This is a genomic window from Virgisporangium ochraceum, from assembly GCF_016863655.1.
Lineage (GTDB): Bacteria > Actinomycetota > Actinomycetes > Mycobacteriales > Micromonosporaceae > Virgisporangium > Virgisporangium ochraceum.
Genome location: NZ_BOPH01000082.1, coordinates 1 through 230686, shown reverse-complemented (window position 1 = coordinate 230686; position 230686 = coordinate 1). Strand labels below are relative to the sequence as shown.

General features: G+C 71.9%; 209 protein-coding genes, 1 tRNA gene and 4 pseudogenes (1 of these 214 cut by a window edge). 89 read left to right on the top strand and 125 right to left on the bottom strand.

Annotated features, from left to right (window positions below):
- From Voc01_RS28680 to Voc01_RS28670, 3 genes are all read left to right on the top strand, one after another.
- Positions 1–223 carry the 3' end of a 2-thiouracil desulfurase family protein gene (locus Voc01_RS28680; RefSeq protein ID WP_203930691.1) on the top strand. 278 nt of this gene lie to the left of the window's left edge, so 223 of the gene's 501 nt are visible here — the last part of the coding sequence; its start codon lies off the left edge, out of view; it ends in the stop codon at positions 221–223.
- Between the two features lie 47 nt (positions 224–270).
- Positions 271–1698: a hypothetical protein gene (locus Voc01_RS28675; protein ID WP_203930690.1), complete on the top strand. Its 1428-nt coding sequence runs from the start codon at positions 271–273 to the stop codon at positions 1696–1698.
- A gap of 258 nt (positions 1699–1956) precedes the next feature.
- On the top strand, positions 1957–3225 hold the full coding sequence (locus Voc01_RS28670; protein ID WP_203930689.1) for an acyl-CoA thioester hydrolase/BAAT C-terminal domain-containing protein: 1269 nt from the start codon (positions 1957–1959) through the stop codon (positions 3223–3225).
- 10 nt (positions 3226–3235) lie between these two features.
- On the opposite strand, the gene Voc01_RS28665 is transcribed toward Voc01_RS28670, so the two are convergent.
- The 3 genes from Voc01_RS28665 to Voc01_RS53310 are packed head-to-tail and all read right to left on the bottom strand — an operon-like array spanning position 3236 to position 4755.
- Positions 3236–3787 carry a hypothetical protein gene (locus Voc01_RS28665; protein WP_203930688.1) on the bottom strand — a complete coding sequence of 184 codons (552 nt, stop codon included), beginning with the start codon at positions 3785–3787 and terminating at the stop codon, positions 3236–3238.
- Positions 3788–3789: 2 nt separating this feature from the next.
- Entirely contained in the window at positions 3790–4491 is a 702-nt protein-coding gene (locus Voc01_RS28660; protein WP_203930687.1) for a VOC family protein, read from the bottom strand.
- Positions 4492–4518: 27 nt separating this feature from the next.
- Positions 4519–4755 carry a hypothetical protein gene (locus Voc01_RS53310; RefSeq protein WP_239160552.1) on the bottom strand — a complete coding sequence of 79 codons (237 nt, stop codon included), beginning with the start codon at positions 4753–4755 and terminating at the stop codon, positions 4519–4521.
- A gap of 84 nt (positions 4756–4839) precedes the next feature.
- On the opposite strand from Voc01_RS53310, the gene Voc01_RS28655 reads away from it, so the two are divergent.
- Complete coding sequence (locus Voc01_RS28655; protein WP_239160551.1) at positions 4840–5574, top strand: LLM class flavin-dependent oxidoreductase; 735 nt, start codon at positions 4840–4842, stop codon at positions 5572–5574.
- Here the strand turns inward: Voc01_RS28655 and Voc01_RS28650 are convergent.
- Positions 5555–7168, bottom strand: a complete 1614-nt coding sequence (locus tag Voc01_RS28650) for an Hsp70 family protein (protein WP_203930685.1) — start codon at positions 7166–7168, stop codon at positions 5555–5557. The two genes, Voc01_RS28655 and Voc01_RS28650, sit on opposite strands and share 20 nt — an antisense overlap.
- Before the next feature lie 77 nt (positions 7169–7245).
- On the opposite strand from Voc01_RS28650, the gene Voc01_RS28645 reads away from it, so the two are divergent.
- From Voc01_RS28645 to Voc01_RS28635, 3 genes are all read left to right on the top strand, one after another.
- On the top strand, positions 7246–7704 hold the full coding sequence (locus tag Voc01_RS28645) for a DUF4259 domain-containing protein (RefSeq protein WP_203930684.1): 459 nt from the start codon (positions 7246–7248) through the stop codon (positions 7702–7704).
- Between the two features lie 101 nt (positions 7705–7805).
- Positions 7806–8177 carry a group I truncated hemoglobin gene (locus Voc01_RS28640; protein ID WP_203930683.1) on the top strand — a complete coding sequence of 124 codons (372 nt, stop codon included), beginning with the start codon at positions 7806–7808 and terminating at the stop codon, positions 8175–8177.
- 58 nt (positions 8178–8235) lie between these two features.
- Entirely contained in the window at positions 8236–8742 is a 507-nt protein-coding gene (locus Voc01_RS28635) for a methyltransferase family protein (RefSeq protein ID WP_203930682.1), read from the top strand.
- Here Voc01_RS28635 and Voc01_RS28630 read toward each other — a convergent pair.
- Positions 8739–9965 carry an MFS transporter gene (locus Voc01_RS28630; protein ID WP_203930681.1) on the bottom strand — a complete coding sequence of 409 codons (1227 nt, stop codon included), beginning with the start codon at positions 9963–9965 and terminating at the stop codon, positions 8739–8741. The genes Voc01_RS28635 and Voc01_RS28630 overlap by 4 nt on opposite strands.
- Positions 9966–10218: 253 nt before the next feature.
- The gene (locus Voc01_RS28625; RefSeq protein ID WP_203930680.1) at positions 10219–10659 is read right to left on the bottom strand and encodes a hypothetical protein; all 441 of its coding nucleotides are present in this window, start codon (positions 10657–10659) and stop codon (positions 10219–10221) included.
- A gap of 122 nt (positions 10660–10781) precedes the next feature.
- Between Voc01_RS28625 and Voc01_RS28620 the strand changes: the two genes are divergently transcribed.
- Entirely contained in the window at positions 10782–13193 is a 2412-nt protein-coding gene (locus Voc01_RS28620; RefSeq protein ID WP_203930679.1) for an ATP-binding protein, read from the top strand.
- Here Voc01_RS28620 and Voc01_RS28615 read toward each other — a convergent pair.
- A complete protein-coding gene (locus Voc01_RS28615; RefSeq protein ID WP_203930678.1) occupies positions 13166–13810 on the bottom strand; it encodes a hemerythrin domain-containing protein in 645 nt (214 codons plus the stop codon). The genes Voc01_RS28620 and Voc01_RS28615 overlap by 28 nt on opposite strands.
- A gap of 108 nt (positions 13811–13918) precedes the next feature.
- On the bottom strand, positions 13919–16906 hold the full coding sequence (locus Voc01_RS28610) for an AfsR/SARP family transcriptional regulator (RefSeq protein WP_203930677.1): 2988 nt from the start codon (positions 16904–16906) through the stop codon (positions 13919–13921).
- 123 nt (positions 16907–17029) lie between these two features.
- Here Voc01_RS28610 and Voc01_RS28605 point away from each other — a divergent pair, with 123 nt between their 5' ends.
- A complete protein-coding gene (locus Voc01_RS28605; protein WP_203930676.1) occupies positions 17030–17170 on the top strand; it encodes a hypothetical protein in 141 nt (46 codons plus the stop codon).
- Between the two features lie 87 nt (positions 17171–17257).
- Here the strand turns inward: Voc01_RS28605 and Voc01_RS28600 are convergent, their stop codons facing one another.
- The 3 genes from Voc01_RS28600 to Voc01_RS28590 form a co-directional block, all read right to left on the bottom strand.
- Positions 17258–18175, bottom strand: a complete 918-nt coding sequence (locus tag Voc01_RS28600) for a YobF C-terminal domain-containing protein (RefSeq protein ID WP_239160550.1) — start codon at positions 18173–18175, stop codon at positions 17258–17260.
- A 3-nt stretch (positions 18176–18178) separates the two neighbouring features.
- The gene (locus tag Voc01_RS28595; protein ID WP_239160549.1) at positions 18179–18985 is read right to left on the bottom strand and encodes a MerR family transcriptional regulator; all 807 of its coding nucleotides are present in this window, start codon (positions 18983–18985) and stop codon (positions 18179–18181) included.
- Positions 18986–19137: 152 nt separating this feature from the next.
- Positions 19138–20952, bottom strand: coding sequence for a S1 family peptidase (locus Voc01_RS28590; protein ID WP_203930674.1), 1815 nt, complete (start codon positions 20950–20952; stop codon positions 19138–19140).
- 246 nt (positions 20953–21198) lie between these two features.
- Between Voc01_RS28590 and Voc01_RS28585 the strand changes: the two genes are divergently transcribed.
- Entirely contained in the window at positions 21199–21672 is a 474-nt protein-coding gene (locus Voc01_RS28585) for a hypothetical protein (protein ID WP_203930673.1), read from the top strand.
- Between the two features lie 55 nt (positions 21673–21727).
- Here Voc01_RS28585 and Voc01_RS28580 read toward each other — a convergent pair whose 3' ends face one another.
- Complete coding sequence (locus Voc01_RS28580) at positions 21728–23290, bottom strand: alpha/beta fold hydrolase (RefSeq protein WP_203930672.1); 1563 nt, start codon at positions 23288–23290, stop codon at positions 21728–21730.
- 272 nt (positions 23291–23562) lie between these two features.
- Here Voc01_RS28580 and Voc01_RS28575 point away from each other — a divergent pair, with 272 nt between their 5' ends.
- Together Voc01_RS28575 and Voc01_RS28570 are read left to right on the top strand one after the other, a co-directional pair.
- On the top strand, positions 23563–24984 hold the full coding sequence (locus tag Voc01_RS28575) for a hypothetical protein (protein WP_203930671.1): 1422 nt from the start codon (positions 23563–23565) through the stop codon (positions 24982–24984).
- Positions 24981–26147 (top strand): ARPP-2 domain-containing protein, encoded by a 1167-nt coding sequence (locus Voc01_RS28570; RefSeq protein ID WP_203930670.1) that lies wholly within the window; start codon positions 24981–24983, stop codon positions 26145–26147. The genes Voc01_RS28575 and Voc01_RS28570 overlap by 4 nt, the downstream gene beginning before the upstream one ends.
- Before the next feature lie 47 nt (positions 26148–26194).
- Here Voc01_RS28570 and Voc01_RS28565 read toward each other — a convergent pair whose 3' ends face one another.
- The 8 genes from Voc01_RS28565 to Voc01_RS28530 are packed head-to-tail and all read right to left on the bottom strand — an operon-like array spanning position 26195 to position 38002.
- Positions 26195–26731, bottom strand: coding sequence for a CE1759 family FMN reductase (locus tag Voc01_RS28565; RefSeq protein WP_203930669.1), 537 nt, complete (start codon positions 26729–26731; stop codon positions 26195–26197).
- Positions 26728–27372: a copper resistance CopC family protein gene (locus Voc01_RS28560; RefSeq protein ID WP_203930668.1), complete on the bottom strand. Its 645-nt coding sequence runs from the start codon at positions 27370–27372 to the stop codon at positions 26728–26730. The genes Voc01_RS28565 and Voc01_RS28560 overlap by 4 nt, the downstream gene beginning before the upstream one ends.
- Positions 27369–27920 (bottom strand): hypothetical protein, encoded by a 552-nt coding sequence (locus Voc01_RS28555; RefSeq protein WP_203930667.1) that lies wholly within the window; start codon positions 27918–27920, stop codon positions 27369–27371. Before Voc01_RS28555 ends, Voc01_RS28560 begins: the two co-directional genes overlap by 4 nt.
- A gap of 11 nt (positions 27921–27931) precedes the next feature.
- Complete coding sequence (locus Voc01_RS28550; RefSeq protein WP_203930666.1) at positions 27932–28369, bottom strand: acyl-CoA thioesterase; 438 nt, start codon at positions 28367–28369, stop codon at positions 27932–27934.
- A complete protein-coding gene (locus Voc01_RS28545; RefSeq protein WP_203930665.1) occupies positions 28366–34128 on the bottom strand; it encodes a type I polyketide synthase in 5763 nt (1920 codons plus the stop codon). The genes Voc01_RS28550 and Voc01_RS28545 overlap by 4 nt, the downstream gene beginning before the upstream one ends.
- A complete protein-coding gene (locus tag Voc01_RS28540) occupies positions 34125–35096 on the bottom strand; it encodes an enediyne biosynthesis protein (protein WP_203930664.1) in 972 nt (323 codons plus the stop codon). Before Voc01_RS28540 ends, Voc01_RS28545 begins: the two co-directional genes overlap by 4 nt.
- Positions 35093–37030 carry a CRTAC1 family protein gene (locus Voc01_RS28535; RefSeq protein WP_203930663.1) on the bottom strand — a complete coding sequence of 646 codons (1938 nt, stop codon included), beginning with the start codon at positions 37028–37030 and terminating at the stop codon, positions 35093–35095. Before Voc01_RS28535 ends, Voc01_RS28540 begins: the two co-directional genes overlap by 4 nt.
- Positions 37031–38002 (bottom strand): DUF1702 family protein, encoded by a 972-nt coding sequence (locus Voc01_RS28530; protein ID WP_203930662.1) that lies wholly within the window; start codon positions 38000–38002, stop codon positions 37031–37033.
- A gap of 533 nt (positions 38003–38535) precedes the next feature.
- Here Voc01_RS28530 and Voc01_RS28525 point away from each other — a divergent pair.
- Complete coding sequence (locus tag Voc01_RS28525) at positions 38536–39192, top strand: winged helix-turn-helix transcriptional regulator (protein WP_203930661.1); 657 nt, start codon at positions 38536–38538, stop codon at positions 39190–39192.
- 67 nt (positions 39193–39259) lie between these two features.
- On the opposite strand, the gene Voc01_RS28520 is transcribed toward Voc01_RS28525, so the two are convergent.
- The 4 genes from Voc01_RS28520 to clpX are packed head-to-tail and all read right to left on the bottom strand — an operon-like array spanning position 39260 to position 43034.
- Positions 39260–40492 (bottom strand): MFS transporter, encoded by a 1233-nt coding sequence (locus Voc01_RS28520; RefSeq protein ID WP_203930660.1) that lies wholly within the window; start codon positions 40490–40492, stop codon positions 39260–39262.
- Positions 40489–40983 (bottom strand): SRPBCC domain-containing protein, encoded by a 495-nt coding sequence (locus Voc01_RS28515; RefSeq protein ID WP_203930659.1) that lies wholly within the window; start codon positions 40981–40983, stop codon positions 40489–40491. The genes Voc01_RS28520 and Voc01_RS28515 overlap by 4 nt, the downstream gene beginning before the upstream one ends.
- 60 nt (positions 40984–41043) lie before the next feature.
- On the bottom strand, positions 41044–41619 hold the full coding sequence (locus tag Voc01_RS28510; RefSeq protein WP_203930658.1) for a hypothetical protein: 576 nt from the start codon (positions 41617–41619) through the stop codon (positions 41044–41046).
- A gap of 41 nt (positions 41620–41660) precedes the next feature.
- On the bottom strand, positions 41661–43034 hold the full coding sequence (clpX, locus tag Voc01_RS28505) for an ATP-dependent Clp protease ATP-binding subunit ClpX (RefSeq protein ID WP_203930657.1): 1374 nt from the start codon (positions 43032–43034) through the stop codon (positions 41661–41663).
- A 185-nt stretch (positions 43035–43219) separates the two neighbouring features.
- Here clpX and Voc01_RS28500 point away from each other — a divergent pair, with 185 nt between their 5' ends.
- The 4 genes from Voc01_RS28500 (at position 43220) to Voc01_RS28485 (ending at position 50690) form a co-directional block, all read left to right on the top strand.
- The gene (locus Voc01_RS28500; protein ID WP_203930656.1) at positions 43220–43585 is read left to right on the top strand and encodes a VOC family protein; all 366 of its coding nucleotides are present in this window, start codon (positions 43220–43222) and stop codon (positions 43583–43585) included.
- Positions 43586–43591: 6 nt separating this feature from the next.
- A complete protein-coding gene (locus Voc01_RS28495; RefSeq protein WP_203930655.1) occupies positions 43592–44899 on the top strand; it encodes an ABC1 kinase family protein in 1308 nt (435 codons plus the stop codon).
- A 70-nt stretch (positions 44900–44969) separates the two neighbouring features.
- The gene (locus tag Voc01_RS28490) at positions 44970–47873 is read left to right on the top strand and encodes an AfsR/SARP family transcriptional regulator (RefSeq protein ID WP_239160548.1); all 2904 of its coding nucleotides are present in this window, start codon (positions 44970–44972) and stop codon (positions 47871–47873) included.
- A gap of 75 nt (positions 47874–47948) precedes the next feature.
- Positions 47949–50690 carry a fibronectin type III domain-containing protein gene (locus Voc01_RS28485; protein WP_203930653.1) on the top strand — a complete coding sequence of 914 codons (2742 nt, stop codon included), beginning with the start codon at positions 47949–47951 and terminating at the stop codon, positions 50688–50690.
- Between the two features lie 11 nt (positions 50691–50701).
- Here Voc01_RS28485 and Voc01_RS28480 read toward each other — a convergent pair whose 3' ends face one another.
- The 8 genes from Voc01_RS28480 to urtA form a co-directional block, all read right to left on the bottom strand.
- Positions 50702–51265, bottom strand: coding sequence for a TetR/AcrR family transcriptional regulator (locus Voc01_RS28480; RefSeq protein WP_203930652.1), 564 nt, complete (start codon positions 51263–51265; stop codon positions 50702–50704).
- Positions 51262–51828 carry a TetR/AcrR family transcriptional regulator gene (locus Voc01_RS28475; protein ID WP_203930651.1) on the bottom strand — a complete coding sequence of 189 codons (567 nt, stop codon included), beginning with the start codon at positions 51826–51828 and terminating at the stop codon, positions 51262–51264. Before Voc01_RS28475 ends, Voc01_RS28480 begins: the two co-directional genes overlap by 4 nt.
- A complete protein-coding gene (locus Voc01_RS28470) occupies positions 51792–53516 on the bottom strand; it encodes a purine-cytosine permease family protein (protein ID WP_203930650.1) in 1725 nt (574 codons plus the stop codon). Before Voc01_RS28470 ends, Voc01_RS28475 begins: the two co-directional genes overlap by 37 nt.
- 69 nt (positions 53517–53585) lie before the next feature.
- On the bottom strand, positions 53586–54269 hold the full coding sequence (locus Voc01_RS28465) for an ATP-binding cassette domain-containing protein (protein WP_203930649.1): 684 nt from the start codon (positions 54267–54269) through the stop codon (positions 53586–53588).
- A gap of 1 nt (position 54270) precedes the next feature.
- A complete protein-coding gene (gene urtD / locus Voc01_RS28460; protein ID WP_203930722.1) occupies positions 54271–55059 on the bottom strand; it encodes an urea ABC transporter ATP-binding protein UrtD in 789 nt (262 codons plus the stop codon).
- Complete coding sequence (gene urtC / locus Voc01_RS28455; RefSeq protein WP_203930648.1) at positions 55056–56141, bottom strand: urea ABC transporter permease subunit UrtC; 1086 nt, start codon at positions 56139–56141, stop codon at positions 55056–55058. Before urtC ends, urtD begins: the two co-directional genes overlap by 4 nt.
- The gene (urtB, locus tag Voc01_RS28450) at positions 56138–57022 is read right to left on the bottom strand and encodes an urea ABC transporter permease subunit UrtB (protein ID WP_203930647.1); all 885 of its coding nucleotides are present in this window, start codon (positions 57020–57022) and stop codon (positions 56138–56140) included. Before urtB ends, urtC begins: the two co-directional genes overlap by 4 nt.
- A 67-nt stretch (positions 57023–57089) precedes the next feature.
- Positions 57090–58385: an urea ABC transporter substrate-binding protein gene (urtA, locus tag Voc01_RS28445; RefSeq protein ID WP_203930646.1), complete on the bottom strand. Its 1296-nt coding sequence runs from the start codon at positions 58383–58385 to the stop codon at positions 57090–57092.
- Positions 58386–58811: 426 nt separating this feature from the next.
- Here urtA and Voc01_RS28440 point away from each other — a divergent pair, with 426 nt between their 5' ends.
- Complete coding sequence (locus Voc01_RS28440; RefSeq protein WP_203930645.1) at positions 58812–59501, top strand: LmeA family phospholipid-binding protein; 690 nt, start codon at positions 58812–58814, stop codon at positions 59499–59501.
- Positions 59498–61627, top strand: a complete 2130-nt coding sequence (locus Voc01_RS28435) for an MMPL family transporter (RefSeq protein ID WP_203930644.1) — start codon at positions 59498–59500, stop codon at positions 61625–61627. Before Voc01_RS28440 ends, Voc01_RS28435 begins: the two co-directional genes overlap by 4 nt.
- On the opposite strand, the gene Voc01_RS28430 is transcribed toward Voc01_RS28435, so the two are convergent.
- Positions 61624–62316 (bottom strand): SHOCT domain-containing protein, encoded by a 693-nt coding sequence (locus tag Voc01_RS28430; protein WP_203930643.1) that lies wholly within the window; start codon positions 62314–62316, stop codon positions 61624–61626. The two genes, Voc01_RS28435 and Voc01_RS28430, sit on opposite strands and share 4 nt — an antisense overlap.
- Positions 62317–62542: 226 nt before the next feature.
- On the opposite strand from Voc01_RS28430, the gene Voc01_RS28425 reads away from it, so the two are divergent.
- On the top strand, positions 62543–63700 hold the full coding sequence (locus Voc01_RS28425; RefSeq protein WP_203930642.1) for a hypothetical protein: 1158 nt from the start codon (positions 62543–62545) through the stop codon (positions 63698–63700).
- 67 nt (positions 63701–63767) lie between these two features.
- Positions 63768–64529, top strand: coding sequence for a class I SAM-dependent methyltransferase (locus tag Voc01_RS28420; protein ID WP_203930641.1), 762 nt, complete (start codon positions 63768–63770; stop codon positions 64527–64529).
- 35 nt (positions 64530–64564) lie between these two features.
- Here the strand turns inward: Voc01_RS28420 and Voc01_RS28415 are convergent, their stop codons facing one another.
- The 3 genes and pseudogenes from Voc01_RS28415 to Voc01_RS53305 form a co-directional block, all read right to left on the bottom strand.
- Positions 64565–64861, bottom strand: coding sequence for a hypothetical protein (locus Voc01_RS28415; protein ID WP_203930640.1), 297 nt, complete (start codon positions 64859–64861; stop codon positions 64565–64567).
- A 115-nt stretch (positions 64862–64976) separates the two neighbouring features.
- A pseudogene (locus Voc01_RS54710) lies at positions 64977–65147 on the bottom strand (hypothetical protein); the annotation flags it as partial.
- Between the two features lie 41 nt (positions 65148–65188).
- Positions 65189–65572, bottom strand: coding sequence for a hypothetical protein (locus Voc01_RS53305; protein WP_239160547.1), 384 nt, complete (start codon positions 65570–65572; stop codon positions 65189–65191).
- Positions 65573–65880: 308 nt separating this feature from the next.
- On the opposite strand from Voc01_RS53305, the gene Voc01_RS28405 reads away from it, so the two are divergent.
- From Voc01_RS28405 to Voc01_RS28385, 5 genes are read left to right on the top strand one after another with little or no spacing between them, the layout of a single operon-like run.
- On the top strand, positions 65881–66537 hold the full coding sequence (locus Voc01_RS28405; protein ID WP_203930639.1) for a hypothetical protein: 657 nt from the start codon (positions 65881–65883) through the stop codon (positions 66535–66537).
- The gene (locus Voc01_RS28400; protein ID WP_203930638.1) at positions 66515–68176 is read left to right on the top strand and encodes a GH3 family acyl-acid amido synthetase; all 1662 of its coding nucleotides are present in this window, start codon (positions 66515–66517) and stop codon (positions 68174–68176) included. Before Voc01_RS28405 ends, Voc01_RS28400 begins: the two co-directional genes overlap by 23 nt.
- A gap of 27 nt (positions 68177–68203) precedes the next feature.
- Positions 68204–69067, top strand: coding sequence for an SAM-dependent methyltransferase (locus Voc01_RS28395; protein ID WP_203930637.1), 864 nt, complete (start codon positions 68204–68206; stop codon positions 69065–69067).
- A 3-nt stretch (positions 69068–69070) separates the two neighbouring features.
- Positions 69071–70177: a hypothetical protein gene (locus tag Voc01_RS28390; protein ID WP_203930636.1), complete on the top strand. Its 1107-nt coding sequence runs from the start codon at positions 69071–69073 to the stop codon at positions 70175–70177.
- Positions 70177–70905 carry a DUF6182 family protein gene (locus Voc01_RS28385; RefSeq protein ID WP_203930635.1) on the top strand — a complete coding sequence of 243 codons (729 nt, stop codon included), beginning with the start codon at positions 70177–70179 and terminating at the stop codon, positions 70903–70905. Before Voc01_RS28390 ends, Voc01_RS28385 begins: the two co-directional genes overlap by 1 nt.
- A gap of 16 nt (positions 70906–70921) precedes the next feature.
- Here Voc01_RS28385 and Voc01_RS28380 read toward each other — a convergent pair whose 3' ends face one another.
- The 5 genes from Voc01_RS28380 to Voc01_RS28360 form a co-directional block, all read right to left on the bottom strand.
- Positions 70922–71401 (bottom strand): hypothetical protein, encoded by a 480-nt coding sequence (locus Voc01_RS28380; protein WP_203930634.1) that lies wholly within the window; start codon positions 71399–71401, stop codon positions 70922–70924.
- Positions 71385–71828, bottom strand: coding sequence for a MarR family winged helix-turn-helix transcriptional regulator (locus tag Voc01_RS28375; protein ID WP_203930633.1), 444 nt, complete (start codon positions 71826–71828; stop codon positions 71385–71387). The genes Voc01_RS28380 and Voc01_RS28375 overlap by 17 nt, the downstream gene beginning before the upstream one ends.
- A gap of 45 nt (positions 71829–71873) precedes the next feature.
- Positions 71874–73256 (bottom strand): LCP family protein, encoded by a 1383-nt coding sequence (locus Voc01_RS28370; RefSeq protein WP_203930632.1) that lies wholly within the window; start codon positions 73254–73256, stop codon positions 71874–71876.
- Positions 73257–73325: 69 nt separating this feature from the next.
- Positions 73326–73934 carry a DUF305 domain-containing protein gene (locus Voc01_RS28365; RefSeq protein WP_203930631.1) on the bottom strand — a complete coding sequence of 203 codons (609 nt, stop codon included), beginning with the start codon at positions 73932–73934 and terminating at the stop codon, positions 73326–73328.
- 81 nt (positions 73935–74015) lie between these two features.
- Positions 74016–74465 carry a hypothetical protein gene (locus Voc01_RS28360; RefSeq protein WP_203930630.1) on the bottom strand — a complete coding sequence of 150 codons (450 nt, stop codon included), beginning with the start codon at positions 74463–74465 and terminating at the stop codon, positions 74016–74018.
- 122 nt (positions 74466–74587) lie between these two features.
- Here Voc01_RS28360 and Voc01_RS28355 point away from each other — a divergent pair, with 122 nt between their 5' ends.
- From Voc01_RS28355 to Voc01_RS28335, 5 genes are all read left to right on the top strand, one after another.
- Positions 74588–75865 carry a hypothetical protein gene (locus tag Voc01_RS28355; protein WP_203930629.1) on the top strand — a complete coding sequence of 426 codons (1278 nt, stop codon included), beginning with the start codon at positions 74588–74590 and terminating at the stop codon, positions 75863–75865.
- 79 nt (positions 75866–75944) lie between these two features.
- Positions 75945–76439: a VOC family protein gene (locus Voc01_RS28350; RefSeq protein WP_203930628.1), complete on the top strand. Its 495-nt coding sequence runs from the start codon at positions 75945–75947 to the stop codon at positions 76437–76439.
- Positions 76436–76777, top strand: coding sequence for a YciI family protein (locus tag Voc01_RS28345; protein ID WP_203930627.1), 342 nt, complete (start codon positions 76436–76438; stop codon positions 76775–76777). Before Voc01_RS28350 ends, Voc01_RS28345 begins: the two co-directional genes overlap by 4 nt.
- The gene (locus Voc01_RS28340) at positions 76774–77967 is read left to right on the top strand and encodes an RNA polymerase sigma factor (RefSeq protein ID WP_203930626.1); all 1194 of its coding nucleotides are present in this window, start codon (positions 76774–76776) and stop codon (positions 77965–77967) included. The genes Voc01_RS28345 and Voc01_RS28340 overlap by 4 nt, the downstream gene beginning before the upstream one ends.
- A gap of 6 nt (positions 77968–77973) precedes the next feature.
- Positions 77974–78405, top strand: a complete 432-nt coding sequence (locus Voc01_RS28335) for an SRPBCC family protein (RefSeq protein WP_203930625.1) — start codon at positions 77974–77976, stop codon at positions 78403–78405.
- A gap of 43 nt (positions 78406–78448) precedes the next feature.
- Here the strand turns inward: Voc01_RS28335 and Voc01_RS28330 are convergent, their stop codons facing one another.
- Entirely contained in the window at positions 78449–79105 is a 657-nt protein-coding gene (locus Voc01_RS28330; RefSeq protein ID WP_203930624.1) for a response regulator transcription factor, read from the bottom strand.
- Positions 79102–80316 carry a sensor histidine kinase gene (locus Voc01_RS28325; RefSeq protein WP_203930623.1) on the bottom strand — a complete coding sequence of 405 codons (1215 nt, stop codon included), beginning with the start codon at positions 80314–80316 and terminating at the stop codon, positions 79102–79104. The genes Voc01_RS28330 and Voc01_RS28325 overlap by 4 nt, the downstream gene beginning before the upstream one ends.
- An 82-nt stretch (positions 80317–80398) precedes the next feature.
- Between Voc01_RS28325 and Voc01_RS28320 the strand changes: the two are divergent.
- From Voc01_RS28320 to Voc01_RS53295, 5 genes and pseudogenes are all read left to right on the top strand, one after another.
- Positions 80399–81118: pseudogene (locus Voc01_RS28320) on the top strand (ABC transporter ATP-binding protein); the annotation flags it as partial.
- A 37-nt stretch (positions 81119–81155) separates the two neighbouring features.
- On the top strand, positions 81156–81875 hold the full coding sequence (locus tag Voc01_RS28315; RefSeq protein ID WP_203930621.1) for an ABC transporter permease: 720 nt from the start codon (positions 81156–81158) through the stop codon (positions 81873–81875).
- Between the two features lie 15 nt (positions 81876–81890).
- Positions 81891–82532 (top strand): class I SAM-dependent methyltransferase, encoded by a 642-nt coding sequence (locus tag Voc01_RS28310; protein WP_203930620.1) that lies wholly within the window; start codon positions 81891–81893, stop codon positions 82530–82532.
- A gap of 32 nt (positions 82533–82564) precedes the next feature.
- Positions 82565–82747: pseudogene (locus tag Voc01_RS53300) on the top strand (ArsR/SmtB family transcription factor); the annotation flags it as partial.
- Positions 82748–82862: 115 nt separating this feature from the next.
- Positions 82863–83161 (top strand): annotated as a pseudogene (locus Voc01_RS53295) (arsenate reductase/protein-tyrosine-phosphatase family protein); the annotation flags it as partial.
- On the opposite strand, the gene Voc01_RS28300 reads toward Voc01_RS53295, so the two are convergent.
- A complete protein-coding gene (locus tag Voc01_RS28300) occupies positions 83145–84191 on the bottom strand; it encodes a flavin-containing monooxygenase (RefSeq protein ID WP_239160545.1) in 1047 nt (348 codons plus the stop codon). The pseudogene Voc01_RS53295 and the gene Voc01_RS28300 sit on opposite strands and share 17 nt — an antisense overlap.
- A gap of 68 nt (positions 84192–84259) precedes the next feature.
- On the opposite strand from Voc01_RS28300, the gene Voc01_RS28295 reads away from it, so the two are divergent.
- Entirely contained in the window at positions 84260–84583 is a 324-nt protein-coding gene (locus Voc01_RS28295; protein ID WP_239160544.1) for an ArsR/SmtB family transcription factor, read from the top strand.
- Positions 84584–84594: 11 nt separating this feature from the next.
- Here Voc01_RS28295 and Voc01_RS28290 read toward each other — a convergent pair whose 3' ends face one another.
- Both Voc01_RS28290 and Voc01_RS28285 read right to left on the bottom strand, forming a co-directional pair.
- Complete coding sequence (locus Voc01_RS28290; protein ID WP_203930616.1) at positions 84595–85137, bottom strand: GNAT family N-acetyltransferase; 543 nt, start codon at positions 85135–85137, stop codon at positions 84595–84597.
- 54 nt (positions 85138–85191) lie between these two features.
- Positions 85192–85569 carry an ArsR/SmtB family transcription factor gene (locus Voc01_RS28285; protein WP_203930615.1) on the bottom strand — a complete coding sequence of 126 codons (378 nt, stop codon included), beginning with the start codon at positions 85567–85569 and terminating at the stop codon, positions 85192–85194.
- Between the two features lie 93 nt (positions 85570–85662).
- Here Voc01_RS28285 and Voc01_RS28280 point away from each other — a divergent pair, with 93 nt between their 5' ends.
- From Voc01_RS28280 to Voc01_RS28270, 3 genes are all read left to right on the top strand, one after another.
- A complete protein-coding gene (locus Voc01_RS28280) occupies positions 85663–87087 on the top strand; it encodes an FAD-dependent oxidoreductase (RefSeq protein WP_203930614.1) in 1425 nt (474 codons plus the stop codon).
- A gap of 4 nt (positions 87088–87091) precedes the next feature.
- The gene (locus Voc01_RS28275) at positions 87092–88366 is read left to right on the top strand and encodes an MFS transporter (RefSeq protein ID WP_203930613.1); all 1275 of its coding nucleotides are present in this window, start codon (positions 87092–87094) and stop codon (positions 88364–88366) included.
- Between the two features lie 75 nt (positions 88367–88441).
- A complete protein-coding gene (locus tag Voc01_RS28270; protein WP_203930612.1) occupies positions 88442–88588 on the top strand; it encodes a hypothetical protein in 147 nt (48 codons plus the stop codon).
- Between the two features lie 40 nt (positions 88589–88628).
- Here Voc01_RS28270 and Voc01_RS28265 read toward each other — a convergent pair whose 3' ends face one another.
- The 5 genes from Voc01_RS28265 to Voc01_RS28245 form a co-directional block, all read right to left on the bottom strand.
- On the bottom strand, positions 88629–89036 hold the full coding sequence (locus Voc01_RS28265) for a carboxymuconolactone decarboxylase family protein (protein ID WP_203930611.1): 408 nt from the start codon (positions 89034–89036) through the stop codon (positions 88629–88631).
- Positions 89033–89419 (bottom strand): MarR family winged helix-turn-helix transcriptional regulator, encoded by a 387-nt coding sequence (locus Voc01_RS28260; RefSeq protein WP_203930610.1) that lies wholly within the window; start codon positions 89417–89419, stop codon positions 89033–89035. Before Voc01_RS28260 ends, Voc01_RS28265 begins: the two co-directional genes overlap by 4 nt.
- Positions 89420–89547: 128 nt before the next feature.
- Positions 89548–90405: an MBL fold metallo-hydrolase gene (locus tag Voc01_RS28255; protein ID WP_203930609.1), complete on the bottom strand. Its 858-nt coding sequence runs from the start codon at positions 90403–90405 to the stop codon at positions 89548–89550.
- 86 nt (positions 90406–90491) lie between these two features.
- Positions 90492–90941, bottom strand: coding sequence for a MerR family transcriptional regulator (locus tag Voc01_RS28250; RefSeq protein ID WP_239160543.1), 450 nt, complete (start codon positions 90939–90941; stop codon positions 90492–90494).
- Positions 90938–91285 carry a hypothetical protein gene (locus tag Voc01_RS28245; protein WP_203930608.1) on the bottom strand — a complete coding sequence of 116 codons (348 nt, stop codon included), beginning with the start codon at positions 91283–91285 and terminating at the stop codon, positions 90938–90940. Before Voc01_RS28245 ends, Voc01_RS28250 begins: the two co-directional genes overlap by 4 nt.
- 167 nt (positions 91286–91452) lie before the next feature.
- Here Voc01_RS28245 and Voc01_RS28240 point away from each other — a divergent pair, with 167 nt between their 5' ends.
- Entirely contained in the window at positions 91453–91917 is a 465-nt protein-coding gene (locus Voc01_RS28240; RefSeq protein ID WP_203930607.1) for a hypothetical protein, read from the top strand.
- Positions 91914–93467 (top strand): multicopper oxidase family protein, encoded by a 1554-nt coding sequence (locus Voc01_RS28235; RefSeq protein ID WP_203930606.1) that lies wholly within the window; start codon positions 91914–91916, stop codon positions 93465–93467. The genes Voc01_RS28240 and Voc01_RS28235 overlap by 4 nt, the downstream gene beginning before the upstream one ends.
- Positions 93468–93567: 100 nt before the next feature.
- On the opposite strand, the gene Voc01_RS28230 is transcribed toward Voc01_RS28235, so the two are convergent.
- Positions 93568–93663: transfer RNA gene (locus tag Voc01_RS28230), tRNA-Sec, on the bottom strand.
- Positions 93664–93983: 320 nt separating this feature from the next.
- Here Voc01_RS28230 and Voc01_RS28225 point away from each other — a divergent pair.
- From Voc01_RS28225 to Voc01_RS28205, 5 genes are read left to right on the top strand one after another with little or no spacing between them, the layout of a single operon-like run.
- Positions 93984–94502 carry an OsmC family protein gene (locus Voc01_RS28225; RefSeq protein ID WP_203930605.1) on the top strand — a complete coding sequence of 173 codons (519 nt, stop codon included), beginning with the start codon at positions 93984–93986 and terminating at the stop codon, positions 94500–94502.
- Positions 94503–94511: 9 nt separating this feature from the next.
- The gene (locus tag Voc01_RS28220) at positions 94512–95234 is read left to right on the top strand and encodes an ABC transporter permease subunit (protein WP_203930604.1); all 723 of its coding nucleotides are present in this window, start codon (positions 94512–94514) and stop codon (positions 95232–95234) included.
- Complete coding sequence (locus Voc01_RS28215) at positions 95231–95872, top strand: ABC transporter permease subunit (protein ID WP_203930603.1); 642 nt, start codon at positions 95231–95233, stop codon at positions 95870–95872. Before Voc01_RS28220 ends, Voc01_RS28215 begins: the two co-directional genes overlap by 4 nt.
- A 40-nt stretch (positions 95873–95912) precedes the next feature.
- On the top strand, positions 95913–96761 hold the full coding sequence (locus Voc01_RS28210; protein ID WP_203930602.1) for a transporter substrate-binding domain-containing protein: 849 nt from the start codon (positions 95913–95915) through the stop codon (positions 96759–96761).
- On the top strand, positions 96754–97431 hold the full coding sequence (locus Voc01_RS28205; protein ID WP_203930601.1) for an ABC transporter ATP-binding protein: 678 nt from the start codon (positions 96754–96756) through the stop codon (positions 97429–97431). Before Voc01_RS28210 ends, Voc01_RS28205 begins: the two co-directional genes overlap by 8 nt.
- 4 nt (positions 97432–97435) lie before the next feature.
- Here Voc01_RS28205 and Voc01_RS28200 read toward each other — a convergent pair whose 3' ends face one another.
- Complete coding sequence (locus Voc01_RS28200; RefSeq protein WP_203930600.1) at positions 97436–98350, bottom strand: LysR family transcriptional regulator; 915 nt, start codon at positions 98348–98350, stop codon at positions 97436–97438.
- Between the two features lie 559 nt (positions 98351–98909).
- On the opposite strand from Voc01_RS28200, the gene Voc01_RS28195 reads away from it, so the two are divergent.
- Both Voc01_RS28195 and Voc01_RS28190 read left to right on the top strand, forming a co-directional pair.
- Positions 98910–99965: a methyltransferase gene (locus tag Voc01_RS28195; RefSeq protein WP_203930599.1), complete on the top strand. Its 1056-nt coding sequence runs from the start codon at positions 98910–98912 to the stop codon at positions 99963–99965.
- Entirely contained in the window at positions 99958–101094 is a 1137-nt protein-coding gene (locus Voc01_RS28190; RefSeq protein ID WP_203930598.1) for a flavin-containing monooxygenase, read from the top strand. Before Voc01_RS28195 ends, Voc01_RS28190 begins: the two co-directional genes overlap by 8 nt.
- On the opposite strand, the gene Voc01_RS28185 is transcribed toward Voc01_RS28190, so the two are convergent.
- From Voc01_RS28185 to Voc01_RS28100, 18 genes are all read right to left on the bottom strand, one after another.
- Complete coding sequence (locus Voc01_RS28185) at positions 101086–102897, bottom strand: selenocysteine-specific translation elongation factor (protein ID WP_203930597.1); 1812 nt, start codon at positions 102895–102897, stop codon at positions 101086–101088. The genes Voc01_RS28190 and Voc01_RS28185 overlap by 9 nt on opposite strands.
- Positions 102897–104222 carry an L-seryl-tRNA(Sec) selenium transferase gene (gene selA / locus Voc01_RS28180; RefSeq protein WP_203930596.1) on the bottom strand — a complete coding sequence of 442 codons (1326 nt, stop codon included), beginning with the start codon at positions 104220–104222 and terminating at the stop codon, positions 102897–102899. The genes Voc01_RS28185 and selA overlap by 1 nt, the downstream gene beginning before the upstream one ends.
- A gap of 13 nt (positions 104223–104235) precedes the next feature.
- Complete coding sequence (locus Voc01_RS28175; RefSeq protein WP_203930595.1) at positions 104236–104547, bottom strand: response regulator transcription factor; 312 nt, start codon at positions 104545–104547, stop codon at positions 104236–104238.
- Complete coding sequence (locus Voc01_RS28170) at positions 104544–106010, bottom strand: APC family permease (protein WP_203930594.1); 1467 nt, start codon at positions 106008–106010, stop codon at positions 104544–104546. The genes Voc01_RS28175 and Voc01_RS28170 overlap by 4 nt, the downstream gene beginning before the upstream one ends.
- On the bottom strand, positions 106007–107041 hold the full coding sequence (locus tag Voc01_RS28165) for a hypothetical protein (RefSeq protein WP_203930593.1): 1035 nt from the start codon (positions 107039–107041) through the stop codon (positions 106007–106009). Before Voc01_RS28165 ends, Voc01_RS28170 begins: the two co-directional genes overlap by 4 nt.
- Before the next feature lie 87 nt (positions 107042–107128).
- Entirely contained in the window at positions 107129–107287 is a 159-nt protein-coding gene (locus Voc01_RS28160) for a hypothetical protein (RefSeq protein ID WP_203930592.1), read from the bottom strand.
- 21 nt (positions 107288–107308) lie between these two features.
- A complete protein-coding gene (locus tag Voc01_RS28155) occupies positions 107309–107764 on the bottom strand; it encodes a hypothetical protein (RefSeq protein WP_203930591.1) in 456 nt (151 codons plus the stop codon).
- 33 nt (positions 107765–107797) lie between these two features.
- The gene (arsM, locus tag Voc01_RS28150) at positions 107798–109027 is read right to left on the bottom strand and encodes an arsenite methyltransferase (protein WP_203930590.1); all 1230 of its coding nucleotides are present in this window, start codon (positions 109025–109027) and stop codon (positions 107798–107800) included.
- Positions 109028–109246: 219 nt separating this feature from the next.
- On the bottom strand, positions 109247–111187 hold the full coding sequence (locus Voc01_RS28145) for a KedN5 family methylcobalamin-dependent radical SAM C-methyltransferase (RefSeq protein WP_275423762.1): 1941 nt from the start codon (positions 111185–111187) through the stop codon (positions 109247–109249).
- A gap of 153 nt (positions 111188–111340) precedes the next feature.
- Positions 111341–112105 (bottom strand): PIG-L deacetylase family protein, encoded by a 765-nt coding sequence (locus Voc01_RS28140; protein ID WP_203930588.1) that lies wholly within the window; start codon positions 112103–112105, stop codon positions 111341–111343.
- A gap of 12 nt (positions 112106–112117) precedes the next feature.
- Positions 112118–112369, bottom strand: coding sequence for an acyl carrier protein (locus Voc01_RS28135; RefSeq protein ID WP_203930587.1), 252 nt, complete (start codon positions 112367–112369; stop codon positions 112118–112120).
- Positions 112370–112387: 18 nt separating this feature from the next.
- Positions 112388–112816, bottom strand: a complete 429-nt coding sequence (gene acpS, locus Voc01_RS28130; RefSeq protein WP_203930586.1) for a holo-ACP synthase — start codon at positions 112814–112816, stop codon at positions 112388–112390.
- Positions 112786–114042, bottom strand: a complete 1257-nt coding sequence (locus tag Voc01_RS28125) for a beta-ketoacyl-[acyl-carrier-protein] synthase family protein (protein WP_203930585.1) — start codon at positions 114040–114042, stop codon at positions 112786–112788. Before Voc01_RS28125 ends, acpS begins: the two co-directional genes overlap by 31 nt.
- Complete coding sequence (locus Voc01_RS28120; protein WP_203930584.1) at positions 114039–115343, bottom strand: beta-ketoacyl-[acyl-carrier-protein] synthase family protein; 1305 nt, start codon at positions 115341–115343, stop codon at positions 114039–114041. The genes Voc01_RS28125 and Voc01_RS28120 overlap by 4 nt, the downstream gene beginning before the upstream one ends.
- Positions 115344–115510: 167 nt before the next feature.
- Positions 115511–116512, bottom strand: coding sequence for a selenide, water dikinase SelD (gene selD / locus Voc01_RS28115; RefSeq protein WP_373873879.1), 1002 nt, complete (start codon positions 116510–116512; stop codon positions 115511–115513).
- A gap of 8 nt (positions 116513–116520) precedes the next feature.
- Positions 116521–116985: an SRPBCC family protein gene (locus Voc01_RS28110; protein ID WP_203930582.1), complete on the bottom strand. Its 465-nt coding sequence runs from the start codon at positions 116983–116985 to the stop codon at positions 116521–116523.
- A gap of 87 nt (positions 116986–117072) precedes the next feature.
- A complete protein-coding gene (locus tag Voc01_RS28105; protein ID WP_203930581.1) occupies positions 117073–117855 on the bottom strand; it encodes an ABC transporter permease in 783 nt (260 codons plus the stop codon).
- A 25-nt stretch (positions 117856–117880) separates the two neighbouring features.
- A complete protein-coding gene (locus Voc01_RS28100; RefSeq protein WP_203930580.1) occupies positions 117881–118861 on the bottom strand; it encodes an ATP-binding cassette domain-containing protein in 981 nt (326 codons plus the stop codon).
- Positions 118862–119087: 226 nt separating this feature from the next.
- Here Voc01_RS28100 and Voc01_RS28095 point away from each other — a divergent pair, with 226 nt between their 5' ends.
- Together Voc01_RS28095 and Voc01_RS28090 are read left to right on the top strand one after the other, a co-directional pair.
- Positions 119088–119654 carry a hypothetical protein gene (locus Voc01_RS28095; protein WP_203930579.1) on the top strand — a complete coding sequence of 189 codons (567 nt, stop codon included), beginning with the start codon at positions 119088–119090 and terminating at the stop codon, positions 119652–119654.
- Positions 119635–120123, top strand: coding sequence for an SRPBCC family protein (locus Voc01_RS28090; RefSeq protein WP_203930578.1), 489 nt, complete (start codon positions 119635–119637; stop codon positions 120121–120123). Before Voc01_RS28095 ends, Voc01_RS28090 begins: the two co-directional genes overlap by 20 nt.
- Positions 120124–120132: 9 nt before the next feature.
- On the opposite strand, the gene Voc01_RS28085 is transcribed toward Voc01_RS28090, so the two are convergent.
- The 4 genes from Voc01_RS28085 to Voc01_RS28070 are packed head-to-tail and all read right to left on the bottom strand — an operon-like array spanning position 120133 to position 126355.
- The gene (locus tag Voc01_RS28085) at positions 120133–121761 is read right to left on the bottom strand and encodes an FAD-dependent monooxygenase (protein ID WP_203930577.1); all 1629 of its coding nucleotides are present in this window, start codon (positions 121759–121761) and stop codon (positions 120133–120135) included.
- 50 nt (positions 121762–121811) lie between these two features.
- Positions 121812–122852 (bottom strand): methyltransferase, encoded by a 1041-nt coding sequence (locus Voc01_RS28080; RefSeq protein ID WP_203930576.1) that lies wholly within the window; start codon positions 122850–122852, stop codon positions 121812–121814.
- The gene (locus Voc01_RS28075; protein ID WP_203930575.1) at positions 122849–124405 is read right to left on the bottom strand and encodes an MDR family MFS transporter; all 1557 of its coding nucleotides are present in this window, start codon (positions 124403–124405) and stop codon (positions 122849–122851) included. Before Voc01_RS28075 ends, Voc01_RS28080 begins: the two co-directional genes overlap by 4 nt.
- A 27-nt stretch (positions 124406–124432) precedes the next feature.
- Positions 124433–126355, bottom strand: coding sequence for an AfsR/SARP family transcriptional regulator (locus Voc01_RS28070; RefSeq protein WP_203930574.1), 1923 nt, complete (start codon positions 126353–126355; stop codon positions 124433–124435).
- A gap of 225 nt (positions 126356–126580) precedes the next feature.
- On the opposite strand from Voc01_RS28070, the gene Voc01_RS28065 reads away from it, so the two are divergent.
- Positions 126581–127369, top strand: a complete 789-nt coding sequence (locus Voc01_RS28065; RefSeq protein ID WP_203930573.1) for a cyclase family protein — start codon at positions 126581–126583, stop codon at positions 127367–127369.
- Positions 127370–127389: 20 nt separating this feature from the next.
- On the opposite strand, the gene Voc01_RS28060 is transcribed toward Voc01_RS28065, so the two are convergent.
- Together Voc01_RS28060 and Voc01_RS28055 are read right to left on the bottom strand one after the other, a co-directional pair.
- A complete protein-coding gene (locus Voc01_RS28060) occupies positions 127390–128631 on the bottom strand; it encodes an FAD-dependent oxidoreductase (protein WP_203930572.1) in 1242 nt (413 codons plus the stop codon).
- A complete protein-coding gene (locus tag Voc01_RS28055) occupies positions 128628–129668 on the bottom strand; it encodes a methyltransferase (protein WP_203930571.1) in 1041 nt (346 codons plus the stop codon). Before Voc01_RS28055 ends, Voc01_RS28060 begins: the two co-directional genes overlap by 4 nt.
- A 157-nt stretch (positions 129669–129825) precedes the next feature.
- On the opposite strand from Voc01_RS28055, the gene Voc01_RS28050 reads away from it, so the two are divergent.
- Complete coding sequence (locus tag Voc01_RS28050) at positions 129826–130599, top strand: SDR family oxidoreductase (RefSeq protein ID WP_203930570.1); 774 nt, start codon at positions 129826–129828, stop codon at positions 130597–130599.
- 95 nt (positions 130600–130694) lie between these two features.
- Positions 130695–131702, top strand: coding sequence for a class I SAM-dependent methyltransferase (locus Voc01_RS28045; RefSeq protein WP_203930569.1), 1008 nt, complete (start codon positions 130695–130697; stop codon positions 131700–131702).
- Positions 131703–131745: 43 nt separating this feature from the next.
- Here the strand turns inward: Voc01_RS28045 and Voc01_RS28040 are convergent, their stop codons facing one another.
- Positions 131746–133218 (bottom strand): MFS transporter, encoded by a 1473-nt coding sequence (locus Voc01_RS28040; RefSeq protein ID WP_203930568.1) that lies wholly within the window; start codon positions 133216–133218, stop codon positions 131746–131748.
- 157 nt (positions 133219–133375) lie between these two features.
- On the opposite strand from Voc01_RS28040, the gene Voc01_RS28035 reads away from it, so the two are divergent.
- Positions 133376–133876, top strand: coding sequence for a nitroreductase/quinone reductase family protein (locus Voc01_RS28035; RefSeq protein WP_203930567.1), 501 nt, complete (start codon positions 133376–133378; stop codon positions 133874–133876).
- Positions 133877–133973: 97 nt separating this feature from the next.
- Complete coding sequence (locus Voc01_RS28030) at positions 133974–135416, top strand: methyltransferase (protein ID WP_203930566.1); 1443 nt, start codon at positions 133974–133976, stop codon at positions 135414–135416.
- Between the two features lie 78 nt (positions 135417–135494).
- Here Voc01_RS28030 and Voc01_RS28025 read toward each other — a convergent pair whose 3' ends face one another.
- The gene (locus Voc01_RS28025; RefSeq protein ID WP_203930565.1) at positions 135495–136754 is read right to left on the bottom strand and encodes an FAD-dependent oxidoreductase; all 1260 of its coding nucleotides are present in this window, start codon (positions 136752–136754) and stop codon (positions 135495–135497) included.
- A 179-nt stretch (positions 136755–136933) separates the two neighbouring features.
- Between Voc01_RS28025 and Voc01_RS28020 the strand changes: the two genes are divergently transcribed.
- Positions 136934–137926 (top strand): methyltransferase, encoded by a 993-nt coding sequence (locus tag Voc01_RS28020; protein WP_203930564.1) that lies wholly within the window; start codon positions 136934–136936, stop codon positions 137924–137926.
- Between the two features lie 56 nt (positions 137927–137982).
- On the opposite strand, the gene Voc01_RS28015 is transcribed toward Voc01_RS28020, so the two are convergent.
- The 6 genes from Voc01_RS28015 to ahcY all read right to left on the bottom strand — a co-directional run bounded on the left by Voc01_RS28015 (position 137983) and on the right by ahcY (position 144010).
- Complete coding sequence (locus Voc01_RS28015; protein ID WP_203930563.1) at positions 137983–139179, bottom strand: sulfurtransferase TusA family protein; 1197 nt, start codon at positions 139177–139179, stop codon at positions 137983–137985.
- Complete coding sequence (locus tag Voc01_RS28010) at positions 139176–140021, bottom strand: phosphate/phosphite/phosphonate ABC transporter substrate-binding protein (protein ID WP_239160541.1); 846 nt, start codon at positions 140019–140021, stop codon at positions 139176–139178. The genes Voc01_RS28015 and Voc01_RS28010 overlap by 4 nt, the downstream gene beginning before the upstream one ends.
- Complete coding sequence (locus Voc01_RS28005; RefSeq protein WP_239160540.1) at positions 140021–141154, bottom strand: acyl-CoA dehydrogenase family protein; 1134 nt, start codon at positions 141152–141154, stop codon at positions 140021–140023. Before Voc01_RS28005 ends, Voc01_RS28010 begins: the two co-directional genes overlap by 1 nt.
- Before the next feature lie 166 nt (positions 141155–141320).
- Entirely contained in the window at positions 141321–141545 is a 225-nt protein-coding gene (locus tag Voc01_RS28000; protein ID WP_203930562.1) for a DUF6059 family protein, read from the bottom strand.
- Positions 141546–141557: 12 nt separating this feature from the next.
- Complete coding sequence (locus Voc01_RS27995) at positions 141558–142553, bottom strand: carbohydrate kinase family protein (RefSeq protein ID WP_203930561.1); 996 nt, start codon at positions 142551–142553, stop codon at positions 141558–141560.
- Between the two features lie 14 nt (positions 142554–142567).
- Positions 142568–144010, bottom strand: coding sequence for an adenosylhomocysteinase (gene ahcY, locus Voc01_RS27990; RefSeq protein WP_373873878.1), 1443 nt, complete (start codon positions 144008–144010; stop codon positions 142568–142570).
- Between the two features lie 167 nt (positions 144011–144177).
- Here ahcY and Voc01_RS27985 point away from each other — a divergent pair, with 167 nt between their 5' ends.
- The 3 genes from Voc01_RS27985 (at position 144178) to Voc01_RS27975 (ending at position 145838) form a co-directional block, all read left to right on the top strand.
- Positions 144178–144519, top strand: a complete 342-nt coding sequence (locus Voc01_RS27985) for a PadR family transcriptional regulator (protein ID WP_203930559.1) — start codon at positions 144178–144180, stop codon at positions 144517–144519.
- The gene (locus tag Voc01_RS27980; protein ID WP_203930558.1) at positions 144501–145211 is read left to right on the top strand and encodes a permease prefix domain 1-containing protein; all 711 of its coding nucleotides are present in this window, start codon (positions 144501–144503) and stop codon (positions 145209–145211) included. The genes Voc01_RS27985 and Voc01_RS27980 overlap by 19 nt, the downstream gene beginning before the upstream one ends.
- A gap of 96 nt (positions 145212–145307) precedes the next feature.
- Positions 145308–145838 (top strand): DinB family protein, encoded by a 531-nt coding sequence (locus Voc01_RS27975; RefSeq protein WP_203930557.1) that lies wholly within the window; start codon positions 145308–145310, stop codon positions 145836–145838.
- 19 nt (positions 145839–145857) lie between these two features.
- On the opposite strand, the gene Voc01_RS27970 is transcribed toward Voc01_RS27975, so the two are convergent.
- The 8 genes from Voc01_RS27970 to Voc01_RS27935 form a co-directional block, all read right to left on the bottom strand.
- Positions 145858–146484, bottom strand: a complete 627-nt coding sequence (locus Voc01_RS27970; RefSeq protein WP_203930556.1) for a TetR/AcrR family transcriptional regulator — start codon at positions 146482–146484, stop codon at positions 145858–145860.
- Between the two features lie 114 nt (positions 146485–146598).
- Positions 146599–147840: an iron-containing alcohol dehydrogenase gene (locus Voc01_RS27965; protein ID WP_203930555.1), complete on the bottom strand. Its 1242-nt coding sequence runs from the start codon at positions 147838–147840 to the stop codon at positions 146599–146601.
- Between the two features lie 45 nt (positions 147841–147885).
- Positions 147886–149346: an NAD-dependent succinate-semialdehyde dehydrogenase gene (locus Voc01_RS27960; RefSeq protein ID WP_203930554.1), complete on the bottom strand. Its 1461-nt coding sequence runs from the start codon at positions 149344–149346 to the stop codon at positions 147886–147888.
- A gap of 6 nt (positions 149347–149352) precedes the next feature.
- A complete protein-coding gene (locus Voc01_RS27955) occupies positions 149353–150429 on the bottom strand; it encodes an ABC transporter ATP-binding protein (RefSeq protein WP_203930553.1) in 1077 nt (358 codons plus the stop codon).
- Complete coding sequence (locus Voc01_RS27950; protein ID WP_203930552.1) at positions 150429–151496, bottom strand: ABC transporter ATP-binding protein; 1068 nt, start codon at positions 151494–151496, stop codon at positions 150429–150431. Before Voc01_RS27950 ends, Voc01_RS27955 begins: the two co-directional genes overlap by 1 nt.
- The gene (locus Voc01_RS27945) at positions 151496–152407 is read right to left on the bottom strand and encodes a carbohydrate ABC transporter permease (RefSeq protein ID WP_203930551.1); all 912 of its coding nucleotides are present in this window, start codon (positions 152405–152407) and stop codon (positions 151496–151498) included. The genes Voc01_RS27950 and Voc01_RS27945 overlap by 1 nt, the downstream gene beginning before the upstream one ends.
- On the bottom strand, positions 152407–153357 hold the full coding sequence (locus Voc01_RS27940; protein WP_203930550.1) for a carbohydrate ABC transporter permease: 951 nt from the start codon (positions 153355–153357) through the stop codon (positions 152407–152409). Before Voc01_RS27940 ends, Voc01_RS27945 begins: the two co-directional genes overlap by 1 nt.
- On the bottom strand, positions 153354–154721 hold the full coding sequence (locus Voc01_RS27935) for an extracellular solute-binding protein (RefSeq protein ID WP_239160539.1): 1368 nt from the start codon (positions 154719–154721) through the stop codon (positions 153354–153356). Before Voc01_RS27935 ends, Voc01_RS27940 begins: the two co-directional genes overlap by 4 nt.
- Before the next feature lie 437 nt (positions 154722–155158).
- Between Voc01_RS27935 and Voc01_RS27930 the strand changes: the two genes are divergently transcribed.
- From Voc01_RS27930 to Voc01_RS27920, 3 genes are all read left to right on the top strand, one after another.
- Positions 155159–155899, top strand: coding sequence for a GntR family transcriptional regulator (locus Voc01_RS27930; protein WP_239160538.1), 741 nt, complete (start codon positions 155159–155161; stop codon positions 155897–155899).
- Between the two features lie 91 nt (positions 155900–155990).
- On the top strand, positions 155991–156560 hold the full coding sequence (locus Voc01_RS27925) for a DJ-1/PfpI family protein (RefSeq protein ID WP_203930547.1): 570 nt from the start codon (positions 155991–155993) through the stop codon (positions 156558–156560).
- 4 nt (positions 156561–156564) lie between these two features.
- Positions 156565–157392 carry an alpha/beta fold hydrolase gene (locus Voc01_RS27920; protein WP_203930546.1) on the top strand — a complete coding sequence of 276 codons (828 nt, stop codon included), beginning with the start codon at positions 156565–156567 and terminating at the stop codon, positions 157390–157392.
- Here the strand turns inward: Voc01_RS27920 and Voc01_RS27915 are convergent.
- The 4 genes from Voc01_RS27915 to Voc01_RS27900 all read right to left on the bottom strand — a co-directional run bounded on the left by Voc01_RS27915 (position 157380) and on the right by Voc01_RS27900 (position 161244).
- Complete coding sequence (locus Voc01_RS27915) at positions 157380–157925, bottom strand: SWIM zinc finger family protein (protein WP_203930545.1); 546 nt, start codon at positions 157923–157925, stop codon at positions 157380–157382. The two genes, Voc01_RS27920 and Voc01_RS27915, sit on opposite strands and share 13 nt — an antisense overlap.
- Complete coding sequence (locus Voc01_RS27910) at positions 157922–159754, bottom strand: DEAD/DEAH box helicase (protein WP_203930544.1); 1833 nt, start codon at positions 159752–159754, stop codon at positions 157922–157924. The genes Voc01_RS27915 and Voc01_RS27910 overlap by 4 nt, the downstream gene beginning before the upstream one ends.
- Before the next feature lie 168 nt (positions 159755–159922).
- Positions 159923–160828 (bottom strand): class I SAM-dependent methyltransferase, encoded by a 906-nt coding sequence (locus Voc01_RS27905; protein WP_203930543.1) that lies wholly within the window; start codon positions 160826–160828, stop codon positions 159923–159925.
- 56 nt (positions 160829–160884) lie between these two features.
- Positions 160885–161244: a hypothetical protein gene (locus Voc01_RS27900; protein ID WP_203930542.1), complete on the bottom strand. Its 360-nt coding sequence runs from the start codon at positions 161242–161244 to the stop codon at positions 160885–160887.
- A gap of 240 nt (positions 161245–161484) precedes the next feature.
- On the opposite strand from Voc01_RS27900, the gene Voc01_RS27895 reads away from it, so the two are divergent.
- The 12 genes from Voc01_RS27895 to Voc01_RS27840 all read left to right on the top strand — a co-directional run bounded on the left by Voc01_RS27895 (position 161485) and on the right by Voc01_RS27840 (position 182162).
- The gene (locus Voc01_RS27895) at positions 161485–162261 is read left to right on the top strand and encodes a potassium channel family protein (RefSeq protein WP_203930541.1); all 777 of its coding nucleotides are present in this window, start codon (positions 161485–161487) and stop codon (positions 162259–162261) included.
- A gap of 382 nt (positions 162262–162643) precedes the next feature.
- On the top strand, positions 162644–163999 hold the full coding sequence (locus Voc01_RS27890) for an ABC transporter substrate-binding protein (protein ID WP_203930540.1): 1356 nt from the start codon (positions 162644–162646) through the stop codon (positions 163997–163999).
- A 147-nt stretch (positions 164000–164146) separates the two neighbouring features.
- Positions 164147–164866 (top strand): DUF8817 family protein, encoded by a 720-nt coding sequence (locus tag Voc01_RS27885; protein WP_203930539.1) that lies wholly within the window; start codon positions 164147–164149, stop codon positions 164864–164866.
- A gap of 138 nt (positions 164867–165004) precedes the next feature.
- Positions 165005–168922: an NACHT domain-containing protein gene (locus tag Voc01_RS27880; protein WP_203930538.1), complete on the top strand. Its 3918-nt coding sequence runs from the start codon at positions 165005–165007 to the stop codon at positions 168920–168922.
- Positions 168923–169473: 551 nt separating this feature from the next.
- Complete coding sequence (locus Voc01_RS27875; RefSeq protein WP_203930537.1) at positions 169474–170883, top strand: winged helix-turn-helix domain-containing protein; 1410 nt, start codon at positions 169474–169476, stop codon at positions 170881–170883.
- Between the two features lie 114 nt (positions 170884–170997).
- Positions 170998–174408 carry an ATP-binding protein gene (locus tag Voc01_RS27870; protein ID WP_203930536.1) on the top strand — a complete coding sequence of 1137 codons (3411 nt, stop codon included), beginning with the start codon at positions 170998–171000 and terminating at the stop codon, positions 174406–174408.
- A complete protein-coding gene (locus Voc01_RS27865; protein WP_203930535.1) occupies positions 174401–176515 on the top strand; it encodes a proton-conducting transporter transmembrane domain-containing protein in 2115 nt (704 codons plus the stop codon). Before Voc01_RS27870 ends, Voc01_RS27865 begins: the two co-directional genes overlap by 8 nt.
- A 13-nt stretch (positions 176516–176528) precedes the next feature.
- Positions 176529–177476 carry a respiratory chain complex I subunit 1 family protein gene (locus Voc01_RS27860; protein ID WP_203930534.1) on the top strand — a complete coding sequence of 316 codons (948 nt, stop codon included), beginning with the start codon at positions 176529–176531 and terminating at the stop codon, positions 177474–177476.
- A gap of 4 nt (positions 177477–177480) precedes the next feature.
- Positions 177481–178275, top strand: coding sequence for an NADH-ubiquinone oxidoreductase chain 4L (locus Voc01_RS27855; RefSeq protein ID WP_203930533.1), 795 nt, complete (start codon positions 177481–177483; stop codon positions 178273–178275).
- 1 nt (position 178276) lies between these two features.
- A complete protein-coding gene (locus tag Voc01_RS27850) occupies positions 178277–179896 on the top strand; it encodes a proton-conducting transporter transmembrane domain-containing protein (protein WP_203930532.1) in 1620 nt (539 codons plus the stop codon).
- Positions 179887–181587, top strand: coding sequence for a hydrogenase large subunit (locus tag Voc01_RS27845; RefSeq protein WP_203930531.1), 1701 nt, complete (start codon positions 179887–179889; stop codon positions 181585–181587). Before Voc01_RS27850 ends, Voc01_RS27845 begins: the two co-directional genes overlap by 10 nt.
- A gap of 8 nt (positions 181588–181595) precedes the next feature.
- The gene (locus Voc01_RS27840; protein ID WP_203930530.1) at positions 181596–182162 is read left to right on the top strand and encodes an NADH-quinone oxidoreductase subunit B family protein; all 567 of its coding nucleotides are present in this window, start codon (positions 181596–181598) and stop codon (positions 182160–182162) included.
- Here Voc01_RS27840 and Voc01_RS27835 read toward each other — a convergent pair.
- From Voc01_RS27835 to Voc01_RS27810, 6 genes are all read right to left on the bottom strand, one after another.
- A complete protein-coding gene (locus Voc01_RS27835) occupies positions 182118–183437 on the bottom strand; it encodes a hypothetical protein (protein ID WP_203930529.1) in 1320 nt (439 codons plus the stop codon). The genes Voc01_RS27840 and Voc01_RS27835 overlap by 45 nt on opposite strands.
- A complete protein-coding gene (locus tag Voc01_RS27830) occupies positions 183434–188416 on the bottom strand; it encodes a hypothetical protein (RefSeq protein ID WP_203930528.1) in 4983 nt (1660 codons plus the stop codon). The genes Voc01_RS27835 and Voc01_RS27830 overlap by 4 nt, the downstream gene beginning before the upstream one ends.
- On the bottom strand, positions 188413–190473 hold the full coding sequence (locus tag Voc01_RS27825) for a CHAT domain-containing protein (RefSeq protein ID WP_203930527.1): 2061 nt from the start codon (positions 190471–190473) through the stop codon (positions 188413–188415). Before Voc01_RS27825 ends, Voc01_RS27830 begins: the two co-directional genes overlap by 4 nt.
- Positions 190474–190514: 41 nt before the next feature.
- The gene (locus Voc01_RS27820) at positions 190515–191336 is read right to left on the bottom strand and encodes a hypothetical protein (RefSeq protein WP_203930526.1); all 822 of its coding nucleotides are present in this window, start codon (positions 191334–191336) and stop codon (positions 190515–190517) included.
- 110 nt (positions 191337–191446) lie between these two features.
- Positions 191447–192406, bottom strand: coding sequence for a hypothetical protein (locus Voc01_RS27815; protein WP_203930525.1), 960 nt, complete (start codon positions 192404–192406; stop codon positions 191447–191449).
- Between the two features lie 47 nt (positions 192407–192453).
- Positions 192454–192906: a hypothetical protein gene (locus Voc01_RS27810; protein ID WP_203930524.1), complete on the bottom strand. Its 453-nt coding sequence runs from the start codon at positions 192904–192906 to the stop codon at positions 192454–192456.
- 145 nt (positions 192907–193051) lie between these two features.
- Here Voc01_RS27810 and Voc01_RS27805 point away from each other — a divergent pair, with 145 nt between their 5' ends.
- Positions 193052–193354, top strand: a complete 303-nt coding sequence (locus Voc01_RS27805; RefSeq protein WP_203930523.1) for a hypothetical protein — start codon at positions 193052–193054, stop codon at positions 193352–193354.
- A 90-nt stretch (positions 193355–193444) separates the two neighbouring features.
- Here Voc01_RS27805 and Voc01_RS27800 read toward each other — a convergent pair whose 3' ends face one another.
- Complete coding sequence (locus Voc01_RS27800) at positions 193445–193831, bottom strand: hypothetical protein (protein WP_203930522.1); 387 nt, start codon at positions 193829–193831, stop codon at positions 193445–193447.
- A 14-nt stretch (positions 193832–193845) separates the two neighbouring features.
- On the bottom strand, positions 193846–195093 hold the full coding sequence (locus Voc01_RS27795) for a family 16 glycosylhydrolase (RefSeq protein ID WP_203930521.1): 1248 nt from the start codon (positions 195091–195093) through the stop codon (positions 193846–193848).
- A 70-nt stretch (positions 195094–195163) separates the two neighbouring features.
- Here Voc01_RS27795 and Voc01_RS27790 point away from each other — a divergent pair, with 70 nt between their 5' ends.
- The gene (locus Voc01_RS27790; RefSeq protein ID WP_203930520.1) at positions 195164–195796 is read left to right on the top strand and encodes a response regulator transcription factor; all 633 of its coding nucleotides are present in this window, start codon (positions 195164–195166) and stop codon (positions 195794–195796) included.
- Here the strand turns inward: Voc01_RS27790 and Voc01_RS27785 are convergent.
- Positions 195781–196701: a MinD/ParA family ATP-binding protein gene (locus Voc01_RS27785; RefSeq protein WP_203930519.1), complete on the bottom strand. Its 921-nt coding sequence runs from the start codon at positions 196699–196701 to the stop codon at positions 195781–195783. The genes Voc01_RS27790 and Voc01_RS27785 overlap by 16 nt on opposite strands.
- 36 nt (positions 196702–196737) lie before the next feature.
- Between Voc01_RS27785 and Voc01_RS27780 the strand changes: the two genes are divergently transcribed.
- Positions 196738–197748 (top strand): sensor histidine kinase, encoded by a 1011-nt coding sequence (locus Voc01_RS27780; protein WP_203930518.1) that lies wholly within the window; start codon positions 196738–196740, stop codon positions 197746–197748.
- 40 nt (positions 197749–197788) lie between these two features.
- Complete coding sequence (locus Voc01_RS27775) at positions 197789–198514, top strand: MinD/ParA family ATP-binding protein (protein WP_203930517.1); 726 nt, start codon at positions 197789–197791, stop codon at positions 198512–198514.
- Between the two features lie 19 nt (positions 198515–198533).
- Here the strand turns inward: Voc01_RS27775 and Voc01_RS27770 are convergent, their stop codons facing one another.
- Both Voc01_RS27770 and Voc01_RS27765 read right to left on the bottom strand, forming a co-directional pair.
- Complete coding sequence (locus Voc01_RS27770) at positions 198534–199211, bottom strand: hypothetical protein (protein ID WP_203930516.1); 678 nt, start codon at positions 199209–199211, stop codon at positions 198534–198536.
- Positions 199212–199420: 209 nt separating this feature from the next.
- Positions 199421–200977, bottom strand: coding sequence for a protein kinase domain-containing protein (locus Voc01_RS27765; protein WP_203930515.1), 1557 nt, complete (start codon positions 200975–200977; stop codon positions 199421–199423).
- Positions 200978–201178: 201 nt separating this feature from the next.
- Between Voc01_RS27765 and Voc01_RS27760 the strand changes: the two genes are divergently transcribed.
- Positions 201179–201469 (top strand): hypothetical protein, encoded by a 291-nt coding sequence (locus Voc01_RS27760; protein ID WP_203930514.1) that lies wholly within the window; start codon positions 201179–201181, stop codon positions 201467–201469.
- On the opposite strand, the gene Voc01_RS27755 is transcribed toward Voc01_RS27760, so the two are convergent.
- The 13 genes from Voc01_RS27755 to Voc01_RS27695 are packed head-to-tail and all read right to left on the bottom strand — an operon-like array spanning position 201422 to position 218517.
- Positions 201422–203689 (bottom strand): transglutaminase domain-containing protein, encoded by a 2268-nt coding sequence (locus tag Voc01_RS27755; RefSeq protein ID WP_239160537.1) that lies wholly within the window; start codon positions 203687–203689, stop codon positions 201422–201424. The two genes, Voc01_RS27760 and Voc01_RS27755, sit on opposite strands and share 48 nt — an antisense overlap.
- Positions 203686–204777: a DUF58 domain-containing protein gene (locus tag Voc01_RS27750; protein ID WP_203930513.1), complete on the bottom strand. Its 1092-nt coding sequence runs from the start codon at positions 204775–204777 to the stop codon at positions 203686–203688. The genes Voc01_RS27755 and Voc01_RS27750 overlap by 4 nt, the downstream gene beginning before the upstream one ends.
- Complete coding sequence (locus Voc01_RS27745) at positions 204774–205757, bottom strand: AAA family ATPase (protein WP_203930512.1); 984 nt, start codon at positions 205755–205757, stop codon at positions 204774–204776. The genes Voc01_RS27750 and Voc01_RS27745 overlap by 4 nt, the downstream gene beginning before the upstream one ends.
- On the bottom strand, positions 205757–208441 hold the full coding sequence (locus Voc01_RS27740; protein WP_203930511.1) for a fibronectin type III domain-containing protein: 2685 nt from the start codon (positions 208439–208441) through the stop codon (positions 205757–205759). Before Voc01_RS27740 ends, Voc01_RS27745 begins: the two co-directional genes overlap by 1 nt.
- Positions 208442–210331: a type IV secretory system conjugative DNA transfer family protein gene (locus Voc01_RS27735; protein ID WP_203930510.1), complete on the bottom strand. Its 1890-nt coding sequence runs from the start codon at positions 210329–210331 to the stop codon at positions 208442–208444.
- Between the two features lie 56 nt (positions 210332–210387).
- Positions 210388–211491 carry a M23 family metallopeptidase gene (locus Voc01_RS27730; RefSeq protein ID WP_203930509.1) on the bottom strand — a complete coding sequence of 368 codons (1104 nt, stop codon included), beginning with the start codon at positions 211489–211491 and terminating at the stop codon, positions 210388–210390.
- Positions 211488–212999: a putative type IV secretion/conjugal transfer ATPase gene (locus tag Voc01_RS27725; protein WP_203930508.1), complete on the bottom strand. Its 1512-nt coding sequence runs from the start codon at positions 212997–212999 to the stop codon at positions 211488–211490. The genes Voc01_RS27730 and Voc01_RS27725 overlap by 4 nt, the downstream gene beginning before the upstream one ends.
- On the bottom strand, positions 212999–214534 hold the full coding sequence (locus Voc01_RS27720; protein WP_203930507.1) for an SCO6880 family protein: 1536 nt from the start codon (positions 214532–214534) through the stop codon (positions 212999–213001). Before Voc01_RS27720 ends, Voc01_RS27725 begins: the two co-directional genes overlap by 1 nt.
- The gene (locus tag Voc01_RS27715) at positions 214515–215873 is read right to left on the bottom strand and encodes a hypothetical protein (protein ID WP_203930506.1); all 1359 of its coding nucleotides are present in this window, start codon (positions 215871–215873) and stop codon (positions 214515–214517) included. The genes Voc01_RS27720 and Voc01_RS27715 overlap by 20 nt, the downstream gene beginning before the upstream one ends.
- A gap of 50 nt (positions 215874–215923) precedes the next feature.
- Positions 215924–216784 (bottom strand): hypothetical protein, encoded by an 861-nt coding sequence (locus Voc01_RS27710; RefSeq protein ID WP_239160536.1) that lies wholly within the window; start codon positions 216782–216784, stop codon positions 215924–215926.
- Positions 216785–216801: 17 nt separating this feature from the next.
- On the bottom strand, positions 216802–217290 hold the full coding sequence (locus Voc01_RS27705) for a hypothetical protein (protein WP_203930505.1): 489 nt from the start codon (positions 217288–217290) through the stop codon (positions 216802–216804).
- Positions 217291–217317: 27 nt separating this feature from the next.
- Complete coding sequence (locus tag Voc01_RS27700; protein ID WP_203930504.1) at positions 217318–217653, bottom strand: hypothetical protein; 336 nt, start codon at positions 217651–217653, stop codon at positions 217318–217320.
- A 24-nt stretch (positions 217654–217677) separates the two neighbouring features.
- Positions 217678–218517, bottom strand: coding sequence for a hypothetical protein (locus Voc01_RS27695; protein ID WP_203930503.1), 840 nt, complete (start codon positions 218515–218517; stop codon positions 217678–217680).
- A gap of 228 nt (positions 218518–218745) precedes the next feature.
- On the opposite strand from Voc01_RS27695, the gene Voc01_RS27690 reads away from it, so the two are divergent.
- The 6 genes from Voc01_RS27690 to Voc01_RS27665 all read left to right on the top strand — a co-directional run bounded on the left by Voc01_RS27690 (position 218746) and on the right by Voc01_RS27665 (position 224666).
- Positions 218746–219954: an SseB family protein gene (locus Voc01_RS27690; RefSeq protein ID WP_203930502.1), complete on the top strand. Its 1209-nt coding sequence runs from the start codon at positions 218746–218748 to the stop codon at positions 219952–219954.
- Positions 219955–219991: 37 nt separating this feature from the next.
- A complete protein-coding gene (locus tag Voc01_RS27685; protein WP_203930501.1) occupies positions 219992–220717 on the top strand; it encodes a hypothetical protein in 726 nt (241 codons plus the stop codon).
- Positions 220714–222546: a hypothetical protein gene (locus Voc01_RS27680; RefSeq protein WP_203930500.1), complete on the top strand. Its 1833-nt coding sequence runs from the start codon at positions 220714–220716 to the stop codon at positions 222544–222546. Before Voc01_RS27685 ends, Voc01_RS27680 begins: the two co-directional genes overlap by 4 nt.
- A 110-nt stretch (positions 222547–222656) precedes the next feature.
- Complete coding sequence (locus Voc01_RS27675; protein ID WP_203930499.1) at positions 222657–223142, top strand: NADH-quinone oxidoreductase subunit E; 486 nt, start codon at positions 222657–222659, stop codon at positions 223140–223142.
- A gap of 59 nt (positions 223143–223201) precedes the next feature.
- Positions 223202–223945: a hypothetical protein gene (locus Voc01_RS27670; protein WP_203930498.1), complete on the top strand. Its 744-nt coding sequence runs from the start codon at positions 223202–223204 to the stop codon at positions 223943–223945.
- A 49-nt stretch (positions 223946–223994) separates the two neighbouring features.
- Positions 223995–224666, top strand: a complete 672-nt coding sequence (locus Voc01_RS27665) for a response regulator transcription factor (RefSeq protein WP_203930497.1) — start codon at positions 223995–223997, stop codon at positions 224664–224666.
- A 13-nt stretch (positions 224667–224679) separates the two neighbouring features.
- Here Voc01_RS27665 and Voc01_RS27660 read toward each other — a convergent pair whose 3' ends face one another.
- From Voc01_RS27660 to Voc01_RS27650, 3 genes are all read right to left on the bottom strand, one after another.
- Positions 224680–225243, bottom strand: a complete 564-nt coding sequence (locus Voc01_RS27660) for a hypothetical protein (RefSeq protein ID WP_203930496.1) — start codon at positions 225241–225243, stop codon at positions 224680–224682.
- Positions 225244–225325: 82 nt separating this feature from the next.
- Complete coding sequence (locus Voc01_RS27655; protein WP_203930495.1) at positions 225326–225946, bottom strand: hypothetical protein; 621 nt, start codon at positions 225944–225946, stop codon at positions 225326–225328.
- A 45-nt stretch (positions 225947–225991) separates the two neighbouring features.
- Complete coding sequence (locus tag Voc01_RS27650) at positions 225992–226144, bottom strand: hypothetical protein (RefSeq protein WP_203930494.1); 153 nt, start codon at positions 226142–226144, stop codon at positions 225992–225994.
- Positions 226145–226490: 346 nt separating this feature from the next.
- Between Voc01_RS27650 and Voc01_RS27645 the strand changes: the two genes are divergently transcribed.
- Both Voc01_RS27645 and Voc01_RS27640 read left to right on the top strand, forming a co-directional pair.
- Entirely contained in the window at positions 226491–228938 is a 2448-nt protein-coding gene (locus Voc01_RS27645; RefSeq protein WP_239160535.1) for a non-reducing end alpha-L-arabinofuranosidase family hydrolase, read from the top strand.
- Positions 228939–228959: 21 nt separating this feature from the next.
- Entirely contained in the window at positions 228960–229484 is a 525-nt protein-coding gene (locus tag Voc01_RS27640) for a hypothetical protein (protein WP_203930492.1), read from the top strand.
- Between the two features lie 21 nt (positions 229485–229505).
- Here the strand turns inward: Voc01_RS27640 and Voc01_RS27635 are convergent, their stop codons facing one another.
- Positions 229506–229994, bottom strand: a complete 489-nt coding sequence (locus Voc01_RS27635) for an RICIN domain-containing protein (protein WP_203930491.1) — start codon at positions 229992–229994, stop codon at positions 229506–229508.
- Between the two features lie 231 nt (positions 229995–230225).
- Here Voc01_RS27635 and Voc01_RS27630 point away from each other — a divergent pair.
- Positions 230226–230686 (top strand): hypothetical protein (locus tag Voc01_RS27630; protein ID WP_203930490.1); only part of this gene is annotated, 461 nt, incomplete at its 3' end.

Sequence of the window (230686 nt, the reverse complement as noted above, 5' to 3'; positions counted from 1 at the left end):
CCAACGAGCCATCGACGCCCACGTGGCCATCGCGGTCCTGGTGGACGGCAGCCCCACCTGCGGCAGCAGTTACGTCTATGACGGAACCTTCGGCGGAGTCACCATGCCGGGACGCGGCGTGGCCACCGAGGCGCTCCGGCGTCACGGCATCCCGGTGTTCCCGCAGCATCAACTGGAACAGGCAGCGGCAGCCCTTGCGGAGCTGGAACGCCGAGGCGGCTGACGGGACCCGGGACGTCGTCCACCGGGCGGAGATGAGACGGTGCGTCGGTGAAGCTGCGCGCGTCGCCCGCGACCCGGGTCTTCCTGTTGCTCTTCCTCGCGGTGCTCCTCGCGTCAGCGGCCGGTCTCGGCTGGCGACTGTTCACCGACGACGCCCCCTGGAGCGGCAGGATCATCGCGGCCGCGGTCATCGCCTTCGTCGTGCCGTTCTGCTTCGTCGGGGCGCGTCACGCGCTCGGTCCGTTCCGCATCGACGTCGACGAGCGGGGGTGGCGGGTCCGGACGCGCCGGCTCACCCGTGACGTGCGGTGGGACGAGCTGGCGGCCGTCGTGCTGGCCCACTCCCCCGCCCACGCCGGCACCGACGGCTCCGCGGGCACCGCCGTCCCGACCTCCCGCCGCGGGCCCGGAGCGCCCCGCCTGCTGCTCGTGCCCGCCGACGGGGTGGACCTCGGCGTGGAGGCCACCGGCTCGAGCCCGGTCGACGGCCGGCCGGCGTTGGAGCTGTTCGCGCTCGACGACGTCGTCTACGGAGAGGTCCGGTTCGTGCGTGACCTGTCGGCGTTGGCCGGCGGCCGCTTCCACAACCGGTGCGCCCACCTGACGCGTCCACCCGGAGCGACGCCGCTGCACCGCTTTCCCGACCGCTCCGCGCACCTGCGCCTGACCCGGTGGCTCGGGCTGCGCGAGACCGGAGTGTTCCTCGGCTGGTACGTGCTCGTCCTCGCGCTGCCGTTGGCGCTCACCGTCCTCGCCGCGCGATGGGACGTCCTGCTCGGTGTCCTCGCGCTCCTCGCCACGGCGGTGGCGACCATCGCCGGCACCGCCACGGTCCTGAGCATCTTCCACGGCTGCCGGAGCCTGGCGGCCGTGCCGGCGATGATCGACGGCCGCGAGCTGCTGACCGGGCACGGAGACGCGATCGCCCGCACCGACCTGCACTCCGAGCGGATCCGGGTGACGCCCGGCGGCGCACGGGCCGGCTACGGGCGGGCGTCGCTGCTCGTGACGGCGAACGACGCCGGGCGCCCCAGCCCCGTCCTCCTGCTCAGCGACCCACGGACCGGTGACCCACGCGACCGCGACGACCTGCGGGCCCTGGCCGCCGTGCTCCGCGACTCCCCGCACGGGACCGGCCGCGACGCCGCCCGGCACCTCGACGCGCTGGCCGCCGGAGCACCCCCGCCCCGGCCGCGCGACCCCGACGACGACCTGCCCGCCTCCGAGGACCCGGTAGACCTGCGCGGCGCGCTGGCCGGCATGCTGCGCCCTCTCGCCCTGGGCGGCTGCGTCGCGACGGTCGCCGCGGCCGCCGCCCTGACCTACGACGCCGCCCCGCCGATCGCGGCGATCTTCATCGTGACGGCCTCCGTGCTGACTGGCGTGTGGTTCATCTACACGCTGATCTGCGTACGGCGACTGGCCGACGCCGTCCTGACACCCTCCACCCGGGCAACGCGCCCGCTTGAACCGTAAGCCCCGCCATGGACGCGGTTCCCGGGGACATCGACGTCCTACGATGTCGGGGTGACGAGCGGACCGGGCAACGCCGGTTCAGCCGGCGACCGGCGTCCCGAGAACGCTGGACCAGCCGCGGCAATGGGCGATGCCGCAAGCGATATCGACCTCGGGCGACGGCTGCGATCGTACGCAAGCCGACGGAACACGCCCGCGCGGGTTTCGTTCGACAAGCCGACATAGCGCAGTCGGGTACCCCCTCCTACGGTCGAAGACATGCGAATCGATGTCTCGCCGGCGCGCCCGAACCTCGACACCGAGCTGCACGTCCGGGTGGTGGACGCGCCGCCGGGCGCGCCGGTCACCCTGCGGGCCACGCAACGCGATCTGCGGGGCTGCCGCTGGCAGTCGACGAACGTGTTCACCGCCGGCGCGGACGGCACCGTCGACCTGACCCGGGACGGACCCGTCGACGGTTCCTACGACGGCGTCGACGCGATGGGTCCCATCTGGTCGATGCGACCGCTGGACGAGCCGACCTTCGACGGACCGGTCGACGTCCGCCAGCCCGCGGAACTGGATCTCGACGCGTCGGCGGAGGGAGCCGAGCCGGCCACGGCGAGCGTGCGGCGCCGGCGGATCCCGGACGGCCTGGTGCGCACCGAGGTCCGCGACGGAGGACCGGTCGGGGTGATGTACCACCCGGCCGGCGGCTCCCGGCTGACCGCGGTCATCATGCTGGCCGGTGCCGAGGCCGGCATCCACGAGGACGATGCGGCCCTGCTCGCCGCGCACGGCTTCGCCGTCCTGGCGCTCGCCCTGGCCGGCGTGCCGGGGCGGCCGCCGACCCTGCAGGACATCCCGGTCGAGTACGCCGGTCTCGCGATCGACCACCTGCGCGCGCTGCCGTTCGTGCACCCGGACCGGCTCGCGGTGATCGGCGGGTCCAAGGGCGGGGAGGCCGCGTTGCTGATCGGCGCGACCTACCCGGCGGTGACCGGTGTGGTCAGCGTCGTCGGCAGCGGAGTGATGATCGCCGGCATCACCCAGGACGTGATGACCGGCTCGTTCCTCGACATCCTGCGCACGCCCGTCGCCAACTGGACGCTGAACGGCGAGCCGCTGCCGTACGTGCCGACCGTCGTCACGCCGGAGCTGGAGAAGCTCGTCGCCGACGGCGCGCCCGTCCAGCTGAGGCTGGCGTTCGAACCCGGACTGACCCCGGACGTGGTCGCCCGCGCCACGATCCCGGTCGAGCGGATCAACGGACCGGTGCTGCTGCTGGCCGGGGAGCTCGACGGCAGCGGCGGTCCGGTCTTCCACCAGATCGCGGCGGACCGGCTGGCGGCACACGGGCACCCGCACGAGCACGTGGTGTATCCGGGCGCGGGGCACCTGATCGCCGGGCCGCCGTACGCCCCCACCACCCTGACGGTCGTGCGGGTCGCGGGGGTCGCCTGCGACTACGGCGGCGACCCGGTCTCGAACGCCCGCGCCCGTGCCGACGCGTGGCGACGGACACGGGAGTTCCTCGCCGCGCTGTGATGTTCCGGGGTCACGCGGCGGCGAGCCGGGCCGGTTGGTAGCCGATCGGTGCGGGGCCCAGCTCCCGCAGCGCGCTCCGGAAGGGCTCCGCCGGTGGGTGACGAGGGTGCTCGACGGCTCTTACCAGCCAACCGTTCCCGAACGGGTGGGAGGCGTGTGCGGGCAGCGACGCGAGTCGTCCGGGGAGCCGGTCCGTGAGCTCCTCCCCACAGACGTAGGTCCACGGTCCGAACTGTTCCGGCAGAACGCATCCCGGTACCCGGCGGTCGACCTCGTCGTCGAACTCATGGAGGTGGACCGTCAGGAAGATCTCCCCGAAGCCATCCGGCCCGGGATCGCCCAGAAGCATCTGGACCCGCGAGTCGCGCGGCGGGTAGGCAGCGTGCTCGAGGGCCACCATCGTGGCCTCCCCCGCTCCGTCGAGGAAGCGGGTGCTGCGGGTACCGGACGGTCGAAGACCACCACCGGCGGCCGCGACAGCTCGGCGCAGCAGGGCGCTCCCGGTCTCGCCGGGCGTCGTCGGGACCACCAGCTTTCCGCCCGCGAGGTAGGAGTCCTCCATGCCTACCGGAGCACCACCCGGAACTCGGTGCCGGCGATGGTCACCCTCCGCGCGGGCTGTCCGGCGGCCGCCCACAGGTCGACGCCCGTCATGCCGGCCTTCTCCCGGGCCTCGACCTCGACGTACGAGCCGTCAGGCAGCGGCAGCCGCCGCCCGTCCGGCACGACGTCGAGCACCCGCGCCCAGCGGTCGCGCAGTGCCTCCGGGTCGGGCCCGGCGATCCGGACACCGGCGAGCCCGGTGACCAGCCGGGTCCGGCTCCGGTCGGTCCAGTCGGCGCCGCCCCACCGCCACGACGACGGCGGTACCGGCTGGTCGAACGAGACGAGGGCGGCGCCCGTGTCGGCCGGATGGGCGTGCGTGGCGCTGATGTCGTCGAGGTCCACCGACCAGACCGTCCGCACGCCGCGGCCCGCGAGGTGCGCACGGACCGCGGCCATGTCGGTGACCTGCGCGATCACCATGTAGCCGCAGTCACCGCCATGCCGGGCGAGGTGCCGCCCCACGGCCGTCCCCTCCCGGGAGGGCGTGACGACCTCCAGGAAGGCGTCACCGACCGGCACGACCCCGTTGATGAGACCGAACGCGGCGACCCCCGGGTCGTCGTGGGGCGCACCGAGCCCGAACTCGCGTCGCCACGCGGCGACGACGGCGTCCCGGTCATGGGACGCGACCACCGCCTGCCGGATCCGCTCGACGTTCATGCACACACCCTCACACGGGTCCCGACGTCAGCGACCCTCGACCAGGCGCACGACCGCGAGGACGACGAGCACGACGCCGGCGACGAACAGCACACGGCCGGCCACACCGGTGAACACGATGAGGGCCGGAAGCACGGTGCCGAACAGGGCGCTTCCACCGAAGACCACGGCAACGGACAGGATCATGGTGAGCGCGCCGGCGATGGCGAGGTTGGCAGGGGAGATGCGGGTACGGGGCGCCGCGACGGGCTGGTACGGAGTCATGTCCAGCAGTGTCGAGACGGTGCCCTCGGATCTGCTCGACAGTTCGTGCCACCCGGCGGTCACGGGTCCGGAAATCACCCGGACGTGGCCGGCCCAGTGGTGCCTCCACTGTGGACGCCCACGGCCGCCCGGTCCGCGGGTCCCGGCCCACCGGTGCCCCGCCGCCAACGCCGGTTCGCTACCAGCCCACCCGGTCACGAGCGGCACGACCACAACGCCGACACCATCTCCGACGTCCGCAACGCTCAGTTGCCCTGCGTCGCGTACCGCAACCCGAACCTGCTCGCCGACATGGCGCGCACCGTCGACCTGATCGCCGACGGCCGGCTCGTGCTCGGTCTCGGCGCGGGCTGGTTCCATCGCGACTTCCAGGAGTACGGGTACGAGGTGAAACCGGCGCCGGAGCTGCTGCGTGACCTCGCCGGCGCGCTGCCGGTGATCCGCGAGCGCCTGTCACGCCTCAACCCGCCGCCGCCACGCGGCGAGATCCCGATCCTGATCGGCGGCACCGGCGAGAAGGTGACGCTGCGCCTCGTCGCCGAGCATGCGCAGATCTGGAACGCGATCGCCGAGACGCCGCAGGAGCTGGCAGGTAAGGCGAAGGTGCTGGACCGCTGGTGCGAGCGGGTCGGCCGTGACCCGGCGACCATCGAGCGGTCGGTCGCGTTGTTCAACGACTCCGACCTCGACGACCTCGACGGCTACCTCGAGGCCGGGTTCACCCACTTCATCTGGGGCGCGGGCGGGCCCGACTACGACCTGTCCGGGGTGCGGCGACTCCTCGCCTGGCGGGCGGCGGTCACGGGGTCCCATTCGTGACACGGCCGCCGCCGAGTCGGCGGCTCAACCGCTGGGTCATCAGGGCGCAGAGGGCCGCGATGGCGGCGATCGTGGTCACCACCGCGCTGAGGGGGACGAAGAAACCGTCCGTCTCGGCGGCCTCGCTCGCGATCATGGCGAGAAGCGACGCACACACCGCCAGCACGAAGTCGATGCCGGGCGACGGTTGGATGAGCCGCCACGGGCGCAACGGCAGCAGGACAACGACGGCGGCCGACTGGAGTCCCAGCACTGTCGCCGCGTCGGCCGGCGACCGCACCCGGAACACCGACCAGGCGAGCGCGAGGGCACTGACGACGGAGGCGGCCAGCGCCACACGGGTCAGCACCTCGGCCACGCGAGGGCCGGTGGGCCGTTGCGCCGGCCCGTGCGACCGCCGCCGCGGCGCCCGAAGCGGCGCCGTCACGGGCGATTCCATCACGGGCGGCTCCGGCGCGGTCGGCTCCATCGCGGGCGGTTCCGGCGCGGGCGCAGCCTCGCGCATTACCGCCACCGCCTCCAGGCTGCCACCCGCGACGGCGAGCTCCGGCTGTTCGATCACCGTCGGAGCCAGCCGCAGTGCCCGGTGCACCATGCTGGCCACCAACGGGACCCGCGTGGAACCACCGACCAGGAACACCCCGGCAACCGTCTCCCGCGGGACACGCGAGGCGCGCAGCGTCTGAACCGTCATCTCCACGCTTCGCGCGAGCAGCGGGGCCGCGGACCGCTCGAACTCCTCGCGGGTCAGCCGGATCTCCACCTCGACGAGCGGGACGAACAGGTCGGCGACCGCGTGGCGGGACAGCTGCTCCTTGACCGCGCGGGCCCCGTCCCACAGCGCGCGGCGGGCGCGTTGGTCCGCCGGGGTGCTGGGCCAGTCCAGCCGGCTCCACGCCTCGGCGGCGTCCGGGGTGTGCGCCCGCGCGTGGTCGACCACGACGGCGTCGAGGTCGGCACCCCCGAGGTCGGCCAGCCCGTTGCTGGCGACCGGGTGCAGGCCGTTCGCGCCCCGACGCACCACACTGACGTCGAACGTGCCGGCGCCGAGGTCGAACGCCACGACGCTGTGACCGACGCGGACCTCCCGGCCGAGCACCGACATGAAGTAGGCGGCCGCCGCCACCGGCTCCGGCAGGAGCCGGACGTCACCCAGGCCGGCCCGTCGCGCCGCGTCGGTGAGCGTCCCCAGCCTGGCGCTCCCCCACGCCGCCGGATGCGTGACGACCACCTGCGCCGGCGGCCCGCCAGCGACGCGACGCGCTTCCCGCGTCACCCGGTCGAGGACCGCCGCGACCACCTCCACCACGGCGAACTCACGATCGCCCAACCACACCGTGGCGTCGTCGACGAGCCTCTTCGGGCTGGGCTCGTAGCCACCCGGATACGTGACGGCCGCCCGCTGCGCGTCGGCCCCGGTGAGCAGACTGCTGTCGGTGCCCGCGGACACCCCCGAGGCCAGCAGCGGAGAGGAGTCGAACAACAGCGGGGTCGTCATGCCGTCGTCGCGCCGCAGCACCGCCACGGTGTGGGACGTGCCGAAGTCGATCCCCAACCGGTAGCCCTGTGCCACCGACCCACCGTACGCGCCCACGATGTCGCACTTCGCGACCGAGTACGACGCCGCCGCCGGATGAGGGCCGCCGCGACCGTCACCGCCATACTTCTCGCGTGGGCACCTTCGGTACCGGGCCGTTCAGCAGCGACGGCGCCCTGGACTTTCTCGACGAGGTGGCCGAGCGGGCGCCGGACCAGCGCGCCACGGCCCTGGGACGCTGGTTCGCGCACGTACTGGCCCACCCGGACGGGCTGTGGCGCGACTACTTCCCGGACGAGGTGGTCGCCGCCGCCGGGCTGGTCGTCGGCGCGCTCCCCGGTGGCGGGTACCTGCGCGACACCGCCTTCGCGTCGTACGAGGAGGCGCGGGCGGCCGCGCTGCCGGGTCCGGCGCCGGGGCTGGTCGGGCCGGCCCGCCAGGCGCTGCTCACCGTCGCCGGCCCCGGTGGTGACTGGCTGCAGGGCTGGAAGGACGAGGACACGCGGGCCGAGGCGCAGGCGACCGCCGACGCGCTCCTCGCCGTCCTCGACGCCCCCGTCGGCGGGACCCCGGACCCGCATCGACGGCGGTGAGATCGTGAGTTAGATTTGCCTCCGTCGTTGCCGCCGGCTCACCGCCCGGCAACACGGGCGGCATACCGTGCCGTCCGAACGCCGGCGAGGGGGGCCACGACATGACCATTTTCGAATCCATCGGTGGGGCACCCGCCGTGCAGGCCGCGGTGGACGATTTCTACGTCCGCGTGCTGGCCGATCCGGAGCTGGCACCGTACTTCGCCGACGTCGACCTGGCCCGGTTGAAAGCCCACCAGCGGGCGTTCATCGCCGCCGCGATCGGCGGGCCGCAGATGTACTCGGGCCGGGACATGGCCACCTCCCACGCCCGGCTGGGCATCACGGGCGAGCACTTCGACGCCGTGGTCGGGCACCTCGTCCGGACGCTGCAGGACCTGGGCGTCCCCGACGAGACGATCGCGCAGATCGGTGCGAGCCTGGCGCCGCTACGCGACGACATCGTGTCGGCCCCCGCGGCGGCCGGACAGTAGCGCGCGCACGTCCCGGTTCGATGATCGACGGGACCGGCGTGAGCACCACAATGGACCCATGCGCAGGAACGCCGCCGCCACCGGGAGCGCGATCTTCTTCGCCCTCGCGCCGGGGACCGTCGCCGGGCTGGTGCCCTGGACGCTGACCCGGTGGCGGACGGGTGCACCGCTCGAGCACTGGCCCGCGGTGCGCGTGTTCGGGATCCTGCTCCTGGTCGCCGGCGCGGTCGTGGTGGTGCGGGCGTTCGTCCAGTTCGTGGTCGAGGGCCTCGGTACGCCGGCACCGGTCGCGCCGACGGCACATCTGGTCGTCGGCGGGCTGTACCGGTACGTGCGCAACCCCATGTACGTGGCCGTCGTCGCGGCGATCCTGGGCCAGGCACTGCTGTTGTGGCGACCGGTGCTGCTCGGCTACGGCGCGCTCGCCGCGGCCGCGATGGCCGGCTTCGTCCTCGTCTACGAGCAGCCCGCGCTGGCCGACCGGTTCGGCGACGGGTACGCGACCTACCGCCGCAACGTCCCCGGCTGGATCCCGCGTCTGCGGCCGTGGAACGGACCGGGTTAGGTCCGGACAGCCTCGGGCGCGGGCCGCCCGGCCGGATCGGGCAGGGTGAGGTGGCGCAGCCGCGGAAGTGCGACCAGGACCGCGGAGGAGCCGAGCATCAGCACCACTCCCGCCCACAGGGTTCCCGTGGTGCCGACGGCGTCGGACGCGGGCACGGTCAGCAGCATGCCGAGCGGTACGGTGCCCATGCCGATGAGCCAGGTGTAGGAGTCCAGCCGCGCCATGACGTCCTGCGGCACGAACGCCTGGATCGCGGTGTCCCACGCGGTGTCGTAGATCGTCACCACGACACCGGCGACGAAGGCACCCGCCGCGACGGCCGCCACCGGGGCGCCGGACGCCAACGCGACGGCCTCCAGCGCGGCCGCGCCGACGAGGACGTTCGGCCAGTGCAGGATCCGCCGGGACAGGAACCGGTGGGCCAGCATGCCACCGGCGACCGCACCGGCCGCCGCGCACGTTCCGACCGTGGCCCAGTTCCGCGCGCCGTCGCCGGCGGCGGAGAACAGCACCGGCCCGAGGACGAACACCGGTTGGAATCCGAGGTTCCAGACGGCGAACAGGACGAGGGTGTCCCGGTACCAGCGGTGCCGTCGCATCTCCCGCCAGCCGCTGACCAGTTCACCCACGATGGCCGACGGCGATGCCGCCGCCGGCGTCCGGCGGTCGCTCACCGCACCGGTGACCCCCAGCATCAGCACGACGCTCACCGCGAAGGTCGCGGCGTCCAGGCAGTAGGCCGCTCCCGGGCCCGCGGTGGTGACCATCAGGCCGGCCGCGGCCGGCCCGAACAGCCGGACGGAGTTGCGGGAGATGTTGAACCGGGCGTTGGCCTTCCGCAGGCCGTCCGGCGGGGTGAGCTCACCGATGAGCGCCGTCAGGGCCGGCGCGACGATCGCGTTCACCACCCCGTAGGCCGCCGTCAACCCGAGCACGACCGGCACGGTCGCGAGCCCGGCGAGCAGGAGAACACCGGTGAGGGCCTGGATGGCGCACAGCACCGCGTCGCCGAGGAGGATGAGACGGGCGCGCGACATCCGGTCGGCGATCACGCCGCCGAAGGGCACGAGCAACGTACACGCCATCGACGTGCCCAGCACGAGGCCCACCCCGCCGGCCCCACCGTCGAGGTGCAGAACCCCGAACGACGCCGTCAGCGGGATCATGGCGTCGCCGAACGTGGACACGGTCCGGCTGGCGAGGAGACGGTTCAGTGGCGTCATGACGTCCTCACGAATGCGCGCGTGTCGACGGACGTGCGCCCGCGTGCGCCGCGCGCATTCGTCCCCGTGACCGTCAGCGGAACGCGCCGCTAGTGGACCATGCTGGGCGGACGACGACGCACGACCCTCACCCCCTCCGGCTGTCCGGGTCTGTCGATGGATCACAGCCAAGCCGAACCTGGTGCGGGAAGCATCCACCGGTGGGTTGAGCCCGCGACCCGGTCCTCGAACCTGCGCGGTAGACGCGCCTACGTCACCGGTTGGAGCCGTCGTGGAGGACCGGCGGCGTGAGCGTCACGCGGCGCAGCCGCTGGAACCCGAGGTACGTCGCGGTGACGAGCAGCCCGACGTAGACGTCGTTCTCGAACCAGCCGAACGTCGTCTGCTGGCGCGGCCCGAACGTCGTCGGGTAGTAGAAGACGGACACGCACAGCAGCACCGCGAGGTAGGCGAGAACCGTCAGCTGTGCCGCGCGGCCGGTCCGCCGGGCCACCACCGCCACCCCGAACCCGAGGGCGTAGAACGCCCACGCGAGCGGGGTGGTCACGGTGAACGTCGGATCCTCGATGCCGCCGACCCACGCGTAGACGGTGTGCGCCGCCGACAGGGTGAAGGCGGCCACGAGCACGTGTGACATGTGCCGGCCGTACGACGCCGTACGGCCGGCGCTGGCAGTGGGGCGAAGGGTGGTCATGGCCTGTCCTCTCGTCGTGACGGCGGGACGCCGTCGACGCACAGACTGTCTCCGCCCCCGGTCGCACCCCACCCACAGCGGTTCCACACCCGCACCACACCCGCTGGATTACGATCTGGCCTGTGCAGGCGGCAGCGGAGCCCGGCGACTTCGCGGTCGCGCTCCGCCGCCTGCGCGAGGCGCGGTCGCTGACGCAGGAGGAGCTCGCCGAGCGCGCGGGCCTCACGGCGAAGGCGGTCGGCGCCCTGGAGCGCGGCGAACGGCGCCGGCCCTATCCGCACACCGTCCGGTCGCTCGCGGACGGGCTCGGCCTCGGCGACGACGACCGGGCGGCGCTGGTCGCCGCTGTCCCCCACCGGTCCACCACTGTCGCCCGCGGAGAAACCACGGTCGCCCGCGGAGAAACCACGGTCACCGCGGGAGAGACCGCGGTCGTCGGCCCCGCGGGTGCGACCGCCGGGCGGGCCGGTGCGGTGCCCGACGTCACGCCGCTCATCGGCCGCGACGGCGAGGTCGCCGAGCTGCTGGACCTGATCGGACCCGGTGCGCGCAGACTCGTGACGGTCACCGGCCCCGGCGGGGTGGGAAAGACCCGCCTCGCGATGCGGGTGCTGCGCCTCGCGGCCCCCGACTTCCCCGGCGGCGCCCACCCGGTCGACCTGTCGGCGGTGCGGGAGCCGAAGCTCGTGATGCCCGCGGTCGCCGCGGCGCTCGGGCTGCCCGACACCGTCGGCGTCGAGCCGCTCGACGCGCTCGTGCCCCACCTGGCCGGCCTGCGGGTGCTCCTCGTACTCGACAACCTGGAGCAGCTGACGGCCGCCGCGCCGGTCCTCGCCGACCTCCTGGCACGCTGCCCCGACCTCGTGGTCGTCGCGACCAGCCGGGCGCCGCTGCGCATCCGCGCCGAGCACGAGCTCGTGCTGGGGCCGCTGCCCACACCCGTCACCGACGACGTGGACGCGGTGGCCGCCTCGCCCGCCGTCGCCCTGCTCCTCGACCGGGCCGCGGCCGCCGGGTCGCCGACGGTCGTCACCGACGACGACGCGCCCGCGCTGGCCGCGATCGTCCGGCGACTCGACGGGCTACCCCTCGCGGTCGAGCTCGCGGCGCCGGGCCTGCGGCTGCTGTCCCCGTGGGCCCTTCTCGCCCGGCTGGAACGGTCAGCGCCCGGCGGGGGCCCGCGCGATCTTCCCGAGCGGCACCGGACGATGGCCGCGGTACTCGACTGGAGCATGGACCTCCTCGAACCGGAGGAGGTCTCGCTCTTCGAGCGGCTCGCGGTCTTCAGCGGAGGGTTCACCCTCGACGCTGCGGAGGCGGTCACCGCGGACGACGCGCTGCCCGCCCTCGCCACGCTCCTCGACCAGTCGCTGCTGCTGCGGGCGCCGTCACCGGACCGGCAGCCCCGCTTCCGGCTGCTGGAGCCGGTACGCCAGTACGCGATGCGGCGGTTGCACGCGTCGGGGCAGGCCACCACCGCCGCCGACCGGCACGCCGCGTACTTCCACGCACTGGCCACGGCGTCGAAGGAACCGCTGGAGGGGCCGGAGCTGGCCGGGGTCCTCGACCGGCTCGACGCCGACCACGGCAACCTGCGCTCGGCCTACCTGCGCCTGCTGGAGCTCGACCGGGACAGCGACGCCGCCGAGCTCGCCGGGAGCGTGTGGTTGTATCTCGCGCTGCGCGGCCACGCCCGGGAAGGGCTCACGTGGCTGGCGCGGATCGGGCCCGGCGCCTCCGACGCCGCGCGCTGCCGGGCCCTGACCGGCCGGCTCGGGTTGGGGCTGCTGGCCGGTGACAGCGCGTCGATGCGCGGCGACGCCGATGCCGCGGTGGCGGCGGCCGGACGGGTGACCGATCCGGTCGTGACGTGCGAGACCCTGACCCTGGCGGGCCAGTCGGCCGTCTTCGCGGGCGCCCTGGACGACGCCGGTGACCTCCTCGCCCGCGCGCTGGCGCAGGCGGAGGCCGCCGGTCGGCCCTGGGTGGCCGTGCACGCCCGGCTCGCGCAGGGGCAGCTCGCCCTCGTCGCCGGCGACCTCGCGACGGCCGGCCGCGTGCTGCCGGAGGCGGTGCGGTCGGCCCGCCGGATCGGCAACCCCTTCACGCTGGCGACCGCGCTGAACGTGCACGCCACGCTCACCGAGCTGCTCGGCGACGAACCGGCGACCGCGGCGCTGCTCGGCGAGGCGGTGACCCTGTCGCTCGCCGTGAGGATGAGCTGGACCCTCGGCTACGCGCTGCCCGCCCTGGCGAGCCTGGCCCAGCGGGCGGGCGACCCGGCGTCGGCGGCATGGCTCTTCGGTGCGGGCGCCTCGATCTCGGCCGCCGACGCCGTCGACCCCACGTTTCCCGTCGCGCGGGCGCTGTCCGACCGCGGGCTCGACGCCACCCGCGCCGCCCTCGGCGAGCCGCGGTTCACCCGTGAATGGGACGCGGGCCGCGCCGCCGGCGCCGCCGGGATCCAGGCCCGCGCCGCGGCCGTCACCACCCGCGCCGGCGGGGATCACGACGTGCGCAGGCGGCGGGCGTAGCGCCCGAACTGCCACGCGCCGACGGTCCGCAGCAGCAGCCGTACCGGCATCGGGAGGGTGCCGAGCATGCGGGCCCGCTCCTCGTCGTCGGCGTCCTCCAGCACCAGCCCGAACATGATCGGCAGCTGGGCCGCGCTCATCGCGTCCCGGCCGTGCTCCCCCATCCGGTTCCACTCGGCGGCCGTGACGTGGCGCGCGGCGAGCGGCAGGATCTCGCGCTCCTCCAGGTCCAGGTGCTCGACGAGGTCCGCCGCGAACGCCTCCAGGAGGACCGCGAGGCGTTCCCCGCGGGCGCCGGTCGGGTCGGCGGCCCAGGCGTCGAGCGCCGGCATGATGGCCGCGACGTGGGCGTCGACGCCGTGGTGCTGCGCCTGCATGGTCTCGACGAGCCCGGTCGACGGCGCGGCGCGCTCCAGCAGCAGCGGCCACAGCACGACGTCTTCGCCGACGTGGTGCATCTCGAGGCCGGCGAAGCCGAGGCGCAGGTGCTCCGCGACGATCCGCGCACGGCGGGTGTCGCCCGCGGGGGTGCGCCGGACATGGCCGGCGGCGGCGCCGAACTCGCGCCGGAAGGCGCGGTGGACGACCACCATCTCGTGGACATCGGGACGGGTCATGGTGACTCCCAGGGGCTGACCGGATCTGCTCCGCCCAGCCTGGTCGCCGACAGCGGCCCGACCCCACCCACAGCGCCCCCACACCGCCCCCACGCAACCGTGACGGCATCAATCTGCCGCGCGGAGCAGGTCCGCCGCCTCCCCGGCGAGCAGCCGGTAGCCGTGGTCCTCGGCGAGTCCGGCGGCGAGCGCGGCCTTGCCGGCGGCGGCGCGGTGGTCGCCGAGCAGCAGGTGGGCCCGCGCCTGGCCGATCAGCACGATCGTCTCGTCGAGCCGCAGCCCGGCCTCGTGCGCCACCTGCGTCGCCTCCTCGAAGTCGAGCAGGGCGACCTCGCCGGCGCCGCGCGCCAGCATGACGGCCGCGCGGGCGGCGAGGGCCTTGACCTCCACGGCCCGGTCGCCGATCTCGCGGGCCAGGCTCAACGCCTGCTCGGCGCACTCCATCGCCCGGGACTGCCGGTGCAGGGCCAGGTGCAGATGCGCCGTCACCGCCTGCGTCCCGGCGAGGACGGCCTTGTCGTCGAGCTCCTCGGCCGCGGCGCGGGCCCGGGCCAGGTACCCGTCGGCGCCCGGGAGGTCACCGGACCGGAAGCTGACGTCGCCGAGGTTGACCAGCGCGTAGCTGCGGCCCAGGTGGGAGCCGGCCTTCTCGAAGATGGCCAGGGCCTCGCGGTAGGCCGACAGTGCCCGGGGCAGGTCCCCCATCTCGCTGTAGATGATGCCGAGGTTGCCCAGGTGCGTCGCCGTGACCAGCGGCAGGTCGTGGGCGAGGCTCATCTCCAGTCCGCGCCGATGGTTCTCGGCGGCGGCGTCGAGCCGGCCGTCGACCCGGTACGAGGCGCCGAGGCTGTTCAGGGCGGAGTTCTGCCCGTCGACCCACCCGGCCCGCTCGGCGAGGCGCAGCGCGTCCTGGAATCCGGCGATGGCCGCCTCCCTGTCGCCGGTGCGCCACCTCAACGACGCGACGCTGAGCCAGGCGGCGGCCCGCGCGGCGTCGTCGTCGGCCAGCTCCGCGGCACGCAGGCCGGCGTCGGCGACGCGTTGCCAGTCCACGACGTTCATCCGCAGGTGCAGGTAGCCGCGCAGGTTGTTGGCCAGCAGGTGGGCCACCGGCGCGTCCTCCACGGTCTGACACGCTTCGATGAGGGCGACGAGGTTCGCCAGCTCGGCGTCGAGCCACGCCGTCGCCTCGGCCGCGCTGCCGAACGACGCCGGCGCCAGCAGCCGCGGCGGAGGGGCGAGCCGGGCCATCTGGGGATAGACGACCGTCGCCGCCGCGTCGACGTGCCCCAGGTAGTGGGCCGCCAGCCGCGTTCGCGCCGGGTCGTCGACGTCGGCCCTGGACGCAGCGTAGAGCCGCAACAGGTCGTGGAACCTGAAGCGGTGCGGGGCGTGCTCGTGCACCAGGTGGTAGTTGGCGAGGAGCTCCAGCTGCAGCTGCGCGGTCTTGACGTCGCACTCCAGAAGGCCGGCCACGACGTCGGCGGTGAAGTCCGCGCCCGGCACGAGGCCCAGCCGGCGCAGGGTCTTCCGACCGGACGGCGGCAACGCCTCGTAGGACAGGTCGATGGTCCTCGTCATCGCCGCGTGCTCGTCGTCGGGCACGCTCAACGACGCGAGCCGGTCGGACCCGCGCAGCTGGGCGACGAACGTCGAGATGCTGTGGTGGTTCTGCTCGCGCAGGTTCGCTCCCGCGATCGCCAGGGCCAGGGGCACGTGCCCGCACAACCGGCCCAGCTCGGCCGCCGCCTCCGGCTCGGTGGTGACCTCCCGCTGTCCGAGCACCCGGCCCAGCAGCGCCAGCGACTCCCGGCCCGACATCGGTTCCAGCGGCAGCGGTTGCGCGCCTTCGCGCGCCACCAGGCCGCTGAGGCGGCTGCGGCTGGTGACGATCACCGCGCAGGAGCCGCCGGACGGCAGGAGCGGGCGCACCTGGTCGGCGTCGCGCGCGTTGTCGAGCAGGACCAGCATGCGACGGTCGAGCACCAGCCGCCGGTACTCGGCGGCGGCTTCGTCGGACCCGGTCGGAATGTCCCCGGCCGGCACTCCCAGGGCGTGCAGCAGACGTGCGAGCGCCTCCACCGGACGCAGCGGCCGGTCGTCGGCGTAGCCGCGGAGGTCGACGTGGAGCTGGCCGTCGGGAAAACGGTCGCGTCGGTGGTGCGCCCAGTGGACGGCGAGCGCGGTCTTGCCGATGCCGCCGCCTCCGGCGACGACGGCGATCATCGTGGCCCGGGACGCGAACGACGGCAGCAGCAGCTCGTCGAGCCGCGCCAGCTCGGCCTGGCGGCCGGCGAACGACGCCGTGTCCAACGGCAGCATCGCCGGCACGGCGGCGGCCGGCGTCCGCCACGCCGCCGGCGTACCCCGGAGGATCTCCCGTCCCACCTCCTGGAGCGCGCTACCGGGGTCGATGCCGCACTCGTCGGCCAGCCGCGTCCTGAAGTGCCGGAAATGCTCCAGCGCCTCGGACTGCCGCCCCGACCCGTGCAGTGCCCGGATGAGCTGTGCCTGCAGCCGTTCGCGCAGCGGGTGGGCCTCAATCGGCGCGGCGATGGTCGCCAGCACGTCGCTGAACAGGCCCCGCCGAAGCTGGACCTCCAGGTGGTCCTCGATCGCGTCGACCCGCTCGCCCTCGAGCAGCTCGCGGGCGGACTCGACGAACGCGCCGCTGGCGTCGCTCAGCGCCGGGCCACGCCACAACCGCAGAGCGGCCTGGAACCGCTCGGCGGCCAACGGGAGGTCGCCGTCCTCCGCGGCGAGCCGACCCTGTGAGACCGAGCGCCGGAACTCGAGCAGGTCGACCTCGTCGTCGCCCGCCCGGATCACATATCCATGCCCGTCGTTGACCAGCACCTCGTCGGTTCCGCCCTGCCGCAGAGCGGTTCTGACCGCGTGCACGGCGTTCTGCACCTGCTGGCGGACGGTCGCGGGCGGCGCACCCGCCCACAGGGCCTCCTGCAGTGCCTCGGCGGTCACGATCCGGCCGTGGTTGAGCAGGAGGAAGGCCAGCAGCCCGCGCCGCTGCGAGCGACCTATCCCGAGGTGCCGGCCGTCACGTTCGACCCTGACGGATCCCAGCAGGTAGTAGCGCACGTGTCCCCCGTGACCCGTCGTCGCCGACCCGGTCGCGACCGCCGGGTGCGTCGCGTGTGAGCGGATGTATGAGCGGCCCGTGGCCAACTATGAATGTTGGTTCGTCGATCCGAGGGAGACTATATGAGCAAGCTCCGACGCCTGGTCCTCATCGCCTTTGCCATCGGCGCGGTCGCCGGTGGCGTTGCCGTGACGGGATCCGCGGTCGCCAGCGACGCCAGCGTCGTGGCGCTGCCCGACTGCAACGTCAACCACGGCTGCTGACGCACCGGCGACGCCCCGCCCGGCACCCCCCGCCGGCGCGGGGCGCGTCGCTGTCCGGAGGGCGACATCTGTCCAACGGCTGCACCGTCAGCCGAGCGCGGCGGCCAGTTGGTCGTAGGTGGGCGCGAGCTGCCGCAACGTCTGTGCGGCGGTGTTCGTGTGTCCCTCGACGAGGTCGTGCTGGAGGCTGCCGACCAGCCGGGCCTGCCGCGTGGCGACGGCGGCGGCTTCGTCGCGGTCGATGCTGGTGAGCGCGGTGGCGGCGTCGGTGAGCCGTCGGGCGCCGACCCGGATCGCGAAGTGCGTCAGGTGATCCTGTGTCCCGGGGTCGAGTCCGTCGGTGACCAGGTCAGCGAGGCGGTGCGCGGCGGTGGCGCCGCCGATGGTGCCGGGGGGCACGGCGAGGTCGTCGCGCCCGCGCAGCCAGGCGACCGCGCCGGGCAGGGCAGCACGCAGCGCCGCACCGGTGGTGACCTCGCGGACCTGCTGGAAGTTGCCGCGCATGGTGTACGGCTCGGCGTGGTAGAAGGTGATCGTGTCGGCACGCCATGCGGCCAGGAAATCCCGGGTCGGCAGCGTCGCGTAGGGGCAGCCGTGGGGGTCGTGGAACAGGACCCGCGTGCCGTCGGCCTCCAGGACGGCGACGTAGTGGTCCGACCCGATCGGTCCCTTCATTCCGGGTAGGTGACGCAGCAGGCCCATCTCCAGCGGTCCGGCCAGCACGGGGCCGGTCGTGACCGCTTCCTCGAGCATCGCGAGGGCCTGCCCGCTGTCGTCGGCGCCCTGCCGGCGGCAGGTCCAGCCGAGCAGGGCGATCGCGTCGTCGATGCCGCGGTCGTCCCAGCCGTACGGGTCGAACAGCGGCAGCCGCCCGCCGAGCATGTGCATGCCGAACGGCGAGCCGGTCAGCACCTCGATGATCGACGGGGAAGGTGCGGTGGGACCGAGGGCCATGGCCAGCGAGTTGGCGTAGCAGTAGGGCCCGGAACCTGTGTAGGGGTGCATGTCTCAGCTTCTTCCGCTGGTCGAGACGGGGTAGGCGACGTCGAGGAGGGCACCGTCGGTGCCGGGCCGGATCTCGACCGGGCTGGCGATATTGACCAGACGGTTCGCGTCGATCCATGCCTCCACCGTCTCGTAGGCGCGCAGGATGTCGGGGAACCCCGCGTCGGCCTCGGCGACCGGCAGGTAGATGTCGGTGCCGGCCGGCGAGAGCCGGACCCGCAGGTCGTCGACGGGTTCGACGGAGCCGGTGAACGGCACGGTGACCTCGACGGGTCCGTCGCTGTCGTGGGTCACGAACCCGTGGAAGTGCACCAACGTCGGCCCGTCGTGCGGCAGGCCGACCGTCCGCAGCCGGTCGCGGATGCGTCGCTGTGCTTCGGTGACGAAGGTGTCCAGCTCGCCGATGTGCACGCGCCGTTCCTGGCACAACAGCTTGCGCAGCGGCCTGGCCCGCAGTTTCGGAGCGGCGGTGGTCGACGCGGCGGCGCCGTCGAGAGCCTCGATCAGCTCACGGCGGCGCCGAAGCTGGGCCTCCTGGGCGGTCAGCCACGCGCGCAGTTCGGCCTGGCGGCCCTGCGGGCTCAGCTCGATCAGGGTGGCGATGCGGGCCAGCGGCAGCTCCAAGGTGCGCAGCCGGGCGATCAGCCGACCGCGGGGAAGCTGGTCGCGGTGATAGCGGCGGTAGCCGGTGGCCGGGTCGATGCCGGCCGGCACCAGCAGGCCCTGCTCGGCATAGAGCCGCAGCGCCTTCGACGACAGCCGGGTCGCCGCGCCGAACTCGCCGGGCAGCATGAGGTCCGCGTCGTTCACCCGCCCAGCCTGGGCCATGCCCTTGGGGCGAGGTCAAGCCCATCCGCCTCCCACGTCGTCGCGCGCGACGACGCTCTCCTGGAGACCTGACCACCGTGGACGTGCGCTCCCCCGCCGGAGCCGTCGCCGGCGGGGAAGCGCACCGCGGGAGGTCAGACCGCGTACTGCAGGATGAACGGCGTGTCCGCCAACGCGCCGGCCGTGGTGTGGCAGCGGACCAGCACGAGCTGGTCGGTACCGAACGGACCCCATCCGATCGGCTTGCACTCGTTGGCGTTGCTCCCCTGCGCCGTCACGTGGACCAGCGCCTCCGCGCTCTGCTGCTTCGGCAGCGTCACCTGGTAGCTGCCGACCCCGGTGCGCAGGATCGTCGGCGCACCGGGCGAGTTGATCCACCACGGCGACGGTGCCGTGTAGCTGGGCGTCGTGGGCTGGTTCGCCCACAGGTGCGCCCGGGCGTGGTGCGTGCCGAAGATGGTGGAGTTGCTCGTGATCGTCACGTCGAACATGGCGTCCGCCGGGGTTCCGGTCGCGGAGAAGCACCGCACCTCGACGACCTCGTCGGCGCCCGACGCCCCGAACGTTGCGACCTTGCAGGCCTCCGCGCCGACCGTGCCCTGCGCGGTGGCCACCGCCGTGCCGCCGGTGAGCGCCATGGCGCCGAAGCGCACCTGGTAGACGCCCGCGGACTGACGGGTCACGGTGTTGGTGCCGCTGCGCGAGTTGAACGACCACTTCGGGTCGGGAACGTAGGACGGCGTGGTGGGCTGGCCGGCCCAGGCGTAGGCGATGACGCCGGAGTCGCTGTCCATCACCGGTAGCGCGAAGCTCATGCTGAACATCGCGTCCACGGCCGTGCCGTCCGCGGCGAAGCAGGTCACCTGCACCGTCTGGTCGGGACCGGACGGGAACCACGTCCCCACCCGGCAGGCGTGCGGGTCGTTGCCGACCGCCGACACGTGCACGGTGCCCGACTGGATGCCGTGGCCGAGGTTGGTCACCTGCACGGTGTACCGGCCCGTGCCGGTCCGGGTGACGGTGCTGTCGTGTCCGGTGGCGTTGCGTTGGCGGACCGGCTTGTACGAACCCACGAGCGGCTGGTCGGCCAGCACCCAGGCGTAGAGCCGCCGCGGCGCGGTCGTCTCGATCCAGGCGCGGATCGAGTTGTCGAACGCCTGGGCGTAGATGCCGGGCTTGTTCGGCAGTCCGCAGCCCTCGCCGCGGCTGACGACCCCGATCAGCTTGTCGCCCTCGAACGGCGAGTGCACCATCAGCGGTCCGCCGCTGTCGCCCTGGCAGGAGTCCTGCCCGCCGGCCATCGGTCCGGCGCCGATCTCCATCGTCGGGTTGAACGGCTTGGTCAGGTTGAGCGGCAGCGACGCCATCAGCGCGTCGGACTGGATCGGTACGTCGACCTCCATCAACTGGTTGACGGGGGTGAACGAGCCGAAGGACGTGACACCGTGTCCGATGGTCGTCGCCGTGTCGCCGACCTCGTGGTGCGCGGCGTCGGTGCCGTCGGCCAGTTCGATCGGGAACCGGTTCGACGGCGTCGCGAGGCGGATGAGCGCCACGTCGGCGTTCGGGTCCGGGTGCAGCACGATCTGGGCCGCGTCGTGCATCTGGCCCTGGCTCAGATCGGTCAGCACGGTGTTGCCGATGAACAGGTCGATGTCGGCCGGTGCGAGGTCGGGAGTCGGACTCGTGATGCAGTGCTTGGCGGTGAGCACCCAGTCGTCACGGATCAGCGAACCGCCGCAGTAGTGCTTGTCCAGGGTGCCGCCCGAACGCCGCAGGTTCTGCACCGAGACGAAGTGCGGGTACTCGCCGACGTCGGCCGGTCGACCACCCACGATGAATGGACCGACCGGCTCGGCGTGTGCCGCGCCGGTGCCGACCGCGAATGCCGCCGCCAGGGTCGCCACGCCGAGCCACGCGGCGACCCCCGCTCTCCAACGAATGCGCATCTGAAGCCCTCCTGCCGGACGTGCCGGCATTCCCGCATGGACCGCCCGGTCGGGCGGCGCATGCAAGGGCACCACCGCGGGGCGGCGGCGGCCATACGCAGTTCCCCGTACGCGTCGCCGACGCGCACACGTGGTCGGACGGCGGGGTGGCCGACCGTGTCCATGCCGCACCGGTGCGGCATGGACACACCGCCACGGCGGCGGGGACCATCGACGGCAACCCATGTCCGGCGGAGAGGAACGCGCATGCACAGACGTCTCCTGGCCACCGTCGCCACGGTCGCCGCGATCGCGGTCGCCGTGGGCGGTTGCGGCGACGGATCCGGCGCGAACGGATCGTCGGGACCGACAGGCCCGCCGACCGCGTCCGCCGCCACGACCGCCTCGCCGCGCGCCGTGGACAACACCAACCAGGTCTGTGCCGACGCGAAGGACCTCAGAGCCGAGTACAAGGAGAAGGCGGCCGACATCCTCACCCGGGCGGTGACGGCGGGCACGACGGATCCGCTGCAGTTCGATCGGATCATCGGCGAGATGGTCCCGCTCGCCAAGGACTACAAGGCCAGGTTCGAGGCGCTGGCGACCACCGCGACGGCCCAGCGGGTCAGGACCGCGCTCACCACGATGGCCGCGAAGCTGGACGGGGTCACGGCGGAGAACGCCTCCGACGCGGTCGCCGTCACCGAGGGCGTGCTCACGCGGGACTGCGGATGGGGGTGACCCCACGCGGGCGCGGACCGACGCCGCGGGCCCGCGGCCCGCGGCGTCGGTCCGGTCACGCGGGGATGGGCGCGTCCCGGCACACGGTGCCGGCCGGCGGGACCGTGAGGGCGAGCAGGAACGCGTACATGTGACCCTCGGCGCACAGGCTCTTGCGACGCGCCGTGTGGCCCTCGCCCTCCCACGTCAGCAGGTGACCGTTGTCCAGCACGCGCGACAGCGTCACCGAGTCGGCGTACGGGGTGTCGGGGTCACCGGTGTTGCCGACCACGAGCACGGGCGACGAGCCCGCCGCGTGGTACGGCCCGGTGTACCGGCTGCGCCGCTCGGCCGGCCACTGCACGCACGCCGGCGCGTGGGTCTGGTCGTAGGCCGGCGGGCCGTAGGCCATGCCCGGCGCGGTCAGCGGCGCGTCGGCGGCGGCGCGGGCCAGCTTGGCGCGCAGCAGCTGCATGCTCTGCGGGTAGACGCGGTCGGCGCACTCGACCGACACGTTGGCGGCGTTGAACCGCGTGTCGGAGTCGGGGATGACGTACATGAGCGGACCGGTGCGCGACTCCGCCGAGCGCAGGTCGGTACCGAGCACCGACCACCGGCGGGTGCCGGAGTTCAGGCGGAACGTCAGTTCCGACAGCATGGTCGCGCCGTTGACGACGATCCTTCCGGCCGCGTCGCGGACCGGGTTCGTGTCGAGGTCGGTCAGGATCGCCCGGATGCGGGCCGCCAGACGGGCCGTCGTCGAGCCGGGCACGGCGGCGGCGAACTGGCACTGCGCCGGGGTGGCCGCGCACCAGTCGAGGAAGCGGTACATCGCCGCCTCCGTGGCCACGTACTGGGCGTGGTCGTAGGAGTACGGGTCGTTGGCGTACCTGTCCGGGTCGTAACCGGCGTCCAGCACCACCGCGCGGGTGCGCTTCGGGAACAGGTTCAGGTAGACAGTGCCGACGTAGGTGGCGTAGGACTCGGCGAACAGCGTCAGCTTCGGGTCGCCGACGGCGGCGCGCATCAGGTCGAGGTCACGGGCCTGGTTCGCGGCGCCGACGTGCGGCAGCAGGTCGGCGGAGTTCGCCTGGCAGGCGGCGTCGAACTCGCGGGCGAGCCGCACCGCCGTGTCGAACGACGTGGTGGTCGGTGTGGTCGTCACCTGTGCCCACTGGGCCTGGTACTTCGGCGTGTCGAGGCAGGTGAGCGTCGGGCTGCTGCGCTGGACGCCACGGGCGTCGTAGCCGACGATGTCGAACTTCTCCCGGATCTCGGCCGGTGAACTGGTGGCGTACGACGAGACCCAGCCCCAACCCGACCCGCCCGGGCCACCGGCGTGCAGGAACAGGGTGCCGATCCGCTTGGCCGGGTCGGTGGCCGGTGCCTTGCGCACCTGCAACGTGATCGTGCGGCCGCCCGGGTCGCGGTAGTTCAGCGGGACCTGTGCCGCCGCGCACTGGTAGGCCGCGTCGTCGGCGCACGGCGCCCAGTTCAGGACGGGCACCGCCACCCCCGGCAGGCCACCCGCCGGGACGTCCGTCTTCTGTGCGAGGACAGGACCCGCCACCATGGATGCGGCCAGCACCCCGGCTGCCGCGGCGGTCGCGACAGCTCTGGCCTTGGTGAAAATACTCATGCACTGATAGACGGTTGGACATCTGTCGTTGGTTGCGGGTCCGGCCCGACACTCCGGCGTCGTCCACAGTGGACGTTCGGCACTAGCGGCTTTTCCGACGGCGCCGGTGGCGCGCTGCCGCTATGGTGGACCGGGCCGGCCGCGGGACTCCGGTACGACTTCCGAAATTGCCTCTGAAGCGATCCTTCGCAGCTCGTTCCGCCACTCCCCGGCCGGCCCTCCATGTCTGTGGAAGGGGCTGTTCCCGGAAGGGGCCGTCGGAAGGGGCCGAGGTGTCGCTGCGTGACCTCGTGGCATGCGAAGACGTCGTGATGTTCGTCAACGCCGCGATCGCGTCCACCGGGCAGCGGGAGTTCCACAGCGACGCCGCCACGCAACGGCTGTCGCTGGACTTCCTGCACGAGTACGTGCGCACCAACTACCGGCCGGTGTACGCGGCGTGCCTCGCGCTGGACATCAACGACCACAACGCCGGCCGGATCGTCGCGCACCTGCTGCGGACGTCGCAGGTCGCCGGCCCGGCCGAACGCGCGACGGAGGGCCGCCTGATCGCGGCCCGGCTCCGGCGGATGCCGCCGCAGCGGGTCTACCGCGTGTTCGCACAGCTGCGGACGTGGAAGGTCAACAACCGCCGCACGCGCGCGATCGTCCGCGACTGGCTGGCCGGGCGCAACGACCTCACCTTCGACGCGGTCAAGTACCGGCGCGGGCTGGCCGGAGCGGCGCGCCACGCCCACCTCGCGCTGCCCACCGAGGTCGGCGCCGCACTGTTCGACTGGCGCCGCCGCAAGCGCTACGACGCTCCGCTGCTCGAGACGTGGCGCCGGGCGCACTACGACCGGAGCGCGCTCTACGACCTGCCGTACACCGTCGCCGAGGGGCTGGCCGCCCGGCACGGCATCGACCGGAAGACGTTCCTCGACCGGATCGCACCCCGGCTGACCGCGCGGGAACGGCTGCGGCTGCAGGAGAGCGCCGCCCGGCTCGGTGTGACGGCCGTCCGCGACGAGGTTCCGCACGGATCGCTGACCCGGCTGGCGTCCTACGCGCTGGCGCTGCCCCGCCGCGACCGGGCCGCGCGGCGCGAGGAGCTGACCGCGGCGCTTCGCGACGCCGCCCGCCGGGTCGCCGGCCGCCGGGCCGGCACGTGGGGACGGGTGGTCGCCGTGCTCGACGACAGCTACTCGTCGGCCGGCTCGGGAACCAAGCGGCGCCGGCCGCTCGCGGTGGCCCTCGCCGCCCACTACCTGCTCGACGAGCTCGCCGCGTCGTTCACCGGGCTGTGGCTGGCCCACCGCGGCGACCCGCTGCTGGTGCACCCCTTCGGCGCCACACCCCTCGGGGAGCGGATCCTCGACGCGCTGGAGCTGCGGCCGGACCGCCTGGTCGTCGTGTCCGACGGATGGGACAACGCACCGGTCGGCCTCGCGGGTGAGGTGCTGCGGGTGTGGCGCACCCGCATCGACCCGGACCGGCGCACCGACGTCGTCCACCTCAACCCGGTGTACGAGGCCCACCGGTTCGACGTGCGACCGTTGGCTGGCGGGGTCGCCAGCGTCGGGATCCGTGACGCGGAGGACCTGCCCGCCCTGGTGGAGCTGGCCCGCTTCGGCACCGGTACGGCGGCGTTCGACGAGCTGCTCGGCTACCTCGACGAGCGGGTGTCCACGTTCCTGTCCGGGGAGGCGCCGTGAACCTGACCGGTCTGGTCGCCGGCCCACCCCAGGTGTGGGGCTCGGTACGCCTGGTGCCCCTGCTGCGTCCCGAGCCGATCACCGACCTCCGCCTGCACGCCCACCTGCGCGGCGACAACGAGCTGAGCATCGTCGACGTGACGCCCCGCACGTCCTACATCGCGTTCATCCCGCACGCGTTCGTGGCCACCTGGACCCGCGACGGCTCCCCCGCCGCCGCGTTCGGCACCCAGCTCGCCGACGCCGACGCCACGGGTGAGCCGCGCGGCATCCGGCTGCGGTTCGACCGGCGGATGGCCCGCGCCCGGCGCAACGAGCCCGAGCGGCTGCGCTTCCTGCCGCTGCACCTGGCCCTGGAGGGCTACCTGGCGCTGCACCTGGGCGGCCCGTCGGTGGCGTGGCAGGACTGGAGCGCCCGCGCGCTGCGGGTGGGGCTGTCGCCCCGGATCGAGGCCGCGTACGCGGGCACCTGGGTGCCCGGGCTCGACGACGCGATGCGCGTCTTCGAGATCCACCCCGACCAGTGCGGGATGATGCTGTACGTGGCCGACGCGCTCGCGTCGGCGTTCGTGGTGGGTCACCCCGACGACTACCGCGCCCTGCACCCGACGCTCCTGCGCGACATGTACGGCGAGCTGGTCTACCGGTACGCCGTGATGTACGACGGCGTCCCGGAGTTCCGCGCCCGCATCGACGACACGGCGGTGAGCTCGCCCGCCGACCTCCGCGCGGAGGTCGCGCGCGCCGCGGCGCAGTGGCACACGTTCCACGGCACCATGGCGGCCGGCCTCCCCGACGCGGAGACGTCCACTGTGGACAAGGTGTACCGGTTGGCCCCGTACACGTTGAGCCGCTTCCTTCCCACCTTCGACCCCGACCGGGAGAACCACATCGGCGAGCTGATCACCGACGGGTCGGGCCGGGTGGCCTACCTGAAGACGTTCCGTCTGTCGGCGGCACAGGCCAGGCGCGGGCACCTGCTGTCGACCCTCGCCCGGCACGACTGGAACCTCGACGCCACCGCGACCGCGCTCGGCAGCACCCGCGAGGACTTCGTGGGCCGGATGGAGCGGGCCGGGTTCGGGGCGCTCCTGCGACAGGACGTGCTCGACGCCGCCCGGGCCGCACGCCGGCGTCCGCCGCGGATCAACCGGCGCAGGTGACCCCCCGTCACTGTGACCGGCGCCGCCGGACCGTCCCCGATGGACGGTCACCGGTGGAGCGCCACCAGGCGTGGGTCCGCCGTGAGCGTGAGCCGGGCCAGGTCGCGACCGGCCCGGCAGATGCGGTCGCGCAGCGCCGCGTCCGGGTCGGCCACCTCGGCGGCGGTCGCGTAGACCGCGGTCGGCACCACGAGCGCCCGTAGATAGGTGAACAGCGGCCGGACGGTGTGTTCCAGCGCGAGTGCGTGCCGCGCCGTGCCGCCGACCGCCGCGAGCAGCACCGGCCGGTCGGCTAGGGCGGAGTCGTCGAGAACGTCGAAGAACATCTTGAACAGGCCGCTGTAGGACGCCTTGAAGATCGGGGTGACGGCGATCAACGCGTCGGCGTGACGGACCGCGTCGAGGGCCTCCCGCAGCGACGGCGGGACGAAGCCGGTCAGGAGGGCCTCGGTCAGGTCGTGGGCGTGGTCGCGTACCTCGATCGACCGGGCGTCCGCGTCGGGTGCGGTGGCCGCGGCCAGCCGTTCGCCGAGCAACCGGCACGACGAGGGCCGGCCGAGGCCGCCGGACACGATCGTGATCATCGGCCCACCTTCACGTCGGGCGCCCGCCGGCGCCGCTGCACGACCATCGTGAGCATGCCGAGCGCCACGAGCACGGTGCTGACCGCCAGGGTCACCCCGGGACCGGCGCCCCCGTGGCCGTGTCCGTCGCCGTCCGGCGCGACGCCGACGTCCGGCCCCGGCGCAAGGCCACCGGCCGCCGCCGGCACGGTACCGGCCTCGGTACCGGCGTCGATGCCGGCGTCGATGCCGGCGTCGATGCCGGCGTCGATCGCGAACCGCAGCATCCCCGAGACCGCCCGTCCGCCGGGAAAGACCGCGTGGTAGGCCACGAGGTACTCGCCGTCCCCGGTCAGGCTGACCGGCACCGACATCCGGTCACCGGCGGTACCGACCGCACCGGCCGGCACCCGGGTCCCGTCCACGGTGCCGATACTGAGGTGTGAGCGGGCCGGGTCGGGCCGGGCGCTGAACGTCAGCTCGATCCGGGCCGGCTGAACCACCAACCGTGCCCCGTCGGCGGGCAGCGCCGACACCAGCCGCGCCGGTCCGGTCTCGACGACCAGCGCGAGGATCAGCACCGACGCGGCGAGCAGCGCCACGGCGGCCGCTCCCACGCGCCGCCAGAAGAGCCGGTGGGACGGGGCACGGTCGGTGGTCATCGCGCGGAAGCCTTGCAGCTGCAGCGCATCCGCTCGTACTCGGCGGCGTTCGGCCGCATGTGCAGGTACATCGCCACGACCATCGGGACGAAGACGATCGTGTTGTAGAACAGGTGCAGCTCGACCCGCGGTGCGACCAGTTGCGCGACGCTGGTCGCCACCGGTTTGCCGGCGAGGTGCGAGCCGGTGATGGACTGCAGGAGGAGCAGCAGGTGCTCGAGGTGGTGCCATACCTGGATGCCGAATGCGATCATCCACCAGGTGCGGGCCCGGCCGACGAACCCGGTGCGCAGGATCCACAGCCCGACGAGCATCACGATCGCGTACCCGTAGTGCAGCCACTCCGACGTGACCAGCCACGGGAAGAACTGACCGAGCACGCCGCGCGCCTCGGGCCGGGGACGGCCGAGCCCCCAGATCTGCACGGCCTGCACGATGTGCTCGGCCCAGTGGGCCAGCACGATCACCATGAACACGTTGAGGGCTGCCCGGTGCCGGTCGACGTTGATCCGGGTCATCAGCGGCATGGCCGGATGCAGGGTGGTCATTGCTCCTCCAGTCAGACGGCGACGGGTGCGCCGTACGGGGCCAGCGCCCGCACCAGCGCCGCCGGCACGCGGGCCGGCTCGGTGTGTCCGTTCGGCCCGCGCATGCAGGCGATGCGTTGCCTACCGCGGGCGACGAGCCGGGTTCCGGCGCCGTCGACGCGCAGGTAGTCGAACTCCAGCTCCAGCTGGGTCTGTGCCAGTTCGGCGAGGCGCATGGTGACCACGAGGTCGTCGAACGCGGTGAGTTCGGCGAAGAACTCGCAGTCGACCTTCAGCGTGAAAAGCTTCAGGTCGCGGTTCAGGTCGGCGAGAACCTCGGGGGCGTGCTCCTTGAGGAACAGCTCCCGGCAGCGGCCCTGCCACCGCAGATAGTTGACGTAGTACACGTTGCCGACGAGGTTCGTCTCCTCGAATCCGACCACGTGCCGGTACTCGTAGCCCCGGTTCACGACCGTTCCTCCTTCACCAGCACCGCGACGACGACGGGGGCGTCGATGTCGCGGATCGTCGTCGTCCACGCCGCCACCCGCAGCGGTCCGGACGCCAGCACCGTCCACCCGTCGTCGCGGATGGTCAGGAGCGTGAGCGGTGCACCGGGCGGCGAGCCCGCTTTCCGCAGGCACTCGACGGCGCACCACACAGTGGTGGCCGCGTCGTCGGGCGGCTTCCGCAGGTGCCCGACGAGGGCGGCGTGCGGGCCGAGCAGGCCGGCCCAGTCGGCGGCCGACCGGTGCCGCACCGTCTCCAGGTCGCAGGCGAGCGTGCCGGTGCCGGCGACCGCGAGGGTCAGCGACGGCAGGTGGGCCGCCGACACCGTGACGCCGTCGACCTCCGGGCGGCCGTCGGGGCGGTACCGCACCTCGACGGGCCGGCCGACCGCCCGTGACAGCGCCGCCGCGGTTCCGTCGCGGCCGTCGCGTGCCTCGACCACGACCGCGGGGTCCACGTCGAGAACGTCGCCCAGCCGGCGCTGCAGGTGCGGGCCGAGCAGTGCCGGAACCCACGGCCCGGCACCGTCGGTGCGCCGGACCGCCCGCAGCCGCAGACCCTCCCAGAACTCCACGACCGTCCCGGACGCGTCGCGCACGGCGAGGTCGTAGACGAACGTGTCGCCGTCGTGCGACCGCTCGACCGCGACGAGCGTCACCCCGTCGAGCGCACCGGCGAGCTTCGGCCCGGCCGGGTGGATGCGCGTGACGCCGATGGGCAGCAGCGTGGCGTCGGGGACGCACACCTGGATGCCGTGCATGAAGGCGTCGCGCGCGCCCGGGTCGCCGAGCAGCAGTCGGCCGGGCAGGAACGCGCTGAACCACGTGTCGTCGGCGGTGCGGACCTCCGCCTCGACGGCGCGGGCCGCCATCCGCCGGTAGCGGTGCACCCGCTGGAACCGCCGTCCCTGGAACAGGGTCCCGTCGTAGAGGTCGCGGCCGGGGTCCAGGCCGATCGGCGGCAGGTCGGTCGCCGGTGGGCCGGCCGGCGGGTCCCACGGCCGGAACGACAGCCGGGCCCGGAAATGCTCGGCCGCGAAGGCGGTCTCGCTGCTGCGGATGCTCACGTCGACGGTGTCGGCGTCGACGGCCAGGGCCGCGATCCGCACGGTCGTCGCGCCGCCGGACGGCACCACGATGGGACGCAGGAACTCCGCGTTCTCGACCGTCGGCACCCCGGCGTGGTCTCCGAGCGACGTGGCGACCTGCGCCATCGCCTCCAGCCCGAACACGGCCGGGAACAACAGGTTCCCGTCGAGCCGGTGCTCGTCGAGGTACGGGTCCTTGACCGGGGTCAGCTCGACCTCGGTGACCAGTTCGACGCCGTGGTACCGCACGAGCTCCCGCTCGACGAACCGCAGCAACGGCAGCTCGGGCCGCTCGAACCGCACGGTGTCGACGTGGTCGACCCGTCCGGTGACCACGAGCGCCGGCGGCAGGTCGGCCTGGTCGAGGATGTCCCGCAGCACGGCCACCCCCTGCTCGGGGGTGATGGGCGTGACCCCGATCCCCTGCAGGGTCTCCACGACCGACAGCCGTTCACCCATGCCGACGCCCGACCACACCGACCACTCCAGGCAGACCGCCCGGCACCCGGGCCGGTCACCGGCCACCTGCCGGGTCAGGTCGGCCAGCCAGTCGTTGGCGGTGGCGTAGTGCGCCTCGCCGTGCAGACCGGCACGGCCGATGATGCTGCCGAACGTCACCAGCAGGCGCAGGGAGTCCAGGTCGACCGCGTCGAGCACGGCGCGCAGTCCGTCGATCTTCGGCGCGAGCGTGCGGCGCAGCGTCTGCGCGTCGAGGGTCGACAGCGACGCCGGCTCGTTGCGTCCCGCGCCGTGCAGCACCGCGGTCACCCGTCCGAACTCCGCCTCGACCGCGGCCACCGCCGTGCGCACGGCCGCCGGGTCGGTCACGTCCGCGCGGGCGTAGAGCGTGGGGACGCCCGCCGCGCGCATCCGGTCGAGGTTGGCGGACAGCGCCGCGTCGGTGGCGGGGTCGGACCGGCCGAGCACAGCCAGCCGGGCACCGGTGCGGGCGGCCAGGTCGAGTGCGCACTCGGCCGTGATGCCCTTGCCGCCACCGGTGACCAGCAGGACGTCGGAGGGGTCGAGCGGCGGCCTGCCGGCCCGCATCGGCCGCATCCGCAGCTGCGGCACCCGCCGGATCCCGTCGAGGTCGTAGTGGGTCTCGCTGAACCCGTCGGTGGCGGCGACGTCGGCCACCACCAGGTCCACAGTGGACGGTTCCAGTGGCGCGTCGACGATCGTGGTGCGCAGCGTCGGCGCCTCCAGGCGGGCGGTGCGGGCCATCGCGGCGGCGCCGCGGCCGCGTTGCAGCACCACCAGCCGCCCGCCGGCCGGCAGGGACGTGGCCGCCTTGACGCCGTCGAGCGCCAGTTCGAGATCGGCGGGCCCGCAGTCGGCGGGCACGCAGATCAGCACGCCGGGTCCGAGCCCGGCGCGGTCGAGCGCGGCGCGCAGGTCGGTCGCGAGCGGGTCCGGTCCGGCGAACAGCCGCCAGGGCGCGGTGGTCGCGCTGGTCGCGCTGGTCGCGCCGCTCGCGGCCGTGGTCACGACCTGGGTGGACGGGGGACGCGGTGCCGCCGCGAGGTGGACCTCGAACGGGCGGACCCACGGGCCGACCCCGTCGACGCCCGGTGCCGCCACGGGGCCGCCGGTGGCGGCGAGCTCGTCGAGCGCCTCGGCGAGCTGCCGCACGGTCGCGGTCGCGAAGTTCGTCGGCGCCTGCATCGCCGGCAGGCCCAGGTCGCGGGCGGCCTGGTTCACCAGCTGGCCGACGGTGATGGAGCTGAGGTGCAGGTCGTCGAGGAGCTGACTGTCGTCGTGGATGACCTCGACGGGCAGCTCGGCCCGTTCCGCGGCGAGGGTCCGCAGCCGCTCCAATGTGGACACCGGTGCGTCGTCGGGTTGCCCGGCCGTGCTCACGTCCGTCCCCTCGGATGCGCTGTCGACGACGGCCGGAACCGCCGCGGCGACCGCGGGTGCCGACTCGCAGGGGTTCTCGAAGAAGCTGAACGTGGCGTCGAGGGCGAGCGGACGGCTGAAGCGCCCGGCGGCGAACGCCCGGTGGTCCAGGGCGGCGCCGGCGACGTGGGCGGCGCCCAGCGCGGCGAGGAACCCGCCGAGGCTCCGGCTGTCGGTCTCGGTCGCGACGACCGGTACGTCGACGAGGTCACGCGCCATCCGCGTGAGGACATGCCCCGGTCCGACCTCGACGAACAGGTCGACCTCGGCGGCCGCGGCGGTGACCGCCTCGGCGAACCGGACCGGCTCGACGACCTGGCGGTTCAGCAGGTCGGCGACGTCGACGCCCGCCGGCAGGTGCGACCCGGTGACCGTGGAGACGATCCGACCGCGGAGCGGCGCGAACGACCGGCCGGCCAACCAGCCGGCGAAACGGTCGGCCGCGGGCGCCATCAACGGCGAGTGGAACGCGTGCGACACCGGAAGGCGCGCGGACTCGATCCCGGCCGCGGCGGCGGCCTGACACACCCGGTCGACCGCGGCCTTCGGGCCGGCGACGACCGTCTGCCGCGGGCCGTTGTACCCGGCGACGACGACCGGTTCGGCGCCGATCATCCGTACGGTCGCGACCGGATCGGCGGCGACACCGGCCATCGTGCCGGGCAGCCCGTGCGCGGACATCAGCCGGCCGCGGGCCGCGGCGACCTCCGGCAGCCCGTCGTCGTCGATGGCACCGGCCCAGCACAGGGCGACGATCTCGCCGAGGCTGTGCCCGACGGCGACGTCGGCCCGCACGCCGAGCAGGTCCAGCACCCGCAGACCGGCGAGCGAGCCCGCCGCGATGCGTGGCTGCGCCACGGCGGTGTCGACCGAGCCGTCGGCGCCGGTGACCTCGGCGCGGCGCAGCACCTCGTCGGCGACGGCGAAGCGCCGGTGCAGCGCGCCGCGCCCGCCGCCACGCCCGGACCCCTGCCCCGGAAACAGGAAACCGATGCGCGCCGGTCGGGCGGCATGGCCGACGAAGGCCCGTCCGGTGCGGTCGACCATGCCGTGCCGGCCCTCGTCGAGGGCCGTGACGAGATCGGTGAGGGCGCGGTGCGCGTCGTCGGGCGACCGCACCACGGCCGCGGCCCGGTAGGGCCGGTCGCGCAGGTCGCGCTGGAGCGCGGCGGCGAGATCGCCGAGCTGGGCGTAGCTGACCGTCGCCGCGAGCGTGGCGGTGGCGACCAGCCGGCCGCGCAGTTCGTCGGGGCCGTCCGCGTCGAAGAGCAGCAGTTCCGCGTCGTGCGCGGCGCTCGCGGTCACCCGCGGGTCCGGTCCTCCCCCGGCCGCCTCCGTCCGGTCGTCCGCCCCGTCGAGGACCAGGTGGGTGTTGATGCCGCCGAACCCCATGGCGGTCACACCGGCGCGCACCGCGACGTCGTGCGGCCACGGCTCGGCCAGCAGTGGCGTCCGCAGCGCGGGCCGCTCGCCGGTGAGCTCGGCGTGCGGGTCGACGCAGCCGGTCGTCGGTGGCAGCACCCGGTGGTGCACGGCGAGGGTGGCCTTGATGAGCCCGGCCACGCCGGCGGCGGCCTTGGTGTGGCCGATGACGGCCTTGACCGATCCGATCGCGGCCGCGGGCGCGTCCGGGTCGGCGTCGCGGCGGGCCGCGCCCAGCGCCCGTAGTTCGGTGGCGTCGCCGACCTCGGTGCCGGTGCCGTGCCCCTCGAAGTATCCGACGGTGTCGACGCCGACGCCGGCCCGCGCGTACGCGCGATGCAGGGCCAGCCGGTACCCGTCGGCCTCCGGCCGGGTGATGCCGCCGCGCCCGTCCGACGACATGCCCCAGCCGGCGATCGTCGCGTACACGCGTTGCCCGGCGCGGTGCGCGTCGTCGGCCCGCATGAGCACGACCATCCCGCAGCCCTCGCCGGGCCAGAACCCGTGGGAGCCGCGGTCGTACACGCGCATCTCGCGGGCGGCGAGCGCGCCGGTCTTGGCGAAGCCGACCAGCTCGAACGGGTCGATCGACAGGTCGACGCCGCCGGCGACGACCACGTCGGCGGTGCCGTCGGTGAGGTAGCGGCAGGCGGTGAGGACCGACAGGAGCGACGACGCGCAGGCGCCGTCGACGGTGTGCCCACCGCCGTTGAGGTCGAAGTGGTTGCAGATCCGGCCGGCGATGGTGTTGGACAGCCCGCCGGCGAGGGTGTCCTCGTCGACCGCCGGGAACGGGCTCTTGTAGTCGCGTTCGAGCTCGCGCAGGAACCCGGTGAGGTGCTCGGCGTCCCAGCCCTGCCGTTCGAGGGCGGCCGCGACCACCCGCCGCACGTAGGGCCAGCGCAGCCGCATGACGTTGGCGCGGGTGAACTCGCCGGTGAGCGTGTTGCCGACGACGACCGCGGTGCGCTCGCGGGGCAGGCCGTCGCCACCGGGGAACCCGGCGTCGGCGAGGGCGCCGGCCGCGACGTCGAGGGCCAGCCAGTGGGTCAGGTCGGTGGAGCGGTAGGTGCTGCCGGCGATGCGGTAGGCCACCCGGTCGAACCGGTAGCCCTCGATGAGTGCGGCGTACTGCGCGTAGAACCGGTCGGCGACCGCGGGATCGGCGGCGAAGTAGTCTGCCAGCCGCAGCCGTTGGGTCGGGATCCGACGGAACGCACGGCGCCCGGCCAGCACGTTCTCCCAGAGGTCGCCGGGCGATGCCGCGTCGGGGTACCGGCAGTCCATCCCGACGATCGCGATGCGGTTCATGTCCGCACGGCCTCTCGGCCGTTCGACGGCGCGGGTTCGCTGATGGTGACGACCGCGTCCGGCGGGGCCACCAGCAGCTCGGCCTGCCGCGACCGGCCCGACAGGTGCAGCGACCACAGGAAGGCGCCGCGGATCAGGCAGACCGTCGCCGTGGCGAAGAACAGGCCGTAGACGATGCCGGCGCCGGTGAACGCGCCGTAGACGGCCGCGACACCGCCGCCGAACGCCAGTTGCGACCAGCGGCCCGACGGTGTCGTGCCGGGGTCGGTGATCATGTAGTTGGTGAACAGGATGAACGCGACACCGGTCATCGTGCTGAGCGCCGAGACGGTCGAGTTGTCGAGCACCAGCCCGCGCACCACCGACTGGACGACGAACCCGCCCAGCCAGCCCGCGATCAGCCACATCCGTTTGGTGAGCTTGCCGTTGAGCAGCGTTCCGAGCGTGACGATGACGACCGGGATGATCCAGTCGGTCCAGCCGAACAGGTACTCGGTGAACTGGTACGGCGGGGCGATCGACACCCACGGGAACAGCAGCAGCACCACGGTGAGCCCGAAGTTCGACGGGTTCATGAAGTGGCGCATCTTCCCCGCGACCGGTGCCTGCAGCAGGAACTTGCCGCTGATCGCCACCATGACCCCGAAGATCATCACGAGAACGCGGTCGTTGACGTAGATCAGCATGTTCACCGCCAGCGCGGTGATGTGGGCCGGGTACAGGTACTCCACCAGGCCGCGCAGTCCGTTGCCCAGGAAGCGCGGCGGCCGTTTCTCCGAGGCCGCCTTGATCGTCTCCAGGGTCAGTTCGGTGGAGTAGGCGACCGCGAGGGCGATCAGCGGCCACGTGAACGCCTGCTCGAATCCGAGGAACGCGTATCCGGCGATGTTCAGCACGGAGATGGACACCGCGAAGTTGCGGAGGGCGATGACGCGTGGATCGCGTTTCGGCGTGGGTTCGGCGTTCACGACGTGACCTCCCTGGCCTCCGAGCCGAGCGTGACGTCGTGCCAGCCCGGGCCTGTCTGAAGTTCGTCCCGCCGGACCGCGCCGGTGCGGTCGCGCCAGGCGATGTCCACCCGTACCGGGCCGTCGATCCGGCCGAGTCCGAAGTGGACGTCGAAGCTGCGCTTGCCGGAGTGGCCGCTGCCGCCGTCGACGCGTCCGATGAGCACGCGCCCGCCGGGCAGGGTGACCCGCACCTGGGCGTCGACGACCGCGGACCCGTTGTCGTGCACCAGCCGCAGCCCGAGGAACCGGCCCGTCGACGGGCTGTCGTTGCGGTAGAACACCGGCGCGTCCCACTGGCGGGCGACCGCGAAGTCGAGCCGGCCGTCGCCGTCGGCGTCACCGGTGGCGATGCCGCGGGTCGGCACCGGGATGTCGAGTCCGAGTTCGCGGCTGACATCCTCGTACCGGCCGCCGGCGCCACGGACGTGGAACGCGAGGTGCTGCCCGCCGGCGATGTCGTCGCCCTGGCGCACGTTCGGCCACCAGAACGGGTTGGAGACGACCGCGTCGTTGGCGGTGGCCAGCTCCTGCAGCTGCGGCCACCGGTTCACCTCGCCCTTGACGAAGCCGGCGGTCTGCACCACGGCGGGCTCGCCGCTGTTGGCGAAGTCGCCGAACTTGACATCCCAGCTCCAGCCGCTCCAGGCCAGGCCGAGCGGTGCGCTGCGGTCGGTCCAGGGTGCGCGGCCGGCGGCGAGGTCCTTCCCCGGTGTCCCCGTCGTGGAGACGAAGGCGAAGTTGCTCTCCTGGATGCCGAACGACGTCGTGATGTTGCCGACGTACAGGTCGTGGACGCCGTCGCCGTTGAAGTCGCCGAAGTCCACTCCCATGCCCTTGAACGAGTCGTGGCCGATGCGCTTGGACTTCGGGGTGAACACACCGGGATCGGTCGACTCGAGGAGGGCGAGCCTGATGGCTCCGGGCGTCGACCGGTTGTGCAGGAAGCGGTCCGGGCCGAAGTCGTTGGCGACGTACAGCTCCGGAAGCAGGTCGCCGTCGAGGTCGGTCGCCGCCGCCGCGAGCGTCCAGCCGCGGGAGACGTCCTCGGCGAAGATGCCCTTCGTGCTCTCGTAGGTCGCCGTCGGTGCCCGGTCGGGTGCGGCGGCGCCGGCGCCCGTCCACCGCAGGATGTGGTTCTCGCCGGCGTTGAACGCCACCGACAGGGAGGTGTTCATCACGACGCCGCCGCTGACGGTGTCGTTGAGCACCGGGCCGTCGGGGAAGTAGTTGCCGATGAAGATGTCCTGGTGTCCGTCGCCGTCGAAGTCGGCGACGGCCGCGGCGTTGGTGTTCCACAGGGGGCCGGTGTAGATGCCGCCGGAGGACTGCGTGGCGACGAGCTCGACCGGTTCGTAGGAGCCGGCCGACAGTTTCCCGGTGTCGGCCTTCGCCAGGAACAGCACGGGTGCCCGGCCCCACCAGTAGACCAGCAGGTCGGTGCGGCCGTCCTCGTTGAAGTCACCGGGTACGCAGCCCATCGGCGCGACGTACGGGTTCATCGGCAGGGGCGCGGGGTCGAGCGCGAACGAGGCGTAGCGGTCGTCGCCGCGTCCCGGTGTCGGCGCGACGACGACGCGGTCGATGCGCACGTCGGTGAGGCACAGGTCGTTGGGCAGGCCGTCGCCGTCGAGGTCGTTCATGGCGATCCCGGCGCCGACCGAGGAGATCCAGGCGCGGATGCGCTCGTAGTCGCGGTTGACCCTCCGGATCGTCTGCTGCGGGAAGCCACCGGGGATCGAGATGGCCAGGGGCGTGAAGCGGTACGGCGCGGCCAGGTCGCGGCGGTCGGCGGCCGACGCCTCGGGCAACCGGGCGACGAGGAAGACGGTTGCCAGCAGCACGAGCGCGACGACCGCGGTGACGTGTCTCCGGAGGTGATGAGCGACGGACATCTAACGCCTCCCGATCGATGCGAACTCCGTGGCGATGCGCCGTTTCCAGGTTTCGTACGGTGTCGCGGCGCCGGCCGCGTCGGCGCCGGGCAGGTCGACGCGGGCGCGGTCGGTGACTGCAGCGGCGGCGCCCGGTGCCATTCCGCAGAACACGTCGGTGGCCAGTGCCGTGTGCGCAGTGTCCAGACCGGCGTGCACGCGCGCCTCGGCGGCGAACGCCGATCCCTGCGCGAGGTGTGGAGCGTGGTCGCCGGCCTTGTCCCGCAACGCCTGCAGCTCGGTGCGGCCGACGCCGCCGGCGTAGGTCGCGGCCAGACCGGTTCCGGCGTACAGGTCGGCGCGGCGGGCCCGGTCGAACCCCTCGATCGTGGCGACGACCCGGCCGACGTCGGCGCCCTCGACGAACCACAACGCGCGCCCCACGCCCTGGTCGAACACCCGCGCCGCGGCGTGCGACGGCCACCCGGGAACGGCGTCGCGTTCCTGGCGTCGCACGTACCGGTCGGTGCGGAAGTACGCCTGGTGGAAGCCGTAACCGTCGAGGGCGAGCCATCCCAGCAGCGGATCGGCTTGATGGATGCGGCGCCACAACGGCCGCGGCAGCCGCGCCATCGCCCACCCGATGCCCACGTGGACCATGTAGACGTGGCGGCTCCCGCCGCCGGCGAGCAGTTCGCCGACCCGACGCACCCGGCCGGGCGTCACCGCGTCGAGGATCGCGAAACACATCGCGGCGCCCTCGTAGGCGAAGCCCCGCAACGGTTTCTCCACGGTGTCGAGCCGGGTCGCGGCGTCGGCCGCGCCGGTGGCCTGCGCCGCGTACCCGAAACCGGTGAGGAACGTGTGCCCGATCGATTCGAGCAGGTCCCGCGACCGCGGGTCGCCGACGCGGAATCCCCGCGTCGCGAATGTCGCCTCGGACATGTTCGGGGTGAGTAGGCGTCGCCGGAGCGCGCGCCATTGACCGGGCATGGACCACCTCCGAGTGGCGGAGCCGGGTGATTGTTCGATTTCCGCGACGCGTACACCCGCCGGTGTTCCACCGTGGCGGCGTCGAATGATTGGTGGCGAGGGCCTGATGTAGTTACTGATTCCTATACTTACAGTTGATAGCGGCCATAGTCAACGGTCACTGGAAACCGCTGACTCCGCAGCGGCGATCGATTGTCTTTTCGGGCAGAAACCAGCATTTCCTGAGGCCGGGCGGCATTCACGTTCGCTCCGCAACGGACGTGTCTCTCCGGCGGAACAGTCTATTAACATGAAGCGATTACTCCCGGAACAGCGGCCGGTGCCGCATCCATCCGTGACCGAACCACATCTCTCTGGATTCTGTCTGGATGGCGATTGGATCGGTCGGGTAAGGTTTTGGTACCAATCCGCCCAACGGCCGTGGATCCGCCGCAAGTCGGCGCCGCCCGCACGTCCGACAACCCCTGGCTGGCACGCATGTGTTTCCGCCAGGTCCCTACACTGTTACGTATCGACCATCGGGGGAGGACGCGATGTCGGAGAAGCGGCAGTACGGGCAGTTCTGTGGTCTCGCGTCCGCGATGGACCTCGTCGGCGAGCGGTGGACGATCCTCGTCGTCCGCGAGCTGCTCATCGGCCCGGGCCGCTTCAGCGACCTCATCGACAACCTGCCCGGGGTGAGCCCCAACATGCTGGCCGACCGGCTCCGGTTCCTCACCGAGCAGGGCGTCATCGCGGTCGACAAGGTACCGGGCGACGCGCGCGGCAAGCTCTACCGGCTCACCCCGCTGGGCCTGCAGCTGCGCCCGGCGATCCACGGGCTGGCCCGGTGGGGCATGAACTTCCTCACCGAGGAAGACGCCGCACGCTCGGCGAGCCGGGCGGCCTGGGGTTTCCTCGCCGTGCAGACGATGATCGACGTGGGCACGCCGACCGGGGTCGACGAGGAGTACGAGTTCCAGGTCGACGAGGAGGTCTTCTCGATCGCGGTCCACGACGGCACGGCCACCGCCCACCGCGGACCGGCCGAGAAGGCCGCACTGGTCATCCGGGCCGACGCCGAGACGTTCATCCGCGTCGGCGCGAAGTTGCTGAGCCCGATCGAGGCCGTGCTCACGGGGAAGATCACCGCGGAGGGTGACCCGGAGGCGATCCAGCGCTGCACGCAGCTGCTCGGCCTCGCCGCGTGACAGGCCGCCCGGGCACGGCGGTACGTCGCCGCCGCCGGCCGGGGCCGGCGGTGGCGACGGGTGACCGCTACGCGGCGGCGGCCGCCGTGCGGTGACGCCTGCTCCACCAGATCAGCGCGACCGCCGTTCCCACCACGCAGTACGCGCCGGCCAGCTGGAACGCGAACGCCACCCCTCCGGTCGCGATGATGACGCCGGCGAGGGTCGTGCCGAGACCCGAGGAGATGGAGTCGGCCGCCGAGGTGATCCCGAAGGCGCGGCCGGTGCCGCCGGCGGGTGCGTGCCGGGCGATGAGCGCGTACGTCACCGGCACCGCCACGGCCATCAGCAGGCCCTCCACGACCGACAGCACGATGGCCAGCCACACCGTGCCGGTGTAGGCGTAGGCGAATGCCAGGAGACCGAGCAGGATCGCCGCTCCCCCACTGACCAGCCACCGGTTGGTGTTCGGAAGCACCCGATCGGCGTAGCGCGACAGCACGACGACGGGAATCATCGTGGCCACGAACGACCACGCGATCACCAGGTTCGACGCGCCGAGGCCGCGCAGGAACAGGCCCCACAGCACGGCGTACACGCCGTACATGGTGGCGCTGGTGGTCACGAGCGCGACGATCGGCGCGATCGCCCGCCCGACGGACGCCATCGTGGCCGGCTCGTCCGTGGGCGCGCTCCCCTTCTTCGACGGCGGCGGCGCGCCGTCGGGCACCGCGGGCCGCCGCAGCAGGAACGCCACCACCGTCGCGGTGCTCAGCATCGCGGTGGCGAACCAGGGCGCCGCCGCCGTCCCGTCGACCACGACGAGCCCGACGAGCAGCGGACCGATCAGCGCACCGGTGGTGCCGACGCTGTTGAGTGTGCCGAACGTCCGCTCGTGCCGCTCCTTCGGCGTTCCGAGCGCGATCGCCGTGCGCAGCGCGGTGTTCGCCGTTCCGGTTCCGGCCGCGGAGACCAGGTACGCGGGTCCCATCAGGGGCCAGGCCGGCGCGAAGATGAACGCCAGGACGCCCACCACCGCCACAGACAGCCCGCACACCAACGCGCGCCAGGCGCCGAACCGGTCGATGACCTTCCCGGAGACCAATCCGGCGGCGGCCGAGCCGAGAGCCGCGAACACCATCACCGCGCCGATGTAGCCGACCGGCACGCCCCGGTCGACCAGGTACGGCGCGACGATCGCGATCGTGCCCATCTGCGAGGCCCGGGTCAGGAACGTCACCGAGTACGCGCCGCGCGGCGAGATCGACCCGCCCACCGGAACGGCCGTCGCGGCCGGTGCGGTCACCGGCACGGCGCTCACTCCCGGCTGCCCGGCTCGACGATGCCGACGGTGCGGCTGTTCGGCGCCATCGCCAGCACCCAGAACCGCAGCCGGTTGAGCAGGCCCGGCGCCCACAGGCCGCGGGCCGCGTCGAGGTCGTCGGCGCTGAGACCGCGGTGGTTCACCAGCACCAACGTCGCCCGCGGCACCGGCCACAGCCGGATCGTGGCGTCGCTGCGGGTGGTCCGCCACGCTGCCGTTTCCAGGGCCACGGTGACGTACTCGCCCTCGACCTGGGCCGCCGACGTCCCCGACACGCCCAGGTCGGGCACGTGCCAGCGCACGCCGTCGACGGTCTCCTCGACGTCGGCGCCGGTCCAGTCGCGCAGCGCCGCCGGTGCGGTGAGGCCGCGGAACACCTGCTGCGGGGTGCCCTGCTGCATGATGTCGCTGACCAGCACGTTGTGCGAGCCGTCGGGGTAGCGGTAGGTGGGGTCCTGCTTGCTGCCAGGACGGTAGGTCAGGGTCACGGCGTGGCCTCCTCGATGAAGGGGCCGTGGCCGGTGACGGCCACGGCCCCGGGTGGTGGATCAGGCGCGCAGGTTGCGGAACTCCTCGGCAACCGACATGAACTGCTCCTCGCGCAGCGAGGCCTCTTCCTCGCAGGCGCCCGCGCTGGCCTCGATGCCGGGGCCGAGCGGGAACGCCTTCTGGAACTGGATGCCGACCTGCGGCGGGACCTCGTACGCCTCGACGCCGACGCCGAGACCGGTGACCTGGCCGGCGACCAGGCGCTTGCCCACGTACACGTCGAAGATCGCGTTGTAGACGATGATCGCCGGGAAGTCGGCCGCGGCCGTCTGGGCGATCGCGAGGCTGCGCGGCTGCTGCACGTCGGACAGCGTGATGGTGACCCACTCGGACAGGAACTCCGAGTAGCCCGCCACCTCCCACGTCTGGATCTGGAACTCGAACTGCCGGTGTCCGCCGGCGTTGGTCACCGGGGCGCCCCGGTCGAGCTGCAGCACGGCCGTCATCTTGAGGATCTCCTTGAACTCCCCGTCGACGACGATCGGGATGTTGAGCTCGGAGCGCTGGTACTCGGTGCCCGCGACCGGCGGGAACTCGGTCTGCGGCGCGAGCTGGGTGAGCTGTGGTGAGGTCATGACGACTTACTCCTCGCTTCCCACGTATCGTGGGACCAGGGTCACGCCGAGCGGCGGACGAGCGCCCCGCTGGCAACGCGGAGGGTGCGTCCCACCCGCCGTTCGGTGTGGCCGCCTTCTTGTCCCGGCTCCGCGGCCGGAGACATCTGTGGCGGCGCGCCGCGGCCGGCCGCGTGGGCCGGTCCCGCGAGCACGCCGGTTTCGGGATCGCCGGTTCCGTCGAGCGCGGCGGTGATGCGCGCGGCGTCGACCCGCAGCGACCGGCCCGGCTCCAGGTCGGGCGCGTGGAACATCAGGTCGGCCAGTGCCGTTTCCAGCACCGACCGCAGCCCTCGGGCACCGGTCGCCCGGGCGTGGGCCCGCTCGGCGATGGTGGTGAGAGCGTCCGGCGTCAGCTCGAGCACGTGGCCGTCGAGGCGGAACAGCTCCTCGTACTGGGCCACCAGCGAGTCGCGCGGTTCGGTGAGCACCCGGCGCAGCTCGGCCGCGCCGAGCTCGTCGAGCCGCACGATCACCGGGAACCGCCCGACGAACTCGGGCAGCAGGCCGAAGGTGATCAGGTCGCCGGGTTCGGTCCGTGCGGTGGTGTCGGTGGTCCGGGCCGTCGTCCGGCGCGCGCTTTCGAACCCGAAGGTGTCGGACGCGGTACGCGCGCCGCTGATGTCGTCGAGCCCGACGAACGCGCCGCCGGCCATGAACAGCACCTCGGACGTGTCGAACCGGCGCGGCTCGCCGGCGCGGGCGGTCGGGTCGGTCTGACGGCCCTCCAGGGACACCATCGTGCCTTCCAACGACTTGAGCAGGCCCTGCTGCACACCCTCGCCCGACACGTCGAGACCGGCCGTGGCCTCGCGGCGGGCCAGCTTGTCGACCTCGTCGAGGAACACGATGCCGCGCTGGGCGGCCGCGAGGTCGCCGTCGGCGGCGATGACGAGCCGGCGGAAGACCGACTCGATGTCCTCGCCGGCGTAGCCGGCCTGGGTCAGCGAGGTGACGTCGGCGACGACGAACGGCACCGCGAGCGTGCGGGCCAGCGTCTCGGCGAGCAGCGTCTTGCCGGTGCCCGACGGTCCGATGAGCAGGATGTTCGACTTCGCCAGCCGCACGCCGCCGGGTTCCCGTCCGGGCTGCCCGGCGCGACCGACGCGCTTGAAGTGGTTGTGGACGGCGACGCTGAGCATCCGTTTGGCGGCGTCCTGGGCGACCACGTGCCGGTCGAGCTCGGCCACCAGTGCCGTGGGTGTCGCGGTGCCGGCACCCGCCCGCCGGGTCGCCCGGCCGGCCAGAGCGGCCAGGCCGGCGCGGGCGCAGTCGGGGCAGATCGCGGTACCGGTGCCGGTGATGAGCGCGTCGACGCCGTATTCGTTGACTCCACAGAAGGAGCAGAAGAGAAGGCGACGTTTGGGTCCAGCCATCGTTCCCCCTCGAGCGGAGGCGAGTTGGTATCGAGAATAGTAGTAACCTGATTCGTCAAGTGTCAATGGAGCCGTGAATGCCATCCCAGGCAACAGATACTGATCGACACTGAACGACATCTTGTCCCAATGCTTTGGAAAGCCATACCATCCTGCGAAAGCCTCTCCATGCGAAGGGACGTCCCATGGCCACGCTCGCAGTCATCACCGTCAACGTTCACGACATGGACCAGGCTGTCGTCTTCTACACCGAGCACCTGGGCTTCGGTGTACGCAACGACTCCGCGGCACCGATGTTCGTGGAGCTGGACAGCGAAGGCCCGCTGATCCTTCTGCAGCAGTGCGAGCGTCCGGCGAAGGCCGACTACCCCGACGGCGCGTGCGTCCTGCTGAACCTCGCGGTCGCCGATGTCGACGCGGAACTGGCCCGGCTGCGCGGGATCGGCGCGGACGTGCTGCACGATTCGCCGCAGGTGTGCCCGGTCGGCCGCTACGTCGCCGTCGCCGACCCCAGCGGCAACGTCGTCGAGCTCATCGAGTTCAGCGGCTAGCGGGCCGTGCTCGCCGTAAGTCGTCGGCTGGCGTATCTCAGCGCGGTGCTGCTGGTCACCGCGATCCGGCTCGCCGCGGCCTGGATGTCGGCGACGGCCCGGTGCCGACGGGCCGGCCTTCCGGGCACCGCGCTGGCGATCGTCGTCGAGCAGATCCACCGGGCCGGGCCGACCGCGGTCAAGGTGGCCCAACTGCTGAGCACCCGCCTCGACCTGCTGCCGCCCCGGGTGTGCCGGGCCCTGGCGACGCTGCACGACGACGCGCCGCCGATCCCGGCCGGTGTCGCACGACGCATCGCCGCCGAGCGACTCGGCGCGCCGCTGGAGACGCTGTTCCGCACGTTCACGCCGCTGCCGGGCGCGTCGGGCAGCATCGCCTGCGTGTACCGGGCCGAACTCGCCGACGGAACGGTCGTGGCGGTCAAGCTGCGCCGGCCGGGCATCGCGTCGACCATCGCCGCCGATCTGCGGCTGTTCCGGCTCGGATCGTCCCTGATCGCCGACACCCGGCTCATGCGCGGCCTGCCGACCCGCGCGGCGGTCGCGCAGCTGTCGGCGGCGATCGCCGACCAGCTCGACTTCACCCGCGAGGCGGCCGCGCTGGCCGCCGTGGCCGACGCCGTGAGCGGGTTCCCCCATGTGCGGGTTCCGCGGCCGCACCCCGACCTCGCCGATCCGGCCCGCACCGACGCCGGCGTGCTCGTGATGGACTTCGTGGCGGGCCTCGCCCGCCGGACACCCGCCGACCTGGGCGCCGCGGCGTCGGCCCGGGCGGTCGAGTCCAGCCTCGACGCGGTCTACAAGATGCTCTTCACCGACGGGTTGGTGCACTGCGACCTGCATCCGGGTAACCTGTACTTCTTCCCGGACGGGTCGGTGTGCGTGCTCGACGCCGGGTTCGTCGTCGCGCTGCCGGCGGCCGCGCAGCGGGCGTTCACCGAGTTCTTCTTCCGCATGGGTACCGGGAACGAGGCACGGTGCGCCGACCTCGTTCTGTCCACAGTGGACCCACCGGTGGGTTTCGACGACGCCGGGTTCCGGCGTGAACTCGGCGCGCTCGTGCGCAGCGTCACCGGCAGCCGGGCCCAGGAGTTCGAACTGCTCGACTTCGCCGTACGGCTCTTCGACATCCAACGACGGTTCGGCCTGTACGCCGACCCGCAGTTCGTGTTCCCGCTCCTCGGATTGCTGGTACTGGAGGGCGCGATCAAGGAGTACCATCCGACCGCCGACTTCCAGGGGCTCGCCGTTCCGCACCTGATGCGTGCGATGTTCGCGCCTCAACACCCTGAACGGCTACTGATCCGTCACTGAACAGCCGATGGACCTTTCATGGGAACGCATCGATGGTATAGGCCATCGATGCGACTCACTGGAGGTCACGGTGCTGGTCGTCCAGGTCCTCGGTCGAACGGCGGCGTGGCGTGGCACGCGGGAGATCGGACTCGGCCCGGCCGGTCGCCGCGCCGTCTTCGCGCTCCTGGCCCTGCACGCGGGACAGCCGCTGGCCCGGCACGAGATGATCGACTCCCTGTGGGGCGAGGCACCGCCGGTCGGGGTCGTCAATGTGCTGCACACCCACGTCAAGCACCTGCGCCGGCAGCTCGAACCCGACCGACCGCCGCGCTCGCCCAGCGCGGTACTGCCGTCGGTCGGCGACGGCTACGCGCTGCGCCTGGCCGATGCGACCGTCGACTTCCAGCGGTTCCGCGACCTCACCGCCGCCGCCCGCGACGCGGCCGCACGCGGCGACCCGCACCGCACCGCCGACCTGCTCGGCTCGGCCCTGGCCCTGTGGCAGGGTCGGCCCGCGGCCGACGTCGCCCCGCTCGCCACCCACCCCCGCGTGCTGCGCCTGGTGAACGAGCAACGCGACGCGGTCAGCCGGTACGCCGACGCGATGATCGACACGCACCGCGCCTCCGACGTCCTGGGCCTGCTCGCCGAGGAGGCCGCCGCGCACCCGCTCGACGAGGAGGTACAGGCCCGGCTGATCCGGGCCTACGCGGCGGTCGGGCAACGGTCGCGCGCGCTCGCCACGTACGAGACCGCACGCCGTCACCTCGCGGAGGAGCTCGGCGTCGACCCCGGACCGATCCTGGTCCAGGCCCGACGCGGCCTGTTGCGCAACGCACCGACGAGACCGGCGGCGCCGGCCGCGCGGCCCGGATCGCAGCTGCCGCCGGAACCCACCGTGTTCGCCGGCCGGTCCACCGAGATCGCCGAGCTCGACCGGGTACTCGCCGCCGACAGCGACGAGCCGGCCGCCGTCGTCGGGCTGATCTGCGGAACCGCGGGCGTCGGCAAGACCGCGCTCGCGCTGCGCTGGGCCCACCGCCGCCGCGACCGGTTCCCGGACGGGCAGCTGTTCGTCGACCTCCGGGGGTACGACCCGGAACGGACGCTGTCGCCGGCCGCGGCGCTGCGCCGGCTGCTGGCCGGCCTCGGAGCGAACGGCGCCGACCTGCCGGCCGACGTCGACGATCTGATCGCCCGCTACCGCGCCGAGACCTCCGACCGGCGGATGCTGATTGTGCTCGACAACGCCGGGTCGGCCGAGCAGGTCCGGCCGCTGCTGCCCGGCACGGCTCCGAGCCGGGTGCTCGTCACCAGCCGCGACAGCCTCGCCGGGCTGGTGGCGCTCAACGGGGCGCACCGGGTGGCCGTCGACCCGATGCCGGCCACCGACGCGGAACTGTTGCTGCGCCGGCTGATCGGCCTGCGCGCCGAGCACGACCCGGTGTCGACCGGTGCGCTCGCCGAGCAGTGCGCCCGCCTGCCGCTGGCGCTACGGGTGGCCGCCGAGTTCGCCAGCGCCTCCCCCGGTCTCACGCTCGCCGACCTCGTCGCGGAACTGGCCGACCGGCGCCGCCGGCTCGACGTCCTCGACTCCGGCGGCGACGTGCGCGCGGCCGTCCGGACGGTCTTCTCCTGGTCCTACCACCACCTGGACCCCGACGCGGCCCGCGCCTTCCGACGGCTCGGACTGCACCCCGGGCAGAGCTTCGACGCGGCGGCGGTGGCCGCGCTCGCCGGCGTCGGCCGTGCCGACGGCGTGCGGCTGGTGAACACCCTCGTTCGCGCGAACCTGGCCCACCGGCTGCGCCACGGACGGTACGGCCTGCACGACCTGCTGCAGGCCTACGCCGCGGAGCTCGCCCAGCGCATCGACAGCGAGGCGACACTGCGCGCGGCGGCCGAACGTCTGCTCAGCTACTACGTGACGGGATCGTGGCAGGCGGTGCGGGCGCTGTACCCGACGTGGCGGGGATACGGACAACGGCCGCCTTCCCCCGATCCGGCGGAGGTGTCGCTGGACGCGGCCGACGCACGGCGATGGCTCGACGCGGAGCTACCGGCGCTCGCCGGCCTCGGCCCGTTCGCCGAACGTCACGGCGGGTCGGAGCAGGCGGTCCGGATCGCGCTGAACCTGCACCGCTACCTCGAGGGCGGGCACTACACCGAGGCGCTGGCCATCCAGACCACGGCGTTGCAGCTCGCCCGCCGGTGCGGCGACGTGTCGGCGCAGGCACACACCCTGACCAACCTCGGCGTGATCCACCGGCTGCTCGGCCGGTACGCCCGGGCCGTCGAGTACCACCGCCGGGCGCTGGCCCTGCACCGCGCCACCGGCGACCGGTCCGGGCAGGCGCGGACGCTGTCGAACCTCGGCATCCTGGCCGAACGCCAGGGCGACTACCCCGGTGCCGGCCGCTTCCACAACGAGGCCCTGTGCGCCTTCCGCGACGTCGGTGACCGGTTCGGCGAGGCCGCCGCGCTGGCCAACGTCGGCAACGTGCACATCCACCAGGGACACCCGGCCGCCGCCATCGCCGGCTTCACCGCCGCACTGGCCCTCTTCCGCGAACTGGACGACCGCGTGGGGCAGGCCATCGCCCTGTCGAACCTCGGCGACGTGCACATCGGAACCGGTGCCCACCCCACGGCCGCCGGCCACCTGGACGAGGCGCTGGCCCTGTTCCGCGAGCTCGACCACCGCGGCGGCGAGGCGACCGTCCTGGCCAATCTCGGCCTCCTGCGCGCCCGCACCGGTGACCCGGTCGGCGGCATCGAGTACCTGGAGACCGCACTGGCGACGTTCCGGTCGACGGGGCACCGGTACGGGCAGGCGAGTGTCCACAACGGACTCGGCGAGGCGAACCGCGTGGCGGGCCGCCCGGACGAGTCGCTGGCGCACTACCGGGAGGCCCTGGCGGTGGCGACGGACACGGGCGACCATGACGAACGGGTCCGCGCGGAGAACGGGATCGCCGCCGCCGGCGGGTGACCGGGCGGACCCCACTCCCGACGGGCGGACAGCGCATAAACCTAATTTGCCTCCCAAATGGTGCAAGATGACCATATGCCGTTGTCCCGGATCGCTTGTGGGCTGACGGCACTGCTCGTCGTGTGGATCGCGGCCGTCCTCCTCCCGCCGCGCCCGGCGGAAGCGGCGACGGTGGGACTCACCACCGCCGGAACCGACTTCTGGGTGGCCTTCCACACCAACATGACCCCGTTCACGCTGACGCTCGAGATCTCCGGCGCGACCGCGACGTCCGGCGTCGTCACGTGGCCCGGCGGCACGACGACCCCGTTCTCGGTCACACCCGGCACGGTCACACCGGTCACAGTGGACCCGGCACTTGCCGTGTCCATCCCCGACGGCACCGTGGACGCGGGGGTCCGCATCACGAGCGGCGAACCCGTCTCCGTCTACGGCATCAACCACCAGTCCAACAGCGCGGGCGCGTTCGTGGCCCTACCGACGCCCGCCCTCGGTACCCGCTACCGCGCGTTGGCCTACCCGACGACCGTGCAGCCGTACGCCAGTCGCGTCATGGTCGTGGGCACCCAGGCCGGGACGACGGTCACCGTCACGCCCCACGGGATCGTCGGATCACGTCCGGCGGGTGTTCCGTACACGGTCACCCTCGACGCCGGCCAGGTCTACACGGTGTCCGCCGACGCGAAGGTCGCGGGAAGCAACGACGTGACCGGCACCCTCGTCACCTCCGACCGGCCGGTGGCGGTGTTCGCCGGCAACGACTGCGGCCTGATCGGCACGGGCGGCGGCTGCGACCAGCAGACCGAGCAGATGGTGCCGACGACCGCATGGGGCACCCGGTTCCTCCCGGTGCGGTTCGCCAAGGCCAGCGGCGGCGACCCGGTCCGCGTCGTCGCCGATACCGCCGGCACCGTCGTGCGCCTCGACGGCACGGTGGTCGCGACCCTCGCCGCGGGCGAGACCTACGAACAGACCATCCTGACCGCCGGCGGCAACACGGCCGCCGTCCTCACCACGAGCGAGCCGGCGCTCGTCGGGCAGTACATGACCAGAGGCAGCTTCGTGCAGGGGGCGACCACCGCCAGCGGTGACCCGTCCCTGATGCTGCTGCCCCCGTACGAGCAGTACCTGACGGAGTACCAGGTGGCCGGTCCGGCGACCCGGTTCGGCTTCAACGCGGTCAACGTCGTCATCCCCACGCGTGCGGCGGCCGGCCTGCTCCTGGACGGTGCGCAGGTGCCCGAGTCGTCGTTCGCCCCGATCGGCGACAGCGCCTTCTCGTCGGCCCAGCTGCTGGTGACGCCGGGCACGCACACCCTGCGGGCCGGTGCGCCGTTCGGGGCGTTCGCCTACGGCGCCAACGGGTTCAAGTCCTACGCCTATCCGGCCGGCGCCGGCCTCGCCTCGGTCGCCTCGGTGGCACAGGTGACGTCCCCGGCCACCCGCGACGCGACCACCGGCTCGACCGTCTGCCTGACGGCCACGGCGACGGACTCCCAGCTCTCCCCCGTCGTGGGCGTGCGTGTCGACCTGACCGCCGCCGGCGCCAACCCGGCCGCCACCCAGGCGACGACCGACGCCGCCGGCCTCGCCGAGCTCTGCTACCCCGGAACCGCTGTCGGCTCCGACACGGTCACCCTCGCTGCGGGCCGGGCCACCAGCATCACGACCGTCACGTGGCACGAGCCCACGACCGCACCGTCCCCGACAACCTCCACCACCACGGCAGCCCCATCGGCCTCACCCAGCCTGTCGGTTCCACCGTCACAGGAGCCGAGCGTCGACCCATCGGCCAGCGCGGAACCCTCCGCGAGCGCGGAACCCTCCGCCAGCACAGAACCATCGGCAAGCGCCCCGCCCTCCGCCAGCGCTGAACCCTCCGCGAGCGCAGAACCCTCTACGAGCGCAGAACCCTCTACGAGCGCAGAACCCTCTACGAGCGCAGAACCCTCCGCGAGCGCAGAACCCTCCGCGAGCGCAGAACCCTCCGCGAGCGCAGAACCCTCGGCAAGCGCCCAGCCCTCGGCAAGCGCCCAGCCCTCGGCAAGCGCCCAGCCCTCGGCAAGCGCCCAGCCCTCCGCCAGCGCGTCGCAGACGGTTCCCGCCGGCCGGAGTCCCGATGCCCCCGCGCAGCCCACCGCGACCGCCGGCGACCAGGCACTCGAAGCCGCCTGGACCATGCCGGCCACCCACGGCGCGTCCGTGAGCGGCTACACCGTGACCGTCACCCCGGGCGACGGGACCTGCCTGGCGTCGGCCGCCGCGACGAGCTGCCTGGTCGGCAACCTCCGCAACGGGACGGCGTACACGGTGCGCGTGGTGGCGCATTCGAGCGCCGGCGACTCCGACGTGAGCGCCCCGAGCGAACCGGTCACGCCGAGCGGGATGTTCGGGTCGGCGACCCGGTTGTCGTGCGACCGGACGACCGTCGCCCCGGGCGCGCCGATCACCCTGGTAGCCCACGGCTACCTCGACGGGAGCACCGTCGCGTTCCACCTGTACTCGACGCCCATCCCGCTCGGCACGGCGACCGCCGGTCCGGACGGGACGGCGACGCTGCGAACCGTCGTTCCGGCCGGCGTGCGGGGACAGCACGTGGCGTCGGCACTGGGCTTCTCGTCGGACGGCGTACCACTCAGCCGGACGTTCGCGCTGACCGTCCACCCGGGACGGACGTTGGCGACGACGGGCGGGTACGCCCTGCCGACGATGCTGGCCGGCCTGGCGTTGCTGCTCGCCGGGGCGCTCCTGCGGACGGTGCCCCGCGTCGGACCCGCCGACCGCTGGTGGCGACGACCGCGGCGGCGACGGCGGTGACCGCCGCCGCCCTACGGGGTGACGCGGTCGCGGATGCTGTCGAGCACCGCCTCCGCCGCCCACGCGGCCGCGTCGGCGATGTCACGCCGGTCCATGCCGAACTCGCGGCGGAACGTCACCCACGTCGCGGCGGAGTCGAGGTGGGACAGCGCCACGACGACCGACCTGCGCTGCTCCGGGTCGAGGGACGGCACCTCGGCGTCCAGCAGCCGCTCGAGGTGTGTCCGGCCGAGCGACGGCGCCGCGCCGCTGACGCCGCGCATCGCCGTCTCGGCGACGACGTGGGCGAGCTCGGGCCTCGCGTCGTACCGCTGCATCGCGTCGCGGATCGCGAGGGGGATGTCGAAGATGGAGTGCGACTCCTCGCGGACGAACACCGTCGCCTCGATCCACGCCGCGGTCGCCAGCAGCAGGTCGACCCGCGTCGGGTAGTTGCGGAACACGGTGCGTTCGGCGATGCCGGCCCGGCGCGCGACGAGCCGGAACGACACGTCGTCGCTGCCGACCTCCTCGATCAGCTCGGCGTAGGCGGCGAGGATCGCCGCCTGGTTGCCGGTGAGCGCCGGCCCGGTCACGGCTTCACCCAGGTCCCTTCGGGAAGTTTCGCGAGCACGGCGCCCATGGCGCGGTCGAACGCGTCGCAGATCTCGCCGGCGTCCAGGTCGAAGCCGGTGCGCAGGCGCGCCCAGAACATCGCCGACGAGAAGTACCGCAGCGACGCCGCGACCCGGCGCCGGTCGCGCCGGTTGAGCGTCGACGCCGACACGTCGAGCATCGCCTCGATCGCACGCGTCATGTAGGCGGGCTCGGCGTCGAGCGTCGGCGAGATCGCGGACGCCCGTGCGCCGACGTACGCGTACGCCGGCAGGGCGTCGAAGGCGCGGAAGCGCTCGTGCACGGCGGCGCGGAAGTCGGCGACGGTCACGAACGGCGGCAGCGGGAAATGGGTCTGTTCGATCCAGTTCGACAGTGCGGCGAGCAGGTGCGCCCGCGTCGGGTACTGGCGGTAGACCGTGCGTTCGGAGATGCCGACCTCGTCGGCGAGGGCACGGTAGGAGATGTCGTCGAACGTGTGCTGACGCAGCAGAACCGCGGCGCTCGCTAGAATCGCGGTCGCGGTGTCGACCGGCTCCCCCATCCCGTTCCCCTGCCTCGATCGGTCGCCCAGTGCGGGGGGCCGGTGACCTCCGGCGGAAGCACATAGCGATCGGAGTCGTCGAGCGTCAGCGCCAGCGACGAGACGTACTGCACCTCGCCGTGTGACCCCCGCTGGGCCGAGGCAAGCATATCCGGCCGTTCGAACATGTACCCGGTGACGTGGCAGCGCAGCCGCTCACCCGAGGGGTTGCCGTGCTCGTCGAACAGGGGTGAGTCGATGCCGTCGGAGTGGCGGCGAAGGTAGTAGCGCCCCCGCGTCGCGAGGGCCGTGACCGGTGTGGCGACGAACGCGACGCCGATCGCGATGAGCACCGAGAACGGCTTCAGCGCGGCGCCGAGCAGCCCGGCGAACGCGAGCAGCGACAGCACCGAGGCGAGCCCCACCGACACCAGTCCCACCGGGTTCCAGTCGTGCAGCATGCCGCGGCGGAACTCGGGGAAGCGCGGCGAGATGCGCAGCACCCACTTGTTGACCGCGATGTCGGTCGCGATCGTCACGAGCCAGGCCATGACGACGTTCGCGTAGAGGCTCAGCACGAAGGAGATGAGGGTGAAGACGTCCAGCATCATGAGGCCGTAGGCGATGACGAGGTTGAACAGCACGAAGACCGTGCGACCCGGGTAGTGCTTCGCCAGCCGGGTGAAGACGTTCGACCACGCGAGCGAGCCCGAGTACGCGTTCGTCACGTTGATCTTCACCTGCGCGACCACGATGAGCACGAGCGCGAGGACGATCGCGAGCCAGTCCGGGATGAGGGACTGGTACATCCCGACGAACTGCTTGACCGGCTCGGTCGCCTGGTGCCCGAGCGTGGGTTCGACCTTCACGAGGAGGTAGACGGCGAGGAACACCCCGATCACCTGCTTGGTGCCGCTGAAGATCACCCAGCCCGGACCGGAGAACGCGAACGACGTCCACCACGAGCGGGCGTTCGCCGGCGTGCGTGGCGGCATGGCCCGGATGTAGTCGATCTGCTCCGCCAGCTGCGGGGTGAGGGCGAAACACACGGCCGCGCTCGAGACGACGGCGCCGAAGCTGACCGAGCCGTCGGAGTTGCCGGTGAACGAGGTGAAGGCACGCACCGCCTCGTGGTCGGAGACGAGGATCCACAGCAGCGGCAGCAGGGCGAGGGCGAGCCACAGGGGCGTGGTCCAGAACTGCAGGCGCTCCAGCGCACGCATGCCGTAGATGACGATCGGGATCACGACCACGGTCGAGACGAGGTAGCCGAGCCACAGCGGCATCTCCGTCGCCACCCGCAGTCCCTGCGCCATGATGGCGCCCTCCAGGGCGAAGAAGATGCACGTGAAGCCGGCGAAGACCACGGTCGTGATCATCGAGCCGTAGTAGCCGAATCCCGAGCCGCGGGCGATGAGGTCGAGGTCGAGGTTGTAGCGGGCGGCGTAGTAGGCCACGGGCACGCCCACGATGACGATGACGACCGACGCGAACAGGATGCCGAGCACCGCGTTGCCGGTGCCGTGGTCGATGCCGATGCTCGCGCCGATCGAGAAGTCGGCGAGGAACGCGATGGACCCGAGGGCGGTCGCGCCCACGGAGGCCGCGCTCCAGCGCCGGAAGGTGCGCGGCACATAGCGGAAGGCGTAGTCCTCGAGGCTGTCCTCCGCGGCCGCGCGCGCGTTGTCCGTCGACACAGTGGCATCCACCTCGCGTGCGGCATCCTCCCGGTCCGGTGTTACGCGCGCATTGCGGGCGGAAACGCAGGTCGTGTCGGCTCAGATCGCCATGGCGGCCCGCACCGTGGAGACGGCCGCCGAGCCCCCTTCGTCGGTCTGGGTGACGAAGCCCGAGGCGAGGACGACGTAACGCTCGGCGGCCTCGAGCGCGAAGCCGATGTGCTGCTCGACGAGCAGCACGTGGATGCCCTCGCCGGCGAGTTGCACGATGGTCTGCTCGATCTCGGCGACGACCGTGGGCTGGATGCCCTCGGTCGGCTCGTCGAGGATGAGCAGCTTCGGCTCGGTGATGAGGGCGCGGGCGATCGCGAGCTGCTGGCGCTGCCCGCCCGAGAGCAGGCCCGCCTTCCGGGTCGCGAACTGCTCCAGTGCGGGGAAGCGGGCCAGCTGCGCGTCGATGAGGGCCCTGCCGCGCCGGCGCCCGTCGGCGACGAGCTGCAGGTTCTCGAGCGTGGTCAGCTGGCCGAACGCCTGCTGACCCTGCGGTACGTACGCCATGCCACGGGCGACGCGCTTGTTGGGGGCGAGCGACGAGATGTCCTCGCCGTCGAAGAACACGCGGCCCTTCGTCGGCTTGATGAGCCCGATCGCGACGCGCAGCAACGTGGTCTTTCCGGCGCCGTTGTGGCCGAGCACGGCCACGACCTTCCCGGCCGGCACGGTGACGCCGTGCAGCACCCGCGTGCGTCCGTAGCCGGCCTGGATGTCGGTGAGCTCGAGCATGTCAGTCCCTTTCCTCGACGGCCGCGTCGGGCACGGCGGCCATGGCGGCCGTGGTCGCCGCTCCCGCGGTGCCGAGGTAGACCTCCTGCACCTGGGGGTCGGCCTGCACCTCGGCCACCGTGCCGTGCGAGAGCACCTTGCCCTGGTGCAGCACCGTCACGCGGGTGGCGAAGCGGCGCATGAAGTCCATGTCGTGCTCGACCACCAGCACGATGCGCTTCGCCGCCACGCGTTGCAGGAGCTCGCCGGTCGCGGTGCGCTCGTCGTGGCTCATGCCGGCGACGGGTTCGTCGAGCAGCAGCACCCTCGCGTCCTGCACGAGCAGCATCGCGATCTCCAGCCACTGCTTCTGGCCGTGCGACAGGACGCCGGCCGGCGTGGCCAGCTCGCCGGCCAGTCCCGTCTCCTCCAGCGCCTGCACGATCGACGGGTCGACGCCGCGCCGGATCCGTAGCAGCGAGCCCGAGTGGCGGTGGCGTCCGGCGGCGATGTCGAGGTTCTGGAGCACCGAGAGCTCGTCGAAGACGCTCGCGGTCTGGAACGTGCGGCCCACCCCGAGCCGGACGATCCTGTGCACCGGCCGGCCGAGCAGCTCCTGGTCGCCGAGCCTCGCCGACCCGGTGGCCGCGGAGAGCCCGGTGATGGCGTCGATGCAGGTCGTCTTGCCGGCGCCGTTCGGGCCGATGAGGAACCGGACCTCGCCGGGGTGCGCGTCGAAGGAGACGCCGCCGACCGCGACGAAGCCCGAGAACTCGACGTGGAGGTCGGTGACGACTAGCGAGTCGGTCACGACTTCGCCTCCTCGAGCTGAGGCACCGCACTGGGCGCCGCCGGCACGTCGGCAGGGCGGCGGCGGGCCGCCGTGAGCCGGGGGAACACCGACGACAGTCCCTTCGGCAGGAAGAGGATGACGACGACGAACAACAGGCCGAGGATGTAGGTCCAGCCGTCGGGCCAGGTGGAGCCGAGACTCGACTGCCCCCATCCGACCGCCATCGCGCCGAGCGCGGGGCCGAAGAGGGAGGCGCGTCCGCCGAAGGCGACACCCGCGATCATCAGGATCGAGGCGGCGGCGCCGATCTCGGCCGGAGTGATGATGCCGACGATGGGTACGAACATCGCTCCGCCGATGCTCGCCATCAGCGCCGCGACGACGAAGGCGACGAGCTTGATGTTGGCCGGGTCGTAGCCGAGGAAGCGCACGCGCTCCTCGGCGTCGCGGGTGGCGACGAGGAGCTCGCCGAACCGGCTGCGGTAGAGCTGCCACACCACCAGCAGGCACACGACGAGCAGCGCCGCCGTGATGAGGTAGACCATGGTCCTGTTCGCCGGGTCGTCCAGCACGAAACCGAAGAAGAACTTGAAGTCGCTGAGCCCGGTGTCGCCACCGGTCTCGCGGATCGTGGAGCTGATCAGGGTGGCGAGTGCGACGGCGAGCGCCTGCGTCAGGATCGCGAAGTACGCGCCCTTCACGCGGCGCTTGAACAACGCGTAGCCGAGGGCGCCGGCCACGACCACCGGGAGCAGCACGATCGCGAGCAGGGTGAACGCCGAGCTGCGGAACGGCTCCCAGAACGCGGGAAGCGGCGCGAGCGGGTCGTAGAGCACCATGAACCCCGGGACCGTGTCTCCGGCGGTCTCCAGCGTGAGGTGCATGGCCATCGAGTAGGCACCGAGGGCGAAGAACACCCCCTGTCCCATCACGAGCATCCCGCCCCGGCCCCACGCCAGGCCGATGCCGACGGCGGCCATCGCCCAGCAGCAGTACTTGCCGAGGTTGCCGAGCCAGTGGTCGCTGAGCACGAGCGGAGCGACCCCGAGGAGCAGGACGGCGAACAGCCCGATGCCGATGAGTGGCTTTATTTTGGTCATACGAGGCTCCTGGTCCGCACCGTGAACAGACCCTGCGGGCGCAGCTGCAGGAACACGATCACGAGGATGAAGGCGAGCACCTGCGCGAGGCTGCCGGTCGTCCAGTAGGCGAAGTACGAGAGGACGACGCCCACCGCCCACGCGGCGACGACGGTGCCCTTGAGCTGACCGATGCCGCCGGCAGCGACGACGAGGAAGGCCGGGATGATGTACTGCACGCCCATCTGGGAGTTCGTACCGCCGATCAGCGACGCGGCCACGCCGGCGACCCCGGCCAGCCCCGACCCGACGAAGAAGGTCAGCCGGTCGACGGTGCGGGTGGAGATCCCCGTGACCTCGGCGAGGTCCCGGTTCTGCACGGTCGCCCGGATGCGGCGGCCGAACGCGGTCGACTTGAGCCAGGCCGCCAGCGCGCCGACGCAGACGGCCGCGAGCACGATGGTGAACACCTGCCGCAGTGGCCAGTCGTAGCCGAGGATGGTCAGCTGCCCGTCGAGCCAGCCCGGCTTCTCCACCGGGACGCCCTGGGACGGGAAGATCTGCAGTGCCGCCTGCTGGAGGATCAGGCCGACCCCGACGGTGACGAGCAGGGTGTCGAGGGGTCTGTGGTACATCCACCGGATGATGCTGACCTCCAGCAGGAGGCCGAAGAGTCCGGCGACGACGAACGCGACCGGCAGCGCCACCGGGATCGACAGGTCGCTGGAGTGGATGACCTGCTGGACGAGGTAGGCGGTGAAGGCGCCGATCATGAGGAACTCGCCGTGGGCCATGTTGATCACGCCCATCTGGCCGAAGGTGAGCGAGAGACCGAGCGCGGCGAGCAGGAGCAGCGCACCCTGTGCGCTGCCGTTGAGCAGCGGTGAGACTAGTGCGTCCACGTGTCCTCATTCCCTGTGTGGGGGCGGGGTTGCCTGCCGTGGGCGGCGGGCAACCCCGCAGGGGCGATCAGCCCGCGGCTTTCACGAGCTGGTCGCGGATGTTCGCCGGGAACCAGTCGTAGCCGTTGAGGAACGGGTCGGGTTCGATGAACTTCTCGGAGGACCAGACGATGTCGAACTGGTTGCTGGCGTTGATCCGGCCGATGTTGCCCGGCTTGGAGATGTGGTGGTTCTCGCCGTTGAGCGTGACGGTGCCCTCCGGCGCGGCGAACGTGATCTTGTTCGCCTTCGCGGCGGCGTTCACCTTGTCGACGTCGAACGAGCCGGCCGCCTCGACGAGGGCCTTGTACAGGTACAGCGAGATGTAGGCGGCCTCCATCGGGTCGGAGGTGACGCCGCTGCTGTTGGGGTAGGCCTTCCAGCTCTGGATGAACTTCGGGTTGGTGTCGGTCTTCATCGACTGGAAGTAGTTCCAGGACGCGTAGTGGCCGGTGACCTCGTGTCCCATGGCCGGCGCCTCCTCCTCGGCGATCGACACCGAGATGATCGGAGTGGTCGCGGCGGCGAGGCCGGCGTCGTAGTAGGCCTTGATGAAGCCGACGTTCGAGGAGCCGTTGATGGTGTTGAAGATGAAGTCGGGCTTGGCCGCCTTGATCTTCGCCACCTGGGTGGTCCAGTCGTCCTTGTCGAGCGGCACGTACTCCTCGCCGACGATCTGGATGCCGAGCTTGGCCGCGTAGAGCTTGATGATCGCGTTCGCGGTGCGCGGGAAGACGTAGTCGCTGCCGGCGAGGAACAGCTTCTTCACGCCCTTGGAGGCGAGGAAGTCCATCGCCGGGATGATCTGCTGGTTGGTGGTCGCGCCGGTGTAGTAGATGTTCGGCGATGCCTCGAGGCCCTCGTACTGCACCGGGTAGAAGAACAGGCCGTTGTGCTTCTCGACGACCGGCTTGACGGCCTTGCGGGAGGACGAGGTCCAGCCGCCGAAGATCGCGCCGACGCAGTCCTGGGTGAGCAGCTTCTCGGTCTTCTCCGCGAAGGTGGGCCAGTCGGTGGCGCCGTCCTCCTGGACGTACTGGATCTTCTTTCCGAGGATGCCGCCGCCGGCGTTGATCTCGTCGGCGGCCATGTGCAGCACGTTGGAGACGGTCTTCTCGGAGATCGCCATGCCACCGGTGAGGGAGTTCAGGAAGCCGAGCTTGATGGTGCTGCCGGAGGTGTCGACGCAGCTCGCTGCGGCCGGCTTGTCGCCGGAGGTGTCGTCGCCGGCGCGCGCGCCGCAGCCGGCGAGCACGAGGGCGACGGTCGTCGCGAAGGCGCCCGTGGCCACAAGCGTGCGCAACCGCTTGCTGGGGGTGGACATATGGCAACTCCGATCCTGGAAAGGAAGAGGTGACGTCAGGGTCGCGGCACTGCGAATGTTCATGGCTGCTACAGGTGAGAGCAGATTGATCGTGCGTCATTGCTCTGACATTTCTCGACCGTTCCAACTATGTAACCGACACCCAGCAGAGTCCCGTAAGCCCTGGAAACACAGCGAAACTTGCGGAGCGTGGATGTCAGAGTTCTGCCATCAACCGAACGGGTCCGGCGAACGTGGCACACTTCTGACATCCGGAGGAGTCTGGTCCGGACGCCTGCGCGGGCGCCGGTTCTCATCGTCTTCCCATCCGCGTCGCGTCCCGCTCGCAGACGCGGCTGGTGCAGTGTCCCGATGCCCAGATCATCCAAGCGAACGCCCGCCGCGCGCCCACGATCGCGACGGGCGCGGATCGCCATCGCGACCGTCGTGCTCGTCCTGACCGCCGCCGTCGCGGCCGACCGGATCGCCGCCCGGATGGCGGCCGGCCGGTTGGAGACCCGGCTGGCGTGCCTCGCCGACCTCTCCGCTCCCGCGCGGGTGGACGTGCGTGGCTTCCCGTTCCTGGCGCAGGCGGCCGCCGGCCGGTACCGCGAGATCGTCGTGACCGCCACCGACATCAGCCGCGGCGGCCTGCGTGTCGCCCGCGTGGAGGCGGTGCTGCGGGACCTGCGCACCGGTGACGGCCGGACCAGCGTCGGTGAGCTCGCGGTCGCCGCGACCGCCGGGTTCGACAGCCTGCCCACCTCGCTGGGTGAACGGCCGGTGCGTTACAGCGCCCGCGGCGACCGGTTGGCCATCACCACCGAGCTGGCGCTGGCCGGGCAGCGGCAGCCGGTCACGATCCTGGCTCTGCCCCGGCTGACGGACGGCACGCTGACCATCCAGCCGGAAACCGTGGAGGTGCTGGGCATCCAGCGGCCCGCCGAACGGCTGCTCGCCCGCGTCGGGCTGGACAGGCTGCCGTCGAGAGCGCTGCCCTCCCTGGCCGAGGGACTCACCTACCGGTCGGTGGAGGTCGTCGACGACGGCCTGCGGATCACCGTCGACGGGCACGACCTCAGCACCGGCGCCACCGGATCCGGTCGCGGCGGCGTCCACTGTGGAGGCCGGCGATGAGTGCACGTCACGACGGCGTCGTCCACCGCGTCCTCGGCCGCGTCGGGCGTGCCTGCGCCGCCCGGCCGCGTTCCGTCGTGACCGCGTGGCTGCTGCTGGCCGCCGCGGTCGTCACCGCCGTGCTCGCCTACGGCAGGCCGGTCGACAACGAGGTGGCCCTGCCCGGCAGCGACGCGCAGGTCGCCCGCGACCTCGTCGACACCCACCTGCCCGGCGACGACGGAGCCAGCGGCCAGGTCGTCCTCCACACCCCGCGGGGCCGCCTCGACGACGCGTCCGCGCGGGCGACCGTCGACGAGGTGGCCGCCGCGATCGCGGACCTGCCACACGTCACGGCCGTCACGCCGCCGTCGGCGGAGCAGGGCACGCTCAGCGGCGACGGGCGCACCGGCTATCTCACCGTGGACCTCGACCTCAGCCCGCGCGAGGTCGACCGACGTCTCGCGCGGCAGGTCGACACGGCGGCCGACCCGGCCCGTGCCGCCGGCATGGACACCACCCTCGGTGGAGCCCTGGCCGCGGCCGCCGACCGCGGCGACAGCCGCGTCAGTGAGGTCGTCGGCCTGCTGGTGGCCGCGGTGGTGCTGGTCCTGGCGTTCGGCGGGATCGTCGCGGCCGGGCTGCCGATCGTGACCGCTCTGCTGACGCTCGCCTGCGCCGTCGGCACCGTCGGGCTGGCCGGGCACCTGGCCGGCGTGCCCGGGGTGGCGGCGACGCTCGCCACGATGATCGGGCTCGGCGTCGGCATCGACTACGCCCTGTTCGTCGTCACCCGCCACCGCGAACTGCTCGCCGGCGGGCTTCCGGTGGTCGCCGCGGTCGAACAGAGCATGGCCGGATCGGGCAGCGCCGTCGTCTTCGCCGGCGGCACCGTCGTCATCGCCCTCGGCGGGTTGGCCGTCGCCGGCGTGCCGATCCTCACCACGCTCGCCTGGAGCACCGGTCTGACCGTGGTCGTCGCCGTGGCCGGCTCCGTCACGCTGCTGCCGGCCCTGCTGGCACTGCTGGGTGCCCGGATCGACACGTGGCGGGTCCGGCGGGTCGCGGCCGTCCACGACGGATCGGCCTGGAGCCGGCGGGCCGATCGGGTCACCGCTCACCCGTGGCGGTACGCGACCGCCGCGACGCTGCTGCTCGGCCTGCTCGCCGCGCCCGCGCTGGGCCTGCGGCCCGGTCAGACCGACGGCGGCGACGCCCCGGCGGGCAGTGCCAGCCGGCAGAGCTTCGACCTGCTGGCCGCCGGATTCGGCCCGGGTGTCAATGGGCCGCTGACCGTCGTGGTGCCGCTCGATCCGCCGGCGGCCGGCCCGGCGGACCCGCGGCTCGCGGCCGTGCGTGACGGTCTCGCCGCGCTGCCCGGTGTCGCGTCGGTGGCCCCGGCGCGCCCGTCGCCGGACGGCGCGATCGCGATGGTGCGGGTCACCCCCGACACGGCCCCCAGCGACCCAGCGACCGCCGACCTGGTGGCCACGGTCCGCGACGCGCGGCCCGGCGGGCTGACCGTCCACGTCGGCGGCGTCGTGGCGACGAAGGCCGACCTGACGGACCGGATCGTCGACCGGATGCCGTCCGTCATCGCGCTCGTCGTGGGGCTGTCGACGGTCCTGCTGTACCTGGCGTTCCGGGCACCGGTCGTGGCGGTCAAGGCCGCCGTGATGAACCTCGTGTCGATCGGCGCGGCCTACGGGGCGTTGACCGCCGTGTTCGGCTGGGGCTGGGGCGCGCCGCTCATCGGGCTCGACGGGCCGGTCCCCATCGAGAGCTACGTGCCGATGATGCTGTTCGCGCTGCTGTTCGGCCTGTCGATGGACTACGAGGTCTTCCTGCTGACCGCCGTGCGGGAGGCCTGGCAGCGGGGGGCGGACAACCGGACGGCCGTGCGCACCGGACTGGCCGCCACCGGGCGGGTGATCACCTCGGCGGCGTTCATCATGGTCGTGGTGTTCGCCAGCTTCGTGCTGCACGACGACCCGGTCATCAAGATGTTCGGGCTCGGCATGGCGGTCGCGATCGCCGTCGACGCCACCGTCGTGCGCGGGTTCCTGGTGCCGGCCACCATGGCGCTGCTGGGCCGGGCGAACTGGTGGCATCCCGGCCGCGGCGGTCGGGTTCCGCCGGTCGGCTAGCGCAGGATGCTGCGCTTCTGCCGCTCGAACTCGCCGGTGCTCAACGCGCCCGAGTCGCGGCGCTGCGCGATCCTGCGGATCCGTTCGATCCGGTCGAGGCCCTCCTCGCCCGGGCCGGCGTTCTCCAGATCCGCGCGGAGCAGCGTGAACTCCTCGCGGGTCAGCGCACCGGTGCTGCGCAGGTTCTCGAGATCGTAGAAAGGGGACCGGCCGCGGCGCGTGGCGGCCGCGCCGGCGCGCCGGTCCCGGTGCCGCTGGCCCTGACCATGGGTGCGCCGGCGGACCAGCTGGAAGATCCCGATGGCGGCCACCACCAGACCGTTGAGCAGGAACGTCACGGCCATGATGGTGCCGCCGAGCCTGGCGTCGCCACCGATCGTGGAGTCGGACCGCACCTTGACGAGGGTGGCGGCACCGCCGCCGGCGAAACCCACCACCCACAGGATCAGTCCGGCGCCGGGCACGAAGATCCGCGTACTCACGAGCATGCCGACGGCCCACAGGAGCGCTCCCCCGAACGTCGTCCAGAACACCGACGACGCGTTGTCCGGACAGGGTCGGGCGGAGACGTACGGCCCGCCCGACGAGCAGGTGCCGATCTCGAGCACGGCGTTGAACCCGACGGCCGCCAGCCCGATGCCGGTCAGGCCGACCACCAGCGCGACGATCTCCCGATGGACCCGCTTCATCCGTGCTCCCGCCAGTGACCGAGGCTGCGACGAATCAGGATCGCACCACGACGATCGCGATCATGTCCGGAAGCCGACCGTCCGGTCAGCGGGGCCGGCGGGCGTCGACGATCGGAGGTCGGACTTTCGGTAACTTTTGGGAACCGGAATGCTACTTTTAGTCACCACTCGTGGTCAGGGTGGTTGCCGACGCGGGCACCGGAGCAGCTGAGAGGACCCCGCCCGAATGCCTTTCGTCCGTTCGTGGCGGAACTCCCGCCCCGTCGTCGGCGCGACCGTCGCGTCGGTCCTGTCGGTCGTCGCGCTCGTGCCCGCGTTCCCGACCTCCGCCGGCGTGATCACCGGGGGCGACATCGTCGTCTCGTCGCCGGTCTCCGGCGCGGTGGCCGCGAACACGCCGAACCTCGCCATCCTGCTGGAGTTGACGGCGCCGGCCGGGATCACCCTCGGCCAGGACCTGATCGAGGCGGTCGATCTCGGCGCCGACCGGTGCCGGGACCTGGAGCCGTTCCTCATCCCCGGCACCTCGCTGGTCCTCCTGACGACACCGGACAACGCGGTCGACGACTCCCTCGACGGATGCGCGCCCACCGCGGACCCGACCGTCGGCGAGACGGTCACGATCACCTTCGCGAACGGCGGCAGCGACACCTGGGCGAAGACCGGCAGCGGCCTGGTCTTCGTCGAACCGCCCGCGATCGCCGCCGCGCACACCAACCCGGTCTTTACCGAGAACAGCGCGGCCCTGCCGGCCGGCAGCCGCGTCACCCGCCTGCTGTCGACCGGCGACCAGCGGGTGCGGATCACCGCCGCCCACACCTTCGCGTTCAGCGGCGGAGCCGACGCCGGACTGGCGGTGACGGTCGGCGGAGAAGCCGCCACCGAGGTCACGGCGTGGAGCAGGGCGGACCCCACCACCCCGCTCACCGGCCCCGCCTCGGACGACGACAAGGGCAACACGCTGAGCTTCCGGACGGCGGCGGATCTGACGGCGTCCGCCGACCCGTCGATCACGATCACGCAGAACGGCATCAGCCAGACGTTCACGGCCGCCGACACCGGGCTCACCATCGTCGCGGCGCCCGTCGTCACGGGCGTCAGCCCCGGTTACGTCAGGGCCGGCTCCACCGCCACCGTGACGCTCATCGGCACGGGCTTCGCCGCCGGCACCACGGCCACCGTGTGCGGCGACACGGTCAGCCCCGGCGAGCCGAACGCCGACGGCACGTCGATGACCATCTCGGTCGACACCACCGAGATCGTCGATGACGCCGACGGTCTCGGCATCGGCACCTTCGCGGGGGTCTGTCCCGTGGTCCTGACCGCGGACTCCGTCGACAGCCCCATCAGCGACCGGTCGGCGATCGCGATCCTCTCGGAGTAACGGGCCCGCGTGGTCGCACGCCGCAAACTCGCTTGCCCGTCCGTGGACCACGGACCATCGTCACGGCATGACCGAAACGTGGACGCTGTTCGACCGGCTCGCAGACCGCTACGACGAGGTCATCCCCTTCTTCGCGGAGTTCGGCGCGCACCTGCTCGACCTCCTCGACCCCGCACCGGGTAGCCGGTTGCTGGACATCGGCAGCGGCCGGGGCGCGATCGCCGTGGCCGCCGCGGCCCGCGGATGCGTCGTCACCGCGGTCGATGCCGCTCCCCGGATGGTGTCGCGGCTGGCCGCCGCCCACCCGGGGATCGACGCCCGGCAGATGGACATCCACCAGCTCGACCTGCCCGACGGCACCTACGACGTAGCGACCGGCGGCTTCGTCATCCACCTGGTCGCCGAACCGGTGCGGGTGCTCGCCGAACTGCACCGCGTCCTGCGGCCGGGCGGCACCGTCGCCCTGACCACGCCGGGCCCGTGCGAGGACGGCGGCCGCTGGGACACCTTCAACTCGATCTGGGACGAGTTCGCACCGCGCGCCGCGCAACGCCCGTGGCCGGACCCTCCCGACGTCCCGCTGGACATGCGCCGGGCCGGCTTCGTCGACGTCCGCACCGCCGCCCTCGCGGTCCACCTGCCCGTCGCCGACCCGCAGGCCTGCTGGGACTTCGAGATGTCACACGGATTCGCCTCCCGCGTCGAGGCGCTCGGCCCGTCGGACGCGGCCGAGTTCCAGCGGCGGGCACTCGCCGAGCTGGAACGCATGCACCGGTCCGGCGGCATCGTCGTCGACCGCGGCGCCACCGTCCACCTCGCCACGCGCTGACGCCCCACCGGCGTACCGCTCACCGGTCCGGGTCGCTACCGACCCAGGCGGCCCCGGGCGGACCTGGTGCAACTGGCCGTCTCCGCGGGATCGGCGTCGGTGAGCGACAGGCCGTGCAGGTGGGCGACGGTGCGCAGCGGCGTCAGGTCGGCCGGCGCGGCACCCCGGGTCAGGCTCAGCGAGCGCAGGGTCCGGTGGCCCGACAGCGGGGCCAGGTCCGACGCCGAGTTCGCTGTCAGGTGCTCCAACGGCAGGTCCCGCAACGGTTCCAGGTCCGCGGCGGTGACCGACTCGGCGACGTACCCGGGCCGTGTCTCCCAGTCGACGCCCACGTTGATGACCTGTCCGGGCCGGCCGTGACGGGCCGGTGCGAGGTCGACGGCGAGGAAAGTTGCCGCCGCTGTCGTCGGCGATCGGGATCCATCCGGGGTGCCCGCTCGCCCGGCGCACCGTGCCGGCCGGGTCGGCGTCGAGAACGACCCGGGTCCACGCGCCCGGCCACGACCGCCCGGCCGGAACCGAGGTGATCCCGTACATGCCGGTCACCTCCGCGAGCGGGTACAGGCCCCAGCCGTCGATGGTGCCGCCGCCGTCGGAGACCGCGTACAGCGCGCGCAGGTCCGGCGGGAACCGGTGGCCCAGCGTGGCCTCCGCCGCCGCTATCCGCTCCTCGGTGGCGGCAGGTCGTCGCGCAGCACGACGGTGTAGGAGCCGCCGGCACCCGCCTGGCGTAGACCGAACCGGGCGACCGCGTCGAACGCACCGTCGGAGTCGACCGTCAGGTCCACCGCGACCTGCCGGATCCGGGTTCCCTCGACCAGGCGGCCGAACAGCTCGACCATCGGGACGGCGATCGCGGTGTGACTCATCGCGGGGACGTGGACGCCGTTGCCGTCGGCGGTGCGGTACCGCACACCCTCGCCGCCATGGCCGCGCGCGACGAGGTCGACCGACAGCGTGGCCGTACGCCAGCCCGCCGGGCCGTTGTCGACGAGGAGACGGGCCGCGGCCCGCAACGCGTCGTCTCCACCTGAACTGTTCACAGCCGACCCCGTGCCTTCGTCGTCGACGTGTCGTACTGCCGGACCGCGCGCACCGGCATCCCCCGTTCGACCATGCCGATGCGCGGGGCCCGTGGCGGCTCCTGGCAGGTCCGACCCGCGCAGCATAGGTGCGTCCGCTCGCGCCCCACTGACGTCCCGCTCACGCCGGACGACGCCGCTCCGGGCCAGGTGAATAGGGGTTTTCGTCACGGCGGCGAACCCCCAAGACTTGCCACTGCCCGGCGCCGGGCGGTGGGTCGTCCGGCGTCCGCGCCGGTCCATCAGGTCACATCCGAGGGGAGGTCCCCATGCGCAACGAGCCGGTCACCGGGTTCTCGGTCGTGCTCGGGCCCGACTACGCCGGCAAGTCCACACTGATCTCCGCGTTGGCGGCGCGCGGCGTGCGGTGCGTGTCCTACGATCCCGGCTTCGTGCGGCCCGAATGCTCACTCGTCGACGACCTCCGCGACGGCTTCGTCACCCGCGCGATGCCCGGTGTCGACACCGCCTACTCGCGGGACTTCGTGCTGACGCTGTTGCAGACGTCCGTCGTCTACCTGCGCGACCAGGCGCTGGACACGGGACGGGGCGGCCCCGTGGTCGTGGACTCCTACTACTACAAGATTCTCGCCAAGTGCCGGCTGACCGGGCTGGTGAACGACCGCATGTTCGCGTGGTGGCGCTCGTTTCCGGAACCGTCACGGGTCATCTACCTCGACGTCGACCCGGCGACCGCCTGGCGCCGCAGCGACAACGGCGCCCGCCTCAACGCGTTCGAGCACTACGGCGCCGTTCCCACGTGGGAGGGCTTCCGCAGGTTCCAGATCGACCTGCGCCGGCTGATGGTCGAGGAGATCGGCACGGTGCCGATCCATCCCGTCGACGGTCCCGACAGCATCGAGCGGACGGTCGCCGCGCTACGACACACCCCGAGGAGCGGACATGCCGGCCGCGTCGACAGGTGAGTACCGCCGCCGGGTGCGGTCCGAACGCGACGGCTTCCTGCGCCTGCTGGCCGAGCCGGCGCTGGCACGGCAGCGGGTGCTCGACGAGGTCGTGTCGGCCAACGCCGGCACCGCTTTCGGGCGTGAGCACGGGTTCGCCCGCGTCCGCACCGGTGAGGACTTCCGCCGTGCGGTGCCCATCCGCACGTATGACGGGCTCGCGCCGTGGATCGACCGCGCGGCCGCCGGCGAGCGTGGTGTGCTGTCCGCGGACGACCCCGTCGTGTTCTTCATGAGCAGCGGCACCACGGGCGACAGCAAGAAGATCCCGGTCACCCGCCGGTTCATGCGGACCGGCTTCTTCCCGCCCTACTACACGGCCTGGGCGACCGTCGCCGACCACTACCCCGACGTGCTGGCCGACGACAGCACGCTGAACCTGAAGTTCGATCCGGTGAGCCGGACCGCCTCCACCGCGTCGGGTCGTCCGCATCTGGGTGCCAGCCAGGTCGACCTCGGCACCGCGTTCGGGGAGCCGTTGTCGGCGGAACCGGGGTCGCGGGCCGTCTGGGGCGAGCTGCCGGTACCGGTCGCGGACACCGACCACCTCGAGAAGGCGTATCTGCGGCTGCGGCTGGCCGTCGAGCACGACGTACGGATGGTCGTCGGCATCAACCCCGCGATGGTCGCGGCGGTGCCGTACCAGCTCGCCCGGTGGTGGCCGCGCATCGTCAAGGACCTGCGGGACGGCACGCTCGGCGGCCGGCCGTACGGGTCGCCGAACCCGCACCGGGCGGCCGGGCTCGAACGGCTGGCGGACATGTTCGGCACGCTGACCCCCGCGCACGTGTGGCCACGCTTCCGGGTGCTGTTCTGCTGGACCACCGGGCTGGCCTCGCTGTACCTGCCCGGCCTCGCCGCGTCCTTCGGCACCGACGTGGTCGCGCTTCCCGCACCGGTGGCCGCTTCCGAGGGTTTCGTCGCCGTCGGCGTCGACCGGCACGGCAGTGGCTGCTCGCCCGCCCTCGGTGCGGCGTTCCACGAGTTCGTGCCCGCCGACGACGGGATCAGGGCCGACAGCGCGACGATGTCGTTCGAGGAGCTGGAGACCGGGCAGGAGTACCACGTGGTGCTCAGCCACGTCGGCGGGCTGTACCGGTACGCGCTCGGCGACGTGGTCCGGGTCGTCGACCGGCTGCACGGGATGCCCCGGGTCTGTTACGCCGGCCGCGGCACCACCTCCGACGTCGCCGGCGAACGGCTGCGCGAGTCACACGTCGTGCACGCGCTGCGGACCGCGCTCCGGTCCGGTGGACTGGCGGCCCACAACGCGACCTGCCGCCCGGTGCGGCCCGACGGCCCGGATGCCGTCCGCTACGAGTTCGCCGTCTCTCCCCGGCAGGCGTTGAACCCGGCCGAGACCGTGGCGCTGGCGCGCGCGCTGGACGACGGCCTGGTGTCGGTCTCCCCCGGCTACCGGGCGGCCCGCGCGGCCGCGGCCCTGGCCGAACCCGTCGTCCACGTGCTCACGGCGGACGCGTTCGCCCACGACTGGCATGCCCGGGTGGGGTCCGGGATCCGGCCGGCACAGGTCAAGGACCGGGTGTTCCAGCGTGACGACGACGCGTGGCACCGGCTGCTCTCCCACACCGTCCGCTGAACCCTTTACGCATCAAGGGAGACGAGCATGAATGTGCACGGCTTCGACCCGGTCGCCCGCACGTCGCTGCTGACGACGGCGCTGCGCATCCGGGAAAGCGCCCGGCCCGACCGGCTCTACGACGATCCGTACGCCGCGGCGCTCGCCGGCGAGGTGGGGGTCGCGCTGTTCGACGAGGTGGCCCGGCTCACCGCGGACAGCCGCGCCCCCGGACTCCCCGACACCGCCGACTACAACGCCGTCCGGACCCGGTTCATCGACGACCGGCTGGCCGAAGCGCTGGCATCCGGCGCCGTCGACCAGGTCGTCATCGCCGCCGCCGGCATGGACACCCGGGCCTACCGGCTCGACTGGCCCCACCCGGTGGACGTGTACGAACTCGACCGGGCCGCGGTCCTCGACGCGAAGGAGGCCGCCCTGCACGGTCACCGGCCCGCGGGGAACGTGCGGCGGCACCCGGTCCCCACCGATCTGGTGACCGACGACTGGCGGGCCGGGCTGACCGCGGCCGGCTTCGAGCCGGCCCGGCGCGCGGTGTGGGTCCTGGAAGGCGTCCTCTACTACCTGACGGCGGCCGAGGTCCACACCCTGCTGGCCGACCTCGGCCGGTTCGCCGCCGGCGGCAGCCCTCTGATCTGCGACCTGCTCGGCGAGGAGGCGCTGGACGCGCCGCCCATCCGCGGGCTGCTCGACCTGTTCGCCTCGTGGGGCTCGCCGTGGGTGTCGGGCAGCGACGAACCGGAGACGCTGCTCGCCGGGTACGGGTTCACGGTGACCGCCACGCAGCCGGGCGAACCCGGCGCCGACTACGGCCGGTGGACGGACACCGTGCCCGACCGTTCGGTACCCGGCGTCGCCCGGGTGTTCCTCGTGCACGGAACGCGGGACTGAGCGATGCCGCGCGTTCTCATCGCACCGGTCACGGTCACACCGACCAAGCCGCTGACGCCGAGCCACATCAAGGGCCTGCTCTGGGTCGATGTCATGTACCGGGCCACCGCGGCGCTCGCGGACACCACGTACCGCTACAGCAACACCACCTACAACGTCACGGCGCAGACGCTCGGCTACTGGGAGTTCCTCGACCGCACCATCGGCGACACCGACTACTCCGCGCAGACCGAGGAGGAACTCGGCGAGTCCTACATGCGCTTCCAGGCCGAGGGGCGACGGCCGCCGTTCGCGGCGCTGCGGCCCTACCTGCGGGCGGTGGAGAGCAGCGGGTGGGTCCATCCCGCCAGCGCCCGGCTCCTCGAACTGTGGACCGGCCACTTCGCCCGGCTCGGCCTGCACGACCCCGGCCTGACCACCGTGCGGCATCCGGCGTTCGGGCTCGAAGAGCTGATCGACCACCTCGCGGCCCGCGACCTGTGCCTGGACTGCCGCCCCGACAACGGTCCCGTCTACCTCGACCTGACCCGGTACGGGATGCCGCTGCGGCAGATCGTCACCCGGGAGTGCCAGCCGAACTACCTCGCCGGTGCGCTGCGGGAGCTGGTGCCGCTGGCGACCTCGTACGACCGGACCGTCCTCGTCCACGACCGGGAGCTGACCGACGACTACCTGTTGCTGCAGCGGCTGCTCGGGGTCCTGGGCGCCGAGGTCGTCCGGGACGCGGTGACGCGCGTACCGGTCGACGGCGTGATCCGGTCCAGCCGGTTCGGTGGGTGGCACGGGTACACCGTGCCGAGCCTCGTCGAGACGTGCGGGGACGCCGACCCGGAGGTGCTGCGGCTCGGCATGCGGTTGTACTTCATCGCCGTCCTGGGCCGCGGCAGCGACCGCTCGTTCCAGGCCGCGCTGCTGCGGCAGTACGTGGACCGGGCCCGGACGATCCTGGCGGGCGGTGCCGGCGCGGCGACGCACGACGTCGTCGGCTACCTGCGACGGCACCGCCCGCGCGGCGGCCTGCACGTCGACCCCTACCGCCTCACCTCGGCGATGCTGGGCCGCCGCGACCGGGCGGTGGCCGGCGACGTGGCCGGGCAGGTGTACTGCTGATGCCCACGCAGGAACTGCTCCGCGCCGAGTGGGCCCGCCGGATCCGCCGGGTGCAGGTCGGGCCGGACGCGCCGGCACCCGACGCACCGGGGCCGGACGCACCGGGGCCGCCCGACGTGGACGCGGCGGAGCGGGCGGCACCCGACGTGGCGGCGATCGCGGTGCTGCGCCGGTTCGATCCGGAGGTCTTCGTCCGTTCGGCGGTCGCGTTCGCGGCCGGCGTACACGGGACCCGGCGGGACGCGTGGTTCCGGGCGTTCACCCGCACGATCTTCCTGAGCGGCAACCCCGCCAACCTCCGCGGCCGGTTCACCGGCGACCATCTCTGCGACGACGGGTCCATGATGTGGTTCGCCCCGGTGCCCCCGGACGCCTCCCTGGGTCTACGCCGCCTGCTCAAGCGGTTCGACGGCGGCGGCGAGCCGGTGGTCCCGGCGACCCTGACCACCGACCTGCCCGGCCCCGCGAGCGGAACCGTTCACCGGCTGGAGATCGCCACCGCCGGCCTCACCGTCGGCGACTACCTGGTGCACGTGAACCACGTCCTCGCCGAGGCCGTGCTGACCCGGGTGATCCGGCCCGGCGACCGGCTGGATCTGTCGCACGCGCCCCGGATCGGCCACGGCGGCCCGCCCTACTCGATGCTGCGCGTCCACCACGACACCGCCGACCACGCCCGGTTGCGCGCGTACGTGGCCCTGTCCGCGGGAAGCCGGCCCGCGGCGTAGGCCGCACGGGCGGTGCTCACCCGTGCTCGGCGTGCTGTCCGTGGTCGGAGACCTGCGCGTCGAACCAGGCGTGCAGCGCGGTGACGAGCGCCTGGTCGGTGGTCGTGTAGGTGATCACCCCGCCGGCCGGGTCGTCCCGGTAGGTCACGGTGATGCGGGCGGCGCCGTCACGGAGGGCGGCGAGACCGGGCATGTCGTCGCCGTGGATGCGACCCGGGTCGGTGTAGTCGCCCCGGCTGAACCGGTCGGTCTCGAGCCGCAGGTGTTGGCGGATCAGGGTGATCTGCCCGGTGTCGGCCGGGTTGTCGGCGACGACCGTCTGCACGCCGCCGGTCTCCGTCCGGGCGAACCGGTGGGTGGTGCGTTCGAGGTCGAAGGGCATGACCGACGCGCCCTTCGCGGCGACCTCGGCCTGCCGGTCGGGGCTGTCGCCGCACCCGGCGACGAGCGCCAGGGACGCGGCGGCGGCCAGCACGGCATTACGGGTTCGGGTCATCGGTCGCCTCCGCGAGCAGGTGAAGTGCGGCGACGAGCGCGGCACGGTGGTCGTCGGGCACGCGGTCGAGGAGGGCCGCGAACTTGTCCTGCCGGGCGGCCGCCAGCTTCGCGGCGGCAACCGCGCCCGCGTCGGTGAGGTCGAGCTCGACCCCCCGCCCGTCGTCGTCGGCGGCGTGCCGGTGGACCCATCCCCGGTTGACGAGGTTGGCGACGAGGCGACTGACGGTGCTCTTCTCCAGCCGCAGCCGACGACCCAGTTCCGCCTGACGCAGCCGGCCCTCGCGGTGCAGTTCGGCCACGGCGTAGGCCTCCGAGACCGGCAGCGGCTGACCGCAGGGCGTGCGCCCCGGCTGGTGCAGACCGAAGTTGCGCACGAACCGCTGCAACGCCTCCTGCGCGGCGGCGACATCGTCCGTTCCCGACATGGTTCGACCATACAACCTTATGGTTCGGCCATACAACTACTTCGGCTACCGCCCGGCCCAGTCCGGGTGGGCGGTCAGGAAGTCGGCGACGGTGTCCGTGCGCATCGCGGCGAACAACTCCCCCGCCGTGTCGCCGAGGATCTCGAAGGACCTGCCATCGACGACCTGGCTGGCGAAGCGGCCGCCGTTGGTCCTGACCAGGGTGACAGCGCTGGCCTCGAGGTGGCGGAAGGCCAGTATCCAGTCGCTCGGAGCCCGTCCGTTGCCGTCGAAGGTGACGCTGCCGCCCAGCGCCCGCAACACCCTGTCGGCGGCGACCGGGTCGCGCACCAGTCCCCGTGCGGTCACCTTCTGCGCGAGCGCCCGGATCAGGTGCTGCTGGTGGCGCTGGCGGCCGTAGTCACCGTCGGGGATCAGCTCGCGTTGGCGCACGTAGTCCAGTGCCTGCCACCCGGCGAAATGCTGGCAGCCGACCCGGTACACCTGTGCCCGCATGCCCGGCACCGGCCGCGGCGAGTCGTGGTGGGGCGCCTCGAGCGTGTACGGCACGCCCTGCCGCCCGGTGGCGACGTCCCAGCCGACATGGATCGACGTGGTCTCCTCGTCGACGCACATCTCGACGCCACCGACAGCGTCGACCGTCGCGCGCAGACCCTCGAAGTCGACGATCGCGGCCGCGTCGAATCCGACGCCCATCAGGGCGCGCAGCGTCAGCCCCAGCAGCTCCACGCCGCCGGCGCGACCGCCCGACCGGCCGCCGGCGCGTGCGCCGATCCGGTACGCGGCGTTGACCTTGTCCACGCCGCCACGGAAGCCGGCGCGGGGGTAGGCGGGAACGACGACGCGGCTGTCACGCGGGATGGACACCAGGTACACCCGGTCACGGCTGGCCGGAATGTGGGCGATCATGATCGTGTCGGCCCGGACGTCGGTCGCCGGCGAGCCGGCACGCTGGTCGATCCCGACGAGGAGGATGTTCGTACCGCGTCCCCGACCGGCGCCCGCCCCGGCCGCGCCACCGCGGGAACCACCGGCCGCACCGCCGCGGTGGCTCCCGGCCGCACCGCTGCCGGGACCGCCCGCCGGTTCGACCGCGTCGCCGGCGGCCGACCAGCCCCGGCCCGGGGTCCCGACGGCAGCCGCCCCCAGCAACGGCTCCTGGCCGATCGACGCGGTGTACCGCTGGAACAGGTAGACGCCGCCGGCCGCCAGCGCCACGGTGACGGTCAGCAGCATCACGGCCACCACGGCCACCGGACGCCACGGGCCGGACCCGGGGTCGCTCGGCCGGTCCGGGGCCACCACCTCGTCCAGGTCGACGAACTCGTCCATGCCGGCCGCAGCCAGCCGCGAACGGAAGTCGGCCCGGAGCTCGGCTCGCCGTGCCGCGCGACCGGCCGGCACAGCCGGTGCGGAGGTCGCCAGCATGCCGGTCCCGATCGACAGCTCGCGGCCGGACCTGAGCGAACCGGCGACCCCGTCACCGGTGGCCCCGGCTCAGCCGACGAACCTCCGCAGGGCCGTCACCTCGGCCTGCTGGGTCTTCTCGATGTCGGCGGCCAGCTTCCTGACCTCGGGACTGCTGCCGTTTCTCTGCACCTCACGGGCCATGTCGATGGCACCGTTGTGGTGATCGATCATCATCCGCGCGAACTGCGTGTCGAACGCCGCACCGTTCGCGGCCTTGAGCGTGTCCATGTCCGCGGTCGACATCATGCCCGGCATGCTGTGCCCACCGTGGCCGCCCGCCGGCTCGACGGGCTGTCCCCAGGCCGTGAGCCAGCCGGTCATCGTGTCGATCTCCGGCTGCTGCGCGGCCTTGATCTGGGCGGCCAGCGTCCTGATCTCGGCTCCCGCGGCGCGTGTCGCGGCGAGATCGGCCATCTCTACGGCCTGCCGGTGATGCACGATCATGTTCTGGGCAAAGGAGACGTCGGCGGCGTTGAACGCCGCCGACGAACTGCCGGCGGTCGCGGTGGTCTGCGCGGCCGAGCCGGAGTCGTGGTCCATGCCGCCCATGCCGTCACCGCCGCATCCGGCGGCCAGGGCAAGGACCGCCGTGACGGTGACGGGCAGCGGAACACGACGCACCACAGTGCGGTTCATCTCGGAAAATCCTCTCGTGGAACGGGCTTGCGGGTGTCGACGGACCGGATCCGCGCAGTGCGACGATCCGGTGCGGTCGGCCTATGTCCGCAGCACCGCCACATCGAGGAGACGCATCGGGAATCGAGGGACGGGGGCAGATGCGGCCCGGGTCGGGTGGGCCGGATCCACCCGGGCCGGTCGGGCCCCGGGTCGCCGGGCGGCACGCGCGCCGGCGAGCAGCGCCAGCACACCGAGTCCACCCAGCACCGCGAGGCAGACGACCAGCAGACCGGCGCCGACCGGGGCGGGATCGGGGTCCGGGCCCGACCGGACCGCCCCCACGGGCACCGTGCCACCGCCGCAGGTGCCGTCGCACGGGTGGCCGGCGTCCGTCAGCCGCGGAACGTCACCCTCCGGCGTCACGGCCGCGTCAGCGCGGTGGCCGGACGGTCCCGAGGTGTGGTCGCTGGCGTGACCGACGGTGTGCATGCCGATCACGCCGATGCTGAGGAGGGCGAGCAGCAGCAGCCGAAGCGCTCCGGCCGTCATGCTCGACACACCCTCACCTCCCACCGCGCGGGTCCATCCACAGTAGAGAGTCCGCGGAGCGGTCCGTGAACCGGGCCGAGCCTGCCCGGGGCGAGCAGTTCTGCGGTGGCAGGATCGGTCGGATGCGGGTGCTTTTCGAAGACGTGGTCCCGGTCGCCTACGGACAGTTCTACGTGGTCAGCCGGGAACTGCCGGACATGACGAAGGCCTTCGCCGGACAGGTGAACGGCCTCTGCGGCGCCGGCGAGCCCGGCGCGTTGTTCCTGATGACCGGCACGCATTCCGGCCGGGTGCGGCTGCGGGTCGAGCTCCACGAGCGGGAACCGCCGGCCGCCGCTGATGAGTGGGAGGAGGTGGTCGAGGCGCCGTTCGTGCCGCGGGGCGCGACGGTGGACCTGGTGCCCTGGGGCGACGGCACGTTGGCACCGTTGCCGCTGATCCCCGACGGGCCCGAGACCGGCCCGCTGCCCACCTTCCGCGTCCGGTACTGCGCCGCCGGCATGGACGAGGGGCGTGACCCGTTCGGCGGGTTCGACCCGGACACGCTGGAGGACGACGACTACACGTACATGGACCAGCGGCCGGACCGGTACCTGTTGTGCTTCTGGCCGGACGATGCGCCCGACGGCGCGGGCGGCGGTCCGGGCGGCGGCCCGGTCGACGGCTTCCCGCGTCCCGACGCGATCGTCCTGCGGACCAGCCGCGCCGCCGGCTACTGGCACGACTGGGCGTCGGCCCTGCCGGCGCCGCCCTCGCTGTGGGAGCAGGTCGAGGCCGCGCGGCGTGAGCGGCAGGAGCAGGAGCGGCGCGCGGAGGAGTACCGGCGGCGGGACGAGGCGCGGCGCTGGGGTGGGCGCCCGCCGGGCGAACGGTTGCGCCGCGTCGTGGGCAACGTTCAGGGGATCGCACGCCTGGACCGCGACCTGGTCGACGGAGTGGCCGGGGCCGACGATGCCGTCCAGCGGGAGATCGCGGTGTGGGCCGCCCGGCGGGCGTTCGCCCACGCCGGCATCGCCGACCTCGACTGGCTGGCCCCGGCGTGGACGGCGCTGCGGCACGGTCGCCCTCTCCCCGCCGAGTTCACCGACCCGGCCGCGCTGTTCGCGCGGATCTCGGACCGGCACGAGGCCGGCGGGCACGAGCCCGGCGGGTACCGCATCGTCGCGTTCGCCCGGCGCGGACGTGGCGCGGCCCCGTCGCTCGGCGCGATGCTCGACGCCCCGGTGAATCCGGTGGCGATGGCGGTGCCGGCGCTGGCGGCCGCCGCCGGGCCGGATCCGCTGCAGGCGGCGCTGGAAGCGCTGTGGGCGGCGACCACCACGTTCGGCACCCGGCGCGCGGAGTTCCTGGCGGAGGTGCGCCGGGAGTTTCCCGTCGTGGACTCGGCGGGTCCGGGCTGACAGAACTTTCGCGCCGGTGTCGGATCGCGGCTCCCGCCGATCGACTATCCGGTGAAGGGACCCGAGCGAAAGAGGACACATGACAGCCAGGCCCAACCCGATTCCGGACCGCTACCGCCGGGTGACGCCCTGCCTCGTGGTGCGGGGCGCCGCCAAGGCGCTGGAGTTCTACGCCGAGGTCTTCGGCGCGACCGAGCGGATGCGCATGCCCGGCCCGGGCGGCACCATCGTCCACTCCGAGATCGAGATCGGCGACTCGGTACTGATCGTCGAGGACGAGAACCCACACACGGGCACCACCGCCCCACCCGCCGGCGGACTCCCCGGCAGTCCCGTGTTCCAGTTCATCTACGTCGAGGACGTCGACGCCACCCTGGCCAGGGCCGTCGAGCTCGGCGCCACCGTGAAGCGGGCGCCGGAGGACCAGTTCTACGGTGACCGGGACGGGTTCATCATCGACCCGTTCGGCCACGGCTGGACGGTCGCCTCGCACGTCGAGGATGTCAGCGGAGAAGAGCTGGGCAAGCGGATGGCACAGATGTTCGGAGGAGCTGAGTTCGGAGGAGCGCCGTGAAGTACGTGCTGATGTTCGTCGAGACCGAGCAGTTCGCCGCCGACCTGGCGGCCATGGACGGCCCCGAGCGGGACCGCGCCTACGCTCGCGTCCAGCAGTGGTTCGTCGACAACCACGACAGGATCACCCACCACGCCCACCTCCTACCCGCCGACTCCGCCACCACGGTGCGGCTGGAGGGCGGCGAGCCGCTGGTCACCGACGGCCCGTTCGTGGAGGGCAAGGAGGTCGTCAGCGGCTACGCCGAGATCGACGTCGCCGACCTCGACGAGGCGCTGCGGATCGCCCGCTCGTGGCCGGCCTGCCCGGTCGTGGAGATCCGGCCGATCGCCTCTTGACCCCACCGACCCACACCGAGCTGGTCCGCGTGGTCCGCGACCACGCGGGCCGGCTCGCCGCGTCCCTGGTGCCGCTGGTCGGCGACTTCGCCGCCGCCGAGGACCTCGTCCAGGACGCCGTCGAGGCGGCTCTGACCCGCTGGCCCGTCGACGGCATCCCCGACCGGCCCGACGCGTGGCTGTTCACCGTGGCCCGCCGCCGCGGCCTCGACGCCATCCGCCGGGAGGTCCGTCACCGCGACAAGCTCGCCCTCGTCACCTGGCCCACCGAGCCACAACCCGACGACCGGCTGAGGCTGGTCTTCACCTGCTGCCACCCGGCCCTGCCGCGCAGCGCCCAGGTCGCGTTGACGCTACGCGTCGTCTGCGGGCTGACCACCGCCCAGATCGCCAGGGCGTTCCTCGTCCCCGAAGCCACCGTCGGGCAGCGCATCACCCGCGCCAAGAAGAAGATCGGCGACGCCGGCATCCCGTACCGGATACCGGCGTCCGACGAGCTCGCCGGCCGGCTGGCCGAGGTTCTCGCGGTCATCTACCTGCTGTTCAACGAGGGCTACCTGCCGAGTGGGGCCGCACCCGGGTCCCGTGATCTCACCGACGACGCCGAGTTCCTCGCCGCGATGCTGCACCACCTGATGCCCACCGAGCCGGAGGTCGCCGGGCTCCTCGCGCTCATCCGGCTGCACCGCGCCCGTGCCGCGGCGCGGTTCGACCTCAACGGCGACATCATCCAGCTCCCGCACCAGGACCGGACCCGCTGGGACCACGCGGCCATCGCCGACGCGGGCCACCTGATCGCCCGCGCCGCGTCCCACAAGCGCCCCGGTCCCTACCAGCTGCAGGCGGCCATCGTCGCGTGTCACGCCGAGGCCGAACGGTGGGACGACACCGACTGGGCCCAGATCACCGTGTTGTACGACATGCTGCTGCACCTCGCGCCGTCGCCGGTGACCCGGCTGCACCGCGCGGTCGCCTACCGCTACGTGGCCGGCCCGGAAGCCGCACTGTCCGAAGTGGACACCCTGGCCGGCCAGCTCGACGACTACCACCTTCTGCACGCCACCCGCGCCGAGCTTCTCCGCGCCCTGGGCCGCACCGGGGAGGCCCGCGAAGCGGACATCCGCGCCCTCGCCCGCACCGCCAACCCCGCCGAGCAGTCCCTTCTCCGGCACCGACTCTCTTGGAGATGACCACAGATGGCACCGATCGTCACCAGCATCGACGTGGACCGATCCGCCAGCGACGTGTACGCCTACGCCACCGACCCCGCCCGGTTCCACGAGTGGCAGAAGGGCGTCGTCGACGGGCACCTGGAGGGCCCGCCCGCGGTCGGCACACGGTGCATGACCACCCGCCGGATCGGCGGCGCGAACCGCTCCAGCACCTCCGAGATCACCCACGTCGAGCCACCGGCGACCTGGGGTGTCCGCGGCACCGACGGACCCATCCGGGCCACCGTCGACCTCCGCGTCGAGCCGCTCGCCGACGAACGGTCCCGCCTCACCATCTCGGTGGACTTCACCGGCCACGGCATCGGCAAGGTCCTGGTCCCGCTCGTCGTCCGGCGGGAAGCGGAGAAGGAGATGCCGGCGAACCTGGCTGCCCTCAAGCGGCGCCTGGAAGGGTGAGCCGTGCGAGGCGGCCGCCCGCCGTGTCGCCGTTGCCGCGCCGTCAGGTCGTCGGGCGTACCAGGCCGGCCTCGTACGCGGCGATGACGAGTTGGGCGCGGTCGCGGGCGCCGAGCTTGGACATGGCCCGGTTCACGTGCGTCTTCGCGGTGTGCGGGCTGACCACCAGGTGACGGGCGATGTCGTCGTTGGACATGCCCGTGGCGACGAGCGCGACGACCTCGCGTTCGCGGCCGGTCAGGTTCGCGAGGTCGGCTGTCGGGCGGTCGTGGTCGGGCTGGCGCAGGAAGCGTCCGATCAACGCACGGGTGGCAGCCGGCGACAGCAGTTGCTCGCCCCGGTGCACCAGCCGGATCGCGTCGATGAGCTCGTCGGGTTCGGCGTTCTTGCCGAGGAAGCCGCTGGCGCCCGCGCGCAGCGCCTGGAACACGTACTCGTCGACCTCGAACGTCGTGAGGATCAGCACCCGGACGTCGGGCAGTTCGGCGGTGAGGCGACGGGTGGCCGCCAACCCGTCCAGGTTCGGCATGCGGATGTCCATCACCACCACGTCCGCCGTCGTGCTGCGGGCCTGATCGACGGCCTGCTCCCCATCGCCGGCCTCGCCCACGACGCACATGTCGGGCGCGGCGTTGACGAACACGGCGAACCCGCCCCGCACCAGGGGCTGGTCGTCGGCGAGCACCACCCGGATCGTCATGCGGCGTACGGCAGCCGGGCGGTGACGCGGTACCGGCCGCTGGCCGCGTCTGCGACCGGGCCGGCGGTGAACGTGCCGCCAAGCGCTCCGACGCGTTCGCGCATCCCGACGTGGCCGTGCCCCGGCAGACCCGGCACCGCGCCGGTGGTCGGGTTCTCCACGGTCAGCTCCAGTCCGTCGTCCCGGTAGGCGAGGGTGACCGCCACCGACGTCGGCCCCACGTGTTTGCACACGTTGGTCAGCGACTCCTGCAGGACGCGGTAGGCGGTCAGGTCCGCCGGACCCGGCAGCGGACGGACCGCCCCGGTCGCGGTCACGGCGATGTCGAGGCCGGAGCGTCGGTACGCGGCCAGCAGGTCCTCCACGCGGTCGAGCCCGCACACCGGCACGGTGGGGTCGGCGGGGTCGCCGTCCTGGCGCAGCAGGCCGATCGTGTCACCGAGGTCGGTCAGCGCGGCCTTGCTCGCCGCGCACACGTGGTCGAGCGCCTGCGCGGCCGGGCTCCCCGCGCTGTCGATCGCGCGCGCGGCGACCCGGGCCTGGATGTGGATCAGCGCCAGGTGGTGGCCGATGACGTCGTGCAGGTCGCGGGCGATGCGCAGCCGCTCCTCAGTGACCCGGCGCCGGGCCTCGGCGTCGCGGTCGGCCTCGGCGCGGTCGGCCCGCTTACGCGCCTCGGCGAGAAAGGCGTGGCGGTGACGCGACGCGGTACCGGCCGCGACCGCCAGGCCCCCGAACGCCGCCAGGGCCAGGTTCTCCGCGCCGAGCAGCGCCGGCTTCAACCACACGTGCGTGACGCCGATGGCCAGCACGACCAGCCCGCCCACGAGGACGGCGCGCATCCGGGTGGCCCGCTCGGCGACCGTCGACAGGGCCACCAGCGGCGCGGCGAGCAGCAGCAGCCCGTTGCGTCCGTCGTGGTGGGCCAGGAACACCTCGGCCGCGAACGCGCTGACCAGCAGCGTCGCGAACGGGTACCGACGGCGCAGCACCAGCACGGCACCGGCCACCACCGCCGACACCAGCGCGAGCGGGCTCAGCGGGCGCGCCTGCGGCCCCGCGGTCGCGGTCACCAGCGTCACCCCCAGGATGACCGCCGCGATCAGCGCGTCGGCGCGGACCGGCCGGGCCGCGAACCGGTGCGCCCGTTCACGAACCCCGTCGTGCAGTGCGTGGTGCACCCCGTGCCGCAGCGCGCCCAGCGTCGTCATGCGTTCACGGTACGAGCGACCACCGCTTCGTGGCGTCCCGCCACGGGGGTACGGCCCGTACCGCGGCCGCGGTACGTGCAAGATGCCACCACGGCGTGACGACAGCGGCGGCCCGGCTGCGGAATCGTCGGTCACCGTGCGACACGACGGAATCTCGGCCCGCGGGCTGAGCAAACGCTTCGGACCGGTCACCGCGGTCCGCGACCTCACCTTCGACGTCCCCGCCGGACAGGTCACCGGCTTCCTCGGCCCCAACGGCGCCGGCAAGTCCACGACGCTACGGATGATCCTCGGCCTGGTCCGCCCGAGCGCCGGCGAGGCCCTGATCGGCGGGCACCGCTACGACGACCTGCCACAGCCGCGCCGCGCGGTCGGCGCCGTCCTGGAGACCACCGGGTTCCACCCGGGCCGCCGCGGCCGCGACCACCTGCGGGTCGCCGCCCGCGCCGCCGGTCTGCCCGCCGGCCGGGTCGACGAGGTCCTCGACCGGGTGGGCCTCACCGACGCCGCCGGCCGGCGGGTGCGCGGCTACTCCCTCGGCATGCGCCAACGCCTCGGCCTGGCCGCCGCCCTGCTCGGCGACCCGCAGGTGCTCATCCTCGACGAGCCGGCCAACGGCCTCGACCCCGCCGGGATGGCCTGGTTGCGCGGCCTGCTCCGCGACCTCGCCGCGCAGGGCCGCACCGTGCTGTTCTCCAGCCACGTCCTGTCCGAGGTCGCACAGACCGTCGACCACCTCGTCATCGTCCACGACGGTTCGCTGCGCTACGCCGGTCCGCTCGACGGCCTCGACGGGCCGCTGGAGACGGCGTTCCTCACCCTGGTCGGAGGCACCGCCGATGTCCGCTGAACTGCTCAAGCTGCGCACCATCCGCACACCGTGGATCCTGCTCGCCGTCGCACAGCTCGTGATCGTGGCCGGCGTCGCCGGTCCGTTCACCACGGGCGACCGCACCGACCCGACGATCGTGCGGGCCGGCGCCGCCCACCTCGGGCTGGTGGCCCTGTTCACCCTCGTCCTCGGCATCATGGCCGTCGCCGGCGAGCACCGGCACCGCACCATCACCGACACCTACCTGACCAGCCCGCACCGCGGCCGCGTGCTCGCACGCAAGCTCGCCGTGTACACCGGAGCGGGCGCCGTCTTCGGGGCGGTCGGCGCAATCACCGCCGTCGCGTCCGTCGCCGTCGCGGCGGCGGTCACCGACGTGACGGTCGACTGGTCGGACCCCCGTCTGTGGCGCACCATCGCCGGCTGCGTCGCGTGGAACGTCGCCTTCGCCGCCCTCGGCGTCGGGATCGGCGCGCTCGTCCCGAACGTCACCGCGGCGATCACCGGGTCGCTGGCCTGGCTCGCCCTCGTCGAAGCCGTCGTGGCCGCCCTCATCGGGTCCGACGCAGCCCAGTGGCTGCCCTTCGCGGCCGGTGCCGCCCTCGGCGGTCTGCCGTCCGGAGGCGACGGCCTCCCGCAGTGGGGCGCCGTCGTCCTCCTGGCCGCCTACGTCGCGGCCGTCGGCGTGGCGGCCGCCGTCGTCACCCGTCGACGCGACATCGCCTGACCGGAGCGACCCCCGATGGGACACACGCGCAGGGGCCGCGGCGGCGAGCTGCACCATCCCCGCCTGTACGACGTCGCCGCCACGGTCGCCTTCGCCGGCTTCCGCCGCCCGGTGTTCGACGGCCTGGTCGCCCTCAGCGGCGCCGCTGCCGGCGACCGGGTCCTCGACGTCGGCTGCGGCACCGGCTACCTGACCCGACGGGTGGCCCGCGCGGTCGGCGCGGACGGGGCGGTGGTCGGCGTCGACCCGTCCGCACCGATGGTCGCCCACGCCCGCCGCGTGTCACCGTCCGGCTGCCACTTCCACGTCGCCGGCGCGCAGGCGATCCCCGAGCCGGACGCGTCGTTCGACCTCGTCGTGGCCAGCCTCGCCGTCCACCACATCCCCGCCGACCTGCGGGCCGGGGCGTTCCACGAGATGCACCGCGTGCTGCGTCCCGGTGGCCGGCTGCTCATCGTCGACCTCCGGCCGGCGTCCGGGCCGCTCGCACGCCGGCTCAGCGTCCACTCCGTTCCGGCCGACGTGGTCGAACGGGTCACCGCGCTGGTCACCGCGGCCGGGTTGCGGGTCGTCGCGACCGGCACCCGCCGACCCAGGCTCTACTACGTCCGGGCCGAGCGCGCCCGGGTCCGCGGAGCCGCGTCACGCGACCCTTGACCGCCGCCATTGACTCAGTGATAGTTGAGTCAATGGACGCTGAGGTTGCCTCCGTGGAGGTCCGGGCCCGGGTGCACGCCGCCCTCGGTGATCCGGCCCGGTTGGCGATCGTCGACGCCCTGCGGGTCGGTGACGCCTCGCCCGGCGAGATCGCCGAACAGCTCGGCATGGCGACCAACCTCGTGGCCCACCATCTCAAGGTCCTCGACGGGGCCGGCCTGGTGGCGCGGACCCGTTCCGAAGGCGACCGGCGCCGCACATACCTCCGGCTGCGGCCGGACACGCTGGCGCTGCTCGGACCGCCGCACCTGACCTCCGACCGGGTCGTGTTCGTCTGCACGCGCACCCGCCGACCGGATCAACCCGGTCGCCGTGGAGGCGATGCGCGAGGTCGGCATCGACATCACCGCGCAGACGCCCGCAAGCTCGACCACGCCACGGCCGAGTCCTCCGACGTGCTGGTGTCGATGGGATGCGGCGACGCGTGTCCGGTCTTCCCGGGCAAGCGGTACCTGGACTGGGACCTCGACGACCCGGCGGGGCAGGGCATCGACGCCGTCCGCCGGATCCGCGACGACATCCGGGGTCGGGTCGAGACGCTGGTGTCGGAGCTCAGCGCCGCGCGGTGAGCGGGCGCCGCTGGCGGACCAGCGTCCGGAGGACGTGTGTGGCGTCGCGGCCGACTCCGCGCAGGGTGGCCGAGGCGAAGCTGCGTTGCCGTTCCAGTCCGACGTACCCCAGCCCGGGCACGTCGGTCGACACGCCGCCGCGATGGGCGGGGGTGCCGGTGACGCCCAGGTAGGCGAGGCCGGGCCGGTACCCGGTCGCGAGGATCAGGACGTCGACGCGTTCGCGGGCTCCGTCCGTCCACACGAGACGGTCGCCGTCGACGTGGGTGAACAGCGGGCGGTGGTCCGGGCGGCCGGCGCGCAGCGCGGCCCGGTAGCGGCCGTCGTCGATCACCGGGACCGCTCCCCTGACGAGCTTCGGGCCGAGGGGCGAGGTGTCCAGGCCGGTGCGGTCGAGCCACCAGTGGAAGTCGCGGCCGAGGACGCGTTGCCGCTGCCACCGCAGCGGTGTCCGGGTGGCGATGGTGACGGTCGCGACCTCCGCCAGTTCGGTGGCGATCTGGACCGCCGAGTTGCCGCCGCCGACCACGACGACCCGCGTGCCGGCGAACGCGTGCGGCGTCGTGTACCGCGACGAGTGCAGGACCGTGCCCGCGAACGTGTCGAGGCCGGGCAGGTCGGGGCGGTGCGGCGTCCCGAATCCGCCGGAGGCCGCGACCACGAGACGGGCTTCGGCGGTGGCGCCGTCGTCGGTCGTTACCACGAAGCCGTTGTCGTGGCGGGTGACCCGGACGACGCGCCGCCCCCACCGGATCTCGGCGTCGAGGTGGCGCGCGTACGCGTCGAGGTAGGCGACGACCTCGTCGCGGCGGGGGTAGCGGTCGGGGTCGCCGGGGAACGGCAGGCCCGGCAGGGACGAGAACCGGGCGGGCGAGAACAACGTGAGGCTGTCGTAGTAGCCCGGCCAGGACCCGCCGGCCCGCTCGGACGCGTCGAGGACCAGGGTGCGCAGGCCGAGGGTGCGGGCGGTGCGGGCGGTGGCGAGGCCGGCCTGACCGCCGCCGACGATGACAAGGTCCAGGGTGGTCACGCGAGCTAACATATCGTCATATCGGACGAAGACGAAATGATGTCGTGAGGAAGACTGTGGGAATGGACATGCCAACGGCCCTGGACGCGCCGGCCCGTGACTTCCTCAAGGCACTGGCCAGCGAGACCCGTCAGCAGATGATGACGGCGTTCGCCGGTGGACGGGAGCTGACGGTCGGCGAGATCGCTGAATGCTGCGGCCTCGGGCAGTCCACCGCGTCGGAGCAGCTGGCGATCCTGCGCCGCGGCGGGCTCGTGCGGTCGACCCGCGACGGCAAACTCGTCCGCTACCGGGCCGACCCCGCCTCGATCGGCGCCCGCCTCACCGAGCTGCAGGGCTACCTGGCCTGCTGCTGCCCACCACCGTCCGGGGCGACCACGTCGAAGGAGTGAAAGGGAAGCCGCTAGCCGAACCGCTTCGGGTCGAAGGGTTCGGGATAGTGGAACCGGCCAGATTGGCCGGCGTAGCGGGTGAGGGTGCGGACCTGGAAGTTCCTCCCCCAGGCTGGGTCGGGCGGGTCGATGCCGTACCGCTCGGCCGCGACGAACCCGAACCGGTGGTAGTAGTCCGGGTTGCCCAGCAGCGCCACCAACGGCTCGCCGAGCGCGTCGGCCGCGCCGAGAACGGCATGCAGCATCGCCGAGCCGACCCCGTTCCGTTGGCGGTGCGGCAGCACGCTGACCGGGCCGAGCGCCAGAGCCGGTCCGGTACCGACCCGGGCGCGGGTCGCGAGCACGTGCCCGACCACCGCGTCATCCTCGATCGCGACCAACGACAGCTCGGGGATCCAGCTCCCGTCCGCGCGGAGCCACGAGACGAGCGTCGCTTCGCCCGGATCACCGCCGGGCTCCACCGGCGGGGCGCTGTAGGGAAGACCCCGGAACGCGGCCGCGGTCACCGCCCGGATCGCCTCCACGTCGTGGGCGAGCTCGCGTCGGATGAACATCATGGGACCGTCGCAGCGTCCCACGGGCACGTCAACCCGATTACGGACCGGGCGTCAGACCGCGGAGGCGGGAACCTCGATGGCGAGCAGGGCGGCGAGCTGGCGCATCAGGGCGGGCCGGGCGCGGTAGTACACCCAGGTGCCGCGGCGTTCGGCGTCGACGAGGCCGGCCTCGCGCAGGGTCCTGAGGTGGTGGGAGATCGTCGGACCGGACAGGTCGAATGCCGGGGTCAGGTCGCAGACGCAGGCTTCGCCGTCGGGTGCCGAGGCGATCATCGACATCAGCTGCAGGCGGACCGGGTCGCCCAGCGCCTTGAACGCGGGCGCGAGCAGTTCCGCGGTTCCGGCCGGGATGCGGGCCTCGGCCAGCGGCGAGCAGCAGGGCTCGGCCGGCAGGTCGGCGAGGGACAGACCCGAGCCTTGTTTCGACATTCCTCTAGGTTGACAGATCTCGAAACAGCCTGCAACCTTGCTGATTAGACAATCGTCAAGTTAGACCGACATCGAGGCAGCGAGGACGTTCACATGAGCATCCGTCTGGAGGACCTGCCGGTCGCCGTCATCGGCGCCGGCCCGGTCGGGTTGGCCGCGGCAGCGCACCTGGCCGAACGGGGCATCCCGTTCACCGTCCTGGAAGCCGGCGGGACACCCGCGGCCGCGGTGCGGCAGTGGGGACACGTGCGGCTGTTCTCCCCCTGGCGGTTCAACGTCGACGCGGCCGCCCGTCGGCTGCTCGCCGAGGCCGGCTGGGTCGAACCGGACCCGGACGTGCTTCCCACCGGCGGCCAGCTGGCCGACGACTACCTGCAGCCGCTCGCCGACCTGCCCGCGCTCAAGCCGCACGTGCGGTACGACACGCGGGTGCTGGCCATCACCCGGCTGGGCCTCGACCGGCTCCGCACCGCCGGACGCGACGCCGCGCCGTTCCTGATCCGCCTGGCCGACGGCGAGGACGTGCTCGCCCGCGCGGTCATCGACGCCTCCGGCACCTGGGGCACCCCGAACGTGCTCGGCGCCGCCGGCATCCCCGCCCACGGCGAGTCGGCTGCGGCCGGTTTCGTCGAGCACGCGCTGCCCGACGTACTCGGCGCCGACCGGGACCGGTTCGCCGGCAAGCGGACCCTCGTCGTCGGCGCCGGACACTCGGCGGCCAACACGTTGCTGTCCCTGGCCGAACTCACCGGCAAGGCGCCGGGAACCGGTGTGGTGTGGGCGATCCGGTCCGCGAGCCCGGCGCGCACCTACGGCGGCCAGGCCGCCGACGCGCTGCCCGCCCGGGGTGCCCTCGGCAGCCGGCTGCGCGAACACGTGCGGTCCGGAACCATCACACTGGTCACCAACTTCAGCGTCCGGTCGGTGACCGTCACCGATGGCCGCGTCGTGGTCTCCGACGGCAGCGACAGCATCACCGTCGACCGGATCGTGTCCGCGACCGGCTTCCGGCCCGACCACGGCGTCGCCTCGGAGCTGCGCCTCGACCTCGACCCCATCATGGGATCGACGCGCGCGCTGGCGCCGCTGATCGACCCGAACCAGCACTCCTGCGGCACCGTGCCCCCGCACGGCGTCGACGAGCTCACCCACCCCGAACCCGGCTACTACGCCATCGGCGTCAAGAGCTACGGCCGGGCACCGACGTTCCTGCTCGCCACCGGCTACGAACAGGCCCGCTCCGTCGTCGCCGCGCTGGCCGGCGACTGGGACGCCGCCCGCGACGTCCAGCTCGACCTGCCCGAGACCGGCGTGTGCAACAGCAACCCGGTCCCCGACACCGACACCATCGACGCGGGCGGCGGCTGCTGCGGAACGCCGGCCGCCGAGGCGGTACCGGCCGGGCGGGGGCTGGCCACCGGCATCGCGGGCGGGCTGCTGTCCGCCCCGCTGGCCCTGCTGCCCGTCGCGTCGTCACCGGATAAGGCCGACGGCAAGGACGGCGGCTGTTGCGGCTGAGACCGTGACGCCCGCTCCGGTGGTGGCCGCCGGGCCTCGGTCCGGCGGCCCGCCGCATGCCCGTGGCTGGCGGCTCGTCGCCGCGCTGGCGGTGACGCAGACCGTCGGTTACGGCGTCCTGTACTACTCCTTCGCCGTCCTGATGCGGCCGATCGCCACCACGCTGGGGGTGTCGACCGCGACGGTCACCGGGGCGATGACCTGTGCGATCCTCGCCGGTGCCGCGATGGCGGTGCCCGTCGGACGGTGGCTCGACCGGCACGGCGGCCGGGCACTCATGACGACCGGGTCGCTCGTCGCGACCGGGCTGCTCGTGGCGTGGTCGCAGGCGCAGCACGTCTGGCAGCTCTACGCCGTTCTCGTCGGGATCGGCGCCACCGGCGCGATGGTCCTCTACGAACCGGCGTTCGCCGTCCTGGTGTCGTGGTTCGGCGCCGCCCGCCGCGCGAAGGCACTGCTCGCGGTGACGGTCGTGGCCGGCTTCGCCAGCGCCATCTTCCTGCCGCTGGCCGGATTTCTCGTGGACCGCCACGGCTGGCGCACGGCCCTGCTCGTGCTGGCCGCCGTGCACGGGATCGTCACCGTGCCGTTGCACGCTCTCGCGGTCCCGAAGAGACCGCGCCCGGACCCCGACGGACCGCCACCGGCGGCGACCGGCGCCACCCGCGCCGCCGTCGTCCGCGCGGCGCTCGCCGACACGCGGTTCTGGGCGATGGCGGTCGCGTTCGTCGCACACGGGGCGGCGATGACCGCGATGACATTCCACCTCGTCGGCCTGCTCACCGACGCCGGACACCCGGTCACGTTCGCGGCCACCGTCGTTGGCCTGCTGGGGGTGTTGTCGGTGACCGGCCGGATCGTCCTCACCGGAGTCCAGCGTCGGATCAGGACGACCACAGTCGTGGCCGCGATCTTCGCCGTCCAGGCGGGCGCGGCCCTCAGCCTGCTCGTCGTGGGCGGCAGCAGGGCCGGCGCGGTCGTCGGGGTCGTGGCGTTCGGACTCGGGTTCGGCATCGCCAGTCTCGCCGCGCCGGCACTGCTCGCCGACCGGTACGGCACCGTGGCCTACGCGACGATCGCCGGCAGCCTCGCCGTGCCCATCACCCTGGCCCGCGCCGGTGCGCCGCTCGGCGCCGCCGCCCTGCAGGCCGGCGGTGGCTACCCGCCGGTCGTGCTCGGCATCAGCGGGGCGTGCCTCGTCGCCGCCGTCGGGATTCTCGTGCGGGCGGCGAGCCCGTCCCCGGTCGGCGATCCGATATCTGATTCGGCATCCATCTAAATTGACAATGATCTAAACAGATGTCACTGTTTAGATGTTCATCTAAACAGATTGCGGAAACCAGGGAGTCACACCATGTTCCGGATCAGGCGAGGGCGCACCGTCGATGTCGGCGTCCAGTTCTGCGAGCGCTGTGCCGAGGTCACCACCGCCGCGCAGCGCGCGCAGACCCGTCACGACCGCGTCCGCACCGACGCGCTCCGGTGGTCCCACGGACGCTGACCACCCACCTCGACCCCGTCTGATCGACGGGGGTCCGCCGTCAGTGGGTGATGACCGCGCCTGGTCGTCGCGCTGTGCTCAGGACGGCGGCCATGGCGGCCGATGCCGCCGGCTGACCGAGGTAGGCCGTCAGCAGCACCATCAACTCGGCAAGGCCCTGGTCCGTGACACCGGCGGCGCGTGCGGCGTTCAGATAGGTGATCAGGCGGGCATCGACGACGTGTTGGCCGACGAGGGCGGCGACAACGGCGACACTGCGGTCGCGGTCGGTCAGTTCCGTTCCGGACCAACCGGGTCCGCCGGCCGCGAGAAAGGCCTCCCGGGCGTACTGTGCGCCGGCGCGCGCCGCGAGCATGCTCTCGGCTTCGTCCTCTGGCATGCCCAGGTTGCGGGCGTACACGGCGCGGCCGGCGGCGATGCGGTCGGCCACGTCCTCGGAAGCGTTCATATGCACGACCCCGGGTCTTCGGCCGAGCCGATGATGGAGTAGAGAGCCCGTCTCAGCTGTGCGACCTCGGCCGCCGGGATGGACCGGACCGCGTCGGCCTCACGGGCCTCGGCGCCGGCAGCGATCGCCGTCCGCACCGCATCGCCTTTCGGGGTGATGGCGACGATGCGGGCCCGCCGGTCTCGCGGGTTGACGCGCCGTGAAACGAGTTCCATGCGCTCGAGCCGGTCGATCTCCGCAGTCAGAGTCGTCTTGTCCATGCCGAGGGCCTGCCCGAGTTCGACCTGGGTCAGATCGCCGGTCTTGTGCAGAGCGCTGAGGACGATGTGGTCGCGCAGCGACAGGCCGTGGCGTTCCGCTTCCGCGCCGACGAGTGCGTGCATCCGCTGGGCCGCCCGGTGGAGCAGCCACGTGAGCTCGGAGTCGGGCCCCGGTCCCAGAGTGGGGCGCCGCGGTGCCTCGTCGTCGATCGTCTGGTCGGGGCGGCCCGAGGTGGGTGAGGCAGGCATGGTCACAGTGTCACGCCCGGGAACCGGGACGGCAGGAGCGGGATGCTGTCGTACGCGGGGACGTCGTGGGCCGGAACCACCTGCAACACGCGGCTGAGGGCGATGCTGCGCTGCAGGCCGACCCGGACGGTCCTGGCGTCGACATCGGCGACGCGGCGCATCAACCACGGACGTTCCGCACCACGGGAGATGCCGTCCATCTGCCAGGTGAGGTCGCCGATGAACGCATACCGCTTCCCGGTGGGCAGCGTGACGAACACGACGACGGAACCCGGGGTGTGCCCCGCGGCGAGGGCCACGATCACCGAGCCGTCTCCGTAGAAGTCCAAGCTCGCCGGAAAGCCGAGATACTCCGAGCCGTCGAAGGTGTACGTCCGGATCTCCAGGCCTTGGGACACCGCGCGGAACACCGTGCCGTGCGAGTCGTCGGCGCCGTAGCGGATCTCGGCTTCGTTGATCCACACCGGCACCCGCAGGGAGTCCAGGCCACTGACGTGATCCCAGTGCACGTGCGTGACGAGCACGCCCAGCAGCCGGGACCGGTCGTAGCCGGCCGCATCGAGCTGCTGCGCCGCGGTGCGGCCGAGCCGGTAGGGAGCGCGCTCCATGCGCGCCAGCATCGTGATGTGCTCCGCCACGTGTTCGCCGAACCCGGCGTCGATGAGCAGGTCGCCCTTCGGGTGGGAGATGAGCACAGCGGTGGCCGCGAAGTCACGCTTGTCCCGTACGGATCCTCCGGTCACGGCGAAGAACGCCCGCGTCGTATATGTGCCGGTGGGCAGACGGTACAGCGCCATGTCCGCCGGCGGGGTCGCCTCGGGCAGCCGACCTGTCCAGTACGGGAAAGGCGTGATGACCATGCCAAAACCTTATGACCCGAGAATATCCGAGTCAAGACCATCCGAGCCAAGAGCATTTGGCCTGCGCGCGGAGGACCGGCCAAGGCTCAGGTCGGGTCCTCGTCGTGGGACTCGGCGGAGCCGATGGTCAGGAACGGGACCGGGCAGTCGACGCAGGTGCAGTGGGCCAGGCTCTCGCACCGGGCTTCGGCGACCTCGGTCAGCGCCGCGCGGATGGCGGTGAGGTCGGCGATCTTCCGGTCGATCTCGTCGATCTTGCGCGTCGCGCGCTCGCGCAGGTCCCGGGTCGGGTGCCGGCGGCGTCCCGCGTCGAGGAGGTCGGCGACCTCGTCGAGGGTGAAGCCCAGGCGCTGCGCGGCCTTGATCACGTTCAGCAGGGCCACCGTGTCCGGTGGGTAGAGGCGGTGCCCACCGATCGACCGGACCGGCGCGGCGAGCAGTCCGCGCCGCTCGTAGTACCGCAGCGTCTGGATGTTCACCCCGGCCCGCTCGGCCACCTCACCGGTGCGCAGTCCGGCCGACCGGGCCGGGATCACGGTGCCCCTCCCGCCGACACGGTCCGGGCCCGCTCGGCCAGCGACGCGAGCACACCGGCATAGGGCGCCGGCACCCGCACGTCGACCGTCACGCTCTCCCCGTCGGCCGTGGGCTGCGCCGAGACCGTGAACGTGAAGAACGAACAGCACCGCGTCTCCCGCGCGGTGAGATCGCGGACGCGCTCCTCCAGCCCCACCGGCCCGGCGAGCCGCACCCGGACATGGCCCGCGCCGACCGGTTCCACCTCGCGCACCGCCGTCGCGAACAGGTCCTCGAACTCGGCCACCCGCAACGGACGTTCGGCCGTCGGCAATGTGCACGCGGCAGGAACCTCGATCGACATCACAAATCCTCCACCAGGCAGACGAACGCGGTCAGCTCTGACGGTAAGCCTGTACCCCGGTACAGGATGCAACCCCTCAGCGGGCACGGGTTCGATCTGTCGTCGGGCGCATCTAAGGAGTAGCGTTACTACAGTATAGCGTCGCTACGTATGAAGCGGGAGCGATCATGGATCAGGTCGCCACAGCCCAGGTGCCGGCAAACGCCGCGGCAGAACAACCGGCCACGCTCGTGGCGTGGCCGCTGCGCTGGGCCCTCCGGGTCGTCCTCACCGCGCACACCCTGGCCGTGCTGGTGCAGGCCGCCTTCGCGGGACGGTTCATGTCCGGCGACTTCGAGATGCTGCGCGCCCACTTCGTCAACTCCCAGGTCGTCGGCGCGCTGGGCCTGGCGGAGACCGCCCTCGCCGTCGTGTACTGGCGGCCGGGCGGAGGACGGGGGTGGCCGGCACTCGCCTGTCTCGGTGTGTCGATCGCCGTGCCGTTGCAGATCGCCTCGGGCATCGAGCGGGTGATCGGTGTCCACGTGCCGCTCGCCCTGGCGATCTTCGCCACCTCGACGCTGCTCACGGTCTGGTCGTGGCGGTCCACCTTCGGCCAGCGCCGCGCGGCGGCCGCCCCGGAGACGACATGAGCCCGGCACGGATGAACCGCCGGCGCGTGCTGGGGCTTGCCGGCGGGGTCGGTGCGGCGGCCGCCGCCGGCGCGAGCGTGCCGTGGCTCGCGTCGCCGGCGGAGACGGGGCGGCTGCTTCGCAGTGAGCTGCCCTTGCCCGCGCCGTTCCAGGTTCCGCTGCGCGTCCCCCGCGTTCTGCAGCCGACGCGGGACGGCGACACCGACCGCTACGAGCTGACGCAACGGCCGGCCCGGGTCGAGCTGATTCCCGGGGTGTCGACCGGGATCTGGGGCTATGACGGCGAGTTCCCCGGGCCCACGATCATCTCGCGGAGCGGTCGTCGCACCGTCGTGCGCCACCGCAACCTGCTGCCCGTCCCCACCGTCGTGCACCTGCACGGCGGGCACACGCCGGCGTCCAGCGACGGTTACCCGACCGATCTGCTGATCCCGGAGGGCTTCCCGCCGGGGGGCCACGCGTCGGGACACCACGACCCGCGGGCGGACATCCGGGTGGGCAGCCGCGACTACGAGTACCCGGTGCTCCAGCGGGCCGCGACGCTCTGGTACCACGACCACCGGATGGACTTCACCGGGCCGGGAGTGTGGCGGGGCCTGCTGGGTTTCCACCTGGTCCGCGACGACGAGGAGGAGGCGCTGCCGCTGCCCGCCGGCGACCGGGAGATTCCCCTCATGATCACCGACCGGGCGTTCGGGGCCGACGGCTCGCTGCTCTACCCGTCCCTCGACCCGACCCTGCTGCACCGCCACGGTGTGCCCCGTCCCTACCGCCAGGGCGTCACCGGCGACGTGATCCTGGTCAACGGGACGCCCTGGCCCACCCTCGAGGTCGACGCGGTGCGCTACCGCTTCCGCGTCCTCAACGCCTCGAATACGCGCCGGTACCGGATCGCGCTCGACCCGCCGCCGCCCGACGGGACGGGCCTGGTCCAGATCGGGTCCGACGGCGGCCTGCTGGAACGTCCGATCGCCCACGACCGGATCGAGATCGCGCCGGCGGAGCGGTTCGACATCGTGGTCGACTTCTCCAGTTACCGCGCGGGTCAGGCCGTCACCCTGCGGAACGACCTCGGCCGCGGCACGACCGCCGACGTCATGCAGTTCCGGGTGGGGCGGCGGGCCGTCGACGACAGCTCGGTTCCCCAGCGGCTGTCCACCATCGAGCCGCTGCGTCCCCGGATGGCGACGACGACCCGCGACTTCGTGTTCCGCACCAGCGGCGACCATGTCTGGGAGATCAACGGGCAGCCGTTCGACCCGGGTCGCAGCGACGCCACGCCGCGGCTGGGCGACGTGGAGATCTGGCGGTTCACGACCGACTTCCACCACCCCGTCCACATCCACCTGGTGCAGTGTCAGGTGCTGCAGCGGGGCGTCGAGGACCGTGGTCCCTACGATGCCGGCTGGAAGGACACCATCGATCTGCGCCCGTCGGAGCACGTGTCCGTCATCGCCCGCTTCGCGGGCCACAAAGGACGATTTGTATTCCATTGCCACAACCTCGAACACGAGGACATGGCGATGATGGGCAACTTCGAAGTGGTGTAGGAAGCGTATTTCTCATACTGAAAAACGCCTATTAAGTAGCACCGGTCAACGAATTCTCCCATGCCTGCGCGCCCACGTAAAACGTGGGCGCGCTCCGCATTGGCGGAGGTGGACGGGAATCGAACCCGCCTGGCCGAGGTGCTCGGCCACGTCAGTTTTGAAGACCGCGGGGACCACCAGGCACCCAGACACCTCCGCCCCAGAACCTACTGGAGATCGACCGCCATCGTCAATGCTCAGGCGCCTTTCGGGCCAAGGTCGAATCCATAAGACGACCTTATGGATTTGATTGTCTTCCCGAAATGAAATTAGCTTATGTATTGCAACGCTACGTATCCGTCAATACGATGTGACAGTCGACACCGAATGGCGCGGAACTTACTTACCAGTAATTCTCGCACCGAAGGCCGGAAATGGCCTTCAGCAGCACGGCGTCCCATCCGATCGGTTGCATTACGTCACGCCGCCCTCCTCCAAGCGAACCAACCCGCGACAAACAGGAAGGTATGAATCGCCATGGAGATGCGCAATCAGGATCGCCGATACTTTCGAGTCGACCTGCACCACCAGGACAGGTACCGCTTCCGGTCACAGGCCAGCGAGGACGGCCGTCAGCACGGCGAGTCCTACCTGTCCGACGAACCGGACCCGGTGGGCGAGGCCGCCGCGCCGGCGACCCCGGCACTGCTCGGATCCGCGATCGCACACTGCCTCTCGGCCAGCCTGCTGGAGACCCTGCGCCACGCCCATCTGCCCGTCGACGACTTCCGTTCCGAGGTCGTCGCCGTGGTGGCGCCGAACTCGCAGGGGCTGCCGAGGATCGACCACGTCGACGTCGTGCTCCGCCCGGTGCTGATGGAGCGCTCGGGCCGCACCCGCCGGTGCGAGGAGGTCTTCGAGAAGCACTGCACGGTGACGTCCTCGGTGCGCGACGGCATCGACGTCCGCGTCCGCGTGGAGTGGGAGTACACCGACACGCCGACGCCGGCGGGGAGCGTCGCCGGTCCCGAACGGGTCGTGGCCGCGCGCGACTAGTCCACGTCGATGCCGTCGGCCATCCTGACGCCGATCCTCGGCACGGTCATCATCTGGGCGGCGAGTGCCATCGCGGGGTTGACGCTCGCCGCGTTACTGGCCACCGGCTCGCTGAGCCAGTCGCCGTTGGTGCGACACCCGGCCGACCTCGTCATCCTGCTCACTCGTGGCGTTCCCACCAGCCTGCTCGTCGTCGTCGCCGGTCTCGCGGCCATGCCCCAGGTACCACCCGCCTGGATGCCGAACCCCTTTCCCGGTACCTCCGACGGGATGGTCCTGGTGGCGTGGGCGATCGTGGTCGCGCTGGCGCTGGGCTCGACGGGTCACCTCGCGGTCATCTTCCGGAGCGGGTACCGGTCACTCGGCACCGCCCGGCTCGAGCAGGCGCGGGTTCTGGGACTGTCCAGGTGGAGGCGGTACCGGCTCCTGGTACGCGAGTCGGCCACCGCCAGCCTCCCGCCGACCGGCGCCCGGATGGTCCATCACCTGCACAACACCGCGTTCGCGGCGCTGTTCCCGGTCGCCGATCTGTTCGGCTGGGTGCAGGGCCGGTCGCACGAGACGTTCGAGGTGACGCGGTACGCCACCATCGGCGCCGGCGTGTACGTCGTCCTGAGTTTCCTGATCTGGACGGCGACCCGCATCCTCGAGCACCGCCTCGGCACCCGCCGCCGCACCCCGGTCGTGCGGACCGGATCCGCACCGCGCGTTCCGATCGGGGGACGCGCGTGATCGTCAACCTGTTGATCGGGCTGCCGGACCAGCGACCGGGCGGGCTGCTGCTCAGCGTGTTCAGCGCGGTTGTGGCCGGCGGCCTCGCATTGGCGGTCGGCATCGTGTACGCGACCGCCTGCGTCGCCGCGCCCCGCGTGACGTTGTCGGTGCAGGGAGGCCTGGCCATCCTGCGCGGAGTACCCCTCCTCATCCTCGTGTTCGCCCTGGCGCAGACGACGACGCTGCCGTTGGTGGCCAGCGGCTTCGTCGCCCTGTTCCTCTACTCCGTCTCCCACGTCGGCGAGGCTCTGCGGTCCTATCTGGCCGCCTACCCGCCGCAGCTACGGGAACAGGCCCGGCTGCTGGGAATCTCACCGACACGCGAGTGGCTGATGTTCCGCATTCCCTGGACGCTGCGCCGGTCGCTCGACGCGCTCGGAACCCACTGGGTCTCGCTTCTCAAGGACACCGGTGCGCTGACGGTGCTCGGTATCGGCGAGCTCACCACCGTGGCACGCATCCTCAGCGAACGAACCGACACCAGCGGCTGGCTGACGGTGCTCCTCGTCGCGGCGGCGATCTACCTGGTGACCATCGCCGTCCTCACACAGACCCTGTCCTACCTGACTATCCGATTCGCTAAGCAGGCGAGGTGAACGGCACATGGCGCGGAAACCCAGACCCCGGTTCGGCCCGGTGGCAGCGAGGATCCTGCTGGTGGTGGGACTGCTGCTCGGCGGCGCGAGCTGTGCGAAAGCCGGCGAGGCCAACGCCGGCGCGCAGTCCCTCCTCGACGAGATCAAGAAGCGCGGCGTCCTCAAGGTGGGCAGCCGGGTCGACAACCCGCCGCACAGCTCCTTCGACGAGCAGGGACGGTGGGTCGGATTCGACAACGACATCGCCGCCGCGATCGCCAAGCGGTGGGGCGTCAAGCTGGAAATGGTGAAGGTCGACGAGCTCACCCGGATCAGCTTCCTGCAGAACGGCAAGGTCGACCTGTCCGTGGCGAGCATCAGCAAGACCCGCAAGCGCGGAGACCAGGTCGACTTCAGCCAGACCTACTTCCACTCCGTGCAGACCTTCGTCGTCCGCAAGAACACCGCGACCTCCTACAAGGACCTCGTCGGCAAGCGGGTCGGCGCGAGCCGAGGGAGCAGTTCGATCGGCAACTGGAAGGCATGGCTCAAGCGCAACGGCGTCACCGGCGACCCGGAGATCGAGGAGTTCGGCGACAAGCGGGCCGCCCTCGCGGCCGTGAAGCAGGGCGCCATCGCCGGGTGGACCGAGGACTACGAGGTGCTCGCCAGCTACGCCCGCAACGAGCCCGACCTCACCGTGCTGAACGTGCCCGGCGGCACGGGCGTGAAGCTGGACGGCATCGCCATGCGCAAGAACGACTCGACCCTGCGCAACGCCGTGGACCTGGCGCTGCAGGACATCATGGCCTCGGGCGAGTACGACCAGATGTACGACCGTTGGTTCGGCCCGTCGTCGACCGCACCGGTCCCCCGTCAGGGAAGCGTCGAGGTGTGGCCCAATGGGTGAGTCCTGTGTCAACGTCCGCTGCTGCGACCTGAGCGTCTGCGTCGGCGAGGTGACGCTCGTCGAGAACGTGACGTTCGAGTGCTGCAGCGGCGAGTGGATCGTCCTCGCCGGCCCGAGCGGCGCCGGCAAGACCACCCTGCTGCGCGCCATCAACGGGCTCTGCCCACCCACCGCGGGCCGGGTGTGGGCGCTCGGCTCGTGGATGCCCGGCCGCAGCCACCGGGAGGCCGAGCAGGTCTGGCGCAGCACCGGCACGGTGCAGCAGGAGCTGGCGCTGTTCGAGAGCCTGTCGGCGCTGGACAACGTGGCGGCCGGCGTCCGGAGATTCGGGGTGTCCCGGTCGGAGGCGCGCCGGTCGGCACGGTCGTGGCTCGAGCGGTTCGAGCTCGGCGACAAGCACGCGTCGTTCCCGCACGCGTTGTCTGGTGGGGAACGCCAACGGGTCGCTCTCGCCCGGGCGCTCGCTCCGCAGCCGCAGCTCCTGATCCTCGACGAGCCGACCGCCCACCTCGACGACGGGTCGGCCCGGATCGTCCTGACCGCGATCAAGGAGCTGGTGCACCAGGGAGCGACCGTCGTGATGTCCAGTCACCGCGACGAGGAGGTCGCACCGCTGCAGACGTGCCGGATCGAGATGGAGGCCGGTCGGGTCACCCGGATCTGCGTCTGAGGCGTCACGACGTCTGTTCGTGCGGACGGATCATCATCTGCCAGGCCGCCTCGACACCCGGACTGTCGGGGCCCTGGCGCCGCACGGCGTACACCGGCAGGCAGCCGCAGTTGCGTCCGAGCACCGCCAGCGCACCCGAGGCGATGTCGTCGGCAACGGCGACCGACGGCATGGCCGCCAGGAAGTGGGGCGAGCTCAGCACCGACCGGCGGGCGGCCTCCATGCTGCCCACGAACATCTGCGAGGCCAGACCGTAGTGGTCGCCCAGCGCCTCCGCGACGAGGGCCTCCGTGGCGGAGCCGGGCGCCCAGACCAGATACCTCGTCGACCGCAGCATGTCGCGGGAGAAGTCGGTCCGCGTGGCGAAGGGATGGCCGGGGTGCGACACGAGCACCACGTCGGTCTTGTCGACCTCGGTGCGCACGAGGTTGGGCTGCGCCTCGTGCGTCCCGTCGACCAGGCCGCACTCGAGCTGTCCGGAGGCCACCTCCGCGCACACCTCGTCGCCCGGCGCGACCACGACGCCCACGCTGATCCCCGGGTGGTTCGCGGCGAACTGGCCGAGCACCGCGGGCAGATAGAAGGATGCGGTCAGCTCGGTGGCGCCGATGGTGAGCGACCCACGTTCGAGACCGCGCAGCCCCTGCACCACCTTCTCGAGGTTCTCCAACGCGCGCATGACGAGGAGGCAGACGCCGGCGACCTCCACCCCGGCGTTGGTGAGCCGGACGTTGCGACCGACCCGTTCGAGCAGGCGGATGCCGAGTGCGCGCTCGAGCAGCTGGACCTGCTGCGTGACCGCGGGTTGGCTGAGACGCAGGACCTGCGCGGCGTGGGTGACGTGCTCGCGCGAGGCGACGGCGAGGAAGGTCCGGATCTGTTCCAGCGTGTAGGTCGGACGCAGGAACGAGTCGGTCACCAGCGCGGAGTCCGGCAGGGCGTCGGCCCTCAGGCTCCGGGTGGTGGGAGCGATTCCGGCCGGGGAAGCGCCATTTCGACGGCCGGCCGGTTGTGCCCGAAAACGCGCTGATTCCGTTTCACGTCTGCGCACAATAAGCCTCCCCCGTTGCACGCCGGCTCCTTTTAATTATAGCGAGTCTTCGATCTTCCGGTACCCGTGTGATCAGCAAGAATCACGTCAATTCATCAGCCATTACCGGCGAAAACAAGTCAGGTGGCACATTGGAGGCATTCGTCATGGAACGACCGCGCCGACCGCGACATCTAAGCCCAGCCTAAGCTTCCCTGCACTGCCAGCGCAATAAGATTGCCCCATTGGTTCCGTTTGTGCCGAACCAGAATGACGGCAAACATAAAACGAATATGTCGACCATCGAATCAATTTCCATTGTTGGTGCTCACGCCGCATAACCACGGAATGCCGGCGGCAAACGCCGGATTGGCGGCTACCAGCACCTGCGAAGCGCACCCGGCAAAACCCTAGGCTTTTCTTCCGATATTCGGCATACGGTCGGCGCATGGGCATCGAGACAACCGGCCGGCCGGTCAGCCCTGCTGTTCACACGCCTATTCGGACCGTGCTGCAGATGATCCTCGGCCATCACGTCACCGCGGTGGTGGCGGCGGTCGCCCGCTTCGACATCCCGGACCGCCTCTCCACCGGACCGAGCACGGCGACCCGGTTGGCCGGGGCGACCGGCGTCGACCGGGCCGGAATGCTGCGGCTGCTGCGCACCGCCGTCAGCCTCGGTCTCCTCGACGAGCCCGCCGACGAGACGTTCGCCATCAACGCGTTGAGCGAGTGCCTGCGCCGGGGACCGCACTCGTTGCGCGAGATCGCCCTGGCGGCCAACGAGCCGATCCACTGGCGCAGTGCGGCCCAGCTCACCGAGGCGGTCACCAGGAACCGGGCGGTCGCGTCCGACGTCATCGGAATGGACACCTGGCAGTACCGGGACGCGCATCCCGAAGGCCGCCTCGCGACGTCCGACCGGCTCGTCGACATCGAAGCCGCCGTCCTGCCGGCGCTGCAACGCGACAGCGCGCTGGAGTCGTGCCGGCGGATCGTCGCCATCGGCGACGGGCAGTGCCGGCTGCTGCCCGCGCTGCTGCGCCTGGCGCCCGGCGCGACGGGCGTGATCTTCGACCGGCCACCCGTGGTCGACCACGCCCGAACCGTGATCAACGCCCTGGGACTGGCCGACCGGGTCACCGTCGTGGGAGGGGACTTCCTCCAGCGGGTGCCACCGGGGGGCGACCTCTACGTCATCAAGGGCGTGCTCCACGACTGCGACGACGACTCCGCGTCGTGGCTGCTCGACAGCTGCTACATGGCCGCTCTCCCGCACAGCACACTCATCGCCTTCGAAGGCTTCCTGCCCAGCGGCGCGGCACACGATCCGGTCGCCCGCCTGATCGACATCAACTCGCTGCTGACCGTCAACGGCCGGGAGCGGACCATCGAGGAGTTCGAGGAGCTGTTCGCGAACGCCGGATACGAACTGACCGGAGCGGAACCGCTGCCGGCGGTGGACTTCCGGCCCTTCGTCATGCTGCGGGGGCACCGTGCCTGACACGTCCAGGGTCGTCATCGTCGGCGCCGGGCCCGCGGGGCTCGCCGTCGCCGCCGGGCTCCGTCGCAGGGGCATTAGCGCCACCCTGCTGGAGCGCGGCGGTGCGGTCGGGTCCAACTGGCGGTCGCGGTACGACGGGCTGCGGCTCAACACCGTCCGTTGGCTGTCGGCGCTGCCGGGCCGACCGGTCCCCCGCGGCGCGGGTCGCTGGGTCTCGCGTGACGACTATGTCGCCTACCTCGAGCGGTACGCCGACTCCCACCGGCTCGACATCGTCACGCAGGTCGACGTCGACCGCATCGTTCCCGGCGCGGGACCCGACCGGTGGACGCTGCGCACGTCCAAAGGCGACCTGACCGCGGCGGCCGTCGTGGTCGCCTCCGGGCCGTTCGACGAACCGGTGGTCCCGCCGTGGCCCGGAATCGACCACTACGGCGGCGACTTCGCGCACGCGGCGGAGTACCGGAATCCCGGGCCGTACCGGGGACGGCACGTGCTGGTCGTCGGAGGAGGTGCCAGCGGGTTGGAGATCGCACTCCTGCTCGCCGAGGGCGGCGCCGGCCGGGTGGACCTGTCCGTCCGTTCCTGCACGAACCTGTTCCCCCGGCAGGTCGCGGGCTATCCGCTCACCCCGCTGCCGGTCACCCGGTACGCCCCGGCGTGGCTGCTCGACGTCGCCGGCGCGGCCACGCACGGTCTGCTGGGACGCACCTGGCCCGATCCCCTGCCACGGCCCACCGCCCGGCTCGGCACCGCCCTCCACCGCGACGGCACGGAACCGGTCGTGGCCGACGGGATCGTGGCCGCCCTGCGCGCCGGCACGGTGAACCTCCTGCCGGCCGTCGCCGGGTTCACCGCCACCACCGTGCGGCTCGTCGATGGTCAGGAGGTCGAGCCCGACGTGGTGCTGGCGGCGACCGGATACCGCAGCCGGGTCCGGACGCTCGCCGCCGAACTCGACGTCTTCGACGACAGGGGGCACCTCGTCCGCGGCGACGGCGGCCCCTGTCCTGGCGCGCCCGGCGTCGTCTTCGTCGGCTTCCAACCCGCGGTCACCGGACGGCTGCCGCAGATGCCGTCACAGGCACGGCGGGCGGCCCGAACGATCGCGGCGGCCATCTCACGGTGACGTGGCGGGCGTCCGGCAGCGACGCTGGTTGGCGTCGACCCGTTCGGTGTAGCCACCGCGGTCGAGCAGCTCCAGCAACGGGATGATCACCCGGCGGGTCGTGTCCAGGGCGCGGCGGGCGTCCGACGCGGAGAACGGCTGCGGCAGCCCGGCCAGGATCCTCGCCGCCTCCTCGTCGGCACCGGGCGCCAGGACGACGCCGTCGGCGATCCGCAGCAGATGACCCGTGCGTTCGGCCGCGGCGAGCCCCTTGCGGTCCAGGCCGAGCGCGGCCAGCTCCTGGTGCTCCGGCGCCCGGAACGGCGCCTCCGCGAGCCGGGTGACCACCACGCCGACGGCCCGCGCCAACGGGCCCGGCAGTTCCTGAACCTGGTCGGCCCGCCGGATCCGCCCTTCCACGATCCGCAACGGCGAGGGCAGGACGGCGTCGACGAGCCGGCGGTGCGGGAGGTCGAGGGCCCGCCTGGCCGCGTCGACCGGCATGCCGCGTTCGAGCGGGTTCCTCACCGCGTACCCGGTGACCAGCGAGACCAGCCGCTCCCCCATCCTCCGACGGTGGTCCGGGTGGATCAGCCACTCCCCCACGGCGGGGACGTCGGGCGGTGCCACACCCATCAGGGTGAAGTCCGGCAGGCGCAGCACGCCGTGCTGGTCGAGCATCACCGCGCCGTCCGGGACGTCCACCAGCTCCAGCAGCCGCAAGCCCCGCCGCGCGGCGTCGCCCCGCCGGCGCAGCGCGGGCGGGCGCACGTCCAGAACGGTCACCCGGCCGAGAACGCGGGTCTCCCCGTGCGACTGGCCCGGGTCACGCAGGACGGCCCGGTCGCCGACGTGCAGCGGCATCCGGTCGCGCAGGGCCAACCGGGCGACCAGCCGTCGCCGGTCGTGGGCGAGCGGCCGGATCCGCACGACCGTCCGGCCGGAGCCGACATGCAGCACCGCCGCACCGGGCACCTCCCAGTCGGACTCCTCGGCGTCGCCTGGCCGGTCGAGCCGGACGTCGACGACGTCCGGCAGCGACCACCGTCCGGGGGTCAGCAGCGCCATGCCCCGCGAGACCGTAGACCGCTCCGCACCGCGGAGGTTGACGGCGACCCGGGCGACCGGCCCGACCGAACGGGCCGGCCGCTCCAGCGTCTGCAGCCCACGCACCTGCACCCGTTGCCGCGACGGCGAAAGCTCCAGCTCGTCGCCGATGTCGACCGTGCCGGCGCCGAGCGTGCCGGTCACGACGACCCCGCTGCCCCGGATCGTGAACGACCGGTCCAGCCACAGTCGCACCGGTGCGGTCCGGTCCGGCTCCGGCAGGCCGGAGGTCACCTCGTCGATCGCGGCGACGAGCCGCGGCAGGCCGGCACCGGTGGCCGCGCTCACCGCGACCGCGGGCACCGTCCCGAGGCTCGATCGTGCGAGCCGCTCACGGGCGGCCGCGAGCGCCGGTGCCGGATCGGCCAGGTCGCTCCTGGTGACCACCAGCAGCCCGTGCCGCACACCGAGCGCGTCGAGCGCCGCGAGGTGCTCCTCGGACTGGGGTTTCCAGCCCTCGTCCGCAGCGACCACGAACAGCACGGCCGGCACCGGGCCGACGCCGGCGAGCATGGTGCCGAGAAACCGTTCGTGGCCGGGCACGTCGACGAACGCGACCTGCCGCCGCGACGGCAACGTCATCCACGCGAACCCCAGGTCGATCGTGAGACCGCGGGTGCGTTCCTCGGCCAGCCGGTCGGGTTCCATCCCGGTCAGGTTCCGGATCAGGGTGGACTTTCCGTGGTCGACGTGTCCGGCCGTCGCGAGGACGTGCATCACCCGCTCCCGTTGCCCGACGCCGCGGCCACGACGGCGGCGCAGACCGTCTCGTCGAGATCCTCCGGGATCGACCGCAGATCCAGCAGCAGCCTGCCGCCGTCGAGGTGACCGACCACGGCCGGGTCCAGCCGACGCAGCGGAACCGCGAGCCGCTCGTCGAGGCTCACCGCCCGGCTCGGCAGGCGGACGCCCGGGGCACCGCCGGCGCCGACCACCGCCCAGCTCTCCACGACCCGCGCGTCGATGCCGTGCCCCACCAGACGCAACGCCATCGCGTCGGCGCGGAACCCGAGGCGGGGCAGCGGAACGCGCAGGGACGCGAGCGTCGGCGGCGCCGGTCCGCGCAGCGTCGCCTCCAGCGCCGCGGCGGTCAGCTTGTCCAGCCGCAACGCGCGCGCGATCGGGTGACGGCGCAGCCGCGCGACCAGCTCGCGCCTGCCCAGCAGCAGACCGGCCTGAGGGCCGCCCAGGAGCTTGTCGCCGCTGGCGGTGACGAGGGCGGCGCCGGCACGCAGGGCGCTGTCGGCATCCGGTTCGTCGGGCAGGGCCGGTTCGGGGGCGAGCAGTCCCGATCCGATGTCGAACACGACGGGCACGGGGAGAGCGGCGAGCTCGGCGACCCCCACGCCACGCGTGAAGCCTTCGACCCGGAAGTTCGACGGATGCACCTTGAGGACGAACGCGGTCGCCGGCCCGACGGCGTCCCGGTAGTCGCGGATGGACGTGCGGTTGGTCGTTCCGACCTCGCGGAGCCTGGCTCCGGTGGACTCCAACAGCTCCGGGATCCGGAACGCGTCGCCGATCTCGACCAGCTCACCCCGGCTGATGACGATCTCGCCGCCCCGGGCGAGTGCGGTGGCGGCGAGCACCAGGGCCGCCGCGTTGTTGTTCACGACGTGCACGTCCTCCGCGGCGGGCACGGCGTCGGCCAACGCGGCCGCGAGACCGGACGCACGGCGGCCGCGCAGCCCGGTCGACAGGTCGTACTCGATGTCGGTCGCCCCGCACGCGACCCCGACCGCGGACCGGGCGGCCGGGGACAGGACGGCCCGCCCGAGGTTCGTGTGCACCAGAACGCCGGTGGCGTTGACGATCGGCCGCAGGGTGGTCGGTCGACGGGGCAGCGCGGACACGGCCGCGTCGGCCACGTCGGTGGGGCTGATCTCCCCGCGACGGGCCCGGTCCTGTGCGGCGGTGACGGCCCGCCGCACCACGGTCGGCCCGAGCCGGTCGAGGGCGGCGAGCAGACGGGGATCACGCAGCAGCGTGTCGGTCGCCGGAACGGCCCGTCGCGGGTCCGGCGTGACAGTCGTCTTCGGCATCGTCGGCCGCCGGTCAGGAGGCGTTGAGCCGGAGCATGCCGACCTGCCAGGCACGCGTGACGGCCTCGGTGCGCGACTGGGCGTTGAGCTTGCCCAGGATGTTGCTCAGGTGGAACTCCACCGTCTTGATCGTGACGTTGAGGACCTCGGCGATCTCGCGGTTGCGGTGACCCGCGGCCACGAGCCCGAGCACCTGGAGTTCACGGTCGGTCAGCTGTTCCAGGACGAACGTCCGTCCCGGACCGGTCTGGATCTCCCGGTCGGACAGTTGCTTCAGGACGAAGCTGTTTCCGGGCGTCGACACGATGCGGCCCCGCGCTGTCATGGCTGTTGCCACCTCTCTCCCGCGTGTATCGGGTTCCGGTCGTCCGAGGTATGGCGGGCCGCCTCGGCTCGGCCCCAACAAGGCGGCATCGTGACGTCGGCTGGTGCGGTCGCCCGCCGCGGCCGCCTGGCGACCGCACCGAGCCCCACGACGCCGGCCAGCATCAACGTCCCGACGACGATGTTCTGCCAGCCCCAGGCCCATCCGGCGCAGGCGAGCAGAACGAGGTTCAGCCCCGCGATCGCCGGGCCCGTCCGCGCCAGGCCGGAGCGCAGCCGCAGCAGGCCGCGGCGCACCGGCCGACGATGGTTGATCCAGGCCGCCGCTAGGGCGAGGGTCATGCTGATGAAGTAGCCGACGTTCGCCGCGGCCAGCACGGCGATCGGCACCTCGGCCGTGTCACCGCGCGCGAGCGCGGTCAGCACGGCGATCAGGAGCAGGTTCACCCCGACGTCGAACCGCAGCGCCCGTGCCGGCATGCCGTGACGGTTGAGCCGTCCCAGCGTCGGCCACGCGTCGCCGCGGGTGCTCATCTGGTGCAGCGTCCAGGACGACGCCACCGCGATCATGTTGAGCCCGAGCAGCAGGGCGAGCACCAGCACCCCGAGCACCACGCTGGCACCGATGTCGGTCGACCGTTCGCTGAGCATCACGAAGGCGTCCGCCGGGTCGGCGGCCAGGCCCTCCGGTCCGACGACCGCCAGGAGCAGGAACGGGATGACACCGAAGGCGAACACGCTGACCAGCGCCACGAACGCGAGCACGTGGAGGGCCTGCCGGAGACCGTCGCGGTACCGCATCGCATAGGACAGCGCGAGCTCCGATCCGTAGGCGCTCCAGCCGGCGATGAACAGAGCTCCGGCGAGCCCGAGCACACCCGCGCCCGACAGCCAGCCCTCGGACGGCGCGAAGGGGTGCAGATGGTCCAGGTCGATGTTCCCCTTGGCCAACGCACCGAAGAACAGGAGACCGACGACGCCGACGACGCACGCGACGAGCACGACCTGCAGCCGGGCGCCGACGTGCATGCCGAAGTGGTTGACGGTGGCGCTGGTGACCAGGACCAGACCGGCGATGAGCGCGGCGGTCCACGCCGGACCGTCCGGAAAGGCGATCCTCTGAACGTAGGCGCCCACCAGCAGGCCGTTGATCGCCAGCGCGGGGCTCCAGCCGAACCAGTAGCTCCACTGGGCGACCCGGGCGAGTGCGCGGCTTCGCGGCTGGAGCACCTCGGCGGCGAGCACGGCCACCCCGCCGTTGACCCGCGGGTAGCCGCCGGCGAGCTCGGCGAAGATGACGGCCATCAGGAGACCGATCAGGGCCGAGAGCAACCACACCACGATCGAGGCGTTCCCGACGAGCGCGGCGACCGGTCCCATCGACACGAGCACCAGAACGGGCACGCCCGCGGCGATGGCGATGCCGAACCGCCCACCGATGGTCTGGTCGTCGGTGCCGTTCACCGCGCCGCCCGCGCGTTCATGTCGAGGTCGAGCGGGCGCGGGCTGACCCCGTGGCGGGCGGCGACGGCCTCCATCTGCACGGCGAAGTCCGCCGAGGCGTGCCCCACGGAGTGCTCGGTGATGCCCTCCTTCGCGAACAGGTAGGTCTCGGCCAGGCAGGCCAGTGCGCTGTGCCGGTCGGGCAGGCGCAGGTCGGTGGTGAGGTGGTAGCCGGGAATGCGCGCCAGTCCGCCCTGGGCCACACGAACGTCGCGTTGCCGGAACGACGGGTAGTCCTCGTGCTGGATGTTGAGCGGATGGGCGAGGTCGAGCACGACGGCACCCGGCTTCACGAGATCCGGGGTGACGTACGCGGAGGGGTCGCCGGTCAGCAGCAGGATGATGTCGGCCTGCCCGACGTCGCCGATCGTCCCCGAGACCCGTGCCCGCGGAACGATGTCGGCCAGTTCCTTGCGGACCCTCGTCTGGCTCCGCCCGATCAGCACGAGCCGGAAGCCCTCCCGGTCGAGCAGTCGCGAGGCGGCCACCCCGACCGACCCGGTGCATCCGACGACGGCGACCGTGGCGCTGTCACCCATTCCGGTGGCCTCGCTGGCCTCGATCACGTTGCGCCGGGCGACGGCCGCCGTGTAGGCGTTGCCGGTGGTCACCGTCATGCCCCGGGGAAGCTTCGGCACCAGGGTGAGCCCGCCGCGGGTGGCCGGTGCCGTCAGGGCCCCCAGCCCGAGAACGCGCGCTCCGCGCGAGTGCGCCACCTGGACGGCGAGGTCGATCTGCTCCCGGCCCCGCGAGTACAGGATGGTGTCCGGCAGGCACAGCACCGCGAGGAACTCCCCGCGCAGCACGTCGAAGCCGAAGGTGATCTCGCCTGTGATCGTCGGCGGCATCGTGAGCATCTTGTCGCGGAACTCCTCCTCACTGGAGCTGTGCTGCGCAACCACGGAGCTGCCGCGGACGTTGTAGAGGTCCTTGACGTCGCGGGGATGGGCCAGGAACACGAACCCGGGCGGTTGGCTGCGCAGGTACGGCATGGTCAGCTCCTTGCAATGGCGATGGGGGTGGTCACGCGACGGGCGGAACCCTGCGGTCCCGCCCGTTTCCGCGCGCGCCGAGCCGCCTCAGAGGCTGCCGAGCTCCGGAATGAGCACCATGGCGCCCTCGAGGGACAGGTTGATGGATCCGCCGCCGAGATGTTGCGGCCAGTTGATCAGGAAGGTGGTGTCGTAAGCGACGTGGACGGGTCGGCCCTCACGAAGGCCGAGAAGCGTGTCCTCCAAACTGGAGGTTATACGGCCGTCTCAACCACCGGAGGCGCCGGCCCACAGGGAGCCGGGCAGGAAGTCCATACACCCCAGGGCACGCCAGCCGCTGAAGTCCTCGGTGACCGCGCATTCGTCGGTCGCGGTGGCCCGGACGGGGCCGAGCAGGCTCAGGTCGTGCTGTCCGGACATGACGAGCTGGTGCAGTGCGGGGAACACCGCGTGGATGTTGTAACGGACCCGCAGGTACCGCTTCTCGAAGTCCATGATCCCGACGTTCCCGGACGCGCCGGACTCGGGATCGAGTGTGATCGATACCGTGCCGGTGTCGATGCTCTCGGAAGCGCTGACGGGGAACTCGGCGCTGTGGGTCGACACACCGTAGAGCCCCGCGACCCGGAACACCACCCGGTCTGTCGGCGCGGCCTTGAGGCGCCGCGCGGCGATCTCCGTCGGCGATACCGCCGGCGGGATGCGTTCGTCGGTTGTTGTCATACGTTCTCTCCTCTTCCTGACCGGCGTGTGCCGTCAGTCGGTGGACACGGACGTCGAGGGGACGAGCATCCGCTCCGCCTGCTCCGCGACGCCCGGCTTACGGGCGCGCACGCTGGTGTTGGCGAAGCCGAGCGCCAGGGCGTCGGCGAGGCCCGCGCGTTCGAGAATCGGTGCCACGCCCCCGAGTTCGGCGTCGCGCGCGGTGTACTCCCGTTCCCGCTCGATCTCGATGTCGACGAAGCCGGCCCCGGCGAGCCGTTCCCGGTACTCCTCGACGGTGAGCGCGCCGCCGATGCAGGCCGCCCACGCGGCCAGATCCGAGCGCATCTCCGCCGGTACCGGTAGCCGGCTGGCGATGTCGGAGATGGCCAGCCGTCCGCCGGGACGCAGCACGCGGAACGCCTCCGCGAGCGCGCGACCCTTGTCGGGTACGAGGTTCACCACGCAGTTGCTGATGATGACGTCGACCGACGCGCGCGGCAGGGGGATCGACTCCATGTCGCCCCGCAGGAACGCCACGTTGGTCAGGCCCGCCTTGGCGGAGTTGGCCCGGGCCAGGGACAGCATCTCGTCGGACATGTCGAGGCCGAACACGTGCCCCTCGGGTCCGACCCGACGGGCCGCGACGATCGCGTCCAGGCCACCACCCGAGCCGAGATCGAGCACGACCTCGCCGGGCGACAGTCCGGCACGCTCGAACGGGTTGCCGCAGCCGAGCGACGCGGTGATCGCGTCGGCGGGGATCTGCTGCAGGTCGCTGTCGGCGTACTCGTTGACGCAGCTGACCTCCTCGGGCAGCCCGACCGTGGCGCCACCGCCACAGCAGCCGTCGGCCGCCGCGCGGACGCTCTTCGCGTGCTCGTCGTAGTGCTGGGTGACGCCGGCCCGCACCGTGTCGGCGGCGGTCAACCTGATCCCCGCGTCGACGGTCGGCAGCATGCTGTCGCCGTGGCAGCCGCATCCTCCCGACGCCTTCACGGCGACCGGAGCCGACGCGGCCGACGGGGCCGCCGCGTTCGCGGGCCGACGACGCCAGCTCGCGGGGTTGAGCCGGACCAGCATGCGCGCCGACGCGCTCTTCGACCAGCAGGCCCACAACTCGCCCGCCTTGCTCCAGCTGAACTTCGGCGCCTGTTTGCCGGTGACCGGCGTGACGATCCCCTGCTTCTCCCACTCCTCCGCCATCGCGTAGCAGCCGGGACAGTTGACCTGACACGAGTCGGAGCACTGCGGCGCGCATACCGCGCGCCAGAACCACTTCATCCCGGCCATGCAATTCCTCACTTCATGTCGGCCGTCAGGACAATGTGATTATGCGGGCGGCCGAAATCACGAGTCAAGAAAGATGTCCACCGATAAGGTTGCGCCTATGACACCCGTTCGACAGACCGATCGGTCATTATGGGAAATGCATTGGGCGCCACTTATCGATAGCAGGGAAAACCGGTACCGGAGGTACAGACAAATGCCGCTCGATACTGGTCAGCGGCCCGTCGTTGAAGGTATTACCTTACCTTCGTCACGCAATTCCTCGCCCGTCCGGCCGACATAGTAGAAGCCTTCTTCATGGCTGGCGTAGCACTGATGGAAGCCGACCTTCGAGAATATGTCCACGCGGGTGGGCCGCGGCCAGGGCACGCTTTTCACGCCCTTCTCCAGCGCTGCCAGTACGGCCGGCACGTCGAAGTCCAGGCCGACGTCGGAGCGGCGGTAGTGCGGCTCTCCGTCGATGTCGACGACGGGTAGCGTCACGCTCTCGACCTCGGGCAGGTCGAAGACCGGGCGGGTCAGGCAGTCGTACCGGAAGATCTCGGTGAGAAGGTCGACGTACACCGCCGGCAGCAGTGGCACCACGGCCTCGCGCCACCACAGCGCGAGCACCTCGTCGATGTCGGGTTCGCCGTAGAACTGCCGGAGGAAGACGGGTACCGCGCTGGGCACGCGCTCCACCTTGGCCGCCACGGCGGCCAGGCGGACGGCGGCGGGGTGTGCGGCGGTCTCGAACCAGGCCACCATGTTGCGGATGACCGTCGACTGCGTCAGGCCGGCGTACTCCCGCAGGGGCGCCCAGATGTGCCGGAACACGAGGTGCTCGGCGACCGAGCGGGCCCACAGGATGAACCGCTTCATGCGCAGGTTCTCGGCGATCGTCATGGTGTTGTGCGCCAGGACGTACTCGAAGTCGTCGTTCTCACCGCGCACGGTCTGGAAGCCGTAGGTGGCCTTGTGTGCCGAGTAGTCGGTGTTCGGCAGCAGCAGGAGCGGATACACCGCGATCCGGGTCATGTGGCGGGCCAGCCGGTCGTAGCCCTCGAAGAACGACTCGACGGTCTCGCCGGGTGCGCCCCAGATGAGCTCGGCGTAGCAGTCCAGCCCTTCCTCACGCAGCCAACGGACGAGGTCCTCCCACTTGTTGACCTTCATGTTGCGCCGCTGCATCTGCTCCAGCGCGGCGTCCTCCAGCGTCTGCAGGGCCAGCGTGAACGAGCTGCGCATGCCGACCTGCTTCATCCGCTTGACGATGTCGTAGAAGGACTTGGACTTGTTCTTGGCCCAGGATCCCTCCACGGCGCGGGGGTAGCCGTACTTCTCACGCAGGTGGATGACGTCCTCGACGAATTCGAGGTCCTCGCGCAGGAGGCCGATGTTGGCGTCGCACAGCACGATCGTGTGGACCTTGTGGTACGCGAAGATCTCCAGCTCCTCACGCAGCCGCTCGCGGGAGAACGCGCGGACCTTCTGGCCGACGGCGCCGCCCCAGTAGCAGAAGGCGCACTTGTACGGGCAGCCGCGGTTGGTCTCCATCAGCGCCACGTCGTAGCGGAATTCGCCGACGGCGTCGGTGAGCGGGATCGCGTGGGTCAGGAACGGCGACGCGATGCTGTCCAGGTCGACGATGCGCTCGGGCTCCTTGGTGGTGACCACCTCGCGGTCGGGGTCGCGGAAGCTGATCCCGCCGATCGCGTGCAGCTCGGACGGCGGCCGCCCGGCCAGGTAGGCCAGCAGGATGTCACGGAAGACGAACTCGCCCTCGCCGTTCACGACGACGTCGACCTCGGGGAACTGCCGGAAGACCCGGACCGCCTGGTTGGCGACGTGCGGACCGCCGAAGACGACCCAGCCGTCCGGATTCATCTGCTTGAAACCCTCGGCGATGTTCCCGAACGAGAAATAGCTCCAGCCCATCACCGAGAACGCGAGGATGTCGGGCCGGCCTTCGGCGAACATGGTCTCCGCCATGATGGTCACCGGGTCGCCGCCGCCGAAGTTGAAGATGCGGATCTCCATCTCGTCGCGAATCGACTCGCACGCCAACGCCGTCGCCTTCAGATAACCGGCGGCCAACGGCATCGACTCTTTCGGCATGTCCCAGACGCCCTGTTGGACGATCCATACGATTCGCTTACGAGAAGAAATGGCCACCTGTGACCCCGAATCTTGCCGTCCGCCGATAAAACAGCTCAGAAACTAATGTGGGCGCCAACGGCGCAGAATCGGGTAAACCCTAGGAGCCACGCACATGGGCGGGGCCGCCGCACGGTCGTCGACAACCGCGCCGCGGCCCCGCCCAAAGCGTCACGAGCGTTGGGCCCAGGGCGGCGGCTCGTCCGGAATCAGCACGTGCACGTCGAAGAGCACGGCGTGCTCGACGCCCAGGGCCGGGCCGCACATCGCGGCCACGTACGTCAGGAACGGTTCCGGTTCCAGGGCGCTGGATCCCAGCCCCTTCATGTACTCGGTGTGGGACGCGAACGCGGCGATGCCGCGCCGCAGCGGGTCGCCGGTCACGTCGACGCCGTGGGTGTGCTGTTCGGCTTCGGAGAAGCAGACGTACCGGATGCCGCTCCACGGTTCGAGGCCCTCGTCCTCGAGTTCCGGGAACAGCCACCGGTTGCCGGCGTCGCGGGCCGCGTCCAGCACGGCCAGTCCGACGACCCGGTGGTCGGCCTGGTTGGTGTAACCGCCGATGAGCCGCACCGTGAAAGCGTTCGAGATGACGACCTCGGGCCGGTACCTACGCATCGCCCGGACGAGGTCGCGGCGCAGCGCCGGTCCCCCTTCGACGCCGCCGTCGGGATGGTCGAGGAACTCGACGACCTCGACGCCGACCTCGCGCGCGGCGGCCCGCTGTTCCGCCTCCCGTACCGGACCCGCCTTGTCGGGGTGCATGCCGTCGATGCCGGCCTCGCCGCGGGTCGCCAGCAGGTAGGTCACCTGCTTTCCCTGTGCGGTCCACCGGGCCACCGCCGATGCCGAGAACTCCTCGATGTCGTCCGGGTGCGCGGCCACGGCCAGGCACCGGTCCCAGTTTTCCGGCAGGGCCGGCAGTAGATCGGCCATCGTCGGTTCCTTTCAGCTCGTCCGGGAAGAAGCGTCCACCCGTGCGGCGGACACGTGACCGACGATGTCGCCGAACGACTTCAACGCCAGGAAATCGTCGGTGTCGATGCTGATCGACAGTCGTTTCTCGAGGGCCACCGCGATCTCCACCATCTCCGTCGAATCGATCTGCAGGTCCTCACGCAGTCGGCTCTCCGCCTCGATGCCGGTGTGGTCGATCTCCAGCTCCTGGAAGACGTCGATCAGGGTGTCGCGGATGTCCATGGCTCCTCCGGTGGTTGCTCACCATCCCAGTACGACTGCGATGGCCACGTCCTTCTCGTGCGAGATGCTGAGCAGCATCCCGGTCAGGCCGCACCGTTCCGCGGCCAGCCGCGTGCGCCCGTGCAGCTCCACGTAGGGCTCGCCGTGGCTGCCGAGGCGGACCTCGACCTCGGTCCAGCGGGCCGTCTGTCCGCGGCTGCCGAGCACCTTCTTGGTGGCCTCCTTCGCCGCGATCCGGCCGGCGAGCCTGGTCCACACGAGGCCGCGGGCGCCGCGGGCGTCGGCCAGTTCCCGGGAGGTCAGCAGCCGGTCGAGGACCACCGGGCCGCAGCGTCCGACCATGTCCCGGATCCGTCGGACGGAGACGATGTCGACGCCGACCCCGCCGGGCGGCCAGGGTCGCGCGTCCGCAGACCTCAGGGCTGCCAGTGCTTCAGGACCAGGCAAGCGTTCACCCCTCCCATGCCCCGGGAGACCACCGCCACGGTGCGCGGGCCGCGGAGGTCCCGCGCCGCGCCGGTGACGAAGTCGAGGTCGAACCCGGGGGCGGGCCGGTCGAGGTTGGGCACCGGTGGAATCACGCCGTCGGACAGCGTCCGCAGCGCGACGACCACGTCGGTGACCGCGGCGGCGCCCATCAGGTGACCGGTGGCCGGCTTGACGGCGGTGACGGGCGTGTCGTCGAGGTGCCGACCGAGCACCCGCCGCACGGCCGCCACCTCCGCGGCGTCCTCGCGGGGCACTCCCGCGCCGTCGGCGAATACGCAGCCGAGCCCGGCGGCGTCGGTCCCCGCGCGCCGCAGGCTCTGCGTGATGGCGCGCGACAACGTCTCCCCGTGGGGCTCGATCGTGTAGGTCGGCGCGTACCCGTCGGTGTTCGTGGCCCAACCGGCGAGCTCGCCGTGGATCGTCGCTGCCCTGCTTTCCGCGTGCCCGGCCGACTCCAGGACGAGAAACGCCGACCCTTCACCGATCGCGGTGCCGGTGTGTCCGCGGTCGAAGGGCCGGTACGCCGTCTCAGGCTGCTTGTTGCCGTGCGGGGTGAGGAAGCCGCCCGTCTCGCAGCACGCCCACGCGTACGGGGACAGTGGCTGCTCCGAGCCGCCGGCGACGACGACGTCGGCGTGGCCGCGCCGGATCATGTCGGCGGCGTGGACGATCGCGTAGGCGCCGCTCGCCCGGTCGCAGACGAAGGTGCGCGCGCGGCCCTTGATGCCCAGGGTGATGCAGATGTTTCCCTGGGGCGCGGCCGGGAACCACGCCGTCGCCTGGTACGGGCTGACGTCGCGCGGACCCTTCACCCACAGGTCGCGCAGCCCCCGCTCGGCGAACTCCCAGCCACCCAGGACGTTGCCGACCGTCACGCCGACACGCTCCGGAGCCACCCCGTCGGCTCCCCCGATCCGCAGGCCGGCGTCGTCGATCGCGGCCGTCGCGGCCGCCGTCGCCAGGTGGGTGAACCGGTCGGTCTTCTTCACGAACCGTCCGTGCAGCCAGTCGGTCGCGACGAAGGCGTCGGCCTGACCGGCGATCTGGCACCGGTACGGCGAGGCGTCGAAGCGGTCGATCTGCTGCACCAGCGACCGGCCGGTCACGGCCTGCCGCCACAGGGCGTCGGGCCCCGTTCCCGCCGGGGTGATGGCGCCGACCCCGGTGACCACCACCCGCGTCATGCCCGCGCTCCCGCCGACCGGAGCACCATGGTCGCGTGCAGCCCGGAGAACCCGCTGGCGTCGGACAGGATGACGTCGCCGCTCCACGGACGACCGCTGTTGGGTATGTAGTCCAGGTCGCAGGCGGGGTCGGGTGTCTCGTAGTTGATCGTCGGGTGGACGTAGCCGTGCTCGAAGGCGAGCGCGCAGGCGACGATCTCCTGCGCGCTCGCCGCGGACAGCGGATGGCCGGTCATCGACTTCGTGGAGTTGATGGGAACCCGACGGGCGTGCTCGCCGAGGGCGAGAACGAGCGCCTTCGTCTCGCACCGGTCGTTCTGCGGGGTCGAGCTGCCGTGCGCGTTGACGTGGTCCACGCTCTCGGGCGTGAGGCCTCCATCGGCCAGCGCACCGGTCATCGTGCGCGCCAGGTCTCCGCCGTCGGAGAGCAGGTCGGTCATGTGCAGGGCGTTGCACCCCAGGTCGAACCCGCTGATCTCGGCGTAGATGTGCGCGCCGCGGGCCCGCGCGTGCTCCCACTCCTCGAGCACCACGACACCGCACCCCTCGGCGAGGACGAACCCGTCGCGTCCGGCGTCGAACGGCCGCGACGCCGTGGCGGGCCGGTCGTTGTGGCGCCGCGACAGGCAGTTGATGATCTCGAAGGACGCGGTGGTGATCGGCGTGATGGGAGCCTCGCTCGCGCCGGCGACGACCACGTCGGCGTCGCCGTACCGGATGCTCTCGAAGGCGTACCCGATCGTGTCGACGCCGCCGATGCATCCGGTGGACAGCGTGACGCACGGCCCCCGGGCGCCCGTCAGCGCGGCCAGAATGATGCTCGGGGTGTTCGACATGGACGCCAGGTACAGGTCCGGTCCGACCTTCGTCGGGTCGACCGGCAGGCGGCCGTAATCGGTGGCCGCGATGAACTCACGCTCCATCTGGCGCGTGCCGCAGATCGCCGTCGACAGCGCGATGCCGAAGCGGTCGCGGTCCACCGCCCGGGTGTCGAGGGCGGCGTCGTCGATGGCCTGCAGGGCACCGGCGATCGCGAACTGGATGAACCGGTCGAGCCGACGGACCTCCCGCGGAAGTCCCGCCGCGTCGGGGTCGAAGTCCTCGACCTCGGCCAGGACGCCGGAGCCGAAGTCGAACCGGTCGTAGAGGTCACAGCTCTCCACTGTGGACAGATGCTTGGTGGCGCTGCGCCCGTCGACGAGTCCCTGCCAGTACCGTCGCTTGCCGATGCCGAGCGGGCTGACCACGCCGAGGCCGGTGATGGCGACCCGTCGGAGGCCGGTCTCCGCGTGGGCGCTCATGTGGCGTCCGCGATGCCGCTCGCAGCGGTTCCTGGGCTCATGCGTCAATCACCTCGAGACCACCAATCCCGCTCTGCGCGGTGCTCTGCGACGAAAGCCGTGCCGTAGAACGTACGGACGGCGCGGCCTTCCGTTAATCGGGAAAACCCTAGGCCGGCGACCGGCGGTCATCTGACGACGACGAGGTACTCGCCCCGGGGCACGAACTCACCGATCACCGGTGCGCCGGGAATCTCGCCGGCCAGCAGCAACCCGCCGGAGGTCTGCGCGTCGGCCAGCAGGACCGCCTCGGCGTCGTCGACGGCCGACAGGTCGCAGTGCGGCTGCGCCCAGGCGAGGTTGCGCCGGCTGCCGCCCGGCACGAACCCGTCCCGCAACGACTCCCGCGCGCCGTCGAGGTAGGGCACCGCACCCGCGTCGACGACGGCCGTCACGTTGCTGGCACGGGCGACCTTCAGCAGGTGGCCGAGCAGCCCGAAGCCGGTGACGTCGGTGGCGCAACGGATGCCTGCGCGCACCGCGGCCGCGGCGGCGTCGCGGTTGAGCGTCACCATCGTCTCCACGGCGTGCGGGAACCTCTCGCCGGTGTTCTTGTGCCGGCTGTTGAGAACGCCGAGCCCCAGCGGCTTGGTGAGCGTCAGCGGCTGGCCGGCCCGCGCCGCGTCGTTGCGCATCAGGCGGTCCGGCCGCACCAGCCCGGTGACCGCCATGCCGTACTTCGGCTCCGGGTCGTCGACGCTGTGCCCACCGGCGACGTGGCAGCCGGCGGCCCGTGCGACGTCGAGGCCGCCGCGCAGCACCTCGCGGGCGAGCTCGAACGGCAGGACGCCGCGCGGCCAGGCCAGCAGGTTGACCGCCACGAGCGGCGAGCCACCCATCGCGTACACGTCGGACAGCGCGTTGGCGGCGGCGATGCGTCCCCAGTCGTAGGCGTCGTCGACCACCGGTGTGAAGAAGTCCGTGGTGACCACCACGGCCCGGTGCTCGTCGAGCCTGACGACGGCCGCGTCGTCACCGTGTTCGAGCCCGACGAGGAGGTCGTCGGCCCGGCCCGTCCGGTCGCCGGGCGTCAGCAGCGTGGCGACCACGTCCTCCAGCTCGCCCGGCGGGATCTTGCACGCGCATCCACCGCCGTGCGCGTACTGGGTCAGCCGGGCCGGTGACCGCATGGTGGCCGTCATGCCGGCCTCCGCGCGACGAAGTCGCTGGCCTCCAGGATGGCCTTGATCCGGCGTTGGTTCTTGCGCCCGTGCTCGTCCATCCGGTCCTTCATGTCCGCCTCGCTGATGGAGTGCGCCGGGTCCACCTCGAAGTCCTGCGTCCACGTCATCGACGTGCCGGCGCCCTCGGGGCGGTACGTCCACCGCAGGTGCATGTACAGGAACGGGAACAGCGGCTCCTCGCGCGCGGAGATCGCGACGAGCTCCTCGTGGTCGAGGATCCGCCAGGACCGCCAGTCGAAGCCCTCGGCGTTGCGCAGGCGGAAGGTCAGCTTGCTGAACCTGCCGGACTCCTCCCGGGTCAGCACCTCACTGTGCAGGTACGCGTCGAACAGTTCCGTCCAGCGGTCAATGTCGTTTGTCACCTCGAACACGGTGACCGGCGGGCGGTCGACGTGGATGCGGTGTTGGATGCGCGGCATCGGGGCCTCCTGACGTATGGCCACCCGATGGTAGGGACGGATGGTGCCGACCCCTCCCCGGGAAAACCCCAGCCCACCGGGAGCCGTTCAGGCGCGGATGCGTCGGTAGCGCAGGACCGTGAGCGGAACCAGCACCGCGAGAAGCCCCACGGTCCACGCCAGCGTCAGGACCACGGGCCGGGCCACCGGACCGCCGAGAACCAGCGCCCGGGTGGCGTCGACCGCCGGCGTCACCGGGTTGACCCGGGCCACGGCCTGCAGCCAGCCCGGCATGCTGGCGACCGGCACGAACAACGACGCCACGAACACCGTCGGGATCGCGAGCAGCAGGCTGGTCATGGAGGCGGTCTCCACGCCGCGCGCCAGCAGGCCGATGAAAGCGCCGAGCCAGGACATCGCGACGCCGAACGCCAGCGCCAGGGCGACCGACGCGACCGCCGCGCCGGCACCGTTGTGGAAACGGAACCCGCACAGCGCACCCACCCCGATCACGACCAGGACGGCGAGCAGGTTGCGCACGGTGTCGAAGACCGCGCGACCGGCGAGGAGCGCCCAGCGGGTCATCGGCAGCGACCGGAACCGGTGGATCATCCCCTGGCTGAGGTCCTCCGCCACCCCGACGGCGGCGTTGTTGAGGTTGAACGTGACGGCCAGCACCATCACACCCGGTACGAGAAAGTCGATGTACTCGACGTCGGCCGGCTGCAGAGCGCCGCCGAACACGAAGTTGAACAGCAGCACCCACATGATCGGCAGCGCGGTCGCCGTCGCGATCAGGGCCGGCATCCGCAGGTGCGCGTACAGGTTCCGTCGTGTCATCACCACGACGTCGGTCAGCATCCGCGCCGGGGCCGGTGAAGAGCTCGTCATCGTCCGGTTCGCCTCCATGCCCGCCTCAGCGGGCGTCCGTTCCGGCGGGGACGGTGTCGTGGGTGTCCCCCGCGCCACCGGTCATCGCGAGGAACACGTCGTCGAGCGTCGGCCGGCGCAGAAGGACGCCGGACAGCTTCACCCGCGCGTCGTCGAGGTGCCGGACGACGGCCGGCAGCGCGGCGGCACCGTCGTCCACCGGAAGGGTCACCGTGCCGGAGCCCGCGTCGGTCGTGGCCTGGCCGGCGGCGAGCGCCGCCACCGCCGCCGCGGCGCGGGCCGTGTCGGCGGCGTCGGCGAGCCGCAGCTCCAGGCGGTCTCCGCCGAACGCCGACTTCAGCTCGTCGGCGGTACCGGTCGAGATGACCCGGCCCCGGTGCATCATGACGATCCGGTCGGCCAGCCGGTCGGCCTCCTCCAGGTACTGGGTGGTCAGCAGGACCGTCGTCCCGTCGTCGACGAGCCGACGGATGACCTCCCACAGCGCGATCCGCCCCTGCGGGTCGAGCCCGGTCGTCGGTTCGTCCAGGAACAGCACGGGTGGGCGTCCGACCAGGCTCGCGGCCAGATCCAGGCGGCGGCGCATGCCACCGGAGTACCCGCGGGCGGTGCGGTGTGCGGCGTCGGTCAGGTCCATCGTCTCCAGCAGCTCGCCGGCCCGCTGTCGCGAGGCGCGCCGTCCCAGGTGGTACAGCTGGCCGATCTGTTCGAGGTTCTCCCGGCCGGTCAGGAAGTCGTCGACGGCCGCGAGCTGCCCGGCCAGGCCGATTCTCGCGCGGACGCCCGCGGCCTCCCGTGCGACGTCGCACCCGGCCACCCTGGCCCATCCGGCGTCCGGTCGCACGAGGGTGGTGAGGATGTGCACCGTGGTCGTCTTGCCCGCGCCGTTGGGACCCAGCAGCGCCAGCACCGTTCCGGCGGGTACCGCCAGGTCGATTCCATCCACCGCGTCGACGTCCCCGTAGCGCTTGCGCAGGCCTTCGGCCTCGATCGGTTCGTCACCCATGGTCGGAGCTCCTCGTGCGTGGAGGCCGGGACGCGGTAGCGTAGCGTTGCTATAGGTAGCGATACTACCCTAGAGGCGGCCGGCGGGGTATCGACGGCGACCTCATAGGCACCGACTTATGTGTTGCCGTCGATTCGTTGGCCGGAATAGGCTGCGCACCACCGGCGGCCCACGCCGCCGACCATCAGGCCGGCCGCCACGCGGCCGTCACGGCTGTGGATAGCCCATGAATCGCTTCGCGTTCACCCTGTCCGTCCCACCGGCGGCGGCCGGCGCGGTCGCCGGGATCCTCGCGTACCACCTGCCCGGCGTCACGTGGGCGCGCGGGGACCGCGTCGTCCACGTCGTCGACACCGACGACGATCTCGACGCGGTCGCCACCCGCCTGTCGCACCGGCCGCACCGCACCCGGATCAGCCGGGTCCTCGCCGGCTACTGGCAACCACCCTCGTCTCCTGACGGTGACCCGTTCGTCGCGGCCACCGTGATGCAGACGCACACCCACCACGAACACGCCGACCCGGGTCGGCTCGCCCCGGTCGCCTGGTCGGCACACCTGCTACCGACGCGGGACCCCGGGCCGCCGGACGAGGGGGCGGATCGCGCACTGGTCAGCAGAACCGTATTCAGCCACCGCGACGTCGCGGTGTGCCTCCACGAGACCGCGTGCCACGGGCCGGACGTTCCTCCGGAGCCACCGACGCACCACGCCATGACACTGCTGTCCGCCACCCACCACTGGGCCGGCGAAGACCCGACGGGAGGCCGCGCACATGCCGGGACACACCGATAACGCGATCGTCATCGACGCGCCGATGGACGTGGTGTGGTCGATGACCAACGACGTCCGTTCCTGGCCGGAACTGTTCAGCGAGTACGCCTCCGCAGAGGTACTCGCCGACGACGGGACGACCATCCGGTTCCGGCTGACCACACATCCCGACGAGAGCGGACGACAGTGGACCTGGGTCTCGGAGCGGACGCCGGACCCGGCCACCCGCACCGTCCGGGCGCAGCGGATCGAGACCGGCCCGTTCGAGTACATGAACCTCTACTGGGAATACCGCGAGGAGGGTGGATCCGTATCGATGCGCTGGGTCCAGGACTTCCAGATGAAGCCCGACGCGCCGTTCGACGACCACACCATGACCGAGCGCCTCAACCGCACCAGCCGGGTCCAGCAGGCGCACGTACGCGACCGGATCGAGGAGAGGTACCGGGCCATGACCGCCACCGCCGACGCCGGCCCGCCGGGCGCCTGACCGTCGCGGTCACCCGCCGGCGTCGGCACACCATCGGTCGAGCACCCGCACGAGCCCGTCGAGGTCGCCGCCGCCGGCCCGGTAGGCGATGTGCCCGTCGGGTCGGACGAGGTACTGGGCCGCGTCGTCGGGTCCCATGCCCAGCCGCCGCAGCAGGCGGCCCTGCGGATCCGTCAGCACCCCGTTCCGGGCCGACAACCGCAGAACGACGACGGGCGCGGCGTAACGGTCTGGGATCCGGTCCAGCACCTCGGCGTCCCACTCCGCCGCGGACCCGCACAGCAGGACCGTCCAGGCGGACGGGTCGAGGACGCGGTGGATCGTGGTCGACCGTCCATCGTGGACGACCGGCGCGTCGGGGAACCGGTCGCCGGGCCGGGGTCCGCGCCCCGGCGGACGCGGTCCCTGTGACGACAGCGGGCTACGCCGGTAGTGGATCGCCAACTGCGAGATGACCCGGAACACGTACCCGCGCGTGCGTCCGGCCTTCAGCGCGAACGGCACCAGCCGGGGAGCGATCCTCGTGCGGACGAACGGCAACGGCCGCGCCGTCGACGTCGAGATCGTGTAGGCCCGGTCGGTGAAGCGCAGCACCCGCCGGCCGACCGGTGCACGCTCGGGCTCGTAGGTGTCCAGCAGGGCCGGCACCGCCCTGCCACCCACGACCAGGCCGAGCTTCCAGCCGAGGTTCACCGCGTCCTGGATGCCGGTGTTCATCCCCTGTGCGCCCGCGGGGCTGTGGATGTGCGCGGCGTCCCCGGCCAGGAACACCCGGCCCGTGCGGTACCGGGTCGCTCCGCGGTTGTACAGCCGGAAGTTGGTCATCCACACCGGGTCGCGCAACCGCACGCCTCCCCCGGTGTACGCGTCGACGAGTCGCTGCACCTCTTCCAGCGCCACCGGTTGTCCCGGTGTCGTCGGGTCGCCGCGTCGCCGCATCGCGAGCACGCGCCAGGTGGCCGGACGGCCGAGCGGGAAGAAGAACAGCATGCCCCGGCCGGACAGGTACGCGTGCGCCGCCCCGGGTTCCACGCCGTCGGCCTCCAGGTCGGCGAGAACGAAGGTCTGCGGGTACGCGGCGCCGACGAACCCGATCCCGGCCCGCTCACGGACGGTGCTCCGCGCGCCGTCGCAGCCGACGACGTACGCCGCGCGCACCTCCCCGGTGGTGCCGTCGTGCTGCCGCAGCCGACAGCGGACGCCACCGTTGACCTCGGTGAGGTCGGTCAGCTCCCATCCGCGCCGGACCGCCACGCCGCGGTCGGCGAGGTGCTCGCCCAGGATCCGCTCCGTCTCCGCCTGCGAGACGAACAGCAGGTATGGGTATGCGGTGTCGGTCGTCCCGATGTCGAACAGCGGGATGGTGACGGTGCGCCGCGGGAAGTGGATCCGCAGCCGCACCGCGCGGTTGCCGATCTCGACCAGCCGGTCGGTGACGCCCAGCGGCGCGAGCACCTCCAGGGTGCGTGGCTGGATGGCCAGTGCCCGGGACTCGTGCACCCGGTCACGCTGGCGGTCGACGACGAGGACCCGGGCGCCGTGCAGGTGCAACCGGGCCGCCAGCGCCAACCCGGTGGGGCCGGCGCCCACCACCAGCACGTCAGGATCGGGGAGGACCGCTTCGTCGTCCGACGCCACGGCTGGCAACCTACCGCGTGGCGGTCCGGCGCGGAACCGCGCCACCGGGCCTACTCAACGGGAACACCTTCGATCAGGCTCCAGGCCTCGCCCATCGCCATCACGCCGGTGATGCGGAAGCCGGCGCGGGCCAGCAGGACCTCGTACTCGCCGCGCGTGCGCTCCCTGCCGCCCATGAGGACGAGCATGTTGAGATCGGTCAGGGGACCCTTCTGCGCGCCACCTTCGGGCAGCACCCGTTCCACGACGAGGATCTTCCCGTCCGGCGGCATCACCGCGCGGCAGTTCGACAGGATGCGGTGGGCCGCCTCGTCGCTCCAGTCGTGCAGCACCTGGGAGAGGATGTACGTGTCCGCCCCGGCGGTGACCGACTCGAAGAAGTCTCCGTCGACCAGGTCGCACCGGTCGAGGACGCCGGCGTCCGCGAGAAAGCGCTTGGCGCCGTCGAGCACCGCGGCCCGTTCGAGCAGAATGCCGTGCACGGCCGGGTGCCGGCCGAGGATGGCGGCCAATAGCGCGCCGGTTCCACCGCCGATGTCGGCCACCCGCCGGCTGGTCGAGAAGTCGTAGAGGTCGGCGACGGCGGCCCGCGAACTGGCACCCGCCAACGCCTTCTGGAACACGCCGCGGGCGGCCGGGTTCCGTTGCAGGTACTCGAAGTACGGCATTCCGAAGATCGGCTCGAAGACGCTGCCGCCGGTGCGCACACCGTCGACGAGCCGTCCCCACGGCCGCCAGAACCACTCCTGCCCGTTCATCACCGCGAGGGCGTGCAGCGAACCGTCGACGTCGCTGCGCAGCAGCGCCGACAGCGGCGTCAACGCGAACCTGCGGGGCGACACCTCGGCGAAGACACCGACGCCGGCCAGAGCCCGCAGCAGCCGGTAGAGGCCGTCCTCGTCGGACCCGCTCGACCGGGCGAGCTCGTCGCACGGCCTGGCGCCGTCCTTCAGCAGATCCGGGATGCCGAGGACGGCGGCGACGTGGACGGCCTGCGACACCTGGTACGCCGAGATCATCTGGCGTAGCCGCATGGCCAGGTCGAGTGCGGACGGGTCGGGGGTGGGCCGTTGTTCGTCGGTGCTCGTCATGACAGCTCTCCTCGGTCAGGGTCGGCGGTCCGGACGGCGGGAACGGCGTCCGGGCCCTCCTCCCGCATGGGTATGTTCCGCAACAGGGCGGCGGCCAGGGCGGCCGCGACGAACGCGGGCACGATCCACAGGTAGACGTCGGTCAGTGCGTCGGCGAACGCCGAGACGTAGGTGGCACGCACGTCCGGCGGCAGGTGGGCGATCGCCTCCGACGACGCCGTGGCACCCGCGCCCGCCGGGATGTCGATGCTCCCGCCGGTCGGCAGATCGGTCAGGCCATCGGTCACCTGCCGGCTGAAGACGGCGCCGAGCACCGCGACCCCGACGGCGCCGCCGATCGTGCGCAGGAACGCGACGGTGGAGGTCGTGACGCCCATGGTGTCCGGCGCGGCCGTGTTCTGCGCCACCAGCACCAGAACCTGCATGCACAGGCCGATGCCGACGCCGACGGCGACCATGTAGGCCGTGATCGCGGTCCGCGACGTCGACGGCTCCGCGGTCTGCAGTAGGACCATGCCACCCCCGGCCACCAGCGGTCCCAGCACGGTGAAGGCCTTGTACCTGCCCGTTTTGGTGATGACCAGGCCGGCGACCACGGCCGCGACCGTGAGCCCGAGCATCAGCGGAAGCAGCAGGAGCCCCGAGTCCGTCGGACCCTCGCCCTTGACCAGTTGCAGGTACAGCGGGAGGAACGCGATCGCGCCGAACATGCCGAACCCGACGAAGAAACTCGAGGCGCACACGACGCTGAAGGTGCGGTCCCTGAACAGACCCAGCGGCAGCACCGGGTCGCCCGTCCGTCGCTCTACCACGACGAAGACCGCGATCGCGACCACGCCGAGCGACGACCAGATGATGATGGTCGAGGAGCTCCAGGCGTACTGCGCACCGCCCCACGACGTGACGAGGACGACCGCGACGATGGCCCAGGCCAGCACCGCGGCGCCGAGATAATCGAGTCGGCGACCGGTGCCGCGGCGCACCGTCGCCGGCATGGCCAGCGCGATGACGGCGAAGCACACCGCGCCGACGGGCAGGTTGATGTAGAAGATCCAACGCCAGCTGAGGTGCTCGGTGAACAGGCCACCGGCCAGCGGACCGATCACCGACGCCGCTCCGAACGAGGCGCCGAAGAAGCCCATGTACCGGCCCAGTTCCCGTGGGGTCACGATGTCGGCTCCCATCGCCACCGTGACCGTCAGCAGACCACCGCCGCCGATGCCCTGCAGGGCGCGGAAGGCGATGAGCTGCTCCAGGGACTGTGCGAGCCCCACCAGCGCCGAGCCGACGACGAAGACCACGACCGCGACCAGGAACACCGTCTTGCGCCCGTAGATGTCGCCGAGCTTGCCGGACAGCGGGGTCGACACCGCCACGCCCGCCAGGTAAGCGGTCACGACCCACGCGATGTGTTCGAGCCCGCCGAGGTCGGTGGCGATGGTCGGCAGCGCGGTGGCCACCACCGCCTGGTCGAGCGCGGCGACCAGCAGAGCCAACGCGAGGCCGGAGAAGATCAGCCGAATGCGGGCCGGGGACAGGCTTGGCGAATCCATGCGGTCACCCTCGGGGCGTCTCGCGGCCTACTGTGCGGCCGACAGGGTCAGGGCTGCGTCCAGGTCGGCGAATGCGCGGTCGCCGGCCGGCCGGTCGTGAACGGACGCGTCGGTCAGCAGGCACTCCAGGGCGAAGGCGCGCATGACGCTGTGCAGGACGTAGCGGTGCTGCGGCGACGTGGCCCCGCTCAGCACCTGGACGAAGTGCGCGTCGGCCAGTCGCAGGAGTGCCAGCTCGGCCGTCACCGGGTCCACCGGGACCACGCGTGCGGCGTCCGCGGCGCTGAAGCCACCGTCGTCGAGCGCCGGGAGCGCCCGGAACACGCGCCGGTCCTGGTCGCTCAACCTGAGGTAGCTGCCCACCAGCGCCGAGTGCAGGTCCGACCCCACGGTCGCCAGTGCGGACAGCGGCCGGGACCGGAACGTCTGCGACAGCGTGGTCAGGAACGCGCCCAGCCCCATGCGGGGAATCGCGGTGAGCCGCTGCCCGATCAGCCGGAGGGCGAGCGGCAGCCCGCCCATCATCCGCACGATCCCGACGGCGGCGGCCGGCTCGGCGTCCACGCGCCGTTCGCCCAGCATCCGCGCGAGCAGCGCGCGACCGTCGGCGGCGTCGAAGGGGCCGAGCTCACAGATCTCCGCACCGGGCAGCCCGTACAGGGGCGTCCGGCTCGTGACGACGACAGCACAACCGGGGCCGCCGGGTAGCAGAGCCTGGACCTGGTCGGCCGAGGCCGCGTCGTCCAGGACCACGAGGGCACGCCGGTCGGCGCTCCATGTCCGCAACGCGGCTGTCCGCTCCGCCGGGCAGGTCGGCACGTCGGCCGCGGCCATTCCGCTGCCACGCAGGAACAGGCCCGCGAGCTCGGCGGCGTCGGTGGCGGTCGCCTCCGTACCGCCGAGGCGGGCGAAGAACTGCCCGTCCGGAAAGGAGTCCCGCACCAGGTGGGCCAGGTGCACCGCGGCGGCGGTCTTGCCCACGCCGGGCATGCCCCGGATGGACAGGACCGGGATGACGTCGCCGCCGTGGGCCTCGGTCAGGCGCCGGACCGCGGTCCGCAGGAACTGTCCGCGGCCGGTGAAGTCGGGGATGTCCCGGGGCAGCTGCGCGGGTGGAACCGCGCGCGGCGACGTGACGGCACGCGGCCCACCGCCCGGTTCGAGCGCCGCGTCGCTGGACACCAGCGCCAGGTGGACCCGTTGCACGGTCTCCCCCGGCTCGATGCCCAGCTCCTCGACGAGCCGCTGACGGAGTGCCCGGTAGGACTCCAGGGCCTCGTTGCGCCGACCCGAGCGGTGGAGGGCGAGCATCAGCTTCGCGTGGAAGCCCTCGTGGAACGGCTGACCGGCCACGATCGCCCGCAGCTCGCCGATCACCTCGTGGTGGCGTCCCAGCCGCAGGTCAGCGTCGATCCGCAGATCCAGCGCCCGGAGCCGACCCTCCTCGAGGCGGCTCACGTGCCCGGACAACAAGTCGCCGCAGCGGATGTTGCCGAGCGCGCGGCCCCGGTACCGCGACAGGGCGTTGACCAGATGCTCCCGCGCACGGGCCGCATCGTCGGTGGAGAGCGCGGCGGCCCCCTCCGCCACGAGCCGCTCGAAGACCGTCACGTCGATCTCCCCCGGGGTGATCCGGGCCAGGTACCCCTGCTGTCGCGTCTGCAGGAACCCTGTGGCGCATGAGGGATCCCCGGCGAAGAGCTCCCGGCGCAGCTCGTAGATGTAGGTGTGCAGCGCCGCGGCGGCGTTCCGGGGTGGACGGTCGCCCCACACCTCGTCGACCAGCGCCTCGCGGTGGACGACCTCGTTGTGCCGCAACGCGAGAACGGCCAGGATCTGGCGGAGCTTCGGCGCGCTCGGCGTGACGTCGCGGCCGGCGACGAGCACGCTGAAGTCCCCGAGCAGGCGGATCCGCACTCCGAGGTCGTTGCCGCCGGCCCTGCCATCCATGTCGTGCCCCCCGGTCCAGAACGGCGACCAGCCCCCGTGCGGGCCGGGGCGCCGCAACCGCGCCCACGTCTGTCTGACCGGCCCAACGTAGCGAGACGGGACGCCGCCGGGACTAGGGCGATCACCAGTGCGGCCTGAGCCGTTCCTGATCGGTGCCTGATCGTCGTACGGCCACAATGGTGGCGCCCGCCGGCCGACGGCCGCCCACCCGAACGGGAGGAACACATGAGCGTCGTACCCGCGCTCGCACGGGACCTCATGAACTGCCGGATCGTCGACCTGTCCTGCGACGTCAGCGTCCACGAGAAGGGGCCGTTCGAGACGCGCATGGACGTGGTCGAGGCCGCCGACGGCGCACGGATCCTGTGCGAGCGCATGATCGGGCACATCGTCCCCGGAGCCGAGGGCCGGCTGCACGCCGGGGACTTCCCCGACTCCGCGTTCCTGCGCCACGAGATGGTCAGCGCCTCCACACACGCCGGATCGCACATCGACGCGCCGGGCCACTACGGCCCGCCGCACGACGGCAGCCGCGGCCACATCAACGACGCGCCGCTCGAGGCCTTCGTCGGACCGGGCGTGATGCTCGACGTCACCGGCATCCCCGGCTGGCGGGTCGAGGCCCGGCACATCAAGGCCGCGGTCGAGGCCGCCGAGGTCACGGACCTCGCCGGCTCCATCGTGCTGATCCACACCGAACGCGACAAGGCGATCGCCGCGGACGTCATCGAGACGCTCGTGGACCGGGGGGTCCGCGTCATCGGTACCGACGCCGACGGTTTCGACGGCTCCTTCGAGCGGATCATCAGGCGGTTCCTGGAGACCGGTGACCGGGCGACGCTGTGGCCGGCCCACTTCATCGGCCGCCGGCTGCCCTACTACCAGATCGAGCGCATGCGCAACCTGCACGAGCTTCCCGCGACCGGGTACGTCGTCATGGCGCTGCCGGTGCTGATCGAGGGAGCGACCGCCGCCTGGACCCGCGCCATCGCGTTCGTCCCGCCCTCCCCGTAACCCGTCAGACGTGCAGCCGGTCAGACGCGGACGTGTTCGCTGCGCAGCCCGAACGTGATGACGTGGCCCGTCAGCCGGCGGAAGACGCGGGTGACTACCGGCAGCGGCAGGTCGACCTCCTCGTCGAGGTTCAGCGTGGTCGGCAGCGCCGCCAGCCGCTGCGGGTCGAGGAGGTCGGGCACCTCCACGATGTCCCGCTGGACGAGGCGCTGCACCGCCTGCGTGAGGACGGTCGGCAGCTGCCGCCGACGCCTGACGCGGGCGAGGTCGCGTCCGGTGAGGCGCCCCCGCCGCAGCGGACCCGCCACGGCGTTCGCCGCCGCCACGGCGTCGTGCACCGCCATGTTGATGCCGAACCCGGCGACCGGAGACGACGCGTGCGCCGAGTCACCGATGCACAGGAAGCCGTCGCGGTGCCATCTCTTGAGCCGGTTCACCTGGACCTCGAGGAAGCCGACCTGCTCCCACGACCCGATCTCGTCCACCCGCGACCCGAGGAACGGCAACGCGTGCCGCACGATCGTGCGGAGGGCGTCGACCTCGTGGACGCGTAGCTTCCCGTAGGTGCCTTTCGGCACGACGTAACCGGCCTGCCAGTACGACCCGCGTTGGACCATGGCGAACACGTAGCCCGGCGCCAGGCGTACGAACGTGTCCTTCGGGTCCGTCGGCTCCCGGGAGACCCGGAACCACAACAGGTCCATGGGCGCGCCGAAGTCCCTCGGGACCAGACCGGCGCTGTCGCGCATCCGCGACCGGCGGCCGTCGGCGGCCACGGTCAGCCGGGCGGCGAGCTCGTGGACGCCGTCCGGGGTCCGGTACCGGACCCCGCGCACCGAGTCGCCACGGGTGAGCAGGTCGACCCCCTCCGCCTGCATCAGCAGCCGGAAGGTGGGGTACCGCTTGGCCTCCTCGGTCAGCATGCTGAGGAAGTCCCACTGCGGCACGTAGGTCACGTACGGGTACTTCGCCTTGGGGTTGGCGTAGTCGGTCAGCGGCAGCAGTCCCTCGTTCGTCACGATCTTGATCGCGAGCTCCCGTTCCACCGGCAGTTCGAAGTAGCGGTCGATCAGGCCGAGCTCGTCGAGAACGTGGAGGGTCGGTGGATGGATGACGTCGCCGCGGAAGTCGCGGAAGAAGTCCTGGTGCTTTTCCAGGACCACCACGTCGATGCCGGCGCGGGCCAGGATCAGTCCCAGCATCGCGCCGGCCGGGCCGCACCCCACGATGCAGCAGTCGACCCGGCCCTCCTCGACGGTCATCGCGACGGGTCCGGTACGACCGCCTCCACGGAGGACAGAAACGTCCCGGTGGGACGGACACCGACGTAGCGCAGCCCGCCGCGCTCCAGCAGAGCGCGCACCTGCCCGGTGCTGTGCTTGTGTCCGGCGCCGTTGAGGAGCAGCAGCAGGTCGAGCGCCGTCGTCACCTCCGGCTCCGGGTTGTGGTCGGTGAGGGACTGGATGACCACCACCCGCGCACCCGGCCGGGCGCTCGCGACCACGTTGGCGAGCGTGGCGACCGACGACTCGTCGTCCCACTCCAGCACGTTCTTCACCAGGTACACGTCGGCGACCACCGGAACCTCCGCCCGGCAGTCCCCGCCCACGATCTCGACCCGGTCGGCCAGGGGTCCGGTGCGCAGGTCGGCATGGGCACGGGCGACCACCGGCGGCAGGTCGAACAGCACACCCCGGACCGCCGGATGGTGCTCCAGGACGGTCTTGAGGAGCTGTCCCTGACCGCCGCCGATGTCGGCCACCACGGTGGCGTCGGTGAGGTCGAGCGACCGCGCGATCGCGTCGGAGGTGTGGTTGCTCGCCTGGGTCATGCCCCGGCCGAGCACCATCCCGGCGGCCGGGTCGTCCTCGTGGATGTAGTCGAAGACGTACTTACCGTAGATGCTCGGGAACACCGCCTCGCCGGTCCGGATGGACTCGTCGAGCCGGGGCCACAGCGGCCACAGCAACGGGTGTCCGATCCACTGGACCAGGTAGCTCACGCTGTTCGGGTCGTCCTCGCGGAGCAGCCGGGACACCTCGTTGTGACCGTACCGACCGTCGGAGGTGCGGACGAACACGCCCCTGCACTCCAGCGCGTCGAGCAGCCGGGTGAGGGTGTCGACCTCGGCGCCAACCTTGTTGGCGAGGGCCTCCGCGGTGGCCGGCTCGTCGCCGACCGCCTCCGGCAGGCCGAGCCGGATCGCGGCGATCAGCACACTGGTGGAGACCATCCCCCAGGCGCACTCCTTGATTTTCTGGACAGCCTGAAGCTCCGGCGACAAGACGAATTCGTCCACGTCCGCTCCTCTGCGGGTCGGCGTCGCGCCAGCATGACCGGCCCGGCTCAGGAACCGGTCAGGCCCGGACACCGTGTGGCCTGAGCGGTTCCTGAGCGGCGACCGCGACCATGCGGCCACAGGCCTCCTGTGGGATGCCGCCGAGAGGAGACGGATGATGGGACAGGGCAAGCTCGACGGCCGCGTGGCGATCGTGACGGGTGCCGCCGCGGGTATCGGCCAGGCGGCGGCGATCGCGCTGGCCGCCGAGGGTGCGGACGTGACGCTGGCCGATGTGGCCGACTGCGGCGACACCGCCCGGCGGATCACCGAGCTGGGGCGGCGCACACTCGCGGTGAAGTGCGACGTGTCCAACGGCGCCGAGGTGCGGTCGATGGTGGACCAGACCCTGGAGGCCTTCGGACGCCTCGACTGCGCCTTCAACAACGCGGGCACCGCCGGCGTCGCCGACCAGGTCGTCCACGAGGCCGACGAGGACGACTGGGACGACGTGCTGGCGACCAACCTCAAGGGTGTGTGGCTGTGCATGAAGTACCAGCTACCGCCGATGCTCGCGCAGGGCCACGGCTCGATCGTCAACGGCGCGTCCGCCGCCTCGATGATCGGGATCGCGAACAACGGCGCCTACATCGCCAGCAAGCACGGGATCATCGGCATCACCAAGACCGCCGCTCTGGAGTACGCAGCGCAGGGGGTGCGCGTCAACGCCCTCTGCCCGGGGCCCACACGCACGGCGATGATGGCGCGGTTCCTGCCGGCCCTTCCCGACGGCGTGCCGGTGGACGAGTCCGTCTACGCGAACATGGTTCCCATCGGACGGATGGCCGACCCCGCCGAGATCGCCCACTCCGTGGTGTGGCTGTGCACGGACGACTCGACCTACATGACCGGGCACGCCTTCGTCATCGACGGAGGGCTGCTGTCCCGGTGACACCGGTCGCGGCCTAGGGTTTTCCCGATTATCCGGCCGGTGACCGGCTTCGTAGCCTGACCGCATCACGCCCGACCAGGACCGGGAGGAACCCCGTGCAGGCATCGGCCGACATCTTCCACGCACTGCTGGCCTACAAGAAGAGCGCCATGCTTCGCACCGGAATCGAGCTCGGCGTCTTCGCCCGTCTCGCGGAGCGGCCGGCGACCGCCGACGAGGTGGCCCGGGACCTGGAGCTGGCGCCACGGGGCTCCCGGCTGCTCCTCAACGCGCTCGTCGCCATCGACGTGCTCGAGGAGACCGACGGTGTCTACCGCCTCGCGCCGCTGGCGGCCGAGACGTTGGACCCGAACCGCGACGGGTACCTCGGCGAGCTGAGCCGCATCCTCACCAGCCGCTGGGAGTGGGAGGCGATGGGCCGCCTGCCGGAGGCCGTGCGGCGCGGCGGCCCGGTCATCGCGGAGAACGCCGAACAGCTCGACTACGGCTACTACGAGGAGTTCGCCACCCACGCCGGCGCGGTGACCCGACCGACCGTGGCCCGGATGACCGGAACCGTCCACGACTGGGCGGCGCAGCGTGAGCGGCTGAACATCCTCGACCTGGCGTGTGGGCACGGGATGTACGGGCTCACGCTCGCACAGCAGCACCCCCACGCCAGGCTCTGGTCGGTGGACAGCGCGAAGGTCCTGGAGATCGCGCAGAAGAACGCGGCCCGGCTGGGCGTGGCCGACCGGATGCAGACGATCGCCGGCGACATGTTCACGCTCGACCTCGGCGGTCCGTACGACCTCGCGTTGATCACCAACGTGCTGCACCACCACACGCCCGAGCGCGCGACGGAGCTGATGCGGCGGGTCGCGGCGGTCACCCGCCCCGGCGGGAAGCTGGTCCTCGTCGGCATCACCGCCGACGACGGCCCGGTCCGGGAGAGCCCGGAGGCCCACCTGTTCTCGCTCCTGATGCTCGTGTGGACGGACAACGGCGAGGCGCACTCGGCCGGCTCCTACGAACGGATGCTCTCCGCGGCCGGCTACCGGGACATGCGGTTGTACCGCCAGGACGAGATCCCGATGCGCGTCATCGTCGCCGAGCGGGCCTGACAGGGTGCCGGGTCTTGCGACCCGGCACCTCCCGGCACCACGCTCAGCTGTCCGCGTCGGCCTTCCGCGCGCCCGGCAGCACCAGCGCGGCCACCAGTCCGACGAGGGCGATGACCGCCGTCACGGCGAACGCGGCCCGGAACCCTTCCGTCAGGGCGGGTCCGGTCGGGAGGGTCGAATCCGCGCGGGCCAGCACCTCCTGCGTGCGCGACACCGCGACCGTGGACGCGACCGCGGTACCCAGCGCCGCCCCGATGCGGAACGCCGTGTCGACCAGCCCCGAGGCGAGCCCCGAGTCCTGCTCGCGCACACCGGTGAGGGCGGCGATCTGGGCGGCGACGAACGCGGCACCCAGCCCGGGCCCGAACACGAGCATCGCGGCGAGCAGATCGTCGACATAGCCGCCGTCGGCGGAGACCCGGGTCAGCAGAAGGCATCCGCTGCCGAGGAGCACCATGCCGCACACCATCACCGGCCGCAGGCCGATCCTGGTCACCACCGCCTGCCCGGTGAGCGCGCCGACGATCGCCATGCCGGTCATCACCGCCGTCATGAGCCCGAACTGGATCGCCGAGTAGCCCAGCACCTGCTGGGCGTACAGGGTGAGGACGAACAGAACACCGTCGACGGTCATGCCGACCGCGAAGATGGCGACGTTGCCGCCCACCACCATGCGCGACCGGAGGATCGGCAACGGCAGCAGCGGTTCGGCCGTCCGGGTCTCGATGACGACGAACAACACGAACAGCACGGCGGCGGCGAGGAGCAGTCCGACCGTCACCCCGTCGGTCCAGCCGGTCCGCGGGGCCTTCACGACCGCGTAGACCACGAGCACCAGCGCGGCCGTGATGGTCACCGCGCCGCCGGGGTCGAAGGCCCGCGGCCGCCTCCGGTCGCTGCTCTCCCGCAGCAGGACGGGGCTGAGAGCCAGCGCCACCAGGCCGACCGGAACGTTGATGAAGAAGATCCACTCCCAGCCCAATCCGGAGGTGACGCTGCCGCCGACCAGAAGGCCCGCGGTGGCGCCGATCCCGCCGATCCCGCCCCAGATACCCAGTGCCGTGTTGCGTTCCGGGCCCTCCGGGAAGGTGGTCATCACGATGGCGAGGGCGCTCGGTCCGAGGAACGCGGCGGCCGTGCCCTGCAGCGCCCGGGCACCCACGAGGACCCCTCCGGACCAGGCGAGGCCGCACAGCAGCGATGCCGCCACGAACAACACCAGACCGGTCATGAAGACCCGGCGCCGTCCGAGCAGGTCGGCGAGACGACCGCCGAACAGCATGAGGCCACCGAAGGTCAGCGCGTAAGCGGTGAGGACCCACTGCACGCCGCTGGTCGAGAACCCGAGCTCCTCCTTCATCGACGGTATCGCCGTGAGCACGATCGTCCCGTCGAGGATGATCATGAGGAAGGCGACACTGAGCAACGCCAGGGCCTTCCACCGGCGCGGATCGAGGCCATCGCTCACCGTCGATGTGCCCGGACCCGACCGTCCGTCGACCAACTCGCTGTCCATGCGTCTCCTCCCCACGCCGCCACCGCGGCTGGTGGCCCTGCAACCGTTACGGCAGCACCGTGACCCGCGCACCGGGGGTAACCCCAGGGCAGCGGGTACCGCCGCCCGCTACGCTTCGCCGCGCCGTGGACCACATCCGGATGGAGCGGTGACTGCGATGACAGCGACGCGTTTCTACAAGCGACCGACCGCTTTCCGCCGGCGGGTGTACGACCCGGTGATGCGGTGGCTCATCCTGCGGTTCGGGTTCGGCGGCATCATCGACCGGCGGGGCGGTCTGGACACCGTGCAGGTGCTGGCCGTGCGTGGCCGCCGTTCGGGACGCTGGTACGAGCGCCCGGTGGGCATCAGCGTGTTCAACGGGACCAGGCACGTCGTCGGCTTCTACGGCCACACGGAGTGGGCCCGCAACCTCCGCGCCGGCTCGGAGGCGGAGGTGCGCGCGAAGAGCCGGGCGGTGCCTGTGCGCGCGGTGGAACTCGCCGGTGACGAGAAGGCGCTGTTCATGCGCGACCTGGTGAACCGCTACCGCTTCTTCGCCCGCGCGTGGCTGAAGGTGCGTCCGACGCGGATGACCGACGGGGATCTCGACCGCCTGCTGAGCGACTATCCCGTGTTCCGGCTCGAGGATCGACCGGGCCCGCCGGGGCCGCCCTAGGGTTTGCACCGGTCAATGTCGCGCGAAGCGGCACTTATCCTCGCCACGTCGTGCCGCAAGTATCTCCAGTCGATACGCAGCTGCGAGCGGAGCACAGATGAAGATTGTCAACGCCAAGGACGTGCCCACCGACATCGTGCGGGAGCCCGGTGCGAAACAGGTCGTCATCCGACGGGTCATCGACACACCCGATGGCGCCGACCGGTTCCTGATGAGCATCTTCGAGCTCGCACCCAACGGCGCCACGCCACCGCACCACCACGAGTGGGAACACGAGATCTACGTACTCAGTGGCAGCCTGCGCGTCGAGCTTCCCGCCGAGAACCGCGCGTACGCGCTCCGCAAGGGTGACGTGGTCTTCATCCCGCGCGGCGAGCCGCACGGCCTCGCCACCGGTCCCGACGAGCGGGCCGAACTGCTTCTCGTCGCGCCGGCCGAACGGCCACCGACGCGCAGCGTGTTCCTGTCCGACGAGCCCTACGAGTTCGACGAGCGGCTGACCGAGGCCGCCGCACGGGACAACGGATCGGACGCCGACGTCACGGCGGGCTGGCCGTCGCAGGAAACCGTACGGCTGCACCGCCTCATGTTCGGGTACCTGTCGTCGAAGGCGCTGTTCTCCGCCGTCGAGCTGGGGCTCTTCGACGCCCTCGAGGAGCGGCCGGGCACGGCGACCGAGGTCGGCGAACGGCTCGGACTCCCCGACCGCTCGGCCCGCATGCTCCTGACCGCGCTGCACGGCGAACGGCTCGTCGACCGCGACGAGCGCGGCGTGTTCCGCAACGCACCGGTGGCCAGCCGGCATCTGGTGAGCACCGCGCCGGAGTACCTCGGCGACCTCGCGGCGCACCAGGACTCGCACTTCGGCCGCTTCGCCCATCTCACGAAGGCGTTGCGGGACAACGCTCCCATCCGGGTTGACGGCGACAGGGACCACCCCGCGTTCGGCGGACCGGTGCGTTTCGCACAGGTCACCCGGGCCGCGTCGCTGATGATGGCCGGCGGTCTGGCCGAACACACGTCCTTGAAGGGGCACAGCCATCTGGTCGACCTCGGCTGCGGGTCCTGCGCGTACTCGATCGCGCTCGCCCGGGCCAACCCCGACCTGCGCGTCACGGCGGTGGACCGGCCGGCGGTGTGCGACATGGCACGCGAGAACGTCGAGCGGGCCGGCCTCAGCGACCGGATCACCGTCGTTCCCGGCGACATCTTCACCGACACGTTCCCGGACGGCGACGTGGTGCTGCTGTCCAACGTCGTGGAGGGCTTCGATCCCCAGCGGGCGCAGGACCTCATCGGGCACGTGCACGGCTGGCTGCCGCGCGGCGGTGAGATCGTCGTACACGCGCACATGTGGGAGCACGCCGAGACGCCGTTCCCGTACCAGATCGGCCTGATCCTGGTCGTCAACAACACGATGGGCGGTGAACCCTACGGCGCCGAGGTCACCCGGTCGTGGCTGGAGCAGGCCGGCTTCCGTCCACAGCCGACGGTCGCGACGTCACCGATCTCGGCGGTCGCACGGGCCGTCAAGGAGTAGGACCCGGGGCCCCCGCGCTGCCCCGCGGCATCCGGTCGCCCTCCCCCCGGGGGCGGCCGGACTGCCATGTCCGGCCCTTCACCGCTGCCGGGGCCGACGCACCGCGGTGCGGAACTCCGGGGCGACGTGCACCCGCCGCAGGCCCAGGGCCGTCACGCGGCTGCGCAGGGCGCAGAACCCCGGAAGGTTCAGCAGCACCGGTGCGATCCGTTGCCCGATCGCGCCCGGCCCGCGGTTTGCGCCCTCGGCCGCCGACACGTAGCCCTTCGTCAGGCGGCTCTGCAGCAGCTGCATGGCGCGTACCTGCCACTGCCGTTCGCGTTGCACGCCGGCCAGGTCCCGCGTGGTGACCGCACGGCGGAGGATCGGTTCGGCGAGCCGGTTGGCCGCCACCACGGCGTCCTGGATCGCGAAGTTGACGCCGGTGCCGCCGATCGGCGACATGGCGTGTGCGCAGTCGCCGATGCACAGCAGGCCGGGGCGGTACCACCGACGGAGCCGGTTGGTCTGCACGGAGAGCAGATGGATCTGGTCCCAGGTCTCCAGTGCGCCGACGTGGTCCGCGAGATCCGGCATGACCTCGGAGATGGCCCTGCGGAGGGCATCCACGCCGGCAGCGCGCACCGTGTCGGCGGCGCCCTTGGGAATCATGCAGGCGGCCTGCCAGTAGTCGCCGCGGTCGAGGCGGGCCATCGCCCAGGACCCACCGAGGTGGATGTTTATCGCGTCCTCGTCGGCGTCGGTCGGTTGGCGCGGCAGCCGGAACAGCATCATGTCGATCGGTGGCGCGGTGGCGTGGACGGGCAACTCGGCCCGGTCCCTCAGCACCGAGGTACGACCGTCGGCGGCGACTGTCAGCGTCGCGCGGACCACGCCCTCCTCGTCGCCCCGGCGGAAGCGGACGCCCTCGACCACGCCGTCGTCGTTCGTGACCAGATCGGTGGCCGCTGCGCCCATCAACAGCCGGAAACCGGGCTCCGTCGCCGCCTCCGCGGCAAGGAAGCTGAGGAAGTCCCACTGCGGAACCACCGCGACGAACGGGAACTTCGTGCGCACCCGGCTCAGGTCGGCGAGCAGCATGGTGCCGCCCGCGGTGTGTGCCCTGACGGCGCGTACGCGGCGCGGGCTCAGCGCCAGGAATCCCTCGGCCAGACCGAGCTCGTCGAGGATCTCGATGGTGGCGGCGGCGATGTCGTCACCGCGGAAGTCGCGGAGGAAGTCGGTGTGCTTCTCCAGCACCACCACGTCGGCCCCACGGCGGGCCAGCAGGAGCCCGAGCATCACCCCCGCGGGTCCGCATCCGACGATGCAGCAGTCGGCTTCCAGGTGCTGGCTCATGGCGCGTTCCCCCGGGCAGGGCGTCAACGGTCGCGGGAAGCATAGTGAGCCCCGGTGCCGACCCCACCGGTGCAAACCCCAGTGTCGCGTGGATCGCGCGTCACTAGCCTGCGTCCATGGGACAGCCAACGTTTTCTCCAGCCGCGGCTTCTGGTCAGGAGCCTCCTCCGTTGCAGGTGATGCGGCTCGGACTCGGTTACCAGACAACCGCACTCGTCTTCGTCATGACGAAGCTGGGCATCGCCGACCACATCGCCGAGGGACCGGTGAGCAGCGCCGAACTGGCCAGGCTGACCGGCGCGCACCCGGAGTCGCTCCTGCGGTTCCTCCGTGCCGCGGCGGCGTTCGGCCTGTGCCAGCTCGTCGACTCCGACTCGTTCGGACCCTCGCCCCTGAGCATGTGCCTGCAGACCGGCGCGCGGTCCCTGCAGGGCTTCGCGTTGGGCATGGGCCAGGCGGGCCACCTCCGGCCGTTCGAGCACCTCTACACCGGCGTCATGGAGAACCGTTCGGTGGCCGTCGACGCCCTCGGCATGCCGATGTGGGAGTACTACGACGCGCACCCGGAGACGAAGTCGACCCTGACCGCCCACCTCGACGAGGTGACGGCGATGGTGGCACCGCTGGTCGCGCAGAACTTCGACCTCTCCCGGTTCAAGCGCATCGTCGACGTCGGCAGCAACCAGGGCCATTTCCTGTCGGCGATCCTCGAGGCGGCCCCGCACGCCACCGGTGTGCTGTTCGACCGGCCCGAGGTCATGGACGAGGCCCGCGCCACGATGGAGGAGCGCGGCCTGCTCGACCGCGTGGAGCTCATCGGCGGCGACTTCCGTGAGGAGGTACCCAGCGGCGGCGATCTGTATCTGCTCAAGGGAATCATGCACGACTGGGACAACGAGCCCGCCGGGCGGATCCTCGCCAACTGCCACCGGGCCGCGCAGCCCGGCAGCTCGATCCTGTCGCTCGAGGGCATCGTCCGCGACGAGCCCCCGCTCGACCCGATGGTGCACCTCATCGACCTCGCCATGCTCCTGCTGGTCGGCGGCCGCGAGCGGACCCGCAAGGAGTTCGACGCGCTCTTCGGCGGCGCCGGGTACCGCATCGAGAGCGTCGTTCCGCTGCCGATGCTGGCGTACTTCCCCTATCACATCATCGAAGCACGCCGTCAGTGAGCCGGCATGCCGGCCCGGGCCGCGGGTAGCGCGGTACCGGGCCGGCATTTCCGTCGCTACATGAAGTTGCGGGTGTGCAGCGCGGACAACGCCTGCGCCTCGTCGGCGGGGAAGCCGAGCCGCTCCAACCGGCGGCGCCGGCCCTGGTCCATGTCGTACTCGAGCTGGCGCACCCGCGCGTATCCCGACCCGATCTGCCGCGGGCTCCAGCCGCCGCCGGCCAGCATGACCAGGGCGTCGAACACGTCGGCGTTCAGGCCGGCCGTGTCGCGCAGTGCGTCGTGGCGCCGTTCCATCGCCGACCGCAGCCGGTCGCGCAGCTTCGGCTCCGCTCGGGCGTGCTGCTCCAGATGAGCGACCCCGAAGAGCACGTGGCGCCGCTCGTCCTGCATGGCCAGCCACGCCACACGCCGGGTCACCGGGTCGGGGGCGTACCGCTCCAGGAACGCCAGCAGGTTCACGAAGCTGCCCTCGCCCAGCACCGACAGCAGGAACGTCGCCAGTGCGAACTCCGTCTCCCCGACGAGGGCGAACAACGACGCCCTGCCGCCGACCGACGAGGTGCCCATCTCGGTGCCCCGCAGCAGTGCCCGGCGGGTGAAGATCTCCATGTGCCGCGCCTCGTCGGCGACCTGCACGGCCAGCAGTTGCACGACCTCGCGGAAGTGCGGATGGATCCGGCCGAGGAACCGGGCGGGGACGATGAGTGCCGCCTGCTCGTTCTCCGTCAGGTAGGTCATCACCTGGACGACCGCGGCCTCGACCTCGTCGGGCAGCTGGAACGGGTCGTCCCATGGCACCGCCGTCGCCGGGTCCCACTGGCGTGCCGCCGCGTGGGAGTACAGCCGTGGCGCGACGTCGGCCCAGAGCAGGTCGCGGTCGTCGAGGTCGAAGTGCGGTTCCGGACCGCCGGCCTCGACCAGTGCGCCCCTGGGCGCGAGCCCCCACCGCGCCGGAGGACGACGGACGATGTCGTCGGGCGCGCCGGCGCGGTGCGCGCCCAGCCACCGTCCCTCGTCGCGGTTCCCGCGCACGACCACGCCCACCGGCGGCTCGTTGCAGCCGGGAGCCGGCGACTCCATCCGGTGCCCCTCCGCGCGGCACCACGCGCCCAGATGGACGGCGAGGGCCGGCGCCCGGCCGTACACCGCCAGCCGGGCGCCGGGAGCCAGCGTCCCGAGCGCCCGCCGCAGGAGCAGGTGCGCTCCCCCGTCGAGGCCGAGACCCTCGAGGTCCAGCCGCGCGTCGGTCACGGCTGGTAGCCGGTCGCCGTGACCTGCCCGCCGGGTCCGTAGAAGGCGAGGCGGTCCGTCGCGCTCTCGATCAGGTCGTATCCCGACCGGCGGCCCTCCTCCCAGGAGTGCAGGCCCTCCAGGTCGAGCAGCGGCCGCACGCGGGCGTCGCCGTAGTCCATGCCGAGCAGGAGTTCCGCGAACCTCTCGACCAGCTCGGGCCGTGCCGTGTCGACGACGGTCATGTTGCAGTGGTCATAGGGACCGACCTGCCCGATGACGGTGGTCGTGCCGGGTTGCAGCGTGCCTTCCCGCAACAGCGTCAGGTGGGTGGCGTCGAGCAGGCAGGCGGCGTCGACCTCTCCGGCGACCAGGGCCCGGGCGGCGTCCCGTTCGCCGCCGATGTGGTCGCCGTGCAGGCCGACGCCGACGTTGTAGCGCCGTACGGTGACGTCGATGCCGAGCGCGTCCAGGCCGGCCAGCGGGACGAGGGTGGCCTGCGGCGAGTCGACGGCGCCGGTGGCGACGGTGCGACCGGCGAGGTCGGACAGCTTCTCGAGGCCCGCGTCGGTCCGGGTCACGATCACCGACGTGAGGTCGCGGTCGGTGTCGCGCATGACGAGCGGACGCACAGTGCGACCGGCGGCCTCCGCGAGCCTACGCGCGCGGACCCAGGCCAGCGGCGAGTTCCATGCGGCGTCGAGGTGCCCGGCGACGAGGTCCTCGACCTGCCGTTCGTAGTGGGAGTACAGCACGAAGTCGAACGGCATGCCGTGATAGGCGAACCACTGCCGGAACCCGGTCCAGATCGTCACGACCTTCGGGTCGTAGCACACCGCACCCATCAGCAGGGTCGCGCGCATCAGGCACCGTCCAGCAACGGCATGCCGCAGCTTTCGCGCGCCACGAAGTCGGTCAGGTGGTCGGTCGTGGGTGCCATCACCCGCGCCGCGCGGGCGTCCCGGAACCGGCGCTCGATGCCGAGGTCCTTGCGGAAGGCCGCTCCGCCACAGGTTTTCATCGCGAGGTCGGTCACCTCGATCGCGGTCTCGGCGGCGATCGCCTTGACCTCCAGCACCCGCAGCCCGGCGTCCTCCCGGCCGCTCTCGACGGCCGCGACGGTGTCGTGGAGGACGGCCCGTGCGGCATCGGTACGCAGCCGCATCCGCCCGATGTCGTTGCGTACCAACGGCTGGTCGACCAGCCGTTGGCCGAGATGCTCGAGCCGGGCACCGGTGACGTGACCGATCGCCTCACGCACGGCGGCCTCGGCCAGCCCGACGCTGAAAGCCGCGTTGAGGACCAGGAACCACGGCAGGGTCAGCTGCATGGCGAGGTCGAGCCCCTGGCCGTCGGCGCCGAGCATCGCGGTCGGCCCGACGACGGCGTTCTCCGCGCGGACCGGTCGGGATCCGTTGCCGCGCAACCCCAGTCCGTCGAATCCGCCGGAGATGCTCACCCCGGCGGTGGCGGCCGGTACGAACCACAACGTCATCGGCCCGTCGGCGGCGAGCGCCCTGCTGGACCACACGTAGCTGTCGGCGTTGCCGGCGGAGGTGACCCAGCTCTTGCGCGCGTTCAACGCCACGCGGCCCTCCCCCGCCGGGCTCGCCGTGCCCACCGGAGCCCAGAAGTGGCTGCGGGAACCCGCTTCGGAGAATGCGAGCGTGCTCAGGTGCCGGCCGGCCGCGATCTGACCGACGATGTCGCGGGGACCGTGTGCGACCAGGATCGGCACGGCGGCGAAGTGCATCATCGTCACCATCGCGGTGGAGCCGCAGGCCCGGCTCAACAGCTCGACGATCGTGGCCGCCTCCGCCAGGCCCAACCCGGCACCACCGGCGTCCTTCGGCACGGTCGCACCGAGGACACCGGCGTCGCCCAGCGCCTCCATCGCCTTGCTGGGGAACACGCCCTGCAGGTCCACGACCTGCGCGTGCGGGACCACCTCGTTGGCGATCACTTCGTCGAGTGCTTTCCACAACTGGTCGTTCACGGTCAGCTCCTTCCGGCAGGGCCGGTCCCCGAGAAAGCAGAGGGCAGCGTGATGTATGGCCGCTCCGTGCGACCGAACGATGACGGTGTCATGATGCTAAGCCGTACCGAGGTCCGGATTCACCGCGCGAACCATGGACATTGACGATGACAACCGTCGTCCGCACTTATGAAAGGTCCCGCCACAGGCTCCGCTCGGTCTCCGACAGCGGCTGGTCGGGAACCAGGCGTTCCGGATGGCCGGGCGCCGGCCCGCCGTCGGTGCCGGAGACGTCCGGCGCCCGCCTCACGTACTCACCGACGTCGGCGGGAAAGGCCCACGAGCCGACCTGGATCAGACCCGCGTACAGGTGGCCCGCCACGAGCAGGACGAGTCGTCGCAGTCTCGACACCGCAACCGTCCTCTATCTGTGGGCGACGCTCGGACGTGCCGGCCAGACCTCCGCCACCCGACCGGCCACGTCCCCGCCGTACGCGTCGGCGAGCCGTGTGTGGAAGGCCCGGCGGCCGACCGCGTACTCCTGCGGACCGGGCGCCTCCAGGACCTCCACGGCGAGCAGGCAGCCGACCCGCGCCGCGTCCGTCAGGGACAGGCCCCACCGCAGTGCCGAGAAGAAGCCCGCCCGGAACCCGTCGCCGACCCCGGTCGGATCGAGGGCCGCGGACGTGGGTACCGCGGGCACGTGGACGTCCGACCCGTCCCCCCGACGGATGCGGACGCCATTGGCTCCCAGGGTGGTGACGAGGTACCCGACCCGGTCCAGGACGTCGGCCGTCCGCAGGCCGGTCTTCGACTCCAGCAGCGCCTGCTCGTACTCGTTCGCCAGGAGGTAGTCGGCGCCGTCGACGAACTCGACGATCTCCATGGCGGACATCCGCGCCAGCTGTTGCGACGGGTCGGCCGCGACCGTCACCGGATACCGGCGGCAGGCCCGGGCGTGGCGGAGCATCGCGGCGGGGGTGTCCGCACCGATGATCACCAGCGCCGGCGCCGTCGTCGCGAGCAGCCGGGTGAGGTCGATGTCGACGGACTCGGCCATCGCACCGGCGTAGAACGTCGCGATCTGGCACATGTCGACATCGGTGGTGCACACGAACCTGGCGGTGTGCCGCGCCTGGCTCGTGTGCACCCAGGCGCAGTCCACGCCGTAGGCCTCGAGCCGGTCCCGGTACCCCGCGAAGTCGTGGCCGACGGCGCCGACGAGCGCCGGCCGGAGGCCCAGCTGCGCCATGCCGAAGGCGATGTTCGCCGCGACCCCGCCGTCGCGCACCTTCAGCTCGTCGGCGAGGAACGACAGCGACACCTTGTCCAGCACCTCGGGCACCAGCTGCTCCGCGAAGCGACCGGGAAAGCGCATCAGATGGTCGACGGCGATCGAACCCGTCACGGCGACCGACATGGTCGTCCCTCCGCTCAGTACCGGTAGTGCTCGGCCTTGTACGGGCCTTCGACGGGCACGCCCAGGTACGCGGCCTGCTCCTTGGTGAGCTCGGTCAGCCGGACGCCCAGCGCGCCGAGGTGCAGTCGGGCGACCTTCTCGTCCAGGTGCTTGGGAAGGGTGTGCACGCCGACCGGGTACGCGTCGGTCCGGGTGAACAACTCGATCTGGGCGATCGTCTGGTTGGAGAAGGAGTTGGACATGACGAAGGACGGGTGTCCGGTCGCGTTGCCCAGGTTGAGCAGCCGCCCCTCGGACAGCACGATGACCGAGTGGCCGTCGGCGAAGCGCCACTCGTCGACCTGTGGCTTGATGGGGATCCGCTCGGCGTCCCCGCGCCTGGACAGACCCGCCATGTCGATCTCGTTGTCGAAGTGGCCGATGTTGCCGACGATCGCCTGGTGCTTCATGCGGGCCATGTGCTCGTGGGTGACGACGTTCGCGCACCCGGTCGCCGTGATGATGATGTCCGCGGTCGCGCAGACGTCCTCGAGCGTGGCCACCTGGTAGCCGTCCATCGCCGCCTGCAGGGCGCAGATGGGGTCGATCTCGGTGACGACGACGCGGGCGCCCTGACCCTGCAGGGACTGCGCGCAGCCCTTTCCGACGTCGCCGTATCCGCAGACCACCGCGACCTTGCCGCCGATCAGTACGTCGGTGGCCCGGTTGATGCCGTCGATGAGGGAGTGCCGGCAGCCGTACCGGTTGTCGAACTTGCTCTTGGTCACCGCGTCGTTCACGTTGATCGCGGGGAAGAGGAGACCGCCGGCCGCCTGCATCTCGTAGAGCCGGTGCACGCCGGTCGTGGTCTCCTCGGTCACACCTCTGACACCGGCCGCGATACGGGTCCAGCGGCGTGGGTCCTCCTCGAGCGAACGCCGGAGCACACCGAGAATCACCGCGTACTCCTCGCTGTCCGCGGTCTCCGGTGCGGGAACGGCGCCCGCCCGCTCGAACTCGACGCCTCTGTGCACGAGCAGGGTGGCGTCGCCGCCGTCGTCGAGGATCATGTTCGGGGTCTCGCCGTCGGGCCACACCAGCGCCTGCTCGGTGCACCACCAGTACTCGTCGAGGGTCTCGCCCTTCCACGCGTACACCGGCACCCCGGCCGGCTCCGCGGGCGTCCCGTCGGGCCCGACCACCACCGCGGCGGCGGCGTGGTCCTGGGTCGAGAAGATGTTGCACGAGGCCCAGCGGACCCGCGCACCCAACGCGACGAGGGTCTCGATCAGCACCGCGGTCTGGATGGTCATGTGCAGCGAACCGGTGATCCGGGCACCCGCCAACGGTTGTTCGTCGGCGTACTCGCGCCGCAGTGCCATCAAACCGGGCATCTCGTGCTCGGCGAGTTGGATCTCCTTGCGGCCGAACGCCGCCAACGACAGATCCGCGATCCTGAAATCACCGCGATCGTCCACGGTGTCCTCCTCATCGGGCCCGGCAGCCCTGAGCGGCGCCGATGCAGAGTGTGTCGCGAACGGGCGGTCGTCACCCCAGGGAACACCCGAGGACCGTCGCGCCGGCATTCGAACTCAAACGACGCCACGGCTGCCGATCCCGCCCGCGAGGTGTAGCGTTACTTGGTATGCGGGCGGAGGTACTCAAGGGCCATCTCGACGGGTTGATGCTGGCCGCGCTCGAAGACGGGCCGCTGCACGGATACGCCGTCATGGAGGCGCTCCGCACGAACAGCAACGGCACCTTCGACCTGCCGACCGGAACCATCTACCCGGCGCTGCACCGGCTGGAGCGGGCGGGCCTGGTCGCCGGATCCTGGTCGCACAAGGAGAGCCGCCGCAAGCGTGTCTACAAGCTCACCGCGGCCGGGCGCAGGGAGCTCGCCACCCAGCGGGCGAACTGGCAGGAGTTCTCCACGGCCATGTCGGCCGTCCTTCACGGGGATCCTTCATGGCCGACACCGGCGTAGACACCCTGCCGCCCGACATCGACCCGGCCGCGCGGTCCTCGATCGGGACCTACCTCGACGAGCTCGCCCGCGGACTGCCCGGTTCCCGGCGGGCGAGGAACGCGATTCTCGCCGAGGTCGGCGACGGTCTCGCCGACACCGTCGAGACGCACCGGGCGCGGGGCGCGACGCCCGACGAGGCGGCCAGGGCCGCCGTCGCCGAATTCGGAAGCCCGCGCGCGCTCGCGGCGCATTTCGCCACGGAGCTCGCCGGTGCCACGGCCCACCGGGTCGGGCTGGCGTTGATCTGCACCGGTCCCGTCGTGGGCCTGGTATGGCTGGCCGCGTTCATCGCCCGCGGCGACGGCCTCGACTGGCGTAGCGACCTGGGCGCGCTGCTGTCGAGCATCCCGACCTACGCCGTCGTCCTCGCGTTGGTGATGCCGGCCGCCTTCCTGGCGACGGCAGGTGGCGGCGTGTCCGCGAGGCGGCTGCCCATCGGTCCGCGGCTGGCGGCGGCCGCGGCGAGTGTCGCCGCGATCGGCTGTGTGGCCGGCGACGCCACCCTCATCACGGGTGTGCTCGTCTCGACCGTCCGTACCGCCGACGCGTCCTGGTTGGCCGTCGCGGCCGTTCTCGTCAGCGGCGTCCGCCTCACCCTCGCGGGGTTCGCGGCCCGCCGGTGCGCCACTCTCCGCGCCGCGGCGGCCTGACCCCGCCGGTACGGCAGTTCCGGTAGCGTTGCTATAGGTAGGATTGCTACGCTAGGGCTCCGTTGTCGACATGCGTGTGTACCGGCGGAGGGCGTCATGACCGACCTCGCCAGAGACGCCGTCCTGCACGAGCTGCATCAGGCGCCCGGCGCATTCCGTGACCTGCTGGCGGCGGCCGGGCCCGACTCCCTGTCGAAGCGGACGACCGGCACGCGGTGGACCAACCGGCAGATGCTCTTCCACCTCGTGCTCGGGTACGGACTGGTACGGATACTTCTCCCCCTGGTGGCCGTCATGGACCGCCTGCCGGCGTGGGTCGGGCGTGGTTTCGCGGCCGTTCTCAACGCCGTCGCCACGCCGTTCCACGTCGTCAACTACGTGGGATCGGTGGTCGGTGGACGCCTGCTCACCCTGCACCGGATGGAGGTGCTGTTCGATCGCAGCTGCGCCGCGCTCGCCCGCCGCCTGAACCGAATGGAACCCGCCGACCTGAGCCGCGGCATGCCGTTCCCGGTCCGCTGGGATCCGTTCTTCACCACCCGGATGAGCGTTCTCGACGTCTACCACTACCCGTGGCAGCATTTCCAGTTCCATCGCCGGCAGCTCACGCTCGATCCGGTTGCCTGACCGCCGGTTCGTTGCGGCATCACCGGTCAGCCGTCGCCGCGCCGGTACCGGTCAGGTCCAGGTCTCCGGTGAGGTAGCGCTGCACGTTCGGACCGATGATCTCGACGAGCTCCTCGACCGGCGCGGACGCGAGCGGCTCCAGGCGCAGGATGTACCTGGTGTACATCAGGCCGACGAGCTGCGAGGCCACCAGGTTCGTCCGCAACGGCGCCTCGGCCGCGTCGAGGCCGAGGGGTGCGGCGAGGTGACGCAGGATCTGCGTGGTGAGAAACTCACGCAGCAGGCGGGCGTGCCATTCACCGCTGATCGACGTCCGGACGAGCGCGGCGGCGGCGGTTCCCGCCGGTGACTCCCACACACCGAGCACGACCCGCACGATCTGGTTGCCGATCCGGTCGCGCGGTGCGGCCACGATCACGGCGATCACCGCGTGCGGGTCGACGGGTGCGTCCATGCACGCGAGAAAGAGCTTCTCCTTGGTGCCGAAGTAGTGGTGGATCAACGCCGGGTCCACTCCGGCCCGGGTGGCGATGGCGCGGACGGACGAGGTGTCGTATCCCTTCTCGGCGAACGCGTCGCGGGCGGCGTCGAGAATGACCTGACGGGTGTCGGGACTACCGGGGCGGCGCCCGCTCCGCACAGCCACCTTCGTTTCCACCCCGCCCACCGACGCCAGGAGCCTCCGGGACGCGACGACGCGACCCGCCGGTCCACTGTCGCATGGCGGCCTCCCCGACGCAGGACCCGAAGCCGCCGGGTGTCAGTCGCCGCTTCCGCTCGGGGTCAGGACGCGTCGGGTCCGGTCGCCGGTCCAGGCCGCGTCGAGGATCGCGGTCAGGCTGGCCGGGTCGGTCGGGCCCGGATGGTTCCGGATCAGGCGGGTGATGCCGCTGGCCTGCTCCGCGAAGCGCGGGAGGTCGGCCCGGGCCACTCCGATGTCCGCCAGCGTGGTGGGGATGCCGATGTCGGCCAGCAGCCCGTCGAGCCAGGCGAGGAACATGTCCGCGGCCTCGGCGTCCGAGGCGTCGGCGACGTCGAGGCCGCATACGCCGGCGAGGATCCTCAACCGGTCGCCGATGGCGTCCCTGGCCGCGTCCAGCGCGTACGGCAGCAGCAGCCCGACGCCCAGGCCGTGCGGCGTGTGGGTCGCCGCGCCGACGAGGTACTGGAGGGCGTGCGGCGCCCCGTTGCCCGCGTGCGAAAACGCGAGACCGGCGAGCATCGATCCGTAGGACATGTCGGCGCGCGCGTCCGTGTCGCCTCCGTCCCTGACGGCACGACGCAGACTGCGGGCGATCCGCTCGGCGGCCAGGAGCGCGTAGTGGTCGGTCACCGGGTTGCGACCGAGGAAGACCTGCTCCACCGGGTCACGCGGTCCGTTGACCCGGGGGCGCGCGATGTAGCTCTCCACCGCGTGGCAGAACGCGTCGATACCGGAGTGGGCGGTGACCGTCGCGGGGCAGGAGTAGGTGAGTTCGGGGTCGACGATGGCGAAGTCGGGCACGATGTGGACGCTGGAGACCCCCACCTTCAGCTCGCGGTCGGGGTCGCTCAGCACCGAGACCGGCGTGAGCTCGGAGCCGGTGCCCGACGTCGTCGGCACCGCGACGAGCGGAAGCGTGGGCCCCGGCACCTTCGCCTCGCCGTAGTAGTCGCGCGGTGTCCCACCGTGGCGCCGGATGACACCGACGATCTTGCCGAGATCGATGACCGAGCCGCCACCGATGGCGAGGATCACGTCGGCGTCCACCTCCGCGGCGACCGAGGCCGCCAGGGCGACGTCACCGAGTGGCACGTCCGGGGTCGCGTCGGCGAACACCCCGACGACGTCGACCCTCTCCCGCACGGCGGCCACGATCCCGGCCACGCCCGGCTGTCCGAGAAGAACCCGGTCGGTCACGACGAGGACGCGTGAGCCGCACTCGGCCACCACCCGCGGAATGTTCTGCGCGACACCCTCGCCCACAATCAGCTGGCGTGGTCCGCGGACGGTCTCAAGCATGTCCGTGCTCCTCAGGAACGTCGGTCGCGATGTACGGGAGACCGGTCACGGGAGGTCGATCGCCGCGTAGGTGACGTCGAGGTACTCGAGGATGCCCTCGTGCGACCCCTCCTTGCCGATCCCGGACTGCTTCACGCCCCCGAACGGGGCGGACGGGTCCGAGATCAGACCGCGGTTGATGCCGACCATCCCGGTCTCCAGGCCCTCGGCGAACCGCAGTGCCCGTTGGAGGTCGCGGGTGAAGATGTATCCGACCAGGCCGTGCTCGGTGTCGTTTGCCTTCGCCATCACCTCGTCGTCGGACGTGAACGACATGATCGGCGCGACCGGGCCGAAAATCTCGGCCTCCAGCAACCGCGCGTCCCCGGGCACGTCGACGAGGACCGTGGGCGGGTAGAAATGGCCCGGCCCGTCCGGACGCTCACCGCCCACCAGGGCACGGGCGCCGCGGTCGACCGCGTCGGCGACGAGGTCGGCGATCGTGGTGACCGAGGCCTCGTCGATCAACGCACCGACGTCGACGCCGTCGTCGAGACCGTGACCCACCTTCAGCGCGCCCATCCGCTCGGCGAAACGCGCCGTGAACTCCTCGCGCACCGGCTCCTCGACGTAGATCCGGTTGGCCGCGATGCACGACTCCCCGATGTTGCGCATCTTGGCCACCATGGCGCCGTCGACCGCGACGTCCAGGTCGGCGTCGGCACACACGATCAGGGCCGCGTTGCCGCCCAGCTCCATCGAGGTGCGCAGCACGTTGTCCGCCGCCTGGCGCAGCAGCACGCGCCCGACCTCGGTCGACCCGGTGAACGACAGCTTGCGGGTGCGGCGGTCGGCCAGCAGTGCCGAGACGACCTTGCCGGACCGTTTGGTCGTCACCACGTTGACGACGCCCGGCGGGACGCCGACCTCCTCCATGATGCGGGCCAGCAGCAGCATGGTGAGCGGCGTCTGTGCCGCCGGCTTGGTGATCGTCGTGCAGCCCGCCGCCAGCGCGGGAGCTATCTTGCGGGCGCCCATCGCCAACGGGAAGTTCCAGGGCGTCACGAAAACGCACGGTCCGACCGGCTTCGGCACGGTGAGGATCCGGTAGCCGCCGCCGGGAGCGGTGTTGTAGCGCCCCTCGACGCGCACCGCCTCCTCGGCGAACCAGCGGAAGAACTCGGCGCCGTAGGCCACCTCCCCCCGTGCCTCGGCGAGCGGCTTGCCCATCTCGAGCGTGATCAGCCGGGCGACCTCCTCGGACCGCCCGGTCAGTGCCTGGTACGTCGCGGTCAACAGTTCCGACCGTTTCCGCGGCGGGGTCGCCGCCCACTCGGCCATCGCCCCGCTCGCCGCGTCCAGGGCGGCGAGCCCGTCGACGACGTCGGCGTCGGCCACCTCGGCGATGGTCGTGCCGGTGGCCGGGTCCTCGACGGCGAACGTGGCTCCGCTGGCGGCCTCGCGCCAGGTGTCGCCGATCCGCAGCCGCCGGTGCTCGGGGGCCAGGATGTCCATCGGGTCACTCATGGCGTCCTACCTCCCCGCCTCGGACAGCGCCAGCCCGGTGTCCGCGTCGAACAGGTGCGCGCGGTCCAGGTCGACCGTGACGTGCAGCCGCTCCCCCGGTGTACCGGTGACGGTGGGTCGCGCCTTGACCTTGAGCATCTCCGTCCCCACCCGGACGTCGATGACCGTGCGGTCGCCGAGCGGTTCGAGCGCGTAAAGCTCACCCGCCAACGACGTGTCCCCGCGCTGCTCGACCGACAGGTCCTCGGCGCGCACGCCCAGCAGCAGCTGACGACCGTCCTCCGCCGTGGTCCAGCGCGGCCGCGGCAGCGTCCAGCCCTGCGCCCCGACCAGGCGGTCCCCCTCGGCGTGGCAGGCGAGCAGGCTGATCCGAGGGCTTCCGACGAAGCCGGCGACCCACCGGTTGGCCGGCCGCTCGTACACCTCGGCCGGCGTTCCGACCTGTTGCACCGTGCCCTCCTTGAGGACCGCGATCCGGTCGGCCATCGACAGGGCCTCGACCTGGTCGTTGGTCACGTACACGAAGGTCGCCCCGAGGCTGCGGTGGATGCGGGTGAGCTCGGTGCGCATCTCGACGCGCAGCTTGAGGTCGAGGTTCGTCAGCGGCTCGTCCATGAGGAACGCGCGCGGGCGACGGACCAGCGCCCGCGCCAGGGCGACGCGCTGCATCTCACCGCCCGACAGCTGCGCGGGACGGCGCTGCAGCAGACGTTCGATGTGCAGCAGGTCCGACACCCGCTCGACGGCGGCGGCGATCTCGCTCGACGGGAGGCGGCGTGCCCGCAGCGGCGACGCGATGTTCTCGTACACCGTGTGTCGCGGGTAGAGCGCGTAGTTCTGGAAGACCATCGCCAGGTCGCGTGCGGCCGGGGCGTCGTTGGTCGCGTCGACGCCGTCGAGATGCACCGACCCGGCGTCGAGCTTCTCGAGGCCGGCGATCGCCCGCAGGGTCGTCGTCTTGCCCGCCCCCGACGGCCCGAGCACGACGAAGAACGAGCCGTCCGGCACGTCCAGGGTCACCCCGTCCAGGGCCCGGACCTCACCGAAGGACTTGCGCAGCCCATGTGCCGCAACGGTTCCCATCAGGCCACCAGCTCTTCCGTGTTCACGTCGTAGACCGCCGGTGTCCCGCCGGAGTGCCGCAGCCCGACCGGGGCGTCGGCGTCGAAGCGGACCGTCGGTGGCATCCGGACCCGGACGTCGCCCTGACCGCCGTGGTCGACCACGTAGATGATCTCGTCGCCCAGCCCTTCCGCCGCGACCACGCGGGCCGGGACCGACCGTTCCGCGCCCGGTTCGGTGACCTCCAGCGCCTCCGGTCGCACGCCCGCGACCAGGCGACGGTCGCGCGGCAGGCCCGGCGGTGGCGTGAGGTCCAGCCCGCCCTGGCCGCGCAGCCTGCCGTCGGCCACCTCCACCTCGATCAGGTTCATCGGCGGGGAGCCGATGAACGCGGCGCAGAACAGGCTCGCGGGACGGTCGTAGACCTCCAGCGGCGTGCCGATCTGCTCGACCCGGCCCTTGTTGAGGATGGCGATCCGGTGACCGAGCGACATCGCCTCGACCTGGTCGTGGGTGACGTAGACCATCGTCGTCCCCAGCTCGCCCTGCAGGTGCTTGATCTCGGTGCGCATGTCCGCCCGCAGCTCCGCGTCCAGGTTCGTGAGAGGTTCGTCCATCAGGAAGGCGCGTGGTCGCCGCACCAGGGCGCGGGCGAGCGCGACGCGCTGCTGCTCCCCGCCGGACAGCCGGCTCGGTCGCCGGTCCATGAGCGGACCGAGGCGCATCAGCCGGGCGGCCTCGTCGACGCGCTCGCGCACCTGCGGCTTCGGCAGCCCCTCGGCCCGCAGCGGGAACGCCAGGTTGTCGCGGACCTTCAGATGCGGGTACAGGGCGTAGAACTGGAACACCATGGCGATGTCGCGCTCGGCGGGCGGCAGGTCGTTGACCAGCGTGTCGCCGATGCGGATGTCGCCCCTTGTCTGCCTCTCCAGGCCGGCGATGGCCCGCAGCGTGGTCGTCTTGCCGCAGCCTGACGGGCCGAGCATCACGAACAGCTCGCCGTCGCCGATGGACAGGTCGACATGCTCGACCGCGACCGTCCCGTCCGGGTAGCGCTTGTGCAGCGCGGTGACCTCGATGCCCGCCATCAGCGTCGCACCGCCCCGAGCGTCACACCGGCGATGAGGTGCTTGCGTACCAGGTAGGCGAAGACGAGCACCGGGAGGGCGAACACCACGGAGGCGGCGGCCACGAGACCCCAGTCCACGGTGGTGCCACCGATGAGGCCGGCGATGGCGGGTGGGGCCGTCCGTACGTCGTCGCTGGAGGTGAGGAAGATGGCGAACACGAACTCGTTCCACGAGAAGATGAGGGCGAAGACCGCCGTCGCGGCGATGCCGGGCACGAGCAGGGGAAGGGTGATCCGCCGGAACGCCTGGAAGCGGGTGTAGCCGTCGAGCATGGCGGCGTCCTCGTACTCCGAGGGCACCTCGTCGACGAACCCCTTCATCATCCAGATCGTGAACGGCACGTTGAACGCGGTGTAGATGAGGATCAGACCGAGCTGGGTGTCGATGAGCCCGACCTGGCGGTACATGAGGAAGATCGGGATCACGACCACCACGGGCGGCATGAACCGGGTGGACAGGATGAAGAACAGCTGGTCCTTCTTGGCTTTGAGGGTGAAGCGTGAGTACGCCCAGGCCGCCGGGACGCCCAGCAGGGTCGCCAGCGCCGTGGAGACCCCGGCGACCACGACGGAGTTCACGAACGCGACCGACACCGCCGAGCGACCGCCGTCGGGTGAGACGAACACGTCCTTGAAGTGGTCCAACGTGACCGTGAAGCCGAAGAACTTGGCCGGGACGGCGTAGACGTCCCGGTTCTCCTTGAGGGACGTCTCGACCATCCACAGCACCGGGAAGAGCATGACGACGGCCAGGATGGTCAGCAGCACGATCTCGAGTACCGATCGGCCCCGGCCGCGACGACGGCGCGTGGGTGGCGTGTCGTCCCGTACGGGACCCGGGGACACGGCCTCGTCGATGGAGAGGGCCACTAGTCCTCCTTGAGCTTGTTCAAGTAACGCAGGTAGAACTGCGTGAGGACGATGACGACGAGGATCATGAGGATCCCGTACGCCGACGCGGTTCCGGTGTTGAAGCCGAGGAACGCGACCTTGTAGACGTGGAACGACAACGTCTCGGTGGAGACCCCCGGTCCCCCGCTGGTGAGGATGTAGACGAGGTCGAACTGCCGGAAGGCCTCGATGGCCCGGAACAGCACCGCGATGAGCAGCAGCGGCCACACCAGCGGAAGGGTGATGGTCCGGAACTTGAACCACTCCGACGCCCGGTCGATCGAGGCCGCCTCGTACAGGTACTTGGGGACCGCGGTGAGGCCTGCCAGCGCGATGAGCATGATGAACGGCGTCCACTGCCAGGTGTCGACCACGATCAGCGACAGCAGTGCCGTGCGCTGCCGCGTGAGCCACTCCACCCCGTCCAGGCCGAGCGAGCCGAGCATGCTGTTGACCACGCCGAACTGCGCGTCGAGCATGAACTTCCAGAACAGTCCGACCACCACCGGCGAGAGCATCATCGGGGTCAGGAACAGGGTGGTCAGCACTCCCCGACCGCGCGTGCGCCGGGAGATGAGGTAGGCGATCGAGAAACCGAGCACGGTCTGCAGGGTCACGGCGCCGACCACGAAGATCAACGTCGTGACGGTCCTCTGGTGGACCTGCGGCGAGGTCAGGATCGCGGTGTAGTTGCCGAACCAGAGGAAGTTCGCGGGCCCCCCTTTGGTGGCCGAGTAGTCGGTGAAGGACAGGTACAACGTCCACAGCAACGGGAACACCGACATGGCGAGCAACAGCAGCAGTGCCGGGGACGTGAAGGCCACGGAGAGCCAGCGGTCGCTCAGGCGGCGGGCCCGCCCCCGGGCGGGCGGCGTCGCGGACGCCGCCTGCCCGGGGTTGTCCTTCGTCAGAGGGACGGGGTCACTCACAGCCCGCCGCCGCCCTTCTTACGGCTGGCGTCGAGCACCTTCTGCTGCTCCTTGGCGATCTCGTCGAGCGCCTGCTTGGGGTCCTTCGCGCCGTTGAGGGCCGCGTTCACGTTGGTGTTCTCGATGTTGACCAGCTGCGCGTACTCGGGCACGTTCCACATGTCCCGCATCCGTGGCACCGAGTCGGCGTAGACCTTGGCGAACGGGCTCGAGTTGAGGAACTCCGGCGACTGGATGGCGTCGGTGCGCGAGGGCACACCGCCGGCCGCGGCCCACTTCTTCTGGACGTCGGCCTGCTCGAACCACTTCATGAAGTTCAGCGCCTCGTTCTGGTTCGCCTTGGCGGAGTAGGCGGAGATGTGCATCCCCATGCCGCCGAGAGGCACCAGGTTCGTCTTCTGGGTCGGCAGGGTGGCGAAGCCCAGCTTGCCGAGGATCTGCTCGCGCGTGGTGCCGAGCGTCGACTGCTTCGGGTCGAGCAGGCCGCCGCTCGCGGCGATCCACTGGAACGCGATGCACGCCTTGCCCTGGGCGACCGACGCGTTGACCTCGTCGATGAACCAGTTGCCGGAACCCTTGGCCGTCAGCGGCTTCATCTTGTTGACCAGGACGTCCATCGCCTCCTGGCCGGCGGCGTCGTTGAGGACGCCCTCGATCTTGCGGTCCTTGGCGTTCCAGAGGTTGCCGCCGTAGACGCCGTTGACCGTGTTGTACGTGACGGCCGCGGCGTCGGAGCCGTTGGCCTGGTGGAAGGCCAGCCCGCTGACGCCCGGGTTGTCCGCCTGGCACTTCGCGGCGACCGAGATCATCTCGTCCCAGGTCTGCGGCGCCTTCTCGCCGATCAGGTCCTTGCGGTAGATCATCGTCCAGGTGTCGCCGAGCAGCGGCAGGCCGTACAGCTTGGCGTTCTCGTCGCGCTGGCCGGTCTCCGCCTGCGGGTACTGGCCGTAGGCCGCCAGGAGATACGGGTTGTAGGCGCTGGTGTCGATGTTCTTCTTGACGAAGTCGGTGATGTCGAGGATGTTGCCGTTCGTCACGGCCTCGCCGATGTGCTGCGAGTCCAGGATCGCGATGTCGAAGTCGGTCTTGCGCGCGGCGAACTGGGTGAACATCGCGTCGTGCCAGTTCGCGTTCGGCACCGTGTTGACCTTGACGGTGACGTTCGGCCGCAGCTTCTTGTACTCCGCGTTCGCGAAGTCCTCCAGCGCCTTGGCGGGCGGCCACTCGAACCAGATGAAGCTGAGGGTCAGCGGGTCGTTGGTGAGCGTCGGGATGTCCGCCGGCGCCTTGGGGGCGCCCGACTTGTCGCCGTCGTCATCGCCGCCGCACGCCGCCATGGTCGTGGCCAGCAGCATGGCCGCCATCGCGAGCTTTACCTTGCGACCGGGAACGGGCAGTCGTCCTATTCGCTTCGGATACCGCATCTTCCTGCCTGCTTTCTGGGTGGGGGACTGCTGAAGCGTTGCCGCGTGCTTCGTCGAGCGGTTGCTGAGGTTGGTCGGGCGTGGTGCGTCGCGAGGGGTTCACGGGCGCGGACCATCGCCACGGGTGCGCCGCGACGTACCGGGCCCTTCCGTGATCGGAAGGTCCGTCGGTTCCCGCGTGGCCGGGCGGGACGTCGAGCATGCTCGTGGGAGCGTTCGGGGTGATCGAAGTGGTGCTGGCGGGTGGTTCAGCGATGGTGCAGGATGGCTGGCATCCCTCGCTTTTCCTATACGATTTGAGTGGGCGTCAGCATGCAGGAGCATTGCGACCGATGTCAACAGGTTCGCGGAGACGCACGAAGGGACCTCACGTCACGATGGACGACGAAGCGATGACCACGTGGGGCCACGGGGTCATGACGGGCCCGACGCCGGGAAGATCCCGCGGCCGGCTCGCCGACGAGGTGTACGACACGCTGCTCGGACAGCTGATGTCGCTGCGCATCGAGCCCGGCGCCCGCGTCACGATCGACGTCCTGGCACGGGAGCTGGGGGTCTCGCAGACGCCGATCCGCGACGCCCTGAACCGCATGGAGGCCGAGGGCCTGGTCGTGCGCGTGCCCCACGCCGGCTACCGCATTCCGCCCCAGATCACCCGGCAGCGGTTCGAGGACATGCTCGAGATCCGCCTGCTCCTCGAGCCGGCGGCGGCGCGCAGATCCGCCGAACGCGCGTCCCCGGAGCAGGTCGCCGACCTGCGACGGATGCTGGAGGAGATGGCGGAGATCGAGCGTGGCGACGAGCCCCTGGCCTACGGCGCCTTCGGCCTGCGCGACGCCGCCTTTCACGACCTCATCGCCCTGAGCGCGGGAAACCAGGTCATCCGCGAAGCGCTCGCCCGCCTGCACACGCACGTGCACCTGTTCCGACTGCACCACGACACCCAGGTCACCTACCTGGCCATGGCCGAGCACGAACAGGTCCTGGCCGCGGTCGCCGCACGTGACCCCGACGCCGCCGCCTACGCCATGCGCCGGCACATCCTACGGTCCGGCGACCGGTTCCGACGGTTCTTCGACGAGGCCGGGGACGTGGACGCGATGGCGATGGAGGCTTGACGGGCAGGCTCCGCCCGAGGATGCTGACGCAGTCGGATCGGATCGGATCGGATCTACCGCCACCCCGGCCCCCAGATGCGAGGAGAAGCAGGTGCCCAGAGCACTGCTCCTGACCGGCGACGCCGCCGAGGAGCTCGACACCATGTATCCCTACTACCGCGTGCAGGAGGGTGGCTGGGACGTCGACGTCTCGTCACGGACGATGCGTGACGTGCAGCTCGTCATCCACGAGTTCGACCCCAACTCCGACGCCTACGTGGAGAAGAACGGCCGGAAGCTGCCGGTCGACGTGCCCTGGGAGGACGTCGACGTCGAGCGCTACGACGCCCTCATCATCCCCGGCGGACGTGCCCCCGAGTGGATCCGCGTCGACGCCCACGTCAGGCGCATCACCGAGCACTTCTTCGCGCGCAACCTCCCGATCGCGCTGGTATGCCACGGCGCCCAGGTGCCGGCGGTGTACGGGCTGCTGAAGGGTCGCAAGACCGCGTGCTTCCCACCCATCACCGGTGACATGGAGAACGCGGGCGCGACCGTCATCGACGCCCCCGACTGCGTCGACGGCAACCTCGTCTCCTGCCGCGGATGGCCGGACATGCCGCAGTTCGGCCGGGCGATGATGGAGGTCTTCTCGAAGTCGGTCGGCTCCGCGTCGGCATGAGCCGGTGACGGATCTGCGGACCGTCACGGTCGACGGCTCCCCCGTCCACGTCCTGGACAGCGGCACCGGCCCCGCGGTGCTGATGCTGCACGGCTCCGGGCCCGGGACGACCGGGTCCGGCGCCTGGGCGGCGACCGCGCAGGCGTTGGGCGCGTCCTGGCGCCTGGTCGCCCCCGACCAGGCGGGGTTCGGCCGCACACCGGTTCCGGCGGGCTCCCGGGGTGGGCTCCGGCTGTGGACCGAGCAGGCCGCCGGCCTGATGGACGCGCTCGGTGCCGACAGCTACGCCGTGGTGGGTCACTCCATGGGCGGGGCCGTGGCCCTCGCGTTGGCGGCCGCGCGTCCCCGGCAGGTCACCCACGTCGTGGCCGTCGCCACGATGGGCGCCCCCGGTGCGCCGCTGTCCGCCGACCTCGACGCGGTCTGGGCCGCACCCGCCGGCCCGGTCGGGGCGCGGGACATGTTGAGCCGCCTCGTGTTCGACCAGACGCTCGTGACCGACCCGGCCGTCGACGCGCGTGCGGCCGCGATGCGAACGGGGGCGGCCGCATACGCGTCGTTGTTCCCTCCGCCGAGGCAACGGTGGGCCGACGACCTCGCCCTGCCGGCGGCGACGCTGGCGGGGATCCGCGCGCCCGTGCTGCTCGTCCACGGCGCCGAGGACCGGCTCACCCCGCTCGCGACCGCGGCGCTGCCCCTGCTGGAGCACCTGGCCGACGTCCGCATGGCCGTGTTCGGCCGGTGCGGGCACGTGCCGGCGCTCGAGCACCCGGACGACTTCCGGCAGGTTCTGTCGTGCTTCCTCCGCCGGGGCGGCCCTCAGGTTCCGTAGAAGTGCGCGGCGTCGAGGTCTGTCAGCGCGATCCAGTCGGTGCTGCGGGCCGGCGTCGCCGCGCCGGACGTGAACAGGTCCAGGAGCACGGCGGGCCGTTCGTCGACGCACTGGGCCAGGGCGTACACCGTGGCCAGCACGTGCACGCACGGCCGGCGGCGGGTACGGCAGTCGCAGCCGCTCGTGCACTCGTCGGGCCGCACGGCGACGGCGATGCCGTGCCGGCGGAACTCGGCCTCGACAGCGTCGGGCAGGTCGCCGGCGACGGCGTCACCGTGCCCGGCGACGAGCCGCAGTGCGGCCTCCACTGTCTGCTCCGTCCACAGTGGAACGTGAAGGTGGGCTCTGTGGGTCGTGCCCGTCACCGCGACGGTGGCGTCGACGCGGCCGGCGGTGACCGACAGGGTGACAGCGTGGTTGCGGGCGAGGCTGCGGGCCCTGGGCAGCAACGTGTTCGGCGGGCCGGTGGTCGGCTCGACGGTGCGCACCCACGCCCGTCCCCACGGTGTCGCACCGAACTCGGCCGGCGTCACGACAGGTTCCCGAGCTCGAGCACGGCGTGCAGCTCGTCGTCGCTGAGGTCGGCGAGAGCGTCGCCGGAAACGAGGCCGGCGAGTCCGCGCTTGCCCGCGTGCATCCGCGCGATGTGGTCCTCGATCGTGCCGCCGGTGACGAGTGTGTACACGCTGAGGGTGCGCCGCTGGCCGATGCGGTGTGCGCGGTCGGTGGCCTGGTCCTCCACGGCCGGGTTCCACCAGCGGTCGAAGTGCATGACGTGCGCGGCACGGGTCAGCGTGAGGCCGAAGCCCGCCGCGCGCAGGCTCAGCAGCAGGATCGGCGGCGCGGCGTCGTCCTCCTGGAACGCGCGCACCAGCTCGTCGCGGCGGGCCGCCGGCAGCCCGCCGTGCAGAAACGGAACGGTCGGCACGCCGATGGCACCGGCGAGGTGGTCCGACAGCAGCTCACCCATCGCGCGGTACTGCGTGAAGACCAGCGCGCGGTCCCCCTGCTGCGCGATCTCGGTCAGCATCTCGCCCGCCCGGTCGAACTTGCCCGACCGGCCGGTCTCCGCCCGGTCCTCGCGCAGGTACTGCGCGGGGTGGTTGCAGATCTGCTTGAGCGCGGTGACGAGGGCCAGGACCCGTCCGCTGCGCTGCGGACCCGATCCGAACCCGTCGGCGAACGCGCGGTCGACGGCCTCGCGGTACAACCGGATCTGCTCCCCGGTGAGGGTGCACACGACGGTCGAGTGCTGCTTGGCCGGCAGGTCGGTGGCCACGTCGGCCTTCGTGCGACGCAGCAGGACCGGCCGGACGACCGCGCCGAGGGTCGCCGCGGCCCGCGCCGAGCGACGCTGCTCGACCGGCACGACGAACCGTTGCCGGAAGCGGGCGCGGGTGCCCAGCAGGCCGGGGTTGGTGATGTGGAGAACGGACCAGAGCTCGTCGAGCCGGTTCTCCACCGGCGTGCCGGTCATCGCGATCCGCACCGTGCCGGCCAGCGCGGCCGCGGCCCGACTGACCGCGGCCTCCGGGTTCTTCAGCTGCTGCGCCTCGTCCAGGATCACCACGTCCCAGCCGACCCGCCGCAACTCCTCGTCGGTGCGCAGCAGCGGATATCCGGTGACCACGACCGCGCCCGGCGGCAGCACGTCCGGCAACCGCCGGCCGGGGCCGTGGTGGACGGTGACCGGTGTGCCGGGTGCGAACCGTTCCAGCTCCCGCCGCCAGTTGCCGACCAACGACGTCGGGCAGACGACCAGGTGCGGGCCGGCCGAGCGGCGCATCGCCAGCAGCGCGATCGCCTGGAGTGTCTTGCCCAGCCCCATCTCGTCGGCCAGCACGCCACCCTGTCCGCGCTCGGCCCGTCCGACGAGCCAGGACACCCCGTGCACCTGGTACGGGCGCAGCTCGGCCCGCACGCCGGTGCCGCGCAGCGCGGCCCGGGTCCGGAGCGCGCCGCGGAACTGCGCCAGCAGGGCGGCGGCCGAGGCGATGGCGGTGCCGTCGGCGTCGAGAACCGCGTGGGCGGCGGTCGGCATCCGCGCGGCGAGCCCGGCGAACCGGTCGTCGTCGACCAGCAGCGCCGCCTCCCGCCACGCCCGCACCGACGCGCCGACCGACGCGCGGTCGTCGAGGCCGCGCAACGCCGCGGCCGCCACCTCCACGTCGGCCAGGCGCGCCACGACCCGCGCCGCCACGACCCGACCGTGCCGCGGCACGGCGAGCCGGCAGGTGGCGGACCGGCCCCCGGGCAGGCCGAGGTCGCGCACCGCCCCGTCGAGCCCGGCGGGACCCCACCACGCGATCGCGCCCTCGTCGGGAACGAACGTGGCCTGCAGGCGCGCGGACACCCGTGTCATCGCCGACCCCTCCCCCGCGACGCGGACGCGCCGACCCGGGCGAGGCTAGGCCGAAACAAACGATCTTGCACATCGCACATGTGTACGACGCGGGCTTCCTTTTCACCACGTGGCGGCAGCTATCTGTGACGAGTGGCGTGACCGCCGCAGACGGAAATCCCGATCGCGTCAGCGGCGGCCGTGGCCGCGCTCGAAGTGCCACACGACGACGCCCGGGATGGCCCATGCCGCTCTCGTCGCTTCGGGGACGAGCTCCATCAGTGTCCACGGCCACCCCTCCCAGCCGCCGACCGTCAGCTCGGTCGGCGGAGGCGGCGGCGGTGTCGGGTCATCGGGTCCCCGCGGTTCCTCGCAGCGTCGGACCTGGAACCCGGCCGACAACGCCGCGCGGAGGAAGTCGCCGGTCGTGTGCCGGTAGCTGGGCACCAGTCCGGGTTCGCCGCCGGGGCCGAGCGCGTGTGGGACGGAGCCGCGCAGGACCAGTTCGTGGTGGGCGTCGGAGATGGCCAGGTGTCCGCCTGGGCGGAGCACGCGGGCGAACTCGGCCATCACCGGTTCGAGCGTGGGTACGTGGCACAACGCGAGCGCCGACACGACGAGGTCCATCGACCCGTCGGCCACGGGTAGGCGGTCGAGGTCCCCGAGCAGGAAATCACCCGAGGGGACGCGGGTGCGCGCGCGTTCGAGCATGTCCGGTGAGCTGTCGACACCGACGACGCGGTGGCCCCGGCCGGCCAGATGCTCGGCGTACCGGCCGGTGCCGCAGGCCGCGTCGAGTGCGTCGCCCGGCGGGAGGGCGTCGATGATGTCGTGCATGACGGGCTCGTCGGCGTCGAACAGGCCGTTGCGGGGCTCGTCGTCGTAGGTGGCGGCCCATTGCCGGTAGCCGGTGAGGCTGTCACCCCGCTCGACCACCGTCCCGGCATGGCCGGCAAGGGCGGCGGTGGCGAGCAGGCGGCGGACCTCGGCCAGCCGTCGGTCGATGAAGTCCCTGTCGAAATCGCCGGCCCAGGCCCGCAGCAACGCGATCCCCTCCAGCCCCAGCAGGTACGCCAGGGGGTGCTGGTACACCATCCGGCGACCGTAGCGATCGGGCCGGGACGGGTCCATCGATTTGGACCGCTGCCCGATCAGCTCGTGACCGCGCGATGCCGGTCGCCGTAGTACGCGCGGACACTCGCCGGAAGCACCAGCAGCGCGACGAGCGCGAGTCCGATCCCGACGTTGAGCACCCGCATCGCCAACGACTCGCTGACGAAGACTCCCACACCGATCAGAAACACGCCGACGAGGATGGCGGAAAGCCGCCCGGACCGACGCCCGGTCCACATCGCCCAGGTGACCGCGGCCAGCACCGCGCCGATCACCAGCGCGGTCGGAACCCCGCCCTGGCTGACGGCGAAGACCCCCGCGAGGATCAGGAAGGTTGCGAAGAGCCCCGACAGTACGGACGCCACCATGACGGGCACGGGCGGCCGACCCAACTTCATCATGGCCGTTGATATCTCCAGGCCTCCGAACGGCCAAACACCAGTGGACCGGCGTAGCGTTTCGTTCTGGTTGGGTGCCGCGCACCCCTGCGACGCAGCTGGCGGTCGGTCGCCTTCTGGCCGAACGTGATGATGCCGCACGTCATGTTCGTCGGTGTCGTGCCGGTCCTCGGCCTCTGGCTCGCCGTCGGTTGGCCGGGACCGGTGCGACGGAGCTGATCACGGCACTAGCCTGACGGCGTGGTGGTCGACGACGTTGACGACGGGGAGGCGCGCCTGCGCGCCTGGGAGCGGCGCACCGGTGGTGCCCTGACCGTCCTCGGTGTGCTGTTCCTGACCGCGTACGCGGTCCCGATCCTCTCCCCCGGCCTACCGCACACCTGGCACGTGGCGGCCGAGGCCGCCGAGATCGTCACCTGGACCGCGCTCGGCGCCGACTTCGCGGTCCGGTTCCGGCTGGCCGCGCGGCGGCGCCGGTTCCTGCGCACCCACCTGTTCGACCTCATCGTGCTGGCGCTGCCCGTGCTGCGACCGCTCCGGGCGCTGCGCCTGGTCGCCATCGTGCTGGTGATGCACCGGCGAGCGGTCTCGGCCACCCGGCTACGCCTGTCGACCTACGTCGGCGGCACCGCGCTGCTGCTGGTGTTCGTCGCGAGCCTCGCCGTTCTCGACGCCGAACGCCGCAGCCCCGACGCCAACATCCGGTCGTACTTCGACGCCGTCTGGTGGACGATGACCACGCTGTCGACGGTGGGCTACGGCGACCGGTACCCGACCACGGCCGAGGGCCGGGTCATGGCGATGGTGCTGATGGTGTGCGGCGTCGGGTTGCTCGGCTTCATCACCGGTTCGCTGGCGAGCTGGTTCATCGACCGGTTCAGCGACCTGGAGCAGAAGGAGACCGAGACCAGGGACGACGTCGCCGACCTGCTGACCGAGGTCCGGAAGCTGCGGACCGAGCTGGGAACGGTACGGGCGGAGCTGGCGGACCTGCGGTCGGTCGCCCCGCCGGGCTGACCGCCGACGGCGAACACGCCGGTCCCGTACCGGCGGACGCACCGGAGTCGATGCTTGCACCGCGGTCCCACGAAACATATGATGTGTGCGCGAATAGCGATGATCACGCTCGACCCCATTCACTGCACATGCGCGCGTAGATTTTCTTCATCCCGTCAGACATCTGATGTTCAGCCCTGTTCAGCCCTGTCCAGCCTGGCCCCGTCCACGGACACCCTCGGAGACCGCCACCGTCCCGAGGTGCCCGTGCGTGCCGCTCCTGCCCGGTCGAGGCCGGGGCCCGGTTCCGGGCGGGCTGTCATCACCGCTTGTCGGCGCGGAAGCCCGTTCCTACTGCATGCGTTGTCGCGTCCGGTGTCCCGCGACGCGACCAGGAGGCGCCATGACCCACTCATCCAGCGGCCGGTCGCCCGCCCCGGCCCAGGTCGGTTTCCCGCTGTTCGGCGCGGGCCGGTCCAGCCTGTCCCGCCGCAGCATCATGCGCGGCGCGGCGCTCGGAGCCGGCACACTCCCCCTGTCCGCCGCCCTCGCGGCGTGCGGCGACGACGAGGACGGAGGTTCGGACACCGGTAGCAAGGAGGTCAGCTTCGGGTCCAACTACTCCGACGAGGTGCCGAAGAACGCCATGGCGTCGGTGCTGAAGGGCTACGAAGGCAAGTCGGGCGGCACCGTGAAGGTCAACACGGTCGACCACAACACGTTCCAGGAGAACATCAACCGGTACCTGCAGGGCACACCGGACGACGTGTTCACCTGGTTCGCCGGCTACCGGATGCAGTTCTTCGCCCGACAGGGCCTGGCGCAGGACATCTCAGACGTGTGGAGCTCCGTCGGCGGCGGCTTCACCGACGCGCTCAAGAAGGCGTCCACCGGCGAGGACGGCAAGCAGTACTTCGTGCCGTTCTACTACTACCCGTGGGCCGTCTTCTACCGGAAAAGCCTTTTCCAGCAACGGGGTTACACACCACCGAAGACACTGGACGAGTTCAAGGCCCTGTGCGAGAAGATGAAGGCCGACGGCATCGTTCCGGTCGCGTTCGCCGACAAGGACGGCTGGCCGGCCATGGGCACGTTCGACTACCTCAACATGCGCATCAACGGCTACGACTTCCACGTCCGGCTGATGGCCGGCAAGGAGTCGTGGACCAGCAGTCAGGTGAAGCAGGTCTTCGACACGTGGCGCGGGCTGCTGCCCTACCACCAGCCGGCGGCGAACGGGCGCACCTGGCAGGAGGCCGCGCAGTCGTTGGTCGCCAAGCAGAGCGGCATGTACGTCCTCGGTGCCTTCGTCGGCGAGCAGTTCAGCGAGGCCGACCGGGCCGACCTCGACTTCTTCGCCTTCCCGGAGATCAACCCGCAGCACAAGCAGGACGCGGTCGAGGCGCCGATCGACGGGTTCATGGTCGCGAAGGAGGCGAAGAACGTCGCCGGGGCGAAGAACCTCATGAAGTACCTGGCGACGTCCGAAGCCGAGCTGCTGTTCCTGAAGAGCAGCCCGAACAACGTGGCGACGCACAAGGACGCCGACACCTCCGGCTACAGCCCGCTGCAGAAGAAGTGCGCCGAGCTGGTGAGCGGCGCCAAGCAGGTCTCGCAGTTCCTCGACCGCGACACGCGTCCCGACTTCGCGAGCACGGTCATGATCCCGTCGTTGCAGAGCTTCATCAACAATCCCAACGACGTCGACGGTCTGCTGAAGAGCATCGAGAACCAGAAGAAGTCCATCTTCACCGACTGACCCGGCTCGACCGGGCGTTCGCGCCGGTCCCGGCCCGTCGGCCGGGACCGGCGCGTCTTTTCGGGACATCCTCCGATCGGACGGCCTGAGTCGACGATCGGCTATTTCCATGTGCGACGGACACCCCGTGACGCCTAGGAAGGACGCATGGCCAACGAGGTGACCGTTCCCCTGCTGCCGTGCGCGTCCATCGACGACATCGAGACCTTCTACGGGGTTCTCGGCTTCCACACCACGTACAGGCAACGCAAGCCGTACGCGTGTCTGGCCGTGCGGCGGGAGGACCTGAACCTGCAGTTCTTCGAGATCGCCGGATTCGACCCGGAGCAGTCCTACGGCTCCTGTCTCGTCATCACCGCGGATGTCGAGGGACTGCACCGGGCGTTCGCCGCCGGCATGCGTGCCGCGTACGGCAAGGTGCTGGTATCCGGGACGCCGCGCATGACCCGGCCCCGGGCGCGGAAGAACGCCGACGGATTGGGCGGTTTCAGCGTCATCGACCCGGGCGGCAACTGGATCCGCGTCTTCCGGAACCCCGACAGCGCGCCCGTGCCGGCCGCCGCGCCCGTCGGGCGGCTGGGCAGGGCCCTGGCGAATGCCGTCGTGCAGGCCGACTCCAGGGGGAACGCCGGGCAGGCCGTCCGGATCCTCGACAGCGCGTTGGCCCGCGTACAGGCCGACGACGACCCCGTCGAGCTGGTCGAGGTTCTCGTGTACCGCGCCGAGCTGGCGACGTTGCTGAACGATCCGCAGACCGGGGCCGGGATGCTGGCCCGCGCCCGGTCCGTCACGCTCACGGCGGACGAGTCGGCGCGGGCGGCACCCGCGTTCGAGAACGCCGCCGAACTCGACGCGGCGTTGCGGTGACACTCCACCGCGAGCCCGACGTTCACCCTGCGGTGTGGTTCCGGCCGGGACCCGGGCCGAACCCGCATAGGGTGAAGGCCGACCGGCGGCGTGCGGCACAGGAGGCGAACGGTGGCATCCTCGGTTGACCCACCGGTCGTGACCACCGCTCAGGTTCTGCCGGTCGGCGACCTCGAACCGGCCGACGCCGAGCGGCTCTTCCGGCGGCTACTGGAGATCGTCACGCCCGGCGTGGACGCCAGGCTGTTCGGAGTACCGGGACAGGCGCAGGCCGGGATCGACGTGTACGCGCGGCTGCCACCTGACCCGGCGGCGAACGGACGGGGGTACGCCACGCTGCAGTCCCGAAAGGTCAGTTCCCTCACCGCTGGTGGGATCAGGAAAGCGGTGGACGACCTCCTCAACGGCGAGTGGGGCGGCAGAACCCGGACGTTCTACTACGCGACGTCGGTCGATCTGCGCAGGGCCGACCTGGACAGGGAGGTCCGGGCGCAGAGCGACCGGCTGGACAAGGTCGGGATCACGTTCGTCGCCTGGGGTTCGCAGGAGGTCTCCGCCCTCCTCAAGGACCACCCTGACGTCGTCCGCGACTTCTTCGGCAGGCACTGGGCCGAGGCGTTCTGCCGCCGGGACGCGGGTGCCACCCGGAAGCCGGAGCAGGTCCGCGACGGATACCTGAAACGGATCCGGACCCTGCGTCGCAACGCGAGCATCGGCACCCTGGCCCGCCACGACGACGTGGACCGGCACGACCCGGTCCTGCTGCGGGACATCTTCGTGACCCCTGTGGTCCGGGCCGACCCGCCACCGGTCGAGGTGCCGCGCGAATGGGTGCGCCGGGAGACGACCGGCGACGGTGCGCTTCCGCCCGGCGTCGACCCGCAGACCCTCGACCGGATCCGGCAGGCCTTCCGGGATCAGCCGGCCCGTTCGGTGCTCCAGGTCATCGGCGAGCGGCCGGGCGGCGGCATCGTCCTGTTGGGTGACCCCGGAGCGGGAAAGTCGACGGTCGCCCAGTACGTCACCCTCGCAATCGCCGAAGGACGGGCGGAGGCCGGGCTCGAGTCGCTGGCCGGTGCCCTGCCGGTGCTGGTGGAACTTCGCACCTTCGCGGCCGAGGACCTGCGCACCCGCGGCCCGCTCGACCTCATCGACCTGCTGGCCGACCTCGATGGGCACGACCTGCGCCGCGGCGTCCTCGAGGACCATCTGCGGGCCGGGCACCGGGCCGTGGTGTTCTTCGACGGACTGGACGAGATCTTCGATCCGAAGCTGCGCGAACAGGTCGCCCAGAGGATCGGCTCGTTCGCGGCGGTGTTCCCGGGCGCCCGCGTCGTCGTCACCTCGCGGGTGATCGGCTATGAGCCGACCACGTTCGTCCGCAACGGATTCCGCACGTTCCAGCTGCAGGACCTGGACCGGCACCGGATCGAGCAGTTCCTCACCGCCTGGTACGGACGTGCCGGGACACCCGACCGGGCCGACGGGCTGCTGGCGGCGTTCGACGACCATCCGGCCATCGGCGAGCTTGCCGGCAACCCCCTGCTGCTGACGATCATGGCCTGGCTGGGCCGCCGCGGCGAGCTGCCACGGGACCGGCAGGACCTGTACGAACACGCGGTCAGCGTCCTCGTGGCGCAGTGGGATCCGAGCCGGCACCTGCACAACGACGGTCGCCGTCAGGAGCACGACGACCTCGGGGAGCCCGACCTGCTGGCGCTGCTGCGCCGGATCGCCCGGCGGATGCGGGACAGCCCTGGCGGGCTGGCGGGCAACCATCTGTCCAGGGCGGCCCTGATGGACGAGGTCGCCGGGCATCTCCTGCGGGAGGACCACGTCCCGAATGCCGGAAGGGCCCGCGCGGTGGCCCGCGCGATCGTCGACGAGTTCCGCACCCGCAACTTCATCCTCAGCCATTTCGGGTCCACGGTGTACGGCTTCATCCACCGCGCGTTCCTCGAGTACCTCGCGGCGGCCGACATCCACGAGAACGCCGGCGCCGACCGGGCCTTCGACCGGCACTGGTCGGATCCGGCCTGGCACGAGACCCTGGTGCTGCTCGCCGGCATGGTCGACCCGGCACACGCCGGCCGGCTCGTCGACCGGCTGCTCGCCGCGGATCCGTTGTGGTTCCTCGGTCCCCGCAAGCCAACCGGTTCGGACTCCCCGGTACACGAGGCGCCGCGGCACCTCCTCCTCGCCATCCGTTGCCTCGGCGAGGTCCGCGACCTGGGTCGCCTGCCTTGTCAGAGCGCGGCCGCCGTCGAGGCGGTGATCGCGATGCTCGAACACGTCGCGGCGGAGAAGGCCTTCCCGACGTCGTCGGTCACCCTGTCGGTCGTCCGCGCTGCGGCCCCGGTCCTCGACCGGATCGGTCGCTTCCATCCGGCTGCCCGGGACCGATTCCGCGACTGGTACCTGATGCGCGGGCGGTTCCTGCGGATCTGGCGCGAGGGTGAGACGGTCATGGACCTGTCGTCCGAGGTGCCGCCGGCCGCGCAGACCGGCGCCGGCCTGCTCCGGGACGACGAACGGTTCCGGCGGTACCTCCTCGGGCAGGCCAGGTTCGGCACCGACCATCCGGTGCGCTCCGACGCTCTGCAGGCGCTCATCCGGCAGCGGTCGCGTGACGCGGAGCTGGCCGACCTCCTGCGCCAGTTGGCCGAGTACGAACCGGACGGCATCGTCCGGGCCGGTTCGGTGCGCCTGTTCGCGATGGCGACACGACCCGACGGGGCCGCGTTCGACTGGGTACGCACCCGGCTCGTCGACCACGACGCCGCCCTGCGCGCAGGCGCCGCCGACGTGTTCGCCCACTACTGGCAGCACCACCCGCAGGCGTTGGCGATCGTCTGCGATCGTGCGCGCACCGACCGGGACCCCTGGATCCGCAAGAGCTCGATCCGCGCGCTCGGAACCCGCTGGCCCGGCGACCCCGAGGCGGGCGCGGTGCTGCGGGAGTCGTGCACCACCGATCCGGAGGGATCGGTGCGTGAGACGGCCGCGATCGAGCTCTTCATGCGGTGGACCACCGACCCGGCGACCCGGCCGGTCCTCGAACACGTGGTGGCCGACGACGGGATCCAACGTTGGGTCCGGGAGCGGGCGGGTGAGGCGCTGGCCTCACCCGGACCGGTCCAGGTGACCGGTCACCGCGGCGACCGGTCGATGCGGACAGTCGATGAACGACGCGCCGCCCTGGAGCCGTTCGACACCACCCCGGAGACCGCCGCCCGGCTGCGGGACCGTGCGACCACCGGCGACGGCGAGCACCGGGTGGCTGCGCTACGGGCGCTCGCGGCCGGCTGGCCAGACGACCCGGACCTGCCGGAGTGGTTGTCCACGCTCGCGTTGTCCGACGGCTCCGAGCCGGTGCGCTCGGCCGCGATGCGCGCCGTCGCGCAGGGGTGGCCGAGGTCCGTCGCGACGGCGGACCTCCTCCACCGCGTGGCGACGGATGACGAGTCGGACAGCATCCGACGGACCGCGATGATGCTTCTCGCCGCGGCGGCCCCGCAGGACCCACGAACCGTCGAGCTGCTGCACCGGACCGCCGGCGGGAGCGGTTGGACGGCGACACTCGCGACATCGATGCTCGCCGTCCTCGGAGACGCCCGGACCATGGCGACCCTGCGGCATCGGGCGGCGACCGGCGACCGGTACGCCCTCGAAGCAGTTCTGCTCGTCGCCCACGACGAACCGGACCTGCCCGGGATCCTGCGGCAGCTCGCCGAGCGGGATTCCGGTTCGGCGATGAGGCACCTGGTGGTCGGGTGGCGCGACGATCCCGCAACATTGCCGCTGCTGCGCCGGCTCGCCACCTCCGCGTCCACTGTGGACGGCCGGGCCGGCGCGGTGCGGGCGCTCGCCGGCGGATACCGCGACGACCCGGACGTCGAGAAGCTGCTGCGGGGATTCGTCGAGGCGGGCGAGGAGCAGGACCCCGGACGGTGGCGGGCCGCGGTGGTGGCACTGGCCGACCGCTGGCCCTACGACGAGGAACTCGCCACCTCGGCGGCGCGCATCGCGTACGAGGAGGCGGAGGACATGTGGTGAGCTCGGCGGACACGCCGACCGGTCGGCGTGTCCGCCGTTGAGCCGGCCCGGGCGAGCGCGCTGAGGACGTCCGCCTGACTCGTCCGTCAGGTAAGGGAATGCCAGCCCCACCGACAGGCCGCGAACGTCAGACGACTGAGAGCCGACTGTCACGGCAAGTGAAAGTCTTCGGCGCGAACGTCTGCAACCCTCTGAGTAGGTCGAGCGGCCTCATGAAGGAGAAAAGCGATGTTGACCATCGAGCAGACCAGGACCCGATGCCGTCGGTGCGGAATGAAGCTCCACGAATCCAAGCGGGGGTGGTATGGAATCTCCGCCGGACGGTTGACGTTGCGGTGCGGCTGGCGGAGCACACATCGACCCAGGTAACGCTGAAATATCGCATACGGATGCTTCCCGAAGGCAATCGTCAGAGCAATGTGATCCGGTTGTCAGATCGCCCCGATGACCATGTGCGACCATCGATGACGCTCGGACGTGGCGAATGGTGACAATCCGGAGGCTGTGTCCGGTATTCAGTCAGCCATTTGGGGTGAAAGGCGGCCGACCGCATGATGCGCCTGACCGAGCTCAACTTTCCCAACCCCGTCGAGACCCGGACCGATCTGTTCGACCGCGAACGCGAGCTCGCAATGATCCAGGAGAACCTTCGCTCGCCGATACGGCGGCCGGTTCTCATCAAAGGCGAGCGCGTCATGGGTAAGACCTCTCTCATGAACATCGTCATCGAGTGGGCCAGCGAAGACGGCCAGTTCGTCGTCCTGCAACTCCCCAGGGTCACCTCGCGAGACGCCTTCATCGAAGAGATCCTCGACGGGATCGCCGCGGAGGCGGGTACGAGCCTGCATCGACTGGGATACCGCAACGACCAGGGTCGGCTCCGCGTGTCGACCGTGACCGAGTTCGTCAACGTCGCCACGCGGTTGTCGGACGCGTTCACCGGCCGGCACGTGCTTCTCTGCGTCGAGGAACTCGACAGCATGCTGATCAACTGCCAGGACGAGGCAGCCGACCAGATCATGGGCTTCATCCTCCACCTGGTCCAGTCCGCTCTCCCGATCAAGTTCCTGTCCACCCTCACCCGGGTACCTGCGCGGATCCTGCACTCGGACCCCAGCCCTTTCATTAGCGGAGCCCGGATCGCGGAGCTCCTGGCATGGACGATCGCGGAGTCACGCGAGTACGTCGACAAGCTGCTCCAAGGCTTCGTAGCCCTCGATGACGACGCGTACGAGCAGCTGTACGCGGCCGGTGGCGGGCACCCGTACCTCACCAAGGCCGTGCTTCACGCGTTGGTCGACATCACCCTCGGCCTCGCCGAGCCCGGTCGTGCGAACGCGGAGAGCATCGAAGCCGCGGTGTCGGCGGCCGCGACCTCGCCGGAGGTGGAGCACACCCTCGCGAACATCGTGACGGCGCACTTCTCCGAGGAGGAGGTCCAGATCCTCCGGGTCGCCGCCGGATCCGGTGAGATCCGACCGGCGGTACAAGACCACACATCCGGGGCGGTGCACGATCTCGTGACCCGTGGATATCTGAAAGCCGACGCGACCGGCCGTTACGTCCACTCCTTCGGACTTCTCGCGGAATGGATCAGGATCCGCCACTGGGCCGGCTCCCCACCGGTCCAGCCGCCAACGAGCACCATTCCTCCGATGATCGTGGACGAGCGCCGCGGTCGGATATTCATCGGCACCGAGGAGCTGCGCCTGACGGCGCAGGAATACAGCTTTCTCAGTTGCCTTGCCGATCAGATTGGCAGCGTTGTCGATCGATACACGATCTCGACGGCCGTGTGGCCCAAGCAGGTCGTCGACGGCGTCCGCGAGGGTCGCATCGACGCGCTTGTCTCCCGATTGCGGGTGAAACTGGGCCGCGAGATTTCCGAGAACTACCTCGAGACCCGCACGGGGCGCGGATACTATCTCAACCCGAACCATGTCCGGCGGGAACCAGAATGATCGGTGGCCGGAAGGTAGCCCGGCATGAAACAGGTTCCATTTGAACGTATAGGTCGAATCAAGAAGGCGTTGTCCGACGACGCGCTTCCGGGACTTGTCGCGGTATTCAGCAAGATGAACACAGACGACCTGCTGCTGATCTACGCCCGCCCGCCCCGGCGCACGGCCACCGTCCCCGGAACCGCCATCACGCTCGACGCCTTCCGGTCGGCGAGTCTGACCGAGTTTGACGGGCCCGTGCTCGGTATGGCCGCCGTCGACCTGATCAGGTCGGACGTTCCCACCAAAGGATCGATGTTCTGCCGTCTCGACCGGGTATTCCGCAACCGGGGAATGGTGCGGGAACTCCGGGAGACCTGGACGGAACTCGCCAACCACGTCCGCGCCAGAATCGCCCACCTTGCCGAGCACCACAACGACTCCTACCGGCAGCGGGCCCTTGCGGAGATTGCCGCCATCTCCGCGCCCCACCGGATCGCCGCCCTCCCCGACGACAAACGTCGCGGCATGGTCGCCTTCGTTCCCGAACGCGACCTGGTCGTCCGCCTCAGCGACATCGTTCCCGGCCCACTGCCCGCCGGTTACCTCGCCCCCGACGATCAGGTCATCGCGTTCGAGGAGGCCCGGTCGTTGATCGGGATTCCCCAGCCGGCGAGCTATTCGGTGGAGTTACGCACGATCGTCCTCCGCTCGCAGTTGGACGACGAGTTCGGCGCGACGCTCACGGAGCTGAGCTGGGCGTTCTACCGGCGCTGGCAGCAGACCCACGACAACGAGGACCTTCGACGGGCCTACGGCCTCGCGCTGGAGATCCACCTCGGCAAGGGCGATGTCGACGATCTCTGCGGGGTCCTACCCAGTAGGGACTTCGACGCCTTCGTTCGCACGGGCGCCGGAACGTTCCTCTACCGGGGGCCGTTGGAGGGCGACGACGGTGGACCGTTCGGCGACGCCGCCCACAGACTGTCTCTCGACGACGCGGACACCGAACTGGCGGGCAGCACCGCACCGGTGCGGTTCTCCCTTCTGCCGCTACGCCATGCGATGGCCGTGAGCACGCCGGCGACCATGTGGTGCGATCTCGGTCCGATCCTGCGGCGGGTCGGGCGCACGGAGATTCTCGCCCGCAACGCCTGGCTCCTCACCCAGGACCTCCTCGACGAGAGGCGGCAGCGCGAGGCGTACGAGGTCACCACCGAGGACCTGCTCGAAACGATGATCCACTGCTGCGCCATCTACAGCATGACGGACCCGTGGCGGGCCCGGCAGGCACGGCGCAACGAATGGCTGCTCGAAGCGTACGAGACGTTGCACCGGGTCCTGGAGCTGCTCATCCAGAGCACCGACGGTCTGCGCCGGTCGTACTACACGGCCCTGGACCACTGGTTCGGTTGCGGCGGTAAGGGCGCCGACGTCGCCCGGTCGCTGTCCGCGATGGTGGCCGTTCTGGAGTCACGCCCGGCCGACCTCCACCGCCATGACGGACCGGATCCTGACCTTGCCGGCCGCGCGCAGTTGCTCCTCGGTCTGGGCCGGGCACTGCTAACGATGCTGCGCGGTGGCGGACGCGCCGAGGCGTACGAGGATCTGATCAGACCGACGTCCGAGCGCTTCGAGAGCACGCCCAAGGTGGTCAGCCGCGCTGCCGACATGACCCAGCCGATGGACCTCCTGTCCGTGCCGTTCTGGAGCGGTTTCCAGCGCTACGCGGTGATCGTCGACGCGATCCGCCGCACCCGGGCGCACCCGATACCGGTGCGTGACAAGATCGACCAACTGATCAGCGGCATCGACCAGCTCAACCGCGGCTTCCGCCTGATCTTCGCGCCGTTGCACCAGGCCAACATCCTCAGCTGCCTGTACGAACGCACCATCCTCGACACCCGGGACCTGGTCAGCCAGCTCCGGGGCGGCGCGGCGCTGGAGGTCGAGCTACGCACCAGCAGCATCGCACCGGACCGGGACGGCAGCGGCATCGTCTTCGCGGTGGCGAACGTCGGGAGCGTCGCCGCCCGCGACGTGGAGGTGGAACTGTTCGTGTCGGAGGCCTTCGAGCTTCTCGACAGCAGCTTCAAGCAGACTCTGCCGCACCTCGGTCCGGGCAGCGACCATCGATTCCGCTTCGCGGTCCGGTCGGTGTCCGACACCGAGACCTTTCCGGTCCGTTGCACCGTCTCGTGCGCGGGCGAGCACGACCGCCAGGAGCGGACCTTCGAGTTCGTCATGCGGGTCACCGGCGTCGACAGTGGACAGTTCCACCAGCGCCCGAACCCGTACGTGTTCGGCCTGCCGCTGATGGAGCACCGACGGTTCTACGGCCGCCGGTCGGAGCTGCAGCAGCTCCTCAGCCACCTGGCCGACCGCAGGCCGCAGAACGTCCTGCTGCGCGGTGCGCGGCGCACCGGTAAGACGTCGCTGCTCTACATGGTCCAGGCCGTTCTGACCGACACCAACGGCAGGTCGGGTGTGCGGAAGTGGTTCGGCATCCAGCGTTCCTGGCACGACGCGCTGGACTCGACCCGCCCGGTCGTGCTCGACCTGCAGTCGATCGACTGGCCGCACGGGACCCCGACGGCGACCACGTTCTACCAGGCGGTCCTCGGCACCATGAGCGACGCGCGGTTGCGCAGCGACGAAAGCGACCGGCTGCTCGGCGAGCCGTCGGTCACCGGAACCCAGTTCGTCGTCGCGCTCCGCGCCATCCTGCGAAACGCGCGCGGTCAACGACCGGTGGTGCTCGTCGACGAGTTCGACATTCTCGACAGGATCGCCGAGAAGTCGGAGTTCTACGCTCCGCTGCGGCACGCCATCTCCACCGTCCAGGGTGTGACCTGGGTCGTCGCCAGCGCGCTCGGCCTGTACAAGGAAGCGCGTGACTACGAGTCACCGCTGTTCAACGTGTTCAAGATAGTTCCGCTGAGCGTGCTGGATCCCGAGGCCGCCCGCCGTCTGATCCTGACGCCCTGGGAGGCCGTCTCCCCACGCTCACGGCTGCGCTTCGCCGACGACGCGGTCGAGACGATCATCGAGGAGGCGGGTCGGTACCCGTACTTCATCCAGCTCCTGTGCAGCGAAATCGTCGACTACGTCAACACGACCCACACCCGCTACGTGCAGTTCAAGACGGTTCTGCAGGTCATCGAACGGCAGATGATGATCCCGGGAAGCGCCGCCTGGGAGCACTTCGCGTACATGTGGGACCGTGCGAGCGGCGTCGGAAAGCTGATCCTGCTCACCCTGCTCAGCCACCCCGGCGCGATGGACGGCGCCCAGTTGAAGGCGACCGTCCGACGGCACGTCGTCGAGCGGGCCGTCCGCGGCGACGCCGACCCGCTCGGCGACTACGACGAGAGCCTGCTGCGACTCGTTGTCGTCGACGCGGTGCGGGAGATCCCCGGGGGCGGGTACGGGTTCGGCATACCGCTGTTCCGCCGCCTGCTGATGCACCGCGGTGAGCGGGAGGACCTGGAGGCGGTGGCCGACCAGGACCTCGCCCAGGATCCTCCGGAGGCGCAGCGTGCCTGACGTCATTCCGGGACCGGGCCCGTTCGCCCTCGTGGCGTTCCTGTTCGCGGCCGGGGGGCTGTGCGGTCACGGCGGGGTGCTGCTGGCCCGGCTGCGACTGCTCGGCATCGAGTCGGCGAAGACCTGGTCGATGCGCGCCGCGCTCGCGTTCGCGGCGGTCGGCAGCACGGCCGCGGTCATCATCTCCGTCAGCCTCATCAACTGCGCCGCCGGCGACTGTGTCCGGACGGTCCGGGTCTTGTCGGTGCGGGCACCCGTCGCGGACGTTCCGGCGTTGGACCTGACCTTCCACCACGACGGACTGGCCGACGTGTTCATCTCGCTGGTCGGATTCTGCGCCGCCTGTGTCGCGGTGTACTCGTTCGGGTGGCTCCGGGACGACCCCCTGCGCCACAGCGTCGCCGGTTCCTTCAACCTGTTCGTCGCGAGCCTCCTCCTCACACTCCTGGTCAACAACGTGTTCTGGCTGCTGGTCGCGCTGGAGCTGATCACGTTGTGCTCGGCCGACCTGGTGCGCTACCGCGGTCGCATCCGGCAGGAGCCCGGCCGGAGCCGCACCGCTGTGCAAACGTACGTGCTGGTCAGCCACGTCGGCCTGATGTTTCTCCTGGCCGGGCTGCTGCCGGTCGTCGTGGGCGGGTCCACGCTGGACTTCGATGTCCTACGGAAGGGCGGCGAATCACCGGTGCCGCACCTCAGCTTCGCGCTGGTGATCACCGGTATCGCCATCCGATCGGGCGTCGTACCGTTCCACTTCTGGGTTCCGGTGGTCCATACGCATCTGCCGACGAATGTCCACGCCATGATGTCCGCGGTCATGCTGAAGGTGCCCGTCTACCTCGCCATCAGGCTCATTCTCGAAGGGGTCATCGGACCGGTCGCCTGGTGGTGGGGCACCGTGGTACTGCTGCTCGCCGGGATCACCGCGCTTGTCACGGTGTTCTACGCCCTCCTCAGCAAGAACCTGAAGGTCGCGTTGGCGTACCACAGCGTCGAGAACATCGGGATCATCTTCGCCGGGATCGGGATGGCGCTCATGTTCAGCGACGCCCGGTTCAGCGGCAACCCGGCGATCCGGGGCGCCGCCGCGCTCGCGCTGCTGGCGAGCCTGTACCACGTGGTCAACCACGCGGTGTTCAAGACGCTGCTCTTCCTCGGCGCGAGCTCGATCGAGAAGCTGACCGGCACGCTCGAGACGCGTCGGCTGGGAGGTCTCCTGCGACGCTCCCCCTGGGTCGGCGGCACGTTCCTGATCGGCGCCACGGCGATCGCGGGGCTGCCGCCGCTCAACGGCTTTGTCAGCGAGTGGCTGACCCTGCAGACCCTCTTCAGCGGTCAGGCGATCTACCGCTCGGGTGCCGCGGTCGCGCTCCTCGCCATGGTCGCGCTCGTCGGCGCGCTCATCACGCTCGCGATCGCGTTCGCCACGACGGCGCTCGCGTTCATCAAGATCGCCGGTGAGTCGCTCCTGGGAGAGCCGCGCGACCGGTCGCCCGGCGGCGGCGTCACCTGGTCGATGCGCGTGGCCCTGGGTGCTCTCGCGGGGTGCTGCGTGCTGGTCGGTCTGCAACCCTGGCTGCTGGTGCCGTCGTTGTCGAAGGCACTACCGCCGTCCGGCCTCGACCCCGCCGTGCTCGACGCGGACCCGACGGCCCTGACCATCCACATTCCCGGGGTGCTCGACGACGACTCCTATCGCACGGTGCTGCCCACGTGGCCACTGCTCGTCCTCGCGGTGGTGCCGGCCGTCATCACCCTGGGCGTGGCGGCGTCCCGGTGGTCGAGGCGGCCGGTGTGGGTGGGTGGCGAACCGTTCGAGCCGCAGACCATGCAGTACACCGGCGCCGCCATGTCGGGTCTCATCTGGGGCCCGATCGCCAGGAAGAGTTCGGAGCCGGCCACCGGGCCGCTACCCGAGTCCTTCGAGATCTCTCCGGGCCAACGCGTCGCCGAGGTGTCCAACCGCGCCTTCAACATCATGGTGATGCGGACGAAGGCGGTGTCCGGATGGATCGGCGATCGCCTGCAGAGCGGCGACGTCCGCGCCTACCTGCTGTACATCTTCGCCGCCGTCGTCATGGTGCTGATCGTGCTGGCGTTGTCATGAACGCGGAGACGTGATGGCGCTGTGGCTGACGATCGCACAGACCGCCGGATACGCGCTCGTGGCGCCCCTCTTCGACGGGCTGTTGGAGTGGTTCAAGGCGCGCCTGTCCGGCCGGCGCGGGAGCGACCCGCTCCAGCGGTACCGCGACCTGATCAAGCTTCTGAGACGGCGGCCCAGCGTACCCGCGTCGGCGTCGGGGGTCTTCCAGATGGCGCCGTCGGTGGTGTTCACGTGCTTCCTGCTCCTCGGCTTCGCCCTGCCGACGGTGTTCCTCCCGGCCCGGCCGGGCATCGACCTCCTGTTCGTGGTGGCCGTCCTCGGACTGGCGAAGTTCGCGACGGGGCTCGCCGCGTTCGACGCCGGTGCGCCGTTCGGCCCGCTGAGCAGCGGCCGGCAGTGGTTCGTGCACATCCTCGCCGAACCGGCATTTCTCATCGCCATCTACGTGTACGCGATGAGCCGGCTGACGACCAACCTGCCGGCGCCGGCCCGGATCGGCCTGACCACCGAGTCGCTCGTCGACGACGCGGCGATTCCCCTGGTGATCGGCGCGCTCGCCTACGTCCTGCTCGGCGAGGCAGGTCGCCTTCCGTTCGACAACCCCGACACGAACCTGGAACTGACCATGATCGAACGTGGTACCCACCTGGAGTACAGCGGGCGTCTGCTCGCGCTCGTGACCTGGGCGGACGCGATGAAGCTGACGTTCGGGATCTCGCTGGTCGCCCTTCTGGCCTGGCCGTGGGGCATCGCGGTCTCGGCGGCGCCCGTACCGCTGCTCGTGGCCACCGTCGTATACCTCGCCAAGGTCTGCGCGCTGCTTCTCGGACTCGCGGTGTGGGAGGTGAGCCGCGGCAAGGTCCGCCTGCGGGCGCTGTACACCCGTCTCATGCTCGCGGCCGGTGTCCTGCTCTTCGTGGTGATCTCGCTCGTGGTCAGCCGCATACCACCGGGCGCGTGAATTCATGATCCGGTCGGAGGCGGTCGAGCAGCTGGCGACGCTGCTCTCGTACGTGCTGGTGATCCTGGCCCTCGCTATTTCGGCCTCGATCACGCTCAAGGAGATGATCCGGCTCTACCGGGCGCAGGCGATGACGCTGACGGTGGTGGTGCTGCTCGCGAGTGTCCTTCCCGATCCGCCCGAGTACGCCGTCATGCTGCTCGCCGTTCTGCCCGCCGCCCTGGCCGTCTACGTGCCGCCGCTACTGGCGCAAGCGTCACTCGCTCCGGAAATGGCGCCCGAACCGGCGTTCGGCCGATCCGACCGGCGCCGGCTCCGGACCCGTCTCGCCGCCTGGTGGCGCGACCTGCGCGGCGCGTCGGCCGATGCCGAACTCAGCCTGCTCCAAAACGGACTGTCCCGGTTGAGCGGCGGCGTCTCCGCTGGAGTGGACCTCGTTCTGATAGCCACGGCGGTGCTTGTCGCGGCGCGGCTGCTACGCGGCGTGGAAGCCGGTGAGGACGCCGCGGGTGACGTCGTGATGAGCCTCGCGGTCGCGATAGCGCTTCTGCTCCAGGGCCTGTTTACCATGATCAACAAGCACGACATCGTTGCGCAGATCATCGGCCTGCTCGTGATGGAACACGGCCTGTTTCTCGCGGCCGTCAGGGTCTCGCCGCCGGCGCTCGCCTCCCTTTTCATGTTGAGTCTGTTCTTCTACGTGGCGGTCACGCTCACGATCCTGCTGTGGATCCTGCCGGAGATCCATCGCGTCTCCGCCAGCATCCAGGTCAGCGACAACCGATTGCTGCGGGGCTAGCATGCCTTCGGCCGGCTCCCTCGCGACGATGCTGCTGGTCTCGCCGCTGGCCGCGGCGATCCTCGTGCTGGTCCCGGAGCCACTGACGCGGCTGCCATGGGTTCATCGTTGGATCTCCGAACGGGTCACCCACCGGTTCCAGGACATCGTCACCGTCGGCGCCTCGCTGGTGTCGCTCGCGCTGGTCTTCGCGTTGGCGGGAACCATGACACAGACGCTGCACGTCCGGCTATGGATGCTGCACCTGTACGTCGACGCGTTGAGCCTCTACTTCGTGCTCCTGGTCAACGCCGTGGCGCTCGTCGCGTCGTTCTACGCCGGCCGTAGCTGGGCCCGGCGGACCGGCCGGAGCACGTTGAGCCGAACCGCGTTCTACTCGCTGTTCAACGCGTTCCACTTCACGATGGTCCTCGTTCCCCTGGTGGCGAACCTCGTCGTGTTGTGGATCGGCATCGAGCTGACGACAGTGACCTCGACGCTCCTTGTCGCCGCCGAACGCCGACGGGAGGCGTTCGAAGCGGCGTGGAAGTACATCGTCATCACGTCGACCGGGATCATCTTCGCGCTTCTCGGCACGCTGTTTCTGGCGAGGGCGATCCCGTCGGACCAGCATCCGTCCATGGACTGGCCCGACCTGGTCGGCTCGGCCGGTGAACTCAACGACGACCTTGTCCGCCTGTCGTTTCTGTTCATCCTTGTCGGGTACGGAACCAAGGCCGGCTTCGCGCCGATGCACACCTGGCTACCAGACGCGCACGGTGAGGCGCCGTACCCCGTCAGCGCGTTGCTGTCCGGCGTGCTCCTCAAGTCGGCGCTCTACGCGATCCTCAGGTTCTACACGATCACCAACCTCGCGCTGCCGGACCACGGCGCGTTCACCTCGCAGATGCTTCTCGGCGCCGGTCTGCTCTCGCTCGTCGTGTCGGTTCCGTTCATCCTGAAGTCCAACCGGTTCAAGCGCATCCTCGCCTACCACAGCCTCGAGCACATGGGAATCATCACGCTCGGTCTCGGCATCGGAGGGCCCGTCGCCCTGTTCGGCGCCCTGCTCCACGTCCTCAACCACGGCCTGACCAAGTCTTTGATGTTCCTGGCGTACGGCAACGTCCAGGACAGCTACGCCGGCACCGAGCAGGCCCCCGAGAACCGGGAGGCCGCCTCGAGGTCTCCGACGGATGTCCGCGGGGCCGACCCGAGCGTGGAGCCCTACGGTGGGGTCCTCCGGGCGATGCCGGTCACCGGTGCGTTGCTGGGATTCGGAGGGCTGGCCCTCGTCGGGTCCCCACCGTTCAGCATTTTCCTCAGCGAGTTCCTGATCCTGTGGGGTGGCGTGCAGCAGGTGCTGGAAAAACCCAGTGCAGGGCTGATCGCGTCGCTGGTCGTGTTCGTCCTGTCGGTGACCTTGATCTTCGGCGGGCTGGTTCGTCATCTCGGCCGCATCCTGATCGGTGATCCCCCGAGCGGCGTCGTCCGCGAGACGTGGCGGCAGATCGTCCCGCTCCTGTTTCTCCTCGCCGTGATCGTGTGGCTGGGGTTCGACGTGCCCGCCATCGGGCCGCTCGACCTTCGGCAGCTGCTCGACGACAGTGTCACCATCGTCTGCGGAGGCGCATGCCCGTGAACCTCACCATCGACGCGGTACGCGACCGGCTCGCCGAGGCACTCGCCGAGCGTGCCGAGCTGCTGCATTCGCACTCCGAGGACCAGGTGCTGGTGCAGGTCCGCGACGCAGAACTGCTGGAATGGCTCGCCCAGTACCTGTTCGACGAGAGGTTCTACCTCGTGACGCTCGTCGGAAACGACGAACGCGAACTGGAGGACCGGTGTTTCAAGCTCTACTACCTGTTCTCCCACCCCACCACCGACCTGTTCGTCCTCGTCGAGTACCTTCTGCTGCCACCGCAGCCCGAGACGTATCCGTCGCTGCATACCTGGTTCGAGGTGGTGAGCTGCTTCGAGCACGAGATCTGCGACATGCTGGGACTACGCCCGAACGGTCCGCGGTCCCACGACGTGGCGACCGGATCCTGGTTGCACAACCGCTACCCAGAGGGCCTACATCCGCTACGTCGGGACAAGACCACGAGCCGGCTGCGGCAGGACGTTCTCGACCACGACCGGACCGCCGCGGCGGTCCGCGGCGGTCCGGGCGCCCCGATCCTTCCGGTCGGCCCGGTACACGCGGGAATCATCGAACCCGGACAGTTCCGTTTCTCGATGGCCGGCGAGGCGGTCAATCGACTCGGAATCCAGCTGGGATACACCCACCGGGGCCTGGAGCGGCTGTTCCAGTCGGGCGTCCCGCTGCTGGACGGCTGGTGGCTGGCGGAGCAGGCTTCCGGTGACAGCTCGTTCGCGCACTCGCTCGCGTACTGCCGAGCGGCCGAGACCCTCACCGAACGGCCGGCGCCGCTGGCCGCCGAACGGATCCGCGGCCTGTTCCTCGAACTCGAACGCATCCACAACCACGTCGCCGACATCGGCATGCTTGCCGAGGACGTCGCCCTCGGCCCGTACGCGGCACGGCTGTCGATCGTCCGTGAACAGTTGCTCCGCCTGAACAAACGCATCGCAGGCCACCGGTATCTGCGGCGGGTCAACCGTCCCGGTGGTGTCGTCCTACCCGGAGAGCTCGACGTCAGGGACATACGGGAGACCCTCGACGACTCGCTCGGCCGGTTCTACGCCATCGCGAAGCGGCTCCAGGGGCGGGTCGCATTCCGCGCCCGCACGATCGGCGTCGGCCAGCTCACGCGGGACCAGGCGGTCAGGCTCGGCGTCACCGGTCTGGTCGCACGTGCCTCGGGCGTGCCCCGCGACTGCCGATGGGACCATCCGTACGGGGTGTACGACGACCGCGGCCTCGGACGTGACCGGACCAACGAGTCGCGGCGCACCGACCGCGCCGAGGCGGAGGCCGGCGATGTCTACGCGCGGTTCCTCACCCGGGTGGAGGAGGTCAACGAGTCCCACGCGATCATCCGGCGAATCCTCCAGCTCTGGGGCGGGCTACGGAAACGGGAACGCCTCCGGCTGCTGGACCAGCCGAAGGTCCTGCCGGAGAACAACTACACGTTCGCGGTGGGGTACGCCGAGGGGTTCCGGGGCGACGTCGTGTACTGGCTGATGCAGGACAAGATGACACGCATCTACCGCTGCAAGATCCGCGATCCGTCGATCGTGAACTGGCCGGCTCTTACCGAGTCGGTGCGCCCGCGGGTCGAGCACGGGCGGTCCGTGGAGACGATGGTGGCCGACTTCCCGCTCGTGAACAAGAGCTTCAACCTGTCCTACGCCGGCAACGACCTGTGAGGTGGCCCATGCGCTCCAACTGGCTACGGACCGTCGCCGGACTGCTGCGCCGGCCCTCGTACGTCGAGACGTCCCGGCGGGCGGTGAGGACCTCCGTCTTCATCCGCCATCTCGACGGCGGATCGAGCAATGCGGTCGAGTCGGAACTCGTGGCGCTCGGCAATCCGATCTTCGACGTGGGCCAGTACGGCATCCGCTTCGTCGCCTCCCCGCGACACGCGGACCTCCTGCTGCTGACCGGGCCGCTCACGTACAACATGCTCGGTGCGGTACGGCAGGCGTTCGAGGTGATGACGGCGCCCCGGACAATCATCACGGTCGGCGACTTCGCCGATTTCGCCCGTCTGCACCGGCATTCCGACGCGGTCACCGAGAAGGTCACCCGGTTGTACGAGTCGTCCTACGCGACGGTCGACCTGCCGCCCGAGATGATCGCCGCCATCGCCGCACACGTCCCCGGGGACCCGCCGGAACCGGCGGACATCGTCGAGGGCCTGCTCTCCGTGGTCCGCTCGCGTCGATCGGCCCGGTCACGGGACACGAACGACGGCGCCGGACCGCCCGGCCGAGTCTGACCGCCTGTTCGCGGCGAGACGGTCGAGGAGGGAACGGCCCGCCGCCTCGTCGCGTTCGCGACGCAACCGGTCGTCCCCCGGCTCCGACCGGCGTAACCCGGACGGACGCCGGCGCAGGATCTCGCGGATCATCCGCTCGCCCACCGCCGCGTCGTCGTACCGGTCCGGATCGGCGGCGAACACCCCGGCCGCCGCCGCGGCTACGAGCCGGACGTCGCTGGTGTCGATCGCGAGCCCTCGGCGGAACCGGTCGATGCTGTCCGTCAACTGGCACGCACGCCCCGGTCGCAGGACGCTGATCAGTGTCGCGTCGCCCAGGTGGGGGTACGGATCCCCGGTCAGCGCGGTGACGACCGCCTCCACCTCCACGTCCAGGGGGCCGGACGGTCCTGGCGGGAGCGCTGCCGTCGACGGCACGTCGGTGAAGCCGGCGCGCTCGACGACCTCCCGGCACAGCAGCACCCGCAACCGGGCCGGCGGGTACAGCCCCGCACCCGCGCCGTCGCCGTCGGTTCCGGCGAGCGCGTCGGCGAGCGTCCACAGGTAGGGCGGCCCGCAGGCCACGCCGGCGCAGAGATCGGCGAACACCTCGCCGACCCAACGGGACCAGCGTGTGTCGACGCCGGACCGGTCGAGCCGGGCCGTCAGCTCCGCCGTCAGCCCCACGTCGTCCTCGATGTGGTGACCGACCTCGTGCGCGATCGCGAGCATGGCGGGCGGATGCCCGGGCAGGTGCCAGGGCACACCGATGACCGGGAACGGCAGGTCCGCGGCCGCCGACGAGCCCGCCCGCGTACTCAGACCCCCACGGGGCAGCATGTCCGCGAAGTCGCTGCCCCGGGCGATCGCGAACGGCACGGCCGACCGGTAGAAGAAGACCAGCGGAGGCTCGTCAAGCCGGACGTCGTCGCGCACGACGGCTTCCACCGCCGGCCGGTAGCAGGCCCACGCCAGTTCGTCGGCCGCGTCGAGGAAGTCGCGGTAGGCGTCGACGTAGCGCAGTACCAGCTTCGCCCGGAAGAAGTCCCACACGTGGTGCAGGTCGAGGACGAGGTCCGCCACCTGGACGCCGGCGGGCGGGTCGCCGCACGCCGCCCAGTGCTCCAACCGGTCCACGCCGGCCAGCAGCCGGGTGGTGATGCTGGTGACCTGGCTCCGGTGCTTCTCGATCGGCCCGCCCGGTTCCACCGCCTCCCTCCAGGCGGTCAGGTCTACGCGCAGGCTCGCGATCAGGTGACGGTCGCGGGCCGTCCGACGGGCGTCGGCGGTGCTCACGCGAACGCCGACGGAGCCGCGAAGACCGCGGTGGCGCGCGCCGCGATGCGGTCCGGTTCGGTCTGCCAGTTCGTGTTCGCCGACATTCGGGCCCCCCTGAGCCGGCGGACCAGGGATGCCAGCGGCCATCCGGCGGACAGCGCCTCGACCATCAGGCGGGACACGTCCCAGGACCCGGCAACGGTCAGGCCGGTCCCCAGGATCACCGGTGCGACCTCCTCGGCGAACAGCAGGGCGGCGAACATGTTCCGAAGGAGCAGCTGGCCGGGTACGTCGGCGGGTGAACCGGGGAACGGCGGGTCGAGCACAACCAGCGGTGCCGGGGCCGCCCGGTCGCCGCCGCGCAGCCAGGCGGCGATGTCCTTCACGTGCAGGTCCCCGCCGGACGACGTCGAGGCCAACCGACCCGCCCGCCCGTGCCCGGACAGGTCGAAGTAGGGCATGCCTCCGGTCCGCGCGAGCCGGGCGCTGATGTGCAGGACGGAGCCCGGTCGGGCCGGAACGGCGCATGTGCCGAACGCATCCGCCGTGGCCGCGATCCGCACCGCGAAGCCGGCCCGCTCGTACGGTTCGGCCACGTCGACCCCCCACCCGTCCGAGAGCGAGCCGCCCGGTCCGTGGCCCCGCCCCAGCCCGACGATGACGACGCCCGGCCGGCCCGACCGCGACCGGCGGGCCACGCCCCCCAGCCTGTCCCGGGTCTCGGCGTGCACGAGCGGACGGCTCCCACCGCTGTCGGGCTGGACCTTGCTCAACGCGAACATGGTGCGGGGACCGGGTACGCCGTCGGCCCTCAGGCCCGCGTCGAACGCCCGGTTCAGACGCTCCTGGACCCAGCCCACGTCGTACGCCTCCCCGGCGTCGGGCAGGCAGCGGTAGGCGACCGGGTCCACGCCCGGGTCGAGTGCCAGTTCCCAGGGCATCGCGTGTACCTCGGCGCTGCTCGACTCCAGCCGCAATGTGGTGATCCCGCGCCGCCAACCGCGGCCGGGCCGCAGGTGCTCACGCATCGCCCCGGCCACCGCCCGCCAGTCGCGGAACAGTTCCCGGGCCGTCGCGGGCAGGTCGAGGGCGTGCAGTTCCTCCGGCATGCGCAGCAGCAGCCGGGCCTCATCCGCCCGGTCCGGCAGCACCGGCGGGTGCGCGCCGTGGCCCCGGTACGACGGATGCCCGAGTACCTGGAAGACCCGGTCCGCTTCCGCCCGACCCGCGGGATCACCGGTGACCTCCGAGTAGCGCTGCAGGATCCGGGCCGACCACAACGACGGCCGACGCACCGACCGGGCACCGTGCGCCGCCCGGAGGAGCATCACCCGCGCCGCCTCGGGATCGACTGACGGCGACGACGCCACCAGGAGCAGTCCGGCGGCATGGAGCAGCGGGGACCGGTACGGTCGCGACCGGTCGAGCACCTCGACGTCGGCCGGCCGGATGTCCTCACCCAACCGGGCGCGGGCCTGCATCTCCCGCCAGACGGCGAGCGCCCGGTCGCGCCGCATGGCGACGTTCAGGCGTTCACGGGCGTTGGCGAGCGCGTCGTGCGCGGCCGTCGGCTGTCCGGCCAGCCGTTCGAGCTCCGCGAGCAGGCTGCGGTGCAGTGCCCCGTCGTCCGGATCGACGTCGGCGCCGAGGACCCCGCTGAAGGCCGACCGCAAACCGGCGAAGGGGGCCGCCCGGTCGGCCCGACGGCGCAGTTCGGCAAGGACGACCAGGCGCGCCTGGGGCGGCTGGATCTGCCCGACCATCGTCTGGAGGACGTCCACGTCGGCGGCGACGTCCGACCGTGGCTCGGTGAGCCGCTGTGCCGCCGCGAGAGCCGACAGCACCGGCGACAGCCCGTTCAGCCGGTCGTCCGGATCCACCGGCTCGTGCCGGGCCACCGCCAGCTCCCGGGTGATCAGGGCGGTCCGCACACGGAGGTCGCCGACCGGCTCGGGCATCGCGGCCAGCTTCCTGGACGCGTCGGCGAGGTCGCCGACGTCGCGGATCAGGAATCGGACGTGCAGATACGCCGTTTCCGGGTGCCCGCCGAGGAATCCCAGCTCCCGCCACAGGCCCGTGGCCTTCTGGAAACTCACCTCCGCCTCGTCGAGTGCGAGCAGCTCGCCGTAGGTGACGCCACGAAGCTGATGGATCCGGGCCAGCAGGCGGTACCGGCCGAGGTCCGGAATCCGTCCGGCGGCGTCCAGCGCCTCATGGAGGCGTTCGAGGGCGGAGTTCGCCCGGCCCAGGAGAAGATCGGCCCGCGCGGTCAGGACGGCCGCCTCGGCGCGCTGCGTCACCGTCGCTCCGTCGAGCCCGCGCAGAACGTTCTTCGCCGCCGCCGGCTCGTAGCAGCGCATCAGCAGTGCGGCTCGGGACAGCAGCGTCATCACCGGCGCGCCCGGAATCCTGTCGCCGGTCTGTTCCGCGGCGGCACACCAGCGCAGCGCCTCGTCCAGCCGCCCGTGCCGCTGCCGTTCGGAGGCCGCCGCGAGCGCGATGTCCACGCACTGGTCCCAGCGGCCCGACGCCTCGGCGTCGGTGAACGCTGCCCCGTAGGTGCCGACAGCGGCCGGATCGCCCGTGTCGGCCTGGCAGTCGCCGAGAATCCGCAGCAGGTCCACCCGCTCGTCGACGCCGGCGTCAGCGACCCCCGACCGCAGCATCTCCAGTGCCTCGGCGGCCGCCCCGTCCGCCCGCGCGTGAGCCGCGCGGATGGCCATTTCCCGACCGGTCGCCGGTGGCACGTTCCGCGACCGCCTCCGGATCTCCTCCGCGTGGTCGAGCCGGTGCAGCACCTCCGTCCACAGTGGATCCGACGCCCCCGCGTTCTCCCGCTGGGCGGAACGGAACGTGGCGTAGGCGAGGTGCCCGTAAGCCTCGGCGACGATCGCGTCGGTGATCAACGGACGTCCGAGCAGTCCCTGCCGCGGCCGACCGCCGTCCAGATACTCCGGACCGAGCACCTCCTCGGCGAGCGCGCGTACGTCGTCGTACCGGCCGGAATCCCGGGCCTGCCCGATCGCACCGTGCCATAGCTGGTACGCCAGAGGGTCCGCCGACTGGAACCGGTGGTAGAGCGCTTCGCGCGTGTACCACAGGCTCAGGTCGGGATCGCCCCCGGCGAGGTTCTCGTAGTGGTTGGCGAAGGCCCGGTGCAACTGGACGTAGACGGGTCTAGCGGAGATGAGCTGCCGCATCGGCGCGAGCACCTCCGGTAGGAAGGTCACGCTGGATCCGTCGTCGTCGGCCCGGGACACCCACGACGACCGGCCGGCATACGCGATCAGCCGGTGCCACGCGTCACGCAACCGCTTTCCGTCCGGTGCTCCAGCGAACGGGAAGACCTCGTCACCGCCGCTGAGGTAGTGCCGGTCCGTTCGCGGATCGTCGCCCTCGCCCGGCCCACGCATGCCGCGGGCCAGGAACAAACCTATCACCGACCTGACGTCGTCGTAACGCAGCCGCCGCGGCACCACCCCGTACCGGAGCAGCCACCGGACGTCCCGGTCGTCGATACGCTGGACGACCCGCTCGATCAGGTACCTGACATTCGGTTCGACGGACGTACGCGCGTCGTCGGCGGTGAAGGCGGGATCGAGGTCGACGGCGTCCGCGAACGCCGCGAGTGCGAACGGCAGTCCGTGGGCCCGCTCGACAATCGCGGAGCGGAGGTCGGCATCACCTATGCCACGCAACCCGCCGAGGTAGGCGTCGGACTGCCGCGCCGTGAACCGCCGCACCCGCACGTGCCGGACAGCGCCGAGTTCCGCCCAGGCGCCCGGCGCCTTCTCCCGCAGGTCGAAGCGTCCGGCGAGGATCAGCCGCAGGCTCTGGCACCGGGCGAGAACGCCCCCGAGCATCCGCAGCAGCGCGGCGACCCCGGACTCCCCGCGGAGGACCAGCTCCTCGGTCGTGTCGAGGACCACCAGCGTGGGACGCTTCTTGAGCGCCAGATCGAACCGGGTCACAAACGTCTCGACGACCTCGCGTTCGACCGCGTCGAGATCGAGGCTGTCCAGACTTCGCGCGACGTCGCGGACCAGGTCCGACGGGCGGCGGCTCAGCAGGCCGCGGTACGGCGCGTACCGGTCGAGCGCCCCGAAGGTTCGGGGCGGAAGGCGTCTTCCGATCTGGCCGGCGATCTCCAGGAGCAGCAGCCACGGGTGCCGCGCCGCGTTGACCGGATCGACGACGTCGAAGTCGATCCGCGCGCAGGGGACGTCCCTGGGTCGTGGCACGCAGTACCGGGCTATCAGCCACCGCAGCTGCGTCGTCTTGCCCGCTCCGCCGGGGGCGTACATTTGCCACACCCGCGGGCCCGACCCGGACAGCAGCGCCTCGGCGTGTTCGCGGAACCGCGGGAGTTCGAGGAACTGCGCGGACCGCGCGTAGTCGGCCGCCCAGTACGACCGGCACCGCAGGTAGCCCTTCCGGTCGAGACCCAGGGCCGCGAGATCGTCTCCGGCCGATGGCGTCCGGTCCGGGTCGCTGAGCACGTCGACCAGGTCCTGGCACCAGGCGAAGTCGCGGAGACCGTCGGCCTCGACGAACATCGACTCGAACATCGATGCGGCCCGATCAGGGTCGGAGAGCAGGAGGTGTCGCAACGTCTCGAGTCGGTTGCCGGCACCGTCCCAGGAGGCCGCCAGCCGCCGCTCCAGTGCGATGACATCCTCGGGCGACCGGTCGGACCCGCTCCCCGCCAACCAGGCCCGCACGTACGCCGTCCGGTCGACCGCCGGAACGCGGAACAATGGCGGTCGGTCGACGGCGATCTCGATCAGCCCGTCCGCGAGCAGAGCCGCCAGATCGGGGGCATCCGGGCCACCGTGCTGCCGCAGTGCCGATTCGAACTGCGTCTCGGTGAACACATAAGCGAGCGCACAGGCCCGTAGCAGCCGCTGGAGCGCACGCGGAAGGGACGAGCGCCTGATCGCCTCGACGGACTCCCCCGCCTCCAGCCGGTGAACCACCTGATCGATCGACGTGGTCATGTCCGTAACCCGTCGAGACCCAGCCTCGTGGCCATCGCCTTGATCTCGTCGAAGGAGGTCACCGGCGCGTAGCCGCCGCCGTACAGGAGCTCCTGGATCTTCTGGAACAAGATTTCCAGCCTCTCGAAAGCCAGCCCGTTGCGCCGGCAGTAGTCCCGGGCCAGGCGCATGTAGTCGCCGGCCGCAAACCCGCCCACCTCTATCCGCTGACACAGGTGGTGGTCCCCGCTCGGCAGATGGTTGTCCAGCCATTCGTTCTGGCCGGTCACCACCACACGCAGCCCGCGGTGACGCCGCGCCGCGACCGGGCCCAGGAACAGGGGATAGAACACGTCGTCGAACGCGCCCTCCATGATGCGGTGCACGTTGTCGAGCGCGATCACATGCAGCCGGTCAGGGGACACGGCGGCCAACGCGTCGAAGAAGGTCGCGAAGATCTCGGCCTTCCGCCCGTCGGGTCGGCTCACGTCGTCGTCGAAGCCGAGGCCCTCATCCCGCACCGGCTCCCCGATGTCCGCCGTCGGTGGCGCCGCGCCCCGCAGCAGGGCGTTCAGGACCGCGTTGAACCCGTAGAACGCTTTGCAGGGAAGAGGTTCGGGCTGTCGTGGGTCCTGACAGGCGTCCCGGATCATCCGCAGCGCGGTGGTCCAGTCCTTGACGCCACCCGCGACGGCCCGACGTGTCGGGTCACCGTAGGCGACGGGGCTTGACAGGTCGACGTAGGTGACTCGGTTCCCACGCAGGAAGCAGGCCAGCAGGCTCCAATAGACGAGCCAGGTCTTGCCGCTCCTCGTCTTCGGGTCCGCCGACCCGCCGATCACCAGCAGCGACCGTCCTGGCTCCCGGACCGGCTCCGGCTCCATCGGCGGATCGAGCGTCCACCAGGCCGTCCTACGTTCCGTGGAGCGGTCGAGGAACCGGCGCAGGTCGGCGTAGCCGCGTCGGGCGCGAACGTCGGCGACCAGGTGCGGGTCGGCCACGAAGGACCGGGGAAGAACACACCCCGGCGGATGCGTCAGGTCCAGGACCGGAAGGGCCCAGCAGTCGGTGTCCGCGACCTGGAGCGCGATTGCCCGACGGGCGAGCGCGACCGCCTTGTCGATCCGGCAGCTGTCGGCGATGGCCCGGTACAACGCCGAGGAGAAGATGACGGCGGCCGGCGAGTCGATGTCGGCCTGCATCGACACCACGGCGCGCACTCCCGAGTCCAGGAATGCCGCGGCGAGGCCGCCGATCACCTCCATCGGATCCCCGGCGGTGCGGCATGCGTTGAGTACGACCAGCCGCGGTTTCCACTTCATCGACAACTCGTCGACATGCTCGGCCATGAGTTCCCACGGCTCCGGATGGTCGACCGGGTGCCGGTTGGGCCGCATCCAGTTGAAGTGGAGAGCCGCGCCGCCGGTGCCCGGCCGGGGCATTCCGTGTCCGATGACGTGCAGCACGTGCGGACGCAGATCATCGATCGTCTCGGCCAGGCGGTACCGGCTGGGCCCGTCGAGTACCTCGGTATGGGCCAGGCCGTTGATCCCCGCCAGCGCCGCCTCGATGTGGGCGATTTCGTCATCGGCACGGAACTGGGGGTCGTCCGGGCTGCACACGACGACCAGGACACGCAAGGGACCGTGCTCGGCCGGCGGCGCGGGTTCTGGTCCCCGCATCGGACCCCGGCTCCAGATCAGCTCGTCGCGCCGGTACAACCACTGCGTCCCTTCGCGGACGAGCTCCCAGGGAAGGGCCCTGAGCACTGGTGACGCGACGTCCAGGCGCACCCGCACCGGATGCGCGGGGGTCGCGGCCGCGCGCTCCACCGACCACCGCCGGGCCACCTCACCACGGAATGTCGCCATGAACAGCCGCTCCCCCATGGCACGCCGATCAGCGGTGTCGGTGCCGGCACCGAACAGGCTCGGTGCCAGGGCCCACTGCCCGTGTTCGCCCGCCGCGACGCGCACGAGGTCCTCCCCGAGCGGCGCGGTCGCCACGAGTTCGGCGTGGTGGCCGTCCGGCTGCGACCACAGCTGGACGTGCCAGCCGGGGGTGTCCTCCGGTGTCACGATCCGAACGGTCAGTGTGCGCATGTGGTCTCCGACGGTCCTCAACCGGCGGGACCGGGCGGGAACGGTGCCTGTTCGGCGGCGGACATGGTCTCCACGACCAGGTCCGGATCGTCATGCGCCTGCTCCAACAGAAGCGGCGGCACCGGCACCGGAGCCGCTCCCCGGCCGGGTGCACGTGGCCCGTAGTCCTCCCTGAGACGGCCGAGCCAGCTCTTGCGCAACCGCACCACCCGGTAGAACGGCGTCACGTCGCGGCCGACCCACTCCAGGCCCAGGAAGCTCCGCCGCACCACCGCCGCATCCGTCGCCAGATCGGCGAGCCGGAGGGGGGCGCCGAGCGTGGCCGACACACGCAGCTCCGCCGACGCCCCGTGCCGTGCCGCCGCCAGCACCGTGCCGCTCCGCGCCGCGACGACGTCGGTGACGGCGAGAAGTCCGTCGTCCCAGCCACCGGCCCAGTAGCGTCGGACGAGTGCGCCCGCGAGCCCCACCGTGTCGCTCACACCGGTCTGGGTCAAGCCGTGAAAGACCACGAGAGCCGTCGAGTCACGGTGGAACTCGATGGATGCGCCGGCATCGGCTTCGGCGAGTGCCGAGAAGCCCTGCGCGCTCCCGCCGGCGGCCTTGAACCTGACCACCGCGGAGCCGTTGGCGTCATAGGTGAACTCGCTCGGCGGCGATCCCGCTTCGCACCGCACATCGATTCCGCGTTCGGACAGCGTTCCCGCGCTGCGCACGACACCGGCGGTCAGCCCGAGGACGTGGCCCACGCGGACCGCTGTCGACAGCGGCCAGGTCACCCACCAGCCGCGCCACGGATCACGCATCGCCCGGGCGTAGACCTCATACGAGTCGGCCATCTCACCCTCCTCGAGGTGTGCCGCTCGTTCGATGATCTGGCATCGCGATTCGACCGACCTGACAAGCGTTCGACAACTGACCGACAATTAGGTCCGGGAGGCGACCACCGTCAGTTGAGCGAGCCCGTCATGCCGCTGTAGACCTCGGTCGCCTCGCAGAAGCCGACACCGAGGCGCTGCGCCAGCGCCAGCGCCTCGTCGATCTTCCGAAGCTCCAACGCCCAGTTCGACGCGCCCAGCTTGGCCTCGGCTCCGCTGATGATCGCGTCGCGGCCGTCGCGGAGGGCGGTGCGGGTGGCGGGGACCCCGGCCGGCGCGACGTAGCCACCGACCATGTAGTTCCCGATGATCGTGGCCTCGCTGGTCCACGGCAGCTGGGGGAACTCGGCGGCGAGCGGTCCCAGGAGGTCGTCGGGTGGCCCGAAGCCGGCTTCCGGGAGGCCGCCCGCGTCGAGCAGGTAGGTCGGCCAGGTCCTGCCGCGCGACATCCAGCCGGGAACGAGGAAGGACGCGACATGCAGGAGCATGTACACCGTCTCCTGCGCCAGGACGTCGGCCGGCTTGAGCTCCTCGCCGTTCCAGGTCAGCGTGGTCTCACCGGCCCGCAGCGCCGCGACCGACGACCGGAGGACCCGCGGCCGCCAGCTGAACGACCCGGTGAGACCGGCGTCGTCGGGCAGGGTGCCGCTGGTGTCGGGACGCACGGCCGCGACGAGGGCGGGATCGAGCCGGGCCACCATCTCGCGGGCCAGGTCGTCGACGCCGTCGAGCGGCGTGTTCAGGTAACGCACCGCGAGGTCGGCGACCTCGTCGGGCTCGTCGGCCACGATGAAGAAGGGCCGCCCCCACACGTGCAGCATGCTGTCGAACGCGTCGACCCCGGTGTCACGCGTCGCCCGCGCGACGCCGAGCGCCCAGCTCTTGGCCCGGAACCGGACCCGCCGGAGCCTCACCGCACGCTGCACCAGGTCGTCGATGTCGTCGTCGGCTCCGTGCCCGGCGATGTACGGCAGGACGCGGTCGTGGAGGAGCGCGACGTCGACCGGATGGAAACTCGTGTCGTAACCCACGGGCCGCGACCATACCCCTCGTCGTCAAGGCGGGGTGGCCGATCCGGTCAGGTGTCGTAGTAGCCGCTGTCCCAGGGCTCGGTGAACGCCATGTAGTCACCGGGCTCGATGGTGACCCACCACCGGTCGTCGTCGTCCTCCGGCGCCCGCGGGACGAGACCGAAGGTCGTGCCGAACCGCTCGACCGCAAACGGCTCGACCTCGATGCGCGCGAACGTGACGTCACCGAGGTCCCGCAGCCTGCCGTCGAACGCCGCCCGGGCCGCGGCCCGGTCCATCGTGTCGCGGGGCCCGAAGGCGTCGATCCTCGCTTCGAGGAAGCGGCCGTCGGCGTCGAACAGGAACAGCGCGACGAACTCCTGGCCGTCGTTGCCGTCGTGGGTGCCCGGTTCGAACGGCCGCGTCAGGAAGAACTGCCGTCCGTCGGCCGTGTGTCCCACATGCTCGGCATGGTGGTCGTCGTGCTCTATGGCAAGCCGCCGCGGCGGTCCGCTACTCATCCGACCATCCTCCACGTCGAGCCGGCTGACGTGGTGCGCGCGGTACAGTGTCATCCATGCCTGGCCCCGACTCGGAGGTGATCGCGGTGCACCCGGTCTTGTGACGGCCCCATCCCGGGGCTTCACGGAGCCGAAAGGTGCCCGTATGAGCAGGACCGACAAGACCCGGCCGCGATGGGTCCGGATGGCCGAGACACCCGGCCTGACGAGCGTTCCCGTGCACGATCACCGGTTCGGGCCGTGCACCCTTCCCGAGGAGATCAGCGCCGAGGCTGTCGCCGGTGCCGCGCCGCGTGGCCGCTGCTACTGGGTCGGCGGCGGCTACCACGTACTGAAGTGCGACGGAGGTAGCTGCAGCCGCGAACGGCAGATCTGGCGCCGGACGGCCAACCGCCAGGACCGCCAACGGATCCGTCGCGAGCTCCGCGACTACCGCGCCGAGGACTGACACACGGCTGGGACTGACGTACACGCCTACGCGGCGGGGACCGGCCCGCAAGCACTGTCGCATGTGGACGGTCCTCGCCGCTGGACGGCGTCAGCCGGCCAGCTGTTCGACCCAGAACACCGCCTTGTGGCACTGGTTGACGGCATAGCTGCCGACCCCCACGACGTCCGAGCCCAGGCGCCGGTTGTCGCGCAGGTCGAAGTATTCGACGAAGGCGGCCTGGTCGGCCACGATCCCGAACCGGACGACGGGACTCAACTCGGTCCCGCTGACACCTCTGCCCGGGTACACGTTGCTGGCGCCGCCGCGGGCGAACGAGGCCACCACCCTCGTGCCCGGTTCACTGGTGCCGAGCACCTCCACCCGCCCCGTGCATCTCGGGTCCGCGTGCGCGGGTGCGGCTCCGACGACGACAGCCGCCGGCACGAGGAGCGTCGAGACAAGGACCCGCCGGGTCCAGCGTCGCATCATGGTCATCACACGTCTCTTTCCTAGAGTTCCCAACCTCGGATCCACGCGACTTCGGTGATGGCACTCCTTCCGTTTGCCTGGCCCTGGTTGTCGTTCTGGATGGTGACGTGGCCGGCCGGCATGCGACACAGGTCCGCCAACGAGGCGCAGTCGAACTCGTACCAGAGGGCACCGTCGATCCATCCGGCCATCCGGGTCGCCGTCCATTCGAAGGCGACGTTGTGCCACTCCGAGGTCCCGCCGGGGGCGCATCGCTCCGGCAGCTGTTCCTGGCGCTTCGGAGTGTGGTCGGGATAGTGGTGGAACCCCGTGAAACAACGGGCACCGGCCTCGTGCTCGCGCCAGTCGTACTCGCCCAGCGCCGGCCACTTCGGTTCCTCCACGTGCGGCCAGATGATGAACAGGCTCATCCATCCCGAGCCGCTGGACCGGACCCGGCCCTCCCACCGTCCGTAGGTCTGGTTCTTCCTGTGGGCCACGCCGCAGGTCCGGTTGTCCGGTTCGGAGACCAGCCGCAGCATGCCGCCCGACACCCGGCACTGCCCGGGCTGCCGGTTGCCGTGCTGGTTGGTGGGATCGTCGTAGGCCCCCCAGTCCGGACCGAGCGCCGTGCCGTCGAAGTCCTCGCTCCAGGCGGGCGTTCCCCAGTTCTGCGTCGCCGCGGCCGTCGCACCGTCGCCGGGCGGGGTGCCTCCGCCGCTCGACGGCGGATCGGTGGGACCCGACGGGGACGCCACCGGTCCGGTCGAGGTGCCGTTGGTGTTGGCCGTCACGCGGGCCGCCTCGCCGGCTCCCGTCGCGGTGCGGGGCGTGAGGGTGAACGTGTAGTCGAACCCGGCCACCAGGATGTTGAACGTGTGGGTGCGGGCGGTCGCCGGAAGGACGGTGCTCCACGGGCCGAAGCCGTTGTCGTCGGTGCCGTCGCGGGCGACGGTCCAGCCGGTGGCGTCGGCGCTGCCGCCGGTCCAGTCGATTCTGACCTGATCGGGATTGAGCACCGTCGCCGTCAGGCCGTACAGGCGCGCTGCCGCCGACGCGGACGCCGGGGCGCTGCCGGGGCCCGGTGCGGGACCGGGCGACCCGGAGGCGGAGGGCGCGGCCGTCGGGTAGGCGCCGGCGGGCTGACGGTCCCACGTCGCGAGTCCGACCGCCGACACGACGACCACGACGAGGGCCGCGGCGACGAACACCTTTCGCCGGTTGCCGGGCCGGGGACGCCGCGGCAGCTCGAACTGTGGCTCTTGCCCGAGGTCGAGAAACAGGTCCATCGGGCGAAACTAGGACCGGGCGGCCGACGACAACGCGATAGCGCCGCTGATGTGATGAAGAATTAGCGTCGTGCGGATCCTGCTGGTGGAGGACGACGACCGGTTCGCCGGGGTCCTCACCGGTGTGCTCCGCCGGCTCGGACACGACGTCACGCACGCCGCCACCGTCGCATCGGCCCTGGCCGCGCCGGAGGTCGACCTGGTCCTGCTGGATCTGGGCCTGCCCGACGGCGACGGCTTCGCGCTGTGCCGGCGGTTCCGTGAGCGCGGCGCCGTGGGCATCGTCGTGCTGACGGCACGCGACGGTGAGCCGGACCGGGCCGCCGCGTTGCGCGCGGGTGCCGACGACTACCTCGTGAAGCCGGTCGACGTCGCGACGCTCCGGGCCCGTCTCGACGCGGTCGCGCGGCGACCGTCGCGTCCACCGGTGGTCGGGGCCGTTCGGGTGGACCCGCACACGCGCGAGGCGTTCGTCGACGGCGTGCCGGTCGGTTTGACGGGTACGGAGTTCCAGCTGTTGGCGCTCCTGCTGGCCGAGCCCGGCGCGGTGGTGACGCGGGAGCGCCTGCTGGCCGAGGTGTGGCCGACAGGCCGGCGGGTCCGGTTTCGCACGCTGGACACGCACGTCGCGGCCCTGCGCGCCAAGCTCGGCGACCGCGTCGCCCTCGACACCGTGCGCGGAGTCGGTTACCGGCTGGGCTGACCGGTCGGGCCGGCGGCCACGAGAGCGGCGAGCGTCAGGAACGCCGACTGCGTCGACCGGCCGGGTACGGCCGGACCCACCCGGGCCGAGTGGGCCAGCTCCCGGTCGTACGGGACGGTCACGAGGTTGTCCGCGCGCAGGCCGAGCTGCTCGGTCAGGTCGCGCACCGCCCTACCCGCCGATCCCGACGCGGTGCGCACCGCCGCGACGACCGGCTCGACGGGGGCGTCGTCGGGTCGTCCGTAGCGGGCGCGGCGCAGGCCCAGGCGGACGTGTTCGACGGACTCCGGCCCCGTTCCGGTCACCACGATCACCCGATCGGCGCTCGAGATGGCGGCCTGCGCGACCGCCGACGCGTCGTTGCCCACATCGAGCACCGTGAACGTGTGCCGGTTGGAGAGCCGGTCGACGAGGTCGAACAGGTCGTCGACGGTCGGGTCCGCCTGCCGGGAACGCAGGTCCACGGCTTCGAGTCCGTTTACGCCGGCGTACCGGCCGAACGCCGGATCGGGGTGCACCGACACCACCGCCGCGGTGTCGGCGCGCAACGTGGCGAGAATCGTCGCCGTCGCCCGGGCGGTGGTCGAGGCACCGACACCACCCTTGCCCGCCACCACGGCGACGATGCGGTGCCGCGCCTGCGGATGCCGCACCCCGCTCGTGATCCACCGTTGCACGTGGAGAGCTTCGATGCTGCCGGTCTCGGTGACGCCGGCCGCGAGGCCACGCAGTGCGGCCGCGAGGCGGACCCACCGGAGGTCAGGGCGCCGGGTCGGCACGAGCACCTCGTCGACCAGCGCCGCTGTGGCCTGTGCCGCTGTAGCCTGTACCTTTTTGGCCTGTACCTTTTTGGCCTGTGCCTCTGGGTGTGGCGCGCCGGCCCCGCCCGCGCTCTCGCCGGCCATCGGCAGCAGTTTATAAGTCGGGTATAGGATCCGTCCATGCGGCGCAGGCTCGTCGTCACCGTCGTCGGCTTGGTCGTCGTTGTCTACAGTGGACTCGCCATCCCGCTGGCGTTCGTGGTCGGCACCCCCTCGACGGCGGTGGCCCTGGGCGTCGGGGCACTCGTCGTGGCGAGCATGTCCGGTGGCGTCGCGGTCGCCCTGTACCGGTGGATCGCCGTCCCGGTGCGGGTTCTCGGTGACGTGGCGCGCGCCGTCGGCGACGGGCAGTTGGACGCCCGCGTGCCGATCGGAGCGGGTCCGGCCGAGGTCCTGTACGCCGGCCGGTCGCTCAACACGATGACCGAGCACCTCGCCGAACTCGTGCAGCGCCAACGCACCTTCGCCTCCTACGCCAGCCACCAGATCCGCACCCCGTTGGCCACGCTCCGGCTGTGCGCCGACAACCTGGAGCCGGCCGTGCGTGAGGAGGGCCGGGCCGACCACCGCATGCTCGCCCACGAGATCGGGCGGCTCACCCGCATCTGCGACTCGCTGCTCGCCTACGCGCGGGCCGAACGGCTCGCCCGTCCCCGGGCCGTCGACGTGTCGGCGCTGGTCGACAACCGCTGCTCGGGGTGGCAACAGGCCGCCGCGGCGCGCGGGGTGACGCTGGTGCGCGAGGGGGCCGCCGGCGTGCGCGCGTTCACCGCCGCGGAGGTGCTGGACCAGGCCCTCGACGCGCTGATCGAGAACTCCATCAAGTACGCGGGCGCCGGCAGCACCGTCACCGTGCAGGTGCGGCAGCCGTTCGTCAGCCACGTCGACATCCAGGTGACCGACGACGGGCCGGGCATGTCGCCCGTCGACCTCGCCCGCGCCGGCCGGGCGTTCTGGCAACGCCGCCAGGACGGGCCCACGGCCGGTTCCGGTCTGGGCCTCACCATCGCCACGGCGCTTGTCGCGACGGCCGGTGGCCGGCTGCACCTGAGCCAGGCCCGTCCGCACGGTCTCACCGCCCGGATCCGGCTACGCGCCGTCCCGGCGGGCCGCTCCGGCGTGGGGGCGTAGGCCGGTCGTGGCGCCGGGCTTCGCCTACCGTGGCGGCGACGTGGGCGAGGGCCCGCTCGTCGCGGCGACCCGGACCGAGCAGGCCCAACCCCGCATCGTGGCCGTCCTGTCGGGCAGCGGTGGCACCGGCACCACCGCCACCGCGATCGGGCTGGGCCTGGCGCTGGCCCGTAACCGCGCCGACAAGACCGTGCTCGTCGACGCGCACGCGGGTACGCCGTCGCTCGGAACCGCACTGGCGCAGCGGCTCGCGCCGACGCCGGCCGAGATCGCCCGGGATCCGTGGGGCGCGGCCGCACTGTCCACTCCGGACGGTCTGTACGTCGTCGACGGCCTCCCCTGGGCGGCGCCGCTGGACCCGCGCGACATGCGCGACGCGCTCGGCGTGCTCACGGCCACGTACACGTTCGTCCTCGTCGATGTCGGAAACGACCTGTCGGCGCCGGCGCAGGCCGCGCTCGACGACGCCGACCAGGTCGTGCTGGTGGTCCGCCCCGGGCCGACGGCCCGGCCCGCCGCCCTGGCCGCACTCGACCGGCTCGCTACCGGCGGTCCCGGCCGGCTCGGCACGGTCGCGGTGGCCGTGGTCGGCGACCGGTCGCCGCTTCCGCGCGGGGCGTCACGGCGGGCCGTCGCGGTGCCGCACGACCCGGGACTGGCCGGACGCACCGGCATCGCGGCGCAGCGGCTGCGGCCGGCGACGTCGCGGGCCTACCTGGCCCTGGCGGCCCGGGTCGCCGTCACGACCCCGGCCGCGAAGAACTAGCGGCCCGCGCGACCCCGGCCTAGCAGTCCGCGAGTCCCCGCTGCTCGACCCGCAGTTCGTCGGCGACGACCGCCGACGGCGGGATGGCCGCCGCGTCGGCGTAGGAGCCGTTCGCGACCTTGTTGCCGCCCCAGAACCGGCGTGCCTCCTCGACGTCCATGATCAGCAGATAGACGGTGTAGAGGTGCCCGTCCGCGGACGAGCCGAACCAGATCCGGGTCGTCCACGTCGACGGCGTGTTGCCGTTCTGCGCGCCGTCGACGTAGAAGAAGTAGTAGGTCCCGTCGCTCGGGCTGGTGCGCCGGTGCGCGGTGAGCAGGGTCTTGGTGGGCGCGACGCTCGACCGCCCCGACACCCGCTCGCAGTGGTCGACGGCGGCACCGTCGCTGATACCGGTGAACGCGGCGGTGTTGGCGTAGGACCGTCCCGGCGGGGTCGCCGTGGTTCCGGGCACCGTCGGCTGGCCGCCCGGCTGACCGCTCGGCGTGGCCGCAGTCGTCGACGGCGGCGCCGACGGCACGCCGCTCGGGGACCCGGCGGGCGGGGCCGGCGACGCGGTCGCCCCTCCGGCGGCCGCCGGCGGGGTGGCCGGCCGGTCGCCGCCCGTCGAGTCGGCCCGTCCGTCGAGGGCGCCGGGCAGCCAGTAGGCCGCCACCGTGACCACGACCGCCGCCAGCAGCACGGACACGCGGAGCATGGCCCGCCGACGGTAGGAGGACCAGCCCGACAGGGTGCTCGACGGGTGATCGCCGGTCCCGGACCGGGGCCCGCCGGACCAACTGTCTACTGTGGACATTATCGACGGACACCTCGCCGGATCATCCACCTACCATAGGCGAGTTCCGATGGCGCGCTCGCCGACCGGGCGTCATCCGGGCGAAGCGTCACGGAAGCGTAAGAACATCGTCATGATCGATTGGTGCATACCAGCGCGGATCGGGCGTACTCGTCGACGCGCAGGATCGCCAGAACCTGGAAGCAGTAGTCCTGCCCGGTGTTCAGGCCCTGCAACGTCAGCGACGTCGCGCCCGGGTCGAGCACCTTCTGCAGCGTCAACGGGGTGCCACGCGGGCCGCCGACGACCGCGAACTGCGCGCGCTTGCCGGTGGCGTCCGACCAGGTCACGGTGATCGTCGATCCGTCGTCGGCGAGCTTGACGTCGGTCGGCGCGCCCTCGCCCGTCACCCGCATCGGGGGGACGGCGGCCAACGAGTTCGCGGGTACCGCGCCGCCCGGGTCGCCACCGTCGCCGGTCGGCCAGAACAGGAACCCGGCGAAGCCCACCATCGCGGCCACCGCGAGCCCGAGCAGCAGCGTCCTCCAGGACCGGTGCCGGGGCGGCTCGTCGAGCCACGGCGGGTCGTCGCCGAAGGCATCGGGGTACCCGTCCCGCGCACGGTCCGGCTCCGGGTACGCGGGGTCGGTGCTGTCGGTCCCCCGCCGTTCGCCGTCGTCGGGCCCGGCGGCGCCGCCGTGGGGGCCGTCGCCGTCGGGGTCGTCACCTCCCCAGCGGTAGGAGCCGCCGGTGTCCGGATAACCGGTGTCGTCGGCCGGCGGGCTGGGCGGTCGGATCGTCGCGCGCGGACCGTCCGGCGGGCGCGGCTCCTCCCGTGCGGGCTCGGCGTATCCGGGAGCGGCCCGCACGCCCGCCGGCAGCACCAGCGACCCCTCGATGGCGTCGTCCGCGAACGGCGGTGGCTCCGGCCGCGCCGGCGCCCCCGCCACGTACTCGCCGTGGGCGCGCAGGATCTCGGCGAAGGCGTACGCGCTGGGATGCCTGTCGTCCGGGTCCGGCGCCAGCCCGCGGTCCAGTTCGAACCACAACCATTCGGGGACGTCGTCGCCCGGCGTCCCGGGACGCCGCGCCTGGCCGACCGACCCGGCGGACACCGGCTGCCCGACCAGCAGATGTCCCATCGTGGCCGCCAGGTCGAACAGGTCGGACGACGGGCTCTCCTCCGCCTCGACCAGCCGGTTGGCCACCGGCACCCGCGCGATGCCGAAGTCGCTCAGCGCCGGCCCGGTCGCGGCCCGCAGGATGTTCGACGGCCTGACCGCGCCGTGCACCACCCCGACGTCGTGCGCCGCCTGCAGGGCCTCGGCGATCCGCCACCCGACCAGAACCGTCTCCTCGACCGACAGCGGCCCGAGCCGGTCGACGATCCGCTCGTAGCTGCCGTCGGGACAGTGCTCCATGACGACATACGGGTTCCCCCGGGCGGTGACGCCGGTGTCGAGGATCTCGACGATGTGCGGATGGCCCGACAGGAGCACCGTCGTCGTCAGCTCGCGCCACGCGCGGGCCCGCTCGGCCACCTCGTGGTCGACCAGCAGCACCTTCACGGCGACGCGCCGGGCGTCGCTGTCGCGCACCGCCTCGAACACCAGGGCCGTGTCGGTGCGGCTGATCGTCACCAGGTCGCGGTAGCCGGCAAGGCCCGGACCGCGTTCCACCGCCGTCATCGCCCCACCCGCTCCCCGTAAGTCGATCCAACACACAATAAGCTTCATACAACATAGCAACAAAGAGCGGTCGACGTCCCCGCCGCGCGGGTCAACGGGACGTTAACAACGGCAACGGTCCGGTTCCCCCACCTCGACGGCGCCCTAGCATCGAGCCGCAGCACCGGGTTCCGCCCGGTCTCCACCGCCGAAGGGACAGTCGTGGCCGCGTACACCATCCGCGTCATCCGCAACGACCACGACAGCACCGAGCTGACCCACGTCACGGTCGACACCTCCACCAACGAGGCGCGCGTGAGCGGGTCCCCCGCGGTCGACCTCGACCTGCTCCTGCGCGCCCTCTCCGCGCCGCAGCGACCCGCCACGACCGGACCGGAGCGGCCCGGCCGACCCGTTCCGGCGCGGGGCTCACGCCGCCGGCGGCTGGCCTCACCCGGCCAGCCACTACGACCGGTGCGGGCGCCGGAGTCCGGCGGAACGACCGGCCGGTAGGGGAAGGCCGGCTCGTCGAGCCCGCGGCGGCGGAGACCCGTGCATGGCGCGGCTCCACCACAGCGGTCCGGGGTGCAGGCGCCAGGACACCCGCCGCCACGCCGGCGCGGTACGACGTCGCGCGTCGACGTATGCGCGGGCCTGGTCGCGCGCCACCACCGCGTCGCGGTCGGTCAGCGGCGCGGACCCGAAACCGGCCCGGTTCGCCGCGTCGGCGAGGTCGTCCAGCGGGGGCAGGCCGTCGGCCCGGTCTGCCGCCCACCGCGCCACCTCCGTCACCGTGAGGCCGGCGGGTGCGGGATGTCCGGCCAGGCGCAGCGCGTCGAGCAGTTCCAGCCAGGCACCGGTCACCCGGTCGGACGGATCGCCGTGGAGCAGCCGACGGCGGGACAGCCGCCAGCGGGCCGCCACCGCGGTGGCCCCGGCGCCCAGCAGCGCCAGCACGGCCGCCACCGCGACGACCGCTTCCGTGGGCCACCGACCGGATCCGGATCCACCGGGTGCCGCCACCGGGAGCGGAGGTGACGTCGACGGCACCGGCGGCGGAGCGACCGTCGACGGGGACGCCGTCGACGGTGCCGGGCCCGGCCGGTACGCCCCGAGCGGACGGGCCTCCGCGCCCGGCTCGGGCATCGGGTCGAACGGCACCCAGCCGACCCCGGCGAACAACACCTCCGGCCAGGCGAGGGCATCGGCGCCGCGCACCGTGCCCCGCACCGTGCCGCGCCCGGGCGCGCCGGTGAAGCCGACCACGACGCGCGTCGGAAGTCCCATGAGCCGACCGAGCACCGCGTACGCCGCGGCGAACTGCTCCGACGTGCCGCGCTGCGCCCCGAGCAGGAAGAACCGCAGGTTCGGGTAGGCGTGACCGCCGGGCGCGCCAAGGTCGTAGGTGTAGTGGTCGGCGAGGAACCGCTCGAGCGTCTGCGCCTTGCGGTACGGGTTGACCTCCCCGCCGGCGACCGTGCGCGCGAGCGCGGCGAGGTCGCCCGGTAACGGGTCACCGGCCTCCAGGTAGCGGCTCACCTCCGGGCCGCCCGGCACGCCCGCCGTGGCCGCCTCCCGGTCGGGACGGGGCACCACCGACGTGACCGTGTACGTGGTGCCCGGTGCCAGCGCGTCCTCGCTGAGCAGGGAGCCGCTGTCCGGGTCGTAGGCGACGGCGATCCCCCGCACCTGTACCGGCGCGGCGACCGCGGGTGCCAGCCTGCCCCCCAGCCCGCGGACGGTGAACCGCGTGTGCACCCGCGTGCCGCCGGCCGGAGGTTCCGGCAGCCAGCGGCCCGCCGGTCGGTGGGCGGCGCCGATCCGCCACGTCACTCCGTCGAAGTCGCCGAGCGCCGCGAGGGTGAGCCGTGCCGGCGCGGGCGGGTCGACGTCGAACAGCGGCAGGTCGACGTCGAACAGGGGCCGGTCGGGGTCCTGCGTCCACCCGGAGATGCGGGCGAGGGGGTTCCCGTCGAGCGGGTCGGTGGTCGGCGGGTCGGCCGCGGCCCGTAGGTCCGGCGGCCGGTGCGGCACCGTCACCGCGACCGCCACCACGGCCAGGACGACCGCAAGGGCGGACGGCGCCGCGGCGAGCAGCCGCGACGCGAGAGGCGTCCCGGCGTTCGCGGCGCCCGGCCGCGACGTGGGAGGCGCACCGTCGTTCGCGGCGCCCGGTCGCGACGCGAGGGGCGCCCCGGCAGGTGACGCGTTCGCGGCCAGCAGGCCGGCGCAGAGCGCCACGAACGTCACCGCCCGCCACGGCTGGACTCCCCCGTCGGGACCGGCGAGGGCCAGGGCCGCCGCGTACACCGCCACCGGCGCCGACAGTGCGACGGCCGGTCGCCCGGCGCGCACCGCGACCTCGGCGCCGACCAGGCCCGCCACCCACACCACGACGATGGGCAGCAGCACGGTCGCGGGCCGCACCTCCACCGGCACCAGCGAGGTGAGCAGCCGCGGGCCGCCGTCGCGGACCGCGCGGGTCCACGTGTCCGGCCCGGGGTCCAGCCACTGGAGCACGACGGCGGCGTAGGCGATGAGCGCGGTCGTCGACACGAGCGGAACCGTCCACTGTGGACGCCGCAGCAGGGCGACGCCGACACCCGTCGCGCCGGCGGCGGCGCCTGCCACCAGGAGGGCGAACACCGGCCCGTGGTAGATCCTGCCCGCGGCACCGGCACCCACCGCGAGCGCCGCCGCGAACGGCACGGCCGTGAGCATCCGACGGGTCACCGGGCCCACGCCGCCGGCCATCGCGCGGCGAAGTCCGCGCCGTTCCGTGCGCTGAAGGGAGCCGCCGGCCCGCCGAAGACCACGACCCGCGTCGACGGATACCGTCGCCGCAGGCCCGACAGCGCACCGGCTCCGGACGGCCCGGTGAGGCACACGAGGACGTCACCGGACCCGGCGAGCCGGCCGGTCACGGCCAGCGCCAGCCCGTGCTCCGGCTGGGCCGCGCCGCGCAGTGCCACCTCGGCGAGCAGGTGCAGGAATCCGGCCAGCCCGGGCCGACCCGTCAGCTCCGCGCCACCGGTGGTGACCAGTCGCACCGCGATGTCCGCGCGCAGCGCCGCCGCCACGATCGAACCCGCGGCCTCGCACGCCGACTCGAACGTGTCGTCCCCGTGCGCGCCGGCGCGGTCGTCGAGCAGCACCACCAGTCCCGGCCGGCCGGCGTCCGTCCGCCCGCGCACCATGAGGTCGCCGAGGCGCGCGCTCGACCGCCAGTGCACCTGCCGCAGGTCGTCGCCGGTCGCGTACCGGCGCAACTGGTCCGACACGGCGCCCCCGCCGGGCCGCGTACCGCAGTCGTCGTCGGTCCCGCGGCGCAGCGCGGCCGGCAGGCCGCCGAGGGGGTGCAGCGTCGGATGGACCAGCACCACCGCGCGGTCGCCGATCACGCGCCCGGCGCCGGCCAGTCCCAGGGGATCGCGGCGGCCGACCCACAACGGGCCCAACCGCACCGGCCCGCGCCGTGTGGTCGGCACGTCGTACCGCACGGTCGCGACCTCCCCTGGGCGCAGGAACATCGATGGGACCGGGATGCGCCCGTCCTCGGCGGCCAGTCGCACCGTGCGGGTCGAGTCGTGGCGCACCTCCAGCACCGCGTGGCACGACCCGCCGCGCGTCACGAGAGCGGGCTCGACGGTCCGGGTCACGGTCAGCCGTGGCAGCCGCCGGGCCGACGCCAGCGACAGCAGCACCGACACCGCCGCCGCCGCGCCCACCGCGGCCGCCTCCGGGTAGCCGAGCCACCCGCCCGCCACCAGCAGCACGGCACCGGCCGCGAGCACGCCGCGCCCGCGTCCCGTCATCCTCATGTGCGGACCGGAACCGGTGCGGGGACGCCCCGCAGGACGGATCCCAGCACGTCCTGGGGCGTGACCGCACGCAGCTGCGCGTCGGGTACGAGCACGAGCCGGTGGGCGAACACCGGTCCGACGAGCTCCTTCAGATCCTCGGGCAGGACGTAGCCGCGTCCGGACACGTGCGCGAGACCGCGGGCCGCGCGGGTCAACGCGATGACGCCGCGCGGGCTCACCCCGACCCGCACGTCGGGATGCGTGCGGGTGGCGGCGGCGAGGCGGACCGCGTACCGGTACAGCGGGTCGGCGAGGTGGATCCGTCCCGTGAGCCGGATGAGCTCGCGCAGCGTCCGGGTGTCGGTCAACGGTGACAGGTCCTCCGGCGAGCGGCCGGCCGCCGCGGCACGCGCCACCTCCACCTCGACGTCTTCGTCGGGATAGCCGACCGACAGCCGGAGAAGGAACCGGTCGAGCTGCGCCTCGGGCAGCCGGTAGGTGCCGTCCATCTCCACCGGGTTCTGGGTGGCCACGACGAGGAACGGGCGCGGCACCTCGCGCCGGACACCGTCGACGGTGACGTGCCGCTCCTCCATCACCTCGAGCAGGGCCGACTGGGTGCGCGGCGAGGCGCGGTTGATCTCGTCGGCGATGACGACGTTGGCGAACACCGGCCCGGGATGGAACTCGAAGTCGCCACGCGTGCGGTGGTAGACGGTCACGCCGACGACGTCGGACGGCTGCAGGTCGGGCGTGAACTGGATCCGTTTGCAGGCACCGCGTACGACCGCCGCGACCGCGCGGGCCAGGGTGGTCTTGCCGACCCCGGGCACGTCCTCGACCAGCAGGTGACCCTCGGCCAGCAACGCGGCCAGCGTCAGCCGGACGACATCGGGCTTGCCGAGCACGACCGACGACACGCTGTCGGCGATCTGCCGCACCACGCTGGTGCTCTCCCGCGCCGGCGGCCGCAGGACCGCGCCGTTGACGCCTGCCATCAGCGGCAGTCCGGGAGGTTGGCCCGGTTGTCGTTGTCGTCGAGGTTGAACCAGACGTACGGGATGTACAGGTCGGCGCCGTCGACGGTGATCCTGATCCAGAGGTCGCTGCGCTTGTTGGCGTTGTACTGCGCGGCGAACAGCTCGGCGTCGGCGGACAGGTTGCCGTCGCGGCCCACGACCTTGCAGGTCGCCCGGTACCGCTGCCCGTCCAGCCCGGCCCTGCCGGTCCGCACCGTGGTGTCCTGCATGGGCTGCGAGTACAGGCCGACGCCGCGCTCGCAGTAGCCGTCGGTGCCCTTGCAGGCGACGGTCCCGAACAGCTCCTTCGTCGTGGCCGGCACGGGTGTCTCCCGGCGGCGGCCCTGCGTGTTGGTGACGGTCAACGTGGCGTTGTAGGCGACGCCGGGCGCGAGTCCGTCGTAGGTCAGGCTCTGTCCGGCACAGTCGGCCTCGACGACCCGCGTCATCCCGGCGATCGCCAGGCCGCACAACGGTGTTCCGCCGCCACCGCCGTCGACGGTGAACGTCACGGTGACGAACGTGTAGCCCGGCGTCTGGCCGGTGACGGTGACGGTCGGCTCGGCCGGCGGGGTGACGGTCACCGGCGCGGTGGGCTCGCCGGCGCCCGCCTCGTTGTACGCCGCGACGGTGACGGCGGTACCGGTGGGCAGCGCGGCGAGCCGGGCGGTGGTGCCGCCGGTCACCTCCCTGGTGCCGCCGTCGAACGCGACGACGTATCCGGTGACCGGCCGTCCGTTGGTGTTGGTCGGCGGGTCCCAGGCCACGTCGACCGCGTCGGCGGTCGCCTTCACCCGCAGGTTCAGCGGTGCGCCGGGTCGGGTGAACGGCGTCACCGGCGCCGACGGCTGCGACGCCGCGGAACTGCCGCCCTGGGCGTCGATCGCGGCCACGGTGAAGGCCACCTGGTCGCCGTAGGTCAGGGTGCCGGCCGGGACGGTGAACGCGGTCTGCCCGCCGTCGGGCCGCCAGGTCAGCTGGGGACCGTTGGCGCGGATGGCGCCGACCTGGTAGCCGGCCGCCGGCGCGGCCGGTGCGGTCCACCCGACCCGCACGGTGCCGTCGGGCAGCGGCTGGGCGGTCACCGCGGTCGGCACCCGGTTCGTGGGCGGGGCACTGGCCGACGGTGGGCCCGCTGACGGCGGTCCCATCGAGGACGGCACCCCCGACGCGGGCGGAACCGGCGACGCGGGCGCGACGGACGACGGCGCGACAGGCGACGACGGCGCGGTAGCCGGCGGCGCGTTCGACGACGGGGGCCTCGTCGACGCGGGCTTCGTCGACGCTGGCGCGGTCGAGCGCGGCGGAGCCGGCGGCACGATCGACGGCGGCCGGGCCGTCGGTGGCGCGGTGGTCGGTGGCCGCGCCGTCGGTGGCGCGGTGGTCGGTGGCCGCGCCGTCGGTGGCGCGCTCGACGGCCGGACCGACGGCGGCGCGCTCGACCGCGGCGGATCCGACGTGCCCGGGCGGGCCGAGCCGGACGCCGACGCGCTCGGTGCCGGCGACGGCGGCGGCGTGTCGTCGCCGGCCACATCCTCGCGGTACTTGTCGACCGCGGACACCTTGTGCTCGCGGTCGACCACCTGCGCGCCCGACCCGTCGACGGCGTTGATGTACAGATGGTTCCCGCGCACGCTCAGCTCGATGTGGTTGCTGCCGCGGACGGCGATCTGCCCGGTCGGCGTCCCCGTCGGTCCGAGGACGTAGACGACACCGGCGGCGTCGTCGGCGACGTAGAACCGGCCCTGCCACGGCACCGCCGCGCGCAGGTCGCTTCCCTTACCGGGTACGGGGAAGCTGGCCGTCGCGCCGTTGCCGTCGACGACGACGAGCGTGCGGTCGGTCGGAACGGTCACCGCGACCCGGTCGCCGCCGGTGCGTGGTGCCACCTCGGCCGGGCCGGACAGCTGCAGTGCCGTCCGCCTGACATCCTCGCCGCGGACGGTGACGAGCTGTCCGGCGGTGCGGTCGAGCACGGCGATCCCCTTGTCCAGCACCGAAACCGTGAGGTCGTGGCCGGGCTCGGTCACCGGCACCGTCGACGTGGTGGGTGGGGCGCCCCGGGACGCGTCCGGCGTCACCGCCACCACGGTGCCGTCGCCGGGCAACGCCAGCCACAGCCGGCCGTCGGTGTCGAAGCCTCCGCCGCGCAGGCCGGGCGGAAGCTCCAGCACCGGGCCGGTCGGCGCGAGGGTCCGCGGGTCCACCGGGCCGACCCGGCCACGGACACGGTCGACGACGTAGGCGGTCCGCTCGTGCACCAGCACCTCGACGCCCTCGCCGGGAGCGGTGTCCAGGTACGCCGAGATCTGCAGGGTCACCAGGTCGAGCGTGCTCGTGCGGCCGGTGTCCACGTCGCGGATGACGAGGTACCGGTCGGTCTGTTCGACGGTGACCCGGTGCCCGGCCGAACCGTCGACGTCGACCCGGGTGTCGACGCTCGCCGTGCCGCCGTTGACCCGCCCGAGCTCGCCGGACGGGCTGCTGAACAACCACGCGACGGGCACCGTGTCCGGCACCGTCCGGTCCGGCGCGAAGGCGACGACGCTGATGACGGCCGCGACGAGCGTGGCGACGGCCGTCACCGCGGTGGGGAGCCCGCCCGGAAGCCCGTCCAGCCGCTTCCACCGTCCACTGTGGCCGTTCAAGGTCCGGTACCGCATCTACCGCCCCCGCGTTCCGTTGCCGCGGTCGGTGACCGTCGCGGACTTCCGGCCGCGCAGCACCGGCGGCACCCGGCCCGCCGACGCGATGTAGTCCGTGATCCGCCGGTCCACGCCGGCCGACTCGGCGTAGCGCAGCAGCAGCCGGTCGACCCTGTCCCTGCCGGCGCGGATCTGCGCGCTGTCCTTGCGCTTCCACCACGGCGTCAGCCTGACCTCGACCGGCCGCACGTCGCGGCCGATGACGATCGCGGTACCGAACTCCATCGTCCGCAGCTCCTCGGGAGTCAGCACCGGGCTGAGCACCTCCCGGTTGCCGGCGCTGAACATCGCCGACGGGTGCCGTACGTTGCCGATCAGCTCGGACAGGTCCTCCAGGTCGTCGACATTGCCGAGACCGCCGGCGACGACCTTGACCGCGGCGTTGTCCCACATCATGCGGACGACAGAGTCGCCGTAGGCGTCCTTGGCCTGGGAGACCGACCGCAGGTAGACGTGCAGCGCGACCGACGACCTGCCCATCAGCGCCATGAACCGGGCCAGGTTGCCCATCGGCGCCGCGTAGATCGCCTCGTTGATCTCGACGGTGACGGGTGGTTCGACGCGTCCGCCCGGCATCTTCGCGCCGATTCCGCGCAGCTGCGTCCACATCGACTGCATCAGCAGGTGGACGCCCGGCGTGACCGGGTTGGACCCGGTCTCCTTCACCAGGACGTAGAGGGTGTTGCGGCCGGAGGCGAACTCCTCGAGGTCGAAGCTCTCGTCGGGACCGGGTGAGAAGTGCGCGAGCACGGACGGCTCGGACAGGAACCGCAGGCACTGGGCCGCGGTCGACCACATCGCGGTGCGGCTCTCCGGGTTGGTGGCGAGGAGTGCGGCCAGCTCCGCCGCCCAGCCCGGTACGGCCACACCCGCGGCCTCGGCGCGACGCAGCAGCATCAGCGGCTCGGGATCGCTGGGGTCACGCGTCCATCGCATGACATCGGTGATGGTCCGGCCGTGCAGGGCGGCGGCGTGCAGGTAGCAGCGGAGGATGACGACCGCGGCCGTGGCCGAGAAGTGACTGGCGTCGTGGCCGGCCTTGGTCTCCCTGCCCATGTGGTACCCGGCGTACTTGGCCATGGTCGTGGCCCGGTCGTCGGCGACGTTCGGGTTCTCCGATCCCCGGACCAGGCACATGCGGATCCGGTCGGGCCACCGGGTCAGGTCGTTGGGGTCGAAGACCATGACGCGGCCCCGCCGCGCGCGCATCGCGTAGGTCGTGGTGAACGTCTCGAGCTCGGTCGTCAGCACGATGCAGGCGCCCGGTGCGTCGATGGTGAACGGCGCGACGAAGTGCGCGTCCTTGCCCTGCCGGGGCGGCGCGACCACCAGGAGGGGGTCGGCGACCGAGCTGTACACCCGCCGCCACGAGCGGACGTCGCGGCCGAGACAGAACCCGACATCCTCCGGAGCGACCCGTCGCCGGCCGGCGAGGGCGGGCCGGATGGTCGGGATCTTCCGCAGGAGGGCCCGGCGACCGAGCTGGCGCCGGACCTCGTCGCTGGAGGCGAAACCGAGCCGCCCCCACCGGAAGCCCCGGCGGCGGCGCCACTCCCACTCGCTCCGGACGACCAGCACGCCGCCGGCGACGAGCAGCACCATCAGCGGGACGAAGATGAGGTACACCAGCCACGCCGGACCGACGACACCGGGCCACGCCAGGACGGGGTCGCCGGGCTCGCGCAGCCACTCGGCGAACACCTCCGTGGGCGACGCGTCCGGCCAGCCCCGCCCGGTCACGACCGCGGACAGCTGACCGGCGAGCCAGAACATCCAGCCGGCGACGAAGAGGGTCATGCCGGCGGCGACGAGCAGGAACTCGGGCCGGCTACCGGACTTCGCGCTCATCGGGCCCCCTGGAGTGCCGTATGTCGTATGTTGCTTTCGTCAACGCTAGCACGGTTCTAGTAGCTGCACCCGACCGTGGGGAGCAGGAGCGGGTTCGGCGCGGCCAGCCCGTCGTAGACCGACAGCAGCCACGTCTGCGGGCACCGGGAGGTCTCGCCGACCTTGATCCCGATGTGCAGGTGCGGCCCGGTCGAGCGGCCGGTGTTGCCCGTGGCACCGACGTACTGCCCGGCGACGACCGACGCCCCCTCACCCACGTCCACGGCACTGAGGTGGCAGTAGACGTAGCTGCCGCCGTCACCGGCGGCGATGACGATGCCCGTGCCGCACCGGTCGTCGTCGACCAGGGACACCGTGCCGGGAACCATCGCGTAGGCCGGCGTGCCGGTCGGCACCGCCAGGTCGACCGCCGGGTAGTCGTGGTGCGGGTCGTCGTACTCGTCCCGGGGCAGCAGGTCGCGGGCCAACGGCAACGCGGCGGAGTGCAGCGCCGGCTGCGGGGCGACACTGTCGGGCGGGCAGACCGGGACACCCGCCCACAGCAGCTGCGTCGCGGCGGCCGCCCATTCGTCGAACTCGTGGTACCGGAACTCGTACCGTTGCGCGGGTCGCTGGACCCGGACGGCCGCCGCACCGATCTCCATGCCCGGCCACTCGGGCACGTGGACGAGCCCTTTCACGCCGGGCAGTCCGACCAGGAACGCTCTGGTCGCCCTGACCGGGTCGGTCGAGACCGTGACCGGGTAGTACTCCTGCCGCTGCTGGAACAGCCCCAACGAGTCCGCGTCGCCGTAGTTGAGGTTCCGCAGGTTCGACTCCACCCAGGTCACCACGAGCGCGATCTCCGCCGCGCGACGGCCGGCGCCCGGAGCGAGCGGCACCTCCGGTGGGCCACCGTTGGACCCCTCGGTCACCGTCCGGATCGTGGATACGACAACCGTCGCGTTCGTCAGCTCCTCCGGGGTCAGGTAGTCCAGGTCCTCCTCCCGGGGTCGGTTCAGGTCCTTCCAGGGCTTCGGCACCGTGAGCGTCGACCCGTTCGGACCGCACGCCGGAGCGGCCGCGCCGCCGGAGACACCCACGACGACCCCGAAGGCGCACAGCAGCCCGACCAGCAGCACGTAGATCCCGGCGGCCGGCACGAGGACCCACTTCGTCACGGCGGGGACTCGGCGACGAGAGCGGTGTTGGTGTCGAAGATGGGCGCCTCGACGGGGGTACGCACCGTGGTCACCTTGAAGAGCCGGTCACCGACCATCCAGACGGCGCGGCCGGTCCGTTGCCGGGCCCAGCCGCACACCCAGTCACGGGAGACGTCGTTCAACCCGACGAGCTCACGCAGCTCGTCGGCGATCTTCGGGTCCTGCGCGAACATCACCTTGGTGTCGCACAACGCCATCATGTCCTTGGCGATCGCGACCTCCTGGCTGCCGGCCGCGCCGACGCTGAGCAGGTCGCTGGGCTTGTGCGCCACGATGATCTGGATCTCGCCGTCGTTGCGGGACAGGCGCAGGTCGGAGTCGAGCGACTGCACCGCGCCGACCCCGAGCCGCATCTGGCGCCACACCTCGTCGCGCACGACGATGGTGATCTCGCCCGGTCGGCGCAGGTCGGTCATCGCCCGCGACCACGAGTTGACACACGCGAGTGCGACGCCGACCACCTCGTCCCCCAGGTCGTCGAGGCGCCGCAACGACAGCGACTGGATCGGGGCCCGCCAGTCCAGCCGGATCGTCGTCGCGGAGTCGAAGAGACCGGCGAGAGCGCCTCGCACCAGGGTGCCGAGCGCATCGGTGCTCTGGCGTGTCGCGTCCACCATCTCCCGCACGCCGGAATACCGGCAGGCGTCGGCGAGTTCGGGCGTCGGCCGCGACAACGCGTGGTGCACCTCGGGAATGGTGACCGTGCGCAGACGGCCGTCGCCGCGCGACCACCCGGACAGCTCCGCGAGCACCGTGGCGATCGCGTTCTCGTCCGACGGCGTGGCCCGGACGCCGCGCACGCCGATGAGCGCCTTCAACAGCACGACCCACCGGGCGAAGATGAGCGCCGCCCGCGTGCCGCGTTCCGCGGCGGCCAACCGGTCCCAGCCCTGTGCGAGCGGACCCAGGTCGAGCGGGTTGATGCGGGCCGGCAGCCCGAGTCCCAACGCGATCGGCTCCACGCCGACCGCCCGGCACAGCGGCTCGTACTCCCCCTTGACGTCCCCGGCGACGAGCACGCGGGCGTTGAACAGCATCATCCTCAGCAGGAACGCCTTGACCGTCGTCGACTTGCCCTGACCGGGCTTGCCGAAGAAGATCAGGTTGGGGTTGGTCACGATCTGTTTGAGCACCCAGCCGACCGGGTCGACGTAGAACCCGCCGGCGGTCACCGAGTCGTACCCCATCAACGCGCCCGTCGGTGGAAGTCCCTCGGCGGTCAGAAGCGGGAAGATGCCACCGATCTCGGCCGTCGACGCGCGGTAGACGACCAGCGGCGCCGGCACCGGCGACCAGCCGTGGCCGGCACGGGCATGCCCCCGGGCCGGCGCGGACGCCCGCAGCAGCGCGGCATCGCGGCGGCCGTTCCCGCGGTCCGGGGGCGGCGGCGCGTCCGGCAGGCGGCCGCCGTAGTCGGTCACGAGGTCCGGCAGGGACCGGCCGTTCACCGGGCGTCGACCGGCCATCAGCCCATCACCCTGCTGGGAAGCCCGACGCCCAGGGGCAGGCAGGCCGCGACGAACCCGGAGTCCTGCGCCAGTTCCAGCCGCAGCAGGCGGTAGTGGCAGGCTCGCGCCGTCGCCTCGAAGTTGGCGGCGTGATCCTCGACGGGCCAGTTCACCGGCACCGTGACCGACGCCGCACCGGCCACCCGGACCATCGTGTGACCGGCCACCACCTGGTTCTCGTGGACGGCTGTCTCCGTCGCCCGCCGCCGTTGCGCCATGCCGACCCGGAATCCCCGCGACCGTTTGACCTCGGCCGCCATCTCGGCGGTCCAGATGTCGCGCTCCACCTGGCGGGCCGCCTTCGACGGGTCCTGCGGCTCGTAGTGCAACGCGAGCGTGCGGCGCTCGCCCGGCTCCGACGGCTCGAGCAGGCGCGCCAGCGCACCGACGCGGGTCGGCAGGTCCGGAAGCAGCAACGCGTAGCTGACCGTGGCGAAGGCGTCGTGGGTGTAGCTGCGCGCCGACGGGCTCGGCGCGTTGACCGGCCCGGCGGCGCCGACCGGCAGGCCGGTCACGGTCGGACGGCCGCGGGCCGCCTCCTGCTTCGCCCGCTCCAGAACGGGGGCCTCCGCCATGTTGTATCCGGTCCGGACGGCGGCCGCCACGTCCTCGGTGTGCAGCCACCGCAGCTGGGTGGCACCCAACGCGCGCAGGTGGTTCTCGATCTCCTGCAGGTGCCGGTACAGCACGCGGGCCCGTCCCGCCACCCCGCTGCCGGCCTGCGCCGCGTTGCGACGGATCCGTGCCTCCGACACGCCGACCGTCACGAACACCTCGTGCCGCACGGCCGCCGCGACCACCGCGTGCTCCAGTTGTGCGCTGACCTGACGGGCGATGTCGGGAGCCGACGGCGACATGTTGTCGGCGATCCAGGCCGCCCGCTCCGCGCCGTCGTCCGGAACGGTACGGATCATGATGGAGATCCGCGACACCTGCTCGCCGCGCGAGGCGGCGGCGAGCATCGAGCCGAGCTGGTCGGCGTAGGCGTTGCGGGTCGCGTCGTCGACCGCCGCGAGGCCCGGGTGCGTCACCTGCGCGACCGCCGACCAGCGTCCGGCACGCGGGTCCTGGATCACGCAGACGCGTTGCAGGGTCGGCCCGAACGGCGGACCGTCGTGCAACCGCAGCGCGGCGGCGACACCGGGCAGGTCGGCCGTCCGGAGCTCCTTCAATGTCGCGGTGCCCGTCGACGCCGCCGACCGCCATCGTGACCAACCCATGAACCGCCCCCAGAGAAACATGTAGACATCCGCCAACCATCGGGCCGCCGGGCGGCCCCGCACCGGCACGGCGATCAGCGCGACCGCCGTCGCCGAGACCGGCAGTACCTGGATCGCCGCCATCCACCGGCTCTGCGACACGGCGAGGAGCAGCGGGAGCAGCGCCACCGCCGACAGCACCGTCTGCCAGCCGGTGAGGCCCATGAACCAGCCGTACCTCTCGCGGCGCCAGCCGCTGTAGACCCGGTCGTCATCAGGCGTGGTCGTAGCCACTGCCCACCCCTTCCGGTACGCGCGGCGCACTCGCCTGCGGGAGGTCGCGGAGCTGCTGCACGCGGCTGGTACTGATCGGCGTGGAGGCGCCGTCGCTGCCTCTGACGTCGTCGGCGCTGATGAAGCTCCAGCCGGAACCACCGGAGCCGCTGCCGCCGCCTGAGCTACCTCCGCCCGAGCTACCCGCGCCCGGGCCACGTGTGCCTCCGGGCTCGACCGACCGCGTCGAGCCTCCGTCGGTCTCCGTCGACCTCGTCGCGGTCAGGTCGCCCGCGGCCCTCGTCAGGCCGCCGCCGGCGACCTTGCTCAGGCCGCCGCCGGCCGCGGCGAGGCCGCCCGTCAGGGTTCCGCCGCCCACCCGGGTGAGGCTGGCGAGCGTACCGGCGAACCGGCGTTCCGCGGTCGACCCGGCGGCGGCGATGCCCGCGGTTCCTCCCGCGTTGACGTCGGAACGGCTCGTGCCGGTGGACACCTGGACACTGCTCACCCCGCCCGCAGCCCTGTCGGTGAAGCCGAGCATCTTGTAGATGACCACGAACGCGAACGGCGACAGCAGGATGATCAGCCCGCTGAGGAACAGGGTGACGAAGGCTACGAGGTCCTCGAACCCTTTCTCCGTACCGCCCTCCCGCGCGTTGACGGCCTCGAACGTCGACGTCTGCAGGCCGATGCCGATGAGCAGTACCAGCGCGGAGCCCAACGGTGCCAACGCCGCCGTGCCCAGCACCCGGGCCAGCATCGGCAACCAGGCGCGGCCGAACTCGGACAGCCGGCCGGCGGCCGCGATGACGATCACGCAGGCGCCCAACGGAAGGACGAACTGGAGGGCCAGATACATCAGCAGGTACAGCAACGCGGCGGGCAGATCGAACAGCACGCCGCCCAGGGCCAGCATGCCCGGGTCCGCGCCGGCGTCCACGGCCGCCCGCAGCTGCTCGTTCAACGTGGACGCTTCCGTGGCGCCCGGCGGCGTCCGCAACCGCCCGGGCAGGTCGGGCCACCCGTCGGCCCCGCCCGCCTTGAGAAGCTCGTTGGCCAGCGCGTCGCTGGCGTCCATCGCGAGCTCGAGGATGGCGACCCCGCCCACGACCGCGAACGTGTACTCGACGAGACCGATGGCCAGGCGGCCGAACCCACCGCCGACCTGGATCAGGGACCGGCCGATCTGGACCAGCGCCATCAGGAACGCCAGGGTGACGCCGATCGACGTCGTGTTGCCGACCACGCCCTCGAACGGCGTGACCTCGATCCGGCCGGTGTCGATGAGTTCGAACGCGGCGGTGAGTGCTCCGGTGCACCTTTCCGCGATCCAGAGGAAGAACTCATCCAACGGACCCACCAACCACGACCATATGAACTCCACTGTCTCCTCCAGCCTGGAACGGCGATTCACCGCGCACGGGTGATCACCCGCCACCCCGCCCGGGCCGCGTCCGCGCTACCCGGCCACGCCGACGGTGCCGGCGCGGGCTGCGCGCCCGGGCCGATCCACCACCGCCCCTCCGACCAGACCATCCGCTGGCAGTCGCCGACGCCGCCCTGTCCGACCCGCTCGGTCGACACGGTCGCGACGCCGAGCACGCAGGCCACCACGAAGTCCGGCCCGACACTTCCCTTGACCTGTCCCTGGACGACCTGGAACGCCATCCGGGCCGACCCGACGCGGTCGGCGCCGCCGAGCCTCCTGATGAGCCCGGCGACGCCCTTGGCGGGCTCCCACTCGGCTTTCGCGACGGCGCCCGGCCTCGCGGCCCACGCGTAGACCTCGTACACCCGGTCGAGGTCGATCCGGTTCAGCGCCGCCTCGTCGATCGCCACCAGCTGTCCGAGCGCTCCCTCCGGGGTGCGTGGAAACCCGGTCACGAAGGGGTGTCCGTCCGGTGCGGTGCCAGCGCCCGGCCAGGGCACCTCGATCGGCGGTCCCACCTCGGTCGTGGCCAGCGGCCTCGGAAACACCGCCGACGGCGGGAGCGGCGTCATCGGCGCGGCGGCCAGTGCGTCCTCCCTGGACCCCGCGGCCTCCGCGCCCGCCGTCGGCGCGTCCGCGCCGTCCGACGTCGCGGCGGCGGAGGAGGGGACCGCGTCAGCGCGGCCGGTCCCGTCGCGTTCTCCCCGAAGCGACGCGAGGAGCGCGTATCCGGCGCCGGCGACCAGCACCACGACGGCGATGGTGAGCGACACCACCGCGACGCCGGCCGAGATCCGGGAACCGGCCACCGTCACCTCGCGACTCGCTCCCACCGCGGACACCGGTTCCCCTCCTCCGGTCAGACGGTCTCGAACAGGGCTCTGAAAAGCCCGTACATGGTGCCGAGCAGGCCGGCCAGAAACCCGCCGAGCAACAGCCCCCGCTGGCCGTACTGGCTCCAGTCGAGGTTTCCGGTCACGCGACCGACGGCCACACAGGTGATGCCCGCGAAGCCCAGTGCGACGATGCACGCGAGCGCCATCCACTTGATCCAGCCCAGAACCATCGCCTGGTAGGGCTCGAGCACGGTCAGGACGAACGGGTTGAGGTGTCTCGGCTGCTCCCCGTTGCGCTGTGCCAGCGCGTTGAGGTACGACACGATGAAGCCGAACGCGACCAGAGCGCCCGCCGGACGGAGCAGGTAGAGCTTGCCGAGTCGGAGCCAGCCGTCCAGCCGCAGCGCGTATCCCACGGCGATCACCGCCATGCCGGTGAAACCGATGGCGAGGGCGATGTAGATGACCACCCCGTACACGAAGTCGATGAAGTCCTGGAAGTCGCTGATCACGCGGGCGTCCGCCTTCCTTCTCCCCGGCTACGGGCCGGGAGTGGTGGACAGGCTGCCGTAGACCTGGTAGATCACGCCGAACAACGCGGCCAGGAACCCGCCGAGCAGCAGTCCCCGCTGGCCGTACTTGCTCCAGTCGACGTTGCCCGTCACCCGCCCGGCCGCCATGGCCAGGATGCCCGTGAAGCCCAACGCGAAGACGCACGTGATCGCGATCCACTTCACCCAGCTGATGACGGTCCCCGCGACCCTGTCCATTCCCGGTGGAGCGGACGGCGTCGGGTCGAGACCATCCATGGTCAGCCCGGCGACGACGGTCGACGTCCACGGGAACAGCTCGCTGACAATATGGTGAAGTACCACCGGTTCTTCCTTCCACCCGCGCCCTCACGGTCGGCGTTTGGCCGTCCGGGTGAGCGTCTTGAGCAACGCGGCCCCCGCGCGGACCGAACCCGTCGGGGCGGGCTCCGTTGTCCACCCGTTCACCGCCGCGTCGGGGGATGCCGGTACGAACAGGGTCCGGCGCGCCAGGCGGGCCAGGTGCAGGCCCATGACCGCTCTGGTGCGTGCCGGCCATGACGTGCCGCCCACGACAGCGAGGCAATGCAGGTCGGCGAGACCCAGACGCCGCACACCGTCGTGGTAGCGGGTCAGCACCCCCTCGGCGAGCGCGACCGACGCGGCCGTCGGCCGCATGACGAGGACCGGGAACGTGCGCGCGGCCGAGCCCGTGGCCCACGCCAGCGGACCCGGCGACGCGTCGGACGCGGTGAGCGCCCACACATCCCAGCCGACGTCGACCACGGTGAGGTCGAAGCCGTTGGCGTCGGCGGTCACCCACGACCCGATCGACGGCACGTGCTCCGGCCGGACCGGCTCACCCGTGCCGACCGGTCGGCGCACGTCCACGACGCCCTTCGGCAACCGCCGGCTCGCCAACCGGACCGCCGCACGACGGTCACCGCGCACCGACCGGCCCTCGACCGCGCAGACGCCGGCCAGCCCGGAGCGGGCCGGATCGGCGCAGTCGACCAGAAGCACGCGCCGGCCGGTCGCCGCGGCGGCGTCGGCGACGGCCAGCGCCACACCCGACGTCCCCGCCTGGGAGTGCGCCCCCAGCACCGGCACCACCACTCCCAGCCCCAGCTCGGCCGGGTCGAACGGGCCGCCACCCGGCGGCGCCGTCGGGCGGCGGGACGGCCCCGCCTGTTCGGCCAGCACGGACATCACACCACCATCCACCTTTGTCGTATGTTGCATGTGCAGTATGGGGACGACCCCACAGCTCGTCAATAGAACCGACATAGCACAGCGCGGCGGATCAACGGCACGTTAACTAACCGGCGACGCAGGCCGGTACGACCGGCCGTTGGCATACCGTCCGCACAGGCCGGACACCGCGGCCACCCCACAGGAGGCCCCTCCGTGAGCAGTCCTTCGTAGAGCCGGAACGCCATGACAGTCGACACCAGGGGCAGGGACGCGCCATGGCGGCCCGCCAACGACACCGAGGACGCCATGGCACAGGCGATCGCCGGCAGGAACCGTGACGCCTATCTGGCGGTGCTCGCCGCCGCGTCGCTGCGGGTGCTGGTGCACGGAGCGGACGTCGGCCCGCCGCGCTGGCGTACCGCGGTGGAGCAGAACCGCGTCTTCATGGTCGCGTTCACCTCGCGCGAGGCGATGCGCATCGTCATCGGTCAGGTCCAACCGCACCTGCTGCTGGACATCGGCGGGCTGGCGACCGACTGGCCGGACCCCGCCTGGGGACTCGCGGTCGACCCGGGCCTGCCGATCGGCAGCCGGCTGCCGCAGCACATGGTGCGCCAGCTCGCCGCGCTGGGCGCGGGTCCGGCCGGCCCGCCGGTTCCGCCCGCGCCGGCGGCACCGGTCGCGCCGGCCGCGTCCCCGGCACCGGTCGCGCCGGTCCCGGATTCGGGCCCGCGCAACGGCTTCCAGGTCGTGCTGCACGGCGCCCACGTGGCGCGCTACCTCGAGGACGGCCACGACCGGGTCAGCGGGATCGCGTACCGGGAGACCGACACCGCCGGGCTGGATCCGGCGGAGCTGGCCACCCTTCCCGGCGGTCCGCCGCCGCACGTCCTGGCCGCGGAGGACGGTGCCGTCCACGTCATCCGGTGGCTTGCCTTCGGCGCGGACGCGTACAAGCCGGTCCCCGGTGGACCGATGCCCCGGCACGCGGTGACCGGCGCGCGCCTGCCACACGGCGCCCGGCTGGTCCGGATCGGGCCCGACGGCACGGAGAGCGTCGCCGGCGAGTTCGACGCCGTCGCCCGCCGGTGGCGGGCCGACCATCCGTCCACCGTGGACCCGTACCGCGGCGAGCTCGACGACGGATGGTCGGCCGGGCACGGCGACGCGCACCACCCGGCCCTGCCCGGCCCGGACGGCGTCCATCTCCGTTCGGACGGCGGGCACCGCCTGGTGGCCTGGAACGACGTGCGGTCGCTGTCCTACCGGCAGGCGTGGTGCCGCTGGCGCGGCGACGACTACGCGGTCGTGGGCGTCCACAATGGATGGCTGCGCCTGGAGCGGCTCTCCGACGCCCACGGCCAGCACTGCCGGCTCCACCGCGCCTGGGCACCCGGGCACGAGATCGAAGATCCGCACTACGTGAAGGTCGACGCCCTCCCTACCATCTAGGGGCGCGGCCGTCGTGAACCGTTCGGAGGGGGAGCGTATGCCAGTCGTCATAGGTCATTTCGGGGCCGCGGTCGCCGCCGTGTTCGGCGTCGCCGCCGCGTTCCTGTACGTCACGACCGGCTACGACCCGGAGCACCTGACCGGCCCGCGGATCGCGGCGGCCGTCGCCGTCGTCCTGCTGGGGCTGGTGTCGCGGGTGTCGATCGCGCAGGGTGGCTTCGCCACGGCCGACTTCATCGTGCGCAACAGCGGCGTGATCGGCGCCGACGCGATCGGCAGCCGGCTGCGCGCGGCCGAGGTGCGGCTCGCCGGCATCGTGCTCACCCTCGGCGTCGTCGCGACGGGCAGCGGCTGGTGGCTGACCTCCTACGGTGAAACCGCCGACCGGCTCGTGGCCGCGCTCGTCGGCGTCTGCCTGGTGCTGCGGTCGCGCCTGTTCGAGCAGACATGGCCCGCGGTCCCGCTCGCCGTCCTGGGCGCCGGCGGCGTCGGCGTCGCCGGGTACCACCTGGTCACCGAACGGCCCACGGGGGTGATGTGGCTCACCCCGGTGGCGGTCGCGTTGGCGTTCGGCGCGCTGCTCGCCGTCCTCAAGGGACTTCCGACCCGCACGGTGCCGAGCGGACCCGGTCGCCGCCTGCTCTACTGGGGTGAGACCACGGCGATGATCGCGATGATCTGCGCGCTCGCGAACGCTTTCGCCCCCGATTGGACCGGGGACAGCGCGGCCGCGCTGGACCTGGCCGGCCGGGTCACGCCGTGAAGCACTGGCCCGAGCGGGTGTATCTCGGCGACACCGCCACCGAGGTCGGTGGCGGCTCCCCCGCGGTGGAGCCGACGACCGGGCCGGCGGATCCCGAGCTGGTGGCGCTGGCCGCGATGGCCGACATCGGCATGGCCGCACCGCCGTCCCCGTGGCGGCCGCCGTTCCGGTCGGCTCCACTCGATCCGGTCCGACACGGTGGTGCGCAGGCGCCGACGGAGATGGCCGAGCCCGTCCCCGCGCCCGCTACCGAGGCAACCGACGACCGCGACGTGCCGCTCGACGGTCCCGGACCGATCGAAGGCCTCGCGTGGCGCGACGACCTGGCCTGGGTCGACGACCCGCCCGGCGACGGCCTGGGCCGGGTCGGCGCTCCCGCACCGACCCCCACGGACGGCGGAACCACCGACCTCGGCACCGAAGCCCGCCCGGACGCGACGGAACGCACAGGCCGCACAGGCGGGGAGCGCCCGTGGGCCGCCCCCGCCCGACCGGACCCGGGCCGGGCGAGCCCGTGGGCCGCCCCGTCCCGCCCCCGGTTCGCCGCGGAACGCGGACCCGCCACGGAGCCTGGACCCGCCACGGAGCGCGCACCCCTCGAGGAACGCGGACCCGTCGCCACACCCGCACACCCGTACGGTCCGGACCCGGTCGGAATCGAGATCGGCACCGACGCGCTGCCGACGTTGGCCCCGACGCTGGAACCGACACCGACACCGGCCCCGACACCGGCCCCGACACCGGCCCCGCCCCCGACGCTTCCCGCACACGCCGACCGGCCACCGCTCCCCGGAACCGTGACAGCCGCTCTCGAGCCGTGGGGCCCCGCCGCGGTGACAACATCCCCCGAGCCGTGGGGCCCGGCCGCGGTGACAGTCGCTCCCCCGCCGCCCGCACCTCCGCGGACGCTGACGCCTCCGGCACCCGCGCCGCCGCCTGCGCACCGGGGGACGTCCCGCCCGGCCATCGCCGACCGGCTGCGCGACCTCGCCGACGCCGATGGTGACAACGGGATCGGCGGTCGTCTCCTCACGATGGTGCGGACCGCCACCGGCGGGCTGGCCGACCCGGGCGCGCTGGAGGCACAGGGCCTGGACCGCGCGCTGGTCGAGGCCGTCTGCCTCACCCAGCCGCGGCCCCGCGTGATCGGAGTGCTCTCCGGCAAGGGCGGGACCGGCGCCACCACGACAGCCGCCGGGATCGCGCTCACCCTGGCCGCGTTGCGCGACGACGACACGTTGCTGGTCGACGCCCGCAGTGGCAGCGCGTCCCTGGCCACCCGGCTGGCCGGCCGCGTGGCGCCCAACGTCGCGGACCTGATCCGGGACCCGTATCTCACGCCGCTCGCCACGACGGGCGGCCTGCGTGTCCTCGACGGCACACCGTGGTTCGACGCGGCCGGCGAGGATCTGGTCACCGTGCTGGAGCCGTTGACCGGCCGGCACGGGTTCACCGTCGTGGACCTCGGCAACGACATGTCCGGCGGGGCGGGGTCGGCGCTCGCCGCGGCCGACCAGCTGGTGGTGGTCACCGGAACCGACCAGACGTCGATGGACGCGACCCGGATCGCCTTCGACCGGATCCGGCCGGGGGCCGACGGCACCCGGCTCGGCGACGCGGTCGTCGTGATCGTGTGCACGCGTCCCGGGTCACACGCCCGCATCGGCCGCATGCTGCGCGGTGAGCTCAGCGCCGACGTGGCCCGCATCGTGACGGTGCCGTACGACCGGGCCCTCGCGTCCGGCGGCCCGATCGACATGTCGCGGTTGAGCCGGCGCACGCGCCGCGCGTACCTGACGGTCGCGGCGCTTCTCGGTGACCCCCGGTGATCCCGCCGGCCCGGGCCGGAAGCGCGGAAAAGACAAGCGACTAGCTACACACGAAACCGTTCGGGGGCGATACTCTGTCTTGCGTTCACACCGGCGCGGGAGGACTCGACATGGCCCAGTACACGGTCATCATTTCGTCTGCCGACAACCAGGCGGAGACCGTCGTGTCGGTCGACTCGGTGGCCGGTGAACCGCGGGTGACGCAGGTGGCGGTCCGGTCGCGCGAGGGAGCCGACATCGCCCTGCACCCGATGCCCGACATCGACCTGCAGCTGCTCCTGCGCGCGCTGTGGCCGTCGGGCGAACCCGACGACGCGCCGCCCACCAGGGCCGCGCCCAGACGGTCCAGCGGCCGGAAGCCGGCGGCGACCACGCCGCGCACGGCACCGGCGAACGCGAAGGCGAAGTCGAAGGCCGGGACGCAGCAGCCACCCGTCCGGGCCGGGCGCGTCTACCGCCGCATGCCCGACGACCTCGCGGAGGTCTACGCCGAGCACGGCACCGTCGTTGCCGTCGCGAAACACTACGGCGTGCCGAGGCACACCGCGCAGGGGTGGATCGGTCGGCTGCGGGCCAGCAGCGCCGGGTCCGAGTAGACCCGACACCCGACGGTCTCGACCACGTGCCGACGACAGGACCCGGTTGGTTCGCCGAGATGACCCGACTGACCACGAACCTGCTCGACCCGGCCGCGCTCGCCGCCCTGAACGGCGAGCGCGACGTCGTCGCCGCGGTGCGCACTCCGCAGGAGCATCCGTGGGTGGTCGGCGTGGTCGCCAGCCGGCCCGGGGTCGGCGCGACGACCACCGCGCTCGGTACCGCCACCGTTCTCGCCGCCCTGCGCGACGACGGTGTCGCGGTGGCCGGCATCCGGGCCGCGGACGCGCGCCTGACCACCCCGATCGGCCACCCACCCACCCGGCGGCTGTCCGACCTGGGTGCCAGCGTGCCCGGCGACGTGCCGACGGCGGCCGGCGTCCTGGTCGTGGGCGGACCGGCGGCCGGCCACCCGATGCTCGACGCCGAACTGCACAACGCCGTCGACGTGCTGACCTTCGGCCACCGCTACCTGCTGTTCGACATCGGCGACGACCGGTCCGACGTCGGGCAGGCCGCGCTCGCCTGTGTCGACGCGGTCGTGCTGGTCACCGACTCCGCCGACCAGGTCGAGCCGGCGCTCGACCGGATCCTGCGCGCCGCTCCGGGCGTCGGCGGAACGACCGCCGCCGCCATCGTCGGTGGTCGCGGCGTCGACCGGCACCGCACCGTCGAGCGCCTGCGCGGGTTCGACGTGACGGCCGACCGCGTCGTGGAGGTCCCCGGTGGCCCCGTACGCACGGCCACCAGGGTCGCGTACCTGCAGCTCGCAGCCCTGTTGGGCGCCGCCACCCGGTCATGATCCTTCGCGGTGATAACATCGACCGCGAGGTATCTGCTTTGGGGGCTGCGTGCGGATTCTTCTCGTCGAAGATGACTTCCGGCTCTCCAGCGTCGTCGTGTCGACCCTCAGGCGCGCCGGCTACGAGGTCACCCACGTGCCGACGGTCGCCGATGCCCTGACGGCGCCGACCTGCGACCTCATCCTGCTCGACCTCAACCTGCCCGACGGCGACGGGCTCGCGCTGTGCCGCCGGCTGCGCCGCGACAGCGACGTGCCGATCATCGTGCTGACCGCGCGCGGCGACGAGAACGCCCGCATCGCCGGCCTCCACAGCGGCGCCGACGACTACATGGTCAAGCCGTTCAGCCTCGGTGAGATGCGGGCACGGATGGACGCGGTGCTGCGGCGCGCCCGACCCCGCGCGGCCGGCGTGCGGGACCTCGGCCCGCTCCGCGTCGACCTCGACGGCCGCGCGGCCACCGTCGACGAGGTGCCGGTTCCGTTGACCCGCAAGGAGTTCCACCTTCTGGCTCTGCTGGCCGCCGAACCGGGTGTGGTGGTCAACCGCGACCGTCTCATCGCCGAGGTGTGGTTGGCGTCGGGGCCGGGCGTCTCCCGCTCGCTCGACGTGCACATGGCCCGGCTACGGACCAAACTGGGCGATGCCGTCCGCCTGGAGACCATCCGCGGCGTCGGCTACCGGATCACGCCGGCCCGCCGGACGCCTGTCACCGACTGAATACCTGCGGGGGTCACCCGCCGCTTCCCGATGGCGTTGGCACCCTGACCCCGGGCACGTACCGGCCCAGAATGGCGTCGCCCAGGACCGTCGCGACACCTCCGAGAACCGGGCGGACGCGCCGGTCGAACCGTTCGTCGTCACTGGCGTAGGGGCTCATTCTGAGGATCAGCCGCAGTTCCACGTCGACACCGCGGGTGTCGAGCACCCCGTCCCACCCCAGGACGTGACTGGTGGACCGTCGCACGCGCAGCGTCAGCCCCGACTCGAGCGGAATGGTGGCCGTGTCGCACCGGTCCGGAGTGCCGGCGGTCGGGCTCGAGGTCCCGTCGGGCCGTAGGCGGAGATCGATGCCGAGCTCGTAGTCGGTCGGTGGATCGCCGTCGGGCTCGTACCGCCACGTGCCGCGACAGCCGGCGTGGAGCGGATCCTGTGCGTTCGACGTCCGCTCTGCACTGGCCCGAACGTAGCGGAGCGCGTCGACGCACGCCTGCCGAGAATCGCCGTGTCCATCGGTGGACCGGTGGGCGGGACCGGAACGGACACGACCGGGCTGGACCCCCGGTGTCCGGCTCATCGGTCCCCCATCGACACGCGGAGATGCCAACCTAGCACCGCGTGCGGACGATCCCGTGGCGCGCCAACCACCCGCGTCGACGTCAGAGCGCGGCGCTGAACGTCGCCAGGTTGCGCGCCCGCGTCGCCAGGTCGGAGAAGTCCTCGTCCGGGAACGCCGCGGCGAGGAAGTCGACATGCCGACGAAGGTCGGGCCGGTGGGGTCCGGAGAACCAGGGATCGGCCGGGTCGGCGTAGAGGTACTGCCAGTGCAGGAAACCGCGGGTGCGGAGCATGGCGTCGAGATAACCGCGGTATCCGGCGCCGTCGAAGCCGTAGAGCGTGTGCTCCCCGCAGTCCACCGGGTCGTAGGCGTCGAGCCGACTCGAGGCGGGCCTGCGGCTGCCCGGCCACTGCGCCGCGGTCACGTGGTCCGGGACCCGGCCGACGCACACCATGGCCAGGTTGGTCAGCCAGAACTCGCCACCGATCGACCGGTCCCCGACCGCCGACCACGCCAACCCCAGGCCGTCGAACCGGTGGAAGTTACGACCCATCCCCACGCCGAAGTCGATGCCCGCAACGGTCCGGATCGTGTCGAGCATGTGCCCGGGTCCGGTCAGCCAGGCGGTGACCGATCCCTCCACGGCCAGGTCCACCCGGAACGCGGGATGCGACCGCACCTCCGCCAGGGTCGCCCGCACCCGCTCTTCGAACTCCGTCATCCACTCCCCCGCGCCGACGACCCGCGATGACCGGTCGGACGCCGGTCAGCCCGCGGCGTGCTCGGCATCGTCGAGCCACCGCAGGTACCACGCCGCGAAGTTTACGGACGTCGAGCCGCCCGGACCGACCACCGGGCGCAGGTCGAGACAGTCGGCCCGCGGATCGTCCCACATCTGCCCCCGGGCGGGCCCGCTCACCACGAGCCACGTGCGCTGGGCGCAGCCGAGGTGCTCCAGGCAGATCGCCCCACCCGGACAGAGGATGGATCCGGCGCCAGCGACGATCGGGTCCCGCCGGGACCGAAACTTTCGTGATGCACGCGTCGCACGACTGACGAAGCGCTCACTCATTCGGTGCCCACACCGGCGCTGACCTCGGTCCCATCACGCTTTACACACCCCGGGTCGAGAAATATGTTTCCGAAATATTTCTGAAAGGTGTTGCCCGTGAGCAGGGCGGATGGCAGCATCGACGATGCTTAATTTCTCACCCCCAACATCGGTCCCCGCCACTGCCGGGCGCTGGCCTGAAAAGGAGATCACGGTGGTCACAAGCCCTTCCGCCCCACCGGGCGGGCCCCGGCGGAAGAGATCGCAGGTCAGCAGAGTGCTGACCGCCGGTGTGGTCGGCGTCCTGGCGGCGGCCACGGCCGTGGTGGCCATGACGTCGGCGAACGCGGCGGAGAGCACCCTGGGTGCGGCGGCCGCGCAGTCGGGCCGCTACTTCGGCACGGCGATCGCCGCCAGCCGGCTCAGCAACTCGCAGTACAGCACGATCGCCGGTCGCGAGTTCAACATGATCACGGCCGAGAACGAGATGAAGCCGGACGCCACCCAACCCCAGCGGGGGCAGTTCAACTTCAACTCCGGCGACCAGATCTACAACTGGGCCACCCAGCGCGGGCTGAAGGTACGCGGCCACACCCTCGCCTGGCACGCGCAGCAGCCCGGGTGGATGCAGAGCCTGTCCGGCTCCGCCCTCCGCCAGGCGATGATCGACCACATCAACGGGGTGATGGCCCACTACCGGGGCAAGTTGCACTCGTGGGACGTGGTCAACGAGGCGTTCAACGAGGACGGCAGCCGCCGCTCGTCGAACCTTCAGGGGACCGGCAACGACTGGATCGAGGTGGCGTTCCGCACCGCCCGTGCCGCCGACCCGACCACGAAGCTCTGCTACAACGACTACAACATCGAGAACTGGTCGTACGGCAAGACCCAGGGCGTCTACCGCATGATCCAGGACTTCAAGTCACGGGGCGTGCCGATCGACTGCGTCGGGCTGCAGACCCACTTCACCGGCGGCAGCTCGCTGCCGAGCAACTTCCAGACGACGCTGTCGAGCTTCGCCGCCCTCGGCGTGGACGTGGCCCTGACCGAGGTCGACGTCACCAACTCCTCGACATCGCAGTACGCCGGCCTGACCCAGGCGTGCCTGAACGTGCCGCGCTGCATCGGGATCACGGTGTGGGGCGTGCGTGACAGCGACTCGTGGCGGTCCGGCGAGAGCCCGCTGCTGTTCGACGGCAACGGAAACAAGAAGGCCGCGTACACGTCGGTGCTGAACGCCCTCAACTCCGCCGCCCCCACCACGCCGAGCTCGGGCCCGTCCTCGAGTTCGTCGCCCGGCCAGCCGGGTGGCTCGGGCACGATCGCCGGAGTGGCGTCGGGCCGGTGCATCGACGTGCCGAACGCGTCGCAGACCAACAACACGCGGGTACAGCTCTACGACTGCCACGGACAGACCAACCAGCAGTGGACCTACACCTCGGGTAAGCAGCTGCGGGTCTACGCCAACAAGTGTCTCGACGCCAGCGGCGGCGCGACGGCCAACGGCACCGGCATCATCATCTACGACTGCAACGGCCAGGCCAACCAGCAGTGGAACATCAACGCCAACGGCACGATCAGCGGTGTGGCGTCGGGCCGGTGCCTGGACGTGTGGGGCACTGCCAACGGGCAGCAGGTCCAGCTGTACGACTGCCACGGGCAGACCAACCAGCAGTGGCGGACCAACTTCTCGGGTGGCCCGTCCTCCGGGCCGTCGGGGTCGCAGTCCTCGTCGGCCCCGCCCCAGACCGGCTGCGCGCTTCCCTCGACGTACCGCTGGTCGTCGACCGGGCCGCTGACGAACCCGCAGAACGGGTGGCTGTCGCTCAAGGACTTCACCAACGTCGTCTACCAGGGCAAGCACCTGGTCTACGCGACGAACGTCAACAGCTCCGGCAACTACGGCTCGATGAACTTCGGTCTGTTCACGAACTGGTCGGACATGGCCTCAGCCAGCCAGAACGCCATGAGCCAGGGCACCGTGGCACCCACGCTGTTCTACTTCGCGCCACGGAACGTGTGGATCCTGGCGTACCAGTGGGGCCCGACCTCGTTCAGCTACAAGACGTCGAGCGACCCGACCAACCCCAACGGCTGGTCCTCGGCACAGACGCTGTCCACCGCCAGCCTTCCCGACGCCCCGTACGGCGTGATCGACCAGACCGTCATCGCCGACGACCAGAACATCTACCTGTTCTTCGCCGGTGACAACGGCAAGATCTACCGGCAGAGCATGCCGATCGGGAACTTCCCCGGCAGTTTCGGCTCGAACTACACGACGATCATGACCGACACCGTGCAGAACCTGTTCGAAGGGGTCGAGGTCTACAAGGTGCAGGGCCAGAACCAGTACCTGATGATCGTCGAGGCGCGGAGCAGCTCCGAGCAGCGCTACTTCCGCTCGTTCACGTCCACCAGCCTCAGCGGGTCGTGGACCCCGCAGGCCGCCACCGAGAACAACCCGTTCGCCGGTAGGGTCAACGCGGGCGCCACCTGGACCAACGACATCAGCCACGGTGACCTGGTCCGCACCAACCCCGACCAGACCAAGACCGTCGACGCGTGCAACCTCCAGCTCCTCTACCAGGGGAAGGACCCCAGCGCCGGAGGCGACTACAACCGGCTGCCGTGGCGGCCCGGTGTACTGACCCTGCAACGCTAGGAAAAGCCCGACCGACCCAGCGTGTCCGGCGCCGCCCAGGTGCCGGACACGCTGGCGTATCCGGCGGGCTCGTCGCGCGGCTACCGGATCCGGATGAGCGGACCTCGACGCCACGTGCGAGCTGGCACGATCGGCATCATGGCCGACGAGCGTCGCTACCCCTTCGTTCCACGATCCAACAGGTACCTCGAAGCCGGTCAATACTGGGCGGTCCCACTGTCGAACGGACGCTTCGCGTGCGGACGGGTCATGGCGGTGCCGGCCTTCGGCCCCAAGGACCGGGTCGGTGCCGTCATCGGGTTGATGGACTGGGTCGGCGACGATCCGCCCACCGCCGACCGGATCGCCGGTCACCAGGTCCTCGAACAGGCCAAGTCCCGGTTCGACGCGATCACCCGCACGGGCGGCGACGTGCTCGGCACCAGGCCACTCGAACTCGACGGCCTGGTGCCGATCCTGTACGACGGCGTCCACGTCGGAGCGGTCGCCAGAGTCTGGGGCTCCCTGGCGATCAGCGACCTCGCCGAGCGGTACCTCATCCCGTGACGGGCAGCCTTCCCCGCGGGGTCAGCGGACCACCACGAACCGCCACTTCTGGTAGAGGCTGGACGACGAGGTCGCGTTCATCCGAACGCCCTGGCTGACACTGCCGTCCAGGGAACGGCGGACGCCGTACGCCAGGTTCGACAGGTGGTTCCCCGATTCGTCCTCTATCCACTCCTGCCAGTCGTTCTCGTTGCACGGCAGCAGCCGCGCACCGGACGAGACGCTGCCGTCCAGGCAGTACCGGAAGTCGCTGCCGACGTTCCTGAGCTCGAACGAGTGCAGGCCGATCCAGATCTGGGCCCATTGCTGGTAACGGCTGGCGGTGTTGCACCTCATCATGCGGACGCCCTGGGAGACACTGCCGTCCAGGCAGAGCGTCGAACTGCTGCCGTTCTTCAGCCAGACGCCCTCCGCGGGCGCCGCGGCGCGGGCCGGTTGGACGATCGTCGACGGGGCCAGCACCAGCGCGACGACGGCGGTCGCGAACCGGGCGAGCACACTTCTACGCACATCATTCCCTTCGAGAGTCGGACCACGATCGTGCCCGGGCGGATCGCAGCGGGTCCGGATCACAAACGAATCCAAACGTCGAGGTCGGTTTCCCCCGTTCACCGACGCGTAGATTGACCGCCGTGGAATCGGACTTCACCCGCCTGCAGACCGCGTTCGACGTGTTGGAGGCCCGCGGCTACGGGGACAACCGGGCGTCCGGGTGGGGCATCTGCTGCACGTCGTGTGCGCATGCCGAAGCCGACCGGGGACCGAAGGGCTACGTGGTCACCCCACCAGCAGTCCTACGGCAGCGCCTTCTGGAGCGGGCCGTCGGGCCAGCCGTGGCCGGACGTGGTGGTGGCCGAGGTCGACGCGGCCCGTCCGCATCTGCTGCCCCACCTGCGCGACGCCGACGCGGCGCTCGCCGACCGCGACGACCTGACCGACGCCGAGCGGGACCAGCTCGCCCACGCGTTGCGCACCGCGTGGCTGGCCACCACCCCCGACCGGCGGTGGCTCGACGAGGGCCTGGCCTACGAGCGCGAACACCGCTGGCACACCCTGCGCGCACCGCTGTGCCTGTACTGGCACGCAGACGGAGGTCCCGACGAACCGGTCGACGTCCTGCGCGCCGCGGGCCTGACCGTCGACCCGCCCGGGAACGACGGCACGGCCATCGTCGTCCGCCCTGCCGGCGGGCCGCACCCGCC

Coding starts and splice junctions, on each gene's coding strand:
- Voc01_RS28660 (WP_203930687.1), bottom strand. CDS start 4,491: ATGAACGTCGAGCGGATCCGGCAGGCGGTGGTCGCGTCCCATGACCGG.
- Voc01_RS28425 (WP_203930642.1), top strand. CDS start 62,543: ATGCCTTTCGTCCGTTCGTGGCGGAACTCCCGCCCCGTCGTCGGCGCG.
- Voc01_RS27690 (WP_203930502.1), top strand. CDS start 218,746: ATGACAGTCGACACCAGGGGCAGGGACGCGCCATGGCGGCCCGCCAAC.
- Voc01_RS28590 (WP_203930674.1), bottom strand. CDS start 20,952: ATGCGCATTCGTTGGAGAGCGGGGGTCGCCGCGTGGCTCGGCGTGGCG.
- Voc01_RS28105 (WP_203930581.1), bottom strand. CDS start 117,855: ATGACGAGCTCTTCACCGGCCCCGGCGCGGATGCTGACCGACGTCGTG.
- Voc01_RS27890 (WP_203930540.1), top strand. CDS start 162,644: ATGACCCACTCATCCAGCGGCCGGTCGCCCGCCCCGGCCCAGGTCGGT.
- Voc01_RS28510 (WP_203930658.1), bottom strand. CDS start 41,619: ATGACCTCACCACAGCTCACCCAGCTCGCGCCGCAGACCGAGTTCCCG.
- Voc01_RS28390 (WP_203930636.1), top strand. CDS start 69,071: ATGCCGCGCGTTCTCATCGCACCGGTCACGGTCACACCGACCAAGCCG.
- Voc01_RS28255 (WP_203930609.1), bottom strand. CDS start 90,405: ATGGTCATCACGCCTTTCCCGTACTGGACAGGTCGGCTGCCCGAGGCG.
- Voc01_RS28185 (WP_203930597.1), bottom strand. CDS start 102,897: ATGCACGTCCTCGCGACGGCCGGACACGTCGACCACGGAAAGTCCACC.
- Voc01_RS27750 (WP_203930513.1), bottom strand. CDS start 204,777: ATGAGGATGACGGGACGCGGGCGCGGCGTGCTCGCGGCCGGTGCCGTG.
- Voc01_RS28050 (WP_203930570.1), top strand. CDS start 129,826: ATGGGACAGGGCAAGCTCGACGGCCGCGTGGCGATCGTGACGGGTGCC.
- Voc01_RS27960 (WP_203930554.1), bottom strand. CDS start 149,346: ATGAGTGACCCGATGGACATCCTGGCCCCCGAGCACCGGCGGCTGCGG.
- Voc01_RS28605 (WP_203930676.1), top strand. CDS start 17,030: ATGAGCAAGCTCCGACGCCTGGTCCTCATCGCCTTTGCCATCGGCGCG.
- Voc01_RS28110 (WP_203930582.1), bottom strand. CDS start 116,985: ATGCCGCGCATCCAACACCGCATCCACGTCGACCGCCCGCCGGTCACC.
- Voc01_RS27840 (WP_203930530.1), top strand. CDS start 181,596: ATGCGCTCCAACTGGCTACGGACCGTCGCCGGACTGCTGCGCCGGCCC.
- Voc01_RS28385 (WP_203930635.1), top strand. CDS start 70,177: ATGCCCACGCAGGAACTGCTCCGCGCCGAGTGGGCCCGCCGGATCCGC.
- Voc01_RS28665 (WP_203930688.1), bottom strand. CDS start 3,787: ATGGAGGACTCCTACCTCGCGGGCGGAAAGCTGGTGGTCCCGACGACG.
- clpX (WP_203930657.1), bottom strand. CDS start 43,034: ATGGCTGGACCCAAACGTCGCCTTCTCTTCTGCTCCTTCTGTGGAGTC.
- Voc01_RS28535 (WP_203930663.1), bottom strand. CDS start 37,030: ATGTCCGTCGCTCATCACCTCCGGAGACACGTCACCGCGGTCGTCGCG.
- Voc01_RS27735 (WP_203930510.1), bottom strand. CDS start 210,331: ATGAGCGCGAAGTCCGGTAGCCGGCCCGAGTTCCTGCTCGTCGCCGCC.
- Voc01_RS28295 (WP_239160544.1), top strand. CDS start 84,260: ATGCCAACGGCCCTGGACGCGCCGGCCCGTGACTTCCTCAAGGCACTG.
- Voc01_RS28430 (WP_203930643.1), bottom strand. CDS start 62,316: ATGAAGCGGGTCCATCGGGAGATCGTCGCGCTGGTGGTCGGCCTGACC.
- Voc01_RS27950 (WP_203930552.1), bottom strand. CDS start 151,496: ATGGCGGGCATCGAGGTCACCGCGCTGCACAAGCGCTACCCGGACGGG.
- Voc01_RS27975 (WP_203930557.1), top strand. CDS start 145,308: ATGACCGACCTCGCCAGAGACGCCGTCCTGCACGAGCTGCATCAGGCG.
- Voc01_RS28670 (WP_203930689.1), top strand. CDS start 1,957: ATGCGAATCGATGTCTCGCCGGCGCGCCCGAACCTCGACACCGAGCTG.
- Voc01_RS27935 (WP_239160539.1), bottom strand. CDS start 154,721: ATGGCGGCCATGCTGCTGGCCACGACCATGGCGGCGTGCGGCGGCGAT.
- Voc01_RS27800 (WP_203930522.1), bottom strand. CDS start 193,831: ATGACCATGATGCGACGCTGGACCCGGCGGGTCCTTGTCTCGACGCTC.
- Voc01_RS27660 (WP_203930496.1), bottom strand. CDS start 225,243: ATGAGCCGGACACCGGGGGTCCAGCCCGGTCGTGTCCGTTCCGGTCCC.
- Voc01_RS28500 (WP_203930656.1), top strand. CDS start 43,220: ATGGCCACGCTCGCAGTCATCACCGTCAACGTTCACGACATGGACCAG.
- Voc01_RS27820 (WP_203930526.1), bottom strand. CDS start 191,336: ATGGCCGACTCGTATGAGGTCTACGCCCGGGCGATGCGTGATCCGTGG.
- Voc01_RS28380 (WP_203930634.1), bottom strand. CDS start 71,401: ATGACCCGAACCCGTAATGCCGTGCTGGCCGCCGCCGCGTCCCTGGCG.
- Voc01_RS28040 (WP_203930568.1), bottom strand. CDS start 133,218: ATGGACAGCGAGTTGGTCGACGGACGGTCGGGTCCGGGCACATCGACG.
- Voc01_RS27955 (WP_203930553.1), bottom strand. CDS start 150,429: ATGGGAACCGTTGCGGCACATGGGCTGCGCAAGTCCTTCGGTGAGGTC.
- Voc01_RS28070 (WP_203930574.1), bottom strand. CDS start 126,355: ATGGATGGCAGGGCCGGCGGCAACGACCTCGGAGTGCGGATCCGCCTG.
- arsM (WP_203930590.1), bottom strand. CDS start 109,027: ATGAAGTGGTTCTGGCGCGCGGTATGCGCGCCGCAGTGCTCCGACTCG.
- Voc01_RS53310 (WP_239160552.1), bottom strand. CDS start 4,755: ATGACTCCGTACCAGCCCGTCGCGGCGCCCCGTACCCGCATCTCCCCT.
- Voc01_RS28120 (WP_203930584.1), bottom strand. CDS start 115,343: ATGAGCGCCCACGCGGAGACCGGCCTCCGACGGGTCGCCATCACCGGC.
- Voc01_RS28635 (WP_203930682.1), top strand. CDS start 8,236: ATGCGCAGGAACGCCGCCGCCACCGGGAGCGCGATCTTCTTCGCCCTC.
- Voc01_RS28465 (WP_203930649.1), bottom strand. CDS start 54,269: ATGCTCGAGCTCACCGACATCCAGGCCGGCTACGGACGCACGCGGGTG.
- Voc01_RS28265 (WP_203930611.1), bottom strand. CDS start 89,036: ATGAACGCTTCCGAGGACGTGGCCGACCGCATCGCCGCCGGCCGCGCC.
- Voc01_RS28360 (WP_203930630.1), bottom strand. CDS start 74,465: ATGACGGCCGGAGCGCTTCGGCTGCTGCTGCTCGCCCTCCTCAGCATC.
- Voc01_RS27845 (WP_203930531.1), top strand. CDS start 179,887: ATGCCCGTGAACCTCACCATCGACGCGGTACGCGACCGGCTCGCCGAG.
- Voc01_RS28405 (WP_203930639.1), top strand. CDS start 65,881: ATGCGCAACGAGCCGGTCACCGGGTTCTCGGTCGTGCTCGGGCCCGAC.
- Voc01_RS28195 (WP_203930599.1), top strand. CDS start 98,910: ATGGGCATCGAGACAACCGGCCGGCCGGTCAGCCCTGCTGTTCACACG.
- Voc01_RS27740 (WP_203930511.1), bottom strand. CDS start 208,441: ATGCGGTACCGGACCTTGAACGGCCACAGTGGACGGTGGAAGCGGCTG.
- Voc01_RS28640 (WP_203930683.1), top strand. CDS start 7,806: ATGACCATTTTCGAATCCATCGGTGGGGCACCCGCCGTGCAGGCCGCG.
- Voc01_RS28205 (WP_203930601.1), top strand. CDS start 96,754: ATGGGTGAGTCCTGTGTCAACGTCCGCTGCTGCGACCTGAGCGTCTGC.
- Voc01_RS27830 (WP_203930528.1), bottom strand. CDS start 188,416: ATGACCACGTCGATCGATCAGGTGGTTCACCGGCTGGAGGCGGGGGAG.
- Voc01_RS27805 (WP_203930523.1), top strand. CDS start 193,052: ATGAGCAGGACCGACAAGACCCGGCCGCGATGGGTCCGGATGGCCGAG.
- Voc01_RS28530 (WP_203930662.1), bottom strand. CDS start 38,002: ATGCCCGGTCAATGGCGCGCGCTCCGGCGACGCCTACTCACCCCGAAC.
- Voc01_RS27855 (WP_203930533.1), top strand. CDS start 177,481: ATGATCCGGTCGGAGGCGGTCGAGCAGCTGGCGACGCTGCTCTCGTAC.
- Voc01_RS27685 (WP_203930501.1), top strand. CDS start 219,992: ATGCCAGTCGTCATAGGTCATTTCGGGGCCGCGGTCGCCGCCGTGTTC.
- Voc01_RS27995 (WP_203930561.1), bottom strand. CDS start 142,553: ATGTCGGTCGCCGTGACGGGTTCGATCGCCGTCGACCATCTGATGCGC.
- urtA (WP_203930646.1), bottom strand. CDS start 58,385: ATGTCCACCCCCAGCAAGCGGTTGCGCACGCTTGTGGCCACGGGCGCC.
- Voc01_RS28240 (WP_203930607.1), top strand. CDS start 91,453: ATGGATCAGGTCGCCACAGCCCAGGTGCCGGCAAACGCCGCGGCAGAA.
- Voc01_RS28135 (WP_203930587.1), bottom strand. CDS start 112,369: ATGGACATCCGCGACACCCTGATCGACGTCTTCCAGGAGCTGGAGATC.
- urtC (WP_203930648.1), bottom strand. CDS start 56,141: ATGACCAAAATAAAGCCACTCATCGGCATCGGGCTGTTCGCCGTCCTG.
- Voc01_RS27725 (WP_203930508.1), bottom strand. CDS start 212,999: ATGGCCGGTCGACGCCCGGTGAACGGCCGGTCCCTGCCGGACCTCGTG.
- Voc01_RS27900 (WP_203930542.1), bottom strand. CDS start 161,244: ATGAAGTTGGGTCGGCCGCCCGTGCCCGTCATGGTGGCGTCCGTACTG.
- Voc01_RS28525 (WP_203930661.1), top strand. CDS start 38,536: ATGTCGGAGAAGCGGCAGTACGGGCAGTTCTGTGGTCTCGCGTCCGCG.
- Voc01_RS28325 (WP_203930623.1), bottom strand. CDS start 80,316: ATGACGACGCTGGGCGCGCTGCGGCACGGGGTGCACCACGCACTGCAC.
- Voc01_RS28475 (WP_203930651.1), bottom strand. CDS start 51,828: ATGGGGGAGCCGGTCGACACCGCGACCGCGATTCTAGCGAGCGCCGCG.
- Voc01_RS28030 (WP_203930566.1), top strand. CDS start 133,974: ATGAAGATTGTCAACGCCAAGGACGTGCCCACCGACATCGTGCGGGAG.
- Voc01_RS28140 (WP_203930588.1), bottom strand. CDS start 112,105: ATGGCCGATCTACTGCCGGCCCTGCCGGAAAACTGGGACCGGTGCCTG.
- Voc01_RS27885 (WP_203930539.1), top strand. CDS start 164,147: ATGGCCAACGAGGTGACCGTTCCCCTGCTGCCGTGCGCGTCCATCGAC.
- Voc01_RS28560 (WP_203930668.1), bottom strand. CDS start 27,372: ATGACCACCGACCGTGCCCCGTCCCACCGGCTCTTCTGGCGGCGCGTG.
- Voc01_RS28400 (WP_203930638.1), top strand. CDS start 66,515: ATGCCGGCCGCGTCGACAGGTGAGTACCGCCGCCGGGTGCGGTCCGAA.
- Voc01_RS28025 (WP_203930565.1), bottom strand. CDS start 136,754: ATGAGCCAGCACCTGGAAGCCGACTGCTGCATCGTCGGATGCGGACCC.
- Voc01_RS28420 (WP_203930641.1), top strand. CDS start 63,768: ATGACCGAAACGTGGACGCTGTTCGACCGGCTCGCAGACCGCTACGAC.
- Voc01_RS27980 (WP_203930558.1), top strand. CDS start 144,501: ATGGCCGACACCGGCGTAGACACCCTGCCGCCCGACATCGACCCGGCC.
- Voc01_RS28285 (WP_203930615.1), bottom strand. CDS start 85,569: ATGTCGAAACAAGGCTCGGGTCTGTCCCTCGCCGACCTGCCGGCCGAG.
- Voc01_RS27785 (WP_203930519.1), bottom strand. CDS start 196,701: ATGGCCGGCGAGAGCGCGGGCGGGGCCGGCGCGCCACACCCAGAGGCA.
- selD (WP_373873879.1), bottom strand. CDS start 116,512: ATGCGGTCACCGGCCCGGCTGACCCAGTACGCGCACGGCGGTGGATGC.
- Voc01_RS27695 (WP_203930503.1), bottom strand. CDS start 218,517: ATGTCCGTGCTGGCCGAACAGGCGGGGCCGTCCCGCCGCCCGACGGCG.
- Voc01_RS27870 (WP_203930536.1), top strand. CDS start 170,998: ATGAACACAGACGACCTGCTGCTGATCTACGCCCGCCCGCCCCGGCGC.
- Voc01_RS28125 (WP_203930585.1), bottom strand. CDS start 114,042: ATGACGCGGGTGGTGGTCACCGGGGTCGGCGCCATCACCCCGGCGGGA.
- Voc01_RS28485 (WP_203930653.1), top strand. CDS start 47,949: ATGCCGTTGTCCCGGATCGCTTGTGGGCTGACGGCACTGCTCGTCGTG.
- Voc01_RS28585 (WP_203930673.1), top strand. CDS start 21,199: ATGCACAGACGTCTCCTGGCCACCGTCGCCACGGTCGCCGCGATCGCG.
- Voc01_RS27795 (WP_203930521.1), bottom strand. CDS start 195,093: ATGGACCTGTTTCTCGACCTCGGGCAAGAGCCACAGTTCGAGCTGCCG.
- Voc01_RS28235 (WP_203930606.1), top strand. CDS start 91,914: ATGAGCCCGGCACGGATGAACCGCCGGCGCGTGCTGGGGCTTGCCGGC.
- Voc01_RS28545 (WP_203930665.1), bottom strand. CDS start 34,128: ATGAACCGCATCGCGATCGTCGGGATGGACTGCCGGTACCCCGACGCG.
- Voc01_RS28225 (WP_203930605.1), top strand. CDS start 93,984: ATGGAGATGCGCAATCAGGATCGCCGATACTTTCGAGTCGACCTGCAC.
- Voc01_RS28555 (WP_203930667.1), bottom strand. CDS start 27,920: ATGACCACCCTGCATCCGGCCATGCCGCTGATGACCCGGATCAACGTC.
- Voc01_RS28100 (WP_203930580.1), bottom strand. CDS start 118,861: ATGGGTGACGAACCGATCGAGGCCGAAGGCCTGCGCAAGCGCTACGGG.
- Voc01_RS28435 (WP_203930644.1), top strand. CDS start 59,498: ATGAGTGCACGTCACGACGGCGTCGTCCACCGCGTCCTCGGCCGCGTC.
- Voc01_RS28280 (WP_203930614.1), top strand. CDS start 85,663: ATGAGCATCCGTCTGGAGGACCTGCCGGTCGCCGTCATCGGCGCCGGC.
- Voc01_RS27675 (WP_203930499.1), top strand. CDS start 222,657: ATGGCCCAGTACACGGTCATCATTTCGTCTGCCGACAACCAGGCGGAG.
- Voc01_RS27745 (WP_203930512.1), bottom strand. CDS start 205,757: ATGGCAGGCGTCAACGGCGCGGTCCTGCGGCCGCCGGCGCGGGAGAGC.
- Voc01_RS28335 (WP_203930625.1), top strand. CDS start 77,974: ATGGCACCGATCGTCACCAGCATCGACGTGGACCGATCCGCCAGCGAC.
- Voc01_RS27670 (WP_203930498.1), top strand. CDS start 223,202: ATGACCCGACTGACCACGAACCTGCTCGACCCGGCCGCGCTCGCCGCC.
- Voc01_RS28270 (WP_203930612.1), top strand. CDS start 88,442: ATGTTCCGGATCAGGCGAGGGCGCACCGTCGATGTCGGCGTCCAGTTC.
- Voc01_RS28065 (WP_203930573.1), top strand. CDS start 126,581: ATGAGCGTCGTACCCGCGCTCGCACGGGACCTCATGAACTGCCGGATC.
- Voc01_RS28075 (WP_203930575.1), bottom strand. CDS start 124,405: ATGGATTCGCCAAGCCTGTCCCCGGCCCGCATTCGGCTGATCTTCTCC.
- Voc01_RS28365 (WP_203930631.1), bottom strand. CDS start 73,934: ATGAACCGCACTGTGGTGCGTCGTGTTCCGCTGCCCGTCACCGTCACG.
- Voc01_RS27905 (WP_203930543.1), bottom strand. CDS start 160,828: ATGGTGTACCAGCACCCCCTGGCGTACCTGCTGGGGCTGGAGGGGATC.
- Voc01_RS27985 (WP_203930559.1), top strand. CDS start 144,178: ATGCGGGCGGAGGTACTCAAGGGCCATCTCGACGGGTTGATGCTGGCC.
- Voc01_RS28220 (WP_203930604.1), top strand. CDS start 94,512: ATGCCGTCGGCCATCCTGACGCCGATCCTCGGCACGGTCATCATCTGG.
- Voc01_RS27810 (WP_203930524.1), bottom strand. CDS start 192,906: ATGAGTAGCGGACCGCCGCGGCGGCTTGCCATAGAGCACGACGACCAC.
- Voc01_RS28175 (WP_203930595.1), bottom strand. CDS start 104,547: ATGACAGCGCGGGGCCGCATCGTGTCGACGCCCGGAAACAGCTTCGTC.
- Voc01_RS28330 (WP_203930624.1), bottom strand. CDS start 79,105: ATGACGATCCGGGTGGTGCTCGCCGACGACCAGCCCCTGGTGCGGGGC.
- Voc01_RS28615 (WP_203930678.1), bottom strand. CDS start 13,810: ATGACCCGTCCCGATGTCCACGAGATGGTGGTCGTCCACCGCGCCTTC.
- Voc01_RS28370 (WP_203930632.1), bottom strand. CDS start 73,256: ATGCTGGCGACCTCCGCACCGGCTGTGCCGGCCGGTCGCGCGGCACGG.
- Voc01_RS28095 (WP_203930579.1), top strand. CDS start 119,088: ATGAATCGCTTCGCGTTCACCCTGTCCGTCCCACCGGCGGCGGCCGGC.
- Voc01_RS28600 (WP_239160550.1), bottom strand. CDS start 18,175: ATGCACCCCTACACAGGTTCCGGGCCCTACTGCTACGCCAACTCGCTG.
- Voc01_RS27850 (WP_203930532.1), top strand. CDS start 178,277: ATGCCTTCGGCCGGCTCCCTCGCGACGATGCTGCTGGTCTCGCCGCTG.
- Voc01_RS28630 (WP_203930681.1), bottom strand. CDS start 9,965: ATGACGCCACTGAACCGTCTCCTCGCCAGCCGGACCGTGTCCACGTTC.
- Voc01_RS27770 (WP_203930516.1), bottom strand. CDS start 199,211: ATGCTCCGCGTGTCCGTGCTGCTGGCGGCGGTCGTGGTCACGGTGGCG.
- Voc01_RS27930 (WP_239160538.1), top strand. CDS start 155,159: ATGGACGACGAAGCGATGACCACGTGGGGCCACGGGGTCATGACGGGC.
- Voc01_RS28580 (WP_203930672.1), bottom strand. CDS start 23,290: ATGAGTATTTTCACCAAGGCCAGAGCTGTCGCGACCGCCGCGGCAGCC.
- Voc01_RS28375 (WP_203930633.1), bottom strand. CDS start 71,828: ATGTCGGGAACGGACGATGTCGCCGCCGCGCAGGAGGCGTTGCAGCGG.
- Voc01_RS28165 (WP_203930593.1), bottom strand. CDS start 107,041: ATGCCGTACCTGCGCAGCCAACCGCCCGGGTTCGTGTTCCTGGCCCAT.
- Voc01_RS28355 (WP_203930629.1), top strand. CDS start 74,588: ATGCGGGTGCTTTTCGAAGACGTGGTCCCGGTCGCCTACGGACAGTTC.
- Voc01_RS27875 (WP_203930537.1), top strand. CDS start 169,474: ATGATGCGCCTGACCGAGCTCAACTTTCCCAACCCCGTCGAGACCCGG.
- Voc01_RS28245 (WP_203930608.1), bottom strand. CDS start 91,285: ATGTCGATCGAGGTTCCTGCCGCGTGCACATTGCCGACGGCCGAACGT.
- Voc01_RS28060 (WP_203930572.1), bottom strand. CDS start 128,631: ATGACCGTCGAGGAGGGCCGGGTCGACTGCTGCATCGTGGGGTGCGGC.
- Voc01_RS28090 (WP_203930578.1), top strand. CDS start 119,635: ATGCCGGGACACACCGATAACGCGATCGTCATCGACGCGCCGATGGAC.
- Voc01_RS28290 (WP_203930616.1), bottom strand. CDS start 85,137: ATGTTCATCCGACGCGAGCTCGCCCACGACGTGGAGGCGATCCGGGCG.
- Voc01_RS27860 (WP_203930534.1), top strand. CDS start 176,529: ATGGCGCTGTGGCTGACGATCGCACAGACCGCCGGATACGCGCTCGTG.
- Voc01_RS28035 (WP_203930567.1), top strand. CDS start 133,376: ATGACAGCGACGCGTTTCTACAAGCGACCGACCGCTTTCCGCCGGCGG.
- Voc01_RS28080 (WP_203930576.1), bottom strand. CDS start 122,852: ATGACGAGCACCGACGAACAACGGCCCACCCCCGACCCGTCCGCACTC.
- Voc01_RS28010 (WP_239160541.1), bottom strand. CDS start 140,021: ATGCGCGCGACCCTGCTGATGGGTGCGGTGTGCTACGACCCGAAGGTC.
- Voc01_RS27965 (WP_203930555.1), bottom strand. CDS start 147,840: ATGCTTGAGACCGTCCGCGGACCACGCCAGCTGATTGTGGGCGAGGGT.
- Voc01_RS28565 (WP_203930669.1), bottom strand. CDS start 26,731: ATGATCACGATCGTGTCCGGCGGCCTCGGCCGGCCCTCGTCGTGCCGG.
- Voc01_RS27780 (WP_203930518.1), top strand. CDS start 196,738: ATGCGGCGCAGGCTCGTCGTCACCGTCGTCGGCTTGGTCGTCGTTGTC.
- Voc01_RS27655 (WP_203930495.1), bottom strand. CDS start 225,946: ATGACGGAGTTCGAAGAGCGGGTGCGGGCGACCCTGGCGGAGGTGCGG.
- Voc01_RS28625 (WP_203930680.1), bottom strand. CDS start 10,659: ATGACCACCCTTCGCCCCACTGCCAGCGCCGGCCGTACGGCGTCGTAC.
- Voc01_RS27910 (WP_203930544.1), bottom strand. CDS start 159,754: ATGACACGGGTGTCCGCGCGCCTGCAGGCCACGTTCGTTCCCGACGAG.
- Voc01_RS28350 (WP_203930628.1), top strand. CDS start 75,945: ATGACAGCCAGGCCCAACCCGATTCCGGACCGCTACCGCCGGGTGACG.
- Voc01_RS27765 (WP_203930515.1), bottom strand. CDS start 200,977: ATGACGGCGGTGGAACGCGGTCCGGGCCTTGCCGGCTACCGCGACCTG.
- Voc01_RS28315 (WP_203930621.1), top strand. CDS start 81,156: ATGTCCGCTGAACTGCTCAAGCTGCGCACCATCCGCACACCGTGGATC.
- Voc01_RS28395 (WP_203930637.1), top strand. CDS start 68,204: ATGAATGTGCACGGCTTCGACCCGGTCGCCCGCACGTCGCTGCTGACG.
- Voc01_RS28155 (WP_203930591.1), bottom strand. CDS start 107,764: ATGACAACAACCGACGAACGCATCCCGCCGGCGGTATCGCCGACGGAG.
- Voc01_RS28310 (WP_203930620.1), top strand. CDS start 81,891: ATGGGACACACGCGCAGGGGCCGCGGCGGCGAGCTGCACCATCCCCGC.
- Voc01_RS28020 (WP_203930564.1), top strand. CDS start 136,934: ATGCGGCTCGGACTCGGTTACCAGACAACCGCACTCGTCTTCGTCATG.
- Voc01_RS28260 (WP_203930610.1), bottom strand. CDS start 89,419: ATGCACGCACTCGTCGGCGCGGAAGCGGAACGCCACGGCCTGTCGCTG.
- selA (WP_203930596.1), bottom strand. CDS start 104,222: ATGCCGAAGACGACTGTCACGCCGGACCCGCGACGGGCCGTTCCGGCG.